Origin of the sequence: Prauserella aidingensis (assembly GCF_024171865.1) — a bacterium.
Classification (GTDB): Bacteria; Actinomycetota; Actinomycetes; order Mycobacteriales; family Pseudonocardiaceae; genus Prauserella; species Prauserella aidingensis.
On the sequence record NZ_JAMTCN010000008.1, the window covers coordinates 1 to 187,928 of the forward strand.

Here is a 187,928-nt window from a genome sequence, read left to right on the forward strand (position 1 = left end):
CGGCTTCGCCGAGGTCGCCCCAGAAGGACTGTCCCTGTGCGCCGTCTTGTGCGCTCGTGTCCGTCCCCGCCATCGACCCCTCCCCGAGTCCGATGTATGCCAGTCGTGCCTGTGTGCAGACTGCCCGCTCCGTCGCTTCGGCCGAGCGCCGGTCGGGTCGGGCTGTCTGCCCCCGGCGGGTGAGTCTAACGGCTGCACGCGTCATCGCGTGACGAACCGGACACACTCCGCCTCGGGTGCCGCAGTCTCGCAGGCCCGGTCGCCGCGGAACACCCGCAGGAAGTGGGACGTCGGCCACCCGGCGCCCGTTCCCGGGGAAGTGCCGTCAGCGTTTCGAATCGGGCATCGTGCGCTGCAGCGCCTCGAGCGCCCGGCTGGCCGTCGACTTCACGGTGCCCTTCGAGATGCCCGTCGCCTCGGAGATCTCCGACTCCGACAGGCCGCCGTAGTAGCGCAGCACCAGCACCTCCCGCTGCCGCGGCGGCAACTGCGACAACGCCTTGACCACTGCCTGGTGCTCGGTCGACAACATCGCCAGGCTCTCGGCGGACCGCGCGTTCACCGCGTGCGGCGGGACGTACTCCCGCGCCGTCTTACGCCTCCGCAGCACGCTCCGTGACCCGTTGACGACCGCCGCACGCAGATACCCGACCGCGGCCGCCGCGTCGCGCAGCTTCGCCCAGTTCCGGTGCAGTCCGGTGAACGCCTCCTGCACGACGTCCTCGGCCGTCGCGGGCTCGTCGACCAGCAGGATCGCCAACCGCACCAGGCGCATCCGATGCTGCTTGTAGAGGTCCTCGAGCGTCAGCGGGCCCTGCGACGACGTGTCCTCGGTCTCCGCGACGGGCGCGTCGAGCGTGCGCAGGTGCCGGAGCGTCTGCTCGACGGCGTTCGTCGCACCACCGTCACGGGACACGCCGCCGCCGGACACGCCGCCGTGACCGGCCGCGTCGCCCTGGCCTGCAGCGCCGCCGTCGGCGGCACCGCCGGCTGCTGCGCCGCGCTCGGCATTGCTCATCGAACCGTCCTTCGGTGCCGGGGACCTCACCGCGCGATCAGCGTATCGGGTCCGCGGTTGCCCGACCCAGGATTCCCGCCAAGGCGACGGTGCCGACTTCCACCCCCGTATCTTCGGGGTATGACTTGGTATGTGGTTGAGACGCGGTACGACGGTGACAAGTACGTGGACGTGCGGCCGCGGCACCGGGAGTATCTCGCCGACCTCTCCGAACGCGGCGTCGTGGCGCTGGCGGGACCGCTGGAGGACAACGTCGGCGGCATGATCGTCATGCAGGCGGCCGACCGCGACGAGCTCCAGGCGCTGCTGGACGCCGACCCGTACCACCTGGAAGGTGCGCTGGCCGAGCGCACGGTCCGCGAGTGGAAACCCGTCCTCGGAGCCTGGCTGCCGCAGTGACGTCCTCGCCCGCGTGAGCAGGCGAGGACTCCCCGGACGACACGCTCCCCGACGACACGCGGCCCGCTCCCCGGACGGGAAGCGGGCCGCCGCGCGTGGGCACCGGGCCTACGTGTCGTGGACGATGACGCCGCGGATGTTCTTCCCGTCGCGCAGGTCCTGGTAGCCCTCGTTGACCTGCTCGAGCGTGTACTTCGTGGTGACGAGCTCGTCGAGCTTGAGGTGCCCCGCGTCGTAGAGGCGCAGCAGCTTGACGATGTCGTACTGCGGGTTGGCCGAGCCGAACAGCGTGCCCTTGATCGTCTTCTCGAACAGGGTCAGGACGCCGCCCGAGACGTGCACCGTGAGTTTCTCGGGGTTGGCCAGTCCCGTGACGACGACGGTGCCGCCCTTGCCGACGGCGTTGAACGCGTCGCTGACCACCTGTTCCTCCACGGTGCCGACGAGGATGAGGGCCTGGTCGGCCATCTGGCCCCAGGTGAGTTCGTTGATCTTCTCGGTGGCCTCCTCGGCGGTCGCGAACGCGTGGGTGGCGCCGAACTTCAGCGCCGTCTCCCGTTTGAACTCGACCGGGTCCACGGCGACGACGTACTTCGCGCCCGCGCTCGCGGCACCCTGTACCGCGTTGACGCCGAGGCCGCCGATGCCGAAGACCACGGCCGTGTCACCCGCGCGCACGCCGCCCGCGTAGTTGGCGGTGCCCCAGCCGCTGGGCACGCCGCACCCCACCAGCACCGCGGTCTCGAGCGGCAGCCAGTCGTCGACCTTCACCACGGAGTGCTGGGAAATGGTCGCGCGCTCGGAGAACGTGCCGAGCATGCACATGGCGCCGATGTCGTTGCCGCCGCCGTGGAAGCGGAACGAGCCGTCGGGCATGTGGCCGTCGAGGATCGTGGCGCCCATGTCGCACAGGTTCTGCCTGCCTGTGGAGCAATAACGGCAGGTGCCGCAGTTGGGGATGAAGCTGCACACGACGTGGTCGCCGGGGGCCACCTTCGTGACGCCGGGCCCGACGTCCTCGATGATGCCCGCGCCCTCGTGCCCGCCGACGATCGGGAATCGCGGCACCAGGTCGTTGTCGATGAGGTGCAGGTCGGAGTGGCACAGCCCCGCCGCCGAGTACTTGATCAGCACCTCGCCGGGGCCGGGACCGTCCAGGTCGAGCTCCATGATCTCGAACGGCTTACCCGCGTCGAACAGAACCGCTGCCTTCGTCTTCACGGTGACTCCTCAATCCGATTGCGTCATTGCAATGCGTGCACCTCGGGATTGTCGGCCGGTCCGGTGGCGGGCGGGTGTGCAGCTTTTGCACACGCGCACCCGGAGCCGCCTCGTCAGCCGGTGGTGATGTGCAGCGTGCGGATGCGGTTGTACAGCGTCGACCGGCTGATGCCCAGGTCGCGGGCCGCCTGCACCTTGTTCCCGCCGACGGCGGCGAGCGCGCGGGTGATCGCCTCGTACTCGGCCCGCTGCCAGCCGGACAGTGCGGGCGCGGTGGTCGTCACCGGACACAGTGGTGCCAGGTCGCGGGCCGTGATGTCGCCCGCGGAACGGCCCTCGGTGACGTCGGTCAGCACCGTCTCCAGCTCGCGCAGGTTGCCGGGCCACGGCTGCGCGGCGAGCAGCTCCAGCGCGCCGGCCGTGAGCCGCGGCGTGCCGGTCGGGCGGACACCGGCCAGGACCGCCCTGGCCAGCGTCGGGATGTCGCCGCGGCGGGCCCGCAACGGCGGCAGCTCGACCCTCCGGTGCACCCGCGCGAGCAGCTCGCCGTCCACCTCTCCCCCGGACGTCGTGCCGCCCGCGTGCGCCGGATCGCCTGTACGGGCGGTGAACGCGAACCACGCCGACGACTCGTCGAGCAGCCGGGCCAGCCTGCTCACGGGCAGCGACGACAGCAGGTGGACGTCCCGCACCACGACGAGGCCCTGGTGCGAGGCGGCGAGCCGGTCGAGCCGCCGCACCCACTCCGCCTCGCCGAGCAGCGTGAGGTCGCCTGCGTCGACGCGCGTGACCGGGTCGGACCCGGCCAGCACGGCCGTCGCCGCGCCGCGGCCGGTGCCGGGTTCGCCCGTGATCAGCACCCGGCGGCGGGCCTGGGCGCTGCGGCGCAGCCGGTCCTCGACGTCGGCGGGCACCACGCTCTCGGCCGAGCGTCTGCGCGTGGCCGCCGAGTACGCGGGCCGCAGCGGCGCCAGCTCGAACAGCATTCCCGCGTTGACCGACACCGCCTCCATGCGCACCTCGACCTCGGTGCCCGACGACAGCCGCACCCGCCGCACGCCGCGTCGCGTGCGGGACAGGTCGCGCAGCATCGGATGGTCGGCCGGGTCGACGAGGTCGACGGCCGCGCTGTTGGCCAGCACCACGTCCTCGCCGAGCGCCAGCACGGCCGCCGATCGGTGCTGCGCCGCCTGGAACGCCGCCAGCAGCCGCTGCTGAGCCAGGTTCGAACCGTCGAGCAGCCGACGCTCGATGTCGGTCACGGCCTGCAACAGGAACGGGGCCAGCAGTGGATTCGCGTCCTCGACCAGACCCGTGATGTCGAGGACGCCCTCGAGTCTGCCGGTCGCCGGATTCGTGATCGGATGCCCGTAGCAGGTGAACGGCTTCAGCGCGTCGAGGAAGTGCTCGTCGCCGTGGACGGCCATGCCTCGGCGCACCTCGTACGGCGTGGCCAGCGAGTTCGTGCCGCTGACCTCCTCGGAGAAGCGGCAGCCGGGGACGGCGCTGACCGCGTCGAGCGCGCGTTCGAGCGCCCTGTCGCCGTAGCGACGGGCGACGATGCGGCAGTCACGGTCGGCGAGCAGCACGGACAACCGGGTGTCGTGCAGGTGCCGCGACACCTCGTCGAGAACCGGGTCGGCGGCGCGCAGCAGCCGACTGCGGGTGTCGATGTCGGCGACATCGGCGCCCGCCAGCCGGTCGGCCGGACTGTCGGGCCTCAACCCGGACAGTTCGGCACGACGCCAGGATTGCGCGATCTCGGCTCGTAGCGTCACCGGACACTCCTCGCTGAGTGGTTCCGGCGTTCATCATCGCAGCTCGGAGCAGGTCGATGCAGCCCCGCGAACGGGTCAACCGCAGCCGTCAGGACAGCACGGGCGGTACGAACCGGCAGCGGGGCGGCTGCGCGTCGGCGGGGTCGAGCGCGTTCAGCACCAGCCGCGCGGCGATCGGGTCGTAGGTGATGCCCAGGTGGTCGGTCTTGTCGGCGGGGCAGATGTCCTGGAGCAGGATGTTGTCGACGTTCGGAGCGGGTTCGAGGAACGCGTTCGAGTACGGCGTGACCACCTCGTCGTACTTCGTCTGGATCACCGTGTAGTCCACGCCGTCGACCGTGTCACCGCCGGAGTTGAGGTCGGCGAGGAACTCCGAGTGTGTCTCCTGGTCGTTGAACGCGGGGAACGGGATGCCGACCAGCTCACGCAGCGGCGGCACCCGTTGGACGAGGGTGAGCAGGCCGAACAGGTCCGTGCCGTAGTTGGAAGGGGCCAGGCCGATCAGCCGGTCGATCTTCTCCTCGCCGCCCAGGTACTTGATCCAGTAACGCGGGTTCATCCCGCCCTGCGAGTGGCCGACGACGTCGAGCTCCTCGGCGCCGGTCGCGGCGAGGACGCGGTCGCCGAACTCCGCGAGCTGCGTGGCCGTCTCCGCCACGGGTGCGACGGTCTGGACCGGACTGCCCTTCGCACCGCCGAGGTTCGCGCTGAACACGCAGTACCCGGCGTCGGCCAGTTTTCCGGACAGCCCCGCCCAGTCGGCGTAGGAGTTGACCAGCGTGCCGTTGGACAGCAGGACCGGGTTGGGATGTTCGGCGCTCGGTTCGCAACCCCAGTCGTTGGTGTGCGGCGGCATCACGGTGGGCCGGGCCATGGAGTACGCCAGCGCGGTGACGACGTTCGGCTGCGGCGGGCCGGTCGGCTCCCGCTCCGAAGCCTGTGCTTGCGTGCCCAGTCCGAGGACCAGGCCGATCGCGGCTGCGAGTGCGCCGATCCGCCGCAGTCGTGTGCCGAGGCCCATGTCGCCTCCCCTGTTCGTCACCGTTGACGGACGGGAGCGTATTCCATCGCAGGGAAACGCGCGGTTCAGTACGCGCCGCTCAGTACGCGCCGCCGAGTTTCGTGTGATCCCAGCTGACGATCTTCGTGGGCGTGAAGACGAGCCCGACGCGCTTCGGTGCCTGATGCGCGATGCCTGCCTTCAGTTCGTCGGGCGGGTCGCCCTCCATACCGGCGTAGCGCATCGCGAGGGCGGTGCCGATCTCCGCGGTCTCGCCGGTGTCCTCGACGAACGCCACGTCGCACTCCATCGACACCCCGCGGAGCCGTTCGTAGGTGTCACCGGATTCGATCAGCACCGTCGCCTGCGGCAGCCGCTGCAGGTTCGCGATCTTCTGCGACTTGCGGTACGTCCACGTCACGAGCGCAGGCACGTCCCGGGTGTCGGACTCCCGCGGGAAGTACCACAGCGGCGCCAGGTGGGGCCTGCCGTTCGGGTTCATCGTGGCGACGTCGATGACGCGCTGCTCGGCGAAGTACGCGCGGATCTCGTCGTCGGACATGCGGATCTGATCGCGGCGGGACAACGGCGTCCTCCAGCTGTGGGCGCGGTCCTGGTGAGCCCCCAGGGGCACCCTGGTGGCGTTCAGTGCGACGAATCCTCCCCAATCCTGAAGCCGTCGTGGTGGGGCGTACGTCACTCACCGCGTGACGCGAGGGGAAGATTCGGGGCTCCCACCCGTCTCCCACCACCCCAACCGGTCACGCTTCGCGTGGCAGTGCTTCACACAAGCCCCCCAAGGGCACTGTGGTCGCACTCAACGCAACCAATGTGCCCTTGGGGGCACTCCCGCGGTCGCTACTTGATCGCGGCTCGGCCGCCGTGACCGTTGAGTGCGGACTCGCGGGAGCCTCGCTCGGCGATGTCCTCGAGCGCGGCCTCGTCGGCCTTGGCCACGCCCTGGAACCGCGAGCCGAACTCGATGATCGGCGGCAGGACCGCCCGGATCAGCTTCATCGCGCCGACCCACTTGGGCACGTGGATGACCCGTTCGCGCTTGCGGATGCCCTCGGTGAGCTGGTCGAGCGCCAGGTCGAGCGGGTACGTCTTGCCCATCAGGCCGGGCATGCCGGTGCGGAGCTTGCCGAACACCGGGTGCGAGTCGGCGCTGTCGACGAGGTCGGTCTTGATCCACGTCGGGTGCGCCACGCCGACGCGCACACCGAGGTGCTGCAGTTCGGCGCGGAGGCTGTTGCAGAACGCCTCGACGCCGGCCTTGGCGGCCGCGTAGTTCGACAGTCCGGGTGCGTGCGCGACCGCAGCGAACGACGAGATCGCGAGGAGGTAGCCCTTGCGGTCGATGACGTGTGGCATGGCGACGCGGAACGTGCGCCACACTCCGAGCAGGTCGACCTCGAAGACCTTCTCGTAGGCGTCGCGGTCGATCGAGCGGGCGAATCCCGTGGTGGCGATGCCCGCGTTGGCGATCACGATGTCGATGCCGCCGAAGTGGTCGACGACCCCGGCCGTGGCCTGCTCGAGCGCGTCCCAGCTGGTGACGTCGGCCTCCCAGGACCGTGCGTTCGGCCCGATCCGCTCCGCGACCTTGGACTGCTCGTCGGCCTCGAGTCCGACGAGCGCGACCTTGGCGCCGTCGGCCGCCAGTCGTTCGGCCAGGCCTGCGCCGATGCCCCGGGCCGCACCCGTGATCAGCACGACCTTGTCTTTCACGTTCTTCAGGTTGGCGCCCTTGCCGCCGGACAGGAACGTCACTGTTGCCTCCTCGGGTGCTCGTCGCCCGGACAGTACCGCAACTTACTCCCAGTAGGCTACTGCTCGGTAGGGGGAGCTGTGGTAGCGGCGATCGCGCGCAGCTCGTCGGCGCTCAGTTCGAGTCGGGTCGAGGCGAGCAGGTCGTCGAGCTGACGTCGGTTGCGAGCGCTGGCGATGGGTGCCGCGACGGTGGGCTGGGCCGCCAGCCAGGCGAGCGAGACCGCGGTGACCGACGTGTCGTGAGCAGCCGCCACCTCGTCCAGCACAGCCAGCGCGCGCCTGCCGCGGTCGTCCAGGTAGGACTGTGCGCCCGCGGCACGTGGACTGTCCACTGTGTCACCGCCGTCGCGATACTTTCCCGTGAGGAAGCCTTTGGCCAGGCTGAAGTACGGCAGGGTCGCCAGGCCCTCGCGCGCCGCCAGAGGCTCGAGCTCGCGCTCGTACTCGCGCTCCATGAGGTTGTAATGCGGTTGCAGTGCGACATAGCGGGCGAACCCGTGCGAATCCGCAATGGACAGCGCTTCGGCCAGTCGCGGCGCGGAGTAGTTCGACGCCCCGAGGTACCGCACCTTCCCCTCGCGCACGAGCTCGTCCAGCGCACCGAGCGTCTCCGCGAGAGGCACGTCGGGGTCGTCGAAGTGGGTGTAGTACAGGTCGATGTGGTCGGTTCGCAGCCTGCGCAGCGAATCCTCGGCCGCCGCCTTGATGTTCTCGGCCGACAGTCCGGGCCGCCGGTCCCACTTGCCGACCTTCGTGGCGACGACCACGTCGTCCCGATTGCCCCGTGCGGCCATCCAGTTGCCGATGATCGTCTCGGACTCGCCACCGGTGTTGCCCGGTGCGCGGAACATGTACATGTCGGCGGTGTCGATGACGTTGCCGCCCGCCGCGGCGTAGGCGTCGAGCACGTCGAACGACTCGTCCTCGGTGGCGGTCCAGCCGAAGGTGTTGCCGCCGAGGTTCAGAGGGAAGACATCCAGCTCAGCGATGGTGGCCATGCGGGGGAACATACGGCCGGGAACGGGACGTTGCCACGGGGATGGCAGTGAATCTTGGCAAGTACGGAATCTGGCGCTGGTGGAACGGCGTCGACGAGGAGCTGGCGGTCGAGATCGAGAAGCTCGGCTACGGCGCGATCTGGCTCGGCGGCAACCCGCCGGGCGACCTGGACCACATCGAGAAGCTGCTCGACGCGACGTCGTCGATCACGATCGCGACCGGCATCGTCAACATGTGGACCGACGATGCCCCGACGGTCGGCGCGTCGTACCTGCGGATCGCGGCCAAGCATCCGGACCGGTTCCTGCTCGGCGTGGGCGTCGGCCACCCCGAGGCACAGCAGGAGTACCAGAAGCCCTACGACAAGATCGTTTCCTATCTCGACCAGCTCGACGAGGCCGGTGTTCCCGCCGAGGGCAGGGCGCTCGCGGCGCTCGGCCCGAAGGTCCTCAAGCTGTCGGCCCAGCGGGCCCTCGGCGCGCACCCGTACCTGACGACGCCGGAGCACACCCGTGAGGCACGCGAACTGCTCGGGCAGGGTGTGCTGCTCGCACCGGAGCAGAAGGTCGTGTACGACACCGACCCCGAGCGTGCCCGCGCCGCCGCACGTCCGCCGATCAACAACCCGTATCTGGGGCTCGTCAACTACCGCAACAACCTCAAGCGCCTCGGTTGGTCCGAATCGGACATCGACGACGGCGGCAGCGACGCGCTCATCGACCGGCTCGGCCTGCACGGTGACGCGGCCACCATCGCGGCCGGTGTCAAGAAGCACATCGAGGCCGGTGCGGACCACGTCAGCATCCTGAACCTGCCGATGAACGACGATCCGCTGCCCACCTACCGGGCGCTCGCCGAGCACCTGCTGTAACCGCGTTCGTCGGGAGCGGCCTCGTGGACGCGTGGGCCGCTCCCGACCCCGCCGTGACCGGCCGGGGTGCCCTGGCCGGCCGGAGCGTCCGGACCGCCTTCGCCCGGACCGCCTTCGATCGGCGGAGTGCGCGCGCCCGCCGGACGCGGTTGGATGGCGTTCGTGGAAGCAGCTGTGGCGACCGTGAACGGCATCCGGATGCACTACCGGCGGGCGGGTGACGGGCCACCCGTCGTGCTGCTGCACGGCTGGCCGCAGACGTGGTTCTGCTGGCGGCACGTCATCGAGCCGCTGGCGGAGCGGCACACGGTGATCGCTCCGGATCTGCGGGGCTACGGCCGCACCGACAAGCCTCTCGGCGGCTACGACAAACGCACCATGGCGCGCGACGTGGCCGAGCTCGTGTCCGGCCTCGGCTTCGACCGCGTGGCGGTGGCCGGTCACGACCGCGGCGCGCGTGTGGCGCACCGGTGGGGTCTCGACCGGCCCGAACAGGTCGACCGGCTCGCGGTGCTCGACATCATCCCCACGCGCGAGATGTGGCAGCGCCTCGACGCCGACGTCGGCCGCGGATACTGGCACTGGCTGTTCCACCTGCAGCCCGACCTGCCGGAGCGGCTCGCCGGACAGGACGTCGCCGGCTACCTCGGCTACTTCTTCGAACGATGGACCTACCGGCGGGACGTGTTCACCCCGGAGGTGATCGACGAGTACGTGCGCGCGTTCTCGGCGCCCGGTGCGCTGCGGGCGGGATTCGACGACTACCGGGCCTCGTTCCCCGACGACGCGGAACACGACGACGCCGACGCCGAGGCCGGACGTCGGCTCACGATGCCCGTGCTGGCCATGTGGGGGTCGGCGGGACTGCTCGGTTCACTGCCGAGCGCGGACATCTGGCGCGCGTACGCCGATGACCTGACGACTGCGGAGATCGCGGAATGCGGTCATTTCCTGCAGGAGGAACAACCGGACGTGGTGACCGAGCACCTTCTCGACTTCTTCGCGGACGCGCGGTCGTGACATGCGCGCCCCCGTCGCTCGGACGTCCGTCGCGACGGCGCCGGGGGCTGTAGCTCGGCCGAAGGCTCCGGTCGGACCAACAGGCGGGTCCCACCACTGATTCCATGCCGCGGTGTGGCGGCCAGCTCGTGTCACATCAACGTCGTGGACTGCGACATGGGGTTGCAGTTTCAGGACGTGCCGGACGCCTCGTGCCTGCGCGCAGGCGCTGGAGCCGGCTGTTCTCCGTTCCTGGCCGTCGACGCGATCAGGTCGAGCAACCCGGGGAATCGCTCGTTCAAATCCTCGGTTCGCAGTCGGCTGCGGCGTTCCAGTCCGTACTGCCGTTGATGGATCACGCCGGCCTCGCGGAGGGCCTTGAAGTGGTGTGTGAGGCTGGATTTGGGCCGGTCGAAGCCGAACCAGCCGCACGGGTGGTCGAACTCGTCCGACTCCAGCAGGAGCTTGCGCGCCACCGTCATGCGGAGCGGGTCGGCGAGCGCACCCATCACCACTTCAAGGCGCAGTTCCTCGATCGACGGCTCCGGCAGGAGCGGTGGCCTCTCGGTCGCAGTGTCGCCCATGTACCCATCCTAACAAGTTGTACGAACATTCTCGTACTGTTAGCTTCGGTACGAGAATTCTCGTACAGGGAGGCTGGGTGTGGCAGTGGTGAGCGAGTCCTCGGCTCAGGCCGCTTCGGGGTGGCAGTTGGCCAGAGCGGCATGGGCGGTGGTGGCGGTGTTCGCGTTGTCCAACTCTCCGACCCCGCTGTACGTGTACTGGCAGCGTGAGCTCGGCTACTCCTCGGGGACGCTGACGGTGGTGTTCGCCGCCTACATCGCGGGCCTGGTGATGACGCTGCTGGTGGCGGGTCGGGCTTCGGACCGGTACGGCCGCAAGCGGGTCGTCGTACCGGGGATCGTGATCGCGCTCACCTCGGCTGCGTTGTTCATGACAGCCGGCAGCGTCCTGACATTGATCGTGGCGAGGTTCGCGGTCGGCGTTGCTGTCGGCATCGTGGTGTCGGCCGGCATGGCTGCCGTTGTCGACCTCGGCGGACCGGGGCGCCGACACCTGACGTCGATGCTCGCGTCCATCGCGATGGTGTTCGGCTCCGGGCTCGGCCCACTGCTCGGCGGACTCGTCTATCAGCTGACACCGCGGCCGATCGGGTGGGTTTTCACCGTCAACATCGCGCTGTTGGTGGTCGCGCTCGTCGGTTACGTCGGCTTGCCGTTGGCACGCCCGGTCAGCCATGCCCGAGGACCGGTGTGGCCCCGGCTGCCACACGTTCCGAGCCGGAATCGGAAGCACGTGTCGAGCGGTGCGGCAGTGTTCGCCCCCGGGCTGACGGCCACGTCGTTCGTGCTGTCGTTGGGACCGTCGCTACTGGTTCTGGCCGTCGGGAACACCTCGCCCCTGTTGGCAGGCGGCGCAGCGTGCGTGATGTTCTTCGCCGCGACCGGATCGCAGCTCGTCCTCACTCGACTCGCCGTGCGTCGCCTCTTCGCGCTCGGGAGCAGCAGCACGGTCCTGGCGATGATCGCCATCGTGGCCACGCTCTACACGGAGAGCCCCTTCGTGTTCGTTGCGGCGGCGCTCTTCTCGGGCTGCGGGCAAGGACTCGGCCAGCTGGGAGGCCTTCGGCTCATCGCTCACCACGTCGACGACGACCGCCGCGCCGAGGGTAACGCCGCACTGAACATCAGCGCCTACCTTCCTGCTGCCGTTCTCACCGTCGTCACCGGCTATGCGATCAGCGGATGGGGCATACAACCGGCGGTCACAGCACTCGCAGCCTCCCTGGCGGCGCTTGCGCTGATCCTCGGCACGGCCGCCTGTCGGGCCAATGCCGGGAACTGACGAGTGGCCGAGACTCCCCGGCACACGAGGAGAAGCGAGTGTGCTCTCGGGTCACGCACGTGGCTCGACGAGCTGTCGATGTTGCTGACAGCCACCGGTTCCGGAATCGCCTTCGCCGGGATCGCCCGGCGCGGAGCCCTCGCGCGACGGTGGCACTCGGATCACTGTGGACAGTCAGCCTGCTGCTCGTCGTGGTGTGCCGGGGCCGCCGGGGCGCGGCCGTGGCGGGCGTCGGGCCTGCGCCCGTGCACGGCGAGGTACAGCAGGGCGCTGAGCAGCATCACGCCCGCGAGGGCGAGGAACATCGCCGAGTAACCGGCCTGTTCGGCGATCAGGCCGAACACGACGGGTCCCAGTCCGACACCGCCGTCGAGCATCAGGAAGAACGTCGAGATCGCGACGCCGAACTGCTCCTGCGGCACCCGTGAGACGGCGGCCGCCTGGCACGCGGGGTTGATCGTGCCGAAGCCGAACCCGGTGAGCGCGCCCGTCACCACGATCATCCAGTCCGCCGAGGCGGTCGCCAGCAGTAGCAGCGCGGCTGCGAACACCACGATCGCCGAGTACACGACGACGTTGTCACCGCGCCGGTCCTGCAGTCTGCCCATGACGAACCGGCTCACGAACATCACCGTCGCGTAGGCCACGAAGAACAGGCTCGCTCCCCGCTCGAGACCTTCCTCGGCGGTGTAGGAGTTCAGGTACGTGACGATGGTCGAGTAGACGCAGCCGATGACCAGCATGAACAGTCCGATGGGCAGCACGGCCGGGTGGACCATGGACGTCAGCACGCCGCCCGCGGTGCGGTTCCCGGTCGGTCGCGGCGCTCGTGGCTCGTCCGCCGCGCTGATCAGCAGCGCCAGCAGGCAGGCTGCGGCATGGGTGGCGAAGATCGACCAGAACAGCGTGTCGTAGCCCGCCGAGTTCGCGACCTCCAGGCTCATGAACGGGCCGATCGCGGTCGACAGCGTGATGCTCAGCGCGAAGTAGCCCGTGCCTTCGCTGCGTCGCGAGGACGGGATGCGCGCCTGGGCGAGGGTCATCGCGGCGGTGCTCGTCACGGCGAACAGCACGCCGTGGGTGGCGCGCACCGCGAGCAGCAGCGGCAGCGAGCTCGCCACGAGGTACAGCGCCGCGACCGCCGCACACGCGGCCAGCCCCGCCCACAGCACGCGGCGCCTGCCCAGCCGGTCGACGAGCCCGCCCGCGAACAGCCTCGCGACCGTGGCACCCACGACGAAGATGCTCGCCGCCAGGCCGCCGGTCGCATCGGAGACGGCGAACCGCGTGACGGCATAGCCGGCCATGATCGTGATCAGGCCGTAGAAGGCCAACGCCAGGCAGAAGTTGACGACCCACACGAAGGCGAGATCGCGGGACCAGATCGGCTCCCGGACGCCGGCTCCGGTGGCAGGCGAATCCGGGGACGCGGTATCCGGCGATGCGGTATCCGGCGATGCGGTATCCGGGGACGCGGAGTCAGGGGATGCGGTATCCGGGGATTCGGCGGGCGAGCCGGTTGGGGTCGTCGAGTCGGATCCCTGCATCCGTGACGTCATGACCTGCCCCTCGTTGTTTGCCGTAAGCAATGATAATTCGGCGCAGGGTTGATCGGGTTATGAGAACGCCCACCGCGGTTCCCCGATTCGTCGCAGTCGCCGCGTCGCTCGCGACGGCCGTCGTGCCCTGCCGGCCGGGTGGCAGCCGCAGGTGACGGTGAGATGGCGACGAGATGGGAGCAGGCGGTGTCCCTGCGCCGCGTCCCTGCGCCCCGTCGACGTGAATCGGGCGCATGTTTCCGTTCGCCCCGCGGCCTTTTCGCCCGCATCGTGTCCGGCGTCGCGCGTCGTGGGTCGGCGCCGCAGGGCGGGCCGGTCGTTCTGAATCGAAACCTGAATCGATGTTGCGAAAAAGACCACGTCAGGGCGACACCGGGCTTCACCGTGTCACCGGGTGATGCCAGGCTGTTGCTCGTAGGATCCGGGTCTGCAGAGCCCGGCGCCGACACCCGAGACGGCGCCGCCCGCGAGCACGAGTCAACCGGAAGACGACCGGGAATGCGGCTGACGACACAGTCGCATGCCACGCCGCCCCGAGGAGGACAACGATGCCCATCGCCACACCTGAGGTCTACGCCGAGATGCTGGACCGCGCGAAGCAGGGTGAGTTCGCGTATCCGGCGATCAACGTGACCTCGTCGGAAACCGTCAACGCCGCGATCCGCGGGTTCGCGGAGGCCGAGAGTGACGGGATCATCCAGTTCTCCACCGGTGGCGCCGAGTTCGCATCGGGCCAGAAGGTGAAGGACATGGTCACCGGCGCGACGGCGCTGGCCGAGTTCGCGCACGTGGTCGCGGAGAAGTACGACGTCAACGTCGCGCTGCACACCGACCACTGCCCGAAGGACAAGCTGGACGGCTTCGTCCGCCCGCTGATCGACATCTCGCAGGAGCGGGTCAACGCCGGCAAGAACCCGCTGTTCCAGTCGCACATGTGGGACGGCTCGGCCATCGACCTCGACGAGAACCTGTCGATCGCGTCCGAGCTGCTCGACAAGGCTGCGGCCGCCAAGATCATCCTCGAGGTCGAGATCGGCGTCGTCGGCGGCGAGGAGGACGGCGTCGCCAACGAGATCAACGAGAAGCTGTACACCGCCGAGGGCGACTTCACGAAGACCGTCGACGCGCTCGGTTCCGGCGAGAAGGGCCGCTACCTGCTGGCGGCGACGTTCGGCAACGTCCACGGCTCGTACAAGCCGGGTGCCGTGCAGCTGCGTCCCGACGTGCTCAAGCGCGGCCAGGCCGTCGCGGCGGAGAAGCTCGGGCTGCCCGCCGGGTCGAAGCCGTTCGAGCTCGTGTTCCACGGCGGTTCGGGTTCGCTGCTCGAGGAGATCCACGAGGCGTTGTCGTACGGCGTCGTGAAGATGAACGTCGACACGGACACGCAGTACGCCTTCACGCGGCCCATCGCCGACCACATGTTGAAGAACTACGACGGCGTGCTCAAGATCGACGGCGAGGTCGGCAACAAGAAGACCTACGACCCGCGCAGCTACCTCAAGGTCGCCGAGGGTGCCATGGCCCAGCGTGTCGTCGAGTCCGCCGAGGCGCTGAAGTCGGCGGGCAAGAAGCTCTGACGGAAGCCCGGATTTCCGACCCCCGAGGGCACCTCGGTGGTGTTCAACGCCGCCAGGTGCCCTCGGGGGCTTTCACGTTCGGGGGACGGCGATGAGCACGGTCGGTCGTCAGGCACAGTGACGGCGTGATGTCGAAACGCCTCGTCGCCATCGTCCTGGTCGGCTGCCTCGTGCTGATGGCCGTCGCGTCCTCGTTGTCGCTGCTGCTCTGAGGCGCCGCCTCGCCGCGCCCCCGCGGGCGACCCGCGGCCGCGCGGTCGGTGGTTCAATGGCGGCATGACGCACAACCTGCTCGAACCGGATCCCACCACGCTCCCGGAGCGCCCCGACGCCGAAGCCGCGCTGGACGCGGGCACCGAGCCGAGCGAGGTCGCCGCCGAGCATCCCGACTTCAGCGAAGCCTGGGCCGCCCTCGCCGAGCGCGCGCTCGGCGAGAACGAGGTCGTCGACGCCTACGCCTACGCCCGCACGGGTTACCACCGCGGTCTCGACCAGCTGCGCCGTTCCGGCTGGAAGGGCTTCGGCCCCGTGCCGTGGGAGCACCGGCCGAACCAGGGCTTCCTGCGATGCGTCGCCGCGCTCGCCAAGGCCGCGGGCCGCATCGGCGAGGCCGACGAGTACGACCGTTGCAAGCAGCTGCTCCTGGACTCCGACCCCGCGTCCGTCGAGGCCACGGGCCTCGGCTGAACCTTCTCGACCCACCGCTGGTGAGGTCGACGACGAACGGGCCGCCGGGAACTCTCCCCGGCGGCCCGTTCGTCTCGTTGCAGGCCGGTGGTCAGAACTCGCCGCAGTTGGTCGGTGCGGCCTCGCCGCGGACGCGCTGGTCCAGCCAGTGGTACGCCCGCGGGTAGGCGCTGACGTTGCCGCCGACGTGCGTCGGGACGGCCAGCGTGTCGAACTGCACCGTGGCGCCCCGCTCGCACCACGAGCGGGCCATGTCACGACCCTGCGCATACGGCACGATGTCGTCGAGTCGGCTGTGCGCCACGTACACGGGCACCTCGGGCTTGATCGTCCCGATGCGCTGCTCCTCGACGGTGCTGCGGAACGGCTCCTCCGCGAGGTAGTCGCCGATCGGCCTGCCGTCGACCGTCAGTTCCGACGTGCGCGTGAACAGGTGGCCGAGCAGTCCGTCCCCGGTGCAGCGCTCCTCGATCTGCGCCCGCACCTGTCGGCCCTTCTCGTTCAGCATGTCCTCGATGCCCAGCTCCGGGTACGCCTCGTGCATGCTCGCGACGGCGAACAGCAGGAACGCCGACGCGTAGTGCCCGTCGAGCTGTTCTGCCACCGCGGACAGGTCCGCGGGAGGCGCACCGGCGAACGAACCGATGAGGTCGACGTCCGGGGCGTACGAGGGCTGCAGCTCCGCCGCGGCCGCTGACGCCCCGCCGCCCTGCGAGTACCCCGCCGTCAGCACCGGGCCGTCCGACGGCAGTTCCGCGCCGGGGAGTCGCCGGGCCGCGCGAACCATGTCGAGCACGGCGTGCGCCGTCGCCTTGCGGTTGACGTACGTGTGGACACCGGGCGTGCCGAGGCCCTCGTAGTCGGTGATGGCGACGGCGTAGCCCTTCGCGAGCATCCCAGCGATGAACGCGCCCTCGTACTCCATGCCCGCGGCCATGGCCTTCGACGGGGCGCAGTGGTCGCCCATGCCCTGGGTGCCTGCGGCGTAGCCGACGATCGGGCGCAGGCCGGGACCGTTCCACTCCCGGTGCGGTGTGAGCACGGTGCCGGTGACCGCGTTGGCGTCGCCGTGGGTGTCGGTGCTGCGGTACATGACGCGCTGCGCGTCCGCGGGGGCGCGGGTGAGTCGCAGTGGGTCGAGGAAGAACGCGGTCTCCTCGTGCCGGACGACGTCCCCGGGCTCGCCGTCGGGAAGCGGGGACGGCGGTGTGTAGAACTCGTCGCTCGCGGCTGCGACCGGCGAGGCCGATCCGGCGGGTGCTGCGGCGGGTGCTGCCGACCCGGCCGGCGCTGCCGACCCGGCCGGCGCTGCGGCCGCCGGGGCGGAGGTCAGGATCGACGCGGCGACAGCGGATGCGGCGACGGTGGCGAGAGACGCGGTGAGGCGTCCCCTGCGGGCTGATCGCATGAGGCTCCCCGGCTGGGATGTGACGACGTTGTCTGGAAGACGTTCTAGCCGCGGGGAGATGTGAGATCAAGGTTTCCCTACTCGTCAGTAGGGAACTCACTCGTTCAGGGTAGCGAAGTGTGCCCTTGGGGGCGAGAACGTTCGCCGTCAGCAGGTGGCGAGCATGTCCTCGAGGGCGGCGTGCTCGGCCTCGTCGACTGTCAGCTCGTACTTGTGCTTCACGGTGATCCACATCGAGGCGTACGTGCAGTGGTACTCCTCGACCGACGGCTGCCACTCCGCAGGGTCGTCGTCGCTCTTCGACATGTTGGAGCCGGCCGACACGGCGATGAGCTGCGGCGCGGACAGGTCGTTGGCGAACGCCTCGCGCTCGTCGGTCGTCCACTCCGCGGCGCCGGACACCCAGGCGTTGCCCAGCGGCACCACGTGGTCGATGTGGAACTCGGACGGATCGCTCGACGTCTCGCCGTCGTACTCGCTGTACCAGTCGCCGTCGGTCGGGTAGCAGTCGTTGCCCGTCTCGACGCTGTCGCCGTCGCGTTCGAGCACCAGTTCACGGGTGTTGCAGTTGTCGTCGTGGCTGCTCCAGTGCGGGAACAGGTCGCGGTCGTAGCCGTCCATGGAGCCGTCCGCGGCCACGGTCAGCTCGGCGAGCTGCGCCTCGGCCTCGGTGGGCGTGGGGATGCCGGGCGGTTCGGCCACGGCCGTGCCGCCCAGTGACAGCGTCAGCGCGGTCGCGGCACTGACGACGAGTGCGGAGTTTCGGAACGTGCGAGGAAGGGTCACGACAGACACCTCTCAGCGGGGAACATGAGGTCGGTCCAGCAATGTGAAGGACTTTCCGAATGTCTCCGAGAGAGGTAACGATCTCGTGAACCCTGGGCGGATTCAGACCGAGGTCGGGGGCAGAACCAGACGGAAGTCGTGAGTGTGCCGGTACCAGGTCCACCGCGACATGGTCCGCGGGTACGCCACGCCGTCGGATTCGGGCACGACGTCACCGCCGCCCAACTGGAACGCCCTGCCCGTGAACGTCCGCCGCCGTTTCAGCAGCTTCCCCCTGGTGATCGTGACGCGCAGTCCGCCGGACGCCGTGTCGCTGCCCGCCTCCGGGTCGGGCCACACCTCCAGCAGGGCGGCCTCGCCGCGCAGCGCCTCGGTGTCGTCGCAGTAGCCGACACCGCGTGGCCGCCGCACGACGCCGTGACCCAGCAGCAGACCGCCCGCGTCGTCGCGGACCAACGGCACGCCCCGCGGCTCGCCGGACCGCGCGACGTCGAACGCCCGCGCCCGGTCGGTCGGCACTCCCCACAGGTTCGCCACCTGCGACGACGGGTCGGTGGGCACGTATCCGACGGACACGTCGTCGAGCCGGTTCTTCCGCAGCAGCCGCAGCGCCACCGCGGCCAGGTCGGCGTCGTCGCCGACCACCACGAGCCGCTGCCGTCCCGCCTCCAGCAGCGGGTCGACGTGGGCCTTGCCCGGACGCGGCGGCAGTTTCGCCTCGTCGACCCCCTCCGGGAGTTGAAATCCCAGCTCAGCGCCTCCGCAGAGCAGTACCGGTCCCCGCACGGATCACCCCTCGGTTAGGCTCGTGTACCGGCATTTCGACAGTCACCGACGGACGTCAGTGTCAAGCAGCATCCACAGCCACCTCACACCTTGGAGTTTCACATGCCGGCCATCGTGCTCATCGGTGCCCAATGGGGCGACGAAGGCAAGGGCAAGGCCACCGACCTGCTCGGCGACAAGGTGGACTGGGTGGTGCGCTACCAGGGTGGCAACAACGCGGGACACACCGTGGTGCTGCCCGACGGTCAGGACTTCGCGCTGCATCTCATCCCGTCCGGCATCCTCACACCGGGCGTCACGAACGTCATCGGCAACGGCGTCGTCGTCGACCCGGGCGTGCTCCTGGACGAGCTCGAAGGCCTCGAATCGCGCGACATCGACACGAGCAGGTTGCTGCTCTCCGCCGACGCGCACTTGATCATGCCGTACCACGTGGCGATCGATAAGGTCACCGAGCGCTACCTGGGCAGCCGCAAGATCGGCACCACGGGCCGCGGCATCGGGCCGTGTTACCAGGACAAGGTCGCGCGCGTCGGCGTGCGCGTGCAGGACCTGCTCGACGAGAAGATCCTGCGGCAGAAGGTCGAGGCCGCACTGGAGTTCAAGAACCAGGTGCTGGTGAAGGTCTACAACCGCAAGGGTCTCGACGCCGCCGAGGTCACCGACACCGTCCTCGAGCAGGCCGAGCGGTTCCAGCACCGCATCGCCGACACGCGGCTCGAGCTGAACAAGGCGCTCGAACGCGACGAGACCGTGTTGCTCGAGGGTTCGCAGGGCACGTTGCTCGACGTCGACCACGGCACGTACCCGTACGTCACCTCGTCGAGTCCGACGTCCGGTGGAGCCAGCGCGGGTTCGGGCATCGGGCCGGGGCGGATCACGACCGTGCTCGGCATCCTCAAGGCCTACACCACGCGCGTCGGCTCGGGGCCGTTCCCGACCGAGCTCGACGACGAGGCGGGCGAGAACCTGCGCAAGTCCGGCGGCGAGTTCGGCGTCACGACGGGCCGTTCCCGCCGGACGGGCTGGTTCGACGCCGTGATCGGCCGCTACGCCGCCCGCGTCAACGGCATCACCGACTACTTCCTCACCAAGCTCGACGTCCTCTCCGGGCTGGAGACCGTGCCGGTGTGCGTGGGCTACGACGTCGACGGCGAGCGCACCGACGACATGCCGATGACGCAGACCGACGTCCACCACGCGAAGCCGGTGTACGAGGACCTGCCGGGCTGGTGGGAGGACATCAGCGAGTGCCGCACCTTCGCGGACCTGCCGAAGAACGCGCAGGCCTACGTCGAGCGGCTCGAGGGGCTGATGGGCACGCGCATCTCGGCGATCGGCGTCGGCCCGGGCCGCGAGCAGACGATCGTCCGCCACGAGTTCGCCTGACGAGACGCGCCCGGCCCGCGTGTCCTGACTCGGGCCCGCGTGTACTGCGCTCGGACCCGCGAGGTCTGCGTTCAGGGCCGCGTGGTCTGCGCCTGCCCGTCGCCCGGTTGCCGGCCCTCACCGACGCGCTGCCGGGCGGCCGGGTTCTCGCGAGTGCTGCACTGGCCGGCCGGGCCCTCGGCGGTCGTGGTCGTCGCGGTCCGGTCCTCCAGCGCGGCCAGGGCCGCGGCGACGTTCGGGGTTCGGCGTCCGCCGCGGCGCGTGCAGGTGAGGAACGTCCGGGCGGGTGCGTTGTCGCCCGTCGGGACGCGTCGCAGGTCGAGTCCGGGCGGGAGTTGCGAGAGCCGGGGGTAGAGCGCGACGCCGAGTCCGAGGTGGACCAGAGTGGCGACCAGGCTCGCGTCGCAGGCCTCGTGGGCGATCGCGGGGCTGAACCCGGCCGCGGTGCAGGCGGCGAGGACGTGGGCACGCGCAGGCGCACCGTCAACGACGGGTGCCGTGCGCGCAGGCTCGCCGCGACCGGCCCGAGGAGCCGGCACATCGCCGTGGGGAACGCGGCCATGCGCAGGGTGCCGGTCGGGCCGCCCTGTGTGGCGTCGAGTTCGGCGCGCGCGTGCTGCCAGTGGACCTCCATGGCGTCGGCGTGCGCCAGCAGGGTGCGGGCCGCGTCGGTGAGGCGGACGGTGCGGCCGAGCGGTTCGAGCAGCGTGACGTCGAGCTCGCGGCCGAGTTGGCGGATCTGCTGCGATGCCGCCGACGTCGTCAGGTGCAGGGCGGCGGCCGCGGCGGTGACGGTGCCGTAGTGGTCCACGGCCCGCAGTACGTGGAGTCGGCGCAGGTCGATCATGAAGGCCATTCTTCACGGTATTGCCGAGAGATCGAACCTGGATCTTCACGTAAACCACGCGCACCGTGGAGCCATGACGACATGCCCGTACTGCGGTTGGCCGGACAGCGACGTCGTCACCGTGCTGTCCCGCCACCGGACGCCCGAAGGGGAGACCGTGTGGACGCGCTGCGCCTGCGGCTCACTGCAAACGCGCGTGATCGACGCCGCGGGCACGAAGGTGGTCCTCCGCGGCCGCCCGCACGAGCCGGAATCCCCGCGCAACGTGACCGCCCCCGGTGACGTCCCCTGCGAACGATGAAAGCCCCCAAGGGCACTTTGGCGGCTCCCTCCCGCCGGCCCGGCCACCGCCCCTCAAGGACACGCTGGCGCGTGGCGGCATTCAATGCGACCAAAGTGCCCTTGGGGGCAACCGGCTCCGGGTTACTCGGCCGCCTCGATGACGACGTCCGGGTGGTCGGCGAACAGGCCGTCGATGCCGGTGTTCCAGACCGTCTCGGCCCAGCCGAGGGAGTCGCCCCACTCCGCGGGGTCGTCGGACGAGTCGTAGTCGGCGGGCAGGAACTCGTTCTCGGCGCGGAAGGTCCACGGCACGACGCTCAGCCCGGCGGCGTGGGAGTCGTCGACGAGCGACGTCGGCTCCGTGGAGTTGCCCGCCTCGTCGAGCGGGATGATCTGCGAGATCGACGGCCCGAGCCCGTCGGCGTACGTGGCGATCTCGCGGAGACCCTCCGGCGTGGTCATGTCGGCGTACGTCCGCGGGTCACCGGACTTGACGAAGTCGTACGGCGCGCCGGAGGCCGAGGTCAGCTGCACCAACGGCACGCGCAGCTCGTCGTCGAGCTCCTTGAGGTTGCCCACCTCGAACGACTGCACCTGCACCTTCGCGTTCGGGCGGTTGAGGTGGTTGCGGTTCAGCGCCTCGACCAGCTTCGGCTCCAGTGCGAGTCCCTGCTCCTGGAAGTACGTCGGGTGCTTGGTCTCGGGGAAGATGCCGATCGGCCGGTGCAGCTCGCGGCTCAGCCGCTCGGAGAGGTCGATGACCTCCTGCAGTGTCGGGATCTCGAAGCGGCCGTCGTAGATCGTGTTGTTCGGCCGGATCTCCGGCAGCCGCTCCTTCGCCCGCAGCGTCTTGAGCTCGGCGAGCGTGAAGTCCTCGGCGAACCAGCCGGTCATCGGCTCGCCGTCGACCATCTTGGTGGTCTTGCGGTCGGCGAACTCGGGCCGGTCGGCCACGTCGGTCGTGCCGCCGATCTCCGGCTCGTGCCGGGCGACGAGCACGCCGTCCGAGGTCGTGACGAGGTCGGGCTCGATGTAGTCGGCGCCCATGCGCGCGGCCAGTTCGTACGAGGCCAGCGTGTGCTCGGGCCGGTAGCCGGACGCGCCGCGGTGGCCGACCACGATCCGGTCGTCGGCGTGCGGCCCGCCGCGGCCGTGGGCGGAGTCCGATCGGGCCTGCTCGGCCTGCGAAGCCCCGGACTGGGCGGCTCCGGGAACCGCGCCCGTGGTGGCGAGTATCGCCAGTGCGCCGAGCACCGCCACGCCGAGGCGCTTACGGAATCGGGGAATGAATGCCATGAGTCGTCGCTGCCCTCTCTCGATCCGGTAGGGACGTTCGCCCACATTCGCGGCCGCGGTCGACCGCCCGGCGACAGCGTGGCAGCCACGGAGGTACATGCCGATGAACGAGCGGAGATGGGCATGTCTACGCTGAGGAATCGTGCGCTTCCTGGTTATCGGCTCCGGAGCCCGCGAGCACGCCCTCGTTCTCGCCGCGTCCCACGACCCGGCAGTGACGGCGATCGCCTGCGCGCCCGGCAACGCCGGCACGGCGGCTCTCGCCGAGCCGCTCGGTGTCGACCTGACCGACCCGTCGGCCATCGCGGCCCTCGCCGAGCAGTGGCGGGCCGACCTCGTGGTGATCGGCCCCGAGGTGCCGCTCGTCACCGGTGCCGCCGACGCCGTCCGCAAGGCGGGCATCGCGTGCTTCGGCCCGTCGGCGGCCGCGGCGCGGATCGAGGGCTCGAAGGCGTTCGCCAAGGACGTCATGACGGCCGCCGGGGTGCCGACCGCTCACAGCGAGGTCGTCGACAATCCGGCGCACCTCGACGCGGCGCTCGCCCGGTTCGGTCCGACCTGGGTCGTGAAGGACGACGGTCTCGCCGCGGGCAAGGGCGTCGTCGTCACGGCCGACGTCGAGCAGGCGCGCAAGCACGCCCTGATGCTGCTCGACGGCGGCCACCCGGTGGTGCTCGAGTCGTTCCTCGACGGTCCTGAGGCGTCGCTGTTCTGCCTCGTAGACGGGCGCACCGTGGTGCCGCTGCTGCCCGCGCAGGACTTCAAGCGCGTCGGTGACGGCGACTCAGGCCCGAACACCGGCGGCATGGGCGCCTACACCCCGCTGTCGTGGATTCCCGACGGCTTCGTCGACGACGTCGTCGAGCGGATCATCCAGCCCGTGGTCGACGAGATGGCCGCGCGCGACTCGGCGTTCACCGGTCTGCTGTACGCGGGGCTGGCGCTCACGAGCGACGGCCCGCAGGTCATCGAGTTCAACTGCCGGTTCGGCGACCCCGAGACCCAGGCCGTGCTGGCGTTGCTGCGCACGCCCGTCGCCGGGGTGCTGCACGCCGCGGCCACCGGCACGCTCGCCGAGCAGCCGCCGCTCGAATGGGCCGACGGCAGTGCGGTGACGGTCGTGGTGGCGGCCGACGGCTACCCGGGCAAGCCGCTGGTCGGAGACGTCATCACCGGTGGAGAGGCCGAGGGCGTGCTCCACGCGGGCACCCGCAGGCGTGAGGACGGTGCGATCGTCTCGAGCGGCGGCCGCGTGCTGTCGGTGGTCGGCACCGGTCCTGACCTCGAGGCGGCCAGGAGCGAGGCCTACGAGCGGGTTTCCCGGGTGAGCCTCGCCGGTGCACACCACCGCACGGACATCGCGGCACGGGCGGCCCGCGGCGAGGTGTCGGTCCCGGAGGCCTGAACCGCCGAGGCCGGAACCTCGGAACGGAACCGCCGAGGCCGGAACCTCGGAACGGAACCGCCGAGGCCGGAACCTCGGAACGGAAGCGCGGAACCGGATCGCGGAGCCGTTCTCGGTCGAGTCGTGCACCCCCGAGCCTGCGCTGCGCATCTCGGCGGCGCCGGCCGACGGTGGAAATCCCGACGATCGGAGGGAACCGTCGGCAGGGTGCGGTCGTCAAAGTTCAGGTCACTGTCACATTCTGGTTGGTAGCCTGCGTGGGACACGGACGACTACCGGCCGTTACAGGGGGGTGCGCATGCCGTCAGAGGCGAGCGAGACACGGGTCGACGGGCAGGCCGGCGCGGAGGCCGCGTTCGCCGCCGGTGACGTCGCGTTCGGGGGCGATGCGGCCGGTGCGAACGGCGCGGACTCCGGCGACGCTTCCCACGCGGCCGACGGCTCCCCCGATGCGGGTGGTCCGGACATCACGCCCGGTGCCGGTGTCGTCCCTTCGGTGCCGTCCGCGTCGGACATCGACGTCGCGCCGGATCGGGTCGCCGAGGTGGCGCGGGTCATCGAGGCTCAGGCCGAGGCCCTGGAGAAGAAGCTGTCGGAGCACCTGGGGTCGCTGCACATCCCCGCGCCTGCCGAGGACATCGTGTCGAAGAACGCGATCGCGGCGTGGAACGACGTGGTCAGCGCTCCCGAGGACTCCTACGCCGCGCACGCGCGCACCTACGCCGAGGATCTGCGGAGCTTGGCGATCCAGCTGCGCAGGGCGGGCGAGAAGTACGCCGAATCCGACGAGGAGAAGGCCGATGCCCTCGGTGGCGGACGCGGCCTTCCGGGCTGACACCGGTCCGTTCCGATCCCGGCGCCCGCGCCGGGCGGGCAACGCTGTCCAGGTTTTCTCGACCGTGCGGTCGAAGCGGAAGTAGAGGGAAATCGACATGGCGATGGATGTCTCGCAGCGTGCGAACGAGATCCGCAACCACCGGTTCGACGGCTACACCAACGAGATGCTGGCCAGCGAGGTCGAGGTGTTCCGCAGCGGATCCGGTGCAGGTGGCATCGGCGAGGCCGTGAACGCACTGAAGGCCGTCGGCAAGGCCCTCAGCGAGACCGAGCAGACGCTGCGCACCGAACTGGGCAAACTCGGGGTCGAGTGGCGTGGCGACGCGGGTGATCAGGCGTACCGGTGGATGACCGGGCAGGCCGACTTCTCCGAGGAGGCCCGGTCCAAGGTCGAGGTGTGTGCGCAGAAGGTCTTCGCCCAGGGCGAGGCGTTCAACCGCACGGTGCACAAGCTGCCCGACGCCGAGTCGCTCCGGCAGGGCTCCGGCGGCCACGGCCTCATGGACTCGGTCGGCAGCCTCCTCGGTTTCGAGACCGACAACGCCCGGCGTGTCGCCCAGGGGCAGGAGGCGCGTGCGCAGGCACTCGAGGCACTCAACGGCTACGCGAGCGCGTCCGGTGACAACCTGTCGGACCTGCCGCAGCTGAGCGCCCCCACGCCGATGTCGGCCGTCGTGTCGGACGTGCCGACCGAGGTCGACGCCGGTGGGCCGCCGCACGCGCCCGACGTGACCGACGTGCCGGCGGGTACGCCGTCCGACGACGGCACCGAGTCGGCGGGCGCGGCTCACCCGGTGGCGCCGCCCGCGACGCCGGTCGAGCGTCCCGTGGCCCCCGCGCCGATCCACCACTCCCCGCCGCCGTCCCAGTCGCCCGTGCAGCCCGGCGTTCCGCTCGCTCCGCCCCCCGGGACCGGTTCGGCCCAGCCTGCACCGAAGCCGAGTACCGCGCCGTCGTCGACGACGCCGTCCACGAGCGCACCCGTGACGTCGTCTCCGAGCGCGGGCTACGGCCACGTGAACGTGCCGCGTCCCGGGTCGAGTTCGGGCTCGCCGCAGTATTCCGGTTCTCCCCAGTACCCCGGCGCTCCCCAGTACCCCGGTTCGACCCAGTACCCGGCCGGTACGGCCCAGCCGGGCGGCCAGGGTGTCGCGCCCGGCGGCCCGGGTGCCCCTGCCACCGGCGGCGCCCCTGCCACAGGCGGTGCCCCCGGCGCGGTCGGGAAACCGGCGACGCCCGGCACTCCGGCCGCCCCCGGCGCTCCCGCGACGCCCGGCACTCCGGGGACGCCCGGGACTCCGGGAACACCCGCCACTCCGGGACAGCCGGGCGGCCAGTCCGGTGTCGGCAGGTTCCCCTCCGGAGGCGGCGTCTCCCCTGTCGCTCCCGCACCCGGTCCCGTCACCGGCGCGCCCGCTCCCGGCAGCGGTGGCGGCGCGGCGGTGCCGCCTCCCGGCATGGTCGGCGGCAAGGCGGGTGCCCCCGTGTCGGGAGACCAGGACCTGCAGAAGGGCAAATCCTTCGGTGTCGCACCGGTCGTCGGCGGCACGGCGGCGCCCGGCGGAGGCGGTACGACGGCGTCGCCGAAGGCGGCCGGACTCGGCGCCAACGACGTCGGCGGTGCCGCGGGGGCCGTGGCCGCGGGCGGTATCGCCGGTGCGTTGGCGGGAGACAGCGAACGAGGCGCGGGCCGGGGCGGTGCGCCGCGGTCACCGCATCAGGCGCAGATCGGCGACCTGCCCGAGGAACAGTCCCGTGCGCAGCAGAACCAGACGTCGAAGTCCGAGCAGGACCGGCGCAGCATGATGCAGAAGGCCGCGCCGCAGGAGGGCGACGAGGACGACACGCACGTGCGCCGGTACGGAGTCGACGACAAGGACCTGTTCGCCGACCAGCGGATGGTCGCTCCCGACACGATCGGCGACCCGAACGCGGAACAGCGGTGAGGCGCCGGTGACGACCGGACACAGCGTGGTGCTGTCCACGCTCGAGTTCGACATGCTCTGGGAGGCGGAGCGGCTGCCGCGCAGGCACCCGGCGTTGGACGTGCCGAGTGCGGGCGTGACGCACAGCGATCGGGCCGACCTGATCGAACAGGCGTGGGATTCGCTGGCTCGGCGCAGGCTCGCCAAGGGTCACCAGGCGACGAGCGACCTGGTGGACATGTTGAACCTGTTCGTGCGGCCCGCGGTCGCCATCGACATGTGGGTCTGGACCGATCGGCAGATCTCGGGCGTCGCCGTGAGCACGGGAAGCCAGGCGCTGATGGGAGTCGTGGACGGCGACGAGGTGTGGCTGATCCCGGCGCGGGACTCGTCGTTGCCGGAGTCGGCGGTGTCGGTCGCGGGCGACACGGCCGCGGGTATCGGCTGGTCGGCGACCCTGCCGCACGACGTGCTGGTCGACGCCGACCGCGAGGCCGGTGGCGACGCGCGGGCACTCGTGGGTGCGTTGGCCGACCGCGGTGTGGCGCTGAGCGAGGCGCAGGAGGTTGCGGCGACGCTGGCGGGTCAGACCGTTCGTGGCCAGTTCGGTGCGCAGGCTTGCGCGCGCGACGGTGGCGTCCGCCGCGCACCCCGTGTCGTGTCGTTCTTCGACAGCGACAAGGGCCGCTACCTGCTGCAGGTCGCGCCCGGCGGTGACGGCAGGTGGTGGGCGACGGTGGCGCCCGCGGACAACACGCTGCTCGCACGCCGGGTGTGGGAACTGCTCGACGAGATGTGACCTCCTCGTCGCCCGGACGTGCGACGAAAGCGGGCTTGCGCCGGATTCCGGCTCGCGCCGATAGAGTTGAGCGGAACCGCCGGTGCGGGCATGGCGTCATACCGGCGACGAGCGGATCGCTTTCGTGAAGGGGGATGGCCACCGTGCCGGTTTACGACGCCGAATCCATGCGGAGCACGGCTGGGAAGGTCGACGGTATCGCCGACCGGATCGTCGAGGACAAGGCGAAACTGCGTGGCGTCGAGGGGGAAAGCCCGTTCGGGGAGGTCGAGGAGGAGGACGACCCGGAACGGGTGGACGACGCGCTCGGTTCGTTCACTGCGGGTATGCAGGCCGAATTCGACGCGGCGCACCAGCACATGGCCGAGGCCAGCGGAGCGCTGCGCAACGCGATCGCCGCGATGTCCGAGGCGGACGCGCAGGCGGCGAGCAATCTGACGATGCGGGGCGAGGCCTGACATGTCGTTGGGGATGCCGGAGAACTGGAGCCAGGTCGAATCCAGAGCGGCGAAGGTCGAAAAGGTCGATCCGGGCAGGATTCAGAGCGTCGCGCAGGAGTTCAAAACCGCGTCGCAGAACGCGGGTGACCATTCCGCGGAGTTGAGGAACGCGGCCTCGCCGCTTTCCGAGGGAGGGGTCTGGAACGGTCCCGCGGCGGACGCGTTCTTCTCGTACGTCGCACAGGTCGCCTCGGCGGGCAAGCGTGTCAAGGACAAGCTCGACGAGGCCGCGGTCGAACTGAGCGAGCTGCAGCAGCAGCTGTCCGAGCTCAAGAAGTCGATCAACGAGACGAAGTCGGCCGCCAAGCAGGAGATCGACGAGCGCAACAAGCAGGCCGAGCAGCGAGCCCGGCAGGCGCAGAACGCGGCGGACGGCGAGGGCGGCGGTCAGGACCCGGAGGCGATCCGTGACGAGGCGCGGCAGCAGAACCGGCAGACGGCGTCGCAGGCGGACGAGCGGATCAAGGGCCTCCTGAACCAGGCGAACCAGGCCATCAAGAAGGCCCAGCGCCTGATGAAGCAGGAGATCGACGGTGGGGGCGGCTACTCGCAGGTCCCGAAGCCGGGACAGGCGCAGTCGCAGATGGCCGACACCGGCGGTATCAGCAACCCGGGAAGCGCGCCGAGCGTCGGCGGTGGCGGTGGCAGCGGCGGTGCCGAAACGGCCGTCGGCGGTGGCGGCGGACTCGGGTCGAGCGGTGGCCCGCCCGCGGGTCCACCCCCCGGCAACGTGGAGCAGTGGATCAAGGAAGCCATCAAGGTCCTCCGCGAGAACGGCATCCCCGTCACCGAGGAGAACATCGACCAGATCTGGACGATCATCGAGCACGAGTCCGGTGGCGACCCCCGCGCGATCAACGACTGGGATTCGAACGCCGCGAAGGGCACGCCGTCGAAGGGTCTGATGCAGTGCATCGACCCGACGTTCGATGCGCACGCGTTGCCCGGTCACGGGGACATCTGGGACCCGGTCGACAACATCATCGCCGGCGTTCGCTACACGTTCGACCGCTACGGGAGCCTCGAACAGCACCCGGGCCTCGAGTCGATCGCCTCCGGTGGCGGCTATCAACCGTACTGACCGCGCTACCTCTGCCGGGGGAAAGTGCGGCAGCGGGGACATGAAAGTCCCTTCACCGTCGGCTCAGTGGGGTTTCACGGGGCGGCGGCATCGTTGACGTCATGAGCGAAGAGCAGTGGCAACCGGACGAGACGCAGCTCCACGACCTGTGGACCGCCGTCGCCGGGACGAGCGGTGACACCGCCGTCGACAGCCGCGTCACTCACCGCGACGTCCAGCGGGCGTCGACGACCGTGGCCGCGCGGGTGACCGTGGCGCGCGCCGACGGTTCCCGCGGCACCGACACCTACTGCGCCAGCACGTCGGAGAAGGCGCGCCCGGCGATGCGGATGTCCGACGGCGAGCGTGAGCTCGGCGTCTGGCGGTTTCCGCACGACCCGGCGTTGCCGGGACTCGAGGGCGCCGTCGACCCCGGCCGGTTGCGGAACCTGCTCCGCGGGCTCGGCCTGCCGACCGGCGACCCGCGACCGACCGTCCGTTCGTACCGGCCGCTGCGCCGGGCCGTGGTCGAGGTGCGGACCGGGCGGGCGACGGTGTTCGTCAAAGTGTTGCGGCCCGACAAGGTCGAGCACCTGCACCGGCTGCACCGCGCCGCCGAGGGCGGCATCGCCGCCGAGAGCCTCGGCTGGACCGACGACGGGCTGCTCGTGCTCGCGGGTGTCGCGGGCACGCCGCTGCGGCGACTGCTGCTCGGCGGCAACACGATGGAGCTCGAACGCGTCGATCCCGCCGAGATCGTGGCCACGCTCCACGGTCTGCCGGAGGCGTTCGCCGACCACGCCCGCAGGCGGAGCTGGGTCGATCAGGCCGGGCACTACGCCGACGTCGTCGCCCGGGTGCACCCGAAGGCCGCCGCCACGGCACACGCCGTCGCCGAGGCCGTGGCCGTGCCGACCGGAGCCGCGCCCGTGCCCGTCCACGGCGACTTCTACGAGACGCAGCTGCTCGTCTCCGGTGGCCGCCTCGTCGGGTTGCTCGATCTCGACACCGCGGGCGCGGGCGATCCGCACGACGATCCGGCCTGCCTCCTCGGCCATCTGTCGGTGCTGTCACGAGTGAAACCGGAGCGGGCACCGGTGATCGACCGGTTCACCGCGCGGTGTCTGCGCGAGTTCGACAGGCACTGGGACCCGGCGGCACTGCGGACGCACGCCGCCGCCGTGGTGTTGTCGTTGGCGCCGGGCGCGCACCGCACCGGACAGCGAGACTGGCGCGCGATCCTCGAACAGCGGCTCGACCTGGCGTGGAACTGGTGTCACGCCGACGATCCGCTCGCCGTCTGAGCCGGCACTCGCGTTCTGTCGTTCGCCGGCCTTCGAGCCCTCCGCAGGCTGTCGAACGGTCCGGCGACCCCTGGATTCCTCACGTGGATCAACCGCGTGCAGGTACTCGAGAAACCCGTCCCCAGCACGTTGTCCGAAAGGAAGTCCTCTCATGGCAAGCAACAAGCGTCCGTGGTTCGTCGTCGCCGCAGCGGCCGTCGGTGTCGGCGGTGCGATCGCCGTCGGCGGCACCGCGGTGGCCGACGACGTGAACGACCCGAAACCCGCCTCGCAGGTGCAGCAGGCCGACGTGGGCAGCGGGAACGCAGGCGACGCCGACTCCCCGAACTCCGCGAACTCTCCGAACGACGGCGACGACGCGCACTCGGCGAACTCCCCGAACGGCGACGACGTGAACTCGACCGGCTCGCCGAACGACCGCGACGGGGCGGACGCGGCCGACACCGCGAACTCGCCCGACCGCGGCGACGACGTGCACTCGGCCGACTCGCCCGACGGTCCGGACTCCGTGGCGAGCGCCGACTCGCCGGAGTGAACCGTCGACCGAGCACGCCCGGGAGCTTCACCGCGTGTCCGATGGCACCGCATCGGAAGTCCATGATCGACAGTCCTTGTCGGACAAGGACATCACGACGGCGCCGCGTGGTGGGGTCTCCCGGGCTATGCTCGGCGGCGTGGCCACGCTGAGCCCCCGTGAGGACCAGAACCGCCGGTTGCTGCGCGCCCGCGACGCGATCGACCGCGACTACGCGAAGCCTCTCGACGTGCCCACGCTCGCGCGCGTCGCACTGATGTCGCCGAGCCACTTCACCCGTTCGTTCCGTGCGACGTTCGGTGAGACGCCCCATCGGTACCTGCAGCGCAGGCGGATCGAACGGGCGATGGCGCGGTTGCGGTCGCCGTCGGTGACGGTCACGCAGGTGGCCGAGGAGGTCGGATTCGACAGTCTCGGCACGTTCAGCCGCACGTTCCGGTCGGTCGTCGGATCGTCACCCGCCGAGTACCGCGCGGCGGCGACGCCGCTGCCCGTGCCGGTGTGTTTCGTCAAGACGTGGTCACGCCCGGCCTGATCCCGGGCTCCGCGACCTTCCACCGGTGGCCGTCGAGGTGAGCAGTTTCGGATAAGCCGGACAGGCCGGCGTCGCCGTAGCGTTACCGGCATGTTCACACGAATCGGAATCACCTCGATCATGGTCCTCGACCAGGACGAAGCCCTCGACTTCTACTGCGGCACGCTCGGTTTCGAGGTCACGGATGACGTCGACATGGGGTTCATGCGCTGGCTCACGGTGCATCTGCCCGCCCAGCCGGACACCCATCTGCTGCTGGAGGTGCCGGGACCGCCGCAGCACAGCGAGGAGGTGGCGGCGCAGGTCCGCGACCTGGTGACGAAGGGCGCGCTCGGTGCGGCGGCGATCCTGAACACCGACGACTGCCGGAAGACGTACGAGACGCTGCGCGGGAAGGGCGTCGAGTTCACGCAGGAACCCGTCGAACAGCCGTACGGCGTCGACTGTGCGCTGCGGGACCCGTTCGGCAACCACATCCGCATCACGCAGCCCGCGGAGGGCCCGGTGGAGATCACCGACGAGGACGTCGAACGTTTCCAGTGCGGCTCCTGACACCCGAACGTGTTCGATAGGCTGCGCGCGGTCCCGAGATCGCGCGCAGCCTGGAGAACCGCAGTGACTTCAACGCCAGGACGGAACGGCAGCCGCGAGGCGCAGCTGCCGACGGTCATCGACCCGGACGTGCCGAGCATCGCCAGGGCCTACGACGCCACGCTGGGCGGCAAGGACAACTACGAGGTCGACCGCGAGGTCGCGCGCCAGCTGCGTGAGGTGACTCCCGAGGTCACGACCCTCGCCTGGGACAACCGCGACTTCCTGATCCGCGCCACGCGGTTCGTCGTCGGCACGGCGGGCATCGACCAGATCGTCGACGTGGGATCCGGCCTGCCGACGGTCGAGAACACGCACGACGTCGCCGTCCGGTTCGACCCGGACACGTGCGTGGTCTACGTCGACATCGACCCGATCGTCATCGCCCACGGCCGCGCGCTCGTCGAGGACCACGAATCCGTCCACTGCGTCCAGGGCGACCTCACCGAACCGCAGGCGCTGCTGAGCGACCCCGAGGTGGCGGGCAGGATCGAGTGGGACCGGCCGATGGCGCTGTACCAGGTCGGCACGCTGCACCACGTCGCCGACGACCGCGACCCCGCGGCGATGATGCGGACCTACGTCGACGCGCTGCCCTCGGGGTCGTACGTCGTGCTGTCCCACTTCTTCAACCCCGGCGACGAGGACCCGGAGGCCGCTGCGGTCGCCGAGCGGCTCGAGCGCGCGTTCCTCCACAGCCCGATGGGCACCGGCCGGTTCCGCACGCGCGAGGAGATCGCCGCCTACTTCGACGGCCTCGAGTTCGTCGACCCGGGCCTCGAGACGCTCGCCTACTGGTGGCCCGAGGGCCCGCCTCCGGAGAACCTCGACCCCGCCCGCCGCCTCATGGTCGGTGCCGTCGCCCGCAAGCCGTAGAACGCGCGCCGCCTCCCGCCGTGTTGCGGATCCCGGGGCGCGTGTTGCGGCCCCAGGAGCCTGTGTTGCAGTTCCCGGGGCTTGCGTTGCAGTTCCAGGGGCGCGTGTTGTGGATCCCGGGCCCGGCCGCAACCCCTCGTCGGCCCGCTGCCGAACGGCTGCGCCCACCCGTCGCCCACCCGTCACCGTGGTGCCGCCCTCGCCGTTCGGCGTGAGGCGTCCCCTTACAGTGCTGGGCATGACGACGGACTCCGCGACCTCCCCGTTCCCGCCCGCCGCGACGCGCGCCGACGTGCCGCCGTTCCACGTGATGGACGTGCTGTCGGCGGCGAAGGCGCGGCAGGCCGAGCGTGGTGACGTGGTGTTCCTGTGCGCGGGCCAGCCGACGGCGGGGGCGCCCGAACCGGTGCTGGCCGCGGCGCAGGACGCGCTCCGGGGCGGCGACCTCGGCTACACGCCGCAGCTGGGCATTCCGCCGCTGCGCGAGGCGATCGCCGGGCACTACGACCGCGCCTACGGACTCGACGTCGACCCGGCGGACGTGATCGTCACGACGGGGTCGTCGGGCGGGTTCCTGCTGGCGTTCCTCTCGGCGTTCGAGGCAGGCGACCGGGTGGCGATGGCACGGCCCGGCTACCCGGCGTATCGCAACCTCTTGAACGCGCTGGGCTGCGAGGTCGTCGAGTTCGCCACGGACGAGAGCACGCGGTTCCAGCCGACGCCGGAGATCCTCGACGGGCTCGGCGACATCACGGGCCTGATCGTGGCGAGCCCCAGCAACCCGACGGGCACGATCGTCGCGCCGGACGAACTGGCCGCGCTCACCGAGTGGTGCACGGCGCGTGGCGTGCGGCTGATCAGCGACGAGATCTACCACGGCATCTCGTACGAGCGGGACGTCGCGTGCGCGTGGCAGTTCTCCCGCGAGACGCTGGTGCTCGGCTCGTTCTCGAAGTACTTCGCGATGACGGGCTGGCGGCTCGGCTGGATGCTCGCGCCGCGCAGCCTGCACCGCAGCGTCGACGTGCTGACGGGCAACTTCAACATCTGCCCGCCCGCGCTGTCGCAGCATGCGGCGGTGGCGGCGCTGTCGCCGGAGTCGCACGCCGAGCTGGACGGCCACGTCGACCACTACCGCGCGAACCGCGACCTGCTCCTCGACGGGCTGCGCGGTATCGGGCTGACCCGCATCGCTCCGATCGACGGCGCCTTCTACGCGTACGTCGACGTCTCCGAGCACACCGATGATTCGCTGGCGTGGTGCCGCAGGCTGCTCGACGACACGGGCGTGGCGATCACCCCGGGCGTCGACTTCGACCCGGTCGTGGGCGGCTCGTTCGTGCGGCTCTCGTTCGCCGGTGCGCGGGAGGACATCGTCACGGCCGTCGACCGCATGGGGGCGTGGCTGCGCGGCTGATCCGGCGGGTCCGGGCCGCCACTCCGGGGAACCCGGAGTTTTCCCTGAACGTTGCCGGGAGGCCGGGACTTCGCGGTGCGCGGCGTGCCAACCTGGACGTACCCGGCAGCACACACGAGTGGAGGAAGCACATGTTCTGGAAGATCGTCGGCGGCCTGCTCCTGGCATGGGTCGCGTTCATGGTGATCGGTTCGCTCGTCGGCTTCCTCGTCAAGGCGGTGTTCTGGATCGCGCTGATCGCCGGTGCCGGCTTCCTCGGCGCGGCGGCCTACGGTGCCCTCAAGGGCGGCGACAAGAAGCAGATCGGCTCCTGACGGCCGTCCCGGCCGTTCCGGTGTGCGGTGCACGTGCCCGTCGGCTGTCGGGATGCGTGGATACCCTCGCCGGATGGAACGGACCACTCTGGGAGCGCACCGGGCCGACCCGGCTGATTGGCACCTGCTGCTGGGAGCGTTGCGGTGCGGGTTCGAGGCGGAGTCGTTCGCCGAGGCGGCCGCGTTCGTCGCGGACGTCGGCCGGCTCGCCGGCGAACACGGCCGTCATCCCGACGTCGACCTGCGCGCCCGGCACGTCCGGCTCGCGCTGCGCAGTCCCGCCGCAGGCGGGGGCACCGACCGGGACGTCCGGCTGGCCGAACGGATCAGCGCACTCGCGGCCGACCACGGCCTGACACCGCGCCCGACGCGGCTGCAGGCCGTGGAACTGGCACTCGACACACCCGTGGCCGCCGCGGTCGGCCCCTTCTGGCAGGCCGTGCTGACGGGCGACACCGGCCGTGACACCGCCGACACCGACGCCGACGCTGCCGACGCCGCCGAGACGGAGGACGTCGGGCACGAGGTGGTTTCCGGCGTCGACGTCGTCAAGCAGGCCCCGGAACTGCCGCTGCTGGGATTCGACAGGCTGTGGTTCCAGCCGACCGACGCGACCGCACCCGACCGGCAGCGCTTCCACCTCGACGTCACCGTTCCGCCGGAGGGGGCCGACCGGCGGGTGGCCGCGGCCGTCGACGCGGGAGGCCGGGTCGTCGACGACAGCCATGCTCCGGCGTTCGTCGTGGTCGCCGACCCGGACGGCAACCGGGCCTGCATCTGCACCGAACTGGGCCGCGACTGAACCGCCGGGTCGAGGGCGCAGGCCGGGACGTGTCCTACAACAGCAGCGATTTGGCGGCTTCGGCGCCGGGCCACAGTTCGGCGTGCAGACCCGCCGCGCGGGCGGCGTCGACGTTCGCCGTGCGGTCGTCGAAGAACAGGCAGTCGCCCGCCGAGCAGCCCAGTCGCTGCACCAGCAGCCGGTAGATCTCCGCGTCCGGCTTCGCCATGCCGACGTCGCCAGAGAAGATCAGGTGCTCGAAGTGCCGGGTCCACGGCTGTTTCTCGGCGTGCCGTGCGAACGACGCGGGTGCGTTCGACAGCAGTGCGAGGCGCCTGCCGGAGTCGGCCAGGGTTTCCACGAGCGCCTGGGCATCCGGGGCGAGCTGCGACCAGCCGCGTGCGTCGATCTCGGTCAGTTCGCGGACGGCCCTGTCGTCGACCTCCGTGTCGACGGTGTCGGCGACGGCCTGCCAGTACGCGACGTCGTCGGCACCGCGGTCGTACGGATCGCGGTGCGCCCAGTAGGCGGGTTCGAACGTCGCGGGCGGCACGTCGAGTTTGCCCGCGAGCTCGGGCAGCGCCGTCGTCCTGCGGCACAACACCTCGCCGTAGTCGAACACCACCCAGCCGGTCATCCGCGTTCCTCCTCGATGCGCCGCAGCGCTTCCTGGACGTCGTCGTCGGTCACATCGCGGTGCAGCACGAACCGCACCTTCCCCGCCATCGGCAGCGCGAGGATGCCCTTGCTGCGCAGACGTTCCAGCGTGAGGGCCACGTCCGGCACCGTGGCGAGCAGAATGTTGGTCTCCGGCTCCTCGACGTCCCAGCCGAGCTCGGCCAGCCCCGCCGCGAGGGCACGGGCGTTGGCGTGGTCCCGCGCGAGCTCGTCGATCCGGTCCAGTGCCACCAGTCCCGCGGCCGCCAGCACGCCGCCCTGCCGGACGCCGCCGCCGAGCATCTGCCGCATCCGCCGCGCACGTTCGACGAACTCGGCCTCACCCGCGACGACCGAGCCGACCGGCGCGCCGAGGCCCTTCGACAGGCACGCCGACACCGTGTCGACACCGACCGTCAGCGCCGCGGGTGGCAGGTCGAGCGCCGCGGCGGCGTTCCACAGCCGCGCGCCGTCGAGGTGGACGTTCAGACCACAGTCGCGTGCGGTCGCGACCAGTTGTGCGTGCTCCTCGGGCGGGGCGACCGCGCCGCCCGCGGCGTTGTGCGTGTTCTCCAGCGACAGCAGCGTGGTGCGCAACGTGTAGTACGGGCCGTCGGGCGGACCGGCCGCCGCGCGGACCGTGGCGGGGGTCGGCCTGCCGGGGCCCGCGTCGTGGTCGAGCGGGTCGGGCATGCCGCCCGCGAGCCACGCCGCCGAGCCGAGCTCGTTCGTCAGGACGTGCGCGCCGCGCGGCGCGAGGAACCGGTCGCCCCGCTGCAGGTGCAGCGACAGCGCGATGAGGTTCGCCATGGTGCCGCTCGGCGTCCACAGCGCCGCCTCCATGCCCAGCATGTCCGCGGCGCGCTCTTCCAGTGACACGATCGTGGGGTCGCTGTCGATGACGTTGTCGCCGACCTCGGCGCCCGACATGGCCGTGCGCATGGCGTCGTCCGGCGTCGTGATCGTGTCGGAACGGAGGTCGATGGGGGTGGGGGATCCGGAGGTCACGTTTCGATCACATCACACGTCGGTCGGTGGCCCGAAGTAGGGCTCACCGATTCGTGACGAAAAATGTCGCGCGGGCGTGCAACCGTATAGGCGACAGGCGCCGTCTACGAGGCGCGAACAACTGAGGAACGACCGGAGACCTACCGCGTGGACCCCCGCGACGAGCAGGAGTTCGCGGCGTATTTCGCCGCGAAGCGAGACTCCGTGCGCAGAACCGCGTACATGCTCTGCGGCGACTGGCACCGGGCGGACGACCTGGCACAGACCGCGTTCGTGGCGCTGCACCGGCGCTGGCGCAAGGTTCGTGATCGGGAAGCCCTCGACGCCTACGTCCGCAAGACGCTGGTTCGGGCGGCGATCGACGAGTCGCGGCGCCCGTGGCGGCGGGAACGGCAGACCGAGGACGGTTCGGACCTGCCGGAACCGTCGGCGCCCGGATCGTCGGCCGCGGCCGACCCGCTCGGCGACAGGGTGGCCACGCGGGAGGACCTGCTGGCCGGGCTGCGGCAGGTGCCGTCGAGGCAGCGCGCCGTGCTCGTCCTGCGGTACTTCGACGGTCTCGACGTCAGTGGTGTGGCGGGAGTCCTCGGTTGCAGCGAGGGCAACGTCAAGAGCCAGACCGCCCGCGGGCTGGCTGCGCTGCGCAAGGCGCTCGGTACGGAGGTGGACGCGCATGGATGAACGGGAACTGGGCGAGCTGTTCCGTTCCGTGCCCGGCGAGCCGCCGCCACCGTCGTTCGACGAGTCGGACGTCGCCCACGCGTCACATCGGATCACGGTCCGCAGGCGCGCGATCGCGGGCGCCGCGGCCGCCGTCGTCCTGCTCGGGGGCGGTGGCGTGGTCGCAGGGTCGGTACTCGGCGGCGATGGCGGCGATCGCATGGTGGTCGCGGGTTCCGACCCGTCGACCACAGGGGGGACAGAGCCCCGCATCGCGCAACCCGGCGACGGCACGTCGCGTCCTCACCAAGGTCAACCCGACATCCAGGGACTCCCGTCCGCCGAGCCGAAGCAGGGCGGCACGACGGACGGGGATCGCACCCGCGGGTGCGATCAGGTCGACCGGGAGCTCGCCACCGCCCTCGCTGGCGAGCTCCCGGTCACCGCCTCCGACGCCTCGCCGGGACGCATCTGTCCCGAGGGCACGACGTCGGCGTCGTTCCGGGTCGAGGGCTCCGCGTTGACGGCGGTTCTCGTGCCCGAGGGCATACAGCTGCAACTGCCGGCAGGCACTACGGACGGCGAGATCACGGAGCAGCGCACCGCCAGCGGGTCGACGTTGATGCTGGTGGACGAGCCGTTGACGCGCAGCGGCGCGGGCGGTCCCGACGTCGACCGGCTGGCCGAACGCGTCGCGGGTGACCTGTAACCACCCGCGGACCGCTCGCACCGCACCCGCGTCGCGGGCCGGAGTGGCCGAATGTCAGCCGTTCGTCCCTTCTCGTGCGGATACGCCCGATCCGGGTGTCGGCGAACTGGCACACTTGCCCGCTATGACGTCCGCGAGCACACCGAAGGGTGAACGTCGTCGGAACGCCCTGGTCGAGGCCGCAGCCGAGCTGCTGTCCGAGGGTGGGTTCGACGCCGTCCGACATCGCGCCGTGGCAGAGCGCGCAGGGTTGCCGCTCGCCTCGACGACGTACTACTTCGACTCGCTGGACGAACTGGTCGCCGCGGCGACCGAACACCACGGACGCGCCGAGCTCGCCGCGGGCCGTGCCCGTCTCGCCGACCTGCCGACCGCCGACCGCGGCATCGACACCGTCGTCGGGCTGGTGCTGGACCAGCTGCTGGGCGAGGACCCCGCGTACGAGGCCGTGCTGCTGCGCTACGAACGGCTCGTCGGCACGGGCCGCCGCTCCTATCTGCGGCCACTGATGCGCACCCTGTCCGGCGAGCTGCGCGAACTGCTCGCCGAGATCCTGGTCAAGTCCGGCATCGAGGCCGACGAACGCCGGATCGAGCGGATGATCGCCGTCGTCGACGGTGCCGTGGTCAACGCACTCATCGCCGTGGACCCCGATCCGCGCGGCGCCGCCTCCCGCATGCTCCGTGACACGCTGGCCTCTGACACCGAGTAACCCGCTCGTGTGACAGGCAGGCACGGCGACTGTGCAATGTTCGTCGGGACCGTGATGCGGTTGTGATCTGGGACTCCGGCTAGCCTGGCGTGGTGACCGACAAGCCCGCCATCCCGAACGTGCTCGCCGGCCGCTATGCGTCCGGCGAACTCGTCGCACTGTGGTCCCCGCAGCAGAAGGTCCGGTTCGAGCGCGAACTCTGGCTCGCCGTCCTCACAGCCCAGGCGCAACTGGGTGTCGACGTGCCCGACGGGGTGATCGCCGACTACGAACGGGTGCTGCCGGACGTCGACCTCGACTCGATCGCCGCGCGGGAACGCGTCACGCGGCACGACGTCAAGGCCCGCATCGAGGAGTTCAACGCCCTCGCCGGGCACGAACACGTGCACAAGGGCATGACCTCGCGCGACCTGACGGAGAACGTCGAGCAGTTGCAGGTCCGCCGCTCGCTCGAGCTGCTGCGTACGCGCACGGTCGCCGTCCTCGCACGCCTCGCGGAGCTGGCGACGGAGCACTCCGAACTGGTCATGGCGGGTCGGTCGCACAACGTCGCGGCGCAGGCCACGACCCTGGGTAAACGGTTCGCCACGGCCGCCGACGAGCTGCTCGTCGCCTTCGACCGGCTCGACGACCTCGTCGCGCGCTACCCGCTGCGCGGCATCAAGGGCCCGGTCGGCACCGCGCAGGACATGCTCGACCTGTTGGGTGGTGCGGACAAGTTGGCCGACCTCGAGCGGCGGGTCGCGAGCCACCTCGGGTTCGAACGCGTCATGGACAGCGTCGGCCAGGTGTACCCGCGGTCGCTGGACTTCGACGTCGTCTCCGCGCTCACACAACTCGCCGCGCCGCCGTCGAGCCTGGCCAAGACGATCCGCCTGATGGCGGGCAACGAACTGGTCACCGAGGGGTTCCAGCCGGGCCAGGTCGGGTCGTCGGCGATGCCGCACAAGATGAACACCCGCTCGTGCGAGCGCGTGAACGGGCTGGCCGTCGTGTTGCGCGGGCACCTGTCGATGGTCGGCGAACTCGCGGGTGACCAGTGGAACGAGGGCGACGTGTCCGACTCGGTGGTGCGCCGGGTCGCGCTGCCGGACGCGTTCTTCGCCCTCGACGGACTGCTGGAGACGCTGCTGACGGTGCTCGGTGAGTTCGGCGCGTTCCCCGCGGTGGTCGACCGCGAGCTGAACCGCTACCTGCCGTTCCTGGCCACGACGAAGGTGCTCATGGCGGCGGTGCGTGGCGGGGTCGGTCGGGAAACCGCACACGAGGCGATCAAGGAGAACGCGGTCGCGGTGGCGTTGGCGATGCGTGAGGGGCAGGCCGAGAACGACCTGCTCGACCGACTCGCGGCCGACGAGCGGCTACCCCTCGACCGGGCGAGTCTCGACGAGCTGCTCGTCGACAGGCTGTCGTTCACCGGAACGGCGTCGACGCAGGTGGAGGCCGTCGCGACCCGCGTGGCCGACGTCGTCAAGCGGTTCCCCGAGGCCGCCGAGTACGAGCCGGCGCCCATCCTGTGATGTGGGAGTGGGTAGACCCGATCGTGACCTTCTGCAACGATCGACCGAGTGAGCAGTCTTGGATGCGCGTGCACATCGCCGGTGGCGCTACAGCCACTGGTGCAGCGCAGGCACATCGACTTGCTCCGGGTGAGCTCCGCGCTGTGCCGTCACCGCTGACGCCAGTCCCTGTCCCATCCCCGGGCCGTTCCGCGCCCGTCAACAGTCACGTCTGAGGTCGGCATGCAAGCGCTCCTGTTCTTCGGGATCGCCGGGTTCCTGGCACAACTCGTGTCCGGCACGCTCGGCATGGGCTACGGCATGACGTCCACGACCGTGCTGATCGCCGCGGGCACGGCACCGGCGATCGCGTCGGCGTCGGCGCACTTCGCACAGGTCGGCACGTCGTTGGCGTCGGGTGTCTCGCACTGGAAGTTCCGCAACATCGACTGGCGCACGGTGAGCATCCTCGCCGTGCCGGGCGCGATCGGTGCGGCGATCGGCGCGTTCGCGCTGGTCGCGATGTCGACCGACGTCGCGAGCGCGTGGATCAGCGCGTTCCTGTTCCTGCTCGGCCTGTACGTGCTGGTGCGGTTCGCGTTCCTCAAGCTCGGCAAGCTCATCACCGACAAGCGCCCCGGGGCCAAGTTCCTCGCCCCGCTCGGGTTCGTCGCGGGCTTCGTCGACGCGAGCGGTGGCGGCGGCTGGGGCCCGGTGGCCACGACCACGCTGCTGTCGTCGGGACGTCTCGAGCCGCGGAAGGTCGTCGGCTCGGTCAGCGCGGCCGAGTTCGTCGTGACCGTCGCCGCCTGCCTGGCGTTCCTGATCGCCCTCAAACAGGAGGGCATGAACTGGCTCGTGGTGCTGGGGCTGCTCATCGGCGGGGTGATCGCCGCGCCGATCGGCGCGTGGCTGGCACACCACATGCCGCCGCGCGTGCTCGGTACCGCGGCAGGCGGGCTCATCATCCTCGCGAACGCCTGGATGCTGCTGAGCAACCTCGGACTGCCGTACACGGCGATCGTGGTCTGCTACGCGGGCTTGGCCGTGTTCATCGTCGCCGCGCTGGTCACGTCGATCCGCTCGATGCGCGAGGAGAAACGCGTCAACGCGCTGGCGGGCGAGGACCTGACCGACTCCGAGGAGGAGGACGAGCCCGCGACCGCCCGCAGTCCCCGGGACGAGCCCGCCACCGACCGTTCGTGACGGCCACCGGCTGTTCGTGACGGCCACCGGCCGCGTGTCGCCCGGCCGGGCGGCCCGGGATCGACGTTCGTCGGCGGCGTTTCACCGCGGGCTCACCCGCAGGCCCTCGCGCGGTCATCCGCGACCGGTTTCGTGGGAGACGTGGAAGCCTCGCTGCTGGTCTCCCTGTCCGGGCCGGGTGCGCGCACGCTGGACGGCTGCGCCGCTCTCGCCGACGAACTCGACACGCGCGGCGTGCCGTTGACCGTGCTGCACACGCCGGGCGGATCACGTCGCGTCGCCGAATGGGTGCGGGCGCGCGTGGCTCGCGGTGACGCGGTGGCGCTGCACGGCTACGACCGCCGCGTTCCCGCCGAGTTCGCCTCCCTGCGCGGCCACGAGGCGGGCCTGCGGCTCATCGCGGCGACGGCCGCGCTCGACTCCGAGGGCCTGCGCACCGACGTGTTCGCACCGCCCCGCTGGCGGATCACCCCCGAGGGACGCGACGCGCTGCGCAGGCACGGGTTCGCCGTGTGCGCGGAGGACTCCGTGGTGCGCGACCTGCGCCGCGGCGAGGTCCTGCGGGGGCGGGTGCACGCGATCGGCGTGAACCGGCGGCCCGGGATGCGCCGGACGGCGGTGCGCCGCGGCGCGGCGATGCTGCCGTCGTGGGCGTCGCGCTCCGTGGTGGCCCCGACGGGTGAGCAGGAGGACGTCACGGCGGTGCTGCGGGCCGCGCGGCGGGGCGGGCTGGTGCGGATCGCCGTCGACGCGCCCGACGCGGCGACACCGGACGGCAGGCGGATGGTGCTGGAAGCCGTCGAGGCGGCTCTCGAACTGGGCGCGCGGCCACGTACCTACGCAGCGCCGGGAGCGGCGATCGCGGGCGCGCAGCCGTCACCCGCGGACGCCTGACCGTCCCGCGGGATCACACCGCGGTCTGTTCGGCTCGGGGCAGCACCGTCACCTCGGTGCCGTCCGGTGCGAGGTTGGTGAACAGCCCGTGGTGCATGGCCGGGTTCGCGAGCACGGCCTCGTGGATCGGGACGGCGAGCCGCGGCGCGACGGCCCGCATGTAGTCGACGGCTTCGGCGGCCTTGAGCCACGGTGCGGCCGTCGGCAGGCCCAGGACGTCGACCTCCTGCTCGGGCACGAAGAACGAATCGCCGGGGTGGTAGAACGCGCCGTGGTCGACGAGGAATCCGACGTTCGGGATCACGGGGACGTCGCGGTGGATCGTCGCGTGGTCGCCGCCGACGACGTCGACCGTCGCGCCGCCGGTCTCGAATGCGTCGCCGGGCTGCACCGTGCGGGAGTCGAGTCCGAGCCCGGCGACGGTGTCGCGCGAGCCCGGGTCGGTGACGAGTTGCGCGCCGGGGTTGGCCGACAGCAGCGGGGGCAGCCGGTCGGTGTCGATGTGGTCGTGGTGCTGGTGCGTGATCAGCACGGCGTCGAGGTCGGTGAGGTCTTCGAACCCGGAGGAGAACGCGCCCGGGTCGACGAGGATCCGCGCTCGGTCGGTCTCGAGCAGGACGCAGGCGTGGCCGTAATGGGTGACGCGCATCGATGGCTCCTCGCACGGGCTGGCGGCTGGTGCGCAGGCCACGATAGCCGCCCCCGGCGCCCCTGGGGCGTCCGCACGTCCGCCCACCGTCTAGTTGGCACATTGCCAGTAAGGTGTGCGGGAGCGTATCCTCGTGGGTATGACCGCTGTGCTCACTGGCGAGACGTTCGAGTCGTTCAACCCGGCCACCGGCGAGGTCGTCGGCACCTATCCGGTGCACACCGCCGAGCAGGTCGAGGCCGCCGTGGCCAAGGCCCGCGACGCCGCCGCATGGTGGGAGTCCCTGGGATTCGCGGGCCGGGCCGAACGTCTGGCCGCCTGGCGCGCCGCGCTGGCCAAGCGCATGCCGGAGCTGGGCGCCGTCATCACCGAGGAGACCGGCAAGCCCGCCGGTGACGCGCAGCTCGAACTCGTCCTCGCCATCGAACACCTGGCGTGGGCCGCCAAGCACGCACGCAAGGTCCTGGGCCCGCAGCGCCGCGCGCCCGGCCTGCTGCTGTCGAACCAGGCCGCGACGGTCGAGTACCAGCCCCTCGGCGTCGTCGGCGTGATCGGACCGTGGAACTACCCGGTCTACACACCGCTCGGCTCGGTCAGCTACGCACTCGCCGCGGGCAACGCCGTGGTCTTCAAGCCGTCCGAGTTCACGCCGGGCGTCGGCAAGTGGCTCGTCGAGTCGTTCGCCGAAGCGGTGCCGGAACACCCGGTGCTGCAGCTCGTCACGGGTCTCGGCGAGACGGGCGCAGCGCTGACGAAGGCGGGCGTCGACAAGATCGCGTTCACCGGGTCGGCCGCCACCGGCAAGAAGGTCATGGCCTCGGCCGCGGAGACGCTGACGCCCGTCGTCATCGAGGCGGGTGGCAAGGACCCGCTGCTCGTCGACGCCGATGCGGACCTCGACGCCGCCGCCGACGCCACCGTCTGGGGCGCGTTCTCGAACGCCGGGCAGACGTGCGCCGGCGTCGAGCGCGTGTACGTGCACGAGCACGTCTACGACGAGTTCGTCGCCAAGGTCGTCACCAAGGCAGAAGCCGTCGACGCGGGGACGCAGTACGGGCCGATGACGATGCCCGCGCAGCTGGACATCGTGCGTAGGCACATCGACGACGCGCTGGCCGCGGGCGGCAGGGCGCTCGTGGGCGGCCGTGACGCCGTGGGCGATCGGTACGTGAAGCCGACCGTGCTCGTCGACGTGTCCGAGGACTGCTCGGCGGTTCGCGAGGAGACGTTCGGCCCGACCGTGACCATCGCCAAGGTCGCCGACATGGACGAGGCGGTCGAGAAGGCCAACGACTCCGCCTACGGACTCGGCTCGACGGTGTTCTCCAAGGCACGCGGCATGGAGCTGGCGCGGCGGCTCCGCACCGGGCAGACGGCGATCAACGCGCCGCTGTCGTTCGCGGGCATCGCCTCACTCCCGTTCGGCGGAAGCGGCGAGTCCGGCTTCGGGCGTATCCACGGCCCGGAGGGGCTGCGCGAGTTCGCCCGGCCGAAGTCGATCGCCCGCCAGCGGTTCACCGCGCCGATCGCGCTCACGTCGTTCGCGCGGTCGAAGAAGACCGAGGCGATCGTCGGCAAGCTCATCGCCAAACTGCACGGCAAGGGCTGACCACCTGCCCGTCGCGCGCCGACGGCCGGACAATCGAGGCCGCCCGAGGCGCTGTGTGCCCGGAAAGCCGCACCCGGCGGCGCGTCGTGTGCTAAGAAGTCCCCGGTCGCGCACCGTGCGACGGAGATCTCGCAGCGAGGCGTGACCTGCTGCAAGGGGGACACATGAGCCGGCCGTATCCGGGCGGGCAGCCGCAGCAACCGTGGCCGCACGGCCGATCCGGCGGGCCCGGCGGGTTCGCCGGGCCGCAGGCAGGCCAGGGCTACGGCCCGCCGGGTTACGGCGCGCCGGGTTACGCCCCGGTGCCGGCCGACCCGCGCAAGCCGAGCACGGCGATGGCCTACGTGACGGCGGTCGCGTTCCTGCCCGCGATCGCGATGCTGTACGTCTCGGCGGCCGTGTCGATCGATCCGCCCGCCAGTGAATTCGGCGGGTACATGCGGACGACGCTGATCGGCATGGCGTTCCTGGACCCGTCCACCGAGATGCTCGGCGGGATCGTCGCGGTGACCTTCTACTACACGTCGATGCTGTTGATGTTCGTGTTGTGGGTGTTCGCCCGGTACGGGGCCGCGCGATGGACCACGGCGGCGCTGGGGTTTCTCGGCTTCGCCCACTACGCGTACGCAGCGATCAGGTTCACGCTGATCGGCGTCGAGGTCCACGCCGGCGGGCGGACCATCGAGACCGAACTGCCGGGCGGATACGCCGTCTTCCCGTCGATCGTCGCAGTCCTGCTGTTGGCCGCGTCGGTCATGGCGGTGTTGCCCGCAACGGGGCGTGCCATGCGGGGGAAGCAGTCGACACCGCCGCAGGGCCCGCCCGGCCACGGACAACCCGGCCACGGCCCGCCGGGCTATCCGCCCCCGGGCTATCCGCCCGGCTACGGCGGCGGGCACTGAGGATCCTCCGAACCCGAACCCGAACCCGAACCCGAACCCGAACCCGAACCCGAACCCGAACCCGAACCCGAACCCGAACCTGACACGCACGACGGCCGGACAGTCACGGTGTGTCACGCATCGGCCGGAGCCCTCCTCCGAACCGGTGACTCCGACATCTCCGACGCAACCGACGGAATAGGCACACGTCTTCCGACGTAGAAGCCGGTGCCGACCGACGGGGCCGAGGGGCGTCGGGGGTCCCTCGGCCCCGAAGGCCGGCTCCGGCTGCCACTGGGTTACGCTGAACGGGCTATCCGACCTGCGGAAACGTTCTGTGAACGCAGCGCTTTCGAGACGCAAGGAGCAGCCTGTCGTGGCCCGAGTAGTCGTCGACGTCATGCCCAAGCCCGAGATCCTCGACCCGCAGGGGCAGGCCGTCGCAGGCGCCCTTCCGCGGCTCGGGTTCGACGGGGTGGCCGAAGTCCGTCAGGGCAAGCATTTCGAGCTCGAAGTCGACGACTCGGTCGACGACGACACGCTCGCGAAGATCGCCGAGGGTTTTCTCGCCAACCCCGTGATCGAGGACTGGACGATCCGGCGGGTGGACCAGTGACCGCGCGCATCGGCGTCATCACGTTCCCCGGCACGCTCGACGACGGCGACGCCGCCCGCGCGGTGCGGTACTCCGGTGCCGAGGCCGTCTCGCTGTGGCACGACGACGCCGACCTGCACGGTGTCGACGCGGTCGTCGTGCCCGGCGGGTTCTCCTACGGCGACTACCTCCGCTGCGGTGCGATCGCCCGGTTCGCACCCGCGATGACGTCGGTGATCGACGCCGCGGGCAAGGGCATGCCGGTGCTGGGCATCTGCAACGGCTTCCAGATCCTGTGCGAGGCGGGCCTGCTGCCGGGGGCGCTCGTGCGCAACGACAAGCTGCACTTCGTGTGCCGCGACCAGTGGCTGCGCGTCGAGAACAACACGACGCCGTGGAGCACGCGGTACGACTCCGGTGCCGAGGTGCTGATCCCGCTCAAGTCCGGTGAGGGCGGGTACATGGCCGACAAGCCCACGCTCGACCGGCTCGAAGGTGACGGCCGCGTGGTGTTCCGGTACGTCGGCGAGAACCCGAACGGCTCGCGTAACGACATCGCAGGGATCGCGAGCGAGGACGGCCGCGTCGTCGGGCTCATGCCGCACCCCGAGCACGCCATCGACGCGCTCACCGGCCCGTCCGACGACGGTCTCGGCATGTTCTACTCCGCGCTCGACGCGCTGGCCGTCGCGGCCTGAGCGGAGGCGGTTCGGACCAGCCGCGCGTAGGGTCCGTCGGCGCCGAGCAGCTCGGCGTGACTGCCCAGTTCGCTGATCCGTCCGTCCTCGACGACGGCGACGCGGTCGGCGGCGGCCGCGGTGTGCAGCCGGTGCGCGATCGCGATCACGGTGCGTCCCTCCAACACCCGCGCGAGGGTCCGTTCGAGGTCCCTCGCCGACGACGTGTCGAGCAGAGACGTGGCCTCGTCCAGCACGAGCGTGTGCGGGTCCGCGAGCACCACCCGTGCGAGCGCGAGTTGCTGGGCGACGGCCGCAGGCACCGCGTGGGCGCCCGTGCCGAGGGTGGTGTCCAGACCGTCGGGCAGTGCCTCCGCCCACCGGGCGCCGCCCACGGCGCGCAGCGCATCCCACAGCTGCTCGTCGGCCCACGAACCGTCGCCGGGGAGCGTCAGGTTGTCCCGCAGCGTGCCCGCGAAGACGTGCTGTTCCTGCGTCAGCAACAGGATCTCCCCGCGGAGCAGGTCTTCGGCCAGCTCCGACACCTCGGAACCACCGATCGTCACCGAACCGCGTGTCGGTGCGGAGATCCCCGCGAGCAGCCTGCCGAGCGTCGATTTCCCCGCTCCCGACGGTCCGACGATCGCCAACCGCTGCCCCCGTGGCACCCGCAGGTCGACACCGCGGAGCACCTCCTTGCCCGCGGCGTAGCTGAAGTGCACGTCGCGGACGTCGATGTCCCTGCCGGTGGGCGCGGCCGCGGTGCGTTCGTCGTCGGGGGCCTGCACGCCGAGCACCCGGCGCAGCGCCGTTCCGGCGACCGCCATGTCCTCGAACCACCACAGCAGCTCGTCCATGGGCGTGGCGAGCGCTTGGACGTAGAGCACCATCGTGGCGATCGTGCCCAGCTCGACCAGTCCCTGCGCGTAGGCCCAGCCGCCGAGCGCGAGCGTCGCCGCGATCGGCAGCGTGTGCGACAGCTCGAGGAACGGCGTCCAGCGGGTCTGCATCAGCCGCAGCCGCCGTTCGCCCCGGAGCGCGGTCTGCAGGCTGTCCTCGCCGGTGCGTTCGCGGTGCCCGGTCAACCCGAGCGCCTCGGTGGTCCGCGCGCCTTCCGCCGTCTCGTGGGTCGTCGAGTGCAGTACCGCCCACGACCGGAGCATGCGCGCGATGACGTCGGGCGCCCGCCGCAGATACCAGCGGGTCGGGAAGTAGACCACCGCGACGGCCACGAGCAGGGCGAGCGCCAGCAGCGGCGAGGTCGCGATCATCGCGACGGTCGTGATCGACAGCGTCAGCGCCGACGTCGTGATCGTCGGCACCGCGTTGCGCACGGCGTGGTCGATCCGGTCGACGTCCGAGGTCGCCCTGCTGAGCAGGTCGCCCGTGCCCGCCGTCTCGATGTCGCTCAGCGGCAGCCGCAGCGCCTGGTCGATGAGCCCTTCGCGTGCGTCGGCGATGATGCGTTCGCCGAGCATGCCGATGCGTGCGCGGGCCGCCTTGCTGAGGGCGGCCTGCACGACGAGTGCCGCGACGAACACGAGTGCGAGGACGTCGATCTCCCCGGTGCCGCCGCCCGCGGTGACGTGGTCGACGAGCGTGCCGAGGATCTGCGGCCCCGCGATCCCCGCCACCGTCGCGACGGTGAACAGTCCCGCGGCGACGAGGAATGCCGTGCGGTGCTGCCGCAGGGTTCCGCGCAGCCAGTTCCGTGTCGCGGCGCGGGACGCCAGCGGCAGCGTGCTGCGGATCATCGGTGCGGCACCTCCGTGGCCGTCTCCGTGGCTGTGTCCCTGTCGTCGAGCATCAGGTCGTCGGCGGTCACGACGTGGTCGGCCGCCGCGGCCCAGAGCGCGCTCTGCGCGAACACGACGGTCGTCCTTCCCCGTCGCAGCGCCGCGACGCGTTCGGTGATGCGGGCCTCGGTGTGGGCGTCCACCGCCGACGTGGGTTCGTCGAGCACCAGCACGTCGGCGTCGGTCACGAGAGCGCGCGCGAGGCTCAGCCGCTGACGCTGACCACCCGACACCTCGCGGCCGCGTTCGCCGATGTACTCCCCGAGCCCTTCGGGAAGGCCTGCCAGGATGTCGTCGGCGTCGGCCGCCCAGAGTGCTTTGTCGACGTCGCCGCCGCGCCGGCGAGCCGCGTCGAATTCGTCGGCGAGGATTCCGGAGAACCAGACGTCCTGGTTGTGGGCGTGGACGACGCGTTCGCGCAGCTCGGGCAGTCCTACTCGGTCGGTCGGCACGCCGGAGAGCAGTGCGGGCCTGCCGTCGCCGGTGAATCTGCTCAGCCGTGCCATGGTCGCCTCGGCGTGCTCGCCCGCGTCGACGACGGTGAGTTCTCCCGCGGCTGCCGTCAGCCCGGTCGTGGGATCGGCGACGTCGAGCGGACCGTCGGGCAGCGAGGTGGGGTTCTCGGGCTCGGGCAGCTGCCTGCGCAGGGACAGCAGCCTGCACACCTTTGCGGCCGACACGAGGGCCGAGGCGAGGTCGCCGGTCGCCATGGTCGCGGTCGTCACCGGGATGGCGAGGAACGCCGAAGCGCCGTAGAACGCGACGAGCTCGCCCGCCGTGATGTCGCCCGCCAGCGCGAGCCGCGCTCCCAGCCAGGTGGTCGCCACGGTGACGAGGCCGGGCAGCACCACCTCCGCGGCCGCCAGCCACGACTGCGCCCGCGCCACACCCATTCCCGTGTCGCGCACATGGCCGCTCGCGCCGCGGAACCGCTCGCCGAACCGCTGTTCGCCGCCGACGCCGCGCAGGATCCGCAGCCCGGACACCACGTCTGCACCGACCGCGCTCATCGCCGACCGGCGTTCCCGCTGCGCGTCGACCCTGCGCTGGATCGGAGCGACGAGCGGGCCGATACCGGCCACGGCCAGCGGTACGCCGACGAGCGCCACCCCCGCCAGCAGCGGTGAGTAGCTCAGCAGCGCGACGCCCACGGCGAGGAACGCCACGACCGAACCCAGCAACCGCCCCGACACCTCGAACACGTTGCCGACGCGACTCAGGTCCGACGAGGAGATCGCCAACACCTCGCCCGAACCGGCTTGTGCCCGCAGGGAACCGCCCAGCCGCGCGACGTGCGTCGCCACGAGTCGCTGTGTCGTCGACGCACCGTGCAGCCACATGCCGACGACGGCGAACATCAGTGCGCCCCCGAACACGGCCTGGCCCACCCCGATGCCGACGATCAGCGCGATCCGGCCGACGAGTTCGGCGGTGTCGGCGCCCGCGATGCCGCGGTCGATCGCGTCGCCGACCACGAGCGGCAGGAACGCGCCTGGCACGAGCCACACCGCGCCGAGGACGGCCGCGGACACCGCGAGCCACGGCCGTGAACCGAGCACGGCGAGCAGGAAACGCGGCGGGGTCGGCCGCTGCGGGAGCGTCACGTCGGGAGCGGGGTACGGCGTGGTGAGCACGTGGCACCACGTTACGAACGCCGGGTGCCGATGGCGAGCGAGTTTCCGGGCTGACCCGGTCGGAGGCGGGTGACCTGCGGCGATGCGTGGTGATCGGGTTCCGTGGACCCCCGGCCGGCCGCCGGCGACGCGCGGGGCCCACGTAGGCTTGGGGCGTGGCCACCGAGACGACTCTGATCGACACCACCGCCCACGCCGCGGAGACGCCCGACACCGCGCAGCCGTACGCCGAGCTGGGCCTCGCCGACGACGAGTACCAGCGCATCCGCGAGATCCTCGGCCGCAGGCCCACCGAGGCCGAGCTGGCCATGTACTCGGTGATGTGGAGCGAACACTGCTCGTACAAGTCCTCGAAGCGGCATCTCGGCTACTTCGGCGACACGACCACTCCCGAGATGCGGGAGAAGATGCTCGCGGGCATCGGCGAGAACGCCGGCGTCGTCGACGTCGGTGACGGCTGGGCCGTGACGTTCAAGGTCGAAAGCCACAATCATCCGTCCTATGTGGAGCCTTACCAGGGTGCGGCGACCGGTGTCGGCGGCATCGTGCGCGACATCCTCGCGATGGGTGCGCGCCCGCTCGCGGTGGCCGACCCGCTGCGGTTCGGGCCCGCCGACGCCGACGACACGCGCCGCGTGCTGCCGGGAGTGGTCGCGGGCGTCGCGGGCTACGGCAACTGCCTCGGACTGCCGAACGTCGGCGGCGAGGTCGTCTTCGACAAGACCTACGCGGGTAACCCGCTCGTCAACGCCATGTGCGTCGGTGCGATGCGGGCCGAGGACCTGCACCTCGCGCACGCGTCCGGCGCAGGCAACAAGATCATCCTGTTCGGTGCGCGGACGGGGCTGGACGGCATCGGCGGTGTGTCCGTGCTGGCGAGCGCCACGTTCGACGGCGACGAGAGCGCGGGTGGCCGGAAGAAGTTGCCGAGCGTGCAGGTCGGCGACCCGTTCACCGAGAAGGTGCTCATCGAGTGCTGCCTCGAACTGTTCGCCAAGGACGTCGTCGTCGGCATCCAGGACCTCGGCGGCGCAGGCCTGTCGTGCGCGACGTCGGAACTGGCGGCCGCGGGCGACGGCGGTATGTACGTCGACCTGGACCGCGTGCCGCTGCGTGCCGAGGGCATGACCGCGGCCGAGATCCTGTCGAGCGAGTCCCAGGAACGCATGTGCGCTGTCGTCGCACCGTCCGATGTGGATGCGTTCATGGAGATCTGCCGCAAGTGGGACGTCATCGCCACGGAGATCGGCGAGGTCACCGACGGCGACAACCTCGTCATCAGCTGGCACGGCGAGACCGTCGTGGACGTGCCGCCGCGGACGGTGGCGCACCAGGGGCCGGTCTACGACCGGCCGTACGCGCGGCCCGCTTCGCAGGACGACATCCAGGCCGCAGCTCCCGACAAGCTGCCCCGTCCGTCCACTCCGGACGAACTCAGGGAGACGTTGCTGCGTCTGGTGTCCTCGCCGGATCTGGCGTCGCGGGAATGGGTCACGCAGCAGTACGACCGCTACGTGCGCGGCAACACCGTACTGGCGCAGCCCGCGGATTCCGGCATGATCCGCGTCGACGAGTCGACCTCGCGCGGCGTGTCGGTGTCGACCGACTGCAACAGCCGCTACGTCTACCTCGACCCGTACCGGGGCGCGCAGTTGGCGCTGGCCGAGGCGTACCGCAACGTCGCCGCGGGCGGTGCACAGCCGCTCGCCGTGACGAACTGCCTCAACTTCGGCTCCCCCGAGGACCCGGGTGTGATGTGGCAGTTCGAGCGCGCCGTCCACGGCCTGGCCGACGGCTGCGCCGAGCTGGGCGTGCCCGTGACGGGCGGCAACGTCAGCTTCTACAACCAGACCGGCGACACGGCGATCCTGCCGACGCCGGTGGTCGGCGTGCTCGGCGTGATCGACGACGTGAAGCGGCGCATCCCCACCGGGATCGGCAACGAGCCCGGCGAAACGCTGCTGCTGCTCGGCGACACACGCGACGAGTTCGGCGGTTCGGTGTGGGCCCACGTCGTCCACGGCCACCTGGGCGGAACACCGCCCGAGGTCGACCTCGAGCGGGAACGCCTGCTGGCGGAGATCCTCGTCGCGGGTTCGCGTGACGGCATGATCTCGGCGGCCCACGACCTGTCCGACGGCGGGCTGGCTCAGGCGATCGTCGAGATGGCGCTCGTCGGCCAGTGCGGCGCGCGGCTGCTGCTCGACCCCGACGCCGACCCGTTCGTCCAGCTGTTCTCCGAGTCCGCGGGCCGGGCGCTGGTCGCCGTGCCGCGGACCGAGGAACTGCGGTTCACCGAGATGTGCAGCGCACGTGGCCTGCCGTGGCGCAAGTGCGGCGTCGCCGACGAGCAGTCGAACCAGTTGGAGATCCAGGACGTCGCCACCTTCGGCCTCGACGAACTGCGCGAAGCCTGGGAGGGCACGCTGCCGAAGCTGTTCGCCTGAGCAGGTGTTCCCGGCGTCCGCGCGCGGACGCCGAGACGACGACCGCCCCGTGGCCGGAACGTGGACCGCGGGGCGGTTCGCGTTCCGCCATGTAGTAGCCGCGTCACGGCAGGCAGGGCACGCACACACGAACCCGCCCGGCGACTCCAGGTCACCGGGCGGGTTCGGTCGTGTGGGCTCGACAGCGGCGGAGGTGACGGCGTCGTCTAGTTCTCGGATCCCTCGAGGTCGGTGACGCACCAGCCGCTCTCGTCCTTCAGGATCAGGCTGCCGTTGTTGGTGTCGCTCTGACCCTGGTACGTGACGTCGAGCTTGAGCGGCACGCGGGCCTCGTCGCCGTTCTCGGTGGCGTCGCCGGTGATCGAGAACTTCATGGTCACGCCCTCGGGCATGTCTTCGAGGTCGCTGACGTCGCCTGCCGATTCAGGGTTGCACGAGACTTCCTTGATCAGGTCGACGTCCCGGTTGTTCAGCCCTTCGACGGCCTTCTCGGCGACGTCCCTCGGGCTGTCGCCCGTCAGGAAGCCGGGCACCCAGAAAGCGGTGATGAGGAAGGCGGCGATGACCACGACGGCGCCGCCGCCGAGGCCGACGATGAGGCCGGTCTTTTTCTTCTTCGGCGGCTCACCGTAGCCACCCTGCGGCTGGCCGAAGGGCTGCTGACCGTACTGGCCCTGCTGACCGTACGGATCCGGCTGGCCGTACTGCCCCGGCTGGCCGTACTGGCCCTGCTGAGCGTAGGGGTCGGGCTGACCGTACGGCTGCTGGCCGTACTGCCCCGGCTGGCCGTAGGGCTGCTGGTAGCCGCCCTGCTGGGGGTATCCGCCCTGCTGAGGAAAGCCACCGGACTGGGGGTTGCCACCTTGGCCCGGGTACCCGCCCTGCTGCGGAAAACCGCCGGACTGGGGGTTGCCACCGGGCTGCTGGCCGTACTGTCCACCGTACGGATCGGGCTGACCGGGCTGGGGCGGGTAAGTCATGGCGGGCTCCCACTTCCTTGCACATGTGTGCGTGTTCCGACGTCGAACGGCAGTGAAACTACTTCATACTCGTTGGCTTCGACGGATCGGTGTCCCAGCCGGGTTCCCCCGAGCCACGCATACGGTAGCCCATTTTCGCTGCGTACATGGCCGTGCACGGCCCGTGCCGAACGGTAACACCGGGCAGGCGCGACGTCGCACCCGCTCGGCACGCTGCGTGCACCCATTCGGGTCATCCACTGTGGACTCGCGTCGCGCGGCCGAAACGAGTCAGAACCCGGTGGAGCCGCCGCCGGACGGGGTGAAACCGGAGACGCACCAACCACCCTGGTCCTCGAGGGTGATGTCGGCCTTCATGTTCCCGGACTGCTGACCGGAGCTGACCTGCATGTCGAGCTTCGCCGTGGCCTTGCCGGCCGACGTCTCCTCCACGCTGGTGACCGACGCCTGGATCTTGAGGCCCTCGGGTGCCTCACCTTCCGGCGCGGCGTTCGTGGCCCCGGCGCAGGCGAGCTGCGTCATGCGGGGAACGTCGAGGTCGGACAACGCCGAGGCGTACTCCGCGGCGGTGGTCTCGGCGCCCGCGGAACCACCGTCACCACCGGAGTCGTCAGAGCTGCCGCCGGAGTCACCACTGGGGTCGCCGCCGGAGTCGCCCGAGTCCCCGAAACCACCGTCCTGGCCGCCGGTGCCGGAGTCGCCGCCCGAACCGCTGTCACCGTTGTCCGCGGCGCCTCCACCCGAATCGTTGCCGCCCTCGGCGGACGTCTCGCTGTCGTCGCCCACGAAGAAGCCGGGCGCCCAGAACCCGGTGACCAGCACGGCGGCGATCACCACCACGGACGCGACGATGCCCACGATGAGGCCGGTCTTCTTGCTCTTCGGTTGTTGGTCGAAACCGTCCGGGCCCTGCGGGAAACCGGGCGGTTGACCCTGCGGCGGATACCCGCCCTGCTGCATGCCCTGCTGCGGGAAGCCACCGGACGGCGGAAAGCCGCCGGGTCCACCGGGCTGCGGGCCACCGGGTTGGGGAGCGCCCGGCTGGGGCGGCGGTCCGGGCGGCGGGCCGCCGGGCTGGGGGTAACCGCCCTGCTGCGGCCCTCCCTGCTGCGGTCCGCCGGGCTGTCCGCCGTAGGGCCCCGGCTGCTGGCCGTAGGGTCCGGGCTGCGGTGGGTAGGTCACGACTCCCCCTCTGCTGGTCACGCAACGCGGTCATTTCGCTTCTCGAACGGGTGACCTTGGCGGGGTCACTCTGCCATGGCAGTACGGGTGTACGGCGTGGGGTTGCGCACGTCGGCGTACCGTCGGCGCGTGCGACCAGCGCGTCCGCCGATGGGCACGGCTTCGGGAGGCCCCGGGTTCGCGTCAGGTCGGAGGCTCAGTCGCCGTAGCCGTAGCCGTAGCCGTAGCCGTAGCCGTAGCCGTGGTCCTCGACCGGCCCTGTTGCCCACCGTAGGGTCCGGACCGGCCCGGACCACCGGGGCCGTGGTGGATACGTCATGGCATGCCCCCTCCGCGCATGTCCGAACGTGACGCCGTCGTCGCAGGTCGTCGGGACCACTGTGCCACGCGGGCAACGTCCGGCGGTGCGGTTCGCCGCGATTACGCCGGCATCGTGGTCCGTCCGCCTGCCGGCGCGGACGGGTTCAGTTCTCGACGTCGACCGTGACGCTGTCGACGCACCAGCCTTGACCGGAGTCGGGGCGGGTCGCGGCCGCTGAGTCAGGGTGATTCCGACGCGGCCGTGGTCGGCGCGGTCAGGTGTGCGCCGTCCGGATCGGGCGTGGCATGCCAGCCGTCCGGGAGTTCGAGGGTGCGGCCGGGGTCGACGGTCGTGTGCTCGACGGCCACGGCCGCCGCGTCGCGCCAGCGGAGGTCGACGTCCCCGGCGAACCGGGTGCGCCGGAGGTCCAGCTCGGCGAACGTCGCGCCGGCGAACCGCGCCGTGCCGTTGAACGCCGAGCCGGAGAACGCGGCGTCGTCGGCGAACCGGCTGCGGCGGAACGAGGCCAGCGAGTTGAACGTCGCGTCGCGGAACATCGCGGGCTGTTCGAACACCGCGTCGTCGCAGCGGAAACGTCCCTCGAGTCGTCCCGTGCCGGTGCGGCCGTGAGAGAACCAGACGGGCCCGGTGAACACGCATCTGCTGAGGTTCGAGTCGCTGTGCAGGTAGGCGTACCGCAGTACGACCGTTCCCATGCGCCTGCCGGACAGGTCGAGGTATTCGACGGCAGCACCCGTGAGGTCGAGGTCGTAGGCGGTGCCGTCCTCGTCGTCCGATTCGGACAGGAGGTCGTGGACGAGCCGTTGTGCCGTCAGGCGAACCTGGAGTTCACGCTCCGCCTCCTCGCGCTCCTCCGCCGTGGGACTGTCCGAACCGGACCATCGCGGGTGGAAGTACGGCCTGCGGAGGTAGGCGCACAGCACGTCGAGAACGGTCTGCGTGTAGTCGGGACGGGCTTTCGCGAGACCGGCCAGTGCGTGCATGGCGCCCACGCGTACCTGATCCGCGTCGTGGCCGAGCAGTTCGACGGACCGTGCGAACCGTTCGTCCGAGACCCGGTCGCCTTCGAGTGCGTGCCGGGCCTCCTCGACACGACGTCTACGGTCGTTGAGCCACAATGCGTACAGCGCGATGATCGCACCACCGGCGATGCCCGCCGTGCGCAGTGCGTCGCTGCGCGGAGTGGCGGGGTCGGCGACCAACCAGGCCCCGACGGTCAGCACCACCGCGACGACCAGCACCAGCGTGGTCGCCAGTGCGACCGACGACCGCTGCGGGGAATCCCGAGACCACAGGCGTTTCACGGCACAGCACGGTAGCCGATCAGGCGCCGCCGGGAAGGCCGATCATTCCGGTCAGCCCGTCGGACGCGCGCCGTGCAGTTCGATGCCGGGCACGTCGAGCGACTGCCAGCACCACGAGCCGTCCCGCAGGTCGAGGCCGGTCTCGACGTCGATCCGGTCGCCGTCCATCGTGAGCCGGCCCGGCGCGGTCGCCGAGCCGCCGCGCAGCTCGACTCGTCCGGTGAGTCGTGCCCCGGTCGTCTGGTGGGCCTGCGCGATCGCCGTCGTCACGGGACGTTCCGCGGTGTCGCAGGTCAGTTTTCGCAACGCGGTCTTGTCCTGCTGGGCGAACCCGCTCATGATGCGCTGTGCGACGTGACGAGCACCGTCACCGGACGCGGCGGCAGGACCACCGGGCACGAGGAAGCCCGGCGCGACCCACGCCGTGACCGCGAACACGGCGACGAGCAGCACGGCCCCACCGCCCGCGATCGCGGCGATGAGCGTGCCGCGGTCGTGGCGCGACGTCCTGCGGAAGGCTTCCGGCCCGTAGCGAGGTCCCGCTCCGCCAGGTGGCGGGCCGCCCGCGGTTCCGTGGCCGCCCGCGCCGCGGCGAGGCGGTTCGTGCCCCGCCGCCCCGTGCTCGTTCGGCCCTTGAGGAGGCAACGATGTCCGGGACGTCGCGTGACGGGATCTCGGAGCCTTCGCCGGTGGATGCTGGGACGGCGGACGCTGTGCCGACGGATACTGTGCCGACGGATACTGCGACGACGGATACTGGGCCGACGAATACTGCGACGACGAATACTGCGACGGTTGCGGCTGGTGCGGCGGGGACGTCACGGGCACCCCTGGTGTGTCGGTACAGGTGGGTTCGTTCGGGGGAGCGGCCCGGGCAGCCGCAGCCGCGTCAGTAGGCGCCGAGCACCATGGCCCTGTCGACGCACCAGGGCTCGTTGTCCTCGAAGTTGTCCATGCTGATCCGAGACCCGTCGCCGATCTCCTCGCCGTCCAGGGTCCCGCTGATCTCGACATAGGCGTAGTAGTCGGAATCGGCGACGACCTCGCCCAGCTGGATCTGCGCCGACCCGTTGAGAAGATCGGAGATGCGTCCGTTCTCCTCGGCGCCCTCGCACATCACACGGCCGGCCGCCTGCTTGTCGCCCGCGTTCACCGCGTCGACGAACGTGTTGATGTTGGACCGCCACGCTTCGCTGCCGGAACTGCCGGACTCGTCGTCGCCCGCAGTCGGGTAGCTCCCGGTCTCCGACGCCTCGGGTTCGGCCATGTCGGTGCTGGGCGTCATGTCGCCCGGTGCCATACCGGCGAGTTGGACCGACTGCCAGCACCACGCGCCGCCGTCGTTGCTCAGCGACGCGGTCGCGGGCATGTCCTGGCCTCCGGCGGAGATGGTCGCCTCGGCGGTCGCCGTGTCGCCGTTCTCCTGCACGTCGCCGAGCTCGGCGTTGTCGACGGAGCCCGCGGCCTGGATCACGCCACGCACGGTGGCGTCGGCGTCGGAGCAGGTGAGCTGTTGCAGTGCTTCGGCATCCTGGTTGTTGAATCCCTGGACGATTTTCTCGGCGAGGGCTTGTGCGCCGGAGCCGCCGCCGGAGCCGGTTCCGCCCGAGTCGCCGTCGTTTTCGTCGCTGAGGAGGAAGCCGGGGGTGACCCAGGCGAGGAGGGCGAAGATGCCGAACAGGAGGGCGGCGGAGCCGAGGGCGATGCCGACGATGAGGCCGGTCTTCTTCTTGGGTGGTTCGCCACCGGGCCCGCCGGGGTACAATGCCGTACTGGCCACCGCTCGGCTCGTAACCCGGGTACTGCCGGCCCGCCGGGTCGTGTCCCGGGTACTGCTGGCCGGGGACGCCCTGCTGGTCCGGGTAACCCTGCTGGCCCGGGTAGCCCTGCTGCCCGGGATAGCCCTGTCCGGGGCAGCCCTGGCCCTGCCGGCCGTAGCCCTGCTGTTCCCAGCCGCCCTGGCCATGCGGCTGTCCTGGTTGTGGTGGATACGTCACCGGGGCCTCCTGCTCACGTTACGTCCGCGCGGACCGTGTCAGGCGCAGGTGGCGCACCGGTGGTTTCCCGGTGGTGCAGGTACTTCCGCGTTGTGCGGTGATGTCGTGCGGTGGCTTCCCGTGGTGTGGCGGAGTGTGTCAGCCCTCGTCGGGGATGTGGTAGATGAGCCCGTCGATGCACAGGTCTCCGGCCGCGGCGTCCCGGACCGCGTTGATGGCGTACTCGCTCCGGTCGCCGTCGGAGTGGGTTGCGACGAGTTCCGCCGACGGTTCCTTCTCGTCGTCGCTGACGGAGGTGATGCGGAGCTGCCTGCCGTCCTCGACCATCGCGTCGGCGGTGGTGAGGTCGTAGTCCGGGCAGCCCAGGCTCTTGGCGGTCGCCGCGTCGCCCGAGTTGACGGCCGTGACGAACTTCCGGCCCAGCGTGCGAATGTCGGTGATCCCCCCGTCGTCGGCCCGTGACTCCCGTCGGACTCGGCGGTCGCCGAACTGTCGCCGGGCGCCGGGTCGTCGTCCTCGCCGACCGTCGGGAAGTCCGCGGTCGGCATCGGCCTCGCCGTGGGAGAACCGTTCCCGGCACTGGGATACGGTTCCCCTGCCGGGTGGCTGCCGCTCGTCGTCACCGACTGCCAGCACCAGCCGCTGTCGTTCGCCAGTGTCGCCGAAACCTCCATCGAGGATCCGGCCACGACGATGACGGCCGACGCGGTGGCCGTGTCACCGCTCTCCTGCGCCTCGCCGATGAGGGTGGCTCGGTCGACCTGCCCGGCGCGGCTGGAGCAGGCCCGGCCCGGGTGGTGTGGACCACGCCGGTGCCGGGCCTGCCGTCACGCCGGTGTTCAGCCGTTCGCGAGCGCCTGCAACCGGTCGTAGGCGCCGTTGAACGAGTTCTGGTCGAGCGGACTGGACGTGTACTGCCAGATGGTGTGGTAATTCCAGCCGTTGGGCAGCGAGCCGACGGAGTCGGCGTACCGCGCGACCCACAGCGGCACGGTGTCACCGAACGACTGCGCCGAGCCGACGCACATGTTCCACCAGCTCGTCGACGTGTAGATGACGGGCCAGCGGCCGGTACGAGCGTGGTACGTGTCGTGGAAGTCCCGGATCCACGCGCCCATCTGTGCCTGGTTCATGCCGTAGCACGGGTCGTTGCCGTAGGGGTTGTACTCCATGTCCAGGGCGCCGGGCAGGGTCTTGCCGTCCCCGGACCAGCCGCCGCCGTTGTCCACGAAGTAGTTCGCCTGCGCCCTTCCGGACGAGGAGTTCGGCACCGCGAAGTGGTACGCACCGCGGATCATGCCGACGTTGTAGGAGCCGTTGTACTGCTGGGCGAAGTACGGATTCGTGTAGCTGGTCGCTTCCGTGGCCTTGACGTACGCGAACCGCTTTCCCTGGCCCCACCAGTGATTCCAGTCGACGTTGCCCTGGTGACTGGCGACGTCGATACCGGCCACCGTGGCCTGGGCGCGCACCCCGTCGGAGGTCACGCCCTGCGGCAGCAGAGCCTTCGCCTTGCTCGCCACTGTGGACAGCTCGCCTTCCACCTTGGCGATCTGGGATCCCATCTCGTGGTTCCCGATCTCGAACGCATCCGCCGGAGCGGCATTCGCCGGCGTCAGTGTGCCGAGCAGGAGCGCACCGACAGAACCGGTCACAACGGCAGCGGTTATCCGCCGCCACATTCTTCGAACAGTGGACATGCGACGTATCCCTTCACAATGTGCCCTCGCGATGAACGGCTTACTGCAGGTAGCCGCTCGGGCGTTGATTGTTATAGGACGTCGCGAACTTTGTCACTAGTTGGCGTGAAATCTCCGCTACGCGTGGGTGATGGACTTCCGGAATTGTCCCCTGGGCGGGAAAACGCCCACTCGCGGCGGGAGTGGGCACTGTTCGGGTGACGTTGTTCGGCCGGAAATACTCTGGTCGTGATTCGTTCGAGTGAAAGCCGGTTTGCATTTTCGTACTTCGGGTATATAGCGCCACCGCGTGATTCCCGGACGGAGGGAGGCGTGGTCCGTGCGGCGAACGGGGACGTTCCCGGCGGACGAAGTCACCACACCGGGATCACGGGCGCCGGCAGCACGCCCGGCGTCACCCGTACCGGGGTCACTGCTCCTGTGCGAGTGCGTGCCGCAGGTGGTGTGCCGGGACCACGGCCGTCACGAGGTCGTGCGGGTTGATCGCCAGCGGGTACTCGCCCAACAGGTCGACGACGTCGCGGCCGAGGACCGCGCGCGCGTGCGGCCACTCGGCCGGAACCAGCGACTTCTGCGTGTACGCGGGCACCAGGATGCGCCCGTCGGCGTTGTGGAACCCGATGACGGTGCGCTGAACGGGCGAGAGGGCGTAGACGAACAGCGTCGCGTCCAGGATCACCGGCGGAAGATCCTCGGGCGGGTGGTGCTTGGTGTGCACCAGCTGCAGAAGCCGTTCCAGATCGGACGCGGGCTCCGGGTAGCCGAGCGCCTTCGGGGACGGTCGGTACCGGTCGTTGGGGTGGAAGTCCTCCACGATCTCGCCTTCGTTGTTCACCGGATAAGCACCGACGACCGCCCAGGAGGGCACGCGGCCCGCCGGGTCGAACGCCTCGTCGATCACGTACAGCCAGCTGTTGGGGTTCGCGCGCGCGTTGGCCCGCATCTCCTTGGTGATCTTGGGGTTGCGGCCCGGCCGGTGCTGGGGCTCTCCCGGTACCAGCCGGTTCGCGTCGTCCCGCTGCTCCATGTAGCTCTCCACGTTCACTGCCCGCGCCGTCGGCGCTCGCGCTTCCCGTAGGTGCGCCGCCCTGCCACCGCTGTCCGTACCACCGCCGCCGCGCGTCCACGGGGCGCGGCTCGCGTTCGGCCGCGCCCGCGACGAAGCCCGCCGCGTCCGGTCGAGGCCCACTCTAGTGTGGACACATGCCCGCATCACGCTCGGTCGATCCCGAAGAGTTACGACACGCTGTCCGGAGCGTGACCGCCTGGCTGGACGGCACCGATCCGGACGACCCGGATCGGAAGCAGCTGGCCTCCGCCGTCCGCCTCAGCCTGCGCACCCTCGCGGCAGTCGCACCGGGACACAGCGTCGAGGTGCGAGTGCCGCCGTTCGGCGCCGTGCAGTGCGTCGAGGGGCCGAAGCACACGCGCGGCACGCCGCCGAACGTCGTCGAGACCGATCCCCGCACCTGGCTGGAACTCGCCACGGGAAGGCTGCCGTGGGCGGACGCGGTCGACCGTGGCCTGGTCGCCGCGTCCGGAGCCCGCGCCGACGTCTCGCACTGGCTGCCCGTCGTCCGGGTGTGACGCCGCAGGCGTCACGGTTTGCGGGCGACGCCTCCGCCGATGCAGTGCTGCGCCTCGTTGAGGGGCGTGAGTCGCGGCCCGTCCTGCCACCAGTCGGCGAGCCGGATGACGCCGGGCTCGACGAGTTCGAGGTCGCCGAACAGCGCGCGGATCTCGTCACGGGTGCGGAAGGTTCCCGAGCCCATCGGGCTGTGGCGGAACTTGTCCTCCGCACGCCGGGCCATCGGTGTGTGCTCGTTCTCCGGGTCCATGAAGTGGCTGATCGCGACGAACGAGCCGGAGGGCAGGCGCTCGTAGAAGCGGCGCATGATCTCCGCGGGCCCCTCGGGCGGGCCCTCGAAGTGATGCAGGGTGCCGATGTGCAGCAGCGCGATCGGCTGCGTGAAGTCCAGGCGCTCCTGCACGACCTCGTTGTCGAGCACGTCCTCGGGGTCGAAGATGTCGGCGCCGACGAGCGTGGTCTGCTCGTTCTCCTCCAGCAGCGCGCGACCGTGGGCGAGGACGACCGGGTCGTTGTCGACGTAGACGACCTCGGCGTCGGGGATGACCCGCTGGACCACCTGGTGCGTGTTCTCCGCCGTGGGCAGGCCGGAACCGCAGTCGAGGTACTGCGTGATGCCGGTCTGCTGGGCGAGGAACCGCACCGAGCGGATCAGGAAGTCACGGTTCTCGATCGCGAGGTGCTCGGCGTAGGGCGCCTCCGAGAGGACGCCGTCGCGGACCTCGCGGTCGATCTCGTAGTTGTCCTTGCCGCCGAGGAAGGCGTCGTAGACCCGCGCGATGCTCGCCCGCGTGGGGTCCACCCCGACGGGAGCACGTTCGGTCTGTGGAAAGGGGCCGGTGGGCACGGGAGGGCAACCTCGCATTCGGCTGGGGACGTCGAGCGCACACAGGGTAGTCGGACAAACGTGGGAGAGTAAACATCGACAGGGGCGCTGTCGGACTTGATAGCCCGGCCGGGGGCGCCTACGTTGAATGTCCGGTTGAATCTGCTGCGTTACGATGATCGTTCCAGCCAGCGACGGGCACGTGTGGGTTACCGACTTGCGGATGAAGGGGACAAACGGCTGATATGACACCCGGATCAGAGGCTTCGTGGCCGACCGGGCCGTCCGCAACCGGAGCTCCCTCACCCGTCCAGGCCGCCGTGCAGGACACCACCGACGACAAGGGTCCGACCGCGCGGCGCATGATCCTCGGCTCCCAGCTGCGCAGGCTCCGTGAGGCCGCAGGGTATTCGCGCGCCGACGCCGGTTACCACATCCGCGCGTCGGAATCGAAGATCAGCCGTCTCGAGCTGGGGCGCGTCAAGTTCAAGGGCCGTGACGTCGAGGACCTGCTCACGCTCTACGGCGTGCAGGACCAGACCCAGCGCGCGAACTTCCTCGAGCTGGTGGACCAGTCCTCGCAGCCGGGCTGGTGGCAGAAGTTCAACGACTACATGCCGCGCTGGTTCGACGACTTCGTCGGGCTCGAAGAGGCCGCGGCTCGCATCCAGACCTACGAGCTGCAGTTCTTCCCCGGGCTCCTCCAGACCAGGGAGTACGCCCGGGCGATCATGACCCACGGCCTGCCGGAGCACGCCTCCGAGGCTGCCGACGCTCGGGTGCGGCTGCGCATGCGCAGGCAGCGGCTGCTGTTCCGGCCGGACGCCCCGAAACTGTGGGCCGTGGTCGACGAGTCGGTGCTGTACCGGCCGATCGGCGGCAGGGAGGTCCACCGTGCGCAGCTGGACCAGGTACTCGAGCTGACGGCGATGCCGCACATCACCGTGCAGGTCGTGCCGTACGAGCGCAGCGGTTACGCCGCGGAGGGTTCGTTCACGCTGCTGCGGTTCTCCGAGCCGGAGTTGCCGAACATCGGCTACGTCGAGCACATCGCGGGCGGCGTCTACCTGGACAAGCCCGACGACGTCGAGCTCATCGGCCGCTCCCTCGACCGCCTGGCGGTCGATGCCGAGACGCCGGACCGCTCCCGGCAGATGATGCTGAAGGCTCGCGCGGATACCTGAGCTCGCCGAGTTCCGCGCGTCGGGTGGCCGTGAGCCCTCGGCGCGGACCATGACGCGGAGCCAAGTCCCGACACGCTGTGTGATCGTTCGCCGTGCCGAGTGAAACTCGGGCAGGTGTCCGCATTGCGTCCAGCCGCTCGCCGATGAAGATCCACCGCTCGTCGCAGCCGTGATCCCGCTCGTCGCACGTTAACGGTCGCTGCCTCGAAGAAACCGGCTGTGACCTGCAATTTCTGCTCTGCGTTGCATTCGGGTGAAGAGGATCACGGGCTTATGCACGTGCATTCACACGAGCACCAGCGCGTGCTAACTTCGATGCACACGTCAATGCACGTGCAGATGCATCCTCCAAAGGTTGAAAGTCGGGAAGGTGAGGATCATGCAGCGGATCGAGAACGGCATCTCCTCGGAGTTGCTCACCGGCGCGCAGTGGCGCAAGAGCCGGTACAGCGGCGCGATGGGCAACTGCGTCGAGGTGGCGCCCCTCGCCGGTGGCGACATCGCCATGCGGAACTCCCGTGATCCTCAGGGTCCGGCTCTCGTCTACACCCGCGCGGAGATCGAAGCCTTCGTCTCGGGCGTGAAGGACGGCGAGTTCGATGACATGCTCGCCTGAGCTGGCCCACAGCGAGGTCGAGGCGACCCTCGGCAGGCTCATCGCACGCGGCTACCGCTTCGTGCACCCCCGTGACGCCGACGGTGAGCTCGTGACCGTCGTCGGCGTGCGGATGCACGAGACCGTGGTCGACGTCGTCCGGCTCGACGCCGAGGACGACGTCACCGCCACCCGGATGCCCTACGACGAGCCGAACATCCTCGAGCCCAAGCAGATCCTCTGGCGGCGCAACGGCGACATGGACAGCGTGGTCGACGAGCTGCTGGAGCTCCCGGACGACGAGTACGCCGAGCCGGCGCCGTCGCACCGGATGGGCAAGGGCTGCTGGGTGCCGAACGGATCGGGCCGCGCGAAGTGGCTCCAGGCCACCGCCTGACCCTCGGCCGGAACGACAAATCCATACGACGAACCGACACGGACGCGGTGTCCGAGTGCGATCACGCCGAGCCCGCGTCCCGACACGGCCGGATTCTCCCGTCGTGTCCCCAGGTCGGCGCTCAGACCGTGGCGGTGCAGTGCACCTCCCCCCCTCGTCGCTGTGACGTCCGGTCTGAGCGCCATCTCACCCCGAACGGGCCGCCTCCGCGGACTAGACTGGAGGCGGCCCGTTCTCGTCCTCAGGGGAGCCCCTCGGTGCACAACGACAGGCACGACGACCTGCGCGACCACCACGAACCGTCGTCGGAGTCGATCACCGACCCCGCATCGGACCTCGAAACCGAACCCCGTGAGGAATGCGGTGTGTTCGGCGTGTGGGCTCCGGGGGAGGACGTCGCGAAGCTGACCTACTACGGGCTCTACGCGTTGCAGCACCGCGGCCAGGAGGCTGCGGGCATCTCGGCGGGAGACGGGCGCCACGTCGTGGTGTTCAAGGACCTCGGCCTCGTCAGCCAGGTGTTCGACGAGAAGTCGCTGTCGTCGCTGCAGGGGCACGTCGCCGTCGGGCACTGCCGCTACTCCACCACCGGCGGCGGCAGCTGGGAGAACGCCCAGCCGACGTTCCGCACCACCGGTGCGGGCACCGGCATCGCGCTCGGCCACAACGGCAACCTCGTCAACACCCACGAGTTGCACGAACGCGCCCGCGAACTCGGCGTCGTCAGCAAGAACGGCGCCACCACCGACTCGGACCTCATCTGCGGGCTGCTGGCGGCGACCGCCGCCGACAAGGGCATCGAGGTCGCCGCCGCCGAGCTGCTGCCGACGCTGCGCGGCGCGTTCTGCCTGACGTTCTCCGACGAGTCGACGCTGTACGCCGCACGCGACCCGCAGGGATTCCGCCCGCTCGTGCTCGGCCGCCTCGAGCGCGGCTGGGTCGCCGCGAGTGAGACCGCAGCACTCGACATCGTCGGCGCCTCGTTCGTCCGCGAGGTCGAGCCCGGTGAGCTCATCGCTATCGACGCCGACGGCATCCGCTCCACGCGGTTCGCCAGCCCCGAGCCCAAGGGCTGCATCTTCGAGTACGTCTACCTGGCGCGGCCCGACACGTCGATCTCCGGCCGCAGCGTCCACGCCACGCGCGTCGACATCGGCCGCAGGCTCGCCGACGAGTACCCCGCCGACGCCGACCTGGTCATTCCCGTGCCCGAATCCGGCACCCCCGCCGCGATCGGCTACGCCCAGGCGTCCGGCATCCCCTACGGGCAGGGCCTGGTCAAGAACAGCTACGTCGGCCGCACGTTCATCCAGCCGTCGCAGACGATTCGGCAACTCGGCATCCGGCTGAAGCTGAACCCGTTGCGCGACGTGATCCGCGGCAAGCGCCTCGTCGTGGTCGACGACTCGATCGTGCGCGGCAACACCCAGCGTGCGCTGGTTCGCATGCTGCGCGAATCGGGTGCCGTCGAGGTGCACGTACGGATCGCCTCGCCGCCGGTCCGCTGGCCGTGCTTCTACGGCATCGACTTCGCCTCGCGTGCCGAACTCGTCGCCAACGGCGCCGACCTCGACGGGATCCGCCGCGCCATCGGCGCCGATTCGCTCGGGTACGCGTCGGTGGACTCGCTCGTCGCGGCGGCCGAGCAGCCGCGCAACCGAGTGTGCGCGGCGTGCTTCGACGGCGAGTACCCCGTGGCCCTGCCCGACGAGGCGGTCATCGGCAAGCACATGCTCGAGAACCTCGGTGGGGCATCACGGGAACTGCCCGTCGTGGATGCGGGGTACGGTGCCGAGGACGCCGTCGGGCGTCCGTAGCTTTCTCGCCCCCAAGGGCACTTTGGTTGCATTCGGTGCGACCAAGGTGCCCCTGGGGGCACGCCGAGTCAGGTGGAGCCCCCGGGGCGTTGAGTGCCCCGAAGGTGCCCTTGGGGCATCGCGTGCCGCAGTAATGCCGAGTGAGGAGTCCGCGTCCCGATGAGCGAGTCTGGCCACGAGCCGGTCGTTGCCGACCCCGGTGCCGAGAAGGCAGGTGTCGAGAAGGCCGGTGCCGACAGCGCAGGCGCCGACAGCGCAGGCGCCGGAGGTGCCGGTGCGACGTATGCCGCGGCGGGCGTCGACATCGACGCGGGCGACGACGCCGTCGAGCTGCTGAAGCCCCACGCCGCGCGGGCGACCCGGCCGGAGGTCGTCGGCGGAGTCGGCGGCTTCGCCGGGCTGTTCTCGTTGAAGCTCGACCGCTGGAAGGAACCGCTGCTCGCGTCGTCGACCGACGGCGTGGGCACGAAGATCGCGGTCGCGCAGGCGCTCGACAAGCACGACACCGTCGGCATCGACCTGGTCGCGATGGTCGTCGACGACCTCGTCGTGACGGGTGCGGAGCCACTGTTCCTGCAGGACTACATCGCCGTCGGCAAGGTCGTCCCCGAGCGGATCGCCGCGCTCGTCGAGGGCATCTCCGAGGGCTGCGTCCAGGCGGGCTGCGCACTGTTGGGCGGGGAGACCGCCGAGCACCCCGGCATGATGGCCGAGCACGAGTACGACATCTCCGCGACCGGTGTCGGCGCGGTCGAGGCGGCCGACGTCCTCAGCCCCGACCGGGTACGTCCCGGCGACGCCGTCATCGCCATGGGCTCGTCCGGCCTGCACTCCAACGGCTACTCGCTGGCCAGGCACGTGCTGCTCGACAGCGCGCGGCTGCCACTGGAAGGGCACGTCGAGGAGCTCGGCCGCACCCTCGGTGAGGAACTGCTCGAACCGACGCGCATCTACGCCAAGGACTGCCTTGCGCTCGTCGCCGAGGCGGGCGTGCGCACGTTCGCGCACATCACGGGCGGCGGCCTCGAGGCGAACCTCGAGCGCGTGCTGCCGCAGGGCCTCGTCGCCCACCTCGACCGCGGGTCGTGGACGCCCGCGCCCGTGTTCGCGGTGATCCAGCAGCGCGGCAAGGTCGACCGCGCCGAGATGGAGAAGACGTTCAACATGGGCGTCGGCATGGTCGCCGTCGTCGCGGCCGAGGACGTCGACCGCGCGCTGGCCGTGCTCACCGCGCGGCACGTGCCCGCGTGGGTGCTCGGCGAGGTCAAGACGGCCGACGGCGACACCGCCGACGGGTCGCGCGCCGTGCTGTCCGGTGAACACCCGCGGTTCTGATCACCACCGGCCCGCGTCCCACCGTCGGCGCCGCGTCCGGAATCCGGTCGACACATCCCGGTGGGACGGGTCATCGTGGCTGACGTGAACGAGCTGCGTGTGACATCGGGCTTCGTCGTCCCCGAGGGGGAGCTGGCGGAGCGGTTCACGCGCGCCTCGGGCCCCGGCGGTCAAGGGGTCAACACGACGTCGTCGCGCGTCGAGTTGTCGTTCGACGTGGCGCGGTCGGCCGCGGTGCCGGAGTCGCTGCGGTCACGGCTGCTGGCCCGCCTCGACCGGCGGCTGGTCGACGGGGTGCTCACGGTCGTGGCCGCCGAGCACCGGGAGCAGCTCCGTAACCGGCAGGCCGCCCGGGAGCGGTTGGTGAACGTGCTGCGCGATGCGGCCGCGCCGCCGCCCACGCCACGCAAGCCGACGAAACCGACGCGGGGATCGAAGGAACGGCGGATCGCCGCGAAGAAACGCCGCTCGGACGTCAAACGCAACCGGCGCGCCCGCCACGACGACTGAACGGCCCGGCGCCACGTCGAGGATCCACAGTGCGACCGTGACGCCCGCCGTCGCGCCCGCCGTGTTCACCAGGACGTCGTCGACGGAGGCGACCCGCCCGATGCCGGCGACGTACTGCATCAGCTCGATGCCACACGACGCGACGAACGCCGACGCCGTGGTGCGGCGGGTGCTCCGCCACCACGTCCATCGCAGCGGCAGCAGCATCGCAGGCGGCAGCAGCAGCCCGAGGTTCGCGGCGACCTGCCACGCGGCCTCCCTGTCGGCGGCCACGGGCAGCAGATCCGTGCCGGGGACGACGTGAACCCGGCTTTCCCCGCCGTCGGAACCGTGACCAGCAGCAGTATCCAGCAGGTCACCACTGCGATCGCCGTGTCGAGAGTCGCCGTCGTGAACGCCCGCCACGCCGGAAGTCGGCGGCGCCTGCGGGAGAGGAGCATCAGCCACGCCGCCGACGCCGGAACCAACATCGTCAGGCCGACCGGAATGAGTCGGCCGAAATGGTGCAGCAAGAATTCCACGCGGCGGACCCCCTTGCTTTTCGCGTGCCACGAGAAGAATGGCAAAGTGAGCACGCGGGCGCACAGGGAGGGCCGTGGTGACGTTTTCGAACTTGCCGCAACCTCGACGTCGGTGGTATCGAGACCGCGATTTTCCGCAATTCCCGGGGTGGTGTTTCAGCGGTGCTTTCCCGGCATTAACAGGGTGTTCCCGGTGGTGAATCCGGCCGCGTCGGCCGCCATCCGTTCGTAGGTGGTCCGGCTGGGCGAATTCTTGTCGCCGTTTCGTGGTCGCCGGATGGTGGCATCGTCGATGCGTTCTCGGTGGCGACCGGAATATCCACGAAAGAGTGATCACGTCCGGTGGTGGCCGGTTCCGGCGGAATTATCCGAAATCGTTTCGGCTGCGCGCAGGCAGTCGGTGAGGACACGTTGCAGGTGGACGCCGCGGGCGGCGTCGCACTCGTGGCCGCGGACGCCCGTGTCGATGAGCGCCGCGAAGTCGTCGAGCAACGCCGTGTAGGCCTCGGCCGCACCGCGAGAGCGCGCGAGCGTCCGCAGCCCGTGCTCGCCGTAGACCGTGAACTCCGCCGCGGTCGGCTGCACGGGGACGCGGGTCGACATGCTGACCGTCGACGTCGCCCCTCCGGTGTGTGCGAGCACGATGTGCCACAGGTCGGCATCCGTCCGATGGGCGGCCACGACGTCGGTGACCGGCCCGAGGGCCGCGTCCATCAGGTCGATCACGTGTGGCCCGACGTCCACCAGCACGCCGTCGGTGGCGCGCCACCCGGCACCGCCGTACGTGTCGCCCAGCAGCGCCCCGGACAGCCACCGTGCGGCGCCTCCCGTCCAGCCGCCCGCCTCACGGATGCCGGCAAGCCACTCGCGGGTGTGCTGGGTGTAGCGCATCGTCAGCATCATCAGCGACGCCACACCCGCATCGCCGACCGCGGCGGCGACCCGCTCGGCCGTCTCGAGGTCACCGGCCAGCGGCTTCTCGAGGACGACGTGCTTACCCGCCCGTGCAGCCCGTTCCGCGAACCCGCCCTGCACCGACGGCGGGACCGCGAAGGCGACGGCGTCGACCCCGTCCAGCAGGTCGTCGAACGTGCCGGCCGCCCGCGCGCCGTGCTGGTCGGCGAGCTCGCGCGCCACCTCGGGACGTCGCGTCCAGACGGCTTCGAGTTTCGTCGCCGGATGGTCCGCCAGCCCCGGCGCGTGCACGGTCCGTGCCCACGGCCCACCGCCGACGAGGCCGACCCGCAGCTGCGTGTCGCTCATGCCCCGCAGCGTAGGACCCCCGGCGCCGACGCGGGCGGCCGGTGATCAGGACCGACCCCGCCCGGGACGCTCAGCTGTAGTCGTAGAACCCGCGGCCGGACTTCTTGCCCAGCATGCCGGCGTCGACCATGCGCATGAGCAGCGGCGGTGCCGCGTACGTCGGCTCCTTGTACTCGTCGTACATCGAGTCGGCGATGGCCTTGATCGTGTCCAGGCCGACCATGTCCGACAGCCGCAGCGGTCCCATCGGGTGGGCCGTGCCCTTCTCCATGCCCTCGTCGATGTCCTCGGCCGAGGCGAACCCGGCCTCGTACATGCGGATCGCCGACAACAGGTACGGCACGAGCAGTGCGTTGACGATGAAGCCGGCGCGGTCCTGGCAGTGGATCGCGGTCTTGCCGAGCGTGCCCGTGACGTGCGCCTCGGCGCGCGCCACGACGTCGTCGGCCGTGCGCACCGACGCCACCAGCTCCACGAGCGGCAGCACCGGGACCGGGTTGAAGAAGTGCACGCCGACGACGTGCTCCGGTCGCTGGGTCGCCATGCCCAGCTTCATGATCGGGATGGAGGACGTGTTCGAAGCCAGGATCGCGCCGTCACCGGTCACGACCTCGTCGAGCCTGCCGAACAGCTCCGTCTTGGCCTGCTCCTGCTCGAGGATGGCCTCGACGACGAAGTCACGGTCGGCGAACGCCTCGATGTCGGTGGTGAAGGTCAGCCGCCCGAGGGTCGCATCGACGTCGGCGTCGGCGATCTTGCCCGCCTTCGCCGCACGTTGCAGTGACTTCTCGATCTTGCTCTTCCCGGCGTCCAGCGCCGACTGGCTGACCTCGTTCACCACGACGTCCAGCCCTGCCCTCGCGTGTACCTCGGCGATACCCGAGCCCATCAGGCCCGCACCGACAACACCGATCCGCTGGATATCCGGCACGTTCTCTCCCTTGAGGTGTCATTGGGCACGCGGAATGCGGGGGTGGTCACCGATCGCTCGGTGCCACCCCCGCATTCGCCTGCGTCATCGACGGTAGTCGTCGTACCCGTCGTCGTACGGGTCTTCGTACCGCTCCTCGTCCTCATGGCCGTTCTGGTCCGAGGAGTTGCTCGACAGCTCTCGCTGAAGTGCCTCGAGGTCCGTGGTGGGAACGCTGTACTTGAGCTCCCGGGCCACTTTCGTCTGCTTGGCCTTAGCTCGGCCGCGCCCCATGGCTCGACCCCCTTGCGCAGGGGCGGGGCGGCCGGGGGAAATCGGCGGCCCCGCGTCGTCTCGACAACTATTTCCTAGAGGACACCGTACCGTGTCCCCCGGGCCGGACGCGACGTGGCGCGGTGTGCGAGACGCGACACCTATGAAGATCACCCTCGAACGGGCCAGCCGATGCCCGCGCCGGGTGGGCGACGTGCCAGGATTCCGGGGTGCTCCGACCCTTCGTCGCTTATCTGCGGGTTTACGAACCGCTCGTCGCCTTCGGTGAGCCGCCGGACGAGCGGCTGTCTCGTGCGGTCGAGGAGGCTGCACTGACGCGGCCCGATGCGAGCGAACGCGAGATGCTCATGTGGCTGAAGTCACAGGCCGGCGAGCAGCCGCGGATGCTGCCCAAGGAGCCGTCCTCGCTACCGGACGTGCTGGTGCTCGATCCGGCGGAGGTGCCGACCGAGGCGAGCGCCGAGGTCGGGCCGGGGCCGCTCGTCTGCCCGCTGGAGATCCGCCCGCGGTCGGCGGCGGCGCTCGTAGGGTTCCTGGGCGAGGCGCACCCGGCGCTGAAGGGCGTCGTCGTCGACGCGCTCGGGGCGCCGGAGGACCGGATCAAGTCGCGCGCCAACTCCGCGCTGCGCGACCTCCACGGCACGTCGATGCACGTGCTGTCCACCACGTGGACCGTGCCGCTGCCGTGGTTCTCGCTCGTCGACCCGCGGCAGTTCCGGCTCGAACTCGGCTCCGGCAGGGCCGACCCGAAGCGCGAACTGTCGTGGCGCGTACCGATGACCGACGCGTTGCGCCGGGTCGGTGAGGCCGAGGAGCTGGTCGGCAACGCGCTCGGCGAGGACGCGGGGCCGGTGCAGATCCTCAGCGAGACGCACCGGTGGCTGGCGAACTTCCACCCGGCGTCGGCCGTCGAGCTCGACTACGGCGGGCTGGTGCAGCTCGTCGACGACCTGACGCTCGAGTCGGACACCTCCGCCGACGAGGTGCACATGCTGCTCGAGGCGCTGCGCAACGGCGACGTCGACGAGGTCGGCGAGATCTTCCAGACGTTGCGCGACTACTGGGGCGAACTCGCCGCCCGCGAACGCTTCAACTGAGAGTGACGACCGCTACTGCAACGCGTCCGCCAGCGCTGTGGTGACGCGGAGTGAGCCGACGTCGCGGTCAGCTCCCGTGACGACGCCTGCACCGACCGCCATGCGGTCGACGGCCTCGCCGGTCGGCGTCTTGCCCAGCAGCCGCAACGCCTCGACCAGGATCGGTTCGCGGGCGCGCGCGTTGCCGTCGGCGATCTTCAGCGCCACCGCGGTGCCGTCGGCCAGCGCGAACGCGTGGACGCCTTCGGCGCCGCCCTTCATCAGCAGTCCGGGCACGGTCTCCATGAGCACCGTGTCCTCCCGGCCCGTGCCCGCGACCAGCCACGGATGCGCCCGCATGGCGTCGGCGATCCGCCGGGCGTCGCCGGATTCGGCCGTGACCAGCCGTCCGAAGGCGCGGGCCAGGCCGGTCAGCGAGTAGGCCAGCAGCGGGGCGCCGCACCCGTCGACGCCGGTCCACGCGATCGGTTCGCCTGCCACCTCCGACACGGTCTCGGCGATCGCACGCTGTAGTGGGTGCTCGGGGGCGGTGTACGTCGCGGTGGGCCGGCCCGCCGCGACACACGTCGACAGCATCCCCGCGTGCTTGCCGGAGCAGTTCATCGCGGCCCTGCGGCGTTCCGCGGCCGGCTTGCCACGCGGAGTGTCGGGTGGACAGTGCAGGGCCTCCTCGTCGAGGCCCGCCTTCTCCAGGAGTGTGAGCGCGCGCTCGACGTGCTCGGGTTCGCCGTTGTGCGACGCGCACACGAGCGCCAGGTCGTCGTCGGCCACGTCGAGTCCCGCCCGCAGCATGCCCAGCGCCTGCAACGGCTTGTTCGACGACCGCGGGTACACCGGCTCGGTGACGTCGCCGACCGCGGCGCGCACCGTGCCGTCGGGTGCGGTCACGACGAGACTGCCGTGGTGCACGCTCTCCACGAATCCGGAGCGCACCACTTCGACGAGTGCGGTCATGCGTTGTCGTCCTCGGCGGCGGGGGCGGAACGCTGGGAGTCGAGCAGTTCGTCGACCGACGCGGTGCCGTGGGCGTACCGACGGGCGATCTCGGCGTTGAACGTGTCGACGACGGCCTGCACCTCGCGGCGCCGTTGCGACACGGAACCCTCCTGCCTGCGGTACGAATCCAGCGTCTCGGTGAGCTGGTCGTCGGACAGCGACACGACGTCCGACAGGGTCGCGTCGCCGACGAGCGCCTCGGCCGCGCGGCGGTACTCACCTGCCCGCGTCGGCTCGAGCGTCTGGTGCCTGCCCGAACCGGTCGCGGGCCCGAGCGCGTTGTCGGCCAGGATCGCGGTGAGGCGGGCGACGACGTCCTCGCCACCGGGGTCGTCGGAGGTGCGCCGTAGCTGCTCCGCCTTGACGATGTCGATGCGCGCGTGCAGCAGTCTGCGCAGGTAGGAGAGGTCGGTCTCCTCCTGGGCGGCCTCGTCCCGCCGCTCCCGCAACGTCGGCAGCGGCAGTGCCTCCGGTTCGCTCGCGTAACCGGGTGCGAGGACGCGGTCGATACGACGTCGCCCGCCGGGCCGGACTTCGATCACGGGTTCATCCTGCTCTACGTCGTCGATCTGGACCAGAGGCGCCGCGCCTCCGGGAAGTCGGGAGATGATGTCACCCTCGCAGCTTCTGCACGGCCTCGCGTCCCGGCGCGGCGCCCTCCTCGGGTACCGAGTCCGGGTCGATGGCCGCCTGCGGTCGCTCGTCGCCGGACCCCGTGATCAACTCAGCGTCCACCGGGGTGGACCGCTTCACCAGCGCCAACGCGATCGGTCCGAGCTCGTGGTGCTGGGCGACGCTGCCGACCCTGCCCACGGTGCGGTCGCCCCGCAGCACCGGGTCGCCCGTCTCCGGGTAGACCTCCATCGATCCGTCCAGGTGCAGCAGCACCATGTTGCGTGGCGGCCTGCCGACGTTGAACACCTTCGCGACCGTCTCCTGGCCGCGGTAGCAGCCCTTCGCGACGTGGGCCGCAGACCCGATCCAGCCGACCTCGTGCGGAATGGTGCGGTCGTCGGTGTCGACGCCCACGCGCGCCCGTTGGGACTCCACGCGCAGCGCGTCGAACGCCCACGAGCCCGCCGGCCGCGCACCCGCGTCCGTGAGGCGCTTCCAGACGTCGACGAGCTCGGCGCGCGGGACGAGGAGGTCGATCGCGTGCGGCGCGGGCCACGGCATGCGGCGTGCGAACCCGCCACCCGGGAGCGCGGCGATCGCGTACGGCTCGGCGGGCAGCGCCACGGGCGTGTCGCCACCGAGTGCGGTGAGCGTCTGCTCGGCGTCGGGGCCGAGGAGCGTCAGCACGGCGTACTCGCCCGTCGCATCGCGAATGTCGACGTCCGACCAGAACTTCATGGCCTGCAGGTAGTCGATCAGCGTCTGCTTGCCGCCGTTCGGCATGGCGCTCGTGGCGTGGGAGTCCGGGTCGGTGTCGAGGTGGACGACGTCGCCGGTGTAGCCGACGACCATGTGCGCGTCGATGTGGCCGTGGGCGTCGAGCACGAGCGCCTCGGTGCCGGTCTCGGCGGGCAGCTCGGAGACGTGCTGGGACAACACGAGGTGCAGCCACGACAGCCGTTCCGGACCGCCGACGGTGATCACGTGCCGGTGCGACCGGTCGACGACGGCCACGCCGCGCGTGGCGGTGCGCTGCTCGGCGAACGGATCACCCCAGTGCCACGGCACACCCGCCTCCGGGTGGTCGTCGGGTGCCGAGACGGCGCCGGGCAGTTCGGACAGGGGCGAGGAGTACGTCATACCGCGATCGTATGTCGGTGGCCGCGCCGATGGTCGGTAGCGTTCGTCGGCCCGCTCGGTACGGTGAACCCATGCGCGTCCTCGCTTTCCTCGACGGCACCTTCGCCGACCCCGATCAGGCCCACATCCGCATCGACGACCTGGGCCTGATGCGTGGTGACGGCATCTTCGAGACGATCCTCGTCACGAACGGCGTGCCGCGAGAGCTGGACGCACACCTCGACCGGTTCGCCCGGTCGGCGGCGAAGATGGACATGGCGCCGCCGGACCGCGAGGCGTGGGAACGCGTCATCGGCATGGTGATCGACAACTGGCCTGCCGACGTGGAGCTCGCGCTGAAGATCGTGCTGACGCGCGGGATCGACGGTGACCCGGACGAGAAGCCGACGGCGTTCGCGTACGGCGCGGAGATCGCGGAGTCGACGAAGAAGGCGCGGCGCGACGGTATCGGCGTGGTCACGTTGAACCGCGGGTTCGAGGCGGACCTGATGGAGCGTGCGCCGTGGCTGCTGCTGGGTGCGAAGACGTTGTCGTACTCGGTGAACATGGCGGCGCAGCGGGAGGCGCGCCGGCGCGGGGCCGAGGACGTCATCTTCACCAGTATCGAGGGCTACGTGCTGGAGGGTCCGACGTCGAACGTCGTCCTCGCGCGCGGCGGGACGCTGTACACGCCGCCGCCGACGAACGGCATCCTGCCCGGTACGACGCAGGGCGACGTGTTCCGCGCGGCGGAGCGGGCCGGTTGGAAGACCGAGGTCACCCAGCTCAAGGTCGACGAGCTCGCCGAAGGGGACGCCCTGATGTTGGCGTCGTCGGTACGCAAGCTGACGCGGGTGCACACGCTCGACGACGTCCGGCTGGCCGACGACCCGGCCGTGTCGATCCACGCCGAGCTGGCGAAGGCGTACGACGCCCAGTACGAGTGAGCGCCTCGCCCAGCTGCGCCCTTCTCGTGGCGCGAGTGGGCGACCGCGACCACGCTGAGTCATCGCAGCGCGGCGGTCGAACGCCCCCAAGGGCACATTGGTGGCACTCAACGCCACCAAGGTGCCCTTGGGGCACCTCAGGCGGCGCGAAGATTGGGCTGAACGGGTGTCGCTCGGAGGTGTGGCCCGGAGGGTGACGGCGGAGGTGTGAGCCTCAGCCGACGACGCGTTCGAGGACCAGGGAGACGTGCGGGGTCTTCGGGTGGCCCATCATGGCGCGCTCCTCGACGTAGCCGAGGTTGCCGCTGCCGTCGGGCATGATCCCGTACAGCCGTTCGGCGGCCGTGACCTCCTTGGCCGTCTGCGACCGGACGACGGCGTCGGTGGCGAGCTGCCACGCGGACTGCCCGCGGGTATGCCCGTAGAACAGCTCGATGATGCCGGAGGAGTGCGACAGCACGAGTTCGATCGTGTCGTCGGCCTGCGGGCGCCAGAAGCCGGTCTCGCGTGCGGCGGGGCGGATGATGTTGCCGTCGGCGTCGAGCAGCCAGGACCGTGCTTCGTGGTACAGGAACGGGCGGCCGTCGTGGGCGATGGTGAGCTGCTGCGCGACGCGCGCGGGCTCGTCCATCGTCGGGTAGTTGACCTCACCCTCGCCGCGCCACACGCCGATCAGCGGCAGCAGTGCGAGGCACGCGTCGTTGAGGTCGGCGCCCTCCCGCAGGTTGGCCGTGTCGCCGGGGATCGGCAGATCGTCCAGCTGCGGGATGTTGCGGTGGGCCGTCTTCTGGGCGCGTTGCGCTGCGGCCTCGATGGCCTCGTCGCCGCTCGACATCGGAGTAAGCCTTACTCAGCGTTGGTGACGGGTGCTGTGCTGACGAACCGTGCCCACTCAGCTGTCGGTGTACAGCCGGTAGACGACGTAGCCCGCGAACCACGTCGAGGCGACGATGGCCAGGATCAGCAGCGTCGTAAACAGAATCTCCACGCGCGGAAGGATAGCGCCCACGCCCCGGTTCGCCCGAGTCCCGGTGCCGCCTCGTGAGCACGGTCACCGGTCCGGGTGCCCGTCGGCGGCGCGTTCAGGTCCTCATCGGTGCAGGTCACCCACGAGGTCATCGACGACGATCTCCTCCTCGACCGCTTTCCCGGTGGTGGTCATGGTCTCGGCCAACGCCGGGTCCCACACGGCCTCGATCCGCCTACCGGTCAACGGATGCCCGTACGAGGGAGCGACGTTGTAGTCGGTCGCATCGAACCGCCAGGAACGGATCGGAAGTGTGGTGAACAGGCGGTTGGCGATCTGGATCCCCGCCCAGTCGAAATCGCCGTGGTAGGCCAGTGGTGCGCCTGCCTCGTGGAGGAGACGCAGCAGGTGGAGGGTTGCGGCACTCGGCTGTCCATTGGTGCAGACCAGGGGACGGGTTCCTGTGCCCAACCGGTCGGCGGCGGCCGACACGATCGCCGGGTTCTCACAGATCAGCACCGGCTCGGAGCTCAGCCGCGGCGGGTGATTCACCAGCTGACGCAACGTCAGCACCGCAGGCTCTCCTGCGGACGCTCCTGCGGCGAGAGCCCGGCCCGTCGGGGAGCCGTCGTCCCCGGGGAACCCGAGAACGAGCACGGTGCTCGACACGTCATCCTTCAACAGACCGACGGCGCCCCACACCGCCCGTTGCCAGGCCGCTCCGGATCCATCGGGTGTGTCACCGAGGACTCGGGCCGCGCCGAAGGCCAGCGTCGCGAGCGGCCGGCCGGGATCGAGCGCGTGCGAGCTGCCGACCGTCCGTGCTGCGAACGTCCCGAGGTGCTCGCCGTCGGAGGGAAGTGACGAGACGACACGTGCGAGGTCGGCGAGTACGGGGCCGGCTTGGTGCGGCTCGCTCAGGAGTCTGCGGACCAGGCCGCTTTGCCGGACTCCTTCGCACCACGCAGTGAGCTCCTCGTTGCCCGAAACGGCCTCCTCGAGCGGTGCGAACGCCTCCTGCCAGGCGCGTTCCCGGGCCGCGTCGGCAGCCGCCCGACGTTCGACCGGGCCGGTGAGGGTCTCGATCGCGCAGGCGAGGCCCTCCTCGCAGACTCCCGATCGGCGTAGCACCTCGTCGACATCAGCCAACCGCACGCTCACGGTCCTGCCGGATGTGACCGGCTTGCCCAACAGACGCGCGATCGCCGCCCGCTGGGGCCCGGTCGGTTCGGTCAAGGTCACCGTGCCGGTGAGCGACCCGCCGCGTTCGAGTCGCGCGCGGACCCGCGTACGGAGCCAAGCGAGTTCGGGGCCGCCGAGAAGTCGCTCCAGTCGCGTGGACGCCTCGGTCACGCGTCGACCCTGCTGCGTTCGTGGCCGTCCCAGTTCCAGTTCGTGACCAGGACCGCGTCGATCCCGTCCCGGCGCGACAGCTGCGAGATGCCCAGCCCTGGCACTTCCGGGTAGCAGCCCCATTCGCGTTCGCTGGTCATGACGACGTCGAGGTCGAACGCGGCGAGTAGCCCCAGGTATTTCGCCCGTGCGTTGTCGTCGACGCCCGCGAAGGCCTCGTCGAGAGTGACGAGGCGCGGGGCGTGGGGATTGCCTGCCGACCTGTAGTGCGCCGCTGCCGCGGCGAACAACGGGACGCTGGCTGCAAGGACCTTCTCGCCTCCTGACGCGGGGCCGTCGGCGGGGCGCCAAGCTCCGTTCTGGTGGATCTCGATCTTGAACTGGTGCCAGTTCCGATAGTCGAGGGCCGTGGTCAAGTGTTCGTACCAGGTGCCTCCGGCTTCTCGGGAGCGAACTTCGTTGATCTGCGCCTGCAGGAACTCGCCTACGGCCGCTCGGTCGTCTTCGGACCAGGCGTCGGCGCTCTGCCTGAGGAGGCGCCGCCGAGCCTCTTCCAGGCCGGCGGGCCCGTGGTTGTGCGGTTGCCACACCAGCCGCAGCGTCATCCCCGTACTCGTGGGCCGAGCTCGGAGCTCCTCGTTCATGTCCTTCACCCGTAGGTCGGCCTCGCTGATCAGCTCCTGCAGCGTGCTCGCGACCTCGTTTATGAGGTGTGTCTCCAGGATTTCCCGTTCCTGTTCGTTGAGCAGCCGCTCGCGGTCGCTGACCTCCGTAGTGAGCGCTTCGGCCAGTTCGGGCACGGTTATGGCCCGGCCTGCGAATTCGATCGCCACGACGAAACCGTCGTCGTGGACGTCGGCGGAGGCCCGGTTGTTGTATCGCGACAGCGTGTCCTGGAGGGTCTTGAACTCGTCGTTGACCTTCCGCTGTGCCCGGTCCCAGGCCGCGTCGGTGACGTCGATGTCAGGCAGTGCCGAGAGTGTCCTCCGCGCCAGGGCCACGGCCGGGTTCGGTAGCCAGGGAATCGTGACGTCGGCGACTTCGACCTCGGGTAATGCCACGGTCAGCAGGCCGGTCGCCGCGAACTTGCGGAACCGCTCGACCGCCTCGTCGCGCTCGGCGGTCCGCTCGTGCTGGGCGCGTTCGAGTTCCTCCCGTTTGCCGTCGGCCTTTCCGCGGTCGGCGACGGCCTTTTCCTTGGCCTTCTCCGCCTCGTTGCGTTCGGCGTTGTTGCTGCGCAAACGTTGCCGCGTCTCCGTGAGCTTGTGCTCGATGTCCCGTACCGTCGAGCCGACGGCTTCCTGCAGGGTGCGGAGCGTCTCGGCGGCGGCCTCGGCCTTGGCCTCCGCTTCGGTTGCCTGCTGCGCACGCTTCTCGGCGGTTGCGCGTGCCTCCGAGAGTTGTTCGGCGGCTTCCGCGGCGTTCCGCCGGGCGGTTCGCAGGGCGCGCACCGCGGGCCACAGGACAGCCGTCGACGTGCGGTACTCGCCCAACGCCTCGCGCACGTCGGCCACGGCGGACCTGTCCGCGGGCAGGTCGACGTCGGTCGCGCCCTCCTCCAAGGCGCTGCGAGCCTCCTGCGCTGCCTGTTGGGCCGCCGCGTGCGCCTCGGCCGCCCGGCCCTGCGCCTCCCGTGCGCGGGCGAGGTCCTCGTCCAGGGTCGTGATCCGGAGGTGGCACCGCCGCAGTTCGTCGTCGGACGGCACGCCGGCGATCTCCTGTTCGAGTATGTCGCGTCGGCCGGTGATCGCCTCTCGCTGCTGAGCGATGGTGGTCAACTCGTCGGTGACGAGTTCCCGCGCGGCAGCCAGTTCTTGCAGGCGCGCTCGCCGTGCCGCCTCGCGCGCTCCCCTGCCGATGTAGGTGGCGGCCGGCTTGTTCCAGTTGCCGCGCAAGACACCGATGCGGAATTCCCCGTTCGTGTCGACCCAGGTCTGGCCGCTCTCTCCCATCCCGATGCTCGTGAGCAGCGCCGCGACGGTGTCGTCACCGACCGTCGACGCGTGGTCGTCGGTGCGGTCGACGGCAGGCTCGAGCGCCGTCCCGAGGTGGTGGGCAACCGGCGTGGTCGGGGTCAGCAGCACGTCGCCACCGGTGTCGACCAGGTCGCCGGATGGCATGACCCAGCCGTCGAGGATGCCCGACGCTTCAAGGGCAGCTTCGATTCCGGCGCGGTCCGCCGGGCTGACGTCGTCGGTGAAGTCGACGAGCTGCCACAACGGCGCGCCTGGTTTGTCGCTCCGCGCGGCACCGCTCCGGGTGTGGGGAACGGGTGGTGCGCTGTTCTCGCCCCGCCGCAGACCGTCGGCCTCGTCGTCGACCTCCCGCAGCCGGGTCTCCGCAGCGCGTTCCCGTTCGCGCAGCTCCGCCAGGGTTCGGGCGAACCCTTCGGAGGCGAGTCGGCCGGCGTCGCGTACCTCGGCCGCCACCGGATTCGGGCCGTCGAGCGTCGCGACCCACTGCTCGAGCGCGGACGTACTCGCGGCAAGATCGCGAACCCGGAGCTCGACAGCCTGCTCGAGATGGGTGCGGGTCGCCGCGACGAGCTCGGCGCCGCAGTCGTCGAGTTTTTGCTGCGCAGCCGTCTTTCGGTCCGTGAAACCCTGGAGTTCGCGGTCGGCTCTGTCCCGTTCCCCGCCTGCTGCGGTGACCGCGCGCATCGCGTCGTCGACGTCGTCCAACAGGCTGCCGACGTGTTTGGCGGCCGCGAGCTGCCGATCGTGGACGCGCTGCGCCTCGTGTTCCAGCGCGTGGACGTCCGGGTCGCCGTCCAGTAGCCGGTCCACCCGGTCGGCGTGGTCGGCCGTGACGCGTGCGGCTGCTGCGGCCTCGGAAGCCGTGGTGCGCTGGGCGGCTATCGATTCCGCTGCCTGCTCTGCTTCGGCGTGCTTGTCGTCGGCGCGGCGTTGCCATTCGTCCAGTCGCCGGGTGGCGGCCCGCCGGTCCTCGACCGTTTGCCACGCTCGTTCCGCCAGCTTCTCCGACTCGTCGGCGGCTTCGTGGAGCTTGCGCGCCGTGGGGTCCTCCTGCAGTTCCTGCTCCCGCGCCTCCAGCTTGCTCCGTTCCGTCGCGAGCGCATCGAGCGCCTCACCAGCCCGTTCGATGTCGAGCTCGGCGGTGGCCAGCTGATCGTGGACGGCCTTGAGGTCGCGCCCGTTCTGTTCGTGGTTCGCGTTCGCGGTGCTCAACGACTTCGCTCTGCGGTGAGCCGCGATCCGTGCGTACAGCCGGTAGTGCTCCAGAAAGCCGTGGGCGGCGTCGCGTCCCTCTGTCATGATGCGGAGCGTTTCCCTGTCGTCCTCCAGGCTGCGGAACGCCTCGGCCACATCGCGGATCAGTGCCTCGTCGACCGGCGGCAGAGCTTCGGTGAGTGCCGCGGACAGCGCCTTCTGACTCGGGCTTTTCGACAACTGCGGCTGGCGGAGCTGGACAAGCAGATCGACGAGGGCGTTGTAACGCTGGTCGCCGAGGGAGAAGAGCGCTTCATCGACGGCGCGCCGGTAGTCCCGCGCACGGTCGTAGACGTTGCCCCGGCCCTGCGTTTCGATCGCTTCCGCGAGACGTTCCCGTGGCAGGGCCGTGCCGGTCGCGTCGATAAGGGTGAGCTCGTCGCCGACCCGCTGGTCCGTGACGAAATACCAGTGCCGCGCGATCCCTCTGCCTTGCACGGCTTTGAGGCCGCAGCCGATCGTGCGGTAGACGGGGGTGCCGTCGTCGCCGATCCGGCCGAACTCCAGCCACGTGTAGCCGAGCCGTTCGGGATACGGGTGTCCACCGCCGAGGAGCAGGTTCCACTCCATGCGCTTCTGGGCGTCGGCATCCGGTTCGACCCTCTGGGGCCGCAGATCGCCATCGAGGAGGAACGGCAGGGTCAGGGCGAGCACCTTCGACTTGCCGGTGCCGTTGTTGCCGCGCAACAGCAGCCGCCCGTCGTGGAACGGGAACTCTTCGGAGTCGTAGTAGAAGAGGTCGACCAACCCGGCGCGCAGCGGTTGCCAGCGTTGGCGTTGTGGCGAGGGCAGGGTCACAGCAGCTCCTGTTGCTCGGCCGTTCGCGGTGCTGTCACGGCATAGCGCGCGAGCGCGGGAAGCCCGGTGACGGCGTCGTCGACGCGATAGATCATGCGTAGCGCTTCGAGACGGCTCAGGGTAGCCTCGGTAAGCGCCACTTCTGCTCCGGGTTCGGTCGCGTTCCTCCGCCAGTAGGACTTGTGGGCGATGGCCTGCTCGCGGACGAACGCATGCAGCGTTTCGATGTCGAACACTGCGCCGACGTGCTCCGCAAGCCGTTGCGCGATCAGCAGGGTTGCATGTCCCTCGGTTCCGGTTTCCGGCATCTTGACGTCCGCGAGGTCGTCGGCGGGGTCCACCATCGCGATTCCCTCGGCGCGGATCTCGGCCACCAGGCCCGTCAACTCGGTGATACGGGCGGTGAGCGCCGCACGTTGGCCGTTGAGGTATGCCCGCTCCGTGTCGTCGAGATCGTCGTAGTACAGCACGGGATCGTCGAGGAGCCGCCGGGTGAGCCGGTGCCGGATACGCTGGTTCTGCAGATCGTTGGTCGTCGGTGGCGTTTCACGGGTGAGCTCCTCGATCCGCGATTCGAACGATTCGGCGCGGACCGTCGACGGTCCGCGCGGAGCCGCCAGCATCGTGGCGAGGACATGCCGTTCGACGTCGTAGAGAACATCGCCGGTGTTCTTCAGGAAGGCATCCTCGTCTCCGGAGACCTTGCGCAGAATGCCGAAGTCCAACAGCAGGCGCACGATGGCGACGAGATCGGACCGTTCGTCCCGGCTGTCCAATGTGAACACGATGCCTGTGGCGGTCAGCGTCGGATCGGCCGCGTTGAGGACGACCCGCTCCGCGAGTCGTCCCAAGGTCACCTGGTCGTCTCCACGGTCGAGCGCCTCGAGTGCGAGACACGTGAGGACGTATCGGCGACGCCCGAAGGGCTGTCGTGTTCTCGGGTCGCGCGCGGGGTAGGTGGGGTCGTCCGACGTGGCCGCGCGTTTGACCAGCCGAGCTACCTCGGCGTCGATGTGCAGCTGCCATCCCGTGTTGCGGTCGAACCACTCGCGCAGCTCGCGTGAATACTGGCGGACCAGCGTGAACCGGTCGTCCTTCGCGCGCAGCAGCGGGTTGCGCAGGAGGGCACGTGCCGCCCTGCGCCGGTCGTCGGCACGGGAAGCCGACAGCGCGTCGGTGAGGCCGGTCACCGCGTCTCCGTCCCGGCGTCGGCGGTGAGGTCGGTGATGTCCACGACGTGGTCGGGTCCGCTGAACACGCCGTGCGGGGTGGGGATCTCCGCGACCGATCCGTCGTCGAGCTGGGTGAGCCGGATGCGCATGGTGCCGTCCGCCGTCGTCGCGTCGACGGTCTTCCTGTCCGGGCCACGAGCCGCGAGTGCGTCGCCGAGCAGGGTGAGGAACAGCTGGAACGCGGCCGGGTCGAGTCGGCCGACCTCGGCGAGGCGCACCGGGCCGCCGGTGGCGAGTGCGGCTCGGGCGGCCGCCGTCTCGGCGGCTTCCTGTGCGGCCAGTTCGGCCAGGTGCCTGCGGGATTCCGACCGGTCGAGCACGCGGTTCGGCCTGCCTCGGCGCTCGTATGCGCCGGTCTTGCGCAGGTGGGGACTGATCTCGAGTGGCGGTGCGTCCGCCCACGACGTCGATGCGGCGACGGTGTCGTCGATACCACCAGGTCCGGTGCTCAGATGCCGTGACGACGACAGGCCGAACGCCGCGCGCCACAGGCGGTGCAGATCCTCGGTCCACGGCGCTTCGGCGAACCACAGCGCGAGAGTGCGGAAGTCGGCAGAGCGGTCCGAACGTCCACTGCGACGTGCGTTGAACGCCTGCACGACCTGAAGCAGCTGGGGGATGGCGGCACGCGCCCGCTCGCGCAGCAGTCGCGCCTGGCTGGGACGTGCGGAGTCGCTGAGGAACCAGCCGCGGAAGCCGGCCCAACGCTGGCTCCACAGCGCCACTCCGCGCTCGAACTCGCGTTGCTGCGGGGCGTCGTCCGTCGACCTCCCGGGGGCTGCGTCCTCGGCGTCGCGGTGCGCCGCGATGCCGAGGAGACGGTGCACGTCAGCGGCCTCCAGCTCGGTCACCAGCCGGGCGATCTCGCTGCCCGTTCCCGCGAGGTCCTTGATGAACCGCTCAAGGTACTCGATGAGCCGGTCCTTGTATGCGGCGAAGGCGTCGATGTCGGCGTCGTGCAGGTCGATCGTGCGCTGGAGGGAGCTCATGAAGGCCTGTGCGTTGTCCGCCAGATCGGTGAATCGTGCCACGAGAGAGCGGAGCGAGAGGTCCACCTTCGCAGGATCGGGATCGCGGTTTCCGGCGAGCTCGAGGAGCGCTTTCAGCTGAGTGGCGATGTCCGTAAGGGCGACGGCCTGGAGGGCCCCGCGGTTGCCGAGCGCTTCGTCGTAGGCGGTCAGCGCTTGTTCGGCGGCCTCGCCCTCGGGCGTCAGCTGGTACAGGAAACGTGCGCGGTGGAACTCTTCCACTGTCGTGACTCGGCTCGTGTCGGGATCCGCGCGAAGGTTCCCCCATTTGACCAGACCGCCGAGTGCGTCCGTGACGCTCTCGTACTCGCGGCCGGTCTCCCGCTGTACGTCCTCGGGGCGCAGGTGCACGGTGAACCGCTGTTTCGCCACCACAAAGGCTTTCATGACGTCGCGGTAGAGCTCGGCGTTGGGCGCGTTGAGGTGCGCGAACGGGCCGTAGTCCGACGTCATGGGCACCTCCCTGCCTAGTGCTTCCGCCAGGCTACGCAGGACCACCGACACTGTAGGTTTCCGTAGCTGTTGTCAGCCGCTCCTGCGCCACGCGGGTCTCACGCCGAGTCCCTCCGGAGATGGTCGAGGATCGCGGCGGTCGCCCACGGGGCGAAGTCGCCGTGTGGCCAGCCGCAGACGGTCACCAGGTGGTCGTAGGCGTCGTGCGAGGTGAGCAGTCCGATGGTGTCGGCGAGGCGCTCGCGCGACGTCGCGTCCCGGCTCGGCAGCACGCCCGCGTTCTCGAACGTCTCGAGCCAGGTGGCGATCTCCCGCCTGCGCGTCGCGGCGAGTTCCGCCCGCGCGGCGGCCACCGTCGCGTCCGACATCGCGGCTGCGGTGAACGCCCGCCAGATGCCCAGCGAGTCGCGCAGCCCGTCGGCCAACCGGGCCGTCGCCGTGGCCAGCGCTCCGGCGAGGTCGGCCTCGCCGCTCGGGAAGCCGCCGACGAGTGCCGTGACGTCGACGGCATCCGGGTCGCCCGCGAGTCCGGTGCGGAACGCGGCCAGCAGCAGGTCGGCCTTGCGTCCGGTCTGCGTCACGGTCTCGAGGCCGACGCCCGCCTCGGTGGCGATCCGCCGGATGCTCGTGCCCGCGTAGCCGTGGTCGGCGAACAGCCTGCCTGCCGTGGCGATCACGTGTGCGCGGGTGCGTTCGGCGCGTTCCTGCCGCACCCGGGACCGGTAGCGACGACGGGGGCGCCGCGACTCGTCGGATTCGTCGAAGTCGGCTACCATCACAATTAGACGATACAGCGTATCGGCGAAATGTCGCCGGTCAGGCCCCCGGGGGCACCTTGGTTGCATCGAACGCAGCCAGGGTGCCCCCGGGGCACACAGTCCGCGGAGAGGGGAACGGTCATGGCTTCCGTACTCGTGTGCGTACAGCCGGCGCGGGGGCACGTCGGCCCGACGAAACCCGTCGTCGCCGCGCTGCTCGAGGCGGGACACGACGTCGCCGTCGTGACCGGCGCCCGCTACGAGCGGGCGTTCGCCGACCTCGGCGCCGACGTGACCGTGCTCGACGACGAGGTCGACTTCGACGAGACCGACCTGAACGGCTCGGTCCCCGGCAGGGAGCGGCTGAGCGGACCGAAGCTGGGCCGGTTCGACCTGGAGCGGTTCGCGGACGCGATGCCGGCGCAGCTCCGGGCGGTCGGTCGGGTGCTGGCGCGCGGCGTCGACGTCGTGGTGTGCGATCCCCTGTTCGCCGCAGGCATGGCGCTCGCGTTCCGCCGGGGCGCACCGAGGGTCCTCGTGCTGGGGTTCGTGCCACTGACCGCACCGATGCCGTACCGCCCCGCACCCCGCGGTGTCGCCGAACGACTGCAGGGTGCGGCGTTGCGGCGATTCATGCGCTGGATGACCGCACCGGCGAGGCAGACGGCGCGGCGGCACGTCCGCGAACTCGTCGGCGCCGACACGGGGTTGTCGTTCATGGACTGGCCGATGCGCAGCGACGGCGTGCTGCAGTTGACGTGCCCCGGTTTCGAATACCCGCGGGAGCTGCCCACACCGGTGCACTTCGTCGGCCCGACGACCACGAGCAGCGCCGGCGAACATCCGCTGCCGGAGTGGTGGGACGAGCTGGCCGGGTCTCGGCCGATCGTCCACGTGACGCAGGGGACCGTCGCCAACGGCGACCTCGGGCGCCTCGTCGATCCGGCCGTCGAAGCGCTCGCCGACGACGACGTGCTCGTGGTCGTCACGACCGGCGGCACCGCGCCGGGTGTCGACCCGCTGCCCGCCAACGTGCGCGTGGCCGACTTCCTGCCGTACGACGAACTGCTGCCGCGTTGCGACCTGATGATCAGCAACGGCGGTTACGGCGGCGTCAACCACGCGCTGCGCCACGGCGTCCCGCTGGTCGTCGTCGGCGCGAGTGAGGACAAGTCGGAGGTGGCGGAGCGGGTCACGTGGTCGGGTGCGGGCCTGGGGTACGCGCGGGGTTCGCTGCCGGTGCCGAAATTGCGGTCGGCCGCCCGGCGGGTGCTGGGCGACCCGGCGTACCGGCGTCGCGCGGGCGAGCTGGCCGCCGAGATCGCCGCGGGCCCGACGCTCGACGACGTGGTGAAACTGATCGTCGACGGCTGAGAACGGCCTGCGACCGCACGCCGCGTGCGGCCCGGCCGCACGCCGGTGCGGTCAGTCGTCGCGGCGGCCCGGTGTGACGAGGCCCGTCTCGTAGGCCAGCGCGACGAGTTGCGAGCGGTCGCGGGCGTCGAGCTTGGTGAGCAGCCTCCCCACGTGCGTGCGCGCGGTCGCCGGGCTCATGAACAGCCGTTCGGCGATCTCCCCGTTGGAGCGGCCCGTGCCGACCTCGGCCAACACCTCGCGTTCCCGCTCGGTCAGCGCGGCCAGTCGTTCGCCCGAGACGGGTGCGGGGCCGTCCGCCGCCGCCCGCATGACGCGCCGGGTGACGGCCGGGGACAACAGGGCGTCACCCCGCGCGACGATCCGCACCGCCTCGCGCAGTTCGTCCGGGGTCGCGTCCTTGAGGAGGAATCCCGCAGCACCGGCGCGGATCGCCTGGAGGATGTTCTCGTCGGTGTCGAACGTGGTGAGCACGACGACCTGCACCGCGCGCAGGTCCGGGTCGGCGACGATGCGCCGCGTGGCGTCGAGTCCGTCGGCTCCGGGCATGCGGATGTCCATGAGCACCACGTCGGGGCGCTCCGAGGTCACGAGCGCGACGCCGCTGTCGGCGTCGCCTGCCTCGCCTGCCACCTCGATGTCGTCGGCGCGCTCGAGCAGCGTGCGCAGGCCCGCGCGGATGAGGTGCTGATCGTCGACGACCGCGACGCGAATCATGAGCCGCCTCGCAGTGGTATCCGCGCCGTCACGTCGAAACCCTCTCCCGGTTCGGTCCGTATCCGCAGGGTGCCGCCGAGTAGTGTGAGGCGTTCGCGCATGCCGGTGATGCCCCAGCCGCCTGCGGGATCCGCCGGGGACGCGCCGCGGCCGTCGTCGCTCACCCGCACCGTCACGGCGTCGTCGCCGTAGCCCACGTCGATGACGGCCGAGGTGGCGCCGGCGTGCCGCAATACGTTGCTCAACGCCTCCTGCACGACACGATAGGCCGTCACGTCCGAGACGACCGGCAGCGCGTGCGGGGTGCCGGTGGTGCGGACGTCGACGTGCAGTCCACCGGCCGTGGCGGTGTCGACGAGCTCGCCGAGCCGGTTCAGCCCGGGGCGCGTGTCGGCAGCCGTGTCGTGGCTCGAGCCGTCCTGGGGACTGCGGAGCGCGTCGACGGTCGCCCGCAGTTCGCGGCCCGCATCGCGGCAGGCCGTGCGCGCCGCGGTGAGCGATCGTTCGGCCGTGGCGGTGTCGTCGTGGAGCGTCTCCCGCGCGACGTCGGTGTGCAGCGAGATCACGGACACGGTGTGTGCCAGCAGGTCGTGCAGATCGCGGGCGATGCGCACGCGTTCCTGTTCGATCCGGCGTTCCGCCTCGGCCTCCTGTTCCAGCGCGGCCGCGGCGGCCTGTCTGTCCAATTCGGCTCGCCAGCCGCGCCGGGACCGCACGCTGTCGCCGAGCGCGATCACGGCGATCATGAGCGCCGCCGAGGTCGGAGCCTCGAGGCCCAGCACGTACGACAGGTCGTCGCCCTCGGTCAACCGCACGGCAGTGGACACCACGAGCAGTGCCAGCGCCGTGCCGCACGCCCAGTAGAGCCGGCCGCACTCGGCCGCGGAGTACAGCGCCGCCGCGACGGGCACGGCCAACCCGATGGGCGGGTAGGACAGCATGTAGTAGCCGAGCAGCGCCGTGGCCGTGACGACCAGTACCGCGACGGGGAAGCGGCGGCGCAGCAGCATCAACGCACCGAAGAGCGCGCCGAACGCGTAGGCGGCCGGGCTGGCCGTGCCGTCACCGCCGACGTTCGCCGTGACGGCCGTACCCACGACGATCAGTACGACCATACCGAGTGCGGTGTCGATCAGGAGATTCCTGCGGTCGTCCGGCGGTGCGGGTTCGCCATGCGGTTCGACGCTGCGCGGTTCGATACCGCCCTCCCGTCCGATGGCGCCGTGTGGTCCGATGTGGATCATCTCCCGGTTTCGCCCGGCCTCGCTGCACCCGGCCTCGCTGCACCCGTGTCACTGCACCCCGCGTCGCTGCGACCGGCGTCGCTGGGTCCGGCGTCAACGTGGCCGGAACCCGGGAACCATTCTGGCCAGCAACCAGGCCACGGCGCCCGCCGCCACACCGGTGAGGACGCCGGTCAGCAGGCTGCTGCCGACGGCGGCGCCGCGGACCACGACGGCCTCGAACGCAGGCGACAGCGCTCCCGCGAGGTTGCCGCCGAGTTCGGGAGGTTCGGAGTGGGCCGCGTGCCACAGTGCCTGGTGCACGGCGCCCAACACCACTCCGTGGACCGCGCCCACCGCCGTGAGGGTCACCAGTGGTGACGGGACGCGCCGCCAGAGCACGAATGCCACCCACACGGCCAGCGGCACGAAGACGAGCAGGCCGTTCAGTATCGGGGAGACGGGTCCGAGGTCGTGGGCGATCGCCCGTGGTGCGCCCAGCAGCGCCAGGCCGACGACTGCCAGCGGCGCGAGGCCGAGGCGCTCGCGGAGGCGTTGGCGCAGGCCGCCGGTCATGACCGCGCTCCGGTGGTGACCTGCTCCGGGTGTCCGACCTCCATGGTGTGACTCCACTTCCTTGCGAACGACGGCGACGACTGGAGGCGACGTTAGGCCGGTCCGTTCGCGTACGCGTCCGTCACAGTGTGCTCGTCACGTACGTATTTCGACGTAGACGGCGGTCGATAGGAGTGCACGGGCGCGCGGGCGCCTTCAGGTGAGTGACGGGAACGGCGGCGGCGCGGGAGTCGTCGGCACCCATACGGCTTTGGTCTGCGTGTATTCGTCCAACACGCCCGGGCCCGAGGAACGTCCCCAACCGGAGTCCCCGACACCGCCGAACGGGACGGCGACGTGAATCGTCTTGTACGCGTTGATCCAGAACGTGCCGGCGTCGACCCTGTCGGCGACGCGGTGTGCCCGCGACACGTCTTCCGTCCACACGGCACCGGCGAGGCCGAAACCGGTCCCGTTGGCCCGGGCCACCGCCTCGTCCTCGTCGGTGAAGGTGCAGACCGACAGTACCGGTCCGAACACTTCCGTCCGTTCGAGCGTGTGATCCTCGCCGACGCCGTCGAGAACTGTCGGCATGACCCAGTTTCCGTCCCGCCACGGTTGTTCACGCAGGTGCGGGCTCAGTTCGTGGGCGGTGAGTCGCTCGGCGCCCTCCGACACTCCGGTGGCGACGAGCGAACACACGGTGTCGTACTGGGCGCGGGTGACGATCGGACCGATCTCGGTGCGGGGGTCCAGCGGGTCACCGAGCCGCAGCTGTCGGATTCCCTCGTTAAGACGGGCGAGCAGCGCGTCGTGGACGTCGCGGTGGACGAGCAGTCGTGAACCGGCGACGCACGACTGACCTGCGGCGGCGAAGATGCCCGCGATCGCTCCGTGCGCGGCGCGGTCCAGATCGGCGTCGTCGAACACGATGTTGGCGCTCTTGCCGCCCAGCTCCAGGAGCGTCGGCGTGCCGACGGCGGCCGCGGCGCTCGCGACCGCACGCCCCGTGGGTACCGAGCCGATGAACGCGACCTTGCCGACCCTCGGGTCGCCGGTGAGCGCGGCGCCGAGCGTGCCGCCGAGACCTGGAGCGACCGTGAGGACACCTGACGGCAGGCCCGCGTGTTCGGCCAGCGTGGCGAGGCGCAGCGAGGTCACCGGAGTGAACTCGCTGGGCTTCACGATGACGGCGTTGCCTGCGGCCAGTGCGGGCGCGGCGTTCCACGCGGCCGTGAACAGCGGGGCGTTCCACGGGGTGACCGCGACGACGACGCCCCACGGCACCTTCCGCGTGTAGGTCAACCACTCGCCCGGCACCGGGAGCGTGTCTCCGGTGATCTTGTCCGCCCAGCCTGCGAAGTAGGCGAACATCTCGGCCGCCTTCGCCACCTCGCCCCGGGTGTCCCGCAACGGCTTGCCGGTGGTCGCGCTCTCCAGGACGGCCAGCTCCTCGGCGTGGCCGGACACCGTTGCGGCCACTTCGCGCAGGATCCGCGCACGCTCGAACGGGTTCGTCCCGCCCCAGGTCGCGGCTCCTCGTCGAGCCGCGTCCACGGCGATCGCCGCCCCGTCGGCACCAGGATCCGCCCACGTCGTCACGAGTGCACCGGTCGCCGGGTCGCGCAACTCGACGGACTCTCCCGCGCCCGCATGGGTCACACCCGCGGCGCGGACGCCGATGCCGTCGGGCAGCTGGTCGTGGAGGAGCTTGCGCGCACGTTCCTCCGGGGTGCGGTCGGTGAGCGTGGTGACGTCCGGCGCCGTTGTCTGCTGTGCGGAGGTGCTGTTGGCGGGTGTGGCGCTCATCGGTGCTGCGGTGTCCTCTCCGGCTGTGCCATGCGGTTGAAATCCTCTGTCGCGCCGAGCCGATCGCGGGTTTCCTGCCAGTCCTCCGCGACGACGTCGGCCAACGGGGAAGGCACCCCGAGCGACCGGGCCGTCTCGGCGGCCAACGCGACGTCCCGTGCCATGAGCCCGAGCGGGAAACCGGAGTCGAACGTCCCCGAAAGCACCCACCGCGGCAGGTTGACCTCGGTGACGGCGCTGCGGCCGGAGGCGCCGTTGACGGCCTCGAAAACCCGGGCCGGATCGATGTGGGCCGCGTCGGCGAGCCGGAGCGCCTCACCCGCGATCTGCAGGTGCGTGGCGCAGAGGAGGTTGTTCACCAGCTTGGCGACGTTGCCCGCACCCGGCCCGCCTACCCGCACCACGCGCTGCGCGATGGCGTCGAACACGGGCTGTGCCTCGGCCACCGCGTCGTCGCGCCCCCCGAGGAACACGGCGAGCGATCCGTTCCATGCACCGGCGGGACCACCGCTCACGGGGGCGTCCAGCAGACTGTGGCCGTGCCGTTCGAGTCGCTCTGCGAGCTCGCGGGTGGAGACGGGGCTGCTCGTGGACGTATCGATGACGAGCCGGTGTTCCCTGTCCGCATCGAGTACGTGGTCCACGAATCGTTCGACCTGGGCCGAGCCCGGGAGAGACAGCACCAGCACGCTCGACCTGGCAACCGCCGTGTCCAGGTCGACGACCGTGACGAGATCGCCGACGCGTTCCGTCGCCTCCGGTGCAGGGTCGACGCCCAGGACCGAGTAGCCGGCGAGCGCCAGCGTTCGTGCGATGCCTGCGCCCATGTTGCCGAGGCCGATGACGGCCACGGTGTCGTGCATCTGGTGTGCTCCTTACCGCGTCGGTGGTGGGTGGACGGATCAACCCGTGATTCGGAGGACGATGTCGGCGACGACCGCCGAGCCCAGGTAGGTGGACGCGAGGACGAACACCGCGATCAGCAGGAGTTTCCAGCCGGACTTCTTCACGACGTCGATCTCGCGCTGCGTGATCGCCAAACCCGCGTAGGCCAGAGCGGGGACACTCAGCGCCAGGAAGTCGATGTCCGCCACGAGCGCGGTGACGCTGTCTCCCCACGGTGTGAACGGCAGCGTGGCTGCGATGCCGAGCAGGGAGATCCACGCGATGCTCGGCAGGTAGAACGGGGCGAAGCGGGTCAGCACGACGCCCACGGCACAGATCACGTACAGCCCGGCCAACCCGGCGAGAGCTGCCAACGCGGAAAGGTCGGTCGCCAGCAGCTGCAGGGCCCAGCCGAGGACGCTGACCACGGCGAGGTCGCGCAGGGTCGGCCCCACGGCGAGGTTCTCGCGCGGTACTCGGGTGCTCCCGCCGACGGTGTCTTCTGCGCTCACGGTCAGTTCTCCTTCCGTGCTGCGGAGGCTTCGCCGGGGCGTGCCTTCTTGTACAGCCATTCGACGAGCGGAAGAGCGACGAACAAGCTGACGTACAGCCCGGTGGCATAGGTGAGCAGGTTGCTGGCCCCGGAGAGTGCGACCACGGTGTCCTCCATGCCGGGCCACGTTCCCGAGAGCGCCCCGCTGCACGCCGCCAACATGGAGCCGCTACCGACCCCGCACGCCATGGCGAGCGCTTCGGGAGCGAAGAAGCCCAGCGAAGCCAGCAACGAGGCCAGGACCGAGAAGATCAGTGTGCCGAACACGGTGCCGACGACGTAGACGACCATGACGCCGGTGCCTTCGGGGCTTTTGAGGCCGTACCGGTCGACGATGATGGCCAGGTTCGGTTCGCGGGCCACGGAAAAGGTCGCACCGATCGACTCACGGCGTAGTTTGAACACCCACACCGCGAGGGGGAACGCGATCGCGACCGTGGCGAGGTTGCCGATCTCCTGGAGCAGGAGTGCGGGGCCTGCCTCGATCAGCTCTTCGAACGACGGTCCGATCGTGGTTCCGAATTTCGCGATGAACGGCATGATCGTAATGACGATCATGGGCGAAGCGGCTTTGACTTCACGTTTTCGGACGATCTTCGACACGGCCCCGACGACGTGTGGATTGAGCAGCACGCTGAGAAGGAACGCGTACAGCAGCGGAAGCAGCAGGATCGCGGCGGGGCCGAGGGGAATCTCCCGCACGTCGATCAGCTGCGCGATGAGGGCGATGACGAGCACGGCGACGTGGAGTCGCCACATGTCCAGCACGTTGCCCGGTGCACGCATGTCGGCTCCTGCGGATGAGGGGTTCGGCGACGGAACTCTCGATGGCAGGCGACGCTACGTTCGGCCTGGGTGGTGCACAAGACGACAGTTTTTAGACGGGGGTGTTGCTGCAAAGGCAACGCTCACTGGGGGTTGAGTGAGTCGAGGTGCTGCGCACAGTGCTCCAGCAGCCTGGAGGCGATGTACGACGGTGGACGCCCGGTGCGGGTCAGCAGCTGGGCGTGTACGCGGTCGCTTTCCGCCTCCGTCAACGGGATCGCTCGCAGTCGCTCATGGGCGAGGTGGCGGCCGACGGCGAATCGCGGCAGGAGCGTGATGCCGAGGCCCGCGAGCACGAACCCGACCATCGCGTGCATGGAATTGCTGACGAGGCGGATGTCGAGCAGTACGCCGTAGGTCCGCTGAACCTGGTCGGTCAACGTGCGCAGGCCGAACCGTTCGGGGAGAACGGTTGCCGCTCGGCCGTCGAGCTGTCCCGGGGTGACGGAGGTGAGTTCGGCGAGTGGATGGTCCGGGGCGCAGATGACGTGCAACGGCTGCGGAGCCTGTTGTACGACGGTGAGTTCCCGGTGCGGTGTCGGGTGCAGCGCCAGTGCGAGGTCGACGTCGTCGGACAACAGCAAGTCACGGATCGTGTCCGTGCCGCCGGTGGTCACCTCCACCGACACTCCGGGATAGGTGGTGAGGAAGTCGTTCAGCCCGTGTTCCACGAGGTCGTCCATGAACCCTTCGCCCGCCGCCACACGCACCCGGCCACGACGCAGCCTGTGGAGCTCGTCGAGGTTTTCGGTGAGCAGCTCTTCCAGGTGTGCGCGATCCTTCGCGAAGCGGAGCAGGAGTTCTCCTGCCTCGGTGGGGCGCACGCCGCGAGCAGTGCGTTCGAGCAGGGTCGTGCGAAGGTGTCGTTCGAGCGCCGCGATCGTGCGGCTCACGGCGGACGGGGCGAGGGCGAGCTGGTCTGCGGCAGAGCGGATCGACCCGGATTCACAGACGGCGCTGTAGTAGCGCAACGTCCGGTCGTCGAGAGCCATGGCCCGACCTTACGCGCCGGCACCTGCGGCTCGGTATTTCATCATCACCGTCGCCGCCGGTGCGCCGAGCAGCGCCAGGTCCCGAGGTGACTGATCCGCATGACAGGACTCCGGCCCCTGTGACAGTCACCGGTCCTGTGTGGAGTGCGCAGCTGCCGTCAGCTCGGCGGCTCTGCCGTCATGCGGGTTTGCGTGCGACACCGCCGATGACGTTGGCCTCGGCAGCGTCGATCGTGTCGGTGCTCTCCGGCCGCCACTCGGGAAGCCATACCAGGCCCGGCTCGACGAACTCGAGATCGCCGGCGAACGCGGCGATCTCGTCCCGGCTGCGCTGGGTCAACGGCAACGTTGCACGGTTGGTGTACTGCCCGGCCACCGTCCGGAACGCATCGTGTACCTCGTCGTCCGCGGGATTCAGGCTGATATGGGTCAGCGCCAGCAGGCTGCCCGGCGGCAACTGTGCGCGGTAGTGGGCCAGCGGGCGTTCCGGATGCCGATCGTCCGGCATGAAGTGCAGCAACGCCACGATCAGCAGGCAGACCGGCTCGTCCGGGTCGATACCGCCCTCGGTCACCACCCGCTGCCACAGCTCCTCGCCGTCGAAGTAGTCGCCGAAGAGCGCATGGTGCCGTTCCGGATCGGCCGTGTCCTCCAACAGGACCTGGGCATGCGCATGCGCGATCGGCTCGTTGTCGATGTAGACCACCCGGCATTCGCCCGGCGCGACCTCGTCGGCCACCTCGTGCACGTTGCCCTGGGTCGGAAGTCCGCTACCGATGTCGACGAACTGCCTGATGCCCGACTCCACCGCGAACCGCACCGCTCTGCGCAGGAACTCACGGTTGGTCACCATGCCCACCCGCATCTGCGGCGCCTCGATCAACTGCTGCTCGGCGAACTCGCGGTCGACGGCATAGTTGTGCCGCCCTCCGAGTACGTAGTCGTAGATCCGGCCTGCGCTCGGCCGCTCGGTGTCGATGGAGGCACGCTCATCGGGCATGGGCCGAGCGTAACCGCTGCCCCGCCGCATGCACACGCACGTGTGGCAATCTGCTGTTGGTCCCCGGTCAGTACGTCGTCCAGGTCTTCCGTGCCGCCATGTCGATCCAGGCCCGTTCCTGGTCGCGGACGAGTAGGCCGAACCTCCGCTTCGCTCCGTCGTCCGGTGCGAGGTGGAGCCACCACGTCCCTTTCAGCTTCCGGCTGGGGAACGTACTGGTTGTGGCGCCAGGGCGACGACGGACGACGATGTACACGTTGACCCTACGGTCACCCCCTGCCACCGGCTGTATCCCGATCGTGTTGTTGCCCATGGAGAGTGCGACGGGCACGGGCCGGGTGAGCAGGTGCAGGTTCCGCGCCGCGAGCAGGCGGCGTCTGCGGCGCTGGGGCGGGACGAGTAGGAGAGCCCCCATCCCCACTGCGATGAGTACCGACACCGCCAGCCCGATCGCCAGGACGATCCTGCTCTCCTCCGGAGAGTCGCGATGCACCTCGTGGCTGCCGGGCATGACCCAGATCTGCACGGTGTCGCCCACTGCCGGAATGTTCCGGCAGCCCCCGTAGCCGCCTTCGCCCGGCTCTCCGTGCAGCGTCCAACGGAGGTAGACGTTCGTGACGTCCCCGTCCTCCTTGTCGCACCAACCGTCGTGTTCGTCGACCGATTCGACGGTGGCCGACACCGCTGTGGTCCGGCCGAGTAGATGATCCAGAGTGTGGCCCTCGGACACGCTGATGCCCATAATCACGGGCATCGCCAGCCACCCCGACGCCACCAGCAGCCAGCGGAGAGGTAGGCGCGCGTCGGCTCGCCGTATCGCGGCGACCTCGTCGGCCAAGAGCATCGTCGGTGATCCCGATTCGTCGGCGTGTTCTTCGGTCCCGGTCGGCCATGCCGGGCTCTGCTGTAGCCCCGCGCGCCGTGTCGCAGACGAGCGTGTCCTATGTGGATTAGTCGTCGTCGTAGAGTGCTGCCGCGGTCGGAGTGCAGAATCCCTCGCCTTCGGATTCCGTGACACAGCCCGTTATTCCCGGCAACGCCCCCACTCCGCGAGTCACCTGCAGAGCACCCACGACGAGCACGATCGCGAACACCGCAACCGTCGTTCTCGAACGCCTTTCACCGCGCAGCAGGTTCGCGCCGACCACGATTGCGGCGATTCCTCCCGCCAGTGCGGCCATATTGAAGTAGCTGTACTCGGTGACCACTCCGTTGGTGATCTCGTACGAAGTCGATCCCATGAAAATGAGGAACGGAGCCAGGCACAGTACGAGCGACCAGATCATGAGCTTTCGTTTCGTTTCCACGTTTCCTTGGACGAAGCGGAAACCTCCCTCGTTCCTTGCCCGGCGATGACGGCGCGCCGAGCGCGGATGCCGGTGGGAACGGTGTACTCCGTGGAGTCCAGGCAGGTACTCGACATTCGTCCGGAAGCTCAGTCGAAACGTTCGAGAGTCGAGACGCACCAGCCGTTCACGTCGAGGAGGATCATTTCTCCGTCCTGCGACAGGGTGTCGCCGTTCGTTCTTTCCAGCGTGACGCGAACCGGTACCCGCGCCTCGTCGCCGTTCCGCGTGATGTCCCCGGTCATGCGCCAGGTGAGCTTCCCGAGGCTCTGGTCCAGTTTCTGGACGTTCCCCGACGCGGCCGCGTCACAGGCGAGGTCCTTGATCCTTGCCGAATCCTGAGAACTCAGGGCAGCGACGGCGCGTTCCGCCACCTCCTCGGGGCCGTCGTCGACGAGGAACCCGGGTGCCCAGAATGCCGTGATCGCGAGTGGCACGAGGATGACGGCGGCCGCACCGCCTGCGATGGTGGCGATCAACCCGGCGCGGCGTTTCTTCGGCGGCGGTCCGAAACCGCCGCGCGCGGCCGGCCCCGACGTGCCACCGTGCGCGGGCGGTGGGCCGTAGCCGTGCGGTCCGCCGGGAAGCTGCGGTGTGCCGTGACGGAGTGGCCGGTCGGGACGTTGCGGCTGTGGCGGGCCGCGGTGTTGTCGCGGGCCGGGGTGCTGTGGTGGACCGGGGTTCCCGGACGGGCCGCTGGAAGTCGGGTATCCACCCTGCTGCGGTTGCCTCCCCCGCGGTCTGCCGTGCGGATCGTGCGGTGGCGGATACGTCACGTCTGCTCCCCAGGTTTCGTGTCGCCTCCAGCGGCGGAGGTCCGAATAGATGTGAATCGCCTTCACGTCGTTCCGTGGGACGGGCGACGTCGACACGCGGTTCCCGGGGCGCGAACAGGGGTGATCGAGTTTGATCGAAACCGCTGCTCGAGGCGGTGTGATTCCGATGTGGTCGCATGCGGAGTCCACGTGTCACCGCACGGTCGTCGTGAGGTCCGATGCGCCAAGGATTGTCGGTGCTCCTTCGTACAGTCCGACGCTGTGGCTGAGTTTGATCGAACGGAGAAGTTCGTCCGAATCGCAGAGGCGCTGGACCAGGAGTGCGCCGCCCGTGGCATGCCTTTGAAACCCGGTGCGGCCCGGGACATGCTGCGCGCACATGTGGACAACGTTTCCGAGCAGTTGGGGATCCACAGGCGCAGCGCGCTGAAATACCTCGACGACAGCACAGCCGCCACGTTGGCGCGCAGCTACTTCCGGACCTTGCAGGAGGGCCGGGCTCACGACGACACACTGCCACCACTGCCGCTGGACGGTCCGAACGTCGGCCTGCCGATCTCCGCGTTCGCCGTCGCTGCTCACACGGCCGTGATGAACGATGATCCGGACAATGCGGCCGATCTGTGCGACACGATCATGCAGCTCGGCATGACACTTCGAGGTGAAGCAGTACCCACGGCGTCAGGTGCCCTCGTACAGGACGGACTCCGCAAAGCCGATCTCACGGTGAGGAACCTGCGAGCCGGAACATGGTCACTCAGCCTGTGGGAGCTGTCGCCGACGAACACGGAGATCGCTGACCGACTGCAGGCCGACCTCGATGCCATCGACGCCCTCTCGCGTCGCGAGCCGTGGTAGTTGACGGCGACATCGACGCCACGAGTCCCGCAGTCCGGGGTTTCCTGAGGGAAAGAGGGCAGTAGAACGGCACCAAGATCGTTTCACCCTGGGCTGCTCCCGGACTGGCCTGGGGTTGTGGTGGGCCGCCCGGGGCTCGAACCCGGAACCCGAGGATTAAAAGTCCACTGCTCTGCCAATTGAGCTAACGGCCCTGCCGCGCGTCAGCTTAGCGGCCGCGTCCCGCGAGGCGGGAGGCGGTCCGGCGCTTACATACGCTGCCCGTGTGGCCTGGCATTGGGAGGTCCTGATCGGCGTCGCCGTGGACCGCGTGGTCGTGTGGATGGTGGCCCGGCAGCGACGACGGTTTCGTCACGCTCCAGCGCGTCACCGGCATCACGCCGGACGCGGGGCATACATGATCACGGCCACGCCCACCAGGCACAACGCCGCCCCGATGTAGTCCCAGCGGTCCGGCTGGAACTTGTCGACGATCATGCCCCACGCCAGCGAACCGGCCACGAAAACGCCACCGTAGGCGGCGAGGATCCGCCCGAAGTTCGCGTCCGGCTGCAGTGTCGCCACGAACCCGTATGCGCCCAGCGCGATCACACCCGCCGCCACCCACAGAAGCCCACGGTGTTCGCGCACGCCTTGCCACACCAGCCACGCCCCACCGATCTCCGCCAGCGCGGCCAACCCGAACAACAGCACCGAACGCACGACTGTCATGGGAGAGCACGGTACGGCCGAGAGTCGGTCCGGGTGCGAAGGCAGGCCGGACGGTGCCGGCGGGTGCGGCACGGAGCCGGGAAGTCGGCAACACGAGCTCCCGAATACGCAACACGCTCTCCTGGAACCGCAACACGAACCCCGGAAACCGCAACACGGTCCCCTGGGGCTGCAACACGAGCCCCTGGGGCTGCAACACGGTCTCCGGAGTGCAGGGCACGTGGGCAGGTCGGCGTACCGGTCGATCGACTGATGTCGCACCGGGTGCGGCGTTCGTAGCGTCCACGGTCATCGAGACGTACCGATCGACACGAGAGGAACCCTCATGACCAGCGACAACGCCACTACCGCAACCCCAACCGAGGCCGCAACCCCAACCGAGGCTGCAACCCCAACCGAGGCCGGCACCACCACGACCGGCACCGCCACGACCGCCACCGCCGCGGGTCATGGCATCGCGGACGGAGCCGGAGGAGACGCACCGTTGCGGCTCGTCGTGATCATCGGCAGTACGCGCACCGGCCGGTTCTCCCCCGTGGCCGCCGCGTGGTTCGCCGACGAGGTGCGCAAGCACCATGGATTCGACGTCGACGTCGTCGACCTTCAGGGCATGGACCTGCCGGACTCTCTCGACGGCACCGCCGACACCGAGGCGCTCGGGCTGCGGCTGGCCGCCGCCGACGCGTTCGTCGTCGTCACCCCGGAGTACAACCACAGCTACCCCGCACCCCTCAAGGCCGCCATCGACCACTTCCACGCGGAGTGGCTGGCCAAGCCGGTCGGCTTCGTCACCTACGGCGGGATGAGCGGTGGGCTGCGGGCCGTCGAGCACCTGCGCGGGGTGTTCGCGGAGCTGCACGCCGTGACGGTCCGCGACACCATCAGCTTCTACAACTATCCGAACCGGTTCGGAGACGACGGCGTCCCCCACGACGCGGCGTCCGCGGGCGAGGCGGCCAAGGGCATGCTCGGCCAGCTGCTGTGGTGGGGCAGGGCGCTCCGTGACGCCCGCGCCGTGCGGCCGTACGGCGGCTGATCGCCCGTGGAGGGGCACCGTGAGGCGCCGGGGCGCTCGCTTGACCTCGACCTAACTCGAAGTTGCAGGCTCGTGGCCATGAACTTCGCGGTGATCCACGGCCGAGGCGACGAACTGGCCCGCATCGGCACGCTCGTCGAGGAGGTGCGTGCGGGTGCGGGGCAGGCGCTGGTGCTGCGCGGTGAGGCGGGGATCGGCAAGTCGACACTGCTGGCCACCGCCACCGCCACCGCCACGGCCCCCACCGCCACTGCCACCGGCGCAGCCGCCCCCGGAGCCGCATCCACCCTGACGGTGCTGCGCGGTGCGGGGGTGGAGGCCGAGTCGGCGATCCCGTTCGCGGGGTTGCATCTCCTGCTGCACCCGGTCGCCGGGCACGTCGACGAGGTGGCCGAGCCGCACGCCGCAACGCTGCGCCGGATGCTGTCGGGTGACGGTTCCGTCGACCGGTTCGCCGCGGGTGTGGCGCTGCTGGAGTTGCTGGGCGTGCTGGCGCGGAGCGGGCCCGTGCTGGTGTTGGCCGACGACGTGCAGTGGTTCGACGCGCCCTCGGTCGACGCGCTGTCGTTCGCCGCGCGCAGGCTGTCGGGGACGCGGGTCGGGGTGCTGCTGGCGGTCCGCGAACCACACGCGCCCGTCACGCCCACACCGGGCCTGCCCGAGCTGCGGTTGTCCGGGGTCGACGACGGCGCGGCCCGGCGCATTCTCGCCACGACGGAGCTGCCGCGGCACCGATGGGACCGCGTCGTCGCCGACGCCTACGGGAACCCGCTTGCGCTGCTAGAACTCGGGGCCTCGGACCGGGACAGTCGCCGGGACCCGTTCGCCGACGTCGTCGGCGAACTGCCGTCCGCCACGCGGACGGTGCTGCTGGTCGCGGCGGCCGACGGCACCTGCGACATCGGCACGATCCTCGCCGCCGCAGGCACCCTGGGCGCGTCGATCGACGACCTCCGCGTGGCCGAGGACGCCGAGCTCGTGATGTTCACCGAGGGCTGTTTCGGGTTCCGGCATCCGCTCGTCGGCACGTCCGTGTACCGGGCGGCCACGCTGGCCCGCCGGCTGGAGGCTCATCGGGCGCTGGCCGAGGTCCTCAGTGAGGACAGCGACGCCGACCGCAGGGCCCGTCATCTCGCCGCCGCCACGACCACGCCCGACGAGTCGGTCGCCGCGGCACTCGAGACCGGCGTCGAGCTCGCGCGCGTCCGCGGTGGCATGGCCGCGGTCGCCGACGACTACGAACGCGCCGCCCACCTCAGCCCGAGGCCGAGGGACGAGGGTTTCCGCCTGACGTCGGCCGCCCGTGCCGCGGCCGACGCGGGGCAGCCCGAACGGGCACGAGACCTGGCCGAACAGGCGGCGGGGCTGCTGCCGGAACCGGTCGACGCGACATGGGCGGCGATCGTCCGCGCCACGCTCGCCGAGGACGACGAACGGACCGCCGAGGCGCATCACCTGCTGGTGACGACCGCCCGGCGGATCGCGGCCGAGACCCCGGAGTCGGCGGGCAAACTGCTGTTCCTCGCGGTCGGCGCCGCGTGGCGGGGTGACGACCCGGCCCGTGCCGTCGAGGCCGCCGCCGTCGCCGACGAGCTGGCGCTGCCCGGAGCCGAGCGCGTACGCGCCCTGGCCACCGCCGCGAGTGCCGATGTCGCCGCCGCCGTCGCCGCGGTGCGGGACCTCGTCGCCGCAGGCTGCGCGGAGCTGACGGAGTGCACCGACGTCGCGTTGACGCTCCGTTCCGAGGTGCAGCGCTCGTGGTGGTCGTTGCTGCTCGGCGACGCCGACAGCGCCTACGCGCGGGCGACCGACACCGTGCGGGAGGCCAGGAGGCAGGCCGCCACCGGGGTGCTGCCCGCGGCGCTGGAGGTGCTCGCGCAGGCGGAGCTGCACCTCGGCGAGCTCGACACCGCGGCGCGGACGGCCACGGAAGGACTGGACGTCGCGACCCGCATCGGGCAGCGGCGCGGCGTCGCGATGCTCTCGGGGGTGCAGGCCGTCGTGGCCGCCGTGCGGGGCGATGCCGATGCCACGGCCTCGTACGCCGCCGACGCGGACCCGGCCTCCGCCGCGCACGCGCTCGCCCTGCTCGACCTCGGCGACGGTCGTGCGGAGGCCGCGGTCGATCAGCTGGCGGCCGCGCACCGGCCGGGACTCGCCGGACTGCCTGCCGTGCCGGACCTCGTCGAGGCGGCGTCCCGGACCGGCCGCCCCGAGAACCACGAGTTCGCCGCGCAAGCGCTTGCGGACTATGTGGCGTGGGCGGACACCGTCGAACGGCCGCAGCTGTGTGCCGTCGCGCTGCGCAGCCGTGGCCTGCTGGGCGAGCCGGACCTACTGCGGCCCGCGCTCGGGTTGGCCGACCAGGCCGGCCCGTGGCAGCAGGCTCGCACCGAACTCGCCCACGGTGAGTGGCTGCGCCGCGACCGCAACCCCGTCAAGGCGCGGCCCCACCTGCGTGCCGCGCTGACGGTGTTCGATCGGCTCGGCGCGCAACCCTGGGCGGGCCGTGCGCGCACCGAACTGCGCGCCGCGGGCGAGGGCCGCGACAGCCGTCCGGGCCGCGAGACCACCGTCGACACCGACGGGCTCACACCCCAGGAACTGCGCATCGCCCAGTTAGCCGCCGACGGCCTCAGCAACCGCGACATCGGCAACCGGCTGTACCTGAGCCCGCGCACGGTCGGTTACCACCTGTACAAGGCGTATCCGAAGCTCGGCGTGTCCGGCAGGGGTGAGCTCGCGAAACTGGAGCTGATGGCCTGAGCCGTCGCTCGTCGTGCCACACTGCACGCCGTGGAGTACCAACTGTCGGCAGAGCTCACCGCCCCGGAAGACGGCCCTGACCTGGACCCGCTCCAGCAGGTCGGCGTGGTGGCGCTGCTCGATACGCGGCTGTCCCGCCTGGCGGGGATCGAGGGGCCGGACGGTGTCGAGATCACGCCCGTCGAACACGCCGTGCACGCGCACCTCGGCGGGGCGAACGTCAGCTGGCTGCTCGACGCGCCCGCGCTCGTGTTCGCCGAGGACGCCACGCGTGCCGTGCTGGAGCAGCTCCTGGAGGAGACCGAACTGCTGCGCGGCTGGCAGGTCAAGCACTGTGCCGTCACCGCCACCGACGACCAGCTCGAAAGCGCCCTCGCCGCCTCGGTCGAACCGGACGACGACGCCGTCATCGAGATCGACCCGGCCGATCAGCTGGAACTCACCGAGCGCAGGCAGCGGCTGCTCGACGCGTCCGAGTACCTGCGTGCGTTCGGCCTCGACGCGTTCGGATTCACCGAGGGCGGCGACGTCACCGAACACGAGGCGCGCTATGTCGCGGGCGCCATGATGCACGGCGTCGAAATGGTCACCGACGAGCTGTTCGGTGACATCCAGCTGCTCGAGGACGAGGACGGCACCGCGGTCGACGTCGAGGCGCTCTGGGTGATGGACGAACTGCCCCAGCAGTACGCCGACCAGTACACCGCGCTGTTCGCCAAGCAGCTGCTCGTCACGACCGCGATCCTCGGCTACCGGCTGACGCAGGAGGAGTGGACGGCGCCGTTGTGCCTGGCCGAGGCGCTCGTGTTGCACGTCGTCAAGTCGCGGGCCGAGCTGGAGCTCGACCTCGCCGACGCCATGCCGGAGGAGCGCGCCGCCGAGATCTTCGGCCACTTCGACGACCACGCGTTCGCCGACGGTGCGCACGAGGAGCTCTACGACGTCTCCGACCTCGACGCCTTCGACACCGACGTCATCACCTGGTTCCGCCCCGATCCGCGGTACAACGACACCGCAGGCCTCCACCCGTACCTCACCGACGAGGACTGACGAGCCCGGCTCGTGCCCCCAGGGACACTTTGGTTGCGTTGAGTGCAACCAAAGTGCGACCCGCGCCGGGGGTCACAGTTTCGTCGGGATGAGGAACCACAGGGTCGAGAACAGGCCGCCGATCAGGACCACGGCCACGGCCATCAGTACCGGGCCGTAGACCACCTTGGCGATCAGCCCGACGGTGAGCGTCACCGCGACGGCCAGGCACACCAGGCCTGCAATGACCAGCCGGTTGCCGACGCGCAGGATCGTCTGTCTCCTGCCCGCGCGGAACAGCATGCGGTGCCAGGCCGCGGGTGCCGTGAGCAGCGCCGTCGCCGCCGCGGCGAACAGCACCGTCACCAGGTGCAGGATCTTCTCGAACCCGCTCGCCTCACGGAACTGCGCCGTGAACGCCACCGCCAGCAGGAAGCCGAACAGGATCTGCACCCCGGCCTGCGCGACACGAAGCTCGCCCAGCAGCTCGTTGACGTTCCTCGTCAGCCGCTGATGGTGCGGCTCCGCGTGGATGTCGTGCGCGGCCGGGTCGGGCGCGGCCCCGGCGCCGTTCCCGGTGCCGTGTGCCGTGCCCGCGGCCTGCGCGGCGTCGGACCCGCTGCCGCGCGATTCCGCTTCCGAGCCGCTGCTCATGTCGGTTCCCTTACTCCCGGTCGCCTGCCAACACGGGTTCGGGCGGGACGACCACGGGACGCCGTTTCGCGGTGCGCTCGTGCCAGCCGAGGGCCGTCACCGCGACGACCACGACGACGAGGCCGGCCCACTGCGTCACGGTCATCGTCTCGCCCAAAAAGGACACTCCGATGACGACGGCCGTCGCCGGGTAGGCGAGTTCGGCCAGCGTCGCGCGCGCGGCCGGCGTTGCGCGCAGGCCCGTGTAGTAGAGGCTCAGCGCGAACAGTCCCGGAATCAGCGCGAGCAGTCCGAGTCCCACGGCGTTGTCCCAGCCCACCGTGTACGGGTTCCCTTGAGCCGCCACGATAATCGCGGCGACGGGAAGTCCTACGGTGAAGCGCAGAGTGGTCACGTCACGTGACGGCAGGCTGGTCGACACCAGGCGCCCGAGCACGGTGCCCGCTGCCCACAGCGCCGCGGCGCCGACCGCGAGCAACGCCGCGCGCAGTGCGCTGAACTCGATGTCCAGTGGGTCGGCGAACGCGAGCAGCCACGCCCCCGCGATCGCCGGGGCGGCGAAGAACACGTAACCGCTCCGCAGTCGTTCGCCCAGCACGGCCCACGCCGCCAGCACCGCGAACAGCGGTTGCATCTTCTGCAACACCAGTGGCGTGATCGCGTCGCCCGTCTGGAAGGCCGCCGTGAACAGGGCCGTGGCCAGCGCGGAGGAGCCGCCGCCGATGATCAGCACGGCCAGCCACACGCGCGGACCGCATCGCGCCAGCGCCCGGACCGCGCGCGGCACGAACGGCGCCAGCACCGCCACGATGATCAGGTGCTCCCAGAACACGACCGTGCCCGACGGCAGCTCCTCCGCGAGCGGCAGCCGGAGCAGCCCGTCGGTTCCCCACAGGGCGGCCGCCACCGCGACGAGCCACGTCCGGTCCCGGGGCGTGCCTGTATCCGCGGTGCCGGTGCCCGTGCGAGCCGCGTCGGAGGGTCCTGGGTCCGAGGGAGTTGCGTCCGGTGAAGTCACGCGTGCCAGATTACGACCGGTCGCCGATAACAGACGTGTTCGTGTCACGCAGTGAGATCGCTCGACCGTGTCAACCGGCTTGTGGTCGATCACGCGGTGGCGTTAAGGACGACGCATGAGACGACTCCCCGTTGCCCTTTCCTTGATGTCCGCCGTCGCCCTCGCGAGTACCGGCACGGCCACCGCCGCCACCACGGCCGCGGACCCGGCGGCCGTCGGACCCGCCGAGTCCCGCGGAGGGGTGGCGTTCGCACACGGCACGTTCGCCCCGTACGTCGACGGCGCCACCGCGGCGACGTACGACCTCGAGGGCGTGCCCGCGGGTGCGCGTGCGTCGGTGTTGTCGCTGTCGAGCGGTCCGGTCGGCACGGTCACGAAGTTCACCGTTTCCGGTCTGCAGCCGAATCGGCAGTACGGCGCGCACGTCCACGAGAACCCGTGCGGCCCGACCGGTGACGACGCCGGGCCGCACTTCCAGCACGCGCAGGACCCGAACCCACCGTCGACCGACCCCGAGTACGCCAACCCGGACAACGAGGTCTGGCTCGACTTCACCACCACCGCCCACGGATCGGGATTCGCGGCGTCGCATGTGGACTGGTCGTACGGCGACCGCAGGCCCGCCTCCGTGGTGATCCACGAGCACCACACGTCGACCGAACCCGGCGAGGCCGGTGACGCGGGTTCGCGCCTGGCCTGCATCAACGTCCACTTCTGACGCCGTGTTGCTCCCGCCCGTGTTGCGGATTCCGGGGCTCGTGTTGCAGTTTCGCGGGCCCGTGTTGCGGTTTCGGGGCGCCGTGTTGCAGTTCTCGGGTTCCGTGTTGCGGTTTCCGGGGCTCGTGTTGCGGGTTCACGGCCGCGTGTTCTGCATTCAGGACCGCGTGGTCTGCACTCGGCAGCCCGTGTCCTGCACGCGGGACCGCCGCCGCCGACGCGTCGACACCGTGACGTGCCGGGGTGGCGGTCAGGTCGCCGGGTCGCGGGCGTCGTAGGCGGCGCGCGCGGCGGCGATCGCCCCGGCGTGGCGCTCCGCCCAGGACGTGAGATCGGCCAGCGTGCGGTGCAGTTCGCGCGCCATGTCGGTGAGCGTGTACTCGACCTTCGGCGGAACCGTCGGATACACGGTGCGCACGAGCAGACCGTCACGTTCGAGTTTGCGCAACGTCAACGTGAGCATGCGCCTGCTGATGCCGTCGATAGCGCGTTCCAGCTCGGTGAACCGCACCGGCCCTCGGGCCGCCGCGACCAGTACGCCGACGCTCCACTTGCCCGCGACGTGGTCGAGCACCTCGTTGATCGGGCACGCGTGCTCGACGCTGCTGCGGACGGCGTCGTCCCGCGCCGTGTCGGCCCGCACCTCGCCGTCGAGCACCCGGCCGGCAGTGGCGTCGGCGACATCGCGGCGCTCGCGGTCGTCGCTGCCCTCGTCGGTTACAGCGCTGTGCCTCCGGGACATGAAAGTGCCTCCTTCCGCGCGCCCTGACGGTCACACACGATGAGCCCAGTTACAAATCGTGCACCAAGGAGCTCATCGATGACCGAGTCGGAAACGGTCGAGGCGCAGTCGGCCCGGACCTCGACCCGTGACCGCACCCGCTGGGCGGCACTCGTCGTGCTGTGCACGGGTGCCCTGATGGCGATCGTCGACGAGACGATCGTCAACATCGCCCTGCCCGTGATCCGGCGCGACCTCGGGTTCACGCAGTCCGGGCTGGCGTGGGTGACCGGCACGTATCTCGTCGCGTACGCGGGCCTGCTGTTGCTGTCCGGCAGGCTCGGCGATCTACTGGGCCGCAAGCGGGTCTTCGTCACCGGATTTGTCGTCTTCACGGCGTCGTCGGCGTGGTGCGGAGCGGCGTGGACGGCTCCGGTGCTCGTCGCGGGCCGGTTCGTGCAGGGGCTGGGCGCCGCGATGATGACGGCCGTGCTGCTCGGCATGATCGTCACGCTCTTCACGGACACGCGGGAACGGGCGACGGCGATCGGCGCGTTCGGCTTCGTGCAGGCCGCGGGCGGAAGTATCGGCACCTTCGTGGGCGGCATGGTCACCGAGGTCGCGAGCTGGCACGCGGTGTTCTTTTTGAACGTCCCCATCGGGCTGATCGCGCTCGGGTTCGCGGTGCGGTTCCTCGCTTCGGAACGTGGTCCCGGCCTTGCCGCGGGTGCGGACTTCACCGGCGCGGCGATCGTCACGTCGGCCCTGATGGTCGGCATCTACACGGTGATCACCGTCGAGGACGTCGGTTGGGGATCGCCGCACACGATCGGTTTCGGCGCGCTGTCGCTGGCCCTGCTCGGCGCCTTCGCGTGGCGCCAACGCCGCGCCGCACGGCCGTTGCTGCCACCACGGTTGCTGCGGTCACGTCGGACCGTCGTCGCCAACGTCGTCACGTTCCTCATCGCGGGCGCCATGTTCGGGTTCATGATCGTGTCGGTGCTGATGCTGCGTGGAGTGCTCGGTTACGGCGCACGCGACGCCGCGCTGGCGATGCTGCCCGCACCAGTCGTCATCGGCACGATCTCGCTGGGCCTGTCGGCGCGGCTGATCGGCCGGTTCGGCCATCGCCGGATGATCCTCGTCGGGTTGCCCCTCATCGCGGCGGGACTGCTGTTGCTGGCACGGGTTCCGCACGACGCGGCGTACGTCGTCGACGTCCTGCCCGCGATGTTGCTGATCGGTGCCGGTTTCGGCTCGGCGCTGCCCGCCGTGATGGCGACCGGCATGGCCGACGTCGCCCCCGATGACTCCGGCACGGCTTCGGGCTTGTTCAACGCGGTGTTGCAGTTCGGCGGTGCGATCGGGCTGTCGGTGCTCACGGTCGTCGCCACCACGCGCACGGAGACGCTGCTGACCGGCGGTTCCGGCGAGCGTGAGGCGCTGCTTGGCGGTTACGCGGTGGCGTACGCCGTCGCCGCCGTGGTCGTCACCGCGGCGTTCGTGACGGCGGCGGTGGTGCTGCGTACCGGACGCACGGACGGCCGCTGAACCGGATGCGGGCGCGCCGTGTTGCGGATCCCCGGGCGCGTGTTGCGGTTCCCGGGGCCCGTGTTGCGGTTTCCGGGGTGCGTGTTGCTCCCGCCCGTCGCCCGGCCGCCACCTCTCAACGACGCGCTACCGCGCGACTGTGTTCCCGGGCGCGTGTCGCGGATTCACGTGGCGGTGTCGCGGTCGTCGGTGTCGGGCACGCCGACGACCGCGTCCAGCGACAGGTGTTCGGCGAGCAGGTGTTTGAGTTCGCCGCCCTCGATGAGCTGGATCCGACCGTTCCGGCGTGCGAACGCGCGGGCGGAGGGGCCGAACCAGGACGTCGTGACGAGGACGCCGCGGCTCGCCCGCCTGTCCTCCACGACGCCCGCCAGTGAACGGACCGCCTCGGCGGGCACGGCCGAACGGTAGCGTTTCGCCTGCACGACGCAGAGTCCGCCGACGATCGGATCCTCGTTGACGGCGACCGCGTCGACACCGCCGTCGTGCGAGGCCTGCGTCGTCCAGGCGCGCATCCCCGTCGCCTCGAACAGTTGCCGCACGAGGTGTTCGAACTCGGTCGGCGGCAGGTGCACCAGTACGGGCCTCGCGTCGAGGTCCGCGGCCGCGTCGCGGGCCGTCGCGACGCGGTAACCGGACAGGTCGGCCTCGGCGATCGGGCGGACGGCTTCGAGGTCCCACGGATGCGATGACACGCGGGCGTCCAGGTGACGCAGGCATTCGGTCGGGTCGAGACGGTCGAGCACCAGGTCGGAGAACTCGGCGCGGGTGGCGGCCACGCTGACGAGACACGGTGTCCGGGTCCGTCCGGTCGCCTTGTCGCGGGTGCGGGCGTGGCCGCTCGCGACGACCTCGTCGACCACGGTGCGCGGATGCGCCTCGAACGCGTCGCGCATCGTGCGGAGCACCAGCCGTGCCACGAGTGCCGCATAACGCGCCCGGATCTGCTCCGCGGACGAGGTCTCCGCCACGATCTCGTCCCGCGCGGGGGTGTACCGGTATTCCGTGACGTCGGGAATGACGTGGATGTCGGGCAGCATCCGGGTGACGAACAGTTTCCGGTGCTCGGCGTCGTAGGAGATCTCGACGGCTCCGCTCAGGTGCGCGGGAACGGGTTGTGCGGTGAGCGCGCGGGTGAAGTAGTCGGCCACCGAATCGGGATCGAGCGCGCGGACGCGGTGTTCCAGTTCGTCGACGGCGATGTTGTGCTGCGCGATCTCCCGTTCTCGTTCGTGTTCGGCGGCGTCGTGCGCTGCGCGGGCTGCGGCCAGCCGTTTCCTGCGGTGCTGCCGGGCGGCCTGTCGTTCCGCCGTGTCGGCCTCGAACCGCGCGCGGGCCCGTCGCAGCGCTCGACGTCGCCCGTCGGGGAACAGACGATCCAAGGTGGACGGATTGGGTCGGTAGTCGTCCCACTCCGGCATCGCGGCGTGTGCGGTGAGTCGTGGCTCCGGGACGAACTCGCGAGGCTGGTAGGACCTGCGGAGCCGGGAGAAATCGAACGGCGGCTGGTCGAGGGCGTCGACGAGGACGGCCTCGAGTGCGCGGACCCGCGCTGTGACGGCCTCGGTCAGCGCTGCGGCCTCGGCGTGCCTGCGCTCCAGGTGGTAATCCCACGCTTCACGGTCGGCCTGCCGCGGAATGGCCGGATCTCCGGCGTCGTCGTCCGTCCGTCGTCGGGCGTCGGACTCCGGGACGGAGTCCGAGAAGGATTCACTGCGGCGCTCCATCGTTTTCCCCGCGTCGTCGCTTACCGCGTATTTCCCGGTGTATCGTCTTCCCGAGTATTCGACTCCCGGGCGTCCCGGGGTGCTCACATTGCGGTACCGCGGAATGTAACTTAGGCGTTTCGGTTCGCGGGGGATAGCTCCGATCGGTGATTGCTGGTATCACCGAACGAATTCGTCGGAGGCCGACCGGGGTAACACGCGAATGTTCGCGGAACGGTGGTCGTCGTCTCGGGGAATGTGCGGGCAATGAATTGTGAACACCGACCGTGGGGTGCGATCGCCCTCCCGGGGCAGGCGTTTCACTCGGCGAATCTCCGTTGCGGGGTCACGGTCGGAATGTGCACGACGGCGTCGAACCACTCGGCCGGCGACTGCCCGGACAAGTGGTACGCGGCATCGTTGTCCGGGTCGTAGTGCGGGCCGATCAACCGGGTCCTCGTGGGCGCGTCGAGCCAACGGCGAACCGGCTCGGGCGCCGCTGCGCGAAGGTCGAGCAGATACGGCGGCAGGCCGGCAGCGGACAGCGCGTGCTCGGCGTAGTCCACAGGCGGAGCGGGCACGTCGAAGGCCCCTCCGCCGTCGAAGGACACAGCGCCGTGGAAGGACACAGCGCCGTGGTGGAGGGTGCCGTGGTGGAAGGTGATGCCGATCGACCGGTAAGCGTCACCGAACCGTTCTCGCAGCCGACTTCCCGCGTTCCGCTGAGTCTCCCGGTCCGTGTGCTGTGTGACGACCCGCTGCGAACCGACGGCGGTGTGTGCGATGCCTCCCCAGTACACGATCGCGTCGCCGGTGCGTTCGTGCCATCGAACGACCGTGGCCGCGAGGTGCTGCTCGATCGTGGACAGGTCCCCCTGTCCCGAGGCGCCGTGGGGGTCGTCGGCCTCCACGATCCGGACGGGGTCGTCCGGGTGGGCCTTGTTGTACGAGCGGAGCCATGTGACGACGTCGAGTGTCTCCTCGGTCCGCCAGAACGACCGCGCGTCGGCGAGGATCTCGCGCGGCTCGCCGCGTCCGGTGAGGAGGTACTCGGCGAGTTCGGCCGACTTCGCGTCGTCGCCCTCCAGCAGGACCGCGCGGAACCCCATCGCCTCCACGAGGAATCGCACGATCAGGTGCGCCGAGACAGCGGGTTCGCGCGCCGCGCGGGTGGACGATCCGACGGCGACCACGGTGGCGTCCGCGGTCACTGCGCGAAGGCACGGCGACTCGGGCGGTGTCTCCTGCGGCGTCTCCGGTCGGGAGACAACTGACTCGACGTCGTCCCACGGTTCGGCGGTGGCGCGGATCCACTCCCGGAGGAGCTGCATGTCGTCCATGGCCGGACGTTAAGAGCTGGACTTCGGTAGAGGTCAAGGCGTTCGCAGGCAGCGGCGCACCTGTCCGGCGTGCGCGAATGCAGGACACGCTCCCGGGAGCTGCAACACGGTCCCCTGGGCCCGCAACACGGTCCCCCGGAGCTGCAACACGGTCCCCTGGATCCGCAACACGCGCCCCTGGATCCGCAACACGGCGGTGGGGCGACAACACGGGGTGGCGATGATCGTCGTCGGCGGCGACTAACCTGGAGGGCATGACCGCCACCGTGACGACGCCTGCGCTGCAGGTCGGCCCCTACCGGGTCGATCCTCCCGTCGTGCTCGCTCCGATGGCGGGCATCACCAACGTCGCGTTCCGGCAGCTGTGCCAGGAGTACGGCGCGGGGTTGTACGTGTGCGAGATGATCACCGCCCGTGCCGTCGTGGAGCGGCATCCGGGAACGATGCACATGATGACCTTCGCGGCGGGCGAGTACCCGCGGTCGATGCAGCTCTACGGTGTCGACCCGGCGACGATGCGCGAGGCCGTGAAGATCATCGTCGGCGAGGGTCTGGCCGACCACATCGACCAGAACTACGGCTGCCCCGTGGCCAAGGTGACGCGCAAGGGTGGCGGTTCGGCCCTGCCGTATAAGCGCAAGCTGTTCGGCAACATCGTGCGTGCGTCGGTCGAGGCGGCCGAGCCCGCGGGCGTGCCCGTGACGGTCAAGTTCCGCGTCGGCATCGACGACGACCACCACACCTACCTCGACGCGGGCCGGATCGCCGAGGCCGAGGGCGCCGCCGCGGTGTCGCTGCACGCCCGCACCGCCGCGCAGCGTTACTCAGGCAAGGCCGACTGGTCGCACGTCGCACGACTGAAGGAAGCCGTCACGGGCATCCCGGTGCTCGGCAACGGCGACATCTTCACCGCCGACGACGCCCTGCGCATGGTCGACGAGACCGGCTGCGACGGTGTCGTCGTCGGCCGCGGGTGTCTCGGCAGGCCGTGGCTGTTCGGCGAGCTGGAGGCCGCGTTCCAGGGCAGGCCTGCACCGGAGGCGCCGAACCTCGGCGAGGTCGCGCGGGTGCTGCGCAGGCACACCGAGCTGCTCGTCGAACACGACGGCCACGACAAGGCCATGCGCGACATTCGCAAGCACATGGCCTGGTACTTCATGGGCTTTCCGGTCGGGTCGGAGCTGCGGCGGTCCTTCGCGACCGTGTCGTCGCTCGAGCAGCTCGACGACCTCATCGGGAAGTTGGACCAGGACGCGCCGTTCCCGGCCGACGCCCTCGGCCCGCGGGGCAGGCAGGGCTCGCCCGGCAAGGTCACGCTGCCGCACGGCTGGCTCGACGATCCCGACGACCCGTGTGTGCCCGAGGGCGCCGACATGATGCACTCCGGCGGCTGAGCGAGGAGCCCTGCTCCCGCCCCTCCGCAGCGAGGGGAAGATTCGGGGCGTTCAACGCACCCATGGGCACCCTCGGGGCGCCCGCCCGTCGGCCCGACCACCACCCCTCCCGGACACGCTGACGCGTGGCTGTGTTCGATGCCACCAAGGTGCCCTTGGGGGCTCCTCGGACACCGTCGGATCGCTGCGGCAAAGCAAGCGGGGTTCGAGTGGTGCATGACGCGGTAGACTTCGCGGAATGGGAAAGCGGCAGTACGGGCAGTTCTGTGGGCTCGTGCGTGCCGTCGAACTGGTCGGTGAACGGTGGGCGCTGCTGATCGTCCGTGATCTGCTCGTCTCACCGAAGCGCTACACGGACCTGAAACGCGGCCTGCCGCGCATCCCGACCAACGTTCTGTCGGCGCGCCTGAAGGAACTCGAGACCGCGGGCATCGTCGAGCGCAGACTGCGACCGCGGCCCGACGGGTCCGTCGAGTACGCGCTCACCGAGTACGGCGCCGACCTCGAGGATGTCGTCCTCGCCTTCGGCCGCTGGGGTGCCCGAGCACTCGGCGAACCGGGCCCCGACGAGATCGTCACGGCCGATTCCCTCGTCATGGCGCTGCGGTCGACCTTCCTGCCCGACGCCGCCCGCGCGGAAACCGATGCGACGTACGAGATCCGCGTCGGCGACGTCGTCGTGTGCGCCCGCGTCGAGGGTGGGCAGCTCGCCGCTGCGCCCGGCGAGGCCGACGGTGCCGATCTGGTCGTCGAAACGGGCCCGGCGTTCCGGGCGCTCCTCGCGGGGGAACTGACGCCGGACGACGCCCTGGCCGACGGCCTCGTCGCCATCACAGGACCGAAGGAGTTGCTGGTCGCGTTCACCCGGTCGTTCCGCATCTGACCGCGCCCGTTTCGTCCGTTCCGAGGTCGACGGCGGGTCGGATGCGTGGCGGCCTGTGACATCGCTCGTCCTGTCGAGCGATTTTCGCGTTCCGCGGGTCCCGTCGGCTCAAGAGGTGCGTCTCTCCTGTCGACATCCCTGTATGGGGTTCGACGCTGTTGGAGGTGACGCGGTGACGCCGGCCGAACCCGTCCACGACACCGCAGCACTGGTCTCCGCCCACGAATCGCTGGCCGACGCCTTCGCCGAGCAGGGCGATTGGCGCAGCGCCTACGAACACCTGCGCTCGGCGCTCGGTCACGCCAGGCGACTGCCGGTCGCGACCCCGATCCCCGAGCAGTATCGCCGCGAAGTCGAACAGCTGCGCCACGAGAGCCTGACCGATGCACTCACCGGCGTGTACAACCGCCGCTACCTCGACCGCACCCTGCCGTGGCTCGACCCCGTCGCCGTCGCGATGGTCGACCTCGACGAGTTCAAGAGCGTCAACGACCGGTTCGGGCACGACGTCGGCGACCGCGTGCTGCGGCAGGTCGCGCGCATCCTCCGCCAGTCGCTCCCGCCGGGCGGGTTCTGCGCGCGCTACGGGGGCGAGGAGTTCGTGCTGGTGGTGCCGGTGACGTCGCCGAGAACCGTCGCGGCGATCGTCGAGCGGGCGCGCATGCGTGTCGAACGGTTCCCGTGGCGGCAGGTGGAACCGGGACTGGCGGTCACGATCAGTGCGGGCATTTCGCCGGCCGACGGCGACGCCGACGCGCGCCTCCGCATTGCGGACGAGCTCCTCTACCAGGCAAAACGAGGGGGTCGCAACTCGGTGACCTTCGAGGAACCGGACGAAGTCGACTCGACGCGCACTCTCGGTGCGTATTCGGTTCGGCCGCATTCGTGAAGGCGTTCACTCGAGGTTCCCCAGCGGGTGATTGTTGACGCCAAGCATCGCAACTCTGTGTAAAAAGTTCGGGCCTTGGTGTCGTCACGAAAGAGGGACGTCCGTACGATAGCGCACACTGTCCGAAAGCCGATCACGCCACGGTCGCGGTGATGTCGCGAATGCGACATCCGATCCGGTGTTCTGGGGAAGGAGTGGGCGCGTGTCCGACGAGCACGGCTCGCCTGCCTCGCGCCACGCCCAGGCCGCCGCTGACCAGGTCGCGGAATGGCGTCGTCGCGCCGAGCGCAACCGGGCCGACTCCGAACGCAAACGCCGTCGTTCCCTCGACGGGGACGGCGGCACGAGCGTGTCCGAATTGCTCGCCAAGACCGGCTACACCGAGCAGGCGGGCGGACTCTCGCGGGCCGCGGAGGAACCCGCCGACCATGCCGACCACGGTCGCGACGGTGGCGGACCCGGCCCGCACGCAGCGTCCCCCGCGGATCGCGGTGCGTCTTCCCGTGGTGCTGCGCCTGCCCGTGGTGCTGCGCCTCCGCACCCTGGCCCGCCCGTCGAACCCGCGACGCCCCCGCCGCCCCCTTCGCCGCCGCGCGGTCGGCGCGCCGGGCCCGAATCGAGCCCCGAACCACGGCCGGAGTCCCGCCCCGAACCACGACCGGAACCCCGGCCCGAACCGCGACCGGGACCGCACGCCGATACCCACGGTGAGCGGGCCGGTGAACCTGCCGTTCCGCCTCGCCACGGCGGCCGGCCACCTGCCCCGCCCGCCCCCGCGGGCCGGCCCGGTCTGCCTGCACCCGCGGAATCGGCTCCCGAGCCGCCGCGCGTCGAACCGTCGCTCCCAGAACCACCGCGCGCCGAGCCACCGCGCCCAGAACCGCCGCGCGCCGAACCACCGCGTCCAGAACCGCCGCGTGCCGCACAGCCCGCGCCCTCCGAATCGCCGGAACCCCCTGCTCGCCCGCGGCCGCCCGCGCCACCGGCACCGCCGCCGTCGGCGCGTCCGCCCGAGCCGGGGCGGCCTGCGCCGGCACGGCAGCAGGAGTCGGGACGACAGCAGGCCCCGGGACGGCAGGACCCCGGCCGTTCACCGGAGCAGGACGAATCGGCTCCGCACCGGCAGCGACCGGAGCCCGACGTGTGGCAACCGCGGGGCGATTCCGGCGGCCCGCGACCGCCGCGGGAACAACGCGGTGACCGGGGCGGCGCGCAGCGAGAGCCGGGACCGGCCGCGCCCGGTCCGGGACGTCCGGACGGTCCGCCGCAGGACGGTCCGCGTCCGCCGGTCCCGCCCGGACAGCGCACACCACAGCATTCGGGTCCGAACCCGCGACCCGTCCGGGACGCTCGCCCGCAGGCCGCTCCCGTGCCGCCCGCCGCGGTTTCCGGCGAGTCCGCGCCGCCGGACCGGCCTGCGCCGCCGGACGCGCCTCGCCGGCCCGGCGGGCAGCGCAGGCCTGCACGTCCGGGTCCGCCTGCGGCTCCGGCGTCGCCCGGAATGTTCGCGCCGCCGGACTCCCAGGGGCCGCCCGAGTCCGCGGGTCCGCCCGCGAACCGGGCCGCCGAACCGGCCCGTGGGCCCGGGCGCGCACCGGGGCCGCCTCAGGCACGGCCACGCCATCACACCGAACCGCACCCCGAGGGCATGCCGCATCCGAACGGCCGTCCGCCCGGGCCGCCCGCGGACGGCCCGGGGCCGCCCCGCCCCGGATCGCGTCCCGAACCGGCGCGCGCCGAACGACGTCCTGGCCCGCCGCGCCCCGCCCCCGAACCCGAGCCCGAACCCGAGCCGCCGACCGTGTTCGGGGCCGTGGCGTCCGTACTGGACGGCGGCCTCGTCGCCGACATCGACGCCGACATCGATGGTCCCGCGAACGTCGCCGATTCCGGTACGCGACGGGTCGCTGCGGCTCCGCGGCCTGCGCCGGGCGCAGGGCCGCGTGGTGGCCTGCGGCCTGATGCGCCGCGTTCGCGCAGACCGGCGGCGCCGCCCCCCGCCGAACCCGCACCGGCCGAACCCCGACCGGCCGAGCCGTCGCAGGCCGAGCAGGCCCCCAATGCTCCGGCTCCCGACACCCCGGGCCTCGACGTACCGGCCCCCGACCTACCGGGCCCGGACGGCCCGGAGTCCGAGGAGCCCGGTCGCGCCGCTCCCGCCCCGCCGCGTCCGCGCAGGCCGCTCGCTCCCCGCCGGGACCGGGAGCAGGACCGGGTCTCGATGACCGACCAGATGGAGCCGGTCGACGAGCAGACGCAGTACAAGCGCAAGATCGACAACACGCTCGCCCGGTTCTCGGCCGCCCACGACGAGTTGGAGGCAGAGGAGAGCGAGCGCCGCGCACGCAAGGAGCGGTTCGCGGCGCGGATCGAGCACACGCGCACGAAACTGCAGGCCGTCGTGACGTCGAAGATCGGCGGCCGCGCTTCGGCGGTGAAGGCTGATGGGAACGCCGACGGCGACACCGGTGAACGGGCCGATGCCGACGCCGATCAGGAGGACGAGTCGCGCGCCGACGACCGGTCCGGCGAGCACGCCGACGAGGGCGAACCCGCGCGCACCCGGCTGCAGGAGAAGAAGAAGCGGAAGAACGACAGGGCACGGCTCGCGAGCAAGACGCTGGCGATCGTCGCTGCGGCGCTGGTCTTCCTCGCCACGGGCGCGATGTGGGGCGCGAAGACCTGGTTCGACTCGAAGTTCAACCAGATCGCGGCGCTCGACGAGAACTCGGCGCACATCATGCCCGGTCAGCTCGGCGACGAGAACTTCATCATCCTCGGCTCGGACACCCGCGAGGGTGCGGAGGCCGAGGAGAACGTCGGAACGGCCTCCGAGGTCGGCGGCGCCCGGTCGGACACGCTGATGGTGGCGCACGTGCCGGAGGACCGGTCCCGTGCCGTCGTCGTGTCGTTCCCGCGTGACCTGGAGATCACGCGGCCCGCGTGCGAGCGCTGGGACTCGAGCTCCGGCCGGTACGGCGAGGTGATTCCCGCGGCCGAACAGGTCAAGATCAATACTGCGTTCTCGGTCGGCGGCCCCAAGTGTGTGACGAAGGTGGTTCAGGAACTCACCGGGATGAAGATCAACCACTTCGTCGGCATCGACTTCCACGGCTTCAAGGGCATGGTCGACGCGGTCGGCGGGGTCCGGGTGCAGATCGACGAACCGATCGTCGACCAGACGCTCGGCAAGGTCGTCACCGAGACGGGCAACGTGAAGCTCGAGGGCGACCAGGCGCTGAACTACGTCCGTGCGCGCAAGGTCTACAGCGATCCGACGTTCTCCGACTACGGCCGGATGCAGCGCCAGCAGAAGTTCCTGTCGGCGTTGCTCGACCGGACCTTGTCGAGCGACGTTCTCTTCGACACCGGCAAGCTGAGCAACTTCATCGACGCGTTCACGCGGTCGACGTTCGGCGAGGGTATCGGCGTCGACCAGATGTTGACGCTCGCGCAGTCGATGCGCGGGTTCGATGCCGGCAAGGTCGAGTTCCTGACCGTGCCGACGGTCGGCGAGGCCAACGAACGTGGCAACGAGGTGCTGCTCGAACAGGACTCGCAGGCGCTGTTCGACGCGATCATCGACAACACGCCACTTCCGGGTGAGGAGAAGCCCGCCGACGAGTCCTCCACCGGGGAGCAGGCCTCGTCCGAGGAGCAGCAGGCCGTGGAGCAGCCCGCCAGCGCGTCGGCACCCTGACGAGCTCACGAACGGGCACAGACGGGGCCGCAGACCGCGCAGCGATCCGCCGACCTGCATCGACGCGCCCGGAAGTCCTCACCGAGCCGTCGGTTCGCGTTCACCGATGGTTCAGGTCCGGATTCGGCGCTGGGCCATTACGGGCCGTAGAGTCAGCCGTATGCGGGACGCCTACAACCTCGAACTCGATAATCTTCGTGCCCAACTGGGTGACATGGTGCAGCTGGTCGCCGAAGCGATGCAGCTCGCGACGCGGTCGCTGTTGCACCAGGACCTCGAAACGGCCGAGCAGGTCATCAGCGACGACGTGAAGGTGGACGACGCCCGGTCCGCGGCGGAGGAGAAGGCCTACGGCCTGCTCGCGCTGCAGGCGCCGGTGGCGACGGACCTGCGCATCGTGGTCGCGGCGTTGCACGCGGCCGAGAGCATCGAGCGGATGGGCGACCTGGCGCTGCACGTCGCGAAGGCCGCTCGCCGCAGGCACCCGGAGCCGGTGCTGCCGCCGGACGTGCGGCCCGCCTTCGAGCGGCTCGGTGACGTGGACGTGCGCCTGGCGCGCAAGCTCGAACGGGTCGTGCGCGGTGACGACGCGGAGGCCGCCAAGAGCCTCGAGGACGACGACGACGAGGTGGACGAGATCCACCGCAACCTGTTCACCGTGATCATGGACCGCAACTGGGAGCACGGCGTGTCACCGGCCGTGGACCTGACACTGCTGAGCCGGTTCTACGAGCGTTACGCCGACCACGCGGTCTCCGTGGCGCGTCGGATGCTGTTCGTCGTCACGGGGCGTATGCCAAATCACAGTTCCAGTGACGTCTGATCGACTGGCACTCATCCGCTCGGGCTACACGTTGGACACGTGCCGTATGACCTGCGCATGCATTGCCGACAGTGGCTGGTCACCCCGCGGTGATGTCGCTGTGACGTCGTCGGCGCGACACACCTCGTTCACCTGCCGTTCATTCGCTTCATGAAGCGGTGTCATGTCCCGCCCATAGCGTTCGACGCGGCACATACCCCGAGCGGCGGCAGGCAAACTGCCGCACCAGAACCCCGGAAGAGGTCAACTGTGAAGCGTTCCACCCTGGGTCGCGCCCTTGTTCTGCCGACGACGGCCGCACTCGCGTTCGGCCTGGTCGCCTGCGGCTCCGCCAACGAGGAGAGCGGGTCCGGTGGCGTCACGATCAACGGCGCCGGCGCCAGCTCGCAGGAGGCGGCGCAGAACGCGTGGCGTACCGGATTCCTGGAGAACAACGACGGCACCATCAACTACGACCCGGTCGGCTCGGGCGGCGGTCGCGAGCAGTTCACCACCGGTGGCGTGGAGTTCGCGGGCTCGGACGCCTACCTCGACGACGAGGAGGTCAAGGCCGCGCAGGAGCGTTGCGGTGAGGGTGGTTTCGTCGAGATTCCCGCCTACGTCTCGCCGGTCGCGCTGATCACGAACATCGAGGGCGTCGACAGCCTCAAGCTGAAGCCGGGAACGATCGCCAAGATCTTCAACCAGAAGATCACCAAGTGGAACGACCCGGAGATCGCTGAGAGCAACCCGAACGTCGACCTGCCGGACACCACGATCGTCCCGGTGAACCGTGCCGACGAGTCCGGCACCACCGAGAACTTCGTCGAGTACCTCAAGGCCGCGGCTCCCGAGCAGTGGCCGCACGAGGTGAGCGGCAACTGGCCGGTCGACGGCGGCGAGGCCGCGCAGGGCACCTCCGGTGTCGTGCAGGCCGTCAAGAACGGCTCCGGCACCATCGGTTACGCCGACGCCAGCCGTGCGGGCGACCTGACCACCGTCGAGGTCGGTGTCGGCGACGAGTTCGTGCAGTACTCGCCGGAGGCCGCGTCGGCCGTGCTCGACGTCTCCGAGCGGGTCGAGGGCCGCGGCGAGCACAGCTTCGCCTTCGACCTGGCCCGTGACACGACCGAGTCGGGCACCTACCCGATCGTCCTGGTGTCCTACCTGCTGGCCTGCAGCAACTACGACAACGCCGACAAGGCCACCATGGTCAAGGACTACCTGAACTACGTCGTCAGCGCCGAGGGTCAGAAGGTCGCAGCGGAGCAGGCCGGTTCCGCGCCGATCTCCGACGACCTGCGGTCCAAGGTGCAGCCGGCCATCGAGTCCATCGGCTCGTCGAACTCCGGCAGCTGACACCCGTCGGCAACCGTCGCACAAGCGACAACGGGCGACCCGAGTGGCGTCCCCGCACTGTCCGGGTGGTCTCCTCGACGACGAGGTGACCACCCGGACACACGCGTGTCAGGAGACTTGTTCGTGAGCCGGTGTGTGCGCCACCGCGGCGGCCGAACGCAAGAACGGAAGGGATAGAACGTGGCTTCCACTACCGAGGCCCCGCCCCGGAAGAACCGGGTGCCGCGACGTCCGGGGGACCGGATCTTCGCCGGTGTCTCCACCGGGTCCGGTGTGCTGATCCTCGTGGCGCTCGCGGGTGTCGCGGTCTTCCTGGTGACGGAGGCGTGGCCTGCGCTCACGGCGTCCGCCGAGGAGATCCCCGGCGGCGAGGGGCTCGTCCTCTACATCTGGCCGCTGCTGTTCGGCACGCTGATCTCGGCGGTGCTCGCGTTGGTGATCGCCGTGCCGCTCGCGGTGGCGATCGCCCTGTTCATCACGCACTACGCACCGCGCAGCATCGCCAGGGCGCTCGGCTACATCATCGACCTGCTCGCCGCGGTGCCCAGCATCATCTTCGGCCTGTGGGGCATGAACGTGCTGGCGCCCATCACGGTCGACCCGGCCTCGTGGCTGTCCGAGCATCTCGGCTGGATCCCGTTCTTCGCGGGGCCGCCGTCGTCGACGGGCCGGACCATGTTCGTGGCGATCCTCGTGCTCGCCGTGATGGTGCTGCCGATCATCACCGCCGTCGTGCGCGAGGCGTTCATGCAGACGCCGCAGCTGCACCAGGAGGCTGCGCTCGCGATCGGCGCGACCCGGTGGGAAATGATCCGCATGGCCGCTCTGCCGTTCGGCCGCTCGAGCATCATCGGCGCCTCGATGCTCGGCCTCGGCCGGGCACTCGGCGAGACGATGGCCGTGGCCATGGTGCTGTCGGCCTCCGGCGGCGTCTCGCTCAACCTGATCAGCAGTGACAACCCGCCGACCATCGCGGCGAACATCGCGTTGCAGTTCCCCGAATCGAGCGGCATCGCGATCAACACGTTGATCGCCTCCGGCCTCGTGCTGTTCGCCATCACGCTGGCCGTGAACATGATCGCCCGTGCGGTGATCAACCGGCGCAAAGACTTCGACGGAGCCAACTGATGTCCACCTCGCTCACGACTCCCGAACAGGACCCGGACCTGAACGCGCCGCTCGGCGGGGTGTCGCTCACGGCCGGTCAGCTGCCACGGGGTGCCGCGCCGGCCACGCTCGTGGCCGCGGGACTGGCGGGCCTGCTGCTCTGGCTCCTCGCCGACTGGGCCATCGTGCCGTGTGCACTGCTCGCGGCGGCCGCCTACGTGGTGATCGTCTACACCTGGTCGCGCGCCGTCGAAGGGCCGCGTAAGGCCACCGACAGGTTCGTCACGGCTGCCGTCTCCGGTGCGTTCCTGCTCGCGCTGCTGCCTCTCGTGTCGGTGATCGTCACCGTCGTGTCGAGAGGTGTGGTGCGATTCGACGCCGAGTTCTTCTCGTACTCGATGGTCGGTGTCAGCGGCGAAGGCGGTGGCATCTACCACGCGATGATGGGCACGCTGATCATCACGGGGCTCGCCGCGCTGATCTCCGTGCCGATCGGCATGCTCACCGCGATCTATCTCGTCGAATACGGTCGCGGCAAGCTCGCCAAGGCCATCACGTTCTTCGTCGACGTCATGACCGGTATCCCGTCGATCGTCGCGGGCCTGTTCGCCTACGCCCTGTTCGTGATGATCTTCGGGCCGGGCGTGCGCATGGGCTTCGCGGGTGCCGTCGCGCTGAGCGTGCTGATGATCCCGACCGTCGTGCGTTCCACCGAGGAGATGCTCAAGCTCGTACCCAACGAGCTGCGCGAGGCCTCGTACGCGCTCGCGGTGCCCAAGTGGCGGACCATCGTGAAGGTCGTGCTGCCGACGGCCCTGGCCGGTATCGCCACGGGTGTCACGCTCGCGATCGCCCGTGTCATCGGTGAAACCGCGCCGCTGCTCGTGACCGCGGGCCTGACCGACGGCGACAACTTCGATCCGTTCGAGGGTCGGATGACCACGCTGTCGGTGTTCTCGTACTACGAGTATCAGAGCCCCGGCCTGTTCGCGGAGGCGGCGTACGACCGTGCGTGGGGCGCCGCGCTGGTGCTGATGATCATCGTGATGGTGCTGAACCTCGTCGCCAGGGCCATCTCCAAGCTGTTCGCCCCGAAGACCCGCTGACGGCCCGGAAAGAGTAGGAAGTAACTGTGGCTAAGCGCATCGAGGTCAAAGACCTCGACATCTACTACGACAAGTTCCTCGCGGTGCAGGGCGTGTCGATGACGATCCAGCCGCGGTCGGTCACGGCGCTGATCGGCCCGTCGGGCTGCGGCAAGTCGACGTTCCTGCGCACCCTCAACCGCATGCACGAGCTCGTGCCGAACGCGCGCGTCGAGGGCTCGGTCGTCATGGACGACGACGACCTGTACGGGCCCAACGTCGACCCCGTGAACGTGCGCAGGCAGATCGGCATGGTGTTCCAGCGGGCCAACCCGTTCCCCACGATGTCGATCTACGACAACGTGGCCGCCGGCCTCAAGCTGAACAACAAGCGGCTGAAGAAGTCCGACATGGACGGGCTCGTGGAGCGGTCGCTGAAGTCGGCCAACCTGTGGGAAGAGGTCAAGGACCGCCTGCACAAGCCGGGTTCGGGGTTGTCGGGTGGACAGCAGCAGCGGCTGTGCATCGCACGTGCCATCGCCGTGCAGCCCGAGGTGCTGTTGATGGACGAGCCGTGCTCGGCGCTCGACCCGATCTCCACGCAGGCCATCGAGGACCTGATGCTGGAGCTCAAGGAGAACTACACGATCGTCATCGTCACGCACAACATGCAGCAGGCCGCGCGCGTGTCCGACACCACCGGGTTCTTCAACCTGCAGGGCGTCGGCAAGCCGGGTGAGCTCGTGGAGATCGACGAGACGACGAAGATCTTCTCCACGCCGTCGCAGAAGGCCACGGAGGACTACATCTCGGGCCGCTTCGGCTGACTCCAGGACGCCGTGTTGCAGATTCCGGGGCCCGTGTTGCGGGTTCGGGGGCGCGTGTTGCGGGTTCCGGGGACCGCGTTGCGGATTCCGGGCGGCAACTAGGCGGGTGCGAAAGCCCGCAGTGTCGCGTCGACGAGCGCGTCGGCGAACGCCGCGTCGAGGCTGCCGGTGCGGAGCAGCCAACGTTGGGTGAGCGGTGCGTAGAGCATGTCGAGAAGCAGGTCGAGGTCGGCGTTCTCGGCCAGCTGACCTGCGCGTTGTGCGCTGCGCAGTCGTCGTAGCTTCGCCGCGCGGACGGGGGCGTCCATGCGCTCTCGGTAGGCCGTCGCGAGCTGCGGATCGTTCATGATCTCGGTGTGCAGGGCTCGGATGGGCGCTTGGAAGTCGTCGTCGGCGAACTCGGCGACCGTGGCCCGTAGGACCGACTTGAGGTCTGCTTCGATGTCGCCCGTGTCGGGCAGTTCGATGTCGCCTGCACCGTCCTGGCTCGGTGCGAGCAGCGAGTCGAACACCACGGCGCCCTTCGACGGCCACCAGCGATAGATCGTCTGCTTGCCGACTCCCGCTCGCGCCGCGATCCCTTCGACGGAGAGCTTTCCGTACCCGACTTCGGCGATGAGTTCCCTGGTCGCGGCCAGGATCGCCTGGCGAGAACGTTCACTGCGCCGGGGTCCCGAGTTCGGTGCCATGGCGACATCGTACGGCGAAACGAGACGGTCCGTCTTGACAGTCGATGGTCGGACGGTGGATTCTGACTCGTAACGAGACGGACCGTCTCGTCTCGAGCTGGGAGGTCGGCATGTCTCGAAGGTGGTTCATCACGGGTGCGTCCCGCGGCCTCGGCACGGCGTTCACCGAGGCGGCGTTGGCGGCGGGAGATCGGGTGGTCGGCGTGGTGCGAGACGTCACGCCGTTGGCCGAGCTCGTCACCCGGTCAGGTGGCGCGCTGTCGACGTTCTCGCTGGACGTGTCCGACCGGGAAGCGGTCGTGGCCGGCGTGCGCAACGCCTTCGACGAGGTCGACGGTATCGACGTGGTCGTCAACAACGCGGGCGGTGCACTGCTCGGAATGATCGAGGAGGTCACCGAACAGCAGGTGCGCGAGCATTTCGACACGAACCTGTTCGGTGCGTTGTGGGTGTGCCAAGCGGTCGTCCCCCTGTTGCGTGAGCAGGGGTCCGGGCACATCCTGCAGATCGCGACGATGCCGGGAGCCGGCGGCGGGTTCGCCTCGACCGGCCTGTACGGCGCGGGCAAGGCCGCGCTCGAGACGATCAGCGGTGCGCTCGCCATGGAGGTCGAACCGTTCGGAGTATCCGTCACGACCGTGCATCCCGGCGGATACGACACCGAGCTGTTCGGCCGTGGCTTGACAACGACCGCACCGAATCCGGCCTACGCGCCACTGCGTGAACGCCTGGACGCGATGTTCGACGAGGCCGAGGATTTCGATCCGAGGCGGGCGGCCGAGGTGCTGTTGAAGATCGTCGACCTCGACGAGCCGCCGCGGCGCATCATCCTCGGAGGTGCGGCCTACGACATGTCGATGGACGTGTTCCGCGCGACGACTGCCGAGTTCGCGGCGTGGGAAGCGTTGAGCAGGCAGGGTGACTGATGGGTCGGGGCAACACGAGCCCCGGAAACCACAACACGAGCTCCCGAAGCCGCAACACGGGGCGCAACACCTCAGGTGCGGAGGAAGCGGACGTGGGGGTGGCCCTCGGGGCTGGTGGTGACCTCGGCCTTGACGTTGTAGACCTGTAGGATCAGCTCCTCGGTGAGCACGTCCGCGGGATCGCCCGCCGCGACGACGGCGCCGTGGTCGAGCAGCACGATCTCGTCGCAGTACATCGCGGCGAGGTTCAGGTCGTGCAGGGCGATCACGGACGTCACGGGCAGTGAGGCGAGCAGATCGAGAAGCTCGAACTGGTGCTGCACATCGAGGTGGTTCGTCGGCTCGTCGAGGAGCAGTTCCCGCGGACGCTGCGCGAGCGCGCGGGCGATCTGCACCCGCTGGCGTTCGCCGCCCGACAGGGTCTGCCAACGCTGGGCGGACCTGGCCGTCATGCCCGTCTGCTCGAGTGCCTCCTGGACCGCCGCCTCGTCGTCGGCCGACGCCGACAGCCACGCCCGGCGGTGCGGGACCCGTCCGAGCCCGACGACGTCGCGCACGGTCAGCGGGATCTGTGTGTCGGAGTGCTGCTCGACGACGGCGACGCGCCTCGCCAGCGTCTTCCTGGGCACGTCGGCCAGCTCCCGGCCGTCCACGGTGACCAGCCCCGCCGACGGTTTCAGCACTCCGGCCAACACCCGCAGCAACGTCGACTTTCCCGATCCGTTCGGCCCGAGCACACCCACGGTCGACCCGTCGGCGGGCGCCACGCTCACGCCGTCGAGCACGAGCCCACCGCCGAGCGAGCGCGACACCCGCTCCGCGGCGAGTCCGACGTCCACAGCGGACTCCGCCGTGCCGTGCCGTGTCGCCGTCTCGCGGCGCAGGGCCGCGGGGTGCTGCGAGGTCGTGGCGTGCTGCGAGGTCGTGTCGTGCCGCGAGGTCATTGCACACCCCGGGAGCGGTAGAGGATCAGCACGAACGCGGGCACGCCGATCAGCGCCGTGACGACACCGACGGGAACCTCCTGCGGTTGCAGCATGGTCCGTGCCACCGTGTCGACCCACACCAGCAGCACCGCACCGGCGAGCGCGCTCACGGGCAACAGGCGTGCGTGCCCGGGCCCGGTGAGCAGCCGTGCCGCGTGCGGCAGCACGAGACCGACGAACCCGATGGCACCGACGGAACTGACGAGCACGGCCGTGAGCAGCGCCGTCACGGACATCAGCACGACCCGGGTCCGGCCGACGGCCACACCCAGCGTGGCGGCCGCGTCCTCGCCGAACGCGAAGGCGTCGAGCGAGCGGGCGTACCCGCCGCATACCACGAGCGTTCCCACCAGTACGACGGCGCAGGCGATCACCTCGGACCAGCCTGCGTTCGCCAGCGAGCCGAGGAGCCAGAACAGCACGCCGCGGGTGGTCTCCGCGTCGGCGGAGGTCAGCACGATGAACGAGGTCAGCGCCGACAGCAGTTGCATGACCGCCACGCCCGACAGCACGACCCGGTCGGTCGTCCCGCCGAGCGTGTGGCTCAGGGTCATCACCAGGGCGAACGACGCCACCGCGCCGAGGAACGCCCCGCCGGACATCGACAGCACGCCACCGCCGACCCCGAGGACCACGACCAGCACCGCGCCGGTCGACGCGCCGGAGGACACGCCGAGCACGAACGGGTCGGCGAGCGGGTTGCGCAGCAGCGACTGCATCACCACGCCGCACACCGCGAGCCCGGCACCGCACACGGCGGCCAGCAGGGTGCGCGGCAGTCGCAGGTCCCAGATGATGCCGTCGCGCAGTACCGACAACGTGGGCTCGGCGAGTCCGACGCGGGACAGCAGCGTCGCCCAGACGTCGCCGACGCCGATGTCCGCGGGGCCGATCGTGACGGCGACGGCGATCGAGGCGAGCAGTACGAGGCAGCCACCGAGCAGCACCACCGGCAGTCGCGACCGCGCCGTTCCGCCTGCGGTCACCGCTGGGGAGCGCGTCGCGTGGCCGGTCGTCACGGCGATCACCGTGCCAGTCCGAACTCACGGAGCTTGGCGGCGAGCTCCTCGGCACCGTCGACGGTGCGGATCGTCGGGTTCAGTGCCTGGCCGGACACCGTCACGTACCGCTTCCGTTCGACGGCCGTCATGTCCTGGGTGACCGGGTGCGACTCGAGGAACTCGATCTTCTGCTCGGCCGACTCCGCGGTCTGCGAACGCCGCGTCAGGTCGCCGAGTACGAGGACGTCGGGGTCACGTTCGGCGACGTTCTCCCAGCCCGACTGCGGCCATTCTGCGTGGGTGTCGTCGAAGGCGTTGTCGGCGCCGACGGCTCGGGTCATGATCCCCGGCGCGCCGCAGCAGCCCGCCAGGTACGGCGAGTCGGAGTTCGCGAACCAGTACAGCACCGACGTTCCCGACGCGTCCGCGTCGAGCCCGTCGAGCCGGCGCTTCAGGTCGCCGACGAGTTTCTCGCCGCGCTGCTCGACGTCGAAGATCCGTGCCAGGTCGCGGATCTCGCCGTACAGCACGTCCATCGTCAGCGGTTCGGACCGGCTGCCGTCGCCGGAGCCGCTGTTGTCCTTGGTTCCGCAGTCGGTGGGTGAGAGGTACGTCGGCACGCCCAGCTCGTCGAACTGTGAGCGCGTGGCGACCCCGCCCTTGCCGAGGGTCGCGGCGAACGACCCGGTGACGAAGTCCGGTTCGGCGTTGAGCACCGATTCGAACGACGGCATGTCGTCGGCCAGTCGCGGTATCCCGTCGGCGGCCTGTTTCAGTTCGGGCAGCACCGGATCGGTCCACATCGAGGTGCCGACGATGCGGTCCTCGAGTCCCAGGGAGAGCAGGATCTCCGTGCTCGCCTGGTTGAGCGAGACGACACGTTCCGGAGGTCGCTGCACCTCGGTGGTGCGGCCGCAGTTGTCGATCGTCCGAGGGAATCCCGGCGCCGCCTGTTCGCGAGGCGCCGTGGGTGCGCCGCAGGCGGCGAGGCCGATGGTCAGGCACGCCGAGAGCAGCAACGCCGCGGATGTGCGGGTGGTGCGTGAGCAGGGTGGGGAGGTCGGCACAGCGTTCCCTTGACGTCGAGGGCTCATGCGCGGAGCCGCAGTCGGACCGGTGGCCGGCTCCGGGGAGCCGGGGCCAGCAGGTCTTCGGACTCGGGATCGTCCGACCGGAACGCCTTCCCGCCGCCCGCCGGGGCCGTAGTGGCGCGTGCCGTAGTGGCGCATGTCGGGCCGCAGTGGCGTGTGTTCCGGCCGTCACCCTCACCGCTGCGCGTCAGTTCCGGATTCGCACCGGATTCCCTGACTCACATCACTCGTGAGTACGACTGGCCTTCGGGGACGCTACCACCGTCATGGGGTTCCGACCGCCGTCACGTGCGCACACTCACCCGGCGTCGGACGTCGCGTACTGAACGTCCACTTCGTACGGTGTGAACCCGAGCCTGCGGTAGACGGCCACGGCGGGCGCGTTGTCGCCCTCGACGTAGAGGATCACCTGGCTCAGACCACGGTCGGCCAGGTGGCGCAGCCCCGCGACGGTGAGCGCGCGGCCGAGCCCGCCGCCCTGCGCGCTCGGGTCGACACCCACGACGTACACCTCGCCGGCAGGACGGCCGCCGAATTTCGCCGGGTTCGGCGGGTGCTCCTTCGTCCAGTGGAAGCCGATCACGGCGCCGGCCTGCTCCGCGAGGAAGAATCCCCGCGGGTCGAACCAGTCCTCGCGTTCGGTCGCGGCCAGGTCGTCGACCGTGAGCGCGCCCTGCTCGGGGTGCCAGTGGAAGGCGCGGGCGTTGACGTCGACGACGGCCTGCTCGTCGGAGCCGGGGGTGAACGTACGCAGCGTGACACCCTCCGGCAGGTCCGGTTCCGGCCAGTCGGCGCCCGCCGTCTCGACGTGCATGATCAGCAGTTCGCGGCTGCGCAGCAGGCCGTGGCGGCCGGCGAGCCTGGCCGCGCCCGGCTGGTCGCCGTGGGCCCACACCCGCAGGTTGGACGGGTACTCGGCCAGCAGTGCCTCGGCGAGCGCGCCGCCGTGACCGCAGCGCCGGTGGTCGGGGTGTACGACGAGCTCGGCGACCCGCCTGCCGAACGCATCGCCCGAGGCGTCGACGTGGGCGACACCGACGAGGTCGTCACCCGCCGTGGCCAGCAGAAACCGGCCGCCGGAGAACTCGCCCGGCAGCGGGCCGTCCGGTTCGACCTCGGGTTTGCCGTCGACGCCGCGCGCCGCGGTCAGCAGCGCGCGCACCGCCGTGGTGCGTTCGTCGTCCAGGTTCTCGGCCCACTGCAGCTCCACCATGCCCGCCAGGCTATCCGGGTGGGCCGCTGCGGTGCCGTGATCGTCCGACCCGTGGGACGGCGACCCGACGTCGCGTGCGCCGAGGTCGTCAGCGTCCCGAGTACTCGCCGACGTCCGAGGGCTCGGGGACGGTGGGTCCGGCGGCGGGCCCGGGGGCGTTCGCTCCCCCGGGGCTACCCCCTTTTACCGGGCCGGTCGACTTCGCGGGCCGTTCGAACTTGTAGCCGACGTTCCTGACGGTGCCGATCATCTGCTCGTGCTCGGGGCCGAGCTTCGCGCGCAGCCGCCGCACGTGGACGTCGACGGTGCGGGTGCCACCGAAGAAGTCGTATCCCCACACCTCCTGCAACAGCTGGGCCCGCGTGAACACCCGGCCCGCGTGCTGAGCGAGGTACTTGAGGAGTTCGAACTCCTTGTAGGTGAGTTCGAGGGTGCGCTTGCGCAGGCGTGCGGTGTAGGTGGCCTCGTCGATCACGAGGTCGCCGACGCGCAGTTCCGCCTCGACCTGCGGTGCGCCGCCGTCCCGGGTCGTCGCCAGCCGCAGTCGGGCGTCGACCTCGGCGGGGCCCGCGGTGGGCAGCAGGATGTCGTCGGTGCGCCACTCGGCGTTGACCGCGACGAGTCCGCCTTCGCCGATGACGGCGATGACCGGGGTCGTCGTGTCCTCATCGCCCGCACCCTTGAGCAGCCGGCTCAGGCTCTTGGCCGATGCCAGGTCCGACCGGGCGTCGAGCAGGATGACGTCACGGTGGCCCGCGTCCAGCAGCGCGGTGACCTCGGGCGCCCGCACGCGTACGGTGTGCGGAAGCAGATCGAGGGCGGGCAGCACCGAGGTGGCCTCGGATTCCGCAGTGAGTACCAGCAAGTCCAGGCTCATCGCCACCGCCTCACACGTTGTCGAGCGCCTCGAGTCGGGCTCGGGCTGGTCGTCAGTGACAATAGCCTCGACACCCGCCGGGTGTCTGCCATCGTGAAACGGGCATCACACAACGGCGTGTTTGCGGTTTGGTACGACCCCGATCACATTGCGTATCCCGGACGGGCCGGTCACCGCTTCCGCGGTGGCCGCCGAAACGTCCGGAAGACCCGACAGACGCCGATTGAGAGCCGCTTGTGAGTGACACCGTGTCCACCCCGCCGAAGTCGTCGCAGCCGCGCTCGGGACGCCGCATGCGCAAGATCGTCACGATCGTGCTCATCGTGGTGGCCGTGCTGGTCGGTGTCGATTTCGCGGGCGCGGCGTTCGCGGAGCACACGGTGTCGCAGAAGGCGCGTGAGCAGCTGAAGCTCGACAACGACCCCGAGGTGGGCATCGGTGGGTTCCCGTTCCTGACGCAGGCGATCTCCGGCGAGTACGACCACATCACCGTCGAGGCGAAGTCGGTCCCGGTGCAGGACGTGCTGCGGGACGTCGACGTCAAGGCCGAGCTGTACGACGTCGACGCGCCGCTGTCGGACCTGACGCAGGGCAACGTCGACAACATCACGATCGGCCGGGTCGAGGGCGGGGTGACGCTCAAGGCCAGCGACATCAACCGGATCAGCCCGCTGGACAACATCCAGGACCTGCAGATCGCCGCGTCCAGCGAGTCCTACGTCCGCCACGGCGAGGGCTCCGGCGAGCAGTCGACCGGCACCGACGACAGCGCCAACACCGGCGGCGACTCCGGGGACGCGCCCGGTGCGGGTTCCGGCGACGGCTCGGGCTCCGGCGACGAGGCAGACCAGGGGCCCGACGGCGACGACAACGACGACAGCTCCGCGGGCATCCGCCTGTCGGGCAAGGTGCAGATCGCGGGCATCGAGCAGGAGATCTTCGCGTTCGCCATTATCGAGCTCGACGGCACCACCGTGAAGATCACGCCGCACCGGCTGCAGTTCGGGAATGACCAGGAGACGACCGTTGTTCCCCAGGCGGTGCAGCAGCAGCTGCTGCCGAGCTTCGAGGCAGACATCAACACGGGTGATCTGCCGTTCACCGTGACGCCGACCGCCGTGGCCGCCTCGCCCGACGGCATCACGGTGCGCGGCGAGGCGAAGAACGTCACCTTCGCGGGCGCCAACGCCTCGAGCTGAGGCGCGGTCCGCGTCACGTCGCGGGCGGAACAGGTACGACGGGAGGAACCATGACGGGCGTGATCGTCGCCGGGGTGACGCTGGTCGCCGCGGTGGTCGTCGGCCTGGTCGTGCGCGCCCGCAACGGGCGGATCCGCCCGTCGGGGGGAAGCTCCTCCGACGGTGCGGCGCCCGGCGGCGCGGCCGACTCCGCGCTGGACGGGTTGCCCACCGAGGTGCGGGACGCGGTGACCGGTGAGGCCGCCGAGGTGACGCTCGTGCAGCTGTCGACGACGTTCTGCGCGCCGTGCAGACACACGCGTGCGCTGCTCACGCACGTCGCCGAGCGCACCGACGGCCTGCGCCACGTCGACCTCGACGTCACCGACAAGCCCGATATCGCCCGCGACCTGGGCGTCCTGCGCACACCGACGACAATCGCCTACGCCCGATCGGGTGCGGAGCTGTTGCGCGTGTCCGGCGTGCCGAAGCGAGAGGAACTGCTCGCGGCCCTGGAGCCCCGGCTGCCGGACGCCGAATCCGCGGCGCAGCGCTCCGAGTAGCCGCTCCCGCCACCTGCGTCCCACAGAATGAACACGGTTCCCGCGCTGAGGGAGCCTGAGTAGGCTTGCCGCCGTGGACAGGCCGGGTTCTCACCTCCTCCAGCCGGGCGTCGAGTTGACCCGGCGGCGCGCGGTTGACTTCTGCCGTGTGCGTAGCAGCCTGTGTACACCGGTTCACGCACCGAGCCGGCAGTGCGCGCGCAGCTCGAGTCGCTGACTCCGCCGCAGGAGGCAGCCAGTCCAGGAGGTGTCATGTCCGCCCCGCAAGCGGTCGATCCACGCGGTCCCCGATTCGCCGCGATCGTCACGACGGTCGTGCTGGTGGTCGTGCTCGCGACCGGTTGGTGGCCGCTGCTGGCCGCGCAGACGGTGGTTTTCGCGATCGGCGCGTTCGTCGGACTGAAGCCCGCGCCGTACTCGGTGCTGTACCGGCTGGTGGTCGCACCACGGCTGCAGCCGACCGAGGAACGGGAGGACGCGGCGCCGCTGCGGTTCGCCCAGGCGGTGGGCTTTGCGTTCGCGCTGGTGGGCACGATCGGGTATGCCAGTGGCGTGACCGCGCTCGGCATCGTCGCCACGGCGCTGGCCCTGTTCGCGGCGTTCCTCAACGGCGCGTTCGGCTTCTGCCTCGGCTGCGAGATGTACCTGCTGCTCAAGCGCCTCTCGCCGCGCGCGGGGAGCGCCTCGTGACAGGTGCTGCCACCCGCTCGCGCCCGGTCCGCCACACCTGCACCGGCAAGCACCGACAGTCGCATTCGTACGAAGACGAGTAACAGAAAGTGAGTTCCGCTCCATGAGCCGTGAAGACGTCCTGGTCACCACGCAGTGGGCCGAGGAGAACCTGAACACCCCGGGTGTCGTGTTCGCCGAGGTCGATGAAGACACGACCGCGTACGAAGGCGGTCACATCCCGGGCGCCGTCCGGATCGATTGGAAGACCGAGCTGCAGGACCCGGTCCGCCGGGACTTCGTCGACAAGGAGGGCTTCGAGAAGCTGCTGTCGGCCAAGGGCATCGCAGGCGACGACCTGGTGATCCTCTACGGCGGCAACAACAACTGGTTCGCCGCGTACGCGTACTGGTACTTCAAGCTCTACGGCCACGACAAGGTCAAGCTGCTCGACGGCGGCCGCAAGAAGTGGGAGCTCGACGGCCGCGACCTCGTCAAGGAGGTCCCGGACCGGCCCGCGACGAACTACAAGGCGTCCGACCAGGACCTGTCGCTGCGCGCCTTCCGCGACGAGGTCGTCGACGCCATCAACACGAAGAACCTGGTCGACGTGCGTTCGCCCGACGAGTTCTCCGGCAAGCTGCTCGCCCCGGCGCACCTGCCGCAGGAGTCGGCCCAGCGCGGCGGCCACATCCCGTCGGCGGTGAACGTTCCGTGGGCGCAGACCGCCAACGAGGACGGCACGTTCAAGACCGCCGACGAGCTCAAGGAGCTCTACGAGGACGCGGGCCTGGACACGTCCAAGGCGACGATCGCCTACTGCCGCATCGGTGAGCGTTCCAGCCACACGTGGTTCGCGCTGCACGAGCTGATGGGACTGAAGGACGTCAAGAACTACGACGGCTCGTGGACCGAGTACGGCTCGCTGGTCGGCGTGCCGGTCGAGACCGGTTCGAACGGAGGCAAGTGACATGAGCGACGGATGCGGAGCCCCCGAGCAGACGGCGGTCGTCACCGGTGAGGACACCGGCGACCAGGTCGTCGTCGCGGGCAAGGTGACCGGCGGCGAGGGCGCGCTCGGCGGCGCGTACGTGCGCCTGCTCAACGCCGACGGCGAGTTCGCGGGCGAGGTGCAGGCCTCCCCCGAGGGCGACTTCCGGTTCTACGCCGCGCCGGGCGAGTGGAAGGTGCGCGCCCTCCACCGCAGCGGCAATGGCGAGGCCACGGTCGCCGCCGCAGGCCCCGGTCTCCACCAGGTGACCATCGCGGTCGCCTGACCCGAAGCCGAGGAGAGCCCCGCGGATCACAGGTCCGCGGGGCTTTCCCGCGCGCGGGTCCTGCACCCGGTCCCGCGTGTTGCAGCTTCCGGGGCCCGTGTTGCGGATCCGCGGGCCCGTGTTGCAGGTTCCGGAGGCTGTGTTGCAGGTCCAGGGGACCGTGTTGCGCCCGCCCGTGTCCTCTCGGCTGCCGTACTTCCGCGTTGCCACCGGCTTGTGCAGCTGGGCTTGTGGGTGCCCCGGATCCGGGTTACCCCGAGGCTGTGGATAACTGCCGAGGATGTGGACAACCGCTCTGAAGGTCGGCGATCGGCCGCGCTCGGTGGACCGGGCGCCTCACACCCCCGGTCCACCCAGGCCGGCGCCACGGCGTCGCGTCACCGTAGGTCGTAGACGGTGGCTCCGCCGATGGTCGTGGCCTCGAAGTTGGCCTCCACCCAGGAGCTGATCTCGCTGCCGGAGCCGCCGCGACCGGGTCCACCGCCGGGTCCGCCACCAGGACCGCCGGTCGGGACGTCATTCGCTCCGCCACCGCCGCCCGGCCCACCGCCGGGCATACGGCCGCGAGCGCCACTCATGCCGCCGCCTTCGCTCACGAAGTACGCGATCCGTCCTTCCGACACCCACTGCTTGAACTGCTCGAGTGTCGGGGCCGGATCGCCGCCGTTGAACCCGCCGATGGCGATCACCGGACGTCCGGAGGCGAGTTGCAGGCTTCCCTGGCCCTGCGCTCCCACGGCGGCCGCGGCCCAGTCGGTGTCGGTGTCCTGTAGCGCCGCCACGAGCTCGGCGCCGGCCGTTCCCGTGCCAGGGCCGCCTTGTCCGCCCTGGCGGCCCATCATGTCGGTGCCGTCGCCGGCCGGACCGGACATCGGCAGTGAGCCGGTGTGCGGAACCGCCGCTGTCGTCTGCGCGTAGGCGCCCGTCGCCGACAGTCCCGCCAACGCGGTCACCACGGAGACCACGACGGCGGCCCTGCGGAACCGGTGCACGCCGACGGCAATGGCCGTCGCCGCGAGGACGCCCAGTGTCAGCACGATCCACCGCAGCGCGGGCAACCAGTCCGGGGTCCGGTCGAGCAGCACGAATGCCCACACCCCGGTCACCGCGACCATCGCCGACAGTGTGATCCGGGCGGGCAGGTGGTCCCGGCCACGCCACAGCTCGCGTACGGAGATGCCGATCAGACCGCCGATCCCCGGGGCGAGGGCGATCGTGTAGTACGGGTGGATCGTGCCGGACATGAAGCTGAACACTGCGGCGGTGCCGACCGTCCAACCGCCCCAGAGGATCAGCGACGCCCGGGTGCGGTCGGTGCGCGGCGCGCGTCGGGTGAACCACAGTCCGGCGACGAGACCGATCAGCGCGGCGGGCAGCAGCCAGGACACCTCGGTGCCGAAGGAGCTGTTGAACATGCGCAGGAGGCCCGTTTCGCCCCCGAAGGCCGAGCCCATGCCGCCACCGCCGGGACCGCCACCGCCGCCCGGGCCACCGCCGGGGCCCTGGCCGAGGATCCGGCCGAGACCGTTGTAGCCGAGGGCCAGTTCGAGTTCCGTGTTGTTCTCCGATCCGCCGATGTACGGCCTGCTGGCCGACGGCCACAGATCCACGAGTGCGACGAACCAGCCCGCCGACACGATCACCGAAGCGCCTGCGCCGAGGAGTTGCAGCAACCGTTTCGGCAGCGACACCGGAGCCGCGACCAAGTACATCAGCGCGAACGCGGGCAGCACCAGAAACGCCTGCAACATCTTCGTCAGGAAGCCGAAACCGATCGCGGAACCCGCCAGCAGGATCCACCGCCACTGTCCTTTCTCGACGGCACGGACCATGAAGTACGCGCCGAGCACGAGCAGGAACACCAGCAGCGCGTCGGGGTTGTTGAAGCGGAACATCAGCACGGCCACCGGAGTCACCGCGAGTGCACCGCCCGCGACGAGACCGGCGGCAGGACCGGAACACCGGCGCACGGCGGCGTACAGCAGTGCGACGGAGCCGACACCCAGCAGCGCCTGCGGCGCGAGCATGCTCCACGTGCTGAACCCGAAGATCCGCCCGGACAGTCCCATCAGCCACAGCGATGCGGGCGGTTTGTCGACCGTGATGACGTTGCCGGCGTCCAGCGAACCGAACAGGAGCGCCTTCCAGCTCTGCGTTCCGGCCTGCACGGCTGCGGCGTAGAACGAGTTGCCGTAGCCGGTGGAGCCGAGGCCCCACAGGTATAGCACGGCGGTTCCGACGAGCAGCACGGTCAGCGCGCCCCACTCCCATCGAGGCCTGCCGCGCCAGGTCGCCGCTTGCGGCGTCTGCGTACCCGGCGCGGTGGTCGAGCGCATGCGTTCGACCACGCGCGTCGCCGCGTTCATCGGACGGCCTCCTCTGATTCGCTGCCGACGGTGTCGGCGTCTTTGTCGGTGTCGGTGGGGCGGAAGACCCAGCCCCGGAAGAGCAGGAACCGCATGATCGTGGCGAGCAGGTTGGCGACCACGAGCGTGGCGAGTTCGAGGGTGCGGCTCGGCTGGGTGATGACGCCGAGCATCGCGAGCGATCCGCTCGTCAGACCCAGGCCGAGCCCGAAGACGACGAGTCCCTGCAGGTGGTGGGTCGGCGCGCGGCGGGTCCCGCGGACCCGGAACGTCAGCCTGCGGTTGGCCGCCGTGTTGCCGATCGCGGTGAGTAGCAGCGCCGACAGGTTGGCGGCCTGAGCGCCCACGCCGAGTCGGAACAGCAGGTACAGCACCAGGTAGGCGAGCGTGCTGGCGACGCCGACAGCAGCGAATCGCACGAGTTGGCGGGCCAGGTTTTCCGAGACGCCGTCGGCCGACACGGGGCGCGGGGCTCGGCCGAGTTGGGCGCGTAGTCGCGCGACCGGCACCGATCCGGTGACGGTGCCCCGCAACAGCCGGGCGATGCCCTTCAGGTCGGCGACCGCGGTAGAGACGATGTCCACCCGGGAATCGGGATCGTCGACCCAGTCGACCGGGACCTCGTGGATCCGCAGGCCGGAACGCTGGGCGAGCACGAGCAGTTCGGTGTCGAAGAACCACGCCGGATCCGTGACGTGGGGAAGCAGCCTGCTCGCCACGTCGGCGCGGATCGCTTTGAAGCCGCACTGGGCGTCGGAGAACCGGACCGCCAGGGTACCGCGCAGCAACAGGTTGTAGCAGCGCGAGATGAACTCCCGCTTCGGCCCGCGCACGACGTGTGAGCCGCGGGCGAGCCTGCTGCCGATCGCGACGTCCGAGTGTCCGGAGATCAGCGGCGCCACGAGCGGTGCGAGTGCGGCGAGGTCGGTCGAGAGGTCGACGTCGAGGTACGCCAGTACGGGCGAGTCCGAAGTGGACCACACGTGCCGCAGTGCCCGGCCGCGGCCCTTCTGGTCGAGGCGGACGACGCGGACCTCGGCGAGTTCGTCGGCGAGTCGTTCGGCGACTTGCGGTGTGCTGTCCACGCTGGCGTTGTCGGCGACGGTGATTCGGAAGGTGTAGGGGAAGGCACCGTCGAGATGCGCGTGCAGCCGCCGGACGCACGGCTCGAGGTCGGTCTCTTCGTCGTACACCGGCACCACCACGTCCAGCACCGGCGTGGGACCGTCGGTGCCGACGGGCTCGCGCCGTCGGTCTGGTTCTGTCTGGATCGCCGTCATGCCACCACGGTCGGCCGCGGTGCTGGGCCGCGCGTGTGCCGTGGCTGTGCGCCGGCTGTGCGTGTCAGTTCGCAGGTAGCCGCACGGTGAACACGGTGCGGCCGGGTTCGCTGTCGAGGTCGACGGTTCCGTGGTGGGCACTCACGACGGCGCTGACGACGGCGAGGCCGAGTCCGGTACTGCCGTTCGCCCGCGACCGCGACGCCTCACCCCGCGCGAACCGTTCGAACACGACCCCGGCGAGTTCTTCCGGGATACCCGGTCCGTCGTCGGCGACCGACAGCGCCACCGTGTCACCGGCGGCCGACAGTGCTGCGGTGACCGTCGTCCCTTCCGGAGTGTGTTTGCCCGCATTGGACAGTAGGTTGGCGATCACCTGGTGCAGCCGGGCGTCGTCGCCGCGGACCGCCACGGGCTCTGGCGGAACGTCCAGTCGCCACCGGTGTCCGGGCATGGCGACCGTGGCGTCGCCGACCGCGTCGACGACGAGTGCCGACAGGTCGACCTCGGCATTCGCCAGCGGCCGGCCCGCGTCGAGCCGTGCCAGCAGCAGCATGTCCTCGACCAGCGTCGTCATCCGCCCGGTCTCCGACTCGACTCGCCGCAGCGCGTGCGAGGTCGCCTCGGAGAGATTCTCGTCGGAACGCCGGATGAGCTGCGTGTAGCCGCTGATGGACGCGAGCGGGGTCCGCAGTTCGTGACTGGCGTCGGCGACGAACCGACGCACCCGGGTCTCGCTCTCGTGGCGCGCGGCGAGAGCGTCGCCGATGTGCCCCAGCATGCGGTTCAGCGCGGTTCCCACCCGGCCGACCTCGGTGCCGGGATCGGTGTCCGCATCGGGCACTCGCACCGGGAGTTGTACCTCGCCCTGATGCAACGGCAGTTCGGTGACCTGCTCGGCCGTGTCGGCCATCCGCTCGAGTGGACGCAGAGTACGCCGGACGACGAAGGCCCCCGACATGCCGGTGATGAGCAGGCCCGCCAGCGAGACGCCGCCGAGGATCAACCCGACACCGAGCAGTGTCTCGTGGACGTCGTCGAGCGGCAGGCCCGTGATTACGACGTCGCCGAGTTCGTTGTGCAGAGCCGAAACGCGGTAATCGCCGAGCTCGTCGAGTGACACGGTCCGGGGCCGGCCGTCGACCGGGATGTCCAGCAGGTCGTCTTCGAGCGAGGAGCCGAGCGGCCGCGGCGTGCCGTCCTCACCGAGGATACCTGCGTGCACGATGGAGCCGTCGACGACGAGGCCCGCGATCGTGCCGGGAGACATGCCGCGCGCGCCGAGCGGATCGGGTGGCGGGCCCGACGGCCGAGGCGAGTCGGGGCCCTGGCCGGGGCGGTCGGACACCCGGACCGCACGATCGCCCGCGGACATCAGCTGTTCGTCGAGCTCGTGGACGAGGAAGGCGCTCAGTGCGAACTCGGTGACCACGCCGATGATCAGGCAGATCACGGCGAGCAGCGCGAGCAGCTCCCCGATGAGCCTGGTTCGGAGGGATCTGCGGGACGAGCTGCGAGCGCTGCGGACCCCGTGGTCACGTCGCCGGCTTGAGGACATACCCGGCCCCGCGCATCGTGTGGATCATCGGTGCCCTGCCCACGTCGATCTTCTTACGCAGGTACGAGATGTACAGCTCGACGATGTTGGCCTGCCCGCCGAAATCGTAGTTCCACACCCGGTCGAGGATCTGTGCCTTCGACAGCACACGGCGGGGATTGCGCATGAGGTACCGCAGGAGTTCGAACTGGGTGGCCGTGAGGTGGATGTCGTCGCCGCCGCGGGTCACCTCGCGGGTGTCCTCGTCGAGCACGAGGTCGCCGACGACGAGTTGCGACCCGGACGTCGTGGTCAGCGCGCCCGTGCGGCGAAGCATCGCCCGTAGCCGGAGCATCACCTCCTCGATCGAGAACGGTTTCGTGACGTAGTCGTCGCCGCCCGCTGTGAGGCCCGCGATGCGGTCCTCGACCGCGTCCTTGGCCGTGAGGAACAGCACCGGCAGGTCCGGCAGGTCACCACGCATCCGGCGGAGCACTTCGAGTCCGTCGAAGTCCGGCAGCATGATGTCGAGCACCACGATGTCCGGCCGGAACTCGCGCGCCGTGCGCACCGCACTCAGTCCGTCCCCGGCACTGCGCACCTCCCGGCCCTCGTAGCGCAGCGCCATCGAGACGAGTTCGGCGATCGACGGCTCGTCGTCCACGACGAGAGCCCGCACCGACGGCTTCACGACGCCCGGCCGGGTGGGTTCGCTGGTCATGAGCTCATCGTCGCGCACGGGATTGGGACGTGCCTGTGGAGAACCTGTGCGGGAGCTGTGCGACAGGCTTTTCATGGCGCAGGCACAGCTCCCGCACAGTTGGCCGAGGCACCGTGAGCGGCATGAGCGAACGAGACGAGACGCAACAGACCTGGGGAGCGCCGCAGGCGTCCGGCCCACGACGCTGGACGGCCCGGATGACCGCCGTCGCGGTGGCCGTGGGAATCGGCATCGCGGGGGCGAGTGGGTTGGCCGTGTGGGCGGGCACGAGCGCGGACTCCGGCAGCGGGGACGGCTCCGGTGGCATGCCGGGCATGCCTGGCGGGAGGAACGGCGGCCCCGGTGGTATGCAGGGCGGCTTCGGGGGCATGCAGGGCGCACCCGACGTGGATGGCGGGTCCGCCGACGCGTTGCACAGCGAGTCCGTGGTCGAGGTCGACGGCGGCTACGAGACACGGCTGACCCAGACGGGGTCGGTGACGTCGGCGGGAGTGGATTCGGTCACGGTGCGCAGCGCGGACGACTACATCGAGACGTACACCATCGACGCCGACACGGCGGTGACCGGCGGGGCCGGGGACGCCGGCGAACTCACCGAGGGTTCGACCGTCACGGTGACCGCGACGGTCGAGGGCGACACGGCGGTGGCGACCACGATCGGGAACGGCCGGTCGCGGGGTGGCCCGCCTCAGGGCGGTGATGGCGGAGCCGCCGGTGCCGCGCCGCCCGGCTGACCAGGGCGGGGCGTGTCACGCCGGGGTGTCGTCGGGGGCGCCCCGGCGTGACGTTGCGGGACGGCCGTCGACCGCGCGGTGCCGCTGCGCATCGTCGTCGGATCCTCCCTGCGTGTGTTGTCACTCCTGTGCTGGGCCGCCGCGCCCGTCGCCTGCCATGCGTCGCGAGTCGTGACTGGCGACCACGTCGGTGGGCCTCAGCTCCAGGACGACACGGTGCGGGCTCGACAGCAGTCGCAGGAACCGGTCGACACCCGTGGGAGCCAGCCGCCGGGCGAGCACCGGCAGGACCTCGGCGACCGTGTCAGGATCGCGGTGCACGGTGACGTCGCCGCGGACCGACAGCATCTGCCGGCCCGGCAGGCCGGTGCCCGCGTTCGACACGACGACGCATGCGCGGGGGTCGCGGTCGACGCCACGTACCTGGGCGCGGCCGTCGACGCTCGTGAACCAGAAGCGCCCGTCGTGGTGGGCGAAGCTGAGCACGACGGCGGCGGGCGCACCGTCGTCGGCGGTGAACACGAAGGTGCACTCGCTCTGGGTGGTGAGCAGTTCCTCGCGAGCTCGGTCCGACAGTCGTGCGTCGCGGAGGTTCTCGAGGTCGCGCGTGCCGACCGGCTGTGGGGTAACGCCGTCGAACGTCGAGTCGTCGCCGTGCACCGTGCGACCACCACCCCTCGCCGTCCGCGCCGACCATCGAGACACTTCTATTGATTATCACAATTGTCGTCGTCGTGTCACGTCCGGCCCGCGGGTGTGGAAGACCCCCGGCAGTGCCCGGTACGCAGCGTCGTCACGCCTGATCGAGGAGCCGTTCCGCGGCGCCCGCGTCGGTGACGAGCGTGTCGACCATGCCGGAGCGCAGCACCGCGGCGATGGCGTCGGCCTTCTCGGCACCGCCGCTGAGGGCGATCACCTCGGGCACGCGTTTCAGTTCGGGCACGCTGACGCCGAACACGTGGTGGCCGAGGTCGCCGGTGAGTTCGTTGCCGTCGGCGTCGAACAGCCGCGCCGCAACCTCGGCGACGGCGCCTCTGCGGGCCAGTTCCTCACGTTGCTGCTCGCCGAGCACGCTGTAGACGGTCGACTGCCCACTGCGCCACGCGCCGATGCTGACGACCGCCGTGGTGATCCGTGCGAACCGTTCGAAGGCGTCGGCGATGCCCGGTTGTTGCCGCAGCGTCTGGGCGGTGCGGCGGTCGGGCAGGACCAGCGGGCCGAAGATGGGGAAGGCTTCGCCGCCGGACACCTGCGCGACTCTGCGGACCGTTTCGACCGAGCGATCCGCGGAGTGTTCCCGGGTGTCGATGCGCGACGAGACGCCGCACAGCTGCACCACGGGGCAGCGGGCGAGTCGGCGCAGCGAGTCCGTCATCGCGTTGACGGTTCGTGCCCAGACGACGCCGAGTACGTCGTCCTCGGTGACCAGCTCCGTGAGCAGTTCGGCGGCCATCGCGCCCAGCTGCTTGCGCAACTCGATCTCGGTGCGCTGCGCTCGTTCGAGCACCAAAGCGCGACGCAGTCCGTAGGCGGCCGCGACCTCGTCGGACAACGTCGGGTCGAGCGGTGCCGGGACGTCGAACTCGACCCTGATGAGGCCGTTGTCCCGTGCCTGGTCCAGGATTCTGGCCACCTTGAACCGGCTGATGCCGAACTCCTCGGCGATCTCCAGCTTCGACGCGCCCTGGACGTAGAACCGCCTGCCGATCGACGTGGCGAGCAACAGTTCGGCCGGTCCGGGCTGCCAACGTCGCGGCGTTCTGCTCATATGAGCAAGTTAGCACGAACTTCCGCAGGAAACGTTGACTCCGCATCGAGCGAAGGCATTCAATGCTGGCGTCAGTCAACGTTCAGGCAGTGGGCTCGTGCGCTCAGGTGAGCGCCGTCGTCCCGGCTGGTCCTGATCGGCCGCTCCGATGCCGAAGCGGGTGCCACCGAGGTGACTACCCGGCCCGGACGCGGCACGGTCCGGGCCGACCGGGCGCGCACTGCCCGAGTGAGCACCAGGAGGGTGGCGCCTCATGCGGGCCGCGATCATCGATACGCCGGGCTCGGTACGCGTCGGCGACGTCCCCGACCCCAAACCGCGCGACCACGACGTCGTCGTCGAGGTGGGTGCGTGCGGCATCTGCGGTACCGACCTGCACATCGCCGACGGGCACTTCCCGCCCACGCCGTATCCCATCGTCCCCGGTCACGAGTTCGCGGGCCGGATCGTCGAGGTCGGGGCCGATGCGCCGGGCGGATTCGCCGTCGGTGACCGCGTGGCCGTCGACCCGTCGCTGTTCTGCGGACACTGCGGGCCGTGTCGCGCGGGCCACGGCAACCTGTGCGCCAACTGGGGCGCGACGGGCGACACGGTCGACGGCGCGTTCGCCGAGTACGTCGCCGTTCCCGCCGCCACGTGTTACCGCATGCCCGACGAGATGACGTACCAGCAGGGCGCGCTCGTCGAACCCGTGTCGTGCGCGGTCCACGGCGTGCGGCGCATCGGCGTCGAGGCCGGTGAGCGGTTCCTCGTGCTCGGTGCGGGCACGATGGGGCTGATCATGCAGCAGTTGCTGCAGCGCGCGGGCGCGGTCGTCACGATGGTCGACCGCAACACCGAACGGCTCGGCAGACCGCGTGAGCTCGGCGCCGCGGCCGTGGTGGCCGACGTCGCCGAACTCGACGACGAGAAGTTCGACGCCGCGGTGGACTGCACCGGGGCCGTGCCCGCGATCGAGGCCGCGTTCGACTCCCTGCGCCGCGGCGGCAGACTGCTCGTGTTCGGGGTCGCGCCCGAAGAGGCGCGCGTGTCGCTGTCGCCGTTCCGCATCTACAACGACGAGATCACCATCGTCGGCTCGATGGCGGTGCTGCACAGTTACGGCGCGGCGCTGAACCTCGTGGCGACCGGTGCGATCGACACGGCGTCGCTGCTCACGGAGAGCCTGCCGCTGGAGCGGTTCACGGACGCGATGCAGCTCATGCGCAGCGGGAGGGGTCTCAAGACCCAGGTGCTGCCGGGCGGCGCCGATGCGTAGGCCGACGTCGCGGCGGCGCGGATTCCTCGCCAGGCTGGGGATTCTGCTCACCGCGGTGCTGCCCGCGGCCGGTTGCGCCGGTGCCGGTGCGCTCGGAGCCGGGGACGAGACGCTCGCCATCGCGATCGTGTCGAACCCGCAGATGGAGGACGCCGTCGCACTGTCGCATCGGTTCGAGGCGCAACACCCCGGTGTGCAGTTGAAGTTCGTGCAGCTGCCCGAGAACCAGGCGCGCGCGAAGATCACCGCGTCGGTCGCCAACGAAGGCGGCGAGTTCGACGCCGTGATGATCAGCAACTACGAGACGCCGCAGTGGGCGGAGAACGGCTGGCTGGAGAACCTGCAGCCGCGCATCGACGCCGACCCGAGTTACGACGCCGGCGACTTCATCCCGAGCATCAGGGACTCGCTGTCGTATCGCGACGACATGTACGCGGTGCCGTTCTACGGCGAGTCGTCCTTCGTGGCCTATCGCAAGGACCTGTTCGAGCAGGCGGGCCTGGAGATGCCGGAGAACCCGACGTGGGAGCAGATCCGAGGGTTCGCGAAACGGCTGCACGACCCGCAACGCGGGATCGCGGGCATCTGCCTGCGCGGCAAGCCGGGCTGGGGCGAGAGCCTCGCGCCGTTCAACACCGTCGTGAACACGTTCGGCGGCCGCTGGTACGACGAGAACTGGAACGCGAGGCTCGACTCGCCGGAGTTCCGCAAGGCGTGGAGCTTCTACATCGACCTGGTGCGCGACTACGGTGAGGTCGGCGCGTCGTCGGCGGGCTTCCAGGAATGCGGAAACCGTTACGGCCGTGGTGAGGCCGCGATGTGGTACGACGCGACCGTCATGGCGGGCACCAACGAGGACCCGCAGAGCAGTGAGGTCGTCGGCAAGTCCGGATACGCACCCGCGCCGACGCAGCGCACCGAGGCGGGCGGTTGGCTGTACACGTGGTCGCTCGCGATCCCCGAGGTCACGGAGAACAAGGACACCGCCTGGGCATTCCTGCGCTGGATGACGGGCAAGGAGTTCGTGCAGACCGTCGGCGACGAGTTCGGCTGGAACCGCGTCCCCACCGGGTCACGGAACTCCACGTACGACATCCCGCAGTACCGGGAGGCCGCCGAGGCGTACGCACAGCCCACATTGGACGCCATCAGTGTCGCCGACCAGGAGCACACGATGACGAAACCCGTGCCGTACGACGGACTCCAGTTTCTGAGTATCCCGGAGTTCCAGGACCTCGGCACGCGCGTGTCGCAGCAGCTCTCGGCCGCCATCGCGGGCCAGAAGTCGCCCGACGACGCTCTGGCGCAGGCCCAGGAGTATGCGGAGACGGTCGGCAAGTCCTATCAGGAGAGCGGAGAATGACCCCGAAACAGACCGGGGCGACGGGAGGTGCGCGATGACGGCCGTCGTCGAGGCTCCGCCGTCGCCGGAGCCGCCGTCCACGCGGACCCGGGCCCAGCAACGGTCGTCGGCCTGGAAACGCCGCGCGCCGCTGCTGCCCGCGTTGCTGTTCACGATCGCGGTCACCCAGGTTCCGTTCCTGGTGACGGTGTTCTACTCGTTCCAGTCGTGGAACATGGTCCGTCCCGGCTCGCAGCACTTCGTCGGCTTCGACAACTACGTCGACGTGTTCACCGACTCGGTGTTCCTGGGAGCGCTGGGCAACACGGTGACGATCACCGTGGTGTGCGTGCTGGTGGCGATGCTGCTCGGTCTCGGCCTGGCGCTGTTGCTGGACCGTCAGTTCCTCGGCCGCGGCATCGTGCGGACACTGCTGATCACGCCGTTCCTGATCCTGCCCGCGGCGGGTGCGCTGCTGTGGAAGACGACGATGTTCGATCCGACCTACGGCCTGCTGAACTGGGCCTTCGGTATCGAGGTCGAATGGCTGTCGGACTATCCGCTGGCCGCGGTGATGACGCAGATCGTCTGGCAGTGGACGCCGTTCATGATGCTGTTGATCCTCGCGGGCCTGCAGGCGCAGTCGCGCGAGGTGCTCGAAGCGGCGCAGGTCGACGGCGCGGGACGGTGGAGGACGTTCGTGTCCATCACGTTGCCGCAGCTGTCGCGGTACCTGCAGCTCGCGGTGCTGCTGGGCGCGATCTACATCGTCAACAGCTTCGACGCGATCTACCTGATGACCCAGGGCGGCCCCGGCACGGCGAGCACCAACCTGCCGTACTACATCTACCAGCGCGCGTTCGAGGGTTTCGACGTCGGCCAGTCCTCGGCGATGGGCGTGGTCGTGGTCGCGCTGACCCTGATCGTGGCGACTTTCGCGCTGCGGCTGATGTTCAGGGCCTTCGACGTCTCGCGGGGGGTGAAGTGACGTGACCGTGAAGACGAACCGCCTCGGCGGCAGTGCACTGACGGTGCTCACCTGGATCGTCGCGCTGTTGTTCGTGTTCCCCGTGATCTGGATGGTGGTGACGTCGTTCAAGCACGAGGTCGACGCCGCCACCGATCCGCCGACGTTCGCGTTCACCCCGACGCTGGAACAGTTCACGACGATTCTCGACCGTGGCTTCCTGCCGTACCTGGCGAACTCCGCGTTCGTGACGGTGCTGTCGACACTGCTGGTGCTGCTGCTCGGCGTACCCGCGGCGTACGCACTGTCGCTCGCGCCGGTCAAGCAGACGTCCAACGCGCTCGGCTTCTTCCTCTCGACGAAGATGCTGCCGATCGTCGCGGCGATCATCCCGCTGTACGTGATCTCGCAGAACCTCGGGATGCTCGACAACGTGTGGGCGCTGATCGTGCTGTACGCGGGCATGAACCTGCCGCTGGCGGTGTGGATGATGCGCTCGTTCTTCCTCGAGGTGCCGACGGAGATGATCGAGGCGGCCAGAGTGGACGGTGCGAAGCTGCCCACGGTGCTGTACCGCGTCATACTTCCCGTCGTGGCACCGGGAATCGCGGCGACGGCTCTGATCTGCGTGATCTTCTCGTGGACGGAGTTCTTCTACGCGGTCAACCTGACCGCGGCACAGGCCGGCACCGTGCCGGTGTTCCTGGTCGGGTTCATCACCAGCGAGGGCCTGTTCTGGGCGCAGCTGTCCGCCGCGGCGCTGCTCGCCTCGTTGCCGGTGATGATCGTCGGCTGGATCGCTCAGAACCACCTGGTACGCGGCCTGTCCATGGGCGCGGTCAAGTAAAGGAGTCATCGATGGCGCAAGTGGCATATGCCGGTGCATCCCGCGTGTACCCGGGTGCGAACTCCGTGCGGGCCGTCGACGGCCTGGACCTGTGCGTCGGCGACGGTGAGTTCCTCGTACTGGTCGGGCCGTCGGGGTCCGGCAAGTCGACGGCGTTGCGCATGGCCGCGGGCCTGGAGGACGTCGACGAGGGCGCGATCTCCATCGGCGAGCGCGACGTGACGCACCTGCCGCCGAAGGACCGGGACATCGCGATGGTGTTCCAGTCGTACGCGCTGTACCCGCACATGAGCGTGCGGGACAACATGGCGTTCTCGCTGAAACTGCGCGGCATGCCGAAGTCGGACATCGGCGGGAAGGTCGAGGAGGCCGCGGGCCTGCTCGACCTGACGACGTACCTCGACCGCAAGCCGAAGGCGCTCTCCGGCGGTCAGCGGCAGCGTGTCGCGATGGGGCGGGCGATCGTCCGCGAGCCCAGCGTCTTCCTCATGGACGAACCGCTGTCCAATCTGGACGCCAAGCTGCGGGTGGAGACGCGCGCCAACATCGCGGCGCTCCAGCGGCGGCTCGCGACCACGACGATCTACGTGACGCACGACCAGGTCGAGGCCATGACGATGGGCGACAGGGTTGCGGTGCTGCGCGACGGCGTGCTGCAGCAGTGCGCCTCTCCTCGGGAGCTGTACGACACGCCGCGGAACGTGTTCGTGGCCGGGTTCATCGGCTCGCCCGCGATGAACCTGTTGACGCTGCCCGTCGACGGCGGCGCGGTGAAACTCGGCGAACTCGAGGTGCGGTTGCCGGCCCCCGCCGCGTCCGGCGAGGTCACGATCGGTGTCCGGCCCGAGTCGCTGTCGCTGGTCGGCGCGGGCGAGGACGGCTTCGACCTGCAGGTGGAACTCGTCGAGGAGCTCGGCGCGGACGCCTACGTGCACGGCACCCTGGCGGGTCACGACGAGAAACTCGTCGTCCGTGCCGACGGTCGCACGCCGCCGCGGCTCGGTGAGGCGGTGCGCGTGGCGTTGCGGGACACTGGCGAGGTACACGTCTTCGACCCGGAGTCCGGTCTGCGGATCGACGCGGACTGACGGGTTCCGGGTGAGCACGGCCGCGGGTCGGCGGTACGGTCCGCGGCCGGCACCGTGAGCGGGGAGCAAAGGGGCACCTGACACTGTGAACGAGCTGGTAGCCGGGGTGGACTCGTCGACGCAGTCCACCAAGGTCGTCGTCTGCGAGGCAGAGACCGGAGCGGTGGTGCGGACCGGGCAGGCCGCGCATCCGGACGCCACCGAGGTGGCCCCCGCCGAGTGGTGGCACGCGTTGCGCACCGCGGGCGACGGACTGCTCGACGACGTCGCCGCGATCGCGGTCGCGGGGCAGCAACACGGCATGGTCACCCTCGACGACGACGGCGAGGTGGTGCGGGACGCGCTGCTGTGGAACGACGTCCGTTCCGCGGGTGCCGCCGCCGACCTCGTGGCCGAACTCGGCGGTGGTCAGGCGTGGGCGGACGCCGTCGGCTCCGTGCCGCTGGCCAGTTTCACGGTGACGAAGCTGCGGTGGCTGGCCGAACACGAGCCGGAGACGGCGAAGCGCGTCGCCCGCGTGCTGTTGCCGCACGACTGGCTGACGTGGCGGCTGCTCGACCGGCGCGGCGAGCCGACCACCGACCGCGGTGACGCCTCCGGTACGGGGTACTACTCGGCCGTCGACGGCGCGTACCGGACGGACCTGCTGGTCAGAGCGTTCGGCAGGGAGGTCGGGCTGCCCACGGTGCTCGGGCCTGCCGAGCAGGCGGGCCGCACCGCCGACGGCGTGCTCGTCGCCCCGGGAACGGGCGACAACATGGCCGCGGGCCTCGCCCTCGAACTCGCCGACGGGGACGTGGCCGTGTCGCTGGGCACCAGCGGGACGGTGTTCGGAGTGTCCGAGAAGCCGGTCGCCGACGGTTCCGGCGTGGTCGCGGGCTTCGCCGACGCCACGGGCCGGTACCTGCCGCTCGCGTGCACGCTCAACGCCGCGCGGGTGCTCACGTCGACCGCGGCGATGCTCGGCACCGACCTCGACGGCCTCGCCACGCTCGCGCTGTCGGCACCGCCCGGCGCCGACGGCCTGACCCTGTTGCCCTATCTCGACGGGGAACGCACGCCCAACCTGCCCGACGCCTCCGGATCGCTCGTGGGCCTCCGCCGGGCCAACATGACGCCCGCCAACGTGGCGCGCGCCGCCGTCGAGGGCATGTTGTGCGGACTCGCCGCGGGGCTCGACGCCGTGCGCGACCACGGCGTGCCGGTGCGGCGGGTACTGCTCACCGGCGGGGCGTCCCGGTCGGCGGCCGTGCAGGCGATCGCTCCCGGCGTGTTCGGCGTACCCGTCGTCGTCCCGCCGGAGATGGAGCACGTTGCCGTGGGTGCGGCGCGACAGGCCGCGTGGGCGTTGCGCGGAGATGCGGAGCCGCCGAGCTGGCGCATCCACGACGACGGCGTCACCCTCACGCCCGCCGGCCCCGACCTCGATGTCGGAACCCGGGTGGCCGAAGCCCACCGAACAGCGAGGCACCACCTCCACCCCTGACGATTCCGGCGGCCGTGTTGCGGCTTCGGGGGACCGTGTTGCGGGTTCCGGAGGTCGTGTTGCAGGTTCCAGGGTTCGTGTTGCGTCTCCGGGGGCGCGTGTTGCGGACCCGGGTGACTATGTCGGGGTGAAGGCCCGGAGGTTCGCGCCGACGAGCGCGTCGGCGAAGGCTGCGTCGAGGTCGCCGGTGCGGAGCCGCCAGTGTCGGGCGAGCGGTGCGTCGAGCGCGTCGAGCAGCAGGTTCAGGTCGGTGTTCGCGGTGATTTGCCCCGTCCGGGGCGCGCTCCGTAGCGCATGGCCTGTGGTGTCGCACTCCGGCACGTCGATGAACATGTTCAGCGCGAGGACCACCGAGTTCGCGAAGTGGGGGACGCTGAGTGGGGGTTGACCTGGCGCCCGGCCCCTCGGGTGCAGAACACGCTCGCACGAGTGCGGAACACGTGCCCTGAATCCGCAACACGGCCACCGGAGAACGCAACACGGCCCCCGAGAAACGCAACACGGCGCCCTGGGTCCGCAACACGGGCCCCGGGAAACGCAACACGGCTCGGTCGGCCGAAGGGCCGAGCGGAGCGGCGGCGCCTACAATCCGGGCGTCCGTGATCAGGGTCGGCTATCTGGAGGGTTCCCCGTGACGCAGGCGACGCGGCCGAAGTTGTTGCGGCCGGAGGGGCGGCAGCGGTCGGAGGTCGCCCCGATCGAGCTGTTCTTCGACCTGGTGTACGTCTTCACGATCATCCAGGTCTCACACACGTTGCTCGACCACCTCACGTGGTTCGGGTTCGCCGAGGTCGCCGTGCTCTTCGGCGCGGTGTGGTGGGCGTGGAACTACTCCGCGTGGGCGATGAACTGGCTCGATCCGCGCAGCGGGCTCGTGCGTGTCCTCAACGGTGTGTTGATGCTCGCCGCGCTCGGCATGGCGCTCGCGCTGCCGCACGCGCTCGCGGAGGACGGGCTGCTGTTCGCGGCTTGTTACGTGTTCGCCCAGGTCGTCAGGCCCGCGTTCATGGCCGTGGCGATGCGCGGGCACGTGCTCGCCAAGAACTACACGAACCTGCTCGCGTGGAGCGCCTCGGCGGGCGTGCTGTTCCTCGTCGGCGCGTTCCTCGACACCGTGCCGAGGCTGATCGTGTGGGCCGTCGCGCTGCTGATCGACGTCGCGGGCCCGCGGTTCGAGTTCCGTTTCCCCGGACTCGGGTCGGCACCCATGCACACGTGGCCGACCGACGCCGAGCACCTCGCCGAGCGCAACCGGCTGGTGTTCATCATCGCGCTCGGCGAGTCGATCCTGATCATGGGCAACACGTTGTACGGCATGGACCCCATCACCACCCGTGCCGTGGTGGCGTCGCTGTTCGGCTTCGTCGGGCTGTTCGTCATGTGGTGGGCGTACTTCGCGTTGGCGGGCCACGACACGCAAGCCAGTCAGGGGGATGCGAGCACGAGTGCGCTGCGGTCGGCGTTCGCCTACGCCCACGCGCTCATGGTCGCGGGCGCCATCGTCGTGGCCGTCTCCATCGAACTGCGGATCAGCCACGAACACACGGACCCGGCACTCGTGCTGACGACGGTCGGCGGGCCGCTCATCTACCTCGCGGGCAACATCCTGTTCCTGCGTTCCCGCACCGGCGCGGTCGCCCGCGAGCGGTACATGGCGGCCACGGCGCTGACGGTGATCGGCGTTCTCGGGCTCGTGCTGGGACATTCCGTCCCGCCGATCGCTGTCGGACTCGCCGTCGTCGCCGTGATGACCACCCTGGCCGTCGCCACCCAGCTGCGCTCGAAACGAACGGCGTGACGTCCCGAGGGGGCGAGTCGGAGAGGGGCCGAAACGAGGAGATCGGCATGCCCGGGCGGGCATGCCGATCTTTCGACCCGAAAAGAATGAGGCGGTCCGGTGTTCGACCGCGGCGTGTGAACGCCGGACCGGAAACAACCAACTGGGACTACCGGTGTTGTCAGCGGCCGGCCTTCTCCCCGTTGTGCGTGGAGAGGCCACGGCCGACGTCCTGCATCCGGTTCAGCTCGGCGACGTAGCGACGAATCGCGGTGTAGATCACTCGCATCTTTTGACACCTCCCTTCTGGACCGCGCTCGCCGTCCCATGTGGCGAGGACTCCTCCGTCGGCGCACAACGCTGCCGCACTCGCGAGTCGGGTTGCCGGGTGAGTTCCTCGGCGCTGGGGGACGTGGCCCAACGCACCCTCGAATGTGCCACGCCCAGGTGGGGCTACGCCACTCTGCAAATGTGCAAAAAGTCGCAGGTCAAAGCTGTAATACAGGCCCGAGTTCGTGCGATTCTCAATCGAGAGTCTTCGCGACCTTCGACCGGCTCGGTCCGTACCCGGCCGGACCCCGTCCCAAACGTACCGCCGGACGGCCACAGCCGCCGGGCAGCGTAGGCGACTTGTCGACACATCACCTTCTCCCGGTTCAGCTCTTGCCCGGTTTCCTCCGTGCGAGCGCCGCGAGTGCCGCACCGCCGACGAGGAACGCGAGACCCAGCGCGAACGGGACGCCGACGTCGGCGCCGGTGTCCGACAGGCCGTTCGAGCCGTCGCCGTCCGTCCCGTGTGGACCGCCTCCGCCGCCGTCTCCCGCGCCACCAGGCCCGCCAGGCCCGCCAGGCCCGTTCGGTCCGTCGGGGCCCTCGCTCGTGGACGGCCCGGGCCCGGGAGGCGGCCCCGTGGTGCTCGTGGGCTCGGTGGGGTTGGTGGGCTGGGTCGGGTCCGGCGGTTCCGTCGTGGTGGGATCCGGGCCGGGGCCCGGGATCCGGCTGTCACGGAACGTCGTGACGTGCGTTTCGCCCGCGTTGTCGGCGTCGATCGTCACGATGTCACTCGTGAGGTCCTCGGGCAGGCTGTAGCCATCCGGGGCCGACTTCTCATACCAGTAGTAGTCACCGAAGTCGAGGTCGCCGATCGCGCACCTGCCGTTGCCACCCGAGGTGCACGTGTCGACCCGGTAGTCGTCGGCGTCCGGCGCGTCCTGACTCGTGCCGTCGGTGCCGTCGCTGTCGGTGTCGCGGTACAGCTCGAACTCCGCGCCCGGCAGTGTCGACCCGTCGTCGGCGTCGAGCTTCTCGACCGTCAGCTCCGACATGCGCCGGTTCACGGCCGTGCACTGTCCCGTTCCGCCCGGTTCGAGCGCCCAGCGCGAAGGGTCGACGACCTGCCGTTGCGGGCCCGTGGTGCACGACAGGTCGACCATTCGGTAGCCGTCCGGGACGTTCACCTCTTCGGCCTTGTAGTCCTGCTGCGGGCGGACGTCCTGCGACTGCCCGCTACGCAGGTCGTGCGAGTGCCCGCCGGCGGCACGGGGTCCAGCGGCGTCAGGCGGAACGTGAAGTCGCTGGGCTGGGCGTCGCCGCCCTGCACCTGCTTCGTGACGCTCATGTCCGCCGTCTGGTTCGTGGCCGTGCATTCGACGTCCTCACCGAGCGGCACCGTCACGGCACCCTCGACGTCGGTGGAGAACCCACCGCCCTGCTGGCTGCCCGGGATCTCGCAGCTCCACGAGCCCGTCGACTGCGGGTACTCAGGTCGGGATCCTTCATCCGCTGGTCGTTCTGCACGTAGTGGACGATGTCGTGCGGCGCGTCGCCCTCGGGTTCCGGGGTGTCGGCCCGCTCGGCGAGCTGGTAGGTCGCACCCGGCGTCACCTCGGCCCAGTCGGTCGTGGTGCGGCCGTTCGGACCGGGCAGGACGTCGTCGGGGCCGATGGCCCGAAGCTGCCACCACTGCGGGCCGAGGTCACCGCTCGCGACGTTCTTGTTCAGCCGCAGTCGGCTGTGGCACTCGACCTCGTTGGTGATGGTCCACTCGTTGGAGCCGGAGGTCAGTTCCATGTCGGCGCCGGTGCCGGGCGTCATGGCCTGGCCGTCGATGTCGGTGCCGGTCAGCTCGCATCCCGACGGCTGGATGGTGACGTTCTCGTCGACGTGCACCGAGCCGTCCTCGCTGACGCTGTAGCCCTCGCGCGGGTCACCCCACGCCTGGGTGCCGGCCCCGGCGCCGTCGGGGCCGGCGAGCGTGAGCGACGAGTTCAGGCCCGTGGGTTGGTCGCCCGCGGCGTAGGTGTCGGTCGTCGTCTCGCCGTTCGGGCCGGTCGTCCTGGTGACTTCCCACTGCTTGTCGACCGTCACCGACGCCGAGTCCAGGTCCGGGGCTCTGTTGTAGACGGTGCAGGAGACGACGGAGTTCACCCCGACGCCCTCGACGGTGAACGCCTCGGGGTTCCCGGGGTCCTGTGTGATGGGCACAAGTTGGTCCTCACCCGACTCCTTGGCGACACACTCGGTCTCCTCGGGCATGGACGTGTACCCGGACTGCTGCGTTTCCTCGACCTGGAGGTCGGCGGTCTCTGTGTCGAACCCCAGGTCGAAGTTCATCGCCCCGGTCGAGTCGGTTCTGCCGGTCGTCGGTGTGACGGTGGCGGGCGGTGACGGGGTCCCGGTGAACTCCCACCCGGTCCCCGCGTAGGCGTTCTCGGTCGTGCCGCCGTAGGGCACGATCTGCTTCACCACCGACACCGACGGGGCACAGTTCGCCAACACGAGATCGCGCAGCGCGTGCCCGGCGGGCTCGTAATCGTCGGTCTGGAAGTAGTCGGCCTCGCGGATGTTGTCGCCCGTGTACGGGTCCCGGCCGGAGATGGTGCGCAGGTTGTACGCGGCGTCCGGGCCGTCGACACCGGAGCCGACGCCGACGACGAGGATGCGGGTGCCCTGGCTCTTGAGCAGGTTCGCCGACGCGGTCGCGTTGCCGAGCTCGCGGAAGCGGGTGTATCCGCTGTTGCGGTCGTCGAGTTGACCGTTCGGTGTCGGGTTCGGGCCGTACACCGTCGGGTTGCCGTCGGTCAGCACGACGGCCATGTCGAACCGTTCGCTCTCGGGGTGGGCGGCGTTGGCGTCGGCGACCGCACCGATGCCGCGGTCCCAGTTGGTGTAGTTGGTGTCCGGATTCCCCCAGTCGGTGTACAGCTCGCGGAAGGTGCGGTTGTCGCCTGCGGTGGCAACGGGCAGCAGGCCGGTGTTGGCGTCGTAACCGTTGGCGGGTGAGTCCGTGCCGAAGGTGAACAGCGCCGCTTGCGACGGCGTGCCCTGCAACGACTCGACGAAACTGTCGAGCGCGCCCTTGATGTCGTCGACGTAGCCGGTCACCGAGCTGGACAGGTCCACGACCAGGGCGACCTTGAGTCCGCAGTCCGTGTCAGCTCCGGATCCCGCCGGGACAGCGGGACGACGCCGCCGGAGGCGACGCGGCGCTGGTAGTTGTTCCCGTCGGGCCGCGCGCCCGTGGTGTCGGCGCCGGGCGTGACGATCGGCGGATCGGTCAGCAGGCCCGGGTCGGTGATTCAGTTGCGGTTCTCCCCGAACGACGAGTACGTCTGGCCGGCTTCGAGCACGGGCGTCTGGAACGTGTGGCGCAGCGACCGCAGCGGATCGTTCCCGGACGGCAAGAGGCGGGCCGGTCTGCCACTGCGGGTTGGCGTAGCGGGTCGGGTTGCCCTCGGCGTCGACGGGTGAACCGGTGGCCGCGAGCCACAGCCGGTTGTTGTCGGGCAGTTCGGTGACGTCGACGGTGAACTCGCACCAGCCGTCCGCGCCGGACGTGCAGCTGAACTGCGGAGTTTCGTTGGTGAACCCGTCGTGGTCGTCGATGCTCGCGCCGGGGTTGGTCGGGAACAGGCCGAACCGGGCGCCCTCGAGCGGGCCGATGGAGTCGGGGCCGGTGCGCATGTCGCCGACGTAGACCCGCACGAGCGCGGTCGTGTCGGTCTACGCGGCCGTCGGAGTGGTCGGCACCAGCAGCATCGCCACGCAGGCCAGGGCACCGAGGACCGCGAGCGGACCACGTCTGCGCAGATGTCCGGGACCGGAAACTCCTGTAGCCGCCACGATGAGGGCTCCCTTCACCGACGGGGACGGATAGGGGAAACTCGGAACGGAATTGTGGACTGAACCGTTGTAACACGCATCGCGATCATGCGCTGGACACGGAATCCCTGGTCCAGCCCACTCCGGACGTCCTGTCCGACGAATGCCGATCCCGGCCGCGCACCTTTCTCGGAAAACTACTCGAACGGACGAGTGTGAAAATCCGGATTCGCGGGTCGGGCCTTCCGTTGGTTCGAGATCACGTGCCGGGGCGGGCGGGCCGGAGAGGTGGACGCGTCGGAGGCCGGCTGCCCCGGACGTCGACGGCCGTCCGGGCCACCGCCGACGGCGGCCGTGTGGGTGTTCGCCGTGGGCTGTTCCGGTGGTCCGTTCCGCGCGAGGTTGGGTTCGGCCGTCGCATCCCGCAGGATCGTCCGTCGTCAGCTGGGGGAGGTGCACGTGGCGAAGGATTCTTGGAGGAACCAGATTCGGCGGCCCAACGGTCAGTTCGGGCCGAAGATGAAGATCGGTGCGGCCGGCACCGCTGCCGCGGGCGTGATCGCTTTTGCCGAGCCGATGGGCGGTACGACCGGTGTGGTGTCGAGCGGTGCGAGCGGGATGTCGATGCAGTCCGGGATGTCGCAGGTCGTGCGACAGGCGTTGCCGAAGGCCAAGAAGGTGGCTCGCAAGGGCCGGCCCGCCAAGGCGTGGCAGCGGCTGAAGCTCCGGCGCCGCGACCGGGAGTGGGACCGCCTGGTGGAGTGCGGGCCGCACTCGTACGGGGATGTGCAGCGCTTTCTGTGGCGCAACCCGTGCCGTTCGCTGGACCGCGTGCTGTTCACGCTCGAGGACGACGACGGGAATCGGATCGCGGTGTCGGTGTCGTGGGTGCGCATGCCGACGTCCGGGAAGGCGGCGAGGCTCCGGAAGCTGGCCGACGTTCACGGCACCGGCAACATCACTCCGCTGCCCGGCGTCGTCGCCGGTGCGGGCGAGATTGACTGGACGGGGCACAACTACGACTCACGCCGCACGGGCCGGATGACGGTGATCGCCGAGGTCGAACCCGTCGACGGCCGTCCGGACCACGATTACATGGACGGCATCGCCGACATCGCCGCGGAGTTCCCTCGCCCTGCCCGCTGACCGCCGCGTCGGCCGGCGCGGTGGTGACGTCGCGTGTTCGGGGTGGGCTGAGCGTCCGACGTCGAGGCGCGCCCGCTCAGGGGTGGGGGCGGGTCACCGGGCAGCTCAGGAGCAGGTCTGAGATGCGGCAGTTCTTGTCGACCCACGCGGCGAACGCGGGGTCGATGTACCCGAGGACGTCGCAGTCGTCCTGGTGATACGCGGCGAGAGGTTTGTCCCAGACGGGTTCGTGGTGGGCGAGCCGGTTCCTGAACTCGTGCAGCCGCTTCACCGGGTGTTCGACGGTGTGTCGTGCCTTGTCGGGCGCATGCGGGAAGCCCCTCGCCAGGTCGGGCCACAGACCGGTGTTGTACTGCTTCGCCAGCAGGAAGCGCCAGAACCCGAAGGTCAGCTCGGCGATCGTCTGGCCGTCGCTGACGGGTTTGTGCTTCTTCCGTACCCGGTTGCGGGCCTTGCGGATGTCGTGCCGGGCCTTGGGGTCCAGTTCCTGGTGATGGTCGTCGAGCCACGACCCGGTGCGCCGCCGGTGCACGTGCCGGAGCTGCAACCGCGCCGCGATCGCGTTGCGCAGGGCGACCTCGACGTGCCCCAGCGTCTCCCAGAAAGCCGCGCTGACCTGCGAGTTCCAGGTGTAGAGTTCGAGTGCCGCGGTCTCGTCGCCGTCGCATGCGGTGAGGTAGTTCGCCATCCTCGCGCGGCTCATCGCCGCGAAAACGGCCTCGGTCGTGTGGTGGTCCGCCGACACGGCCGCTAGCCTATGGGGTGAAGACTGCGGAACGGTCCCTGGTGATCCGCACAGGATGGGCCACACCGCCGCGGTTACGGAAAGCGTGGAACGGCACCGCTCCCGTCGGGGCGGTGCCGTTCTTCCGTTCGGAGCCCCCGGAGTCCATGGCGCGTGCGGCGACGTGTGCGGGGCCGGGGCGTCCGTGATCGTCGTCGTTACCCTGATCGGGTGCATGACGGCTTGTTGATCGATACGAGGCCGCCCGCCGAGGAGATCAGGCGGGCTGCGGCGTGGGCCCTGGCGGCCGTCGTGTTCGGTGGGCTCTTCGTCGGCGCGGGCCTGTGGCCGACGTACGAATGGACGATGCTGCGGCTCATCCCGATCGTCGTCGGCCTGCTGACGTTCCTGGGCGGAAAGCCGTCGATGCGCAGGCTGAGGCGCGCGTGGAAGCCGCCCAGGATCGCGCTGACGCCGACGGGGGTCGAATACTCCGGCGGCCCCGGGCAGCAGCTGCGGGTCGGCTGGGCCGACGTCCGTTCGGCCGAGCTCCGCACCGCACAACTCGTGTACAGCCGGCGCGCTCAACGCCGCGAAGGTGCCGTGCTGACGGCCCTCCAACTGAACCTCGACCCACACACGAACCCCGAGGGCGTGGCCGGCGCGCAACGCCTGAAGCGCGACGACGGCGTCTACCAGGTGCGGGTCGGCGGGAGGTCCGGGTCGGCCCTACAGGCCCACGACGCGCTGCTCCGGTATCTCCCCGGCCGGTACTCGGGTTCGCAGCACGTCGGAGACGTCAACGAACACGCCGAGTACGCGCCGTTCTGACCCGCCGGGCGGTTCCGCAGGCAGCTGCGCGGCCGGACGTCGATGCGGCGCCGACTCGAGTCCGCACACGGCCCCCGAGAACCGCAACACGAGCCCCGAGAACCGCAACACGAGCCCCGGAGTCCGCAACACGGGCCCCGGGATCCGCAACACGAGCCCCGGGATCCGCAACACGGTCCCCTGGATCCGCAACACGCGCGCGTCAGGGGAGGTCGGCGAGTTTGCGGTGCAGGACGGTGCGTTCGCGGTCGTTGCCGCACAGCGACACGGCGCGTTCCAGCTCGGTGCGTGCCTCGGTGGTGCGGCCCAGCCGTCGCAGCAGTTCCCCGCGCACGCCGGCGACCTGGTGCGAATCGGGCAGGTCCTCGGCGACCGCGTCGACCAGGGGCAGCGCATCGGCGGGCCCGCGCGCCATCGACACCGCCACAGCCCGGTTCAGCTCCACGACCGGTGACGGCGCCAGCGTCCCCAACGCCTCGTACAGCGCGACGACGCGTTCCCAGTCCGTGTCCGCCACGGACCGTGCGACGGCGTGGCATTCCGCGATCGCCGCCTGCAATCCGTAGTAGCCCAGGCCGCGGCCGACCCGTTCGGCGGACCGCAACGCCGCCCTGCCCCTGCGGATCGCCGAGTCGTCCCACAACCGCCGGTCCTGGTCCTCGAGCAGCACCGGTTCGCCGTCGGAGTCGGTCCGGGCGGGGAATCGTGCCGACGTCAGTTCCAGGAGCGCCAGCAGGCCGTGCACCTCGTTCTCGCCCGGCATCAGCCGTGCCAGCACCCTGGCGAGCCGCCGCGCCTCCCCCGCCAGGTCGAAGCGGATCAGCGCATCCCCGGAGCTGGCAGACGATCCCTCGGTGAAGATCACGTAGACGACGCTCAGCACCGCCGCGAGCCGCGCACCGAGCTCGTCGGACTCCGGCGCCCGGAAACCCGCCTCCGCCGCACCCAGCGACTTCTTCGCGCGCGTGATGCGCGCCTGCACGGTGGCCGTCGACACGAGGAACGCCCGCGCGATCTCGTCGCTCGTCAACCCGCCCACCACGCGCAGCGTCAGCGCCACCTGCGCCTCGCGCGACAACGCGGGGTGGCACGCGGTGAACATCAGCGTGAGGACGTCGTCGTCGGTGTCGTCGGGCCGGTCGGGAGCCGGGCCGGTGTCGAGCTGCGGCAGGCGGTCGTCCAACGCCGACCGCCTGCGGAACGCGTCGATCGCCCTGCGCCTGCCCGTTGTCAGCAGCCACGCCACCGGGTCGCGCGGAACGCCCTCGCGGGGCCAGTTGACCAGTGCCTCCGCGAGGGCTTCCTGTGCGACGTCCTCGGCCAGCGCGAGATCACCGGTGTACCGCGCGAGCCCGGCGACGATCCGTGCCGACTCGATCCGCCACAGCGCCTCGACCCGGCGTCGGGCGTCGAGCTGTTCGCTCAGGCCGTGCCGAGCTGCTCCCGCCAGCCCTTCTCCTTCTGGACCCACTCGTTGTCCTGCGGGAACTCGTCGATCTCGGTAACCCGGCGGATCTCCATCTTGCTGCCGGGGCCCTGCATCGGGGCGCGTTTGGCCCATTCGACCGCCTCTTCCTTGGACGCCACCTCGAGCATCCAGAAGCCGTTGAACAGTTCCTTCGTCTCGCCGTACGGGCCGTCGGTGACGACGGGCGTCTCGGAGGAGTAGTCCACGACCACGCCGGGGTCCTCGGGGTCGAGGCCCTCGCCACCGATCATCACGCCCGCGTTCATCATCTCCTCGTTGAACTTGCCCATGACGGCGATCATCTCGTTGAAGTCGACGTTCTCGTAGGCTGCGAAGGTCTCGTCGGTGGCCCGCATGATCAGCATGAACTTCATCGTCTGCTCCTTTGCCGTGAAGCCCCCTCGTGGAGCTTCTCACCACAAGGTCGAGTGGGCACCTCTCGAAATCGACACGGCGCCGAATTTTTTTCCGAGAGAGTTCGGCGACTTCCCGTGCAGTGCCGTGCCCACCGGAGTATTCGCAGCGCAACAGGGTCGCCGGCGGCACATGTCCGTCCGGTCGCTTCCGTGCCGACGTAGGGTCCGGCGGGTGACTACGACCCCGCATCCGGAACCGCAACCACCTGTTCCGCGGCGAACCGTCACTCCGGATCGGCTCGCCGCGACGGTGTCCGCCTGCCGCGCACTCATCGAGAACCGCTTTCCCGGCCAGGGCTCCGACGACGTGGAGCGCGGCGCCGCGGCCATGCTCCTCGACGACGGCACGATCCTCACCGGAACGGCGCCCGACGTCGTAAATCCCGGTGTGGAGATCTGCCACGAGACCGAGCCGTTCGCCGCGGCGTTCCGGCTGGGCCGCGCGATCGTCGCGTCGGTGTGCCTGGCGCGCGAGCAGCCAGGCCGTTTCGTCGTCCTCAGCCCCTGCGGGGTGTGCCGGGAACGCCTCGCGGTGCACGGGCCGGACGTCTGCGTCGCCGTGCCGCGGCCCGGCGACGAGCGCGGTGATCCGGCGTGGATCACGCTCGGCGAGGCGCTGCCGTACTACTGGGCCGCGGTCTTCGACGACGTCCCGTGGCGTTGAACGCCCCCAGGGGCACCTTGGTGGCGTTGAACGCCACCAAGGTGCCCTTGGGGGCTCCCCGCGGGGCTCCCGGAATGTCGGGTCCGCGTGGCACGCTTGCGGGCGTGACCACCACCGATGCGGCGCGCCTGCGGGAACTGACGCTGTTGCGGCGGGTGCGCGACCGGATCGACAGGGAGTACGCGCAGCCGCTCGACGTCGAGGCCCTCGCCCGCGGCGTGCACATGTCGGCGGGACACCTGAGCAGGCGGTTCCGCGAGGCCTACGGCGAGTCGCCGTACTCCTACCTGATGACCCGGCGGATCGAACGCGCCATGACGTTGCTGCGCCGCGGGGACCTGAGCGTCACCGAGGTGTGCTTCGAGGTCGGCGGCTCGTCGCTCGGCACGTTCAGCACGCGGTTCCGTGAGCTCGTCGGCATGTCGCCGAGCCGGTACCGGGAGGAGCAGGCGGGCGCGACCGACGGCATGCCCGCGTGTGTGGCGAAGCAGGTCACCAGACCGATCAGGAATCGAGAAGCGCCCGCGCGGCGCCGGGCCTAGCGTGAAGTCATGACCAGCACAGATCTCACCATCGCCCAGGCCATGCTTCCGCTCTCCGACCCGGACGCATCGCTCGCCTTCTACCGCGACGTCCTCGGTTTCGAGGTCCGCAACCACGTCGAGTACGGCGACATGCACTGGATCACCGTCGGCCCGCCCGGCCAGCCGGAGACCTCCGTCGTGCTCTATCCGCCGGAGGCCACGCCCGGCCTCACCGACGCCGAGCGAAGCCTCATCGAGGAGATGATGGCCAAGGGCACCTACGCCATGATCAACCTGTCGACCCCGGACGTCGACGCGACGTTCGCCAAGGTCCAGCAGGGTGACGTCGAGGTCGTCCAGGAGCCGATCGACCAGCCGTACGGCATCCGCGACTGCGCACTCCGCGACCCGGCGGGCAACATGATCCGCATCCAGCAGGCGGGGTGACCGGCGGTGGCGACGAAGACCGCAGGGCCGAGTGCGTTGTCCCGGTGGATCCAGCACCGGGCGAACGCCTCCACGGCGAAACGCATCCGCCGCAAGGGCGGCCGGTCGATGGGGATGGACCTGTTGATCCTCCACACGGTCGGCAAGCGCAGCGGCGAGCCGCGGGAGACCCCGCTCACCTGGTTCGGCGACGACGACTCCTGGCTGATCATCGCCTCGGGTGGCGGTGAGCGCGACCCGGACTGGTACGTCAACCTGATGGCCAGCCCGGAACAGGCGACTGCCGAGTGGCACGGGCAGGAGCCCGTCGCCGTGACCCCGCGGGTCCTCGACGGCGCCGAGCGCGAACGGGCGTGGCGGCGCATCGTCGAACAGCAGCCACGCATCGCGAAATACCAGCGCAAACACAGCAGGCAGTACCCCGTCGTGCGGCTGACACGCCGTTGACCGCATCCCGTCGACGAGCCGAACCGAACCCACTGGAGAACCGATGAGCACGGACACGCCGGCGGCGCCCGCCGCCGACAGTCACGATCTGATCCGCGTGCAGGGCGCGCGGGAGAACAATCTCGCCGACATCAGCATCGAACTGCCCAAGCGGCGGCTGACGGTGTTCACCGGCGTGTCCGGGTCGGGCAAGAGCTCGCTCGTGTTCGCGACGATCGCCGCGGAGTCGCAACGGCTCATCAACGAGACCTACAGCACCTTCGTGCAAGGGTTCATGCCGACGCTGGCGCGCCCGGACGTCGACGTGCTCGACGGGCTGACCACGGCGATCATCGTCGACCAGGAACGCATGGCGGCCGACCCGCGGTCGACGGTCGGCACGGCGACCGACACCGGCGCGATGCTGCGCATCCTGTTCAGCAAACTGGGCGAGCCGCACATCGGGTCGCCGAAGGCGTTCTCGTTCAACGTCGCGTCCATCAGCGGGGCGGGCGCGGTCACGATGGAACGCGGCGGCAAGAAGGTCAAGGAACGGCGCAGTTTCAGCATCCTCGGCGGCATGTGCTCGGAGTGCGAGGGCACCGGGCGGGTCACCGACTTCGACCTCTCCGCCATGTACGACGACAGCAAGTCGCTGCGCGAGGGCCCGTTCACGATCCCCGGCTGGAGCGCCGACGGCTGGTACGGGCGCATCTACATCGGCTGCGGCTTCTTCGACCCGGACAAGCCGCTGCGCGAGTTCAGCAAATCCGAATTGGACGACCTGCTGTACAAGGAGCCCACCAAGATCAAGGTCGACGGGATCAATCTCACCTACGAGGGCATCATCCCGAAGCTGCAGAAGTCGATGCTGTCGAAGGATCGCGAGGCGATGCAGCCGCACATCCGCGCGTTCGTCGACAAGGCGATCACCTTCACGACCTGTCCCGACTGCGACGGCACACGGCTGAACGAGACGGCGCGTTCCTCGACGATCGACGGCGTGAACATCGCCGACGCGTGCGCGATGCAGATCAGCGACCTCGCCGAATGGGTGCGCGGCATCAGTGTGCCCCAAGTGCGGCCGCTGCTGGAGATGTTGCAGTCCACACTGGACTCGTTCGTCGAGATCGGACTCGGCTACTTGTCGCTGGACCGGCCCTCGGGCACGCTCTCGGGCGGCGAGGCGCAGCGCACCAAACTCATCCGCCACCTCGGCTCGTCGCTGACCGACGTCACGTACGTCTTCGACGAGCCGACCATCGGCCTGCACCCGCACGACATCGCGCGCATGAACGACCTGCTGCTGCGACTGCGCGACAAGGGCAACACGGTGCTGGTCGTCGAACACAAGCCGGAGACGATCGCGATCGCCGACCACGTCGTCGACCTCGGCCCCGGCGCGGGAACCGACGGCGGGACGGTGTGTTTCGAAGGCACGGTCGACGGTCTGCGCGGCAGCGACACGCTGACCGGCAAACACCTCGACGACCGTGCCGCGCTCAAGCCGTCGGTGCGCACCGGGGAGGGAGCCCTCGAGATCCGCGGCGCCGACCTGCACAACCTCACCGGCGTCGACGTCGACATCCCGCTCGGCGTGCTCACCGTCGTCACGGGTGTCGCGGGGTCCGGCAAGAGCTCACTGATCCACGGGTCGCTGGGCGGGCGCGACGACGTCGCGATCGTCGACCAGTCCGCGATCAAGGGCTCCCGCCGGTCCAACCCGGCCACGTACACGGGCGCGCTCGACCCGATCCGCAAGGCGTTCGCGAAGGCAGGTGGGGTCAAACCGGGACTGTTCAGCGCGAACTCCGACGGCGCGTGCCCGAACTGCAACGGCGCAGGCGTCGTCTACCTCGACCTGGCGATCATGGCGGGAGTGTCGACGCCGTGCGAGGTGTGCGAGGGCAAGCGGTTCCAGGCCGAGGTGCTGGAGTACAAGCTGGGCGGCAAGGACATCAGCGAGGTCCTCGCGATGTCGGTGGCCCACGCCGAGGAGTTCTTCTCCGGCGGCGGGGCCAATCCTTCGGAAGCACGGATCCCCGCGGCGCACAAGATCCTCAAGCGACTCGACGACGTCGGACTCGGCTATCTGACGCTCGGCCAGCCGTTGACGACGCTGTCCGGCGGTGAGCGCCAACGGCTCAAACTCGCCACCAGGATGACCGAGTCCGCGGGGGTCTACGTGCTGGACGAGCCGACCACCGGTCTGCACCTCGCCGACGTCGACCAGCTCCTGGCCCTGCTCGACACGCTCGTCGACTCCGGCAAGTCCGTCGTCGTCATCGAGCACCACCAGGCCGTGATGGCCCACGCGGACTGGATCATCGACCTCGGCCCCGGCGCGGGACACGACGGTGGGCGGATCGTCTACGAAGGCACGCCCGCCGACCTGGTCGCCGCCCGGTCGACCCTCACCGGACAACACCTGGCGGACTACGTCGCCTGAGCGCACCAACGCCCGTGTTGCGGGTTCGGGGGCTTGTGTTGCGGATTGCGGAGGCCGTGTTGCGGCCCCAGGGGCCCGTGTTGCGGGTTCAGGGGCTCGTGTTGCAGGTTCGGGGGTTCGTGTTGCGGATACAGGCGCGCGCGGCAGCGCGCCCACCCGTCGCCCGTGCCGGCCCCGACGTGATCCCGAGCGCGTCGGGGCCCGGACACGGAACCGCCCCGGTTCGTCCTTCGGGGATGACGAACCGGGGCGGTCTCGGCCGGCCTCCAGGCCGGGCCATGTATGCACGGACGACCGGTACGGAAGCGATCTTCGTCTGTGCATACCCCCAGTGACCCGGGTGGGACCGGTGGTTGGACCACCGCCCGAGCGGGGAGGGAGCCCCGGAAGGTCGTGCCGCCCGCCTGGACGGCGGCGGAACGACCCCACGGGCCGAACGGTTCCCACCGGGTCGATCGGCCCGCGGGGGCGATCAGTTACTGCGCCGGTACTGCTCCCACGTGACCTTCTCGACCTTCGGGCCGTCGTCCGGAGCGCCCGAGGCCAGGCCGTTCTTGCCGCGGAAGTAGTCGCCGACCTGCTTCTGCGCGGCGGGCGACACATCGGTGTCATTGATGGCGATGGCGTGGATGTGCGGTGCCCAGTCGCCCTGGTCGGCGGTGCGGTGCCAAGCGGCGAACCCGACCCGGCGCAACGCCTTGACGGCCTTGTGCGCGTTGATGCCCCGCACCGAGATGTCGACCGCGCCGCCACCGTCGTGCGTGCCTGCCGAGCCCGGGTTCGCCCCGGTGTACGAGCCCTGCGTGACGGTCAGGTCGATGCCGGAGATCTTCTCCGCCTCTTCGTACATGTTCAGCGTGCGCCGGTTCAGCACGTCGCCCGAACCGAGCCGGACCTTGCCGCCCACGTCGATCTTCCGCGTCACGTCGAACCCGGCGTCGCCGCCGAGTCTCGTCAGCGAGCCCTTGCCGGGCAGGCCGCTGGCTGCCAGCCCGGAGTAGCCGAGTCTGCGCTGGTACTTCGCGTACGCGTCGACCGTGCTCGTGCCGAAGTGCCCGTCGACGTACTTGCCCGCCAACAGGCCCTTCGCGGCGAGCGCCTTCTCGACCTTCGTCACCGACGTGCCCGCGCCGGGGACGATCGACCGGTTCGGCTTGTACGGGTCCCACATTGCGGCCTTGACGACCATCTCCATGTTCACCGAACCGGCCGTGGCCGCCGGTCCGGCGGTGCTCGGTTCACCGGCGGCCGATGCGGGGGCGAGTCCCGCCGCGGCCACCGCCGTCAACAGTGCCGTCACTGCGATCCTGCGCATGAGCTCTCCTTCGCCTCAGTCAGGAACCGCAGTGGCCGAACCTGCTGGTGAACGACTTGTCACCGACCGAGCCGCCCCACTTGACGCACTGGTTCGCGGCCTGCGCCTTCACCGGACCCGCGTAGTAACTGAACCGGCCACGGTCGGTCTTGCGGCTCTCGCCCTGGACCTCGAGGAACGCCGACGTCGAGCTGGCCGTGCCGATCTTCGTGTTCTTGATCGTGGTGACGCAGTTCTTGCCGGTGCCGTTGTTGTACATCAGGTAGATGCGGCCGTTGCCGTCGAGGCCCCGCTGGTTGATCACGTCGAAGCCGTTGCCGCAGATCTCCTTCGGTGTGTACGGGTTCCCGCCACCGCCACCGCCGCCGCAGTTCTTGCTTGTGAAGCTGGTCTTGGTGAAGTACGGGACGTTCCTGCCGCCGAGCACGACGCGCTGGGCGGAGCCGTTCAACCGCTGTTCGAAATGCAGGTGCGGACCCGTCGAGCCGCCGGTGTTGCCGACGCGGCCGATCTGCGTGCCCGCGCTGACCCGCTGGCCGACGCTGACGCCCTGCGAGTACAGGTGGGCGTACCGGGTGGTCCAGCCGTTGCCGTGGTCGATCTCGATCCACTTGCCGTAGCTGGTGTTGCCCTCGTTGGCGACGCGCGAGACCCTGCCGCCCGCGGACGCCACGACGGGCGTCTTCCAGATGCCCGATTTCTGGAAGTCGACGGAGTTCTGCGGGCTGTGGCCGCTCCATGTGGCCGCGGTGGCGGTGTAGCCGCACTTGAACGGCATCTTGAACGCGGGCGCCGCGGCCGCCTGGCCTGCACCCACCGACATCAGTGCGGCGGTCGCCGCGACAGCGGCGGCGGCGATGGCCGCCGAGATCTTACGGAACTTCATGACTCTCCTCGCTGCAGAAGTTGATGAGATGTGAATCCGCCCTCGGCGCGGCGGTGGTGATCACTGCGTTCGCTGGTATCCCTCCCAGGTGCGGATCGGCGGGACCTCGGGCCCGTCGTCGGGCCGGTCATTGGCGAGACCGTTCTTGCCGAGGTAGTAGTCGCCCGTCTGCGCACGGGCGGGTTCGGACAGGTCCGGATCGGCCAGCGCGACGGCGTGGATGTGCGGCCCCCAGTCGCCCTGCGCGGGCGTGCGGTACCAGGCGGCGAACCCGACCTTCCGCAGGGCGCGCACGACCTGGGTGCGCTCGCGCGGGCTCATCCCGTCGACGTACAGGTCGACCGCGCCGCCGCCGTCGTGCGTGCCCGCCGACGTCGGATCGCCACCGGGGTTGTACGAACCCTGCTCGACGTCGAACGTCACGCCGGTCAGCCGCTGCGATTCGAGCAGCATGTCCTTGGTGCGCTTGTTGAACGTGGCGCCGTCGAACGTCGTGCGCGTACCGGGCCGGACGATGTGGGTGACGTCGAAGGCGTGGTCGCCGAGTGCGGTCAGCGAACGGTGTCCGGGGATGCCGTTGGCGGCGAGTCCTTCGTAGCCGAGCGAACGCTGGAACGCCGAGTAGGCGTCGAGCGTCGCCGTGCCGTAGTGGCCGTCGACGTATCGCTGGTCGAGAACGCCGCGCTCGGCGAGCTCCCGCTCGACCGTTCTGACGTGCTTCGCCGCCCCGTCGGTGAGAGTCTGATCCGGTCGCTGCGGGTCGATCTGCGCGGCCTTCAGGACGGCCGCCATGTTCACCTTCGGCAGCTCCGTGGCACCGACCGCGGCTCCGGCACCGCCCGTGGGGCCCGAGCCGGCGGCCGCACACATCGGCAGGCTCACCATCGCCGCCGCTGCGGCGAGGCCCGTCACCGCCATCGACACGGGGCGCTTCACTGTCATCGCTTCCTCTTCCAGCCGTGGTGCGTTGCCGCTACGAACAGTGGCGAACGAAAGGGACGTCCGGAACGTGTTGGGCGATCCTTCTGACGCCGTATGACACCGGTTGACACTCCCGACACCGTGCCGTCGGATGTTGAAAGGGCAGTTCAGCGCCGTATGACAGGCGGAGAGGTACGGCGGGCGCGGCGCGGATTCGTGTGACGGGCCATGCGTCCGGACGGGTGTTCCGGCGGCCTGTTTCGACGGATCCGCAACCGCCACGGCGTAGCCGGCGTCACACTCGCAGATGTTCGAGAAGGAGGAGGACCGAAGCCGTGTCCGACGCCGAAGGTGAGCAGCGGCCGCCTGCGCTCGACGAGTTCGTGGCGGAGCTGAAGAGACTCAGACAGCAGGCGGGAAATCCGTCCTTCCGCAAGATGGCCGAGCTCTCCGGCGCGGTGTCGCACGCGACGCTCCACCTGACCGTGACCGGGCGCCGGTTGCAGCCGTGGGAGACGGTGCGGGAGTTCGTGCGCGCCTGCGGGGGCGACGAGGCGGAGTGGTGCTCGCGGTACCGGCGCACCAAGGCCGTGCTGTCGGGCGAACTGCCGGACCCCGCGGACAACACCGAGGACGGTGTCACGGCCGGTGAAGACAGCGCCGTCCAGACCGGTGCCGCGACCGCCGAGCACGCGACCGCCGAGCACGCGGGTGTCGGCGCGTCGGCGGACGGCCGAGGCCCGGATGGTTCGAACGTCCCGTCACCGGTGCGGACCGGGTCTTCCCGGCGGCGCTGGCTCGCCGTGCCGCTGGCGGTGCTCGTGGTGGCCGCGGTCGTGGTGGGGCTGGTCGTGGTGGGGCTGCGGGCGCTGGGTGGCGACGACGGCCGTGCCGAGGCCGGTGACAAGCAGGCGACCGGTGGCGCGGCGAGCGGTCCTCCCGAGCCCGCCGCCTTGACCGAACCCGTCCACGAGGGCGACGCCAGCACGCTCTCCCGGGACCTCGGCATCCAGGACGGCGCCGTGGTCGCGCCGGAGCAGCGCTTCACGAGGACGTTCGAACTGCACAACGTCGGCACGGTCCACTGGAAGGGCCGCTACCTGCAGCGGATGGACCACGAAACGGGGCCGCGCCACTGCACGGCACCCGACCGCGTCCGGATCGCCGACACGGCGCCCGGGGAGAAGGTGAAGGTGCCGGTGACCGCGACGGCGGCCGGCGAGCCGACGACCTGCAAGGTGCACTGGAAGATGGTCGACCACACCGGGCGGCAGCTGCTGCCCGAGTACCGGCCCGCGTACTTCCTCGTGCACGTCCGCGCAGGTTCTTCGGGGCCGAGCGACTGACGGTGGATCCGGCCCGGTGGCGGCGTGGTGCCGGGCGGACGGCGGTGTCGTGCCGCGGCTGGCGGCGTGGTGCCGGACGGACTCGGCGTCACGGCTTGCGGGCGACCCCACCGAACATGACGTCGTCGAGTTCGGTCAGCCGTGGCGGCCCGGACGGCCACCACTCGGCGGTACGGACCAGTCCCGGCGGCACCATCTCCATGCCGTCGAAGTACGACAGCACGCGGTCGTAGTCACGCCAGTAGCCGGAATCCATGCCGAGGGAGCGGATGCGGTCGCGGATCTCGTCGCAGATCTCGGCGGCGCGGCCCGTCGGGTCGTTCTCGGGGCGCGGGTACGTGATGTGGGTGAGCGCCAGGTAGCTGCCGCTGGGCAGCGCCGCCATGTACTCGTCGAGGATGTCCTTCACCGCGCGGGGTTCGTCCGGGAAGTGGTGCAGCGAGAAGCAGTGGATCATCGCGACGGGCTCGTCGAAGTCGATCAGCTGCTGGACCTCGGGAGAACCGAGCACCTTCTGCGGGTCGCGGAAGTCCTCGCCGACGAACGCGGTGTGCTCGTTCTCGGCCAGCAGTGCGCGGCCGTAGGCGAGCACGGTGGGGTCGTTGTCGTTGTAGACGACCCTGGCCTCCGGGTTGTACCGCTGCGCGACCTCGTGGACGTTCTCGGCCTCGGGCAGTCCGGAACCGCAGTCGAGGAACTGGTTGATGCCCTGCGTCGAGCTCAGCCAGCGCACCACGCGGATGAGCCACTGCCGGTTCGTCCGTGCCGCCGCCTGGGGGTCGCCGAAGGCGTGCTCGAGCGCGGCGACGATCTTGCGATCGCTCTCGTAGACGTCCTTACCGCCGAGCAGCGCGCTGTAGGCTCTGGCCGTGCTCGGCACGTCCGGGTCGATGATCGCGCTCGCCTGGTCGATGCCGCGGTCGCCGCGGACCCTTCCTGCGGCCGGTGCGGCTCCGGTGTCGGAGTCGGACGACATGGGGACCCCCACTGTGGTTACATACGGTGTTCGGATCGTTACGTCGGCGCCGGTCACCATACCGAGGGCGTGGGAGCGGTGTCACCGCCGAGGGTGACTACGCGGAGTAGCGAATCCGCACTCGCTCGCCGGGCAGGCGCCGGCCGAGGTCAGGGCCGGAACCTGGAGGCCGCCTCCTCGAGCTTCGCGACGTGGTCCCGCCATGCGGCGTCGTCGGTGTGCGGCAGGTTCGGCGCGGACGCGGTGTAGCCGACCGCGCCGTCGAGCTGCTCCCTGAGGATGTCGGCGTGCCCGGCGTGCCGCTGGAGGTCGACGATGAGGTGGACGACGAGCTGGTGCAGCGTCACCGGGTTGCGGTGCGCAGGCCAGTGCGGGATCTGCGCCCGGACGGCGAGGTCGGCCTCGGCGAGCAGGGCGTCGGTGTTGGCCCACGCGGCGCGGTAGAGGGCGACGACGTCCTCGCGGGACTCGTCGGGCCGTGCCCACATGTCGACCAGCGGATCGGTGTCCGCCTCGTCGAGCCACGCGGGAGCGCCCTGCGGGTCGCGGCCGAAGGGTTCGCCGAAGTAGCCGAACTCGACTCCCGCGGCGTGCTTGACCAGACCGAGCAGGTTCGTTCCGGTCGGCGTGAGCGGCCTGCGCACGTCGTACTCGCCGAGGCCGCCGAGTTTCCACAGCAGCGCGTCCCGTGCCTGCTGCAGGTACCGCCGCAGTGTTTCGGCCTGTGTCTCGGGCGCTCGGTCGTTCGGGGCCGGGTCCGGGGTCCGGTCGCTCATCGCGCTGAGCCTAGCCGCGATCACGACTGTGGCCGACGGGTTTTCCCACGACGTATGCGGGAACGCCTATGCGTGCCTGCACGATCCGATGGAAGGAGCGGCCATGGCCTCCTGCGAGGTATGCGGCAACGACTACGAGCTGGCGTTCGAGGTCCGTACCCAGGACGGCGGCGAGCACGTCTTCGATTCGTTCGAATGCGCGATCCACCGGCTGGCGCCCGTGTGCGAGCACTGCGGGTGCCGGGTGATCGGCCACGGGGTGTCGGTCGACGGCCGGTTCTTCTGCTGCGCCCACTGCGCCCGCACGGCGACCGGCGCCGGAGCGGAACTTCAGGACGCGGTCGGCACCGCGTGAGCGGCAACGGCACCGCGTGAGCGGCGACGGACCCGGGTGAGCCCCGCCGTGGTGGGGAGGACACCGGCGGGCTCACCCGGCCGCCGCGCCCTTCGGCGTGTCCGACGTGAACGAGCTCGCGAACGCTGGTCACTCCACGGCGTGATCCCGTACCGTCACGCCCGGTTCGGCCGTGCCGCAGTGACGAGGAGGTCGCGTGGGTGTCCCGGAGCAGGGGCTGACCTGGGGTCTGAAACGCAGCTTCGTGGCCTACGTGTCACGCCTCCGTGACGGCGGGTGCGGCGCCAAGGACGGCGGATCCGTCGTCGACGGCAGCTTCTTCCACTTCGAGCCCGCCGGCCCGGCCGACGGCTCCGTGCTGCGCTTCCAGGGCGACGTCCGGCTCGTCGGTCACGCCGGCCTGCTGTTCGTGATGCTGAAAGACCCGTGGGTCGAGTTCACCTCCGACGGCGCGGTGCTGTCGGTCGTCGACGTCGAACACTGGCCGGACACCTCGAAGCGCATGCCACTCGCCACCCTCGAACCCGCCGAACCCGTCACCGCCGAGGGGCTTCGAGTGTGGTCCGACGTCCCCGCGAAGCTCACCGAGCAGGGCGTCGAGCTGTTCAACGAGCAGTACGCGGCGGGCCAGCCGCTCGACCCCGTCACCTTCGCCGTGCCCGCGGAATGAACCGCCCATGACCTGCATCGACACGCCCACCCGCCGATCGTCTCCCCGCCGAACGGGTCACAAGTCCGTCCCGTGGTCGAACGGGTCATGGTTGAATTTCCAGTGGACTCACGGAGAAAGGGTGGACGTGGCGAAGCTGGGTGAACTGGAGCGCGCGGTGATGGAGGTGCTCTGGGCGCGGGCCGAACCCGCCACCGTGCGTGCCGTCCACGAGGAACTGGCCGACCGCGGCCTGGCGTACACCACCGTCATGACCGTGCTGACCCGGCTGGCGGCGAAGGGAGTCGTGCGCAGGAAGCGGTCCGGGCGTGCGTGGCTGTACGCGCCGGCGGCGAGCCGCGAGGAGTACGTCGCGGAACTGATGCTCGAGGCGCTGGAGATGACCGGCGACCGTGACTCGGCGCTGGTGCGGTTCGCCCAGTCGGTGACCAACGACGAGGCCGATGCCCTGCGCAAGGCGCTCGAACGGGGCGAGTCGCCGTGACTCTGGCCGTGCACCACCTCGCAGCGGGCACAGCGGCCGTGCTCGTGTCGCTCTGGCTGCTGCGCGGACGTTGGACCCACTCGCACCCGCGCGCCGCGCTGGTGCTGTGGCAGCTCAGCTCGCTGGCGTTGATCGTGTCGGTGGTCGGCGCTCTGCTCTCCTTCGGTCTCGAACCGTTCGGACGGGGACTGCTGCCCGCGCTGGTCGACCTTCCGTGGCGCTTCCAGGAGCTCGACCTCTGGCATCTCGGCGCGGTCGCGCTCGGCCTGACGGTCGGGGGCTGGCTGATCGTCAACCAACTGTTGTGCCTGCGCAGCACGGCTCGCGCGCGGGCTCGGCACAGGCTGTTGCTGCAGCTCGTCGCGACGCAGGAGTCCGAGGAACAGGGCCGGGAAGCGCTCGTCGTCGACCACCCCGTCGCCGTGGCGTACTGCCTGCCCGGTCGCACCCCGCACATCGTCGTCAGCGCGGGCGCGCGACGACTGCTCACCGACGAGGAGCTCGACGCCGTGCTCGCCCACGAGCGCGCACACGCGCGGGAACGGCACCACCTGGTGGTCGCGCCGTTCCAGGCGTTGCGGCGGTTGCTGCCCAGCAGCTCCCTGCTGACGCGGGTGTGCTCGACGATCGAGCTGCTCGTCGAGATGTGCGCCGACGACCGTGCGGCGCGTTCGCGCGGCCGCGAACCGCTGGCGAGCGCCCTGGAGCGGTTCCGTGCGAACGGCAACGTCGGCGGTACGCCCGCGGGCGCCCTGGCGGTGGTCGACGCGCCGGTGTCGGCGCGGATCAGCAGGTTGCGCAATCCCGACGGCGGCAGGCTGCCGCTCGCGTGGCCGCTGGCGTGCGCGGTCGCCGTGGCGGCGCTGGCGACGTCGTTGTCCCTGTTCGCCGTCCCGCTGTAGCCCACCGCGCATGCCCTTGGGGCACCTTGGTCGCGTTGAACACAGCCACGCGTCAGCGTGTCCGTGAGGGGCGGTGGCCGGGCCGGCGGGTGGGAGCGCCGAACCTTCCCCTCGTGCCGGTGAGGGGTGGTGGCCGGGTTGGCGGGTGAACGCGCCGAAATCTCCCCTCGTGCCCGCCTGCCCGGCGTCCAGCTACGCGCCCGCCCACCCTTCGTTCCGTCGTTGCCGCGTCCCTCTTGCCGTTAATACGACAAAATGTAGTAAGTTCCGCGCATGGACATCGTCTACAACCTCCTCGTCGTGACGCACCTGCTCGGCATGGCGTATCTCGTGAGCGGCATCGTCGTGCGCTGGGTCGGCCCCGCCGAGCGGGCGGGCAAGATCATGCTGTGGGGTGCGAGCGCCCAGGTCGTCACGGGACTCGCGCTCGCCGGAATCGCGTCGGCGGGCCTCGTGGGCGGCGAGGTCAACCACATGAAGATCGGCGTCAAGCTCGTCGTCGCCGTGGCGGTGCTCGTGCTGGCGCACATCGTGTGGCGCCGTCCCGACGCCGGGAAGAACGTCTTCTACGGCCTCACCGCCGCCACGCTGCTCAACGTCGTGATCGCCGCGATGTGGGTGTGAGCCACCGGCCGCGTCGTCAGGTGCCGGTACGTCCCGTGCGACGACCGGCGCCGCGGCGCGAGCCCCACGCCCCGCGTCGGAGCGGAAGCTGCGCTCTCCAGCCGGCAACGTCTGCCCGTGGACTGCAACACGGCCTCCGGAATCCGCAACACGGGCCCCGGGATACGCAACACGGCGCCCGGAATCCGCGACACGGCCTCCGGAATCCGCAACACGGCGCCCGGAACCTGCAACACGGGCTGCGGCGGGTCGAGGGGTCGAACCGGCGACAGGAGGTGCGTCAGGCGGGTCGGGTCCGGCGTAGCCAGAGCAGGCCGATCACGGGCAGCACCAGCGGGATGAACAGGTAGCCCATGCCGAAGTTCGACCAGACCGTGGCGTCGGGGAAGGCGGCGCGGTCGAACACGCTCAACGTCCCGACGACCAGCACGCCGGTCATCTCCACCGAGCACGAGACCAGCGCCACCCGCCACCACGCCCTGCCGGTGCGGGCGAGTGCGACCGTCGCGAGCACGTAGACCACCGCCGCGAACGCCGACAGCGCGTACGGCACCGGGGCCTCGTCGAAGCGGGTGGCGATCTGCACGGCGGCGCGGGACGTCGCGCCGACGGCGAAGATCGCGTAGACGACGATCAGTACGCGGCCGGGGCCACTGGCGGTCGCGGGCCGGTCGGCCCCGGAGCTCTGCGGGCGCGAGGGCTGGTCAGGCACTGGCTCCGCCCCACACCTCGACCATGCGCAGCAGCAACACCGGGATGGTCAGGCAGAGCACGCCGAGGATCGCGGTACTGGAACGGGTGCGTTCGGCGAGTGCCCACACGGTGCCCAGCGGCAGCACGAGCAGCGAGCCGACAAGATAGGCGAGGAACGTGAGCATGCTGCCGGGCTCGCCGCCGCCGATCAACATGACGACCGAGATCACGGCCTGGACAGCGAGCAGCGCCTCGATCGCACCGACGCCCATGAGCAGCGGTTTCTCCGGCTCGCGGTGCAGTACGACGAGGACGAACGCCCAGATCGCGACGCCCGCCGCGCAGGCGGACACCGCGATCGCATAGCCAGTGATCACCGGACCTCCACGGTTACTACCGCTCGTAGTCTACGACCCGCGTGCGGACGGCCGTTCCGCGGCCGGTGCGAGCCGGGACGGTGCCCGCCACGGCGGCTCGGTCCCCCGAGGGGCCGGTGCGACGACATGGTCACGGGACGGTTCCTCCGGTAGCGTCGACGGCAGACGGCCGGGCACCTTTCCCACACGACCCCGATAGATCGGAGCCCCCAGCCCGGCGCTCAGCCCGCGACCCGCGGGTCTGTCATCGCAGCCGAGTGGGGGTCGGCTCATCGACGTAACTCTGTTCCGCCACGCACGTCCGAGGAGCGGCCGCAGGCCGCCGAATCGAGGCGTCAGCCGCGAGTCGGCACAGCCACGCCGCCCGCCGGTCGAAACCAACACGAGGTGTCAATGTCCTCTGCTTCCACGTCCCCTCCCGCCACCGATACGGAAACCTCCGGAACCGCAGGCGGCCGTCGCCCGAAACCGATCACGTCCGGTCGCACGTCCCTGCCCGAGCACGTCACCGTGAAGGTGTTCGTCATCGCGCCGCTGGTGGCGATCGCCGCGGCGGTGCCGTTCGCGTGGGGATGGGGGTTGAGCTGGATCGACGTCGCGATCGGCGCGGCGTTCTTCGTCGTCAGCGGGCTCGGCGTGACGGCCGGGTACCACCGGTTGTTCACGCACGGTTCGTACAAGGCGGCCCGACCGTTGCGGATCGCGCTGGCGATCGCGGGCAGCATGTCGGCGCAGGGTCAGGTGACGACGTGGGTGGCGGACCACCGCAGGCACCACGCGTTCTCCGATCGTGCGGGTGACCCGCATTCGCCGTGGCGGTACGGCACGTCGCCCGCCGCGCTCGCGAAGGGCTTCTGGCACGCGCACATGGGCTGGCTGTTCGACCGCGAGATCACGAACGTCGAGCGGTTCGCTCCCGACCTCGCGGGCGACCGCGACATCCGCACCGTAGACCGGCTCTTCCCGGTGTGGGTGCTGGCGAGTTTCCTGCTGCCCGCGTTGCTCGGCGGGCTCATCACGTGGTCGGTGTGGGGCGGCGTGACGGCGCTGTTCTGGGCCGGTCTCGTGCGGATCGGCCTGTTGCACCACGTGACGTGGTCGGTGAACTCGATCTGCCACATGATCGGTGAACGGCCGTTCGGCAGCAGGGACAAGGCCGCGAACTTCTGGCCGCTGGCGATCTTCTCGTTCGGCGAGTCCTGGCACAACCTGCACCACGCCGACCCGACCTGCGCTCGGCACGGCGTGCTGCGCGGTCAGCTCGACATCTCCGCGCGGGTGATCTGGCTCTTCGAGAAGTTCGGCTGGGCCACGAAGGTCCGCTGGCCGAGCGCGTCCCGCCTCACCCGGCTGGCCCAGTAGTCCCGCTCGTCCGCCTGCCCGTCCCACCCGTCACGGCCTGGTCGTCGTTTCGGGTGGGACGGGTCGGACACCGCCGCCGCTCGTGATACGACATCTTCACGATCTTCGTTTGTTGCACCGGTCCGTGACCTGCGGGAGGGGTGGCTCGGCTACGGTCGTGCGCGGCAGGCGAACTGGGTGGAGGGACGATGACGAGCACCGTGACGCGTCACGGTCCGGACGAGCGGCAATCGGCGTCCGGGCCGGAACCCGCGGGTGAGCCGCGCGGGGGACGCTCCGGGTTCGCGTGGTTGGTGCGGCTCCCGAGTGCTGCGGTGCACGGGCTGCGTCGATCGGCGGGGACGACACCGGGACGCCTGACCCTGATCGGCGTCGGCCTCGTGTTGCTCGCGCTGCTGGCGGGCACGGTGGCGGGCATCCAGCTCGGCGAGCGCAAGTCGACGATCGACGGGCTCGCCGACCACCGCGAGCCGCTGACGGCCGCCGCGCAGGAGGTGTACCGCTCCCTCTCGGACGCCGACGCCACGGCTGCGGGCACGCTGCTGGACGCGGCCTCGGACGGCAACGCGTTGAGGGACCGCTACGACGTCGACATCGCCCGTGCGGGTGCCGCGCTCGCGAAGGCGGCGAGCGCATCGGCGGGCAACCCCCAGGCCGTGTCGCAGGTCGACGTGCTGTCCCGGCAGCTGCCGGTCTACACCGGGCTCGTCGAGACCGCGCGCACGAACAGCAGGCAGGGCAACCCCGTCGGTGCGGCGTACCTCGCCGAGGCGTCGCAGCTCATGCGATCGGAGATCCTGCCTGCGGCGAAGACGCTGTACGAGATCGAGGTCGAACGCCTCTCGGAGGAACAGGACGACGCCGAGTCCGTGCCCTGGTTGACGGGGCTGCTGGCGCTGGCGCTGCTGGCGGCGCTGATCGTCACGCAGGTGTACATCAAGCGCCGCACGAACCGCGTCCTCAACGTCGGCCTGCTCGTGGCGACGATCGCCGTGGGCGTGGCGGTGCTGTGGGCGGCCGTGGCGGTCACGTTCCAGAGCGTGCTCGTCGGCAGCGGCCGGTCGTCCGGCACCGAGCAGACCGACGTCATGGTGCGGGCCCGGATCGCGGCGCTGCAGGCGCGCGCCGACGAGACGTTGACGCTGCTCGCCCGCGGCAACGGCACGGCCTACGAGGAGGAGTACCGGTCCTCCATCCGCCGGTTGTCCGGTCCGAACGGCGACGGCGGGCTCCTCGGCGAGGCCAGGGACGGCACCGAGGGGCTCCCCGCTGCGGACCACGTCGAGGCGGCCGTGCGGAGCGCCGGCGCGTGGCGCGAGGTTCACGGCCAGGTGCGCAACTTCGACAACGGTGGCCGCTACGAGGACGCGGTCGAACTCGCCATCCAGACCGAGGGCGACGAGGGCGCGACGGCCGCGTTCACCCGCCTCGACAGCGACCTGGCCAGGGGCATCGCCGACAGCAGGCAGCTGTTCCTCGACGACACGACCAACGCTTCACGGGCGCTGACGCTGCTCTCGCCCGGGTTCGCCGTGCTGTCGCTGGTGGCGATGCTGGGCTCGATCCTCGGTATCCGTGAACGTCTCCGGGAGTACCGCTGATGAAACGCTGGACATGGCTCGCCGGGGCTCTGGTGGCGACGTTGCTGGCCGGGTGTGGCTCCGCGGGCACGCCGGTCGACCCCGCGCCGGTCGGATCGGCGCAGCGTCCGATGCCCGCGGACACCGACGTGTCGGGGAAGATCGAGCAGGGCGGGTCGAACGCGCCGAGTTGCAACCCGAGGCAGAGCCTGCGGCCGAACGGCTCGATCCCGCCCGGGTCCACGATGGACGCCATCAAGAAGCGCGGCTACCTCATCGCGGGTGTCGACCAGGCCACGAACCTGTGGGGTTTCCGCAACCCGCACACCGGTGAGCTCGAAGGATTCGACATCGACGTCGTGAAGGAGATCGCTCACGACATCTTCGGCACCTACGACCCCAACACGATCCGCTTCAAGGCGATCAACTCGGCGGAGCGCGAGACGGTTCTCGAGAACGGCGACGTGGACGTGGTCGTGCGGACGTACTCGGTGACGTGCGAGCGGTTGCAGAAGGTCGCGTTCTCGTCGGTGTACTTCGAGGCGGCGCAACGGGTGCTGGTCACGGAGAAGTCCGGGATCGAGAACATCTCGCAGCTGGGCGGCAAGAAGGTGTGCGCGGCGGGCAGCTCGACGTCGGTGAACCGGCTCGCCGAGGCGAAACCGAAGCCGAAGCCCGTGGTGACCAACAACTGGACGGACTGCCTCGTGCTGTTGCAACAGGGCCAGGTCTCGGCGATCTCCACCGACGACACCATCCTCGCGGGGATGACCGAGGAGGACCCGTCGACGCGCGTGGTCGGGCCGCCGCTGTCGGAGGAGCTCTACGGCGTCGGCATCCCGAAGGGCAACGAGGACATGGTGCGCTTCGTCAACGCGACGCTCGAGGACTTCCGACAGAACCGGTGGCGCGACCGGTTCCGGCACTGGGGGTTGCAGCGGGTGCTCGGCAACCAGAGCCCGCCGAACCCGCAGTACCGGTGACCGTGAACCGAGGAGGCAACCTGTGACCGACGAGCCACGCCGTCCTCGCCACGCGGCGCCGGACGGGGACGACGAGCAGCACACGCAGTACGTCGCGCCTGCGGCGCCGAACGGTGGCACGCCCCGGCACGCCGCACCCGACGGAAGCGGTGCCGACGGCCACGGCCCGCGGATCGCGCAGGGGCCCGGCGGGCCGAACGAGCCGATGCCGACGAGTGCGCTCGATCAGGCGCCGGGTACGGAACTCGTCATGCCGCCCGCCCCGCCGTCCGAATCGGACGATCCGAGCGACGGAATGGGCCCGCCCAGCGGATACACGAGCGGTCCCGGCAGCGCGCCCGGGAGCGGCCCGGGCAGCGGCCCCGGGAGCGGTCCGGCGAGTGGTCCGGGGAGTGGCCCCGGAACGGGTGCCGGCACCGGTCGCGGTACCGGCAGCGGAACGGGCAGCGGCAGCGGCCCGTGGACCGGATCGGGTGCGGGCACGGCCGGTGGCGCCTTCCCGCGGACGTCGCGGCGGTCCTCGTCACGTACGTCGACGCGCGGCAGGCTGGGCGCAGGCATGGTCGAGGTGCCGCCGGTGCCCTACCGGGACCCGGCCGAGGCGGTGCTGTCCGACCCGATGGTGTCGGAGTCGAAGCGGTTCTGCAGCAGCTGCAACGCGAAGGTCGGGCGGGGTTCGGACGGCGGGCCGGGTGCGCCGCAGGGCACGTGCGACAAGTGCGGCACGCCGTTCTCGTTCGTACCGAAGCTGCAACCGGGTGACCTCGTCGGTGGGCAGTACGAGGTACTCGGCGCGCTCGCCTACGGCGGGCTGGGCTGGATCTACCTCGCCCGCGACCTCAACGTCGACGGCCGCTGGGTCGTCCTCAAAGGACTGATCAACACGGGTGACGCGACCGCCATGGCGGCGGCCGTCAACGAGAAGCGGTTCCTCGCCGAGGTCGAGCACCCGCACATCGTCAAGATCTACAACTTCGTGCAGCATCCCGATCCGGACACCGGCGGGGCCGTCGACTACATCGTGATGGAGTACGTCGGTGGGCAGTCGCTGCGCCAGCTCGCGCTCGACCACCACCGCGAGAGCGGGCGTGCCGAGCCGTTGCCGATCGGGCAGGTCATCGCCTACGGGCTGGAAATCCTTCCCGCCCTGGGCTACCTGCACAACCAGGGCCTGCTGTACTGCGACCTGAAGCCTGACAACGTCATCCAGACCGGCGACCAGCTCAAGCTCATCGACCTGGGCGCCGTGCGGCGCATGGACGACTACAGCAGCCCGTTGTTCTTCACGAGCGGGTACAGCGCGCCGGAGCTGGCGAGCGACGGCGCGTCCGTGGCCTCGGACCTGTTCACCGTCGGCCGTACGCTCGCGGTGCTGAGCTTCGAGTTCACCGGCTACACCACGAAGTTCAAGACGACGCTGCCGAGTCAGGACGACGTTCCGCTGTTCAAGCTGTTCGGTTCGTACTACCGGTTCCTGCGCCGTGCGACGCACACCGACCCGGCGCGCCGGTTCGTCTCCGCCGAGGAGATGGCCGACCAGCTGACGGGTGTGCTGCGCGAGATCATGGCGCTCGGGACCGGAAAGCCGCGCCCCGGACAGTCCACTGTGTTCGGTCCGGAGACGAACACGTTCGGCGTGGACATGGTGGTGCCCGAGCGTGGGCAGGACGTGCCGCTGCCCGATCCGGTCGAGGTGGTGTCGGGACTGCCGGTGCCGCAGGTCGACACCGACGACGCCGGCGCGGGTGTGCTCGCCGCGACGCTCGGTGCGGACCCGCGGGCGGCGATCGAAGCCCTGGCCGGCGCTCCGCGGGAGTCCATCGAGGTGCGGCTGCGGGTGGTGCGCGCGCGGATCGAACTGGGCGAGCTGGCCGAGGCGAATCGGCAGTTGCAGGCGGCGCAGTACCTCGCCATCAAGGCGGGATTCCCGCACGACTGGCGGATCGACTGGTATCGCGGGCTGATCGAGCTCGCGGGTGGGCGCGCGCGCGTCGCGCACGTCGCGTTCGACACGGTGTACGACGAACTGCCGGGTGAGACGGCGCCGAAGCTCGCGATGGCCTTCAGTGCGGAGGCGACCGGCGAATACTTCACCGCGTCGCGGCTGTACGAGCTGGTGTGGCGCACCGACCGGTCGTACGTGAGTGCGGCGTTCGGGCTGGCGCGCGTGTACCTGGCGCAGGGTGCGCGGGCGAGCGCGATCGAGGTGCTCGAATCGGTGCCTGCGTCCTCGACGCATCACGTGCCCGCACAGCTGGCGGCGATCAAGGTGAAGATCACGCCTCTCGCGGGGAAGCAGGTGACCGAGGCCGACCTCGCCGACGCGGGCGGGCGGCTGGAGCGGCTGAACCTGGACGCCGAGCGGCGGACGCGGCTGGCCATCGAGGTGCTGTCGGCCGGGCTGGAGTGGCTGGGCGGTAACGCCGAGTCCGAGCACACGCAGGTGCTGGGCTGCGCGCTGCGGGAGCGGGACGTCCGGTTCGGACTCGAAACGCATCACAGGTCGTTGGCTCGCCTGGTGTCGACGACCGCCGAACGCATCGAGCTCGTCGACAGGGCGAACGCGCTGCGGCCGCGTACCCTGACCTGACCTGGCCTTACCGGGTCAGGGCCGTGCGACGTGCGGGCCGCTACGCCGGGTGCAGCTCGACGACCGAGATGTCCGGCGGCGCGCCGACCCGCACGGGCGGGCCCCAGAAACCCGCGCCACGCGTGACGTACATGCGGGTGCCGTCGACGTCGTAGGTGCCTGCGACGGCGCCCTGTTGCAGGCTCACCGCCAGCTCGAACGGCGAGAGCTGCCCACCGTGGGTGTGGCCCGCGAGCAGCAGGTCGACCCCGTGGTCGGCGGCGGCGCGGGCGTCGCGCGGCTGGTGCGCCAGCATGACCAGCGCCTGCTGCGGGTCGCGACCGCGGACCGCCGCGGGGATGTCGCCCGGGTCCTGGAACTGGTGTGCGGTGTGGTCGTTGATGCCTGCCAGGTGGAACACGCCACCGCTGCGGCGGATGTCGACGTGCTCGTTGCGCAGTGGGCGCACGCCGAGCCGCGGCAGATGGTCGAGCCACTCCCGGTATCCCGAGTAGTACTCGTGGTTGCCGGTGACGAAGTAGGTGCCGTGGGTGCTGCGCAGCCCGGCGAGCGGTGCGGCGGCGTCGGCGAGGTGCTCGACGGTGCCGTCGACGAGGTCACCGGCGATGGCGACCAGGTCCGGCCGCTCGGCGTTGACCAGGTCGACGATGCGGCGGGTGTGGTCGCGCCCGAGGATCGGCCCGAGGTGGACGTCGCTGATCAGCGCGATGCGGAAACCGGCGACGCGCGGGTCGAGGCGCCGCACCCGCAGCGGTACGTGGGTGACCGTCGGCGGTCCCGTCGCGACGGACACGCCGTAACCGGTGATGCCGACCGCGACGGCACCCGCCGCGACGGCCGAGCCGCGGGTGAGCAGGGTGCGGCGGGAGACGCCGTCGCGGGGTTCGCCCGCGTCGCGGCGCACCCACGGCCGCAGGGCGAGCCGCGGGATCTCCAGTACCAGCAGGGCCAGCGTCAGGTAGAAGAACACCGCCAGCCACAGGTAGCCGGGCCAGGCGAACCACTGCGCCACCTCCGGGTCGACGCTCGTTCCGGTGGCGAGTGCGGTGATCATCACGAGCAGCAGCGTCAGGAACGCCGCGTTGCCGATTCGTCGCCCGCGCGTGCCGCGGGTGGTGTTGTCGAGGACGATCCGTTTCCACGGGTACAGGTGCAGCGTCCCCACCACGAGGGAGACGACGAGGGCGAACATCAGGGGTTGACGTCCCAGCCCCGCTGTTCGGCGGCCGCGGCCTCGGCCTCGGCGGTCTGCCGGAACTTCTCGATCGCGTCGGGGTCGCCGTGCGTGGTGAAGTGGTCGACGCCGACGGTGACGAACAGTGCGCGGGCGCGCAGCGCGACTTGGCCGTCGTCGGCGTCGAGGCGGCCTTCGGCGCTGACGTATGTCTTCCGGCCTGAGCGGCCGTCGAGCCTGGCGGCGATGTGCAGTGTCGAGCCGACCGGCACGGGCCGGACGAAGTCGGTCTCGAGGCGGGCGGTCACGGTCGGCGTGCGGAGCAGGTTGCCGACCGTCGAGCCGAGCGCTTCGTCGAACGCGCACGCCAGCAGGCCGCCGTGGGCCAGACCGGGAGCTCCCTGGTGGTCCTTCCGCACGGTGAACGTCGACACGACGGACATGTCGTCGGCGACCGCGGACCGCAGGTGCAGGCCCGACTCGACCTCGTGGCCGCAGCCGAAGCACTCGGCGTAGTGCTCGGACAGTTCGGTGCCGGGGGCAGGGGCGTCGGGGTGCGGGCCGACCGGCTCGGCGTCGGCGGGCGGCCAGTTCTCGGTACGTGAGCTCACCGGGTCAAACTATCCGGCCGGGGCCGACGATCACTCCCGCCGACCCCGATCTGTGGCGAACACCGCCGCTGCGCGGCCAGCCTCGTGCTGGCACCCTGTTCCGGCCGGAACGTCCGGCAAGTCTTCACTCTTTCGGGGGACTCGAACATCGTGACGAGAGCAGTTCGACGTGTCGTGGCGGTGGTGGCAGCGGTGTCAGTGGTCGGGCTCGCCGCGTGTGGCACGGGTGGTGGCGACTCGGCGGCAGGCGCACCGGCGTCGGCGTCCGGTGAGCAGGCCGCGTGGCAGCAGGAGGATCCGTGTTCGCTGCTCGCCGAGCAGGATCTGAGGCCGTACCTGGGTGACGAGGCGGGTTCGGTCTCACCGAAGCGCACCAGCGAGTCCGACAGGCCGACCTGTGAGTGGAAGAGCGGTGACTTCGGCGAAGTCACGCTTGGGCTCTGGCAGCCGCCCGCGCCGGACATCGTGACCGACACCGACAAGACGGTCGAGGTCGGTGAGCGCACCGGCTACATCACCTCGGAAACCGAACTGAGCTGCGCCATGGACGTCAAGGCCGCCCCGGCGTACGTGCAGCTGCACGTACGCAGCGCCGACGTCGACGGCGGGCGTGAGCACTACTGCGAGGTCGCCGCCGAGACGGCCCGGGCCGCGTTGACGAAGCTCGGCTGGTGAGCCGGGCGCCGCAGGTCGACCGAACGGCGCGGGCCGTGCCGGCCCGTCAGTCCTGGATCGCGGACATCGACGTCCACTCGGGCCAGCTGTACGACCAGTCGTGGTAGTTGCCGTCGCGGGGGCCGAGGGGCACGCTGCTGCCCCGCACCTCGAACGGGTCGCCCATCTGCGCGAGCTTGTAGTACTCGAGGGCGTCGGCGGGCGAGAGGTTGACGCACCCGTGGCTGACGTTCGTGTAGCCCTGACTGCCGACCGACCACGGGGCCGCGTGGGTGAACTCGCCGTTGTTGGAGATCCGCACGGCCCATTTGACCCGGAAGTCCTCGTAGTCGTAGGCAGGGTTGGTCATGTAGTATTCGGGGTGCTTGGTCATCACGACGTGTGTCCCGCTGCGCGTGACGCGCCCCGGGTCCGAGTCGAGACCGAAGCTCGCCGGGTAGTCGGCCGTCTGTCGCCCGTCGACGAACACCTTCATCCGGTGCGTCTGCGTGTTGGCGCGGACGAGCTGTCGGCGACCGATCGTGAACGTCGACGACAGGTCCTCCTTCGCGTACGCCCCGTCGCCCAGCGGAAGTCCGTACAGGTCGGCGTCGACCGACACCTCGGTGCCGGGCTTCCAGTACTCCTTGGGGCGCCAGTGCACGGCCGTGTCGAGTTCGAGCCAGGCCCACGCGCCCTCGGTGGCGTTCGACGTCTCGACCGACAGCGCCCGTTCGACCGCGGCCTTGTTCTTGACGGGTTCGTCGAACGTGATGGAGATCGGCATGGCGACGCCGTAGGTCTCGCCGTCGCCGACGTTGAGTCGCGCCTCGTGGATCGCGGCGGGCTTCACCGTGGTGAACGACCCGCCGACCTCGGCCTCCTCGCCGTCCGCGTTCGTGGCGGTGCCCGCCCAGCGGTAGATCTTGTCGTAGCCGAGCCGTTCGGTGGCCTGCCACGAGCGTTCGTCGTCGGCGAGCTCACCCTCGACCTGTTCGCCCATGCCGTTGGTCAGCGTGACGTCGCTGAGCGTGCCGTGCTCGACGCTCACGGACACGTCGTCGCGCGGCCGGACGTCCTTGGCACCGTCCCCGGGCTGGAGGCTGACCTCGGCCGCAGGTGCGGGTTCGGGCGTGGCGCCCTGCGCGCCCGCGCTGCCCTGTTGCGGTGCGCCGCCGGTGCAGGCCGTCAGCCAGAGCAGCGCCGTCAGCACCAGTGCGACGACCGGCGCGAATCTGCGACCGGGCCCGGTCGGTTGTCTCCCCGTCACGTGGATCCGCCCCCTCCGACATCCCCGACGTCCGCGGTCAGCCCCGCGTCTTCGCCACGAATTCGAGAATAGTGATGGCAATCACAGTTCGCTGGTTGGTTCGGACGTGCAGCTCGCCGCTTGCCGTGACCATGCGGCTACCCAGGTGACATGGCCGGTGTGGACCGTTTCGAAACCGGTTCGGGCCCCGATCCGCCCGGTCGGACCAACGTGCGTGCGGGGCTGTCCAAACGGCCGCGGCAGGGTAGGCTACGAGGCGGCCGTTGTTTTGCGTGTTCGTGGCTTCACACTCGCGGAACTTCTAACGCGGGGCGTGAGACGGACATGCGCTCTTTCGCAGAACCTCGTTGGAACCGTCCGGATCGGCCGGGGCCCCACTGCGGTGGGGTCCAGCTCAACAGCAACGAGGAGTAAACGGTGGCGCAAGGCACTGTGAAGTGGTTCAACGCCGAAAAGGGCTTCGGCTTCATCGCCCAGGACGGCGGAGAGGGCGACGTGTTCGTCCACTACTCGGAGATCGAGGGCCGCGGCTTCCGCACCCTCGAGGAGAACCAGCGAGTGGAGTTCGAGGTCGGCCAGGGTCAGAAGGGCCCCCAGGCTCAGAAGGTTCGCGCTCTCTGAGGGCGTGCGTCACCTACTGACTTTCACTGACTGACGAGTGAGCCCCCGGCGACGAGGTCGCCGGGGGCTCACTTGCGTTCGAGGGCAGTCGGCCGGTCCGAGCGGTCGCGCGTTGACCGGTCGGCGCGGTCAGTGGCGCGGAGCGTCCCAGTCCGTGCGGTCGAAGAAGTGCTCGTCCGTGCGGGCCTCCGGCTCGACACGGCCGGGGCCTGCCGCGTGCCGTGGGGCCGGTGCCGCACCCACGGGCGGTACGGCGTGCCCGCGCGGGTCGGTGTGCTCGCCGGGGCCGACGGGAACGTCGGGTGACGCGGCGTGGCGGCCAGGGGGCACCGCCTGCGCGTCGTACGGATCCGGAAAGGCGGGGTCGGCGTCCTGTCGCCCGGGGGCGGCCGGTTCGGCGTTACCGGGCGGCACCGATCCCGCCTCCCAGGCGAGGCGTTCGAGGACCCATTCCAGTGCGAGCGCCTGCGGTGACGTGCCGCGCGCCTCGGCGAGCTCGGTCAGCTGCTCGCCCGCGGCGTGGGTCATGCGCAACTGGTAGACCTGCGCCTCGCCGAACTTCCTGCCGGAGCCGGTGCTCTCGACGTCGCTGTCGGGGGCGAGGGCCTTGAGGTAGCTCGAGAGCTCCTGGTCCTCGGCGGCGTGGTCGTCGGTGTCGTCGCGGCCTGCCGGTGCGGCGGTGCGCGGCGTGGCGGTGTCCGCGTCGTCCCGGCGTTTCCCACCGGATTTGCCGCGGCCGGACAGCCGTCCGAATGAAGGTTTAGGCACGACCGCCACGATAACGGTTGTGTCTCAGCGATGCGGGAGGACGTGGCTTCCGACACGTCGTGTAACGGTCGACCCCGGCTCGTATTCTGCCGTTCAGAGAGGTTTTCTCGGTAAGTTGATCTTTGCTGGCTGTCGTCGACCGGCTGGGGTCAAGCCTGGCTGTGGATAGGCGTAGAGCCCCTGGTAGGACTGGATTTGCGAAGATCAAGTCCGAGAACCAGAGGCTCTACGTGATTACTTATCGTGCCACGCTCGATGTGCCGCGCGCACTTGCCCAGTACCTGGCCCGGTTGTTGCTGCTCGAACGGGGTGAACGGGGCACACGTCGAGGCCGGCGGGCGCTGGGCGTGTTCAGCCAGGCGGTTCTGGTGCTGCGCTGGTTTCGTGAGTCCACACAGGTCGCGCGCCTGGCACGAGACAATGGCGGCGGCATCTCCACCTGCTATCGGTATATCCACGAGGGCATCGATGTGCTGGCCGCGCAAGCGCCCGATCTTCCCGACGTACTCAGGGAACGGCTTGTACGCGGTGACAGTCATGTGACCCTGGACGGAATGCTTATCCCGACCGACCG

General features: G+C 70.3%; 183 protein-coding genes, 1 tRNA gene, 3 pseudogenes and 1 riboswitch. Of the genes and pseudogenes, 94 read left to right on the plus strand and 93 right to left on the minus strand.

Annotated elements, in window-relative coordinates:
- Positions 1 to 325: 325 nt before the first annotated feature.
- Positions 326 to 1,018 (minus strand): RNA polymerase sigma factor, encoded by a 693-nt coding sequence (locus LY13_RS10980; protein WP_253828258.1) that lies wholly within the window; start codon positions 1,016 to 1,018, stop codon positions 326 to 328.
- A 120-nt stretch (positions 1,019 to 1,138) separates the two neighbouring features.
- On the opposite strand from LY13_RS10980, the gene LY13_RS10985 reads away from it, so the two are divergent.
- Complete coding sequence (locus LY13_RS10985) at positions 1,139 to 1,417, plus strand: YciI family protein (RefSeq protein WP_253828259.1); 279 nt, start codon at positions 1,139 to 1,141, stop codon at positions 1,415 to 1,417.
- A gap of 108 nt (positions 1,418 to 1,525) precedes the next feature.
- On the opposite strand, the gene LY13_RS10990 is transcribed toward LY13_RS10985, so the two are convergent.
- The 6 genes from LY13_RS10990 to LY13_RS11015 form a co-directional block, all read right to left on the minus strand.
- Entirely contained in the window at positions 1,526 to 2,638 is a 1,113-nt protein-coding gene (locus tag LY13_RS10990) for an NDMA-dependent alcohol dehydrogenase (protein WP_253828260.1), read from the minus strand.
- Between the two features lie 113 nt (positions 2,639 to 2,751).
- Positions 2,752 to 4,416 (minus strand): sigma-54-dependent Fis family transcriptional regulator, encoded by a 1,665-nt coding sequence (locus LY13_RS10995; protein WP_253828261.1) that lies wholly within the window; start codon positions 4,414 to 4,416, stop codon positions 2,752 to 2,754.
- 88 nt (positions 4,417 to 4,504) lie between these two features.
- Positions 4,505 to 5,458, minus strand: a complete 954-nt coding sequence (locus LY13_RS11000) for an esterase/lipase family protein (protein ID WP_253828262.1) — start codon at positions 5,456 to 5,458, stop codon at positions 4,505 to 4,507.
- A gap of 58 nt (positions 5,459 to 5,516) precedes the next feature.
- Positions 5,517 to 6,002 carry a pyridoxamine 5'-phosphate oxidase family protein gene (locus tag LY13_RS11005; RefSeq protein ID WP_253828263.1) on the minus strand — a complete coding sequence of 162 codons (486 nt, stop codon included), beginning with the start codon at positions 6,000 to 6,002 and terminating at the stop codon, positions 5,517 to 5,519.
- A gap of 272 nt (positions 6,003 to 6,274) precedes the next feature.
- The gene (locus tag LY13_RS11010; protein WP_253828441.1) at positions 6,275 to 7,156 is read right to left on the minus strand and encodes a short-chain dehydrogenase/reductase; all 882 of its coding nucleotides are present in this window, start codon (positions 7,154 to 7,156) and stop codon (positions 6,275 to 6,277) included.
- A gap of 89 nt (positions 7,157 to 7,245) precedes the next feature.
- Entirely contained in the window at positions 7,246 to 8,187 is a 942-nt protein-coding gene (locus LY13_RS11015; RefSeq protein ID WP_253828264.1) for an aldo/keto reductase, read from the minus strand.
- 41 nt (positions 8,188 to 8,228) lie between these two features.
- Between LY13_RS11015 and LY13_RS11020 the strand changes: the two genes are divergently transcribed.
- Positions 8,229 to 9,059, plus strand: a complete 831-nt coding sequence (locus LY13_RS11020; protein ID WP_253828265.1) for an LLM class F420-dependent oxidoreductase — start codon at positions 8,229 to 8,231, stop codon at positions 9,057 to 9,059.
- Between the two features lie 198 nt (positions 9,060 to 9,257).
- Complete coding sequence (locus LY13_RS11025) at positions 9,258 to 10,079, plus strand: alpha/beta fold hydrolase (protein ID WP_443678907.1); 822 nt, start codon at positions 9,258 to 9,260, stop codon at positions 10,077 to 10,079.
- Between the two features lie 170 nt (positions 10,080 to 10,249).
- Here the strand turns inward: LY13_RS11025 and LY13_RS11030 are convergent, their stop codons facing one another.
- Complete coding sequence (locus LY13_RS11030; RefSeq protein WP_253828267.1) at positions 10,250 to 10,642, minus strand: ArsR/SmtB family transcription factor; 393 nt, start codon at positions 10,640 to 10,642, stop codon at positions 10,250 to 10,252.
- 79 nt (positions 10,643 to 10,721) lie between these two features.
- On the opposite strand from LY13_RS11030, the gene LY13_RS11035 reads away from it, so the two are divergent.
- Complete coding sequence (locus LY13_RS11035; protein ID WP_253828268.1) at positions 10,722 to 11,924, plus strand: MFS transporter; 1,203 nt, start codon at positions 10,722 to 10,724, stop codon at positions 11,922 to 11,924.
- Positions 11,925 to 12,085: 161 nt separating this feature from the next.
- Here the strand turns inward: LY13_RS11035 and LY13_RS11040 are convergent, their stop codons facing one another.
- On the minus strand, positions 12,086 to 13,285 hold the full coding sequence (locus tag LY13_RS11040) for an MFS transporter (RefSeq protein WP_372493810.1): 1,200 nt from the start codon (positions 13,283 to 13,285) through the stop codon (positions 12,086 to 12,088).
- 746 nt (positions 13,286 to 14,031) lie between these two features.
- On the opposite strand from LY13_RS11040, the gene fbaA reads away from it, so the two are divergent.
- Both fbaA and LY13_RS11050 read left to right on the plus strand, forming a co-directional pair.
- Complete coding sequence (gene fbaA / locus LY13_RS11045) at positions 14,032 to 15,060, plus strand: class II fructose-bisphosphate aldolase (RefSeq protein WP_253828269.1); 1,029 nt, start codon at positions 14,032 to 14,034, stop codon at positions 15,058 to 15,060.
- Positions 15,061 to 15,336: 276 nt separating this feature from the next.
- Positions 15,337 to 15,747, plus strand: coding sequence for a DUF3151 domain-containing protein (locus LY13_RS11050; protein WP_253828270.1), 411 nt, complete (start codon positions 15,337 to 15,339; stop codon positions 15,745 to 15,747).
- A gap of 91 nt (positions 15,748 to 15,838) precedes the next feature.
- Here LY13_RS11050 and LY13_RS11055 read toward each other — a convergent pair whose 3' ends face one another.
- The 3 genes from LY13_RS11055 to LY13_RS11065 form a co-directional block, all read right to left on the minus strand.
- On the minus strand, positions 15,839 to 17,155 hold the full coding sequence (locus LY13_RS11055; protein WP_253828271.1) for a lipase family protein: 1,317 nt from the start codon (positions 17,153 to 17,155) through the stop codon (positions 15,839 to 15,841).
- Between the two features lie 147 nt (positions 17,156 to 17,302).
- Complete coding sequence (locus tag LY13_RS11060) at positions 17,303 to 17,941, minus strand: HNH endonuclease family protein (protein WP_253828272.1); 639 nt, start codon at positions 17,939 to 17,941, stop codon at positions 17,303 to 17,305.
- A 102-nt stretch (positions 17,942 to 18,043) separates the two neighbouring features.
- A complete protein-coding gene (locus LY13_RS11065; RefSeq protein ID WP_372493811.1) occupies positions 18,044 to 18,727 on the minus strand; it encodes a hypothetical protein in 684 nt (227 codons plus the stop codon).
- Positions 18,728 to 18,829: 102 nt separating this feature from the next.
- On the opposite strand from LY13_RS11065, the gene LY13_RS11070 reads away from it, so the two are divergent.
- Positions 18,830 to 20,116, plus strand: a complete 1,287-nt coding sequence (locus LY13_RS11070) for an adenylosuccinate synthase (protein WP_253828273.1) — start codon at positions 18,830 to 18,832, stop codon at positions 20,114 to 20,116.
- A 71-nt stretch (positions 20,117 to 20,187) separates the two neighbouring features.
- Here the strand turns inward: LY13_RS11070 and LY13_RS25945 are convergent, their stop codons facing one another.
- Together LY13_RS25945 and LY13_RS25950 are read right to left on the minus strand one after the other, a co-directional pair.
- Positions 20,188 to 20,655, minus strand: a complete 468-nt coding sequence (locus tag LY13_RS25945) for a LysR substrate-binding domain-containing protein (protein WP_308216308.1) — start codon at positions 20,653 to 20,655, stop codon at positions 20,188 to 20,190.
- A 179-nt stretch (positions 20,656 to 20,834) separates the two neighbouring features.
- Positions 20,835 to 20,972, minus strand: a pseudogene (locus LY13_RS25950) (LysR family transcriptional regulator); the annotation flags it as partial.
- A gap of 64 nt (positions 20,973 to 21,036) precedes the next feature.
- Here LY13_RS25950 and LY13_RS11080 point away from each other — a divergent pair.
- Positions 21,037 to 21,264 carry a hypothetical protein gene (locus LY13_RS11080; protein WP_253828274.1) on the plus strand — a complete coding sequence of 76 codons (228 nt, stop codon included), beginning with the start codon at positions 21,037 to 21,039 and terminating at the stop codon, positions 21,262 to 21,264.
- A 122-nt stretch (positions 21,265 to 21,386) separates the two neighbouring features.
- On the opposite strand, the gene LY13_RS11085 is transcribed toward LY13_RS11080, so the two are convergent.
- Positions 21,387 to 22,541: a glycerophosphodiester phosphodiesterase gene (locus LY13_RS11085; protein WP_253828275.1), complete on the minus strand. Its 1,155-nt coding sequence runs from the start codon at positions 22,539 to 22,541 to the stop codon at positions 21,387 to 21,389.
- A gap of 142 nt (positions 22,542 to 22,683) precedes the next feature.
- On the opposite strand from LY13_RS11085, the gene purD reads away from it, so the two are divergent.
- From purD to LY13_RS11155, 14 genes are all read left to right on the plus strand, one after another.
- A complete protein-coding gene (gene purD / locus LY13_RS11090; protein ID WP_253828276.1) occupies positions 22,684 to 23,946 on the plus strand; it encodes a phosphoribosylamine--glycine ligase in 1,263 nt (420 codons plus the stop codon).
- Between the two features lie 298 nt (positions 23,947 to 24,244).
- Positions 24,245 to 24,781 carry a PE domain-containing protein gene (locus LY13_RS11095; protein ID WP_253828277.1) on the plus strand — a complete coding sequence of 179 codons (537 nt, stop codon included), beginning with the start codon at positions 24,245 to 24,247 and terminating at the stop codon, positions 24,779 to 24,781.
- A gap of 97 nt (positions 24,782 to 24,878) precedes the next feature.
- Positions 24,879 to 26,729, plus strand: a complete 1,851-nt coding sequence (locus LY13_RS11100) for a PPE domain-containing protein (RefSeq protein WP_253828457.1) — start codon at positions 24,879 to 24,881, stop codon at positions 26,727 to 26,729.
- A gap of 7 nt (positions 26,730 to 26,736) precedes the next feature.
- Positions 26,737 to 27,507, plus strand: coding sequence for an ESX secretion-associated protein EspG (locus LY13_RS11105; protein WP_308216309.1), 771 nt, complete (start codon positions 26,737 to 26,739; stop codon positions 27,505 to 27,507).
- A 143-nt stretch (positions 27,508 to 27,650) separates the two neighbouring features.
- Positions 27,651 to 27,965: a hypothetical protein gene (locus LY13_RS11110; RefSeq protein WP_253828278.1), complete on the plus strand. Its 315-nt coding sequence runs from the start codon at positions 27,651 to 27,653 to the stop codon at positions 27,963 to 27,965.
- A gap of 1 nt (position 27,966) precedes the next feature.
- Positions 27,967 to 29,088 carry a transglycosylase SLT domain-containing protein gene (locus LY13_RS11115; RefSeq protein ID WP_253828279.1) on the plus strand — a complete coding sequence of 374 codons (1,122 nt, stop codon included), beginning with the start codon at positions 27,967 to 27,969 and terminating at the stop codon, positions 29,086 to 29,088.
- A 101-nt stretch (positions 29,089 to 29,189) separates the two neighbouring features.
- Positions 29,190 to 30,371: a phosphotransferase family protein gene (locus tag LY13_RS11120; protein ID WP_253828280.1), complete on the plus strand. Its 1,182-nt coding sequence runs from the start codon at positions 29,190 to 29,192 to the stop codon at positions 30,369 to 30,371.
- A gap of 151 nt (positions 30,372 to 30,522) precedes the next feature.
- Positions 30,523 to 30,906 (plus strand): prolipoprotein diacylglyceryl transferase, encoded by a 384-nt coding sequence (locus tag LY13_RS11125; RefSeq protein ID WP_253828281.1) that lies wholly within the window; start codon positions 30,523 to 30,525, stop codon positions 30,904 to 30,906.
- A 148-nt stretch (positions 30,907 to 31,054) separates the two neighbouring features.
- Complete coding sequence (locus LY13_RS11130; protein WP_301298813.1) at positions 31,055 to 31,441, plus strand: helix-turn-helix domain-containing protein; 387 nt, start codon at positions 31,055 to 31,057, stop codon at positions 31,439 to 31,441.
- Positions 31,442 to 31,531: 90 nt separating this feature from the next.
- On the plus strand, positions 31,532 to 31,993 hold the full coding sequence (locus LY13_RS11135; protein WP_253828283.1) for a VOC family protein: 462 nt from the start codon (positions 31,532 to 31,534) through the stop codon (positions 31,991 to 31,993).
- 63 nt (positions 31,994 to 32,056) lie between these two features.
- Positions 32,057 to 32,908 carry an SAM-dependent methyltransferase gene (locus LY13_RS11140; RefSeq protein ID WP_253828284.1) on the plus strand — a complete coding sequence of 284 codons (852 nt, stop codon included), beginning with the start codon at positions 32,057 to 32,059 and terminating at the stop codon, positions 32,906 to 32,908.
- A gap of 238 nt (positions 32,909 to 33,146) precedes the next feature.
- Complete coding sequence (locus tag LY13_RS11145; protein WP_253828285.1) at positions 33,147 to 34,325, plus strand: pyridoxal phosphate-dependent aminotransferase; 1,179 nt, start codon at positions 33,147 to 33,149, stop codon at positions 34,323 to 34,325.
- 131 nt (positions 34,326 to 34,456) lie between these two features.
- Positions 34,457 to 34,639 carry a hypothetical protein gene (locus LY13_RS11150; protein WP_253828286.1) on the plus strand — a complete coding sequence of 61 codons (183 nt, stop codon included), beginning with the start codon at positions 34,457 to 34,459 and terminating at the stop codon, positions 34,637 to 34,639.
- Between the two features lie 73 nt (positions 34,640 to 34,712).
- The gene (locus LY13_RS11155; RefSeq protein ID WP_253828287.1) at positions 34,713 to 35,441 is read left to right on the plus strand and encodes a 4a-hydroxytetrahydrobiopterin dehydratase; all 729 of its coding nucleotides are present in this window, start codon (positions 34,713 to 34,715) and stop codon (positions 35,439 to 35,441) included.
- Positions 35,442 to 35,475: 34 nt separating this feature from the next.
- Here LY13_RS11155 and LY13_RS11160 read toward each other — a convergent pair whose 3' ends face one another.
- Positions 35,476 to 36,057 (minus strand): HAD family hydrolase, encoded by a 582-nt coding sequence (locus LY13_RS11160; protein WP_253828288.1) that lies wholly within the window; start codon positions 36,055 to 36,057, stop codon positions 35,476 to 35,478.
- Complete coding sequence (locus tag LY13_RS11165) at positions 36,054 to 37,019, minus strand: threonine aldolase family protein (RefSeq protein ID WP_253828445.1); 966 nt, start codon at positions 37,017 to 37,019, stop codon at positions 36,054 to 36,056. Before LY13_RS11165 ends, LY13_RS11160 begins: the two co-directional genes overlap by 4 nt.
- Before the next feature lie 213 nt (positions 37,020 to 37,232).
- On the opposite strand from LY13_RS11165, the gene LY13_RS11170 reads away from it, so the two are divergent.
- The 7 genes from LY13_RS11170 (at position 37,233) to LY13_RS11195 (ending at position 42,765) form a co-directional block, all read left to right on the plus strand.
- On the plus strand, positions 37,233 to 37,766 hold the full coding sequence (locus LY13_RS11170; protein WP_183648137.1) for a SigE family RNA polymerase sigma factor: 534 nt from the start codon (positions 37,233 to 37,235) through the stop codon (positions 37,764 to 37,766).
- The gene (locus LY13_RS11175; RefSeq protein WP_253828289.1) at positions 37,759 to 38,454 is read left to right on the plus strand and encodes a hypothetical protein; all 696 of its coding nucleotides are present in this window, start codon (positions 37,759 to 37,761) and stop codon (positions 38,452 to 38,454) included. The genes LY13_RS11170 and LY13_RS11175 overlap by 8 nt, the downstream gene beginning before the upstream one ends.
- 124 nt (positions 38,455 to 38,578) lie before the next feature.
- Entirely contained in the window at positions 38,579 to 39,166 is a 588-nt protein-coding gene (locus tag LY13_RS11180; RefSeq protein ID WP_253828290.1) for a TetR/AcrR family transcriptional regulator, read from the plus strand.
- Positions 39,167 to 39,258: 92 nt separating this feature from the next.
- A complete protein-coding gene (gene purB, locus LY13_RS11185) occupies positions 39,259 to 40,686 on the plus strand; it encodes an adenylosuccinate lyase (protein WP_253828291.1) in 1,428 nt (475 codons plus the stop codon).
- Positions 40,687 to 40,767: 81 nt separating this feature from the next.
- Entirely contained in the window at positions 40,768 to 40,845 is a 78-nt protein-coding gene (locus LY13_RS26160) for a putative leader peptide (RefSeq protein ID WP_372493814.1), read from the plus strand.
- Between the two features lie 63 nt (positions 40,846 to 40,908).
- Positions 40,909 to 41,871: a sulfite exporter TauE/SafE family protein gene (locus LY13_RS11190; RefSeq protein WP_253828292.1), complete on the plus strand. Its 963-nt coding sequence runs from the start codon at positions 40,909 to 40,911 to the stop codon at positions 41,869 to 41,871.
- 141 nt (positions 41,872 to 42,012) lie between these two features.
- On the plus strand, positions 42,013 to 42,765 hold the full coding sequence (locus LY13_RS11195) for a DUF2334 domain-containing protein (protein ID WP_253828293.1): 753 nt from the start codon (positions 42,013 to 42,015) through the stop codon (positions 42,763 to 42,765).
- Between the two features lie 13 nt (positions 42,766 to 42,778).
- Here LY13_RS11195 and LY13_RS11200 read toward each other — a convergent pair whose 3' ends face one another.
- Positions 42,779 to 43,414: an MBL fold metallo-hydrolase gene (locus LY13_RS11200; protein WP_253828294.1), complete on the minus strand. Its 636-nt coding sequence runs from the start codon at positions 43,412 to 43,414 to the stop codon at positions 42,779 to 42,781.
- 139 nt (positions 43,415 to 43,553) lie between these two features.
- Here LY13_RS11200 and LY13_RS11205 point away from each other — a divergent pair, with 139 nt between their 5' ends.
- The 4 genes from LY13_RS11205 (at position 43,554) to purQ (ending at position 47,197) form a co-directional block, all read left to right on the plus strand.
- Positions 43,554 to 45,023: an aldehyde dehydrogenase family protein gene (locus tag LY13_RS11205; protein ID WP_253828295.1), complete on the plus strand. Its 1,470-nt coding sequence runs from the start codon at positions 43,554 to 43,556 to the stop codon at positions 45,021 to 45,023.
- Between the two features lie 164 nt (positions 45,024 to 45,187).
- A complete protein-coding gene (locus tag LY13_RS11210; RefSeq protein WP_253828296.1) occupies positions 45,188 to 45,925 on the plus strand; it encodes a hypothetical protein in 738 nt (245 codons plus the stop codon).
- A 355-nt stretch (positions 45,926 to 46,280) separates the two neighbouring features.
- On the plus strand, positions 46,281 to 46,520 hold the full coding sequence (purS, locus tag LY13_RS11215) for a phosphoribosylformylglycinamidine synthase subunit PurS (protein WP_183648160.1): 240 nt from the start codon (positions 46,281 to 46,283) through the stop codon (positions 46,518 to 46,520).
- A complete protein-coding gene (purQ, locus tag LY13_RS11220; protein WP_253828297.1) occupies positions 46,517 to 47,197 on the plus strand; it encodes a phosphoribosylformylglycinamidine synthase subunit PurQ in 681 nt (226 codons plus the stop codon). Before purS ends, purQ begins: the two co-directional genes overlap by 4 nt.
- Here the strand turns inward: purQ and LY13_RS11225 are convergent.
- Together LY13_RS11225 and LY13_RS11230 are read right to left on the minus strand one after the other, a co-directional pair.
- Complete coding sequence (locus LY13_RS11225; protein ID WP_253828298.1) at positions 47,161 to 48,930, minus strand: ABC transporter ATP-binding protein; 1,770 nt, start codon at positions 48,928 to 48,930, stop codon at positions 47,161 to 47,163. The two genes, purQ and LY13_RS11225, sit on opposite strands and share 37 nt — an antisense overlap.
- Positions 48,927 to 50,606 carry an ABC transporter ATP-binding protein gene (locus LY13_RS11230; RefSeq protein ID WP_253828299.1) on the minus strand — a complete coding sequence of 560 codons (1,680 nt, stop codon included), beginning with the start codon at positions 50,604 to 50,606 and terminating at the stop codon, positions 48,927 to 48,929. The genes LY13_RS11225 and LY13_RS11230 overlap by 4 nt, the downstream gene beginning before the upstream one ends.
- 155 nt (positions 50,607 to 50,761) lie before the next feature.
- On the opposite strand from LY13_RS11230, the gene purL reads away from it, so the two are divergent.
- Positions 50,762 to 53,053: a phosphoribosylformylglycinamidine synthase subunit PurL gene (purL, locus tag LY13_RS11235; RefSeq protein ID WP_253828300.1), complete on the plus strand. Its 2,292-nt coding sequence runs from the start codon at positions 50,762 to 50,764 to the stop codon at positions 53,051 to 53,053.
- A gap of 206 nt (positions 53,054 to 53,259) precedes the next feature.
- Here purL and LY13_RS11240 read toward each other — a convergent pair whose 3' ends face one another.
- The 9 genes from LY13_RS11240 to LY13_RS11275 form a co-directional block, all read right to left on the minus strand.
- Complete coding sequence (locus tag LY13_RS11240; RefSeq protein ID WP_253828301.1) at positions 53,260 to 54,033, minus strand: hypothetical protein; 774 nt, start codon at positions 54,031 to 54,033, stop codon at positions 53,260 to 53,262.
- 270 nt (positions 54,034 to 54,303) lie between these two features.
- On the minus strand, positions 54,304 to 55,215 hold the full coding sequence (locus LY13_RS11245) for a hypothetical protein (RefSeq protein WP_253828302.1): 912 nt from the start codon (positions 55,213 to 55,215) through the stop codon (positions 54,304 to 54,306).
- Between the two features lie 196 nt (positions 55,216 to 55,411).
- Entirely contained in the window at positions 55,412 to 55,534 is a 123-nt protein-coding gene (locus tag LY13_RS25650; RefSeq protein ID WP_301298800.1) for a hypothetical protein, read from the minus strand.
- Positions 55,535 to 55,755: 221 nt separating this feature from the next.
- A complete protein-coding gene (locus tag LY13_RS11250; protein ID WP_253828303.1) occupies positions 55,756 to 56,841 on the minus strand; it encodes a pentapeptide repeat-containing protein in 1,086 nt (361 codons plus the stop codon).
- Positions 56,842 to 56,892: 51 nt separating this feature from the next.
- Positions 56,893 to 57,486, minus strand: a complete 594-nt coding sequence (locus LY13_RS11255) for a hypothetical protein (RefSeq protein ID WP_253828304.1) — start codon at positions 57,484 to 57,486, stop codon at positions 56,893 to 56,895.
- A gap of 244 nt (positions 57,487 to 57,730) precedes the next feature.
- Positions 57,731 to 58,621 carry a hypothetical protein gene (locus LY13_RS11260; RefSeq protein WP_253828305.1) on the minus strand — a complete coding sequence of 297 codons (891 nt, stop codon included), beginning with the start codon at positions 58,619 to 58,621 and terminating at the stop codon, positions 57,731 to 57,733.
- Positions 58,622 to 58,976: 355 nt separating this feature from the next.
- Positions 58,977 to 59,474 carry a hypothetical protein gene (locus LY13_RS11265; protein ID WP_253828306.1) on the minus strand — a complete coding sequence of 166 codons (498 nt, stop codon included), beginning with the start codon at positions 59,472 to 59,474 and terminating at the stop codon, positions 58,977 to 58,979.
- Positions 59,475 to 59,677: 203 nt separating this feature from the next.
- Positions 59,678 to 60,538 (minus strand): lysozyme, encoded by an 861-nt coding sequence (locus LY13_RS11270; RefSeq protein WP_253828307.1) that lies wholly within the window; start codon positions 60,536 to 60,538, stop codon positions 59,678 to 59,680.
- Positions 60,539 to 60,947: 409 nt separating this feature from the next.
- Positions 60,948 to 61,565, minus strand: coding sequence for a type VII secretion system-associated protein (locus LY13_RS11275; protein ID WP_253828308.1), 618 nt, complete (start codon positions 61,563 to 61,565; stop codon positions 60,948 to 60,950).
- A 176-nt stretch (positions 61,566 to 61,741) separates the two neighbouring features.
- Between LY13_RS11275 and LY13_RS11280 the strand changes: the two genes are divergently transcribed.
- Positions 61,742 to 62,125, plus strand: coding sequence for a sterol carrier family protein (locus LY13_RS11280; RefSeq protein WP_253828309.1), 384 nt, complete (start codon positions 61,742 to 61,744; stop codon positions 62,123 to 62,125).
- 11 nt (positions 62,126 to 62,136) lie between these two features.
- Here LY13_RS11280 and LY13_RS11285 read toward each other — a convergent pair whose 3' ends face one another.
- Positions 62,137 to 62,991 carry an SAM-dependent methyltransferase gene (locus LY13_RS11285; RefSeq protein WP_253828310.1) on the minus strand — a complete coding sequence of 285 codons (855 nt, stop codon included), beginning with the start codon at positions 62,989 to 62,991 and terminating at the stop codon, positions 62,137 to 62,139.
- Between the two features lie 281 nt (positions 62,992 to 63,272).
- On the opposite strand from LY13_RS11285, the gene LY13_RS11290 reads away from it, so the two are divergent.
- The 6 genes from LY13_RS11290 (at position 63,273) to arfB (ending at position 68,790) form a co-directional block, all read left to right on the plus strand.
- The gene (locus LY13_RS11290; RefSeq protein WP_504964911.1) at positions 63,273 to 64,136 is read left to right on the plus strand and encodes a Sco1979 family transcriptional regulator; all 864 of its coding nucleotides are present in this window, start codon (positions 63,273 to 63,275) and stop codon (positions 64,134 to 64,136) included.
- Between the two features lie 379 nt (positions 64,137 to 64,515).
- A complete protein-coding gene (locus LY13_RS11295; RefSeq protein ID WP_301298801.1) occupies positions 64,516 to 64,752 on the plus strand; it encodes a DUF397 domain-containing protein in 237 nt (78 codons plus the stop codon).
- Positions 64,736 to 65,128 (plus strand): hypothetical protein, encoded by a 393-nt coding sequence (locus tag LY13_RS11300; RefSeq protein ID WP_253828311.1) that lies wholly within the window; start codon positions 64,736 to 64,738, stop codon positions 65,126 to 65,128. The genes LY13_RS11295 and LY13_RS11300 overlap by 17 nt, the downstream gene beginning before the upstream one ends.
- 314 nt (positions 65,129 to 65,442) lie before the next feature.
- On the plus strand, positions 65,443 to 66,945 hold the full coding sequence (gene purF, locus LY13_RS11305) for an amidophosphoribosyltransferase (RefSeq protein ID WP_253828448.1): 1,503 nt from the start codon (positions 65,443 to 65,445) through the stop codon (positions 66,943 to 66,945).
- Between the two features lie 159 nt (positions 66,946 to 67,104).
- Positions 67,105 to 68,280, plus strand: coding sequence for a phosphoribosylformylglycinamidine cyclo-ligase (gene purM / locus LY13_RS11310; protein WP_253828312.1), 1,176 nt, complete (start codon positions 67,105 to 67,107; stop codon positions 68,278 to 68,280).
- Between the two features lie 84 nt (positions 68,281 to 68,364).
- Complete coding sequence (arfB, locus tag LY13_RS11315; RefSeq protein ID WP_253828313.1) at positions 68,365 to 68,790, plus strand: alternative ribosome rescue aminoacyl-tRNA hydrolase ArfB; 426 nt, start codon at positions 68,365 to 68,367, stop codon at positions 68,788 to 68,790.
- Positions 68,791 to 68,874: 84 nt separating this feature from the next.
- Here arfB and LY13_RS11320 read toward each other — a convergent pair.
- Positions 68,875 to 68,997: pseudogene (locus LY13_RS11320) on the minus strand (VanZ family protein); the annotation flags it as partial.
- A gap of 123 nt (positions 68,998 to 69,120) precedes the next feature.
- Here LY13_RS11320 and LY13_RS11325 point away from each other — a divergent pair.
- The gene (locus LY13_RS11325; protein ID WP_253828458.1) at positions 69,121 to 69,543 is read left to right on the plus strand and encodes a hypothetical protein; all 423 of its coding nucleotides are present in this window, start codon (positions 69,121 to 69,123) and stop codon (positions 69,541 to 69,543) included.
- A 101-nt stretch (positions 69,544 to 69,644) separates the two neighbouring features.
- Here LY13_RS11325 and LY13_RS11330 read toward each other — a convergent pair whose 3' ends face one another.
- From LY13_RS11330 to LY13_RS11340, 3 genes are all read right to left on the minus strand, one after another.
- Positions 69,645 to 70,574, minus strand: coding sequence for a Gfo/Idh/MocA family protein (locus tag LY13_RS11330; protein WP_253828314.1), 930 nt, complete (start codon positions 70,572 to 70,574; stop codon positions 69,645 to 69,647).
- 70 nt (positions 70,575 to 70,644) lie between these two features.
- On the minus strand, positions 70,645 to 71,505 hold the full coding sequence (locus LY13_RS11335) for a 3-hydroxybutyryl-CoA dehydrogenase (protein WP_253828315.1): 861 nt from the start codon (positions 71,503 to 71,505) through the stop codon (positions 70,645 to 70,647).
- Between the two features lie 84 nt (positions 71,506 to 71,589).
- Positions 71,590 to 71,778: a DUF3073 domain-containing protein gene (locus LY13_RS11340; RefSeq protein WP_183648247.1), complete on the minus strand. Its 189-nt coding sequence runs from the start codon at positions 71,776 to 71,778 to the stop codon at positions 71,590 to 71,592.
- Positions 71,779 to 71,987: 209 nt separating this feature from the next.
- On the opposite strand from LY13_RS11340, the gene LY13_RS11345 reads away from it, so the two are divergent.
- A complete protein-coding gene (locus LY13_RS11345) occupies positions 71,988 to 72,875 on the plus strand; it encodes a DUF8083 family protein (protein WP_253828316.1) in 888 nt (295 codons plus the stop codon).
- Between the two features lie 12 nt (positions 72,876 to 72,887).
- Here the strand turns inward: LY13_RS11345 and LY13_RS11350 are convergent, their stop codons facing one another.
- From LY13_RS11350 to ygfZ, 3 genes are all read right to left on the minus strand, one after another.
- Entirely contained in the window at positions 72,888 to 73,829 is a 942-nt protein-coding gene (locus tag LY13_RS11350; RefSeq protein ID WP_253828317.1) for an asparaginase, read from the minus strand.
- On the minus strand, positions 73,826 to 74,413 hold the full coding sequence (locus tag LY13_RS11355) for an RsiG family protein (protein ID WP_253828318.1): 588 nt from the start codon (positions 74,411 to 74,413) through the stop codon (positions 73,826 to 73,828). Before LY13_RS11355 ends, LY13_RS11350 begins: the two co-directional genes overlap by 4 nt.
- A gap of 70 nt (positions 74,414 to 74,483) precedes the next feature.
- The gene (gene ygfZ, locus LY13_RS11360; RefSeq protein ID WP_253828319.1) at positions 74,484 to 75,626 is read right to left on the minus strand and encodes a CAF17-like 4Fe-4S cluster assembly/insertion protein YgfZ; all 1,143 of its coding nucleotides are present in this window, start codon (positions 75,624 to 75,626) and stop codon (positions 74,484 to 74,486) included.
- 71 nt (positions 75,627 to 75,697) lie between these two features.
- Between ygfZ and LY13_RS11365 the strand changes: the two genes are divergently transcribed.
- Positions 75,698 to 76,552: an aminodeoxychorismate lyase gene (locus LY13_RS11365; RefSeq protein ID WP_253828320.1), complete on the plus strand. Its 855-nt coding sequence runs from the start codon at positions 75,698 to 75,700 to the stop codon at positions 76,550 to 76,552.
- 214 nt (positions 76,553 to 76,766) lie between these two features.
- Here the strand turns inward: LY13_RS11365 and LY13_RS11370 are convergent, their stop codons facing one another.
- The 6 genes from LY13_RS11370 to LY13_RS11395 all read right to left on the minus strand — a co-directional run bounded on the left by LY13_RS11370 (position 76,767) and on the right by LY13_RS11395 (position 86,389).
- Entirely contained in the window at positions 76,767 to 77,387 is a 621-nt protein-coding gene (locus LY13_RS11370; protein WP_253828321.1) for a heme-binding beta-barrel domain-containing protein, read from the minus strand.
- Positions 77,388 to 77,642: 255 nt separating this feature from the next.
- Positions 77,643 to 78,872: a TIGR02679 family protein gene (locus tag LY13_RS11375; RefSeq protein ID WP_253828322.1), complete on the minus strand. Its 1,230-nt coding sequence runs from the start codon at positions 78,870 to 78,872 to the stop codon at positions 77,643 to 77,645.
- Entirely contained in the window at positions 78,869 to 82,900 is a 4,032-nt protein-coding gene (locus tag LY13_RS11380; protein ID WP_253828323.1) for a TIGR02680 family protein, read from the minus strand. Before LY13_RS11380 ends, LY13_RS11375 begins: the two co-directional genes overlap by 4 nt.
- A complete protein-coding gene (locus LY13_RS11385) occupies positions 82,897 to 84,090 on the minus strand; it encodes a TIGR02678 family protein (RefSeq protein WP_253828324.1) in 1,194 nt (397 codons plus the stop codon). The genes LY13_RS11380 and LY13_RS11385 overlap by 4 nt, the downstream gene beginning before the upstream one ends.
- A complete protein-coding gene (locus tag LY13_RS11390) occupies positions 84,087 to 85,613 on the minus strand; it encodes a TIGR02677 family protein (protein ID WP_253828325.1) in 1,527 nt (508 codons plus the stop codon). Before LY13_RS11390 ends, LY13_RS11385 begins: the two co-directional genes overlap by 4 nt.
- A gap of 98 nt (positions 85,614 to 85,711) precedes the next feature.
- The gene (locus tag LY13_RS11395) at positions 85,712 to 86,389 is read right to left on the minus strand and encodes a TetR/AcrR family transcriptional regulator (protein WP_253828449.1); all 678 of its coding nucleotides are present in this window, start codon (positions 86,387 to 86,389) and stop codon (positions 85,712 to 85,714) included.
- 123 nt (positions 86,390 to 86,512) lie between these two features.
- On the opposite strand from LY13_RS11395, the gene LY13_RS11400 reads away from it, so the two are divergent.
- Positions 86,513 to 87,745 carry a glycosyltransferase gene (locus LY13_RS11400; RefSeq protein WP_253828326.1) on the plus strand — a complete coding sequence of 411 codons (1,233 nt, stop codon included), beginning with the start codon at positions 86,513 to 86,515 and terminating at the stop codon, positions 87,743 to 87,745.
- 51 nt (positions 87,746 to 87,796) lie between these two features.
- On the opposite strand, the gene LY13_RS11405 is transcribed toward LY13_RS11400, so the two are convergent.
- The 12 genes from LY13_RS11405 to LY13_RS11460 all read right to left on the minus strand — a co-directional run bounded on the left by LY13_RS11405 (position 87,797) and on the right by LY13_RS11460 (position 98,129).
- The gene (locus LY13_RS11405; RefSeq protein WP_253828327.1) at positions 87,797 to 88,462 is read right to left on the minus strand and encodes a response regulator transcription factor; all 666 of its coding nucleotides are present in this window, start codon (positions 88,460 to 88,462) and stop codon (positions 87,797 to 87,799) included.
- Entirely contained in the window at positions 88,459 to 89,706 is a 1,248-nt protein-coding gene (locus LY13_RS11410) for a sensor histidine kinase (protein ID WP_253828328.1), read from the minus strand. The genes LY13_RS11405 and LY13_RS11410 overlap by 4 nt, the downstream gene beginning before the upstream one ends.
- A gap of 93 nt (positions 89,707 to 89,799) precedes the next feature.
- Positions 89,800 to 90,261, minus strand: coding sequence for a hypothetical protein (locus LY13_RS11415; protein ID WP_253828329.1), 462 nt, complete (start codon positions 90,259 to 90,261; stop codon positions 89,800 to 89,802).
- A gap of 195 nt (positions 90,262 to 90,456) precedes the next feature.
- Positions 90,457 to 92,049, minus strand: coding sequence for an aldehyde dehydrogenase family protein (locus tag LY13_RS11420; RefSeq protein WP_253828330.1), 1,593 nt, complete (start codon positions 92,047 to 92,049; stop codon positions 90,457 to 90,459).
- On the minus strand, positions 92,046 to 92,912 hold the full coding sequence (locus LY13_RS11425) for an NAD(P)-dependent oxidoreductase (RefSeq protein ID WP_253828331.1): 867 nt from the start codon (positions 92,910 to 92,912) through the stop codon (positions 92,046 to 92,048). The genes LY13_RS11420 and LY13_RS11425 overlap by 4 nt, the downstream gene beginning before the upstream one ends.
- Before the next feature lie 39 nt (positions 92,913 to 92,951).
- Complete coding sequence (locus LY13_RS11430) at positions 92,952 to 93,446, minus strand: hypothetical protein (RefSeq protein WP_253828332.1); 495 nt, start codon at positions 93,444 to 93,446, stop codon at positions 92,952 to 92,954.
- Positions 93,447 to 93,448: 2 nt separating this feature from the next.
- On the minus strand, positions 93,449 to 94,273 hold the full coding sequence (locus tag LY13_RS11435; RefSeq protein WP_253828333.1) for a DUF3100 domain-containing protein: 825 nt from the start codon (positions 94,271 to 94,273) through the stop codon (positions 93,449 to 93,451).
- Between the two features lie 122 nt (positions 94,274 to 94,395).
- Positions 94,396 to 95,304 carry a LysR family transcriptional regulator gene (locus LY13_RS11440; protein ID WP_253828334.1) on the minus strand — a complete coding sequence of 303 codons (909 nt, stop codon included), beginning with the start codon at positions 95,302 to 95,304 and terminating at the stop codon, positions 94,396 to 94,398.
- Between the two features lie 178 nt (positions 95,305 to 95,482).
- The gene (locus LY13_RS11445) at positions 95,483 to 96,304 is read right to left on the minus strand and encodes an SAM-dependent methyltransferase (RefSeq protein ID WP_253828335.1); all 822 of its coding nucleotides are present in this window, start codon (positions 96,302 to 96,304) and stop codon (positions 95,483 to 95,485) included.
- A gap of 67 nt (positions 96,305 to 96,371) precedes the next feature.
- Complete coding sequence (locus LY13_RS11450; RefSeq protein WP_253828336.1) at positions 96,372 to 97,148, minus strand: hypothetical protein; 777 nt, start codon at positions 97,146 to 97,148, stop codon at positions 96,372 to 96,374.
- Between the two features lie 106 nt (positions 97,149 to 97,254).
- Positions 97,255 to 97,590, minus strand: a complete 336-nt coding sequence (locus LY13_RS11455) for a hypothetical protein (RefSeq protein ID WP_253828337.1) — start codon at positions 97,588 to 97,590, stop codon at positions 97,255 to 97,257.
- Positions 97,591 to 97,739: 149 nt separating this feature from the next.
- Positions 97,740 to 98,129, minus strand: a complete 390-nt coding sequence (locus tag LY13_RS11460) for a hypothetical protein (RefSeq protein WP_253828338.1) — start codon at positions 98,127 to 98,129, stop codon at positions 97,740 to 97,742.
- Positions 98,130 to 98,687: 558 nt separating this feature from the next.
- Between LY13_RS11460 and LY13_RS11465 the strand changes: the two genes are divergently transcribed.
- Positions 98,688 to 99,284, plus strand: a complete 597-nt coding sequence (locus LY13_RS11465; RefSeq protein WP_253828339.1) for a hypothetical protein — start codon at positions 98,688 to 98,690, stop codon at positions 99,282 to 99,284.
- A gap of 118 nt (positions 99,285 to 99,402) precedes the next feature.
- Here the strand turns inward: LY13_RS11465 and LY13_RS11470 are convergent.
- Together LY13_RS11470 and LY13_RS11475 are read right to left on the minus strand one after the other, a co-directional pair.
- Positions 99,403 to 99,478: transfer RNA gene (locus LY13_RS11470), tRNA-Lys, on the minus strand.
- Positions 99,479 to 99,659: 181 nt separating this feature from the next.
- The gene (locus tag LY13_RS11475; protein WP_253828340.1) at positions 99,660 to 99,995 is read right to left on the minus strand and encodes a YnfA family protein; all 336 of its coding nucleotides are present in this window, start codon (positions 99,993 to 99,995) and stop codon (positions 99,660 to 99,662) included.
- Between the two features lie 325 nt (positions 99,996 to 100,320).
- On the opposite strand from LY13_RS11475, the gene LY13_RS11480 reads away from it, so the two are divergent.
- The 3 genes from LY13_RS11480 (at position 100,321) to LY13_RS11490 (ending at position 104,847) form a co-directional block, all read left to right on the plus strand.
- Positions 100,321 to 101,031, plus strand: a complete 711-nt coding sequence (locus tag LY13_RS11480; protein ID WP_253828341.1) for an NADPH-dependent FMN reductase — start codon at positions 100,321 to 100,323, stop codon at positions 101,029 to 101,031.
- 78 nt (positions 101,032 to 101,109) lie between these two features.
- Positions 101,110 to 103,797: a helix-turn-helix transcriptional regulator gene (locus LY13_RS11485; RefSeq protein ID WP_253828342.1), complete on the plus strand. Its 2,688-nt coding sequence runs from the start codon at positions 101,110 to 101,112 to the stop codon at positions 103,795 to 103,797.
- A 30-nt stretch (positions 103,798 to 103,827) separates the two neighbouring features.
- Positions 103,828 to 104,847: a hypothetical protein gene (locus LY13_RS11490; protein ID WP_253828343.1), complete on the plus strand. Its 1,020-nt coding sequence runs from the start codon at positions 103,828 to 103,830 to the stop codon at positions 104,845 to 104,847.
- A gap of 72 nt (positions 104,848 to 104,919) precedes the next feature.
- On the opposite strand, the gene LY13_RS11495 is transcribed toward LY13_RS11490, so the two are convergent.
- Both LY13_RS11495 and LY13_RS11500 read right to left on the minus strand, forming a co-directional pair.
- On the minus strand, positions 104,920 to 105,480 hold the full coding sequence (locus tag LY13_RS11495; RefSeq protein WP_253828344.1) for a DUF6328 family protein: 561 nt from the start codon (positions 105,478 to 105,480) through the stop codon (positions 104,920 to 104,922).
- A 10-nt stretch (positions 105,481 to 105,490) separates the two neighbouring features.
- Complete coding sequence (locus tag LY13_RS11500) at positions 105,491 to 106,387, minus strand: DMT family transporter (RefSeq protein ID WP_253828450.1); 897 nt, start codon at positions 106,385 to 106,387, stop codon at positions 105,491 to 105,493.
- Between the two features lie 256 nt (positions 106,388 to 106,643).
- Between LY13_RS11500 and LY13_RS11505 the strand changes: the two genes are divergently transcribed.
- Positions 106,644 to 107,216: a superoxide dismutase family protein gene (locus LY13_RS11505; protein WP_253828345.1), complete on the plus strand. Its 573-nt coding sequence runs from the start codon at positions 106,644 to 106,646 to the stop codon at positions 107,214 to 107,216.
- 249 nt (positions 107,217 to 107,465) lie between these two features.
- Here LY13_RS11505 and LY13_RS11510 read toward each other — a convergent pair whose 3' ends face one another.
- Positions 107,466 to 107,858, minus strand: a complete 393-nt coding sequence (locus LY13_RS11510; RefSeq protein ID WP_372493815.1) for a winged helix-turn-helix transcriptional regulator — start codon at positions 107,856 to 107,858, stop codon at positions 107,466 to 107,468.
- A 177-nt stretch (positions 107,859 to 108,035) separates the two neighbouring features.
- Between LY13_RS11510 and LY13_RS11515 the strand changes: the two genes are divergently transcribed.
- Positions 108,036 to 109,487 (plus strand): MFS transporter, encoded by a 1,452-nt coding sequence (locus tag LY13_RS11515; protein ID WP_253828346.1) that lies wholly within the window; start codon positions 108,036 to 108,038, stop codon positions 109,485 to 109,487.
- A 164-nt stretch (positions 109,488 to 109,651) separates the two neighbouring features.
- On the opposite strand, the gene LY13_RS11520 is transcribed toward LY13_RS11515, so the two are convergent.
- Entirely contained in the window at positions 109,652 to 111,214 is a 1,563-nt protein-coding gene (locus LY13_RS11520; protein WP_253828347.1) for a restriction endonuclease, read from the minus strand.
- 299 nt (positions 111,215 to 111,513) lie between these two features.
- Entirely contained in the window at positions 111,514 to 112,533 is a 1,020-nt protein-coding gene (locus tag LY13_RS11525) for an erythromycin esterase family protein (protein WP_253828348.1), read from the minus strand.
- A 254-nt stretch (positions 112,534 to 112,787) separates the two neighbouring features.
- Between LY13_RS11525 and dusB the strand changes: the two genes are divergently transcribed.
- The 3 genes from dusB (at position 112,788) to LY13_RS11540 (ending at position 115,699) form a co-directional block, all read left to right on the plus strand.
- Positions 112,788 to 113,927, plus strand: coding sequence for a tRNA dihydrouridine synthase DusB (gene dusB, locus LY13_RS11530; RefSeq protein ID WP_253828349.1), 1,140 nt, complete (start codon positions 112,788 to 112,790; stop codon positions 113,925 to 113,927).
- Between the two features lie 238 nt (positions 113,928 to 114,165).
- The gene (locus LY13_RS11535; protein WP_253828350.1) at positions 114,166 to 114,810 is read left to right on the plus strand and encodes a winged helix-turn-helix transcriptional regulator; all 645 of its coding nucleotides are present in this window, start codon (positions 114,166 to 114,168) and stop codon (positions 114,808 to 114,810) included.
- 172 nt (positions 114,811 to 114,982) lie between these two features.
- Positions 114,983 to 115,699 carry a GGDEF domain-containing protein gene (locus LY13_RS11540; protein WP_253828354.1) on the plus strand — a complete coding sequence of 239 codons (717 nt, stop codon included), beginning with the start codon at positions 114,983 to 114,985 and terminating at the stop codon, positions 115,697 to 115,699.
- A 133-nt stretch (positions 115,700 to 115,832) separates the two neighbouring features.
- On the opposite strand, the gene LY13_RS11545 is transcribed toward LY13_RS11540, so the two are convergent.
- Entirely contained in the window at positions 115,833 to 116,138 is a 306-nt protein-coding gene (locus LY13_RS11545; RefSeq protein WP_253828355.1) for a hypothetical protein, read from the minus strand.
- A gap of 1,374 nt (positions 116,139 to 117,512) precedes the next feature.
- On the opposite strand from LY13_RS11545, the gene LY13_RS11550 reads away from it, so the two are divergent.
- The 6 genes from LY13_RS11550 to pstB all read left to right on the plus strand — a co-directional run bounded on the left by LY13_RS11550 (position 117,513) and on the right by pstB (position 124,579).
- Positions 117,513 to 119,399, plus strand: coding sequence for an LCP family protein (locus tag LY13_RS11550; protein ID WP_308216311.1), 1,887 nt, complete (start codon positions 117,513 to 117,515; stop codon positions 119,397 to 119,399).
- A gap of 160 nt (positions 119,400 to 119,559) precedes the next feature.
- Positions 119,560 to 120,222 (plus strand): phosphate signaling complex protein PhoU, encoded by a 663-nt coding sequence (phoU, locus tag LY13_RS11555; RefSeq protein ID WP_253828356.1) that lies wholly within the window; start codon positions 119,560 to 119,562, stop codon positions 120,220 to 120,222.
- 249 nt (positions 120,223 to 120,471) lie between these two features.
- Entirely contained in the window at positions 120,472 to 121,560 is a 1,089-nt protein-coding gene (gene pstS / locus LY13_RS11560) for a phosphate ABC transporter substrate-binding protein PstS (protein ID WP_253828357.1), read from the plus strand.
- Positions 121,561 to 121,740: 180 nt separating this feature from the next.
- Complete coding sequence (gene pstC / locus LY13_RS11565; RefSeq protein WP_253828358.1) at positions 121,741 to 122,688, plus strand: phosphate ABC transporter permease subunit PstC; 948 nt, start codon at positions 121,741 to 121,743, stop codon at positions 122,686 to 122,688.
- Positions 122,688 to 123,773, plus strand: a complete 1,086-nt coding sequence (gene pstA / locus LY13_RS11570) for a phosphate ABC transporter permease PstA (protein WP_253828360.1) — start codon at positions 122,688 to 122,690, stop codon at positions 123,771 to 123,773. The genes pstC and pstA overlap by 1 nt, the downstream gene beginning before the upstream one ends.
- A 26-nt stretch (positions 123,774 to 123,799) precedes the next feature.
- Complete coding sequence (gene pstB, locus LY13_RS11575; RefSeq protein WP_253828361.1) at positions 123,800 to 124,579, plus strand: phosphate ABC transporter ATP-binding protein PstB; 780 nt, start codon at positions 123,800 to 123,802, stop codon at positions 124,577 to 124,579.
- Between the two features lie 98 nt (positions 124,580 to 124,677).
- On the opposite strand, the gene LY13_RS11580 is transcribed toward pstB, so the two are convergent.
- Positions 124,678 to 125,268 carry a TetR/AcrR family transcriptional regulator gene (locus LY13_RS11580; RefSeq protein WP_253828362.1) on the minus strand — a complete coding sequence of 197 codons (591 nt, stop codon included), beginning with the start codon at positions 125,266 to 125,268 and terminating at the stop codon, positions 124,678 to 124,680.
- A gap of 110 nt (positions 125,269 to 125,378) precedes the next feature.
- Between LY13_RS11580 and LY13_RS11585 the strand changes: the two genes are divergently transcribed.
- Positions 125,379 to 126,194, plus strand: a complete 816-nt coding sequence (locus tag LY13_RS11585) for an SDR family NAD(P)-dependent oxidoreductase (protein ID WP_253828363.1) — start codon at positions 125,379 to 125,381, stop codon at positions 126,192 to 126,194.
- Positions 126,195 to 126,265: 71 nt separating this feature from the next.
- Here LY13_RS11585 and LY13_RS11590 read toward each other — a convergent pair whose 3' ends face one another.
- The 5 genes from LY13_RS11590 to LY13_RS11610 form a co-directional block, all read right to left on the minus strand.
- Positions 126,266 to 127,138, minus strand: a complete 873-nt coding sequence (locus LY13_RS11590; RefSeq protein WP_253828365.1) for an ABC transporter ATP-binding protein — start codon at positions 127,136 to 127,138, stop codon at positions 126,266 to 126,268.
- Complete coding sequence (locus tag LY13_RS11595; RefSeq protein ID WP_372493816.1) at positions 127,135 to 128,130, minus strand: FecCD family ABC transporter permease; 996 nt, start codon at positions 128,128 to 128,130, stop codon at positions 127,135 to 127,137. Before LY13_RS11595 ends, LY13_RS11590 begins: the two co-directional genes overlap by 4 nt.
- Positions 128,131 to 128,204: 74 nt before the next feature.
- The gene (locus LY13_RS11600; RefSeq protein WP_253828366.1) at positions 128,205 to 129,248 is read right to left on the minus strand and encodes an ABC transporter substrate-binding protein; all 1,044 of its coding nucleotides are present in this window, start codon (positions 129,246 to 129,248) and stop codon (positions 128,205 to 128,207) included.
- A 58-nt stretch (positions 129,249 to 129,306) separates the two neighbouring features.
- Positions 129,307 to 129,531: riboswitch (cobalamin riboswitch) on the minus strand.
- Between the two features lie 39 nt (positions 129,532 to 129,570).
- Positions 129,571 to 130,485, minus strand: coding sequence for a mycothiol synthase (mshD, locus tag LY13_RS11605; RefSeq protein WP_253828367.1), 915 nt, complete (start codon positions 130,483 to 130,485; stop codon positions 129,571 to 129,573).
- A gap of 88 nt (positions 130,486 to 130,573) precedes the next feature.
- Positions 130,574 to 131,362, minus strand: coding sequence for a winged helix-turn-helix transcriptional regulator (locus LY13_RS11610; protein ID WP_253828368.1), 789 nt, complete (start codon positions 131,360 to 131,362; stop codon positions 130,574 to 130,576).
- A gap of 293 nt (positions 131,363 to 131,655) precedes the next feature.
- Between LY13_RS11610 and LY13_RS11615 the strand changes: the two genes are divergently transcribed.
- The 5 genes from LY13_RS11615 (at position 131,656) to LY13_RS11635 (ending at position 135,049) form a co-directional block, all read left to right on the plus strand.
- A complete protein-coding gene (locus LY13_RS11615) occupies positions 131,656 to 132,561 on the plus strand; it encodes an LmeA family phospholipid-binding protein (protein WP_253828454.1) in 906 nt (301 codons plus the stop codon).
- A gap of 50 nt (positions 132,562 to 132,611) precedes the next feature.
- Positions 132,612 to 133,103, plus strand: a complete 492-nt coding sequence (locus tag LY13_RS11620) for a thioredoxin family protein (RefSeq protein ID WP_253828369.1) — start codon at positions 132,612 to 132,614, stop codon at positions 133,101 to 133,103.
- 252 nt (positions 133,104 to 133,355) lie between these two features.
- Positions 133,356 to 133,793, plus strand: coding sequence for a DUF4395 domain-containing protein (locus LY13_RS11625; protein ID WP_253828370.1), 438 nt, complete (start codon positions 133,356 to 133,358; stop codon positions 133,791 to 133,793).
- Positions 133,794 to 133,896: 103 nt separating this feature from the next.
- Positions 133,897 to 134,742, plus strand: coding sequence for a sulfurtransferase (locus LY13_RS11630; protein WP_253828373.1), 846 nt, complete (start codon positions 133,897 to 133,899; stop codon positions 134,740 to 134,742).
- A 1-nt stretch (position 134,743) separates the two neighbouring features.
- Positions 134,744 to 135,049, plus strand: coding sequence for a DUF1416 domain-containing protein (locus LY13_RS11635; RefSeq protein ID WP_253828376.1), 306 nt, complete (start codon positions 134,744 to 134,746; stop codon positions 135,047 to 135,049).
- Between the two features lie 377 nt (positions 135,050 to 135,426).
- Here LY13_RS11635 and LY13_RS11640 read toward each other — a convergent pair whose 3' ends face one another.
- From LY13_RS11640 to LY13_RS11655, 4 genes are all read right to left on the minus strand, one after another.
- Complete coding sequence (locus LY13_RS11640; protein WP_253828378.1) at positions 135,427 to 137,415, minus strand: ArnT family glycosyltransferase; 1,989 nt, start codon at positions 137,413 to 137,415, stop codon at positions 135,427 to 135,429.
- The gene (locus tag LY13_RS11645; protein WP_253828379.1) at positions 137,412 to 138,695 is read right to left on the minus strand and encodes a bifunctional glycosyltransferase family 2/GtrA family protein; all 1,284 of its coding nucleotides are present in this window, start codon (positions 138,693 to 138,695) and stop codon (positions 137,412 to 137,414) included. The genes LY13_RS11640 and LY13_RS11645 overlap by 4 nt, the downstream gene beginning before the upstream one ends.
- Before the next feature lie 64 nt (positions 138,696 to 138,759).
- Complete coding sequence (locus LY13_RS11650) at positions 138,760 to 140,253, minus strand: sensor histidine kinase (protein WP_253828380.1); 1,494 nt, start codon at positions 140,251 to 140,253, stop codon at positions 138,760 to 138,762.
- Positions 140,231 to 140,953: a response regulator transcription factor gene (locus LY13_RS11655; RefSeq protein ID WP_253828382.1), complete on the minus strand. Its 723-nt coding sequence runs from the start codon at positions 140,951 to 140,953 to the stop codon at positions 140,231 to 140,233. Before LY13_RS11655 ends, LY13_RS11650 begins: the two co-directional genes overlap by 23 nt.
- 122 nt (positions 140,954 to 141,075) lie before the next feature.
- Between LY13_RS11655 and LY13_RS11660 the strand changes: the two genes are divergently transcribed.
- Complete coding sequence (locus LY13_RS11660; RefSeq protein ID WP_253828383.1) at positions 141,076 to 141,687, plus strand: hypothetical protein; 612 nt, start codon at positions 141,076 to 141,078, stop codon at positions 141,685 to 141,687.
- A gap of 120 nt (positions 141,688 to 141,807) precedes the next feature.
- Here the strand turns inward: LY13_RS11660 and LY13_RS11665 are convergent, their stop codons facing one another.
- On the minus strand, positions 141,808 to 142,347 hold the full coding sequence (locus LY13_RS11665; RefSeq protein ID WP_253828386.1) for a pyridoxamine 5'-phosphate oxidase family protein: 540 nt from the start codon (positions 142,345 to 142,347) through the stop codon (positions 141,808 to 141,810).
- Between the two features lie 133 nt (positions 142,348 to 142,480).
- Positions 142,481 to 143,455 (minus strand): sugar-binding transcriptional regulator, encoded by a 975-nt coding sequence (locus tag LY13_RS11670; RefSeq protein ID WP_253828389.1) that lies wholly within the window; start codon positions 143,453 to 143,455, stop codon positions 142,481 to 142,483.
- Positions 143,456 to 143,708: 253 nt separating this feature from the next.
- Between LY13_RS11670 and LY13_RS11675 the strand changes: the two genes are divergently transcribed.
- The 6 genes from LY13_RS11675 (at position 143,709) to xylB (ending at position 150,443) form a co-directional block, all read left to right on the plus strand.
- On the plus strand, positions 143,709 to 144,713 hold the full coding sequence (locus tag LY13_RS11675; protein ID WP_253828391.1) for a zinc-dependent alcohol dehydrogenase family protein: 1,005 nt from the start codon (positions 143,709 to 143,711) through the stop codon (positions 144,711 to 144,713).
- A complete protein-coding gene (locus LY13_RS11680) occupies positions 144,706 to 146,076 on the plus strand; it encodes an ABC transporter substrate-binding protein (RefSeq protein WP_253828392.1) in 1,371 nt (456 codons plus the stop codon). The genes LY13_RS11675 and LY13_RS11680 overlap by 8 nt, the downstream gene beginning before the upstream one ends.
- 34 nt (positions 146,077 to 146,110) lie before the next feature.
- On the plus strand, positions 146,111 to 147,043 hold the full coding sequence (locus LY13_RS11685; RefSeq protein ID WP_253828394.1) for a carbohydrate ABC transporter permease: 933 nt from the start codon (positions 146,111 to 146,113) through the stop codon (positions 147,041 to 147,043).
- A gap of 1 nt (position 147,044) precedes the next feature.
- The gene (locus LY13_RS11690) at positions 147,045 to 147,869 is read left to right on the plus strand and encodes a carbohydrate ABC transporter permease (protein ID WP_253828396.1); all 825 of its coding nucleotides are present in this window, start codon (positions 147,045 to 147,047) and stop codon (positions 147,867 to 147,869) included.
- Between the two features lie 11 nt (positions 147,870 to 147,880).
- Positions 147,881 to 148,957, plus strand: a complete 1,077-nt coding sequence (locus LY13_RS11695; protein WP_253828397.1) for an ABC transporter ATP-binding protein — start codon at positions 147,881 to 147,883, stop codon at positions 148,955 to 148,957.
- An 85-nt stretch (positions 148,958 to 149,042) separates the two neighbouring features.
- Complete coding sequence (gene xylB / locus LY13_RS11700) at positions 149,043 to 150,443, plus strand: xylulokinase (protein ID WP_253828399.1); 1,401 nt, start codon at positions 149,043 to 149,045, stop codon at positions 150,441 to 150,443.
- Between the two features lie 117 nt (positions 150,444 to 150,560).
- Here the strand turns inward: xylB and LY13_RS11705 are convergent, their stop codons facing one another.
- Positions 150,561 to 150,794, minus strand: a complete 234-nt coding sequence (locus tag LY13_RS11705; protein ID WP_253828400.1) for a hypothetical protein — start codon at positions 150,792 to 150,794, stop codon at positions 150,561 to 150,563.
- A gap of 280 nt (positions 150,795 to 151,074) precedes the next feature.
- On the opposite strand from LY13_RS11705, the gene LY13_RS11710 reads away from it, so the two are divergent.
- On the plus strand, positions 151,075 to 152,241 hold the full coding sequence (locus tag LY13_RS11710; RefSeq protein ID WP_253828402.1) for a low temperature requirement protein A: 1,167 nt from the start codon (positions 151,075 to 151,077) through the stop codon (positions 152,239 to 152,241).
- 635 nt (positions 152,242 to 152,876) lie between these two features.
- Here LY13_RS11710 and LY13_RS11715 read toward each other — a convergent pair.
- From LY13_RS11715 to LY13_RS11725, 3 genes are read right to left on the minus strand one after another with little or no spacing between them, the layout of a single operon-like run.
- Positions 152,877 to 153,677, minus strand: coding sequence for a prealbumin-like fold domain-containing protein (locus LY13_RS11715; RefSeq protein WP_253828403.1), 801 nt, complete (start codon positions 153,675 to 153,677; stop codon positions 152,877 to 152,879).
- A complete protein-coding gene (locus LY13_RS11720) occupies positions 153,674 to 153,895 on the minus strand; it encodes a hypothetical protein (RefSeq protein ID WP_253828405.1) in 222 nt (73 codons plus the stop codon). The genes LY13_RS11715 and LY13_RS11720 overlap by 4 nt, the downstream gene beginning before the upstream one ends.
- Complete coding sequence (locus tag LY13_RS11725) at positions 153,892 to 156,204, minus strand: VWA domain-containing protein (protein ID WP_253828406.1); 2,313 nt, start codon at positions 156,202 to 156,204, stop codon at positions 153,892 to 153,894. Before LY13_RS11725 ends, LY13_RS11720 begins: the two co-directional genes overlap by 4 nt.
- 576 nt (positions 156,205 to 156,780) lie before the next feature.
- Between LY13_RS11725 and LY13_RS11730 the strand changes: the two genes are divergently transcribed.
- Entirely contained in the window at positions 156,781 to 157,467 is a 687-nt protein-coding gene (locus LY13_RS11730; protein ID WP_253828408.1) for a hypothetical protein, read from the plus strand.
- Positions 157,468 to 157,543: 76 nt separating this feature from the next.
- Here the strand turns inward: LY13_RS11730 and LY13_RS11735 are convergent, their stop codons facing one another.
- On the minus strand, positions 157,544 to 158,212 hold the full coding sequence (locus LY13_RS11735) for an Abi family protein (protein WP_253828413.1): 669 nt from the start codon (positions 158,210 to 158,212) through the stop codon (positions 157,544 to 157,546).
- Between the two features lie 210 nt (positions 158,213 to 158,422).
- On the opposite strand from LY13_RS11735, the gene LY13_RS11740 reads away from it, so the two are divergent.
- Positions 158,423 to 159,022 carry a hypothetical protein gene (locus LY13_RS11740; RefSeq protein ID WP_253828414.1) on the plus strand — a complete coding sequence of 200 codons (600 nt, stop codon included), beginning with the start codon at positions 158,423 to 158,425 and terminating at the stop codon, positions 159,020 to 159,022.
- Between the two features lie 202 nt (positions 159,023 to 159,224).
- On the opposite strand, the gene LY13_RS11745 is transcribed toward LY13_RS11740, so the two are convergent.
- Positions 159,225 to 160,448 (minus strand): RNA polymerase sigma factor, encoded by a 1,224-nt coding sequence (locus LY13_RS11745; protein ID WP_253828455.1) that lies wholly within the window; start codon positions 160,446 to 160,448, stop codon positions 159,225 to 159,227.
- Positions 160,445 to 160,864, minus strand: coding sequence for a YciI family protein (locus LY13_RS11750; RefSeq protein ID WP_253828415.1), 420 nt, complete (start codon positions 160,862 to 160,864; stop codon positions 160,445 to 160,447). Before LY13_RS11750 ends, LY13_RS11745 begins: the two co-directional genes overlap by 4 nt.
- A 214-nt stretch (positions 160,865 to 161,078) precedes the next feature.
- Here LY13_RS11750 and LY13_RS11755 point away from each other — a divergent pair, with 214 nt between their 5' ends.
- The 5 genes from LY13_RS11755 to LY13_RS11775 all read left to right on the plus strand — a co-directional run bounded on the left by LY13_RS11755 (position 161,079) and on the right by LY13_RS11775 (position 165,416).
- Positions 161,079 to 161,570 carry a cytidine deaminase gene (locus LY13_RS11755; protein WP_253828416.1) on the plus strand — a complete coding sequence of 164 codons (492 nt, stop codon included), beginning with the start codon at positions 161,079 to 161,081 and terminating at the stop codon, positions 161,568 to 161,570.
- Between the two features lie 74 nt (positions 161,571 to 161,644).
- Positions 161,645 to 162,112 (plus strand): helix-turn-helix transcriptional regulator, encoded by a 468-nt coding sequence (locus LY13_RS11760; protein WP_372493812.1) that lies wholly within the window; start codon positions 161,645 to 161,647, stop codon positions 162,110 to 162,112.
- Positions 162,113 to 162,121: 9 nt separating this feature from the next.
- Positions 162,122 to 162,541 (plus strand): VOC family protein, encoded by a 420-nt coding sequence (locus LY13_RS11765; RefSeq protein ID WP_253828418.1) that lies wholly within the window; start codon positions 162,122 to 162,124, stop codon positions 162,539 to 162,541.
- 6 nt (positions 162,542 to 162,547) lie between these two features.
- Positions 162,548 to 162,988: a nitroreductase family deazaflavin-dependent oxidoreductase gene (locus LY13_RS11770; protein WP_253828419.1), complete on the plus strand. Its 441-nt coding sequence runs from the start codon at positions 162,548 to 162,550 to the stop codon at positions 162,986 to 162,988.
- Between the two features lie 43 nt (positions 162,989 to 163,031).
- Entirely contained in the window at positions 163,032 to 165,416 is a 2,385-nt protein-coding gene (locus LY13_RS11775; RefSeq protein ID WP_253828420.1) for an ATP-binding cassette domain-containing protein, read from the plus strand.
- Positions 165,417 to 165,888: 472 nt separating this feature from the next.
- Here the strand turns inward: LY13_RS11775 and LY13_RS11780 are convergent, their stop codons facing one another.
- Genes LY13_RS11780 through LY13_RS11790 form a run of 3 tightly spaced genes read right to left on the minus strand, consistent with a single transcriptional unit; the run spans position 165,889 to position 168,559 of the window.
- Positions 165,889 to 166,731 carry a peptidoglycan-binding domain-containing protein gene (locus LY13_RS11780; RefSeq protein WP_253828421.1) on the minus strand — a complete coding sequence of 281 codons (843 nt, stop codon included), beginning with the start codon at positions 166,729 to 166,731 and terminating at the stop codon, positions 165,889 to 165,891.
- Positions 166,732 to 166,750: 19 nt separating this feature from the next.
- Positions 166,751 to 167,617 carry a M23 family metallopeptidase gene (locus LY13_RS11785; protein ID WP_253828422.1) on the minus strand — a complete coding sequence of 289 codons (867 nt, stop codon included), beginning with the start codon at positions 167,615 to 167,617 and terminating at the stop codon, positions 166,751 to 166,753.
- Positions 167,618 to 167,677: 60 nt separating this feature from the next.
- A complete protein-coding gene (locus LY13_RS11790) occupies positions 167,678 to 168,559 on the minus strand; it encodes a peptidoglycan-binding domain-containing protein (RefSeq protein WP_253828423.1) in 882 nt (293 codons plus the stop codon).
- Positions 168,560 to 168,873: 314 nt separating this feature from the next.
- On the opposite strand from LY13_RS11790, the gene LY13_RS11795 reads away from it, so the two are divergent.
- Positions 168,874 to 169,884 (plus strand): NBR1-Ig-like domain-containing protein, encoded by a 1,011-nt coding sequence (locus LY13_RS11795; RefSeq protein WP_253828424.1) that lies wholly within the window; start codon positions 168,874 to 168,876, stop codon positions 169,882 to 169,884.
- A gap of 88 nt (positions 169,885 to 169,972) precedes the next feature.
- Here LY13_RS11795 and LY13_RS11800 read toward each other — a convergent pair whose 3' ends face one another.
- On the minus strand, positions 169,973 to 170,860 hold the full coding sequence (locus LY13_RS11800; RefSeq protein ID WP_253828425.1) for an SAM-dependent methyltransferase: 888 nt from the start codon (positions 170,858 to 170,860) through the stop codon (positions 169,973 to 169,975).
- A 149-nt stretch (positions 170,861 to 171,009) separates the two neighbouring features.
- Entirely contained in the window at positions 171,010 to 171,636 is a 627-nt protein-coding gene (locus LY13_RS11805; RefSeq protein ID WP_253828426.1) for a DinB family protein, read from the minus strand.
- A 103-nt stretch (positions 171,637 to 171,739) separates the two neighbouring features.
- On the opposite strand from LY13_RS11805, the gene LY13_RS11810 reads away from it, so the two are divergent.
- The 5 genes from LY13_RS11810 to LY13_RS11830 all read left to right on the plus strand — a co-directional run bounded on the left by LY13_RS11810 (position 171,740) and on the right by LY13_RS11830 (position 174,671).
- Positions 171,740 to 171,991, plus strand: coding sequence for a metallothionein (locus tag LY13_RS11810; RefSeq protein WP_253828427.1), 252 nt, complete (start codon positions 171,740 to 171,742; stop codon positions 171,989 to 171,991).
- A gap of 196 nt (positions 171,992 to 172,187) precedes the next feature.
- Positions 172,188 to 172,661, plus strand: a complete 474-nt coding sequence (locus tag LY13_RS11815; RefSeq protein ID WP_253828428.1) for an HtaA domain-containing protein — start codon at positions 172,188 to 172,190, stop codon at positions 172,659 to 172,661.
- A 121-nt stretch (positions 172,662 to 172,782) separates the two neighbouring features.
- A complete protein-coding gene (locus tag LY13_RS11820; RefSeq protein WP_308216313.1) occupies positions 172,783 to 173,145 on the plus strand; it encodes a BlaI/MecI/CopY family transcriptional regulator in 363 nt (120 codons plus the stop codon).
- Positions 173,142 to 174,047, plus strand: coding sequence for a M56 family metallopeptidase (locus tag LY13_RS11825; RefSeq protein ID WP_253828429.1), 906 nt, complete (start codon positions 173,142 to 173,144; stop codon positions 174,045 to 174,047). The genes LY13_RS11820 and LY13_RS11825 overlap by 4 nt, the downstream gene beginning before the upstream one ends.
- Positions 174,048 to 174,320: 273 nt before the next feature.
- Positions 174,321 to 174,671, plus strand: coding sequence for a hypothetical protein (locus tag LY13_RS11830; protein ID WP_253828430.1), 351 nt, complete (start codon positions 174,321 to 174,323; stop codon positions 174,669 to 174,671).
- Positions 174,672 to 174,951: 280 nt separating this feature from the next.
- On the opposite strand, the gene LY13_RS11835 is transcribed toward LY13_RS11830, so the two are convergent.
- Positions 174,952 to 175,383, minus strand: a complete 432-nt coding sequence (locus LY13_RS11835; protein ID WP_253828431.1) for a hypothetical protein — start codon at positions 175,381 to 175,383, stop codon at positions 174,952 to 174,954.
- Positions 175,376 to 175,741: a hypothetical protein gene (locus tag LY13_RS11840; RefSeq protein ID WP_253828432.1), complete on the minus strand. Its 366-nt coding sequence runs from the start codon at positions 175,739 to 175,741 to the stop codon at positions 175,376 to 175,378. Before LY13_RS11840 ends, LY13_RS11835 begins: the two co-directional genes overlap by 8 nt.
- Before the next feature lie 393 nt (positions 175,742 to 176,134).
- Between LY13_RS11840 and LY13_RS11845 the strand changes: the two genes are divergently transcribed.
- The 4 genes from LY13_RS11845 to LY13_RS11860 all read left to right on the plus strand — a co-directional run bounded on the left by LY13_RS11845 (position 176,135) and on the right by LY13_RS11860 (position 182,256).
- Positions 176,135 to 177,103 carry an acyl-CoA desaturase gene (locus LY13_RS11845; RefSeq protein WP_253828433.1) on the plus strand — a complete coding sequence of 323 codons (969 nt, stop codon included), beginning with the start codon at positions 176,135 to 176,137 and terminating at the stop codon, positions 177,101 to 177,103.
- A 188-nt stretch (positions 177,104 to 177,291) separates the two neighbouring features.
- Positions 177,292 to 178,704 (plus strand): GlnX family signal transduction membrane protein, encoded by a 1,413-nt coding sequence (locus LY13_RS11850; protein ID WP_253828434.1) that lies wholly within the window; start codon positions 177,292 to 177,294, stop codon positions 178,702 to 178,704.
- Positions 178,704 to 179,666: a glutamate ABC transporter substrate-binding protein gene (locus tag LY13_RS11855; RefSeq protein WP_253828435.1), complete on the plus strand. Its 963-nt coding sequence runs from the start codon at positions 178,704 to 178,706 to the stop codon at positions 179,664 to 179,666. Before LY13_RS11850 ends, LY13_RS11855 begins: the two co-directional genes overlap by 1 nt.
- Positions 179,667 to 179,688: 22 nt before the next feature.
- Entirely contained in the window at positions 179,689 to 182,256 is a 2,568-nt protein-coding gene (locus LY13_RS11860; RefSeq protein WP_253828436.1) for a serine/threonine-protein kinase, read from the plus strand.
- Between the two features lie 40 nt (positions 182,257 to 182,296).
- Here the strand turns inward: LY13_RS11860 and LY13_RS11865 are convergent, their stop codons facing one another.
- Together LY13_RS11865 and LY13_RS11870 are read right to left on the minus strand one after the other, a co-directional pair.
- Positions 182,297 to 183,448: a metallophosphoesterase gene (locus LY13_RS11865; protein WP_253828437.1), complete on the minus strand. Its 1,152-nt coding sequence runs from the start codon at positions 183,446 to 183,448 to the stop codon at positions 182,297 to 182,299.
- Positions 183,448 to 184,041 carry a PaaI family thioesterase gene (locus LY13_RS11870; protein ID WP_253828438.1) on the minus strand — a complete coding sequence of 198 codons (594 nt, stop codon included), beginning with the start codon at positions 184,039 to 184,041 and terminating at the stop codon, positions 183,448 to 183,450. The genes LY13_RS11865 and LY13_RS11870 overlap by 1 nt, the downstream gene beginning before the upstream one ends.
- Before the next feature lie 183 nt (positions 184,042 to 184,224).
- Here LY13_RS11870 and LY13_RS11875 point away from each other — a divergent pair, with 183 nt between their 5' ends.
- Positions 184,225 to 184,716, plus strand: coding sequence for a DUF3558 family protein (locus tag LY13_RS11875; protein ID WP_253828439.1), 492 nt, complete (start codon positions 184,225 to 184,227; stop codon positions 184,714 to 184,716).
- A 46-nt stretch (positions 184,717 to 184,762) separates the two neighbouring features.
- Here LY13_RS11875 and LY13_RS11880 read toward each other — a convergent pair whose 3' ends face one another.
- On the minus strand, positions 184,763 to 185,965 hold the full coding sequence (locus tag LY13_RS11880) for a L,D-transpeptidase (RefSeq protein ID WP_253828440.1): 1,203 nt from the start codon (positions 185,963 to 185,965) through the stop codon (positions 184,763 to 184,765).
- A 417-nt stretch (positions 185,966 to 186,382) separates the two neighbouring features.
- Between LY13_RS11880 and LY13_RS11885 the strand changes: the two genes are divergently transcribed.
- Positions 186,383 to 186,586 carry a cold-shock protein gene (locus LY13_RS11885; RefSeq protein WP_009156738.1) on the plus strand — a complete coding sequence of 68 codons (204 nt, stop codon included), beginning with the start codon at positions 186,383 to 186,385 and terminating at the stop codon, positions 186,584 to 186,586.
- Positions 186,587 to 186,715: 129 nt separating this feature from the next.
- On the opposite strand, the gene LY13_RS26165 is transcribed toward LY13_RS11885, so the two are convergent.
- Positions 186,716 to 187,354 (minus strand): hypothetical protein, encoded by a 639-nt coding sequence (locus tag LY13_RS26165; protein WP_372493813.1) that lies wholly within the window; start codon positions 187,352 to 187,354, stop codon positions 186,716 to 186,718.
- A gap of 230 nt (positions 187,355 to 187,584) precedes the next feature.
- Here LY13_RS26165 and LY13_RS11895 point away from each other — a divergent pair.
- Positions 187,585 to 187,928 (plus strand): annotated as a pseudogene (locus LY13_RS11895) (IS5/IS1182 family transposase); the annotation flags it as partial.

Excerpts from the sequence above, each read along its gene's own strand:
- LY13_RS10980 (WP_253828258.1), bottom strand. The coding sequence starts at position 1,018 with ATGAGCAATGCCGAGCGCGGCGCAGCAGCCGGCGGTGCCGCCGACGGC.
- LY13_RS10985 (WP_253828259.1), top strand. The coding sequence starts at position 1,139 with ATGACTTGGTATGTGGTTGAGACGCGGTACGACGGTGACAAGTACGTG.
- LY13_RS11015 (WP_253828264.1), bottom strand. The coding sequence starts at position 8,187 with ATGGCCACCATCGCTGAGCTGGATGTCTTCCCTCTGAACCTCGGCGGC.
- LY13_RS11020 (WP_253828265.1), top strand. The coding sequence starts at position 8,229 with ATGGCAGTGAATCTTGGCAAGTACGGAATCTGGCGCTGGTGGAACGGC.
- LY13_RS11025 (WP_443678907.1), top strand. The coding sequence starts at position 9,258 with ATGCACTACCGGCGGGCGGGTGACGGGCCACCCGTCGTGCTGCTGCAC.
- LY13_RS11030 (WP_253828267.1), bottom strand. The coding sequence starts at position 10,642 with ATGGGCGACACTGCGACCGAGAGGCCACCGCTCCTGCCGGAGCCGTCG.
- fbaA (WP_253828269.1), top strand. The coding sequence starts at position 14,032 with ATGCCCATCGCCACACCTGAGGTCTACGCCGAGATGCTGGACCGCGCG.
- LY13_RS11050 (WP_253828270.1), top strand. The coding sequence starts at position 15,337 with ATGACGCACAACCTGCTCGAACCGGATCCCACCACGCTCCCGGAGCGC.
- LY13_RS11055 (WP_253828271.1), bottom strand. The coding sequence starts at position 17,155 with ATGCGATCAGCCCGCAGGGGACGCCTCACCGCGTCTCTCGCCACCGTC.
- LY13_RS11070 (WP_253828273.1), top strand. The coding sequence starts at position 18,830 with ATGCCGGCCATCGTGCTCATCGGTGCCCAATGGGGCGACGAAGGCAAG.
- LY13_RS11080 (WP_253828274.1), top strand. The coding sequence starts at position 21,037 with ATGACGACATGCCCGTACTGCGGTTGGCCGGACAGCGACGTCGTCACC.
- LY13_RS11085 (WP_253828275.1), bottom strand. The coding sequence starts at position 22,541 with ATGGCATTCATTCCCCGATTCCGTAAGCGCCTCGGCGTGGCGGTGCTC.
- LY13_RS11095 (WP_253828277.1), top strand. The coding sequence starts at position 24,245 with ATGCCGTCAGAGGCGAGCGAGACACGGGTCGACGGGCAGGCCGGCGCG.
- LY13_RS11100 (WP_253828457.1), top strand. The coding sequence starts at position 24,879 with ATGGCGATGGATGTCTCGCAGCGTGCGAACGAGATCCGCAACCACCGG.
- LY13_RS11115 (WP_253828279.1), top strand. The coding sequence starts at position 27,967 with ATGTCGTTGGGGATGCCGGAGAACTGGAGCCAGGTCGAATCCAGAGCG.
- LY13_RS11120 (WP_253828280.1), top strand. The coding sequence starts at position 29,190 with ATGAGCGAAGAGCAGTGGCAACCGGACGAGACGCAGCTCCACGACCTG.
- LY13_RS11125 (WP_253828281.1), top strand. The coding sequence starts at position 30,523 with ATGGCAAGCAACAAGCGTCCGTGGTTCGTCGTCGCCGCAGCGGCCGTC.
- LY13_RS11135 (WP_253828283.1), top strand. The coding sequence starts at position 31,532 with ATGTTCACACGAATCGGAATCACCTCGATCATGGTCCTCGACCAGGAC.
- LY13_RS11145 (WP_253828285.1), top strand. The coding sequence starts at position 33,147 with ATGACGACGGACTCCGCGACCTCCCCGTTCCCGCCCGCCGCGACGCGC.
- LY13_RS11150 (WP_253828286.1), top strand. The coding sequence starts at position 34,457 with ATGTTCTGGAAGATCGTCGGCGGCCTGCTCCTGGCATGGGTCGCGTTC.
- LY13_RS11155 (WP_253828287.1), top strand. The coding sequence starts at position 34,713 with ATGGAACGGACCACTCTGGGAGCGCACCGGGCCGACCCGGCTGATTGG.
- LY13_RS11160 (WP_253828288.1), bottom strand. The coding sequence starts at position 36,057 with ATGACCGGCTGGGTGGTGTTCGACTACGGCGAGGTGTTGTGCCGCAGG.
- LY13_RS11165 (WP_253828445.1), bottom strand. The coding sequence starts at position 37,019 with ATGCGCACGGCCATGTCGGGCGCCGAGGTCGGCGACAACGTCATCGAC.
- LY13_RS11175 (WP_253828289.1), top strand. The coding sequence starts at position 37,759 with ATGGATGAACGGGAACTGGGCGAGCTGTTCCGTTCCGTGCCCGGCGAG.
- LY13_RS11180 (WP_253828290.1), top strand. The coding sequence starts at position 38,579 with ATGACGTCCGCGAGCACACCGAAGGGTGAACGTCGTCGGAACGCCCTG.
- LY13_RS11190 (WP_253828292.1), top strand. The coding sequence starts at position 40,909 with ATGCAAGCGCTCCTGTTCTTCGGGATCGCCGGGTTCCTGGCACAACTC.
- LY13_RS11200 (WP_253828294.1), bottom strand. The coding sequence starts at position 43,414 with ATGCGCGTCACCCATTACGGCCACGCCTGCGTCCTGCTCGAGACCGAC.
- LY13_RS11205 (WP_253828295.1), top strand. The coding sequence starts at position 43,554 with ATGACCGCTGTGCTCACTGGCGAGACGTTCGAGTCGTTCAACCCGGCC.
- LY13_RS11210 (WP_253828296.1), top strand. The coding sequence starts at position 45,188 with ATGAGCCGGCCGTATCCGGGCGGGCAGCCGCAGCAACCGTGGCCGCAC.
- LY13_RS11225 (WP_253828298.1), bottom strand. The coding sequence starts at position 48,930 with ATGATCCGCAGCACGCTGCCGCTGGCGTCCCGCGCCGCGACACGGAAC.
- LY13_RS11240 (WP_253828301.1), bottom strand. The coding sequence starts at position 54,033 with ATGACTTACCCGCCCCAGCCCGGTCAGCCCGATCCGTACGGTGGACAG.
- LY13_RS25650 (WP_301298800.1), bottom strand. The coding sequence starts at position 55,534 with ATGACGTATCCACCACGGCCCCGGTGGTCCGGGCCGGTCCGGACCCTA.
- LY13_RS11270 (WP_253828307.1), bottom strand. The coding sequence starts at position 60,538 with ATGTCCACTGTTCGAAGAATGTGGCGGCGGATAACCGCTGCCGTTGTG.
- LY13_RS11275 (WP_253828308.1), bottom strand. The coding sequence starts at position 61,565 with ATGGAGCAGCGGGACGACGCGAACCGGCTGGTACCGGGAGAGCCCCAG.
- LY13_RS11280 (WP_253828309.1), top strand. The coding sequence starts at position 61,742 with ATGCCCGCATCACGCTCGGTCGATCCCGAAGAGTTACGACACGCTGTC.
- LY13_RS11285 (WP_253828310.1), bottom strand. The coding sequence starts at position 62,991 with ATGCGAGGTTGCCCTCCCGTGCCCACCGGCCCCTTTCCACAGACCGAA.
- LY13_RS11295 (WP_301298801.1), top strand. The coding sequence starts at position 64,516 with ATGCAGCGGATCGAGAACGGCATCTCCTCGGAGTTGCTCACCGGCGCG.
- LY13_RS11300 (WP_253828311.1), top strand. The coding sequence starts at position 64,736 with ATGACATGCTCGCCTGAGCTGGCCCACAGCGAGGTCGAGGCGACCCTC.
- purM (WP_253828312.1), top strand. The coding sequence starts at position 67,105 with ATGAGCGAGTCTGGCCACGAGCCGGTCGTTGCCGACCCCGGTGCCGAG.
- LY13_RS11330 (WP_253828314.1), bottom strand. The coding sequence starts at position 70,574 with ATGAGCGACACGCAGCTGCGGGTCGGCCTCGTCGGCGGTGGGCCGTGG.
- LY13_RS11340 (WP_183648247.1), bottom strand. The coding sequence starts at position 71,778 with ATGGGGCGCGGCCGAGCTAAGGCCAAGCAGACGAAAGTGGCCCGGGAG.
- LY13_RS11350 (WP_253828317.1), bottom strand. The coding sequence starts at position 73,829 with ATGACCGCACTCGTCGAAGTGGTGCGCTCCGGATTCGTGGAGAGCGTG.
- ygfZ (WP_253828319.1), bottom strand. The coding sequence starts at position 75,626 with ATGACGTACTCCTCGCCCCTGTCCGAACTGCCCGGCGCCGTCTCGGCA.
- LY13_RS11365 (WP_253828320.1), top strand. The coding sequence starts at position 75,698 with ATGCGCGTCCTCGCTTTCCTCGACGGCACCTTCGCCGACCCCGATCAG.
- LY13_RS11370 (WP_253828321.1), bottom strand. The coding sequence starts at position 77,387 with ATGTCGAGCGGCGACGAGGCCATCGAGGCCGCAGCGCAACGCGCCCAG.
- LY13_RS11390 (WP_253828325.1), bottom strand. The coding sequence starts at position 85,613 with ATGACGTCGGACTACGGCCCGTTCGCGCACCTCAACGCGCCCAACGCC.
- LY13_RS11395 (WP_253828449.1), bottom strand. The coding sequence starts at position 86,389 with ATGGTAGCCGACTTCGACGAATCCGACGAGTCGCGGCGCCCCCGTCGT.
- LY13_RS11400 (WP_253828326.1), top strand. The coding sequence starts at position 86,513 with ATGGCTTCCGTACTCGTGTGCGTACAGCCGGCGCGGGGGCACGTCGGC.
- LY13_RS11405 (WP_253828327.1), bottom strand. The coding sequence starts at position 88,462 with ATGATTCGCGTCGCGGTCGTCGACGATCAGCACCTCATCCGCGCGGGC.
- LY13_RS11410 (WP_253828328.1), bottom strand. The coding sequence starts at position 89,706 with ATGATCCACATCGGACCACACGGCGCCATCGGACGGGAGGGCGGTATC.
- LY13_RS11415 (WP_253828329.1), bottom strand. The coding sequence starts at position 90,261 with ATGACCGGCGGCCTGCGCCAACGCCTCCGCGAGCGCCTCGGCCTCGCG.
- LY13_RS11420 (WP_253828330.1), bottom strand. The coding sequence starts at position 92,049 with ATGAGCGCCACACCCGCCAACAGCACCTCCGCACAGCAGACAACGGCG.
- LY13_RS11425 (WP_253828331.1), bottom strand. The coding sequence starts at position 92,912 with ATGCACGACACCGTGGCCGTCATCGGCCTCGGCAACATGGGCGCAGGC.
- LY13_RS11435 (WP_253828333.1), bottom strand. The coding sequence starts at position 94,273 with ATGCGTGCACCGGGCAACGTGCTGGACATGTGGCGACTCCACGTCGCC.
- LY13_RS11440 (WP_253828334.1), bottom strand. The coding sequence starts at position 95,304 with ATGGCTCTCGACGACCGGACGTTGCGCTACTACAGCGCCGTCTGTGAA.
- LY13_RS11445 (WP_253828335.1), bottom strand. The coding sequence starts at position 96,304 with ATGCCCGATGAGCGTGCCTCCATCGACACCGAGCGGCCGAGCGCAGGC.
- LY13_RS11450 (WP_253828336.1), bottom strand. The coding sequence starts at position 97,148 with ATGCTCTTGGCCGACGAGGTCGCCGCGATACGGCGAGCCGACGCGCGC.
- LY13_RS11455 (WP_253828337.1), bottom strand. The coding sequence starts at position 97,590 with ATGATCTGGTCGCTCGTACTGTGCCTGGCTCCGTTCCTCATTTTCATG.
- LY13_RS11475 (WP_253828340.1), bottom strand. The coding sequence starts at position 99,995 with ATGACAGTCGTGCGTTCGGTGCTGTTGTTCGGGTTGGCCGCGCTGGCG.
- LY13_RS11480 (WP_253828341.1), top strand. The coding sequence starts at position 100,321 with ATGACCAGCGACAACGCCACTACCGCAACCCCAACCGAGGCCGCAACC.
- LY13_RS11485 (WP_253828342.1), top strand. The coding sequence starts at position 101,110 with ATGAACTTCGCGGTGATCCACGGCCGAGGCGACGAACTGGCCCGCATC.
- LY13_RS11495 (WP_253828344.1), bottom strand. The coding sequence starts at position 105,480 with ATGAGCAGCGGCTCGGAAGCGGAATCGCGCGGCAGCGGGTCCGACGCC.
- LY13_RS11505 (WP_253828345.1), top strand. The coding sequence starts at position 106,644 with ATGTCCGCCGTCGCCCTCGCGAGTACCGGCACGGCCACCGCCGCCACC.
- LY13_RS11515 (WP_253828346.1), top strand. The coding sequence starts at position 108,036 with ATGACCGAGTCGGAAACGGTCGAGGCGCAGTCGGCCCGGACCTCGACC.
- LY13_RS11520 (WP_253828347.1), bottom strand. The coding sequence starts at position 111,214 with ATGGAGCGCCGCAGTGAATCCTTCTCGGACTCCGTCCCGGAGTCCGAC.
- LY13_RS11525 (WP_253828348.1), bottom strand. The coding sequence starts at position 112,533 with ATGGACGACATGCAGCTCCTCCGGGAGTGGATCCGCGCCACCGCCGAA.
- dusB (WP_253828349.1), top strand. The coding sequence starts at position 112,788 with ATGACCGCCACCGTGACGACGCCTGCGCTGCAGGTCGGCCCCTACCGG.
- LY13_RS11535 (WP_253828350.1), top strand. The coding sequence starts at position 114,166 with ATGGGAAAGCGGCAGTACGGGCAGTTCTGTGGGCTCGTGCGTGCCGTC.
- phoU (WP_253828356.1), top strand. The coding sequence starts at position 119,560 with ATGCGGGACGCCTACAACCTCGAACTCGATAATCTTCGTGCCCAACTG.
- pstA (WP_253828360.1), top strand. The coding sequence starts at position 122,688 with ATGTCCACCTCGCTCACGACTCCCGAACAGGACCCGGACCTGAACGCG.
- LY13_RS11580 (WP_253828362.1), bottom strand. The coding sequence starts at position 125,268 with ATGGCACCGAACTCGGGACCCCGGCGCAGTGAACGTTCTCGCCAGGCG.
- LY13_RS11585 (WP_253828363.1), top strand. The coding sequence starts at position 125,379 with ATGTCTCGAAGGTGGTTCATCACGGGTGCGTCCCGCGGCCTCGGCACG.
- LY13_RS11590 (WP_253828365.1), bottom strand. The coding sequence starts at position 127,138 with ATGACCTCGCGGCACGACACGACCTCGCAGCACGCCACGACCTCGCAG.
- mshD (WP_253828367.1), bottom strand. The coding sequence starts at position 130,485 with ATGGTGGAGCTGCAGTGGGCCGAGAACCTGGACGACGAACGCACCACG.
- LY13_RS11610 (WP_253828368.1), bottom strand. The coding sequence starts at position 131,362 with ATGAGCCTGGACTTGCTGGTACTCACTGCGGAATCCGAGGCCACCTCG.
- LY13_RS11615 (WP_253828454.1), top strand. The coding sequence starts at position 131,656 with ATGCGCAAGATCGTCACGATCGTGCTCATCGTGGTGGCCGTGCTGGTC.
- LY13_RS11620 (WP_253828369.1), top strand. The coding sequence starts at position 132,612 with ATGACGGGCGTGATCGTCGCCGGGGTGACGCTGGTCGCCGCGGTGGTC.
- LY13_RS11625 (WP_253828370.1), top strand. The coding sequence starts at position 133,356 with ATGTCCGCCCCGCAAGCGGTCGATCCACGCGGTCCCCGATTCGCCGCG.
- LY13_RS11630 (WP_253828373.1), top strand. The coding sequence starts at position 133,897 with ATGAGCCGTGAAGACGTCCTGGTCACCACGCAGTGGGCCGAGGAGAAC.
- LY13_RS11635 (WP_253828376.1), top strand. The coding sequence starts at position 134,744 with ATGAGCGACGGATGCGGAGCCCCCGAGCAGACGGCGGTCGTCACCGGT.
- LY13_RS11640 (WP_253828378.1), bottom strand. The coding sequence starts at position 137,415 with ATGAACGCGGCGACGCGCGTGGTCGAACGCATGCGCTCGACCACCGCG.
- LY13_RS11645 (WP_253828379.1), bottom strand. The coding sequence starts at position 138,695 with ATGACGGCGATCCAGACAGAACCAGACCGACGGCGCGAGCCCGTCGGC.
- LY13_RS11650 (WP_253828380.1), bottom strand. The coding sequence starts at position 140,253 with ATGTCCTCAAGCCGGCGACGTGACCACGGGGTCCGCAGCGCTCGCAGC.
- LY13_RS11655 (WP_253828382.1), bottom strand. The coding sequence starts at position 140,953 with ATGACCAGCGAACCCACCCGGCCGGGCGTCGTGAAGCCGTCGGTGCGG.
- LY13_RS11660 (WP_253828383.1), top strand. The coding sequence starts at position 141,076 with ATGAGCGAACGAGACGAGACGCAACAGACCTGGGGAGCGCCGCAGGCG.
- LY13_RS11670 (WP_253828389.1), bottom strand. The coding sequence starts at position 143,455 with ATGAGCAGAACGCCGCGACGTTGGCAGCCCGGACCGGCCGAACTGTTG.
- LY13_RS11675 (WP_253828391.1), top strand. The coding sequence starts at position 143,709 with ATGCGGGCCGCGATCATCGATACGCCGGGCTCGGTACGCGTCGGCGAC.
- LY13_RS11680 (WP_253828392.1), top strand. The coding sequence starts at position 144,706 with ATGCGTAGGCCGACGTCGCGGCGGCGCGGATTCCTCGCCAGGCTGGGG.
- LY13_RS11685 (WP_253828394.1), top strand. The coding sequence starts at position 146,111 with ATGACGGCCGTCGTCGAGGCTCCGCCGTCGCCGGAGCCGCCGTCCACG.
- LY13_RS11695 (WP_253828397.1), top strand. The coding sequence starts at position 147,881 with ATGGCGCAAGTGGCATATGCCGGTGCATCCCGCGTGTACCCGGGTGCG.
- LY13_RS11750 (WP_253828415.1), bottom strand. The coding sequence starts at position 160,864 with ATGAAGTTCATGCTGATCATGCGGGCCACCGACGAGACCTTCGCAGCC.
- LY13_RS11760 (WP_372493812.1), top strand. The coding sequence starts at position 161,645 with ATGTCGGGTCCGCGTGGCACGCTTGCGGGCGTGACCACCACCGATGCG.
- LY13_RS11765 (WP_253828418.1), top strand. The coding sequence starts at position 162,122 with ATGACCAGCACAGATCTCACCATCGCCCAGGCCATGCTTCCGCTCTCC.
- LY13_RS11775 (WP_253828420.1), top strand. The coding sequence starts at position 163,032 with ATGAGCACGGACACGCCGGCGGCGCCCGCCGCCGACAGTCACGATCTG.
- LY13_RS11780 (WP_253828421.1), bottom strand. The coding sequence starts at position 166,731 with ATGCGCAGGATCGCAGTGACGGCACTGTTGACGGCGGTGGCCGCGGCG.
- LY13_RS11785 (WP_253828422.1), bottom strand. The coding sequence starts at position 167,617 with ATGAAGTTCCGTAAGATCTCGGCGGCCATCGCCGCCGCCGCTGTCGCG.
- LY13_RS11790 (WP_253828423.1), bottom strand. The coding sequence starts at position 168,559 with ATGACAGTGAAGCGCCCCGTGTCGATGGCGGTGACGGGCCTCGCCGCA.
- LY13_RS11800 (WP_253828425.1), bottom strand. The coding sequence starts at position 170,860 with ATGTCGTCCGACTCCGACACCGGAGCCGCACCGGCCGCAGGAAGGGTC.
- LY13_RS11805 (WP_253828426.1), bottom strand. The coding sequence starts at position 171,636 with ATGAGCGACCGGACCCCGGACCCGGCCCCGAACGACCGAGCGCCCGAG.
- LY13_RS11810 (WP_253828427.1), top strand. The coding sequence starts at position 171,740 with ATGGCCTCCTGCGAGGTATGCGGCAACGACTACGAGCTGGCGTTCGAG.
- LY13_RS11830 (WP_253828430.1), top strand. The coding sequence starts at position 174,321 with ATGGACATCGTCTACAACCTCCTCGTCGTGACGCACCTGCTCGGCATG.
- LY13_RS11845 (WP_253828433.1), top strand. The coding sequence starts at position 176,135 with ATGTCCTCTGCTTCCACGTCCCCTCCCGCCACCGATACGGAAACCTCC.
- LY13_RS11850 (WP_253828434.1), top strand. The coding sequence starts at position 177,292 with ATGACGAGCACCGTGACGCGTCACGGTCCGGACGAGCGGCAATCGGCG.
- LY13_RS11855 (WP_253828435.1), top strand. The coding sequence starts at position 178,704 with ATGAAACGCTGGACATGGCTCGCCGGGGCTCTGGTGGCGACGTTGCTG.
- LY13_RS11865 (WP_253828437.1), bottom strand. The coding sequence starts at position 183,448 with ATGTTCGCCCTCGTCGTCTCCCTCGTGGTGGGGACGCTGCACCTGTAC.